Below are 230,686 nucleotides of genomic sequence, written 5' to 3' on the forward strand. Positions count from 1 at the left end.
ACACCAACTTCAATGGAAGAAAGACAGAATTGACAACTAAAAGGGCAGCCCCTACTCGTTTCAATATATGTAACCCTTTTGCCAAGTTCCCTCTTATCCTCTTCAAATCGAAAAGGAGAGGGGAGTTCACGAAGGTTAAGTTTGTTGTTTTGTGGATTAACATGCAATTTGCCATCTTCAAGATAAGCAATGCCGTTCACTTTGCGCCAATCCTTTTCACCATCTATTTGATGAAGTAGCTGTGTAAAAGTTTCTTCACCTTCACCTACAGCGATAAAATCAATCTCTGAAACATTCTCTAACCATTCAGGGACATCATAGGTCACTTCTGGTCCACCAAGTATAATTATTACTTCCGCATTTATTTTTTTGATCATACGAATGACTTTAATTGTTTCTTCAATATTCCATATATAACAACTGAAACCTATGACATCTGGTTGCTTATTAATTAAATCAGTAACAATATTCATAACTGGGTCTTTAATTGTATATTCAGCTAGTTCAACGTTGAAATCAGGCTCAGCAAATGCTTTTAAATACCGTATGGCAAGGTTAGTATGAATATATTTAGCGTTTAATGTTGACGCAATGACTTTCATTTTTTTCTCCTTTTATATGCATTAAGAAAAGCGGTCGAGGCATAAATACCTAACAGCTTCTTATCTTTGACTAACGTTTTCATTTGACAGTTTTCTAGGCAATACATTTTATTTTATCATAATTTTTATTAAAATCCTAAAGTCAAAAATTAATAAGTTTTAACATTGACTTCATATTGTCTTTAAATTGGTAAGTTATGATTAACCTATCAAAGGAGGAGTGATAAGATGTTAATCGCAGCGATTATACAGTGGCACCGCTTTTGGTTTGTTGGTATAAATTACTTTTTAGAAGGTGATATTCCTGAGTGGTTGTTTCACCGACTATTTTCGAAGTCCATGCATCATCAAGAAAAGCTCATCTTTTTCTTGAAGAAACAGAAGGTCACCTCACGCACAAGGAGAGCATCATTACATGGGTAGTATTGTTATAAATAATATAAAAAAATGGCTATAGACATATACTCATCAAAAGTATAATATCTATAGCCATTTTTTTATTCTTTACGATTGTTTTTTTCTTCTTCAATAATCCCATCATTTCCTTTATCAATTCCAGTAGCCTGATTGATCATCATGGAGAAAAGGTTTAAACCTTGATCCATTGGATCCATTTCATATTGTTTTTGGCCAATTTTTCGAGATTTTTCAATATCACTCATTAAAGGCACCTCCATGTTAATTAGGTTGCACTAGTTAATTTGGCACCATTCATAAATGAAAGAATTAATTATTTTTGGTTAAGGTAATGTTGTAAGCACATGGCACAAGTGATGGAATCTTTACTAATAAACTTTATCCGCCTTAAATCTGAACGATTAACTATTGTAAAGTGGTGATAAGTAAAACCACATTCCGTCTTTTTTTGATTTTTAACAATATGAACTACATTATCTTGTTTACTTACAATTGTTGGAAACATCATAAACGTTTTACTCCTTTTATACCTGGTACTAATATGTGATAATGTAATGATAATCTATTTTGTGTTTTTTGTGAAATGATAAAATAAGGTAATCGAAAGGAAATTTGATACATAATTAGAAATTTATGAAGTGGATAGTGCCGATTAAAATAGTAGTGTTTATTAAGAAGATTTTTAGTCGCAAATTTATTTAGATGACCAAATTAATCGCAGTGTTTTTATTAAATTTAAATAAACAGTCTGTTTATATAGGAATAAAAGACAATAACGGCAAGGATATTTATGAAGTGGATGTCATTATAGTTACTGACCAAGAACATTTTTAAGGTATTAAATTTTGATGAAACATTCTTTCAACTGCTGAATTTGCCTGAATTAAATGAACAAAGGAATATAAAGTAAGAACTTTGTAGATTATTGCAAACAAAGGGGTACATACATCTAAAGAATTCTTTTATCAAAATGAGCACCAAGATCAGGGTCTAGGTGCTCCGGGAGGATGAAAGTAAGGGGGAATTTTTAGCCAGCCTCTTTTGTGCATTGTGTTTTTAAGATTCATACTAAATATCATTTTTTCTGCATAAAATCTAGCCCACATAAGTCCAATATCGTTTCTAATTGATTGAGTCATGTTAGTTGAACACATCATGATATTTGAAGCGATTTTAATACTAATTAAATTTGCAATTTCATCATTTGTAGATTTAACACCTAATGGAATGTTATTCGGATCAGAGTTAGGCTTCGATTGAGCTGTATTTGAAAGAGGGATACCTTCATTTATCATAAAATTTTCTAAAGTTCTTTTTTGGTGTTCAGCTAATCTTTTCGATTCAGTTAATAAATCTAATAACTCTTTATCAGTAGTTGTATTTAAACAAGTTTCTAATGCAGGAATTTCTTCAGCAATTGAAGTGTAGTACAACCAACACCCCATGGCTTCTCCTATATGTGGATTTTGTTTAGGATCATCTTCTATCGATGTTGATTTTATGTAATTTATAACTGCTTGAAAAGCGTTAGGCAATGATCATCCCTCCGTAATCTTTAGTTATTTAATCTAAATTATCTCCAAAAGTTAAATAACTATGTGCGTAATGAGAATATAAGAAAATGTACCATGAAATAAATAAACTAAAGTTGCGCTCAATTGATTAGAGAGGACTTATTAGCAATATATAGTACTCGAACATAAAAACGTAGGAGGATCTTATTCGTTTTCATTAAGTCGGAGAACCCATAAAAACATGCTGATTCTAACAAAATGCTTGCAGATATGAAAAAAAATAGCAATGCTTCGTTAGGAAATGCTACCAATAGAAAAGTTTGCTAACATGGATTAAAGTTGATTAGGTGATGCCGTAAATTAACAAAAGGTAGCTGGGGTAAATCCAGAGGGCTTGTACCCCTCTGGATCGAAAATTAAATGGCAGTGAATCTATTTACCTTTCCGCCGCTATCCTGAACAATAGCAAGTCCTAATATTGCATTGATTAAATCTGGTATATTAATATCTTGGGCATCTAAAATATAAGCAACAGTACCTCCACCTAATGGGAAACTATTACACCCAATGATATAAAGTTGACCTTGCTCTACTTGATATTCTTTTAGTGCAGGTGCTCCAGAACCTGGAAATGTACAGCTTGATTCAGCAGTTTCACCACCTGAGGTAAGAACAATAACATCACCTAAACCTGGAACAGGAACAGTTATAGCCATAAATATCAAACTTCCTTTCAAATCTAATTGCCAGCTGACTTTGTATCTTATGTTAATCAAATGTGAAAGATTGGATTTAAAACCTAAAGAAGTAAAAATGATATTAATGACCACTGTATATTAAACAAATAATCGATTGATTGAGCTAAGCTAGGTTTACATATAAATAAGTAAGTAGGAAGGGACATTATTTGAATAAAAATATTAAAAAATTCATTCCGACCCTAACTATTATTTTTTACTGGAATGTAAGAAATGGAAATTAAAAATAAAAGGTCGATAACCCCCTTTAATACCAAGGGTTATCGACCTTTTATAATTAGCGTCCCAGATAGGAATCGAACCTACGACCTACAGCTTAGGAGGCTGTTGCTCTATCCTGCTGAGCTACTGGGACATATATTGTTTTTTTCTTTTGACAATATAAAATTATATACCTATATAAATAAACGGTCAATAATAAAGCCTTTGAAAATTTTTAATGATTTTTATGGTTTTAAAATAATGGGGAAAGAGCGCCCATAGATGTATAAATTATAAAAGGCAGTAGTTACATAGCACTGTAACTACTGCCTTACCTATTTAACCAATTCGGTATTTTCTACGATAATATCGAAAGATCGTTCTAATCTGTCTCTTTAGTTGTTTAAACCGTGCAGTGCTTAACTCAATCAGCGGCTGAGTCACTGCGGTGACCCATTTGCTTGATAATAGCAAAGTAAGCACTAAGGCGAGTCCTGCTAACAAGAGAAAACTTCTTGCATCATTGAAGAAATCCTGCACTTCACTTTCTCTAAATACTCGTACGAAAAACCCGTGAAGAAGATAAACGTATAATGTGTTTTTACCTAGCTTTGTAAATGAATAATGTCTATTAGGCACAAAGGCAAAGAAACATGCCATCATCATCAAACTGAGTAAATAGAAACCTAATCTAGTTAACATGGACGAAATAGATGCATCATCAACGACGGAATATGGCTTTGACCCAAGTAACCATTCATAGTTGATGTTTGGATTAAAGTAGAATAACACAAAGACAGCTACAAAAATACCAATCGCACCGATGCGAACCGATGGTCTAAATAAAACTTGGAAATGCTCTTTCTTCATTAAATAACCTAGTAAGAAGAATGGGAAAAACACAAAAGTTCTAGATAAGCTCAAATAGTTTGTAACCCAATCAGCATATCCTACAGCTAGCCCAATCGCAAAAGAGAGGATAATGGCTACACTAGGTTTGAATTTGGCAAATATCAATAACAATAGATGCCAGAAAAATAAAGAAATTAAGAACCATAGCGACCAATGTGGATTAAGCGGATCCACGTTAAAGGCTGCACCTTGATGTAAGAAATAATAAAAGACCGAATAGATTAGTTGGAAAATAAGGTATGGCAAAATCAATTTTTTAGCTATTTTTTGAATATATCCCTTTTGATAATACCCTTTTGCAAAAAAGCCTGAAACTAATATAAATGCAGGCATATGAAATGTATAAATCACTTTGTAAAGCGTATAAATTGTTTCACTATCTTCAATAAAAGAGCGAATCAAATGTCCGAATACCACAAAGAAAATAAGAATAAACTTTGCGTTATCAAAAAAGTAATCACGCTGTCTCATAAATCCTCCTTTATTAAAGACCCCCTAAAACATCACTTATTATATACCCATTATGTAAGAAAATAAATCAATTCAAACATGTGAACGAGTGGATAAAAATCCAAAACATGGACATGTAAAGGTAATATGGCATTGAAATGTATAGGTATATATAACTATTTTTAGTTAAAATACTACTTCAATATCCCCTTTTTATCGATTATAATGTTAGCAGAATCTAGTATAATAGAATCATTATTGTTAGAAGGGATACATTTTTTTAAAAGGAGGAATTATATTGAAATTACTGAAAAAATGGCGTTTAAAACAAAGTAGCATCCCCTTTTTAAATGCGATGTTAATACGGGTGTCCAAGTCAGATAAATGGAGAAAGTTAAAAATCGGTCAAAAGTATGGGGTAGCTTTGTGGCTTACTTTAGGCGTATTCACTATATCAACGATTTTGTCTTTTATTATGCTTGTCTACAGTACCTTTAAACTTAATGAAGCAGAGAAGGCAAGTGAAAGAGCGCTAGAAATCGCTGATATAGGCACAGATTTCTACTTAAAAGGCGGGACAATTGGGAATTATATTATTGATTCTAATCCAAAACATTTAAATACATATGAAGATTTAGAAACAGACATAAAGAATAAACAACAAGAAATACAAGCAATGATCCAATCGGAAACAGCACAGGAAATGTTTGTTAAAATCAATGAATATGATAAAGAAGTAAATCAATTATTTTATGATGAAATCGCACCAAATGTGAAGTTACAACATGTACGTGAATACCGCTTAGGGAAGTTGCAGGTGGATAATTACATCGAGCAAACAATGAATACATTAGATGAACTAACATCTATTATTAAGGAAGAGCAGGAATCTGCCATTAACCAAGCGAGTTGGATGATGATCGTTTCAATTGTTATCTTAGTACTGTCACTAGTACTATCAGCAATTTTCGGATTTTTTAGTCATAAAATCGTGAATAAACAATTAGCTTATCGTCTTACAAAGGTTGTGACAGCTTCAAAGGAAATAACAAAAGGAAACTTAAAAGCTAGTGATATTCATTCGAATAATCAGGATGAAATTACAGAAATCGCAGACGCTTTTAACCAAATGAAACACCAGTTGCGCCAAATGATTCAAGAAATGCTTACAGTTTCACAAAGTTTAAATGAGAGAAGTGTTCACCTTGGTGCCGTTTCATCTGAAGTCGCAGCTGCTAGTCAAGAAATATCGGCGACAATGGAGGAATTATCGGGAGGAGCAGAAGAGCAAGCAAGTGCAAGTGCGGATTTATCAAAAATTATGGAAGATTACTTATTTAAAGTGGAGAATGCAGAAACGAAAAGTGTTTCTATGCGTGAAGCAGCCTCAAATGTGAAGAATATGACATTAGCAGGAAATGAATTGATGGAAAATTCTAAAGAGCAAATGAATAGGATAGATGAAATAATTAATGATTCGATGCATCGAGTGAAAGGGTTAGATCAAGAAACGAAACAAGTAAATAAGTTAATATCTGTGATACATGAAATCGCTAACCAAACGAATTTATTGGCATTAAATGCGGCGATTGAAGCTGCGAGAGCAGGAGAGCATGGCAAGGGCTTTGCTGTTGTTGCGGAGGAAGTAAGAAAACTTGCTGAAAAAGTCTCCTATTCAATAAGTGATATCACTTCAATCGTCAATAAAATTCAGTCAGAGTCTGTTGGAGTCGTAGAATCGTTACAAGCCGGCTATGAGCAAGTAGAGATTGGTAGTAATAAAATTCATCAAACAGCCAATACCTTCCAAAGTATATCAACTGCCATCACTGATATCCATGGAGATATCGAACATATTTCATCAAGTATGGTAGAAATGCTAGATAATTCAGTTGGGATGAGCGAATCTATAGAAAATATTGCTGCGGTTTCTCAACAATCAGCAGCTGCAGTAGAAGAGACGAGTAATTCTGTTACACATACAAATGATTCAATGGAAAACATCCAGCTATATGTACAAAAGTTAGTTGAAATGGCTAATACATTAAGTAAACTTATAGAAAAATTTAAACTATAATGGGGAAAACAAGTATTCTGCTAGTTTAAGCGGGTACTTGTTTTTTTATTATGAATAAAAAGGATTATGGCGATTTTTGTAGAATAACCTCGTGGTAGAATAATTTGTTTTAGGGGGTAAGGTAGTTTGCCAACATCGAATAGTTCTTTTGAAAGACAAAAGTTGTTAGAAAAGCTCTCAAATGATGAAGGAATCTATTCAGAGCTCTTTATGGAAGCCATAGATGGAATCATCCTATGGGAGGATGGTGGTAATATTGTACATGCGAATGAATCAGCGTGTCGAATATTTGAAACTTCATATAATGAAATTACAAAATGTAAGATTGAAGATTTTGTTGTCGATAAAGATAAAAAGTACAAGGAAATCCTAAATGTATTATATAAAAGAGGGGCAATAAGAGATGAAATTCTATTCTTTATGCCTAACGGACAATCTAAGATTTTAGAATTTACAATGAAATTACAATCTTACACTGGTTTTCATATGGGTATTTTTCGTAATGTGAGTGAGCGAAACCAAATGGAACAAGAGTTAAGAAAGAGTGAATTGAAGTTTAGAAGAGTATTCGAGGGTACACTTGAAGGTATCATTTTATGGGATAACGAGGGAGTGGTACAAGACGTTAACCCTTCTGGAGAGAAAATTTTAGGGGCAAGTCGTGAAGAATTAATCGGAAAGTCGTTAAAACATATGATGGCTAGATTTTCTGGGAATTTAGATGAAATGAGAGAGATCATCACACAAATAACAATGAACGGTTCTTATGAAGGAAGGATACAACTACAAGGTAAGGGAAATGAAAATAAATTATTTGAGTATTTAGTCAACTATAATTTGTTTTCAGAGTTTACAATTTCTACATTTAAGGATATAACGGATAAAGTCGAAATGGAAGAAAGATTAAGAAAGTCTGATACACTGAATGTATTAGGACAACTTGCTGCAGGTATTGCTCATGAGGTGCGCAATCCAATGACTGCAGTAAAAGGATTTATACAATTGCTTGAGAACTCATTAAAAAAAGAATCTGATCATGATATGTATTTTAATATTATTTCAACGGAACTCGCAAGAATCGATTCTATTATTAATGAATTTCTTTTTTTAGCAAAACCACAGGCCGTGAGATATATGGAGAATGACATAATTAACATTATGCGCGAAACGGTTAAGTTATTAAATGCTCAGGCCCTACTGAATAATATCCAATTCCGTACTTATTATGAATATGGTTTACCAAAAATGATGTGCGAAGGAAACCAACTAAAAAAAGTTTTTATAAATATTATAAAGAATGCAATTGAAGTAATGCCGGATGGTGGATATATCACAATTACCATTAAACGTCTTGAGGATCAAACTGTAAGAATTTCAATTCAGGATGAAGGTGGAGGAATACCACAGGATAAGTTAGAAAAGCTAGGACAGCCATTTTATACTACAAAAGAAAGGGGAAATGGTCTTGGATTAATGGTTTCATATAAGATTGTTGATGAACATAATGGGGCAGTACAAGTGGAAAGTAGTGAGGGAGTAGGAACAACTTTTCATATTATTCTTCCTATGAATAATTAATTTTTTTAAAAATATAAGTAGGAAGAATGTAATTTATGTTTCAAAATTAGATATATATCTAATTAGATATATGTTAAAATGGATTTATTCATAACTGTTGTTAAGAAAAGGAGTGAAGGATTATGCAATTAAACCGCATTGTTGCTTTTCATAAAACCATGGGCGATCCAACGAGAATAAGAATTGTTTATTTGTTATCAAAAGGGCCATTACACGGACAAGCAATAGCAGGAAAGTTAGGATTAACACCACCAACGATTACACATCACCTTCATAAATTAAGGGATATTAATTTAGTTTATACAAGAAGAGAAAAAAATACGGTCTATTATTATTTAAACGAAAAGATTATTCTTCATCAAGCTGTTACATTAGAGAAAATCATTAGCCAAAAGGAGGAGTTAGAAGAAATGGAGCAAGACAACGCATATAGAAAGAAAGTACTAGACGCTTTTATTCAAACTGATGGAAAATTAAAATCTATTCCTGCTCAAAGAAAGAAAAAGCTTATCATTTTTGAACATATGGTAAAAGGGTTGAAAAAAGGTGTGAAATATGAAGAGAAAGAGATAAATGAATATATTAAAAATTTTCATGATGACTTTGCCACGATTAGAAGGGAATTTATTACGAATCAATATATGTATCGCGAGAATGGGATCTATGAAGTAAATCCACCAGAAATGTGGGCGAAAATAGAATAGTAGTAGTTGGCCTACTTTAGACGGCAAAATCCACTGTTGTGAGTGCTGGTTGGCCAAGTATAAAAGAAGCTGCGAACCTAATTTGGCTCTAAAAAATACGAGCAAATGCTGACAGATATATAACAGTATTTGCTCGTATTTGATTTTAGCTAGTCATGTATTTCTTGAAAATATTAATAAAATTCAGGTTTGCGATCATCGAAAACAGGGATGGTTTTCCTGACACGATCAACCTCCGAAAGATCAATCGTCGCTGTGACAATCTCCTCTTTTTCCGTACCACTTTCGAGAACTTCCCCCCAAGGATCAATGATCATCGAGTGTCCAGCGAATCTATTATTAGGATCCTGCCCTACACGGTTACAAGCAATCACATAACATTGGTTTTCAATCGCTCTTGCCCTTAATAATGTTTGCCAATGATCGACTCTTGGTTTTGGCCATTCTGCTACAACAAAAATAGCTTTGGTCCCGTTTAATGTATGTGCTCGAAACCATTCCGGGAAACGAATATCGTAACAAATCATACCGGCTACTTTCTCACCATTAATATTAAAGCTGCCTTTTTCTTCTCCCGCAGATAAAAATTTATGTTCATCCATTAATTTAAATAAGTGCATTTTATGATATTCTTGTAGCAATTCTCCGTTTTTATCAACTGAAATCATCGTATTAAAGTATTCCTTATCACGCTTAGTAGCAACTGATCCGCCTACGATATGGACTTGATATTTTTTTGCTAAGTTTTTTAAGAATTCAATTGTTTTTTCACCTTTAACATCAGCAGTGGACGACAAATTTTCTAGATCATATCCAGTTGTCCACATTTCTGGTAGGACAATAATATCTGGATATGGTTGAACTTCACAAGCTTCCTTTACTTTTATTTCTACATGCTTATAGTTTTCTTCAGGATGGCCAAATTGTATATCCATCTGTACACAAGCAATATGTAATTTCATCGTTAAAACTCCCTTAATTCAATCTTATTTATACTTTAAATATATACGATTTTTAAAAAGTTTACTACTGTTAATGATTTTAAGTACTTGTCGAAAAGTAATGCAAACTATTCTCAGAAAGTGTCGAATCATGTTGATATAAAAAAAGATTGTCTTATTTTGCGAATCTATTTACTTTTATAAAAATTCTTGTAATAATTTCTCAAGTAGACAAAAAATAATCGAAAGCAGGACAAATTTAGGAGGAGAAAAGTTGAAGTTAAATCAAAGGGAATTATTGGACAAGATTCAAATGAAAAGAGAAATTATGATGAAATGTGCGTGGAAAGTAGGTATTAATGACAAATTAACTATCCAGCATAGTCAGGAACTAGACATGCTTATATATGAATATCAGAAGGCAAAAATAAACTCCGAGCCCCGTAGGACCCGAGAATTTAAGTTGAATATTAAACAATACCATGTAAATATAAAAACCAAAGCTGTATGAAATTAAAAAAGGTCAATTAATAAGATCATGAAAAGTAAACCAATGATAAAAGAATAGGTAGATGTTCTTTCATGACCATCTCCATGGCTCTCTGGGATTAATTCCTTATAAATAATAAATAGCATGGCTCCTGCGGCAAATGAGAGCCCATAAGGGACAAGTGAAGCAACATAAGAGGTTAAATAAAATCCTAATAAGCCTGTGAAAATTTCAATTGTACCTGTTAAAGTGGCAACAATAAATGCTTTAAGTCTACTAATTTTTTGGTTGACCAAAAATAAAGCAACTAAGAATCCTTCAGGTGCATTTTGCAAACCAATGGCAAATGCAATTAAATTACCAGTGTCTCCTCCGTTTTCGGACGCATAACTAACACCAACAGAAAGTCCTTCTGGAATGTTATGAAGTGTAATAGCAGCAACAATTAACATCGCTTTTTCATCAAATTCAATCCCTTTTTTGTTATGAGCGATGTCAATATGTGGAATGTTTTTTTCTAGCAATGTTAAAGTTAAAACCCCTAGAAAAATTCCTACGACTAATGGTAAAAACCCTCCTGCATTTAATGCCTCTGGAATAAGACTCATTGTTGAAGCAGCCATCATAATACCTGCAGTAAATGCGAGTAATATATCACGCCATTTATGTGTCATCGATTGGCCAATAAACAAAATAATCAATGCACCAAGTCCTGTAGACATAGCTGAAAGGATTGTTCCATATAGCACTTCTGTCATTTTATAAATCACCTCTTTAGAATCATCCCTGATTTTTATCAATAAGATGCAGTAATCATTTAGCCTAGTATATGCATAATTAAGGAAAGAGGTCATATAAAAAATGTGACCTCTTCTTTAATGTCAATTATGAATAGTAACTAACATTCATTAATCATTCATTCCATTCAGCAATTTTTTGATCTGATGGTAATGATAGGGTGAGGAACCCGATTAAAGGAAGTAACCCAGTGAACATCATCGTCTGGTTTATACCAACCCAGTCACTTAAATAACCTAATGCAATCGATCCAATTGCACCCATTCCAAATGCAAATCCAACTGTTAAGCCAGACATCATACCGATTTTACCAGGTACTAATTCTTGTGCATAGACAACTGTTACAGAAAAGCTAAGCATCAGTATAAAGCCTGTAAGTGCCAAAAATACAAACGCAATACTAGCTGGCACAAATGGAATGAGTATGGAAAATGGACAAGATAGGGCCAATGATAAAAATATAACTGTCTTACGTCCAAATTTATCTGCTAAAGGTCCTCCGAAGAAGGTACCAATAGCACCAGCTAATAAAAATACAAATAGCATTGTTTGTGCGCCGCTGATAGAGAATTCATAATTCTCAATTGCGTAAAAGGCATAAAAGTTTGTCATCCCAGAAACATACCAAGATCGGGCAAAAATAAGAATGAGCACAATAGCTAATGCTATTTTTACTGATTTAGTAAGTGGTTTATGTGCAGCTACCTTTTTCTTTGCCTTTTTATTAGCTGCTTGCAATCTTAGATTTTTAGCATACCAAATGGCAATATAGGCGAGAAAACAAACAGCTAAAAAAGCGGCAATAGTAAACCATAAAGCTCCTTTTTGTCCAAAAGGAACGAGTACCAAGGCGGTAATTAATGGGGCTAGCGATTGACCGCTATTTCCACCAACTTGATAAATGGATTGGGCTAATCCTCTTCTTGGACCAGCGGCCATGTAAGCAACTCTTGAGCCCTCAGGATGAAAAATAGCAGATCCTAATCCTATAAATATGACGGAAATGATAATCCATTCATACTTAGGCGCAAAAGCCAATCCAATGATACCGAATAAAGTAATGGTTAACCCAATGGGTAAGGCAAAAGGCATTGGTTTTTTGTCTGTCATGTTGCCAATAACAGGTTGAAGAACAGACGAAACAATATTTAATGCAAATGCAATCATTCCTAATTGGGTGAAACTTAGTCCCATTGATCTTTCTAAAATAGGGAACATTGCGGGGATTATCGCCTGAATGGCGTCATTTAGCAAATGACAAAGCCCAATAATAAATAAAATACGATAGCTAGTATTTCCTTGTTTAGGAAGGGCTTTAAGAGAAATAGCTTGGCTCATTGGAAGGACTCCTTTTATGTAATAATAATTCAATATACGAAATAATTATTGGAGTTAAATGAACAAAAATCAAGTCTTTCTTTAAAAAAATTGAAATATTCTAAAAGACATCCTTTTCAGTTACCATTTGTACTTCTATCCTCAAACATTAGTTGTATGTGAAATACAACTATTTTTCATCCTTTTTTATTTCTTATTGCTTGAAAGACTACGTATGTTAGAACTTAGTCGAATCCTATGACATTTAGCTATCATATAAAAAACAAAAAGTAGGAAATGGAAAAAATATAGGTTAATTCCTTTTTTATTAGCCTTTCCAGCAGAAGGAAACATATCCATCTTATAAGGGAAGCAAATCTTTTATAAGGCTTCCCTTATGATTGATATGTTTATGAATCAAATGAATGAGAATCTAGCGGTAAAATGATCGTCACAACTGTACCGTTAGAAGCACTACTTTCGATTGTGATTTCTCCCTTATTTGCTTCGACAATCCTTTTGCATACAACAAGTCCAAGACCTGTACCATAATCTTTAGAAGTGTAAAAAGGTTCAAAGATTCTGTCCATCTCTTTCTTTGGTATACCTACTCCAGTATCCTTAATGGTGAGATAACAATGATGAGCGCTTGTTGTGAGAGATATAGACAAATATCCATTACTACTCATTGACTCAAGAGCATTTTTGGCGATATTTAAAAACACTTGCTTCATTTGATCTTTGTTGCAATATATTCCTACGGGTTCTTCTGGTAAAGAATCTTCATAGTGGATATTGGCTAAGTTGGCTTCAGATTTAATAAGTGGTTCTAGTTCACGTATAATGTCTTGTACATAAATATGTTCTTTCTTTTCAATTGTCGGTTTCCCAAGAATAAGAAACTCACTAACGATTTCATTGATACGACTGATTTCATTATTTATAATAGAGAAATAATACTGATCTTCTTCTTGTTTATGTTTCTCTGATAATAATTGGATTAAACCTTTCACACCAGTAAGTGGATTCCTGATTTCATGGGCTGTACTTGCAGCTAAATTTCCGACTAGCTCTAGTTTCTGTATTTCATTTTCTTTCTCAGCATTTTTGGCATGTTTTTTTAACATGAAATATTTTATAAAGAAAAAGAAAATATGAAGTAATATAAAAAGGGGAAAGAAGAAGATTGCTGTACGCTTAAGTAAATTACCGCTAGCGACATCTGAAACACTCACTTCAATATTCCAAGGTAGACGATCAATTGGTAAAGTATAAACTTGATCATTCTTACCTATACCACCATTCATATTCATTATTTGCTTACCACTAGAGTTCGTAATGGAGATGGAAGCATCAGGAGTAAGCATCCTCATAATATTTTGCATGTAATCTACTCTTAAATGTGCACCTACAATTCTTTCTAGTTGGAAATTAACATCGAGAATAGGGTTTGCAATCCCGATGACCTGTTGTTCAGGTGTTAATGTTTCCACTTCTTCGGATATAATTAAATCATTCGTGCGCATAATTTCTTGGATATACGGATCATTATTAAAGTCATGATCCTTTAATAATTCTGATGTTCCTGTTTCGAAGGTACCTGTTGCGTCAAGGAGAAACATACTGCCATATCTCATGTCAGTTAATTGTGTGCTTCTTACTACTTCACGAACAGTTTCCATATCATTTTGAGCGTCAATTGATAATGCTAAAATATCTAATGTGGTAACTGTTTCAGAGATGAATTGATCCCAGTTTTTTTGATGAATGGTTGCAATCCACTTTGCGTCATTTAATCTTTCTGTTTCATCACGGTCTGTTACATAATGATAAATAGTAAGCATTCCTAGAATAGACGGCATAATAACTATAATTACATATAGGAAATAATTATTCTTTCTTTTCATTTTCTTTTTCTTCTCCATAAAATCGGATCCATGAGTATTTTTAGTAAAAATATAGAAATTGACAGTATGCTGTTCGTTACTTATAATTAGTTTGAATTCAATAATCTCTATTTTAAATTATTTTAGGAGGATTGGAGACATGACAGAATCTAGCCAATCACTCAAACTATATATTGTGCTTTCAAGAGCGAATAGAGCGATTAATGAAATTGTTAATCGTAAAATTCAAACCTATGGATTAAATCCAACTGAATTTGCTGTACTAGAATTACTATATCATAAAGGTAATCAACCTTTACAGCAAATAGGTGGTAAAATTTTGCTTGCTAGTGGAAGTATTACGTATGTAGTTGACAAATTAGAAAGTAAAGGGTATTTGCGAAGAGTTGCATGCCCGAATGATCGAAGAGTGACTTATGCTGAAATATCGGAAGATGGTAAGGCGTTTATTGAAGACGTATTTCCAGGCCACGAAGAGTATATTCATGAATTAATGAGTGAATTAGATGCAGAAGAAAAAGAGACAGCTATAAAATTAATAAAAAAACTCGGGTTATCTATTAGTAATCGATAAAAACGGTTCATACAGAATCGTTTTTTTCTTTTATTATAGAGTTGTGAACTTTAGTGAAGTAATTCTATGTTAAAAGAAAATTGAAAATTTCTAATTAAATTTAATCATTGTTGGTCGCTACTTAAGTCCTGAGCATAATTTAATAATAAATATGCAGGATTTTATAATCTATTATAGAAAGAGTTAACTTGCTTAAAATTTTTTTCTTCATGAAAAACATACAAATTAGCGATTATTACTTGGAGGTGTAGGGAATGAAATTTCCTGAATATGAATACAAAAGGCCGCAAATGGACAAAGCAAAAGTTCAATTTGATGCTGCACTACTGGCATTTAAACAAGCAAAAACAGCTGAGGAACAAATAGAAGCGATGAAAAAGATTAATCGTATACGAAATAAATTGTATACGATGTTAAATTTGGTTATGATCAGGCATTCGATTGATACGAATGATGAATTTTATCAACAAGAACAAGATTATACAGATGAGATAGGCCCAGAGATAGAAGGACTTAGTACACAATTTTACGAAGCACTAGTGCAATCTAAGTTTCGCGAAGAGCTCGAAAACAAATGGGGCAAACAGTTATTTGCTTTAGCAGATAGTGAATTGAAAACTTTCAAGCCGGTAATTGTACCATTACTACAAAAGGAAAATAAACTGACAAGTGATTATAATAAGTTGATCGCTTCCGCAAAAATAAATTTTGATGGCAAAGAATTAACATTAGCGCAGCTAGATCCATACATAGAATCGAAAGACCGCCAACTAAGGAAAGAAGCGAGTGCGGCTAAGTTCCAATTTTTGGCGGATAACGAACATAAACTAGACCAAATCTATGATGACTTAGTTAAAATAAGAACAGAGATTGCTCATCAATTAGGGTATGAAAACTTTGTTGAACTAGGGTATTATCGAATGCTTAGAATTGGATATGATGCCAATATGGTTGCAAAGTTTAGAAAACAAGTGGAAGAGTTTATTGTCCCGATGGTCGCTAAATTAAAAGAAAGACAGCGCGTAAGAATTGACGTGGATTCATTAAAGTATTTTGATGAACCGTTTAATTTTCTTTCTGGCAATCCAATGCCTAAAGGCTCTTCCGATTGGATTATTAATAAAGGGCAAACGATGTATCAAGAACTTTCACCAGAGACAGGCGAATTTTTTGATTTCATGATTGATAATGAATTAATGGACTTACTCGCGAAGAAGGGGAAAGAAAGTGGAGGCTATTGTACATTTATTGAGGATTACCAAGCACCATTTATCTTCTCTAATTTTAATGGGACATCAGGGGATATTGATGTTTTAACACATGAAGCAGGTCACGCTTTTCAAGTTTACGCAAGCAAAGGTTTTGAGATTCCTGAATATATATGGCCAACACATGAAGCGGCAGAGATACATTCAATGAGTATGGAGTTTTTCACTTGGCCATGGATGGATACGTTTTTTAAAGAAGATGGAGACAAATATCGCTTTGCCCATTTAAGCAGTGCCCTAATTTTCTTGCCTTATGGCGTAGCTGTTGATGAATTTCAGCATTGGGTTTATGAAAACTATCAAGCTACTCCAGCGGAAAGAAAAGCAGCATGGAGAAAGATTGAGAAAAAGTATATGCCTTATAAAGATTATGAAGACAACGAGTATCTAGAAAGAGGCGGTTATTGGCAAAGACAGGGCCATATTTATAGCTCGCCATTTTATTATATAGATTACACGTTAGCGCAAATTTGTGCCTTTCAATTTTGGCAAAAATCACAAGAGAACCATGAAGAAGCTTGGAATGATTATCTTCATTTATGTAAACTTGGCGGTAGCCAATCATTTACAGGATTAGTATCTGAAGCAAATCTGATTTCTCCTTTTGAAGATGGTTGTGTAGAATCCGTTGTTGGATCAATTGAGAAGTGGCTGAATCAAGTCGATGATAAAAAACTTTAAAGAATGATGTGGAAAAAAGGAGAGGCAACAAACCTCTCCTTTTTTGATGAAATTATCCTTTTATCGAATGACAATCATATCTTCTTTTAAAACTGCGGTTAATTCGCTTTGTTCTTCCTCATCAATAATTTTGTCTGCAATCTTATCTTCTAATTGTTCCTGAATGACCCTTCTGAGAGGGCGGGCACCGAATGCAGGGTGATAACCTAATTGTGCCAATTTTGCTTTTACCTCATCTGTCACACTTAGGTGTATATTAGATTGTGCTAAGATTAAATTCAATTCTTCTAATAGTAAATCAGTGATAATAAGAAGATGCTCTTTGGTTAATGATTTAAATTCAACAATATTGTCAACTCTGTTTAGAAATTCAGGTTTAAAGAATTGTCCTAATGAGTCGAGTATACTTGCTTCATTCCAAGCGTTGTTATCCGTTGCAAAGCCGACTTGGACTTCTTTTGTTTGAACACCGGCGTTACTTGTCATAATAATAACGGTTTCGTTAAAGTGTACAGTCCTACCTTGACTATCTGTTAAGCGACCATCTTCAAGTATTTGTAGAAAAAGGTGCTGCACATCGGGATGTGCTTTTTCAATCTCATCTAATAGGATAATGCTATACGGATTTCTACGTACTTTCTCTGTTAATTGTCCTGCTTCTTCATGACCAACATATCCTGGAGGAGAACCAATAATTTTCGCTACACTATGTTTTTCCATATATTCACTCATATCAAGTCTTATCATAGATTCTTTTGTACCGAATAATTCTTCAGATAATGTTTTCGTTAATTCTGTTTTACCAACACCTGTTGGTCCGACAAATAAAAACGATCCGATAGGTCGATGTTTAGATTTAAGACCTGCACGACTTCTTCTAATAGCTTTTGCTACTTTTTCGACTGCTACTTCTTGGCCAATAACTTTACGGTTTAGATTTTCTTGTAAATGTTTCATCTTAGATTGTTCATCTGTCATTAATTTTCCGATTGGTATACCGGTTTTATCTTCAATGATTTTTTGGATATGTTCGACTTCTACTTTCGCTCTTTCTCTTGTGTTTGAACCAAGAGCCTTCTCCAATTCTGTTTCTTTATCTCTTAATTGAGCTGCTTCTTCATACCTTTCTTCTTTAAGCAACTGTTCTTTTTGCTTTGCTATTTCTTTTAAACGCAATTCAATATCCTCATCAGATGAAACACCTAATGTTAGGTTTAATTTTGAGCCAGCTTCATCCATAAGGTCAATTGCTTTATCTGGTAAGAAGCGGTCTTGAATATATCTTGACGATAGTTCTACACAAGCTGTGATGGCTTCCTCTGTATAAATAACATCATGGAAGCTTTCATAATTGTCTTTTAATCCTTCGAGGATATGTCTTGCTTCCTCTAAACTTGGTTCTTTGACGTGAACTGGTTGGAATCGTCTTTCTAATGCTGCATCTTTTTCTATTTTTCTATATTCAGAAAGAGTAGTTGCCCCAATTAATTGCATCTCACCACGTGCTAGTGCAGGTTTTAAAATATTGCTAGCATCCATTGATCCTTCAGCTGAACCCGCACCAACTAATAAATGGATTTCATCAATAAAAAGGATTATGTTTTTTCGTGTTTGTACTTCATTTATTAGTTGTTTCATTCTTTCTTCAAATTGACCTCTAATACCTGTATTCGAAACAAGGGAGGCCACATCTAACAAGTAAACTTCTTTATTGAGTAATTTCTTTGGTACATCACTATTAGCTATTTTTAGTGCAAACCCCTCAGCGATAGCTGTTTTCCCCACACCGGGTTCACCGATTAATACTGGATTGTTTTTACTTCGTCTATTTAGTATTTCAATTACTCGTGCTATTTCTTTATCTCGACCAATCACGGGATCAATGAGACCCGCTCTAGCCATTTGCGTTAAGTTTTTAGCGAATTGATCAATGAATCCACCACTACCACTTTGTTTTCTTTGAGATGGTTCATTCGGTTGTTGACTTTGATGATGAGCATTTTGCTCATTTGTCAATTGTTTAAAAAGATCATCGAATGGTATAAAACCTGAGAAACCATTCATCGTCGGACCAAAGGCAGGAAGAGATTGTTTTTCATTCTCGTAACAGCTTTGACAAAGACGAATGGTTGTCTCCTTACCATTAATCGCATATCTCATATTGACATTCGCTTCATTTTGTTTGCATGCTTGACATTTCATTAAAGTTTCCTCCTTTTGACTTTGACTAACTTTGACCTTATGAATACAGTATACTTTGACCTTATTTGACTTTCAAGTATTTTGATTATCTTTTTTATTAAAATTAGAAAAAAGGTATTCCGTAAGAAAAAGCTCGTCTTTGTTTGTCCTTCTTTACATATATTGTGGAGAAGGAGGAGATCGACTTGACGAAAATTAATTGGGGAGCTTCCTTTCAAATCGCAGCAGTTTATGTAGGGACTGTTGTTGGCGCAGGGTTTGCAACTGGGAGGGAAATCGTCGAATTCTTTTCGAGATTTGGTTTTATTGGTTTAATTGGGATTTTAATGAGTGGATATATATTTGTGTTTTTAGGATCAAAACTAATGATCATTGCTGCAAAAATAAATGCAAGATCTTTTCAAGAGTTAAATACACATTTGTTTGGAAAGCATTTTGGTTTAATTATCAATGGATTAATGCTCATCATGTTATTAGGTGTCTGTGCTGTTATGCTTTCAGGTGCAGGTGCTGTGTTTGAAGAACAACTAGGGTTATCTAAATCAATTGGTGTGGTATTTACAATTGCTTTATCAATTATAACAATGCTTGTAGGTATAAAAGGATTATTTGCCGTAAACGTTGTTGTCGTTCCTATGATGATCAGTTTTAGTTTCATCTTATTGTTTTTCTCTATTCAACAGCCTTTCTTTTTAGAAAATATTTTATATATTCCTTTTGCTGAGGATGGTTGGAAATCAGTTGTATCTCCATTTACGTATGCCGCATTTAATTTAATGTTAGCGCAAGCTGTGTTAGTTCCAGTTGCTTCGGATATTAAAGATATACATACGATTAAATGGGGAGGATATTTTGGTGGGATTGCACTAACAATGATTTTAGTTTCTAGTCATTTGTCATTGGTGAATATTCCTAATTTAGAAAGTTACGAAATCCCTATGGCAGCTATTATGAAGTCACTTGCGTCTTCAATATATTGGATATTCGTATTTGTTATTTATGGTGAAATATTTACTTCAGTAATTGGAAACGTTTTTGGAGTGGAAAGGCAAATTCGGCAATATTTTAATATTCCTACGGTTGTAACAGTGATTGGGATTTTTACCATCTGCTATTTTGGTTCATTCATTGAATATGGAGAACTGCTTTCCTATTTATATCCTTTATTTGGTTATATTAGTTTAACATTTATCATCTTATTATGGATGAAAAAAGAGACTGACAGCTAGGACAGTCTCTTTTTTTATTAATTTGTATGAATCGTTTTTGCCATTTCTATAAAAGCATCTTTATAGTTAGTATCTTCATTCTTATTAAATAAAGTCAGCTTTACTTGGGCTGAATCATTGTGGATAATAAATGCCGTTACTGTATCGGTTTCAGATGAAGCTTCCATCATAACAGCATCTTTGAAAAAGTCATCTTGAGGAAGAGAAGGATGCTCTACTTCTTCGTTAACAGATTGAAGTTGGATCATTGTATTCTCCTCAAGTTGTTTCATGTCTACTTCTTCAGGAAGTACCTCAATTCGCATAAACACCTCAGATTGATCATTTAAATGAAGGATATCTTTATTTGGTTCCTCTGCAGTTAAGGTGAAATCAGGTAAAACATGTAAAGAAAACGCTTGATTGTCACTTTCTTTAAGAAAAGCAGTTTCTTCTTTTGTTTCACCGTCTATTTCATATGATAAATTTTCCTCCATCACGCGAATTTCATTTTCACTTTTTTGGCTATCTTCTTTGTTTTCATTTTGATTTTGATCTTCATCTACTTCTTCATTTGGTGGATTACTATTATTATTTTCACCATTGCCATTGTCTGTTTCTGATGTTCCGCATGCTGCTAATAGAAAGATAGCTAAGGGAACAGTTAACAATTTTAAAAAGTTCTTCAAAACAAATTTCCTCCCTAAGTTACGTGATCAAAGCATTAGACGAGAAATGCTGCCTACTTGTTACAATTTTCCTCTAATAATTTTGGATGGAGCTAATAGCTAAGAAATAGTAAATATATGCTTACGACTATTTTACAAAATCTTTCTGGTTATACTAGAGGAAAGAATACAAAAAGGAGCAAGGAAAATATAATATGTGAAGTGATAAGTAAAACAATGCTTCTTTTCCAAAGGTAAATGGTTCCCCAATATAATCCTGCTATTAATGCTGCCAGTACCAGAGCCCATGAGCCTGAATAAAACTGTACAGAAGCAAAAAGAATAGAAGAGATGCCAACAGCAAGAAAACCATTGGTATAGTTCATTACCCTCTTTTGTACAAATCCACGCCAGAAAATTTCTTCACCTGGAGCGAAAAGAACTATTAATAACAAATACTGCCATATATTCTTAGCTCCATAATAACTATAGAGCTTTGCAACAGGTTCTGTGATCGAGAGGCCAATAAAACTTAATCCTGTATAACCTAACCAAAAAATGCCATATAGAAAAACCCCTGATAAAGTACCCCATAATAAGTTTTGGGTAAAGGTTTCTTGATGATCTAGTTCTATACTTATAATGGCAAAACTAATAAGAAATAACATGGTGGCACTAAAGATATACCAGAAGATTGATTTGTCCTCAAATGTGAAATACATTAGTACATGTGCAAGGACGATCCCGACAATTAAGCGAATGTCAGGTGAATTCTTACGCATTTCATATAACCCCTTTCATGCAAGCCAATCATTATTCTATCAAAAAAGCAGTAAAAAAAATATGATTATCTCATTTGAGGATTATATTTATGACGAATATATGTCAAAGAGAAAGAAAAGGTTGAGTATATAGGTAGAACTGGAGTAGAGAGATGGTATGGGTGATAACTATATATTCTGTCTGAAGGAACTAGATGTTAGCATCGCAACTTTCATTGATGTAGGAGTAGCAGAAACAAAAAAATCCAAACAAATCTGAATTCTTATGAAGGAATTCACTTTGTTCGGACTTTTCTTTTTAATGAAATGTCGATTATTTTATAGTTATTTCTCGGATTTATATTAATTTTCTTGGACAATTTTATAGTTTTTATGATTTACTACTGTCCTGTGTTCTAATTCTAAATCTCTGTAGTTTTCCATATAGCTCAAGTCAACGATGACGGAGTTCTCATTTACTTTTTCGACAATGCCTCTTAAGCCATCTCTAAATTCAATAATGTTTCCAACTTCAGCTTTTTTCACATAAATTGCCCCTTTTCTTTCCAATTTTTTTGTTAATAACCATTTTGCACTAAAACTGTTTATTCGTAAAGGAATTTACACTAATAATACGAAAAATACAACCCCTTTTGTGTGAAGCGTCTACATTTTCCACCTTTGCTGTCATCCATAGTTCTTACGTTGATTTATAGATATAACCTAAATCTATTTGATTCTCTTTAAAAGAGCGCATTTTTTTTATAAAATAGAAGGAAGCAGAGGTGAATAATATGGATGCATCATCAATAGATGAAATCATAAACAAATTAAAGAACAAAGAGATTGAAGAGTACTATGTGAAAAAAGAAGATTTTTTAACTTTTCGCTCCGTCATTGTAAAAAGGGAAGATTTTAAATACATTAGAGGAATTGCACAAAGAGGTGGGGATGTTATTTATCAATATTTAACTGAACCTAGAAGTTAAAAAAGGTTTGTTTTTTATACATGTGATATAGTAAAAGAATCCTAAAAAATATGTTATTCTAATGGATATCTATATTACATATAAGAGTGATGAAAAAGGAGATCGATGAAAATGATAGAGAAAAAATTTATTGTAACTTCACCAACAGGAATTCATGCTAGACCAGCCACACAATTGGTGCAAACAGCGAGCAGATTTACTTCAGATATTCAATTAGAGTATAAAGAGAGAAAAGTAAATCTAAAATCGATTATGGGTGTAATGGCATTAGCAGCTGGCAAAGGTGCGGAAATTACTATTATCGTTGATGGTAACGATGAAGAGGCAGCTATTGAACAACTTGCTACAATGCTTAAAGAAGAAGGTCTTGCGGAATAATGGCTTTCTTACAAGGGATACCTGCATCAGAAGGAATCGCTATTGCAAAAGCTTTTCGCTTTGAGCCAATTGATGTGAAGATCGAGTGTAAAAAGGTCGAAAACAGTACGATAGAAGTTAACCTTTTTTATGAAGCACTCGAAAAAACCGTTGATGAACTAAAGCAAATTAAAGAGCATGCGAGTACCGAGGCAGGAATTGAAAATGCTACAATTTTTGATGCACATCTTCTTGTTTTGAGGGATCCGGAATTAATTGAACCAGTGATAGATCGGATAATGAAGAAACAGTATAATGCAGAATTTGCTGTGAAAGAAATAACCGATCACTATATTCATTTATTATTACAAACTGAGAACGAGTATTTAAAAGAAAGAGCAGCAGACATTAAAGATGTTGCCAATCGATTGCAGGCACATCTTTTAGGGATACCTGTTTTTGACCCAGCCATGGTGACGGAAAATGTAATTATTGTATCCGAGGATTTAACACCATCAGACGCAGCACTTTTGAATCCTAGCAAAGTGAAAGGGGCAGTGACAAATGTGGGAGGTAAAACCTCTCACGCTGCCTTCATTGCCCAATCACTTAATATTCCCTCTGTTGTGGGTACAAAAACGGCCTTAGGTGATATCGAGAATGGTGATGTACTTGTCGTTGATGGGTATACTGGTATCGTTCATATTAACCCGACGCCTGAATTGATTGAAGAATATGAAAAGAAACAGGAACAGACTTTAAGAGATTTGTCCGAACTATCTTGGTTAGCAAAAGAAAGAACGATTTCACTCGATGAGCAATATTTCTCTATTGTTGGAAATATCGGTAGTATGGAGGAAGCAAAAGGGGTTATCGAGCATGGGGGAGAAGGAATCGGCTTATTTAGAACCGAGTTTCTTTTTATGGAAAAAAAGCAATTACCGACTGAGGAAGAACAATTTCACGTTTATAAATCGGTTCTAGAGTCTATGGATGGCAAACCGGTAGTTGTTCGAACTATTGATATCGGTGGCGATAAAGAACTGCCATATCTAAAATTATCAAAAGAAATGAACCCTTTTTTAGGCCTACGAGGAATACGCTTCTGTTTAGGTGAACAATCAATTCTACGGACACAGTTACGCGCATTAATAAGGGCAAGTGCGTTTGGAACATTAAAGATTATGTTTCCTATGGTTGCTGTAATTGAAGAGTTTAGACAAGGCAAGCTTATGTTCAAAGAAGAATGTGAGAAACTGATAGAAGAAGGGGTAGAGATTGGTCATATAGAACTTGGTATGATGGTCGAAATTCCAGCTACGGCACTAATGATTGAGGCATTTGCAAAAGAAGTTGACTTTATCAGTATTGGTACAAATGATCTCATTCAGTATACATTGGCTGCCGATCGATCTAATGAGCAGGTTTCGTATTTATATCAACCTTACCACCCTGCTATTTTACGACTCATCAAAAATGTCATTGATGCTGCCCATAAAGAAGGGAAATCCGTCAGTATTTGCGGTGATATGGCGGGCAATGAGGTCGCAATACCATTATTAGTGGGAATGGGCTTAGATGAGTTCTCTGTTCACTCAGCAGCCATTATTAAGACCAGAGCGCATATACGTAAGTTAAATAAGGCAGAGATTGAGAAAAAAATAGATATTCTCCTTAATTTGCCGAATGCTGTTGAAATTGAATCGGCACTAGAGAATTTTTTCTATAAAAAGTTATAAAAAATGGTTTAGGTTCTGACTGATGCGGGTAATTCTTAAATATGCACTTAAGAAAACCTTAAGTCAGCTAAATCATTCTCATTTTCCCCTTATTAGCTAGCCGATTGGCTAGCTTTTCTTTTGTTCTAAATATGGTGTATTAGGGTAATTATGTGAGGATATTTTTTATCTGTTCAATAAGAGTATATGGTAGATAAAAAAACCGAACAAAGGTATTGTTCGGTTCAATAATTTTGCTAAAAACTTATTAGTTACAACGATTTTATTGATTTATTTCTTTTGAATTGTGATTGTCCAAGCTGCATCTCCAAGTTGTTCATAGTTGGTTACTTGGTGACCAGCTTCTGCAGCCCAGCGTGGAAGACTTTCAGTTGCTTGTGTACAATCAAATTGAATAATTAGTTCATCTCCTGATTGGATCGATTCAATTGCAGACTTTGCTTCCACTAATGGAAATGGACAAACTTGACCCATTACTTCTAATGTTTTTTGCATGTTTGTTTCCCCCTATACAGCTTGTTGTGATGTCGTACTTTGAGAAGCACGTCTTTTCTGTGGTCTAACATAGACAAAGTAGGCAGCGGTCCAAGTACCTAAAATAATAAATAAGAGACCGATCCATCCTTGCCATGTCATCATTGAAGTCATTACTAGTCCATTGCCTATTGAACAGCCACCGGCAAGGCTAGCTCCAAACCCCATCAATAATCCACCAATAAAACTATTTATACCTGTTTTTTTATCAGGCATTCTAAAACGAAATTCTTTGCTGCCTTTGGCTGCGATAAATGATCCTATGAAGATTCCTAATACAAGAAACACTCCCCAGTTAATAAATGCAGCATCACCAATCACTAAATATTGTAGAATGTTAGCAGATGGTGTTGTAATGCCTAAACCAAACATTCTACCTGTAGCAGCGCTTAGTGGCCATGCAAGGAGAGCGATTAGCCCAACAAGAATTGCAGTGACAAATGGATGCCATCTTTTTTCAAACAATAAATGGCTAAGTCCAGTACGTTTAGGTTTTAAAGATGGTATCGCAATTTTTGGCTTTCTAAGCTCTCGATAAACAAGACCGCCAGTTATAAGTAATAAAGCGATAATGAAAATCCAGTTGCTTATACCAAATGTAGCAGCAATTGAGTTTTCCGGTAAAGTAATTGAACTTATTTCTGTATTTAAAGGTGCGAGTACGCCTGTTTTCATAACCGCAGCCATTACCATATAAGCGAACAGAGCAATCCAGCTACCTAGTAAACCTTCTCCCGCTCGATACCATGTACCAGTCGCACAACCACCTGCTAATACGATGCCGATACCAAATACAAAAGAACCAAAGATAACTCCTAACCAAGCGAAATTACCAGCAGTGAAATCGATGATTCCTAATTGAATAAGAGTAAACACGCCAATACTTTGCACGCAAATAGCAATGAGTAAGGCATAAAACATTCGATTATCTTTTGCGATGAACATATCACGGAAGCCCCCTGTTAAACAGAAGCGCCCACGTTGCATAACAAAGCCTAATAACGCACCGCAAATCAATCCAGTTATTAACATTTGTATCATATTTATCCCCTCTAATTCCGAGTAAACTTATAAGCCTTTACGAATTATGATGATAAAGGATAGACAGAAATATTGTCAAGGGTTTTTTAAATAAATGAAAATAGATGTATGAATAATTGTTGTTAAGTTTGACAATAACTGGATTAATCGTATCTGGAAGGGGAGTAGAAAATGTTGAGTCGTCGAATATTTATCGTATGCCTTCTCTTTTTTCTTAGTGGATGTACGAGTAATGATCAGCAATCAATTATTAATCATCACGCAGATGCTTTATTGACGAAAACAAATGAATTACAATTTAGATTTCAGTTAAATGATAAAGTGTTATTAGAAGAAGAAGCTTATGTCATTAAAGTCAATATTCATAATAAAGAACTAGCCTTAGCTTTAGGGGCAGATGAAATCTTTTATGGTAATGAAAACGGGCAAGCGGTAGAAGTGATTGAACCTGAAGGGAATAAAGATTTCTTCATCTATATGGAACCCATACCACTACAAAAAGATTTACATGTTTTTGACATTGAAAATATGATTGAGAATCAAGCAGTTTCTATCGAAATAATCAATAATGAGCATAGTGTGGCGAAGGGTTATTTAACTCATTTTTCTTCACAACTTTGATAAACCGTTATCTTTCAAATAGTAAATATAAATGATAGAATAATCAATATATTTATTTTGAAGGAGAGAGAGAATGAATAAAGAAGAGACGAAGATTGGTTTTATTGGTACAGGAGTGATGGGGAAGAGTATGGCTCTCCATTTGATTAAAGCAGGCTATACAGTCCTGGTCTATTCACGTACAAAAGAAAAAGCAGCTCAATTAATATCTCAAGGGGCTAGTTGGATTCATTCACCTAAAGAATTAGCCAAGCAAGCAAACATTGTTATTACTATGGTTGGCTATCCTGATGATGTGAAATCAATCTATCTAGGTGAAGAAGGATTAATTGAAAATGCAAATCCACATACTTATTTAATCGATATGACAACGTCAATGCCTACTCTTGCGAAAGAAATTGCTGAAAGGGCAAAACAAAAAGAGATTTATGCAATTGATGCGCCTGTTTCAGGTGGAGATATAGGTGCTAAAAGTGGAAAATTGTCTATTATGGTGGGTGGTGAAGCTACTGCCTATCAGGCAATTTTACCAATTCTAAAATATATGGGCGAAAACATTGTCTATCAAGGAGTTGCTGGAGCTGGACAACATACAAAAATGGCCAATCAAATAGCAATAGCCTCGAATATGATCGGTGTTTGTGAGGCGATTATTTATGCAGAAAAAGCAGGATTAAATAGTGAGAACGTATTAAAAAGTATCACTAGTGGGGCAGCTGGGAGCTGGTCACTTTCTAATCTTGTCCCACGAATGATTTCTGGTGATTTCTCTCCAGGTTTTTATATAAAACACTTTATTAAAGATATGACAATTGCCTTAGATGAAGCGGAAAAAATGGGAATGGAAACACCTGGCCTAAGGTTAGCGCGAGAAATGTATGAAAAATTAGCTGCTGAAGGAGAAGGGGATAGTGGAACACAGGCATTATATAAATATTGGGAAAGATAGTTTTTTATAAAAAGAAAAGCTTTGTCGGCAGGAAGTGGGCCGACAAAGCTTTTTTATTGTTTTTCAAGAAAAGAAGCTAATCGATTTAAACCCTCTTCCAATGTAGTCATTGAATAGGCAAAAGATAATCTAAAATAACCTTCCCCGTAAGAGGAGAAAGCACTGCCAGGCACGACAGCGACACCTGATTGCTTCACTAATTGTAAACAAAAATCGAATGAGGATATTTGTTTCGATGGAATTTTTACAAAAAAGTAAAACGCTCCGTTCGGTTTAACCACCTCAAGATTCATCGCTTTTAGGCGCTGAAAAACATAATCCCGTCTTTTCTTATATTCTTCCTTCATGGGGAGAGCATCATCTATCCCTTTTGTTAATGCTTGTAGCGCAGCCATTTGCGAGATAGATGAGGCGCAAGTCACATTATATTGATGAACTTTTAAGATATGCTTAGCTATTTTCTCTGGAGCAAATAATAACCCGATTCGCCATCCAGTCATGGCATGTGATTTTGATAAGCCGTTAATGACAATGGTTTGCTCTTTTAATATTGAGCCAATGGAGAAATGTTGCGAATCAAAGCTTAACTCACTATAAATTTCATCTGCAACAATAAAAATATCTTTTCCTCTTATTAGATGCGCAATCTCTTCGATTTCACCTTTAGATAAACTGACACCAGTTGGATTTGATGGGTAAGGTAAAATAATTGCTCTTGTGTTTTCATTGATAAGAGGAAGTATGACGCTTGCTGTCATTTTGAATTGATTTTTTGTTATATCTGCATAGACGGGTGTTGCCCCGCAGAGGCGAATAATAGGCTCATAGCCGGGATAAACCGGGCCAGGAAGAATAACCTCACAATTTTCATCTAATATTGTTCTTAAAGTAATATCTATTGCTTCACTAGCTCCTGAAGTAACAATCACTTCAGTTGATTCATCATAATCTAACTGATATTTTTCTTTAACAAAATTAGTTGCTGCTGCTCTTAATTTCAAATCGCCCGCATTATGTGTATACGATGTATAATCTTCATCAATCGCTAATTTAGCTGCTTCTTTTACATGTGTGGGTGTGGAAAAATCAGGTTGTCCGATAGTCAAAGAAATCATATCTTTTGTATCTGAGACCATATTAAAGAATTTTCTAATACCCGAAATTTCAATGGATTTAACTTTTGGATTAACTAAATGTTCCAATGGATTCACCTCAAATTAAAAATAATGAGAACGGTTCAAACATATTTATATGTAGTGTAGTTATACAAACCATTTGCGAAAAAAGATTTATTTTAATTGATTTTGTTGTCTTTCTACATTGATTCTTTTCCGAATACATGGTTTTATCTCTTTATTGTACAAAAGTTTTCCTATAGGATAAACCTTTTTCTTATGTAGCTTTATTTACAATTTCTTAACTGCTAATAAATAAGGTTTTAGAAAAAAGAGATAAAATAAATTCTAAAAAATGGTATGATGAAAGAAAAAATTACCTAATTTTAATTTGCAAATGTAGAGGGGAGAATGAGAGTGGAAATAGAAAGAGGATTAAAAAAGAAAAAAGGAAATCAATCGTGGAAGGCATATTTAACCTTACCCATTATTTCATGGGCATTATATGATTTTGCCAATACGATTTTTTCCTCCAATATTAATACCATTTTTTGGCCATTTTATATGCAGGAAATTATCGGGAATAATGAAGTACAAGAACAATTAGCGAATACTTTTATTGCTTACGCGAATTCAATAGCCAGTTTTTTATTGGTGATTTTTAGCCCATTGTTTGGTGTCCTCATTGACAGAACAGGGAGAAAGAAAAAATATATCGTTATCTTTACCTTGTTATCTGTAAGCTTTACCATTTTAATGGGCATATTTGCAGAGGTAAATTTGACAAGTACCATCATGGGTGTTCCTTTGTATTTAGCCCTCGTAATAGTCTCATTTATTATAGCGAAGTTTTTCTTTCATTCAAGTCTTGTTTTCTATGACACGATGATAGCTGATTTAGGGAAAAAAGAAGATGTTCCTCTTATATCTGGATTTGGTGTTGCTATAGGATATTTAGGTACATTACTAGGGTTAACTGTATATTTATATGTAGGAAACAGTGATTTCCATCATGCTTTTATTCCAACTGCCATTTTATTTTTATTATTTTCATTACCTTTATTCTTTTTTATAAAAGATAATCCGAAAAAAGTACAGGTCGAAAACAAAGCTTCTTTCTTGTCAGGATATAAGGAGATTTATAAAACTTTTAAAGAAATAAAATCACATCGGGTAATTTTTACATTTATGATTGCTTACTTTTTCTTAAATGATGCCTTAGCAACAACAATCGCAATGATGGCACCTTATGCGAGCACCATTGTTGGCTTTTCTGCAGGAGAATTTATCCTACTGTATTTAGTTTCAACTGTATCAAGTATTATTGGCTCTTTTATTTTCGGTTATATTACCAAATCAGTTGGTGCTTATCGGGCCATTAGATATGTGAGTCTGCTCCTATTAGTTGCTTTAATAATCGGTACTTTTGCCGTTAATGCCTGGATGTTCTGGATAGCTGGTAGTATGTTTGGAATCGCTCTAGGATCCATGTGGGTAACATCGAGAACTTATATTGTCGAACTTACACCAGAAGATAAGAGAGGCCAGTTTTTTGGATTATTCGCGTTTTCCGGCAAAGTCTCATCGATTATTGGCCCGTTTATTTTCGGAACGATTACGTATCTGCTTGCTTCTCACGGTAGTATAGCTAGTAGGTTTGGGATGGGCTCCTTAATCGTCTTAACGCTAGTGGGATTATTCTTCTTAAATAGGATTAAGCCTGAAGAGAACTAAAAATCTACTTCTTCTTATCTATACTTATTGTTTTTAGCCGATATAAGCTAAGGGTAAGAAAAAGATTGAGAGGAAGACGTTTATATGATTTCAGAGAGACAATCAGTTGTAGAAAGCGGCATGAATGAACTAGAAATAATTGAATTCAAAGTAAATAATCAACATTATGGAATGAATGTTTATAAGGTGAAAGAAATTGTTGCACCATTGGCGATTACGCCTATTCCACATGCCCATCCATTTATTTTAGGGATTACACAACTAAGAGGTGAAGTTTTGCCCGTTATTAGCTTAAGAAATGCATTGGTTTCCAATCAAGACTCGTATACACAAATTGTTAAAGATGACAGTAGTTTTCTCATTGTAGAGTTTAATAAGCAAAAGGTAATATTTCACGTAGATGAAGTAAGGCAGATTCATCGTCTGTCATGGGATCAAATTGAAAAACCTGATGATATTTATAATAATGATAATAGTTATACACTTGGCGTAGTAAAACAATCAGAAAATATGATTCTAATGCTTGATTTTGAAAAAATCCTGACTGATATCAATCCCAATATTGGTTTCTCCAAAGATGATTTACAAGCGGATATTGCTGGTGATAAAAAGAATGCGAGAATTGTTATTGCTGAAGATTCCCCAATGCTACGCAGTATATTAAAAGAAACATTAAATAAGGCTGGCTTTCAGCAGTTACTTTTCTTTGAAAATGGAGAAGAATGTTATAACCATTTAGCATCTGATAAAAATAAAGTCGATCTTGTTATTACTGATATTGAAATGCCATTAATGAATGGTCATTTTCTGACAAAATATATTAAGCAAGATAGTAAACGGCAATCCACACCTGTAGTTATTTTTTCATCGCTTATTACGGAAGATCTTCTACATCAGGGAAAGAAGGTTGGTGCAGATGCACAAGTAAGTAAGCCTGATATCCAAAACCTTGTAAACGTCATTTTAGAGTTATTGTAAATAAAGTGACAGGTGCACATTATTGCTTGGCATTTTCTCATTTACTTGTTTGTTTAAGCTTAGAATTTAATTAGATTCCATTTTTATCTCTAGTAGAATTGGATTTTCTCCAATATAAAAACCGAACCATTTGCTGTGACCTCACGTAAGTAGACAGGTTAAGATATCTGAATACTTACGGGAGAGCGCCAATTGGTTCGGGTTTTTTGGTGTATAGCTTTGTTTAGGTAGAATAAACTAGACTTCAATCACTTCATTTTTATTTAAAAAGGTAAGGTACTATTTTAGAAGTAGGATTCCCCTAGTTTTTTAAATACAGGTTTTTCATATTTATTTGATTTACGATTATTTGGATGATGTTGGCCTTCTTTTAAACCGGTATAAGTCATGAGTAGCTTTTTGGCTTGGCTTAAAGAAATAGAGGAGCGTGGATTTCTTACTGACGAGTCCAGGTTTCCTAAATGGGGCAACGCTGTAAAATCCATTTTTGAAGGTGGTAAGTGAAAGGTGTAGGCACCACACTTAATTAATACGTCTGATTGTTGTTGGCTATTTTTTGGGTTTCGTGAATAATGTAGACCAATCTTTTTTGCTTTACCCTCCTTCAGAAGTTTTTGTAGCGAATCATGTTTCACTTTATATAAAAACTTCGGATTTGGAGCCGTTTTGGCGTGACGGTTAACGGTGAAGATTGCTTGTGAGAGGTTTTCTACCGTTGGTTTTAACTGAGGGTGGTGCTCATTGCTTGCAGAGTTCAATTGAAGTACTCCTTTCATATTTTAGAAAAAATTAAATTATTAGTATACATTATACCCCTTTTTAAGGAAATACAAAAGGGTAAGTTCAAATACGCTATAATTTATTAAGTAATAACGACTGAAGTTCCATTGGGAACTAAACTAGCTAATTCAAGCACATCACTATTATGCATTCTAATACATCCTTTCGAAACAGCTTTACCTATTGAACTCGGGTCGTTTGTGCCGTGAATGCCGTATCCCTTCTTAGAGAGTGATAGCCATAATGCCCCAAAAGGACCTCCAGGGTTTGGTTCACGGTTAACGATAACGAATTGACCTACAGGTGTAGTTGTTAACATCTTACCAACTGCAATCGGATATGTTTTCACTAATTGTCTGTTTTTGTATAAGGAAAGCGTTCTTTTTTCTTTGGATACAACAATAGAATAGGGAATATCTGATGAATTAGGGAGTCCAGGAATTATTATTTGTTGCCCGATATAAATAACTGATGGATTAACAATAGCAGGGTTTGCTAATAGTAATTGGTGATAGGGTATACGGTAATTTGCAGCAATCAGCTGCATCGATTCTCCAGGTTGAACAATATGATACATTTCCGATCCATCCTTTCTAGAGAAGGGTACCATATATATATGATAGGAGAAGTTGTAACATACATTTTTTTAAATGAATAGGAATGTGGTGGATTATTTTTAAGGTGAGCTTTCATTTTAATGAATAACTCACCCAATATAATAAAAAAAACGATGTTATTGACTTTTCAAAGTAAAGATTGTTAGTTCGGGCCGACAGAGAAAACGAAAAGGTAGTCTTGTTGTCCCAATTCCTCTATTAACGTATAATTTAAGTGGTTTTTCATCCCCTACATCATAAAAACCTTCATAATAAACTTCTCCAAAGGGTGGCTTTACCAGTGCACCAATGAAGGGGATTTGAATTTGTCCACCGTGACTATGGCCGCTAAATTGAAAGTCTACATGATATTGACTTGCTTCATCAGCTAAGTCAGGGGCATGTGATAGAAATATATGATACCCGTCATTAGGTATGTCCGCAAAAGTAGTTTGGAAATTTGGTTTACCGAGCATCGCATCATCAATGCCTGAAATATATATGCTCTCATTATTAATGGTTACTTTTTTACTCTCGTTAAGTAAAACCTCAAATCCCGACTCTTCCATTATCTCTCTGTAAATATCAGAACCATATCCACCGTGATCATGATTGCCATAGATAGCAAATTTACCAATCGATGCATGAAGTTTTGATAATATGGGACTAATTTGATTGATGTAAGGATACTCATTAGGTTTGTCCATTAAATCTCCAGTGAAGAGAATTAAATCAGGCTGGAATGAGTTAATTTTATTCATTAATTTTTTGAGTTCATTTAAGTCATAATGAAAGCCTAAATGTGTATCACTGAATTGTACAACTTTTAAATTATGAAAAGAGTGGGGTAATTGAGGTTTGATGATGTTATGATGAATTACTTGTAAATATTTCGGCTCAATATCACGTGCATAAAAAAAGCCACCAGTACCGATAGCGGCTAGAGCTACGAAAGATCCCATACTTTTTTTTAAAAAACTTCTCCGAGTCATTTTATCTGCCATTACATTATACCAACCAATCTCTTTAATATACTCTCTCATACTATCAAATATATGAACGAAAAAACAGCAAAGACCAATATTTCCAATCATTGATAACAATTTGTAATAATTAACTAGAAAAAATTGTAAGGGTGTATAGGTTAATAGTTTTTACACACATATATATAATTTTAATTTTCGACCTATTGGCAATATGTAGGGGAGAATATGATATAATGGGATATCGTATTAAAAGTTCAGATAAATGGGAGTGCCACTTTATGGAACCATTAGAAATCTTACAAGACAGCAAACATATTATGCCGTATTTTTTTCCGATATTTAGTGCGGATGAGCATAGAATTATCGGTTATGAAGTGATTGGTAAGTTTATAACTGAAAATAATGAGATTGATTTGAAGTCATTTTTAGCTGACGATTCCATACCAGAAGAATATCGTAATAAAGTCGATGATATTTTGCTGGAAAAAGCGTTAGAGCATGCTATTCAAATGAAAGATGATGTAATGATATATATTAATCGAAATGTTGATTTGCTATTAAATCAAGATAGTGAGCATCTACTGAATATTTTAAAACAATATGAGGATCAAGGTATTGCGTTAGATCGAATTGTCATCAGTATGACGAAAAGAACACCTATCGATGATGATTTTGACTATTTGGATCATTTCATTAGTTATTATCGTACATATGGCATTAAAATTGCCATCGATAATTTAGGAGAAGCGAATAATAATTTAGAGCAGATTGGGAAGTTAGCACCAAATATTTTAAGAATTGATTTAAAAGCTTTACGTTCTTCATCAAATAATCATCATTATCAAGAAATTCTTTATTCTCTATCGATGTTAGCCAGAAAGATTGGTGCAACATTATTATTTGAAAATATTGATATGGATTTTCAGTTACAGTTTGCTTGGAGAAATGGTGGGAGATATTACCAAGGAGACTATTTACATAAAGCTGGAAGTGTATTTGTTGATCGAGATATCTTGAAGGAAAAATTAAAAGAAAAATGTCATCAATTTATCACCTATGAAAAGAAAAAATTGCACTCATTACACACGATAACTGAAAAGTTTAACGAAACGATGACAGAATACTTACAGAAAAACCATGTATATGAATCTTATGTGCCATTCCTGACAAAACTAGCAACGAAGTTAGATCATGTTGCCTTTAGGTTATATATTTGTAATGAAGATGGTTTTCAACAAACACCAAATATTTTTAAGAAAAATAAGAATTGGATACAACAAGATGAATACATGCATAAAAATTGGAGCTGGAGACCATATTTTTTAGAGCATATAATGAGAATGAAAAGTAATAAAAAAGGTTTATTGTCAGATTTGTATACAGATATTGAGACGGGAGAAACAATTAGAACTTTTTCTTTTCCGTTAACAGCAACAGAGTATTTATTCGCAGATCTTTCCTATGATTTTTTATATGAGAGAGACGGGCTATTATAGGTAAAGGCAATATCAACCAGCATAATTCATACTTTAGCGCACATCCTATCTTTACTAGAACGTATTATGTAAAGGAGTGAAATAGGGTGAGCGGCTGGTTAATTGCTTTAATAGTTATTTGTTTAGTTCTCATCGTTTGGTCATTGATATCCACTTCATCTATATTAAAGGAAAAAGCATCAACGAATAAGGAACTGGATGCAGACATCCCCGATGAGGTGAAGAAAAGACCTTATTTATTCAATCCTATCCTTGTCGTCTATGTTGTTTTTTTTGTTGCCTTAGCAGCCATTACAATCTTTTACGTTTTTCGATAATTTCCTCTAAAAAGGCTTCCTCTTTTGACCTGGAAGCCTTTTTTATTCATTGATTATTCTTCTATATCTAATAATTCTTTTAGCTTTTCTAAATTAAATCCGCTAATCACTTCGTTTTCGATAACGACCGTTGGGGTTGAGTAGGAATGATATGTTTGTGTTAGTTCTTTCATTGCTTTAGGGTCTTTTTTAATATCTTTTTGTTCAAAAGAAAATCCGTAGTCTTTTAAAAACATTTTAGTAATTTCACACGGTGGGCATTCTGGTTGTGTATAAATAGTAATTGATTTCACGTACAATCATTCCTCCTGAAAAGTCGAACTTTGAAAAAATCTGGACTTTTTTTATTCTTTTACTTGTGTAATCATACCATATTAATTATCCTGTTAATATTGGCATGTGAAAAAAACGGTTTAGTAACCGCTTTTTTAGAAGTAGGATAAAAACATGCCTAGAGAGAAACCTTAAGTTAAAGGGTTGTTTTGGAAAGGAGATAAACAATTGTCACAATTACAAGGCATATTGACTAGATTAAAGAATTTACAAGAGCAGGCAACTGGCTCAGAACCCACACAGAGATTTTTTGAGGTGAATGGTGAAAGAAAATGCCAAGTTACTTATCATCCGAAAAACGAAACATTCGAATTGGAAGTTTACAATGACAAAGAGAAGCCTAAACGTTATCAATTTGATAATGTTGATATGATAACAATTGAAGTGTTCGAGCTCATTCAGTAATCATACCCTTATAAGCGGAGAGACCAACTAAATGGTCTCTTTTTTTTATTTGATATAAAAATTACGGGTAAGGAAGGCAAAACTTATCACCACACCACCTGCTCTTGCTTACGTAGGGATACAAAAAAGCGAACATTCAAGATGATATTCAATCCTCCAAAATACAATGAGGGGCTAATAAATGAATGAAGCAACAGATAAATTATATTTAGAGAGTAAAACATGTTATCGAGTTAAATAAGGATTTGTCTTCTTCATTCCCATCGGCTAAATAATTTCATCGTTCTTCGGTCATTCTATAAAAGAGGTGATGTTGATATGGTACCAGAGGTTATTTGTCCAAACTGTGATAGAAGAGCGAAGATGGATAAAACACTTACTGCGCAATCAAACCAAAACTTGATTTTTCATTGTCCTTACTGTCAATATCGTAGTAGAAATATTCATACAAGTAAAGGATAGGTTTATGGGGTAAATATAAGGCAGATATGAGGAAACTATGATAAAATCATAATTGAATACAAATCATTAAAGTTTGAGGAGTTTTCAAATTATGATCAGTCTCCACAGTGAAGAGTTTTTAGAAATTGATATTAAAGACTTGCTCATTCCTTCAGAGCGAGTGGCACATGTTCAAATCGGCAATAATTTAGAGCACACCCTTTTAGTTTTGACGAAAAGTGGTTACACAGCTATTCCTGTCTTAGATCCTCACTATAAGCTCCATGGATTGATTAGCACTCCAATGATTATGGAATCTATTCTTGGGTTACAGAGAATTGAATTCGATCAATTGGAAGAAAAGCGTGTAGAAGAATTTATGAATCATGATATACCACGCCTAAATATTAATACTTCTCTTAGAAATGCCACAGGACTATTAGTCGATCATCCATTTATTTGTGTTGAAGATGATGAAGGGTACTTTGAAGGTATTCTTACCCGTAGATCCTTATTAGTTCAACTGCAAAAAGCATTGCATAGCAAAAAGAAGAAGGACTAAAGAGCTCCCAAAAGATATTGGGAGCTTCCGTCTGTCAAGATTATTCCCCCACTTGCCCGAATGTGAAGGTGAGTGGTGTGAGTTTTAGAGGTGGTGAACGTCAAAAGTGGCTTCTCTATCGGAATTCCATATGTTAAGTGTACTTGCACAAGAAATGAATATGCGTAAAGCAGCTGAACGTTTGTTTGTATCACAACCAGCTCTTTCTCAAAGGTTACAAAATATCGAGAAAGAATGGGGAAGTAGATTATTCGTACGATCTCAAAAGGGATTGTCCTTAACACCAGCAGGTGAAATGGTCATCAAGTTTGTAAATGAGGTCGTGATAGCTGAGGAAAAGGTAAAAGAATCGATTCAGTCTTTAAATACTGAAGTATACGGGACATTGAAAATTGCTGTAGCTTCCATTGTCGGGCAAAATTGGTTACCTCAAGTATTAAAGAAATTTGTTAATACCTATCCTCAAGCGAAAATATCCTTGATTACAGGCTGGAGTAGTGAAATTTTAAGGTCACTTTATGATGACGATGTACATATTGGGATTATTCGCGGTACACCAGATTGGAAAGGTGTTAAGATACCTTTATTTAAAGATAGTCTGTATCTTGTTGATACAGAGATTAAGGATACAAATCAAATATTAGAAACCGATCGGCCCTTTATTCAATTCAAAAGTGATTCAAATTATTATCAAGAGATACAAGACTGGTGGCTAAGGAAATTTAAGACACCACCGAAAAGGACGATTGTAGTCGATCAAATTGAGACCTGTAAACAAATGACCTTAAACGGGATAGGTTATGCGATATTACCTGCCATTACATTAACGGGGATGGAGAAAAATATATTTATTAGTCCCCTAGAGGATGAAAACGAACAACCTATTAGTCGTGATACATGGTTACTTGGATATGAATCAGCTTTTGAGCTGAAGCAAGTACAAGCATTTGTCGAATTAATTAAGCAACATATAGCTGAAGAACAAAAATGATAATATCACTTGTTTTCAATGCGTTAGTTTGTTAAATTAATTCTAGTTAGTTTATACATATATGAACATCAAAGGAGGAATTACAATGAAAATGATGGATGCAAATGAAATCATTTCTTTTATTCAAAATAGTACAAAATCTACACCTGTAAAAGTCTATATTAAAGGTGATTTAGAGAATATCGATTTTGGTAGCTCAAGTCAATCTTTTCTGAATGGTCAAAGCGGTGTTGTTTTTGGTGAATGGGCTGAAATTGAACAAGCAATTAAGAATAATGAAGCGAAAATTGAAGATTATGTAATCGAAAATGATCGCCGTAATTCTGCTATTCCATTATTAGATATGAAAAACATTAAAGCACGTATTGAACCAGGTGCAATCATTCGTGATCAAGTTGAAATTGGCGACAATGTGGTCATTATGATGGGTGCTTCTATTAATATCGGTGCTGCTATCGGAGAAGGAACAATGATCGATATGAATGTTGTTCTTGGTGGACGAGCAACTGTCGGTAAAAACTGCCACATTGGTGCAGGTTCCGTATTAGCAGGTGTGATTGAACCCCCTTCTGCAAAACCAGTTATTGTTGAGGATGACGTAGTAATTGGGGCAAATGCAGTTATTTTAGAAGGCGTAACAGTTGGTAAAGGTGCTGTTGTTGCAGCGGGTGCAATTGTCATTGATGATGTAGCACCTAATACAGTTGTAGCTGGTACACCAGCAAAGGTCATCAAACAAATTGATGAAAAAACAAAATCAAAAACAGAAATTAAGCAAGAACTTCGTCAACTTTAATCATAAGGTAAAATGAATATAGAAAAAGCGTGGAAGTTTATTTCCACGCTTTTGTATATGGAGGAGAATGGTAGTTGATTGATAATCTATTTGTGAGAATACGCCGAGACTTGCATAAAATACCGGAACTAGGATTTCAAGAAGTGAAAACACAGAAATATTTATTAGAATATATTGCCTCATTGGATCAAACGCGAATGGAAGTAAAAACGTGGAGAACTGGTATTATCTTAAGGATTAAGGGCTTGAATCCGTCCAAAACGATTGGTTACAGGGCAGATATAGATGGTCTGCCAATTGATGAAGAAACAGACTATCCTTTCCAATCTACGCATAAAGGAAATATGCATGCCTGTGGTCACGACTTTCATATGGCAATCGCACTTGGTGTAATAACTAATATCGTCAATCATCCAATTAATGATGATATGGTATTTATTTTTCAACCTGCTGAAGAAGGACCAGGTGGAGCCAAGCCGTTATTAGAATCAGCAGAATTTCAACAATGGAAACCTGACATGATTTTCGCTTTGCATATTGCACCAGAATACCCTGTTGGTACAATCGCTGTGAAAGAAGGACTGTTGTTTGCTAATACGTCAGAATTGTTTATCGATTTAAAAGGCAAAGGTGGCCATGCAGCGTATCCTCATCAAACAATAGATATGGTCGTAGCAGCATGCTCTTTAGTTAATCAACTTCAGACCATTGTTTCAAGAAACATTGACCCTCTTGATAGTGCTGTTGTAACAGTAGGAAAAATCACTGGTGGTACAGTACAAAATATTATTGCTGAAAATGCAAGAATAGAGGGAACGATCAGAACGCTCTCACCAACATCGATGAACAGAGTAAAACAAAGAATTGAGGCTCTTGTACAAGGAGTAGAAGTGGGCTATGAATGTCAAACAACAATCGATTATGGAAGTAATTATTATCAAGTATACAATGATGAAGTGTTAACCGCCGATCTCATGCAATTCACAGAAGGCCATAATGAAGCAAACCTATTTATTTGTAAAGAAGCGATGACTGGTGAGGACTTTGGTTATATGCTACGTGAAATTCCCGGTTTTATGTTTTGGCTAGGAGTTAATTCTCCTTTTGGTTTACACCATGCACGTCTTAAGCCGGATGAGGGAGCAATTAATTTAGCGATTAACTATATCGGTGATTACTTGAATTATAAAGGGAATAGGGCGTAATCATTTCACATCAATCGAGCGCACGCTCAATTATTTTCATCGCCTAGCTCTTTTTGATAATATAATAATATAGATAATAAATTGAATAATTTAGAATAAATCCTAATTTAAATTCATTTTAATTTACCTTGACTATTATCAATAAGAAATGTATAATTATTATCGATGAACAAGTTGCAAATGAGAATATACATATCAATTCTTGTTTAGTACATAATTACTGGAGGGAATTAATCATGGCAGAACGTATGGTAGGAAAACAAGCACCAAGATTTGAAATGGACGCTGTATTGGCTAATAAGGAATTTGGTAAAGTAAGTCTTGAAGAAAATATGAAGAATGATAAATGGACAGTTCTTTTCTTCTATCCAATGGATTTCACTTTTGTTTGCCCAACTGAAATTACTGCAATGTCAGATCGCTATGATGAATTCGAAGATCTTGATGCAGAAGTAATTGGTGTATCAACAGATACTATTCACACTCATTTAGCATGGATTAATACTGATCGTAAAGAAAATGGACTTGGTGATCTTAACTATCCATTAGCTGCGGATACAAACCATGTTGTATCACGTGACTATGGTGTCTTAATTGAAGAAGAAGGTGTAGCACTTCGTGGGCTATATATCATTAACCCTGAAGGAGAGTTAATGTATTCAGTAGTAAACCATAACAACATTGGCCGTGACGTTGATGAAACCCTACGTGTGCTTCAAGCACTTCAAACGGGTGGCCTTTGCCCAGCTAACTGGAAACCAGGTCAAAAAACTCTATAATTCATTTAGAGTCTTATAAACCCATTGTTGGGTTACATAAGAAAAGAGGCCTAACATTCGTTTGTTAGGTCTCTTTTCTTCAGAGTTATATATTCATGAAGGGAGATTGACTATATGAAATTACGTGCGCCAATGCCTGAATTAACGGGAGCAACAGAATGGTTAAATGGACAAGTGACAAAAGAGGAGCTTATTGGTGAAAAGCCAACACTTATTCATTTTTGGTCTATCAGTTGTCATCTATGTAAAGAAGCCATGCCTCAAGTGAATCAATTTAGAGATGAATATAATGGAAAGTTAAATGTGATTGCTGTTCATATGCCAAGGTCTGAAGATGATCTAGATTTAGAAGAAATCAAGAAAGTGGCTGCAGAACACGATATCACACAACCAATTTATGTTGATAGTGAACATAAATTGAATGATGCCTTTGAAAATCAATATGTCCCTGCTTATTATGTATTTGATAAAGAGGGTGTTCTTCGTCACTTCCAAGCGGGTGGTAGCGGAATGAAAATGTTAACAAAGCGCGTTAATCGTGTGTTGGATGAAATGGAGAAAGCTGAATAAAGGGTAGCTTAAAAGCTGAGATTCATAAATCTCAGCTTTTTTTATTGAAATCGAAAAGATAAAATGAATCACTACATTTATGGCTTTTCCATTCATAAATGTGGTAGAATAATGTTCGTTAATAGGTGATAATTCGGAGGTTTACTTATGAGAAAAAACTTTGTTGTCATTGGTCTAGGTAGATTTGGTGGTAGTATTTGTAAAGAGCTAACGGAACAAGGGATGGAAGTAATGGCCATTGATTCGAATGAGGCAAGAGTGAATGAGTTTTCAATTATTGCCTCTCACGCAGTAGTAGGTGATACAACAGATGATGCTGTTATTAAAAGTTTGGGTTTACGTAACTTTGATCACGTAATTGTAGCCATAGGAGACGATATTCAAGCAAGTATACTGACAACATTAATGTTAAAAGAAAATGGCGTTAAAAAAGTAACTGTTAAAGCTCAAAATGATTATCATGGCAAAGTATTAAGTAAAATAGGGGCAGACGTCATTGTGCACCCTGAAAGAGATATGGGGATTAGGATTGCTCATAAGTTAGCCTCCAATAGTATACTTGATTATTTAGAGTTATCTGATGAGCATAGCATCGTTGAAATTGAAGCAAATGAAAGAATTGGCGGCCATTCGATTATTGATTTGGATATAAGAGCGAAGTATGGTGTGAATATAGTAGCAATCAAACGCAGGTCAAGTATTATTGTCTCGCCACAAGCTACGGAAATTATACAATATAAAGATGTACTTATTGTTATTGGGGCAGATAATGATATTAATCGTTTAGAAAAAAAGATGTTAAGCTAAAAAAAAGCATTCGAGGTAAACTCGAATGCTTTTTATCATACTTCCATAATGATAGGTAGTATCATTGGACGGCGTTTTGTTTTTTCATATAAGAACGGAGCAAGTGTATCTGTAATTTCATTTTTAATCTCAGACCATTGTGTTGTTTTTCTTTCCATCACTTTATTTAAATGTTTAGCGATTAAGGATTGTGCATCATTGATAAGGTCTCCAGATTCTCTCATGTATACAAATCCTCTGGAAATTAAGTCTGGGCCAGCAGAAATCTTAAACTCTTTCATGTTAATACTAACAACAACCACAACTAGTCCTTCTTCTGATAGAATGCGGCGGTCACGTAGAACAATATTTCCTATATCGCCAATACCATTACCATCGATATACACATTACCTGATGGGATTTTCCCTGCAACTTGAGCAGTCTGATCACTGAGGGCTAGCACATCACCATTGTCCATGATGAAAATATCTTCTTCATTCACACCACAATCTATAGCTAGGCCAGCGTGCATTTTTTGCATGCGATATTCACCGTGTATCGGCATGAAGAACTTTGGTTTAATTAATCTTAACATAAGCTTTTGCTCTTCTTGTCCACCATGTCCTGATGTGTGAATATTATTTAATTTACCATAAATCACTTCGGCACCAGCGCGTGAGAGACGATCAATTGTTCTACTTACACTAATCGTATTACCAGGTATTGGTGAAGAAGAAAAGACAACAGTATCACCAGGGTGAATCTGTATTTGGCGATGTGTACCATTTGCGATTCTTGAAAGTGCTGCCATCGGTTCGCCTTGACTTCCCGTACAAAGGATAGTGACTTGGTTAGCAGGTAGACGATTAATTTGCTGTGCATCAATAAATGTATCTTTTGGTGCAGTAATATAACCAAGCTCTTGACCAATATTAATTGCAGCTTCCATACTTCTTCCGAACACTGCGACCTTTCTTCCGTTCCTTACAGCTGCTTCTGTTACTTGCTGAAGACGATGAATGTTCGAAGCAAAGGTAGCAAAGATAATTCTACCCTCTACTTTACGGAAAATATCTTGAATGCTATCTCCGACTTTTCTTTCAGACATCGTAAATTCAGGAATTTCACTATTTGTACTATCTGAAAGTAAGCAAAGGACACCTTCTTTACCAATCTCAGCGATTTTAGTTAAATTAGCAGGTTCGCCAACTGGCGTAAAATCAAATTTAAAGTCTCCAGTATGAACGACTTGACCTGGAGGAGTTTTTACAACAATCCCATAAGAATCAGGGATACTATGCGTTGTTCTAAAGAATGTCACAGAAGTTTTTCTAAATTTAATGATATCATCTTCCTGAATCTCATATAACTTCGTCTGTCTTAGTAAACCATGTTCTTCAAGCTTATTTTTTAATAAGCCTAGTGCTAGTTTTCCACCATAAATGGGGATATTTATCGTTTTTAATAAATACGGAATCCCGCCGATATGGTCTTCGTGTCCGTGCGTAATAAACAAACCTTTAATCTTGTCTTCATTCTTCTGTAAATAAGTGTAATCAGGAATAACATAGTCAATCCCTAATAATTCATCTTCCGGAAATTTAATTCCCGCATCAATTAGGATAATCTCATCTTGGAATTGTACTGCATACGTATTTTTTCCGATCTCTCCAAGACCACCAAGAGCGAATACAGCAGTCTGGTCATTTTTAACAAATTTCATAAATTATTCAATCTCCAATACTTTAAAATCTTGATGGTCTTGCTCATAAGCTAAGTAGTCACCTTCAACTGCTGTAACAAACTCAATATTGATTGGACGCGTTTTTAGTTTAGTTCGGACGTCCCTTTCATTTTTACCTTCTACATACACGGTTTTTGTGTGCTCACGTACAGGCACTTCTTTCGCGGACTCTTGATAGTAAACTTTAAATAACATAGGGTATCTCTCCTTATTCCGTAGTCTTTATCTATATTTTTAAAAAGTAACATGAGATATAGGATAAGATATCGTCACATGTAAGTATATTAAGGAAAAAAGACTGCTCATACATTGACTAATTATTTATTTTTAGTATGGTTACCTACCAAGGTAACAAAGACCTTTTTTAAGGAATCAATGTTTAGCATTACTTACTCGACTTTACATCGTATGTTTAAATAATTTATAGACTAAGCCAAATAGTTGTCTTATATACTTAACATCGTTGGATTTCTTAACACAATCTTATGTATTTACTTAGTTAAAGCGTTAATTGTATAATAAAATTAAATCAGTCTAGAGGCTTTCATCATCATGCCCATTCTTATTTATGTCTAAAACAGTGACTTTTTATTTTACGAATTGCTATTTCATTTCTGAAGTCATGTATGTAATTAAGTGTATTGATTATAAATTTACAATAATGAAGGAGCCCTTCGCAAGTTTGAAGGGCTCAAAATCCGTTTTCACTACTATTTGTCATACTTTAAACACTCTTCGATTCAATTCCCTTAATCCTATTGTATACGATATGTCTGTAAAGTAAAGCCTTCGGTTAGAGTTTTAGTAAAAAATGTTATTGACTGTAGTTGTTTGACATATTAAACAAGAAGGTTATAAGGTTTTAGTGGTGGAAATCGTAATAAACCGAAATCATTTATCATGTAGGTAGAAAAAGGAGTTATAAAATGAAAATTGTATTTTTTGATATAGACGGGACTTTGCTCAATAAAGAAAATGTTATACCTGATTCAACGAAAAAAGCGGTCAAGCAGTTACAGGAAAATGGCATTTATGTAGCGATTGCTACAGGAAGAGCTCCATTTATGTTTAAGCATATTAGAGAGCAATTAGATATTGAGTCTTTTGTTAGTTTTAACGGTCAATATGTTGTGTTTGAAGGAAACGTCATCTATAAAAACCCATTAAATAAGGTCCAGTTAAGACAATTAGAGAAACATACACATAAAAATGGTCATCCGATGGTTTATTTAAATGAAGAGACAATGAAGTCATCTGTTTCTCATCACCCATATATTCAAGAAAGTATGGATAGCCTAGATTTTCCACACCCTGAAGAAGATGCTATTTTCTATGAAAAGAAAGAGATTTATCAGGCACTTGTTTTCTGTAAACATGAGGATGAAAGCCTATATTTAGATGGTTATGACGAGTTTGGCTTTGTAAGATGGCATCGTGTATCTACTGACGTTGTCCCAACTGGAGGTACAAAAGCAGAAGGGATAAAAGAGATGATTAAGAGACTAAACATCAGTATGGAAGATGTATACGCTTTTGGTGATGGTTTAAATGATATTGAAATGCTTGAGGCCAGTGGTGTCGGTGTTGCTATGGGAAACGCTTTTCCAGAAGTTAAAAAAGTCGCAAATATGGTGACAGAACATGTAGATGAAGATGGGATATGGAAGGGTTTAAGAAGGCTGGAATTAATATAACGAAAGACCTGGGTAAAGATTAAAATGGAGGGGAGTAATCATACTCTCCTCCATAACTCAAGTACTTTACATTCTTTCTATCGCAATAGCATTTTCAATCGGTTTGAAAGGGTCTTCTTGATTTATATGGTCATAGAACATCACACCGTTTAAATGATCAATTTCATGTTGAAAACAAATAGCAGGTAAGCCTTTTAATCTTATTTTAACTTCCTCATTGTCAATGTTATACCCTTTAACTGTAACTCGTGCATACCTTGGAACAAACCCTTCAATCGCCTCATCCACTGAAAGACAGCCTTCACCAGCTGTTAAATATGCCTTCTCAACTGAATGGCTAATAATTTTGGGGTTGAAGAGTGCGTAACTGATTAAGTTGTTTTTTTCATCCGAACAATGAACGGCAATCATTCTTTTTGATACATTTATCTGTGGAGCTGCTAACCCTATTCCTGGCCTTAATCCATATTGCTCCGCAATGACAGGGTTTTGACTATTTTGTACATACATCATCAAATCGTTTAATAGTTTCTTGTCCTCTAAAGAAGCTGGTAAAATAACATCTTCGGCTACTTTCCTTAACACAGGATGACCATCCCGGACAATATCATTCATCGTTAACAAAATCTCAACACTCCTTGAAAAGGTAAATATCATGTTTTTGTATTTTTTAAGATTTATTGAAAAGTTTTAGTGAAATAAGGATGTCTTATGTTCCCTATCTTTTCAATTGAAAAGGTAATGAAATAAGTTTACCAAACAAAATTGAAAAAGTTAATCTAATCATTGACTTATTCTGTATGTAAAGGTGTAGATAGTATCTACACCCTCCTAATACTAGTTCCAAAGAGCTGCCCCTACGATAATCAATAAAATAAAGAGAACGATAATTAAAGCAAATCCGCTTCCACCACAACCGTTTCCACAACCAGCATTACCGTATCCATATCCATACATATGTTTATACCTCCAGCATTTTTCATTTTCATCCTTAGCGGACGATTAGTATAGGCTATGACCATGAGAAGCAAATTGTATGGGCCAGCGCCTAAAGCATAGTTCAAAATAACAAGAATATATATAGTACTAGTTAATAATTGTAAAATGTTTAAAGTATCGATATAGTAGAAGTGATAAACGACAAATATTTTTATAATTAGACAAGTTTATGCAAAGAGAGATACATAATGGTCTAGACAAATTTATGTGGAGGGATAGGATGTATAAGAAAGTAAAACTCATTGGACTAACAATGGTCGCAAGTATCATATTCCTAGGTGGTTGTAGTCAAAGTCCAAAAGAAGAGATGCTCAATACGTTAGAGGAAGTTGCGCAAGCTGAACAAGAATTCAAAAATCAACAGGAGCCTCTTGTAGAAATTGAGAAAAAAGAAAAAGAAATTTATGATCAAATCATTGCTTTAAGTATGAAAGAATTCGATCAAATTAAAGAACTATCAAATGAGGCGATTGAACTTGTTAATGAACGACAAGAATTAATGAAAAACGAAGAAGGTAGCATTAAAGCTTCGCAAAAAGAGTTCGAAAAAACGGAGAAGCAAATAAATAAAATAGAAGATGAAGATTTAAAAAAGTCAGCTGATGAATTATACGATGTTATGATGCAGCGTTATGATGTACACAGTGAATTATATAATCATTATATGAATTCAACTGAAATGGACATCGAATTGTATGAGCTATTTAAAAAAGAAGATGTTACATTAGAACAGCTTGAAACCCAAATTGAGAAAATTAATCAATCATATGAGAAGATTGTAGAAAATAATGAAACATTTAATGAGAAAACGAAAGAATATAATGATAAGAAGCTTGCGTTTTATAAAGATGCTGGTATAGAAATGGAAGAGAAAAAAGAATAGTATACGTTAAAAGAGTATATGTAACGAGCAAATTCAATAATATGGATTTGCTCGTTGTTTGTTTATATAATTATTTTCCTTAAAAAAGTGATCTTTTGATTAATAAAACTTTAAAAGTTACAATCTGTTTTTGTGAGGGAGATCAATATGTGCTCAAAGATTTTGGTAGAGTTTATTCAGACTAGTATACTGGAAAGTTTCGAAAAAGCGGATTATAAAATAATGAAAATAGTCTAATTATATCTCTTTTTATGAATATTACCTTTATTATAACAGATGGATAAAACCTCTCTTTTATATAGTACAGATTAAGACAGTTAAAGTTTTAAATTTTCATTTATTATTATTTGAAATGATTTAAAACCAAAAAAATAAAGGTTTTCACAATTGACGAATGAAAAACCTTATATTAAAATAAATGCAAACGAAGAAAAGTGTGTCATTCATTTTTGTGATACAACTAGTACAGTTTGAAGAAAAGAAGTTATAATAATAAAGACGTTTTTTTTGTTGGTATTTGTGGAAAACTATACTATGTGTTGTCATCAGACAAATATAAACGTGATATTCTCCATTTGATAATCAATTAAGCGTTTTTAAAATAAGAAAGGGTGACTTTTTATGGCTTCAAAAACGAAAAAGGCTAGTTTAGATGTAAAGAAGCAACTTGAAAAAGTAGAAGATCAATTTGAAACACTGCAAATTTTAGATGAAGAAGGTAAAGTTGTTAATGAATCAGCAATGCCAGATCTAAAAGATGAGCAATTACAAGAACTAATGAAACGGATGGTGTACACACGTATTCTTGACCAACGTTCCATTTCTTTAAATAGACAAGGTAGACTGGGCTTTTATGCACCAACTGCTGGACAAGAAGCATCTCAACTGGCTTCACAATTTGCTTTAGAGAAAGAAGATTTTATTTTACCTGGATATAGAGATGTCCCTCAAATCATTTGGCATGGCCTTCCGCTTGCTCAAGCATTCTTATGGTCTAGAGGTCATTTTGAAGGTGGAAACATCCCAGAGGACGTCCATGTGATTGCACCACAAATTATTATTGGTGCACAATACATTCAAACTGCAGGAGTAGCATTAGGAATTAAGAAACGTGGCGAAAAGAAAGTAGCGATTACTTATACTGGTGATGGTGGAGCTTCACAAGGTGATTTCTATGAAGGAATTAACTTTGCTGGTGCCTTCAAAGCACCTGCTATTTTCATTGTTCAAAACAATCGCTTTGCCATTTCAACACCTGTAGAGAAGCAATCTGCTGCTAAAACAATTGCACAAAAAGCGGTTGCTGCAGGAATTCCTGGTATTCAAGTTGATGGTATGGATGCTCTAGCTGTTTATGCTGCTGTTAGTGAAGCACGTGAGCGCGCTATTAATGGAGAAGGACCAACATTAATTGAGACATTAACTTATCGTTACGGTCCTCACACAATGGCTGGCGATGACCCGACGCGTTACAGAACAAGTGATCTTGATAATGAATGGGAAAAGAAAGATCCACTTGTTCGCTTCCGTAAATTCCTAGAAGGCAAGAAGTTATGGAATGAAGATATGGAAAACGAGGTCATTGAAAAAGCAAAAGAAGATATAAAAGTGGCTATTAAAGAAGCTGATAGCACACCAAAACAAAAAGTAACTGACTTAATTAATATTATGTATGAAGAAATGCCTTATCACCTTAAAGAACAATATGAAATTTATAAAGAGAAGGAGTCGAAGTAAGCCATGGCGCAAATGACAATGATCCAAGCAATCACTGATGCACTTCGTACAGAACTTAAGAATGACCCGAATGTATTAGTATTTGGAGAAGACGTAGGCGTAAACGGTGGAGTGTTCCGTGCTACTGAAGGTCTTCAAAAAGAATTCGGCGAAGAGCGTGTGTTTGATACACCATTAGCGGAATCTGGAATTGGCGGTCTTGCAGTCGGACTTGGTTTACAAGGCTATCGCCCAGTTCCTGAAATTCAATTCTTTGGATTTGTTTATGAAGTAATGGATAGTATTTCCGGACAGCTTGCTCGTATGCGCTATCGTTCTGGAGGAAGGTATAATGCCCCTGTTACTATTCGTTCACCATTTGGAGGCGGTGTACACACACCAGAAATGCATGCTGATAGTTTAGAAGGATTGATGGCTCAACAACCTGGTTTAAAGGTCGTTATTCCTTCTTCTCCATATGATGCAAAAGGTCTTTTAATTTCTGCGATTCGAGATAATGATCCTGTCATCTTCTTGGAGCATATGAAATTATATCGTTCATTCCGCCAAGAAGTACCTGAAGAAGAATATACAATTCCACTAGGTAAAGCTGAAGTGAAACGTGAAGGTAATGACATTTCAATTATTACTTATGGTGCAATGGTTCATGAAGCTTTAAAGGCGGCTGACGAATTAGAAAAAGAAGGACATTCAGCAGAAGTGATTGACCTTCGAACAGTTAGCCCAATTGATATTGAAACAATTATTTCTTCAGTTGAGAAAACAAACAGAGCAATTGTTGTGCAAGAAGCACAAAAACAAGCTGGTGTTGCAGCAAATGTTGTGGCTGAAATTAACGACCGTGCGATTCTTAGCTTAGAGGCACCTGTATTACGTGTAGCAGCACCTGATACTGTGTTTGCTTTTCCACAAGCGGAAACAGTATGGTTGCCGAACTATAAAGACATTATTCAAACTGCAAAAAAAGTAATTGAATTTTAAATAAAATAGGGAACGTGACCCCTAATTTTTTTAATAACTATGATACAATAGGATGGTGAATTTAATTGGCATTTCAATTTAGATTGCCTGATATCGGTGAAGGTATCCATGAAGGCGAAATCGTCAAATGGTTTGTAAAAGCTGGTGATGAAGTTCAAGAAGATGATGTTCTTTGTGAAGTTCAAAATGATAAAGCGGTAGTTGAAATACCTTCTCCTGTAAAAGGGAAAGTAGAAGAGATTCACGTAGAAGAAGGTAGCGTAGCCACTGTTGGACAAGTACTTATTAGCTTCGATGCACCTGGTTATGAAGACTTAAAGTTTAAAGGTGACCATGAAGAAGAAGAGTCTGAGGAAAAGAAAGAAACAGAATCTCAAGTTCAAGGAACTGCTGAAGAAGGAGAAAGTGTAGAAAAAGAGAAAACAGCTCCTAAAGATGAAGACAAAAAAGAAGGAAAAGTCATCTCTGAAACAAACACTGATTCTAATCAGCGTGTTATTGCTATGCCTTCAGTACGTAAATACGCAAGAGAAAAAGGTGTAGATATTCAACAAGTAAGCGGTAGCGGAAAAAATGGACGTGTGGTAAAAGAGGATATTAATCTATTCTTAGAAGGTGGAAATGAGCAACAAGCTGACACTGAGCCTCAACAACAAGACGCTTCGGTTGAAAGTAAGGAAGAGGAGAAATCCCAAACTCAGTCTATTCCTGAAGGAAGCTATCCTGAAACACGTGAAAAAATGAGTGGTATTCGAAAAGCGATTGCTAAAGCAATGGTTAAGACGAAGCAAACAGCTCCACATGTGACATTAATGGACGAAATCGATGTAACAAAATTAGTTGCTCATCGTAAGAAGTTCAAAGAAGTTGCCGCAGAAAAAGGAATTAAATTAACCTTCTTACCTTATGTAGTAAAAGCATTAACAAGTGCATTACGTGAATATCCAGTCCTTAACACTTCTCTAGATGAAGAAGCGGGAGAAATCGTTCACAAGCATTATTACAATATTGGTATCGCTGCTGATACTGATAGAGGGTTACTTGTACCAGTGGTTAAAGATGCTGACCGTAAATCCATATTCACTACGTCAAATGAGATAAATGAATTAGCTACAAAAGCAAGAGATGGAAAACTTTCAGGAAGCGAAATGAAAGGTGCTTCTTGTACGATAACAAATATCGGCTCTGCTGGTGGTCAATGGTTTACACCACTTATTAACCAACCAGAAGTAGCTATTTTAGGTATCGGTCGAATTGCTGAAAAAGCAATCGTCAAAGATGGAGAAATTATCGCAGCACCAGTTCTAGCATTATCATTGAGCTTTGATCACCGCATCATCGATGGCGCTACTGCTCAAAATGCACTAAATCACATCAAGCGTTTACTAAATGACCCAGAATTATTGCTAATGGAGGCGTAAGAAATGGTAGTAGGAGATTTCCCAATTGAAACAGATACTATAGTAATTGGTTCAGGTCCAGGAGGATATGTGGCAGCCATTCGTGCCGCACAAACAGGACAAAAAGTAACAATCGTAGAAAGAGGTGAAGTAGGGGGCGTATGCTTAAACGTTGGATGTATTCCATCTAAAGCATTGATCTCTGCTGGTCACCGTTATGAAACGGCTAAAGAATCAGAATCAATTGGTATTACAGCTGAAAACGTAAAAGTTGATTTCTCTAAAGTCCAAGAATTTAAAGCTGGCGTAGTTAAAAAGTTAGTAGGCGGTGTTCAAGGCTTACTTAAAGGGAACAAAATTGACATTGTTAAAGGTGAAGCGTATTTTGTCGATGCCAACACGTTACGTGTAATGGATGACAATTCCGCACAAACATACACTTTCAAAAATGCGATTATTGCAACTGGTTCAAGACCAATTGAACTACCAGCATTTAAATATTCTAAACGTGTATTAAATTCTACAGGGGCGCTAGCGCTTGAGGAAATTCCAGAAAAAATCGCTGTTATTGGCGGCGGTGTAATTGGTGTCGAGCTTGGTGGTGCATACGCAAGCTTTGGTTCTCAAGTAACTATTCTAGAAGGTGCAGATGATATTCTTCTAGGTTTTGAGAAACAAATGACAACACTTGTGAAAAAGAACTTAAAGAAAAAAGGTGCAGAAATTATTACTAAAGCATCTGCAAAGTCAGTTGAAGAAACTGAAAATGGTGTAAAAGTAACTTATGAAGTAAAAGGTAAAGAAGAGGTTTTAGAAGCTGATTACTTATTTGTTATGGTTGGTCGTCGTCCTAACACAGATGAACTTGGCCTTGAGCAAGTAGGTGTGAAAATGACTGATAAAGGCGTCATTGAAGTTGACAAACAATGTCGTACAAATGTAAATAGCATTTTTGCTATTGGTGATGTTGTGGCTGGACCTCAACTAGCACATAAAGCTTCGTATGAAGGTAAAATTGCTGCTGAGGCAATTGCTGGTGAACCGTCTGAAATTGACTATCTTGGCATTCCTGCTGTTGTATTCTCAGAACCTGAACTTGCAACTGTAGGCTATTCAGAAGCCCAAGCAAAAGAGGAAGGTCTTGAGTATACAGCTGCTAAGTTCCCATTTGCTGCAAATGGTCGTGCATTGGCTCTTGATAGCACAGATGGTTATGTGAAGTTAATTACGCGTAAAGAAGATGGATTAGTAATCGGTGCGCAAATCGCTGGTGCAAATGCATCTGATATGATTGCTGAGCTCGGCTTAGCAATTGAAGCGGGAATGACTGCAGAAGATCTTGCGATGACTATTCATGCTCATCCAACTTTAGGTGAGATTACAATGGAAGCAGCTGAGGTTGCTCTAGGTACACCTATTCATATTGTAAAATAATTATTTTACAAATAGCTGTTTATATGATGAACTGCACCACAAATGTTTGCTACATTTGCTGGTGCAGTTTTTTTGCATAAAAGTGGCTGTTTAAGATAAAATTCCCGGAATGAAAAAAATTCAGATTATTGATAAGAGTGACTTATGTTATTTTTCATAATGTAGGATAACCCAGATCTCACAACGACTAAAATTCTACATGAAATTAGCACTTTTTTCACTTAATTGGAAATAATACGGAAGTTTTTGGTATATGTTGTATGGTACAATGGAAATATCGTTCTGTTCGCATGCATACAATGATAGAAATAAAAGTGCAAATTTTCAGGACGGTGAGGGTATGAGGCTATATACGGTCGTTATTTTACAGTTAATCATATGGAGTGGTTATACATTTGTTGAATGGTTATCAAAATATGACAAATTAAGTATGAAGGTCATCATCCTGCTTATATTTGTTTATTTTGCTATGGTATTGGGTAATCATTTATTACATTCAAAAATGAGAACAGTATTAGCTACTTCTATTAGTATTAGCGTATATTTATTTTTCTATTTCATTATGTTCTACATAGATGATCTAATAAGATAACTTTTAACAAAAGAATTGCTTGAGAGGAATGAATGTGATGAAGAACAGTTTTTTCGTTTTATTACTTAGTCTTGTTTTAGTTGTTACAGCATGTGGTAATGAAGAAAAAGAAACAACGAATGAGCCAAAAGGCGATGAAGCGATAGAAGAAACAGAGCATGAGGAAGAAACGGCACAAGAAGAAGAAAAGGATGAAGAAGTAACTGAAGAGAAAGAAGATTTGGCAGAAGTTGATGTCCAACCATCATATATCGTTAATGAAAAAACATGGAAGGTTGAGCCGATAAAAGATGCTAATGATAAAGTTGTATTGTTAACGATTGATGATGCACCGGACAAGTATGCATTGGAAATGGCAAAAACATTAAGGGAAAAAAATGTGCCTGCTATTTTTTTTGTCAATGGTCATTTCCTGCAAAGTGAAGAAGGTAAAAAGACATTGAAAGAAATAGCTGATTTAGGTTTCCCGATTGGTAACCATACATATCACCATGAGAACTTAACAGAGATTTCAGAAGATAAGCAAAGAGAGGAAATCATTTCTTTAAATGATTTAGTCGAGGAGATCATTGGAAGTAGACCACAGTTTTTCAGAGCTCCGTTTGGGGCGAATACAGACACTAGCTTGAGAATTGCTAAAGAAGAGAAAATGATACCAATGAATTGGACTTTTGGGTATGATTGGGAAGTAGATTACCAGTCAAAAGATGCATTAGAAAAGATCATGGTAGAGAACCCTTATTTGAGTAATGGAGCTATTCTATTAACACATGATCGTTCATGGACCAATGAAGCATTGGAAGGAATTATTAATGGCATACAAGAGAAGGGCTATGAGTTTCTAGATCCAAACAAAATACAAAAAGAAAAAGAGGCAGCTTAAGGCTGATCCTCTTTTTCTTTTCTTGTTGCCCGCCCATTAATAAATCGTGAAGTAATGGAGTAGATCGAGAAGAATAATAGAAAGTAGCTTAAAATATTTAAAAGAAATGGAACCCATTGGATACTCGTCTCAGCGTCAAGGGGTGAGGTGAATTCTATTACTTTCGGGTAGGATGATGTATCGTCTGAAACGGTTACGCTCTGTTTGGCATATGGAAATGGCCCCCCAAACAAAAATGATTGTTCTAATGGTTCTGGTACATCTTCGAGATATTTACTAAAAATAAAAGGCGAGATGAATGTGAAAATAAGTGCAATGATTAAAGTAATTATGACTGGTTTTCGCATGAAGATTATAACCCCTCTAGCTGAAGTATTTTTTTCATTGTAGTTTTCTTTTGTAGTAGTACATGACTCGTCCATTGAATAGATGAAGCTCGGCTTGTAGTTTTTTAGCGAGAAATTTGCAATATTCATTTGCTTTTCCTTTATCGCCGAACGTCGCTACTTCAGGCAATGTAAAGCAAATATTTGTTTGAATCCTCGGTGTATCATCATTATCCATTATTTTTTCTTTTTGAATAGAAATAAGGATGGCACGATATCTTTCATTTTCAGAATAGAGAGTAATTTGTTCCCCTTGTTTCTCATTAGAATCAATGATCTCATATGGGAAAGCAGCTTGACTATAGGCCCAATCCACCTGATTTCCAGTTTTCGCAGTGATGTCTTTATAATATTGGAAATAACCTCTTAGTTCAGTTGTTGTAATTGTGTCAATCTTGGATGCAGGCACTAGCTTAATCGATGCATATGCATTCATTTAAAAAAGCCTCCATTCAAAAATCCTTAGGGTATACACTATATCTATTCTATCACCAGTGAAATATATGTGACAATGAAAATGTTGCATAGAGATCAAAGATAAATTATAATAATATTCAAATTATTTAAAGGAGGGTGGATATGAAGTTTTTAAATCAAATGTATGATGATTTAGAGGATGTACATGCCAGATTTGTTGGCTTTTCTTCTTCTATTACTCGCTACGATTTTGCCATTTTTGCGGTCCCTTTCTTTACAAAACCCCTTGTGGTTTGCTTGCAGACGAGTTGTTCTACTCTCCTCGATATAAAAGATCTTGATGATCGCCATTACCTCCAAAAAGCTTTTCAAATTGAAAGTAATGAACAAACAGCTGAACTTATTCAATTTTTTAAGCTTGAATTAAATAAGTAAGGTTGTAGATAAATCAAGGTTAATAAGGTACAAGAAATCAGTTAATGTGCTGATTTCTTTTTCTTTTGTGAGATTTAGTATGTCTTATTTTATCGTTATTAGTTAAAAAAAGGGCTTGATAAGTTAAATAGTATGTATTATTATAATATATATGATGAAAACGATTACAATGAATGATGAAAGGATGGATGAAGAATGGGTACCATCGTTTGTCAAATATGTGACGAAACTATTGAAGTTTTTGAAGATGAAAAGGTGACAGTTTTATACGGTCAATGTGGATGTAAAAACGAGCATAGCAAGATGCACATTGAAGAATAGATGATATATTAAACTATTAATCTTTATAATAAACAGAGTGCAAATGCCATAGATTAAATCTATGGCATTTTTTATTGGGTTCTTATCATAATAATTTTCCATAAAAAATGCGAATCAAATATGTCATTTGATTCGCGATAGAAATGTGAAACTAAGCCAATTATCATTTTATCTCGAGTTTTATTTTATCGCTTTATGTTCTTTAATTACTCGAATATATTTAAAATCATAATCTTCTGGTCCCTGGACTGGCAGTCCGGCTTCCATATTTGTTTTGATATAGTTAAGGTTTTCCTTTGTAATAATCTCCCCAGGAGTAAAGATAGGAATACCTGGTGGGTATACCATAATAAATTCAGCAATAATTCTACCTTCTGATTCATCAAAAGGAACAAGTTCACTATCAGCATAAAATGCATCTCTAGGAGATAGTGCTAATAATGGAATATTGGGTAATAACACTTGCGGGTTTACTTTCGCTGCTTTCCCGTGTCTTTCTTTAGATAGCTCTTTCAAGGCATGAATAAGCTTATCTGCATCAGTTCTATCATCACCAGCTGTGATGATACAGAGAATATTATATAGGTCAGATAATTCAACTTCGATATTGTAATGCTCTCTTAACCATACTTCTACATCAAACCCACTTATACCTAAATCTTTCACAGATATGATTAATTTTGTAGGGTCGTAATTAAAGGTTGCATTTGTACCAAGAATTTCTCTTCCTACACAATAAATATGTTCAATTTCGTTTAATTCTTTCCTCATATATTGAGCAAGCTCAATAGTTTCCTCGATAATTGCTCTTCCTTCAGTGGCTAAACGTTTTCTAGCAACATCTAATGAGGCAAGAAGTAAATAAGAGGTAGAGGTAGTTGTTAGCATGCTAAGTATGGACTGTACCCTTTTTGCTGACACTCTCGTACCCTTTAAGTTAAGAATGGAGCTTTGTGTCATAGAACCACCTAGCTTATGGACGCTCGTAGCAGCTAAATCTGCACCAGCTTGCATGGCAGACAATGGAAGCTCATCATGAAAATGAATATGAACACCATGTGCTTCATCTACTAATACAGGAATATCGTACGAATGGGCCAAATCAACAACTTCCTTTAAGTCACAGGCAATACCAAAATAAGTAGGGTTAATAACAAGTAACCCTTTGGCATCTGGATGTTGTTCTAACGCTTTCTCAACAGCATCAGTTGTAATACCGTGTGAGATACCTAACTCTTTATCAACGACAGGGTGGATAAAGATAGGGGTTGCGCCAGCAAAGATAATGGCAGACATGACAGATTTGTGCACATTTCTTGGTACGATAATTTTTTCTCCAGGACCACAAACAGCCATAACCATCGTCATAATAGCACCACTCGTACCTTGTACGGAAAAGAACGTATGGTCAGCACCAAAGGCTTCAGCTGCTAAGTCTTGTGCTTCTTTTATGATGCCTGATGGGCGATGCAGGTCATCTAGTGGACCTATATTTATCAAGTCAATAGAAAGTGCATTTTCTCCAATGAAATTTCTGAAATCAGGATCCATCCCTCTTCCTTTTTTATGTCCAGGAATATGAAATTGAATCGGTTCGCGTTTTGCGTGGGAGAGAAGTCCATTAAATAATGGTGTTTCTGTTTGAGACAATTAAATTCACACCTCTTTAAACAATCAATTTTGCAAACAAACAAGTGAATTATAGCATTTATCCTTCCTCCTGCATAGAAAGATAAACAAAAATTTTTATTGCGCTAACTTTGCACTCCATTCGTTAGGATAGATAGTTAACACTCCATCATCTTTATAGGATTCAATTATCCGTATGAAATGATTCATTTGAGTGGATTCTTCCCATACTAAGATATATGCATATCCACTAAATAATCTTGTCTATGTTTTTTTAGATTCTAAAATTTAGCATATGCTTGCTCTTCTTCGTTAACTCCCGTACAATCAGCATGTAATCTAAGTGAGAGGTGTTTATATGGAGTATCAATATCCAATGGAAAGCGATTGGTCAACAGAAGAAATTATAGATGCGATTGCTTTTTTTCAAGCAGTCGAAAAAGCTTACGAAAAAGGTATTCAACGTGAAGATTTCATGGCTGCTTATCGTCGTTTTAAAGAAATCGTACCGGGCAAAGCACAAGAGAGAAACCTTTGTAATGATTTTGAAGAAATAAGTGGGTATTCTTCTTATCGCACGGTTCAAATGGCAAAAAAAGCAGATGAGAGTAGTAAAATTAAAATGTAATAAGAAAAAGCAGTAAGAGACGGTTTGAACCAGTCTTCACTGCTTTTTTCTTTTTATAAAATGATTAAACTTTACAGAGGTTTATTACAATTTATAGAGGGGTATAACTTTTTTAAAAACACTCTCTGTGTAAGTAATAAATTCAGAAGCAGAAAGTTTAATTGCTTCTTCTTTTGTCATATTTATACCACAGAGTAACTCTGCTTTTTTGACATTCTGTAGTCGAACAAACATGTTTTCTAGCTCATCCTTTGTAAGGTCGCTATGTTTGATCACTTCTGGTTTCGTGTGATCTAATGACCAAACGAAGTCTTGTGGGATATCATCATAGATTTTATCTATTTTGGTTTGCAATTTTTCAGCAATCTCAACTTTATTCGGTGCTTCATAAATAATGGCAAACCAGACAAATACATGCGTTTCCCACAGACCAATCTGAAAGTGAGGAAGCATCTTATAGCCTCTTGTATTATTGGCGAAAGCGACCCAAGTATCATTTGGTGGATTTTTTGTCCTTCTCGCATGCTTAGCCACATGAGGAATCATTTCATCACCTGTTTCTGCAGAGAGAAAAGGGGAAAATGTTTCTCCAAGTGCTTCAAGTTTGGGTCTTACTGTTGCAATTAAGGCTTCCATTCTTTCTTCTAAACCATCAATTGTAAAAACATCGAAATCTTCTTTCTTAAATCCATTAAATGTCATATGTAAACACTCCTTAAACCGTTTTACTATGTCGCATATTGTAGCATAAAACCGGGAGAGAGAACCAATTTTGTACACCAAAATAATAATCAATTGGGTAAAATCATCTTCTTCATAGGTAAACGTACAATTTTGTTGCACTGTGAAAAGAAGCTTCATATGATAAAAGTAAAAATAATCAGAAAACTTTTCTTGTGAAATTACTAAAACGAAAAGGGGTGCACTGTCTAATGAAGCAGCTAATTAATTCAATCAAAATGGCTACATTTGAAAAAGAAAGAACGGCAGTATTGCGATTAGAGATGGATTATGAGTTAGCAACACTTTTTGAAGCTTTAGAACTGAAAGATGAAGAGGAAGTAAAATCTACAAAGAAAAAGCTTGAAAAAATCAGACAGGAACTTCTCAAGCTTAATGCATTTTAAGTTGTGATGAATAAAGATGTTAAAGCGAACTTAACAGCAAGCAGTTAAGTTCGCTTATTGCTTTTTAAAGCTGTTCACTTGAAGTATTGCTATTTTTTCGATAAGCTAATGGTATTTTATACCGCTTAATAAAGAGTGGAGGATGAAAATGACTAATTGGAATGAAATACATAGATTAGCCACCACATGGGTGAAGGAAGCTGGAGAGAGAATCAAAGCATCATTTAGTGAAGAATTAACCATTGCAACAAAATCTCATCGCAATGACCTTGTCACGGATATGGACAAAGGAACCGAGCAATTTCTTATTGGTAAAATACATGACCATTTTCCATCACATCACATCTTAAGCGAAGAAGGTTTTGGTGATGATTTTGCGGATGTAGGTGGGATTATTTGGGTGATTGATCCCATTGATGGCACCATGAATTTTATTCACCAACAAAGAAATTTTGCCATTTCCATTGGTGTATTTCATGAGGGAGTCGGTAAAGTCGGGATGATTTATGATGTGGTACATGATGAAATGTATCATACGATTAGTGGTGAAGGTGCATACATGAATGACACGAAGCTGAAGCCATTGACTAAGGGTGAAGTAAAAGATGCAATAATTGGCATCAATGCCACTTGGGTAACGAGTAACAAGCGTATTGACCCTAGTTACCTTGCTCCATTAGTAAAGGATGCGAGAGGAACAAGATCGTATGGTTCTGCTGCGCTTGAAATGGCCTATGTTGCTTCTGGTCGCCTAGATGCTTATATAAGTTTGCGACTTGCTCCATGGGATTACGGTGGCGGTATGATTTTAATCAATGAAGTAGGAGGAAAAACGACTAATTTAAAAGGGGAAGCCTTGATGATTACACCTCAAACTTCAGTATTTGTTGCAAGGCCGGGTGTACATGAAGAAATTCTTCAGCAGTATTTAAACAGTGGAAATTGGTAATAAAAAAATGGTGCCAAGCTTGTCCAATTCAGGATAGTCGGCACCATTTTTCTTACTTGAGGTTGTGATTTAGCCTTTATAATTCTCCGTTTTCTCGCATTTTTTTCTTCAGCGTAAAGCCGTATCCCATAACAGCAACGATACCTACGATACATAGAAGAAAACCAAGAATACTTCTTTCTCCGATAGCAATACCAATTCCGCCTATACATATAGCCGCAGCAATCGCACAAGCTAATAATGGCCATTTAATATTTTTCATTTTAATCCTAACCTCCAATTTTGTACATTGGATACCATAATCGTCCACAGAACTTATTTTACACAAAAAGAAGTTAGTTTTCTACAATATATGTGATATAATGTATCAGTTATAGTATGAAGGCAGTGATTTTTAGTCAAAAATGAAAAGAAAATAAACTGATTATATATCTTCACATAGTAAGAAGGTTTACACAATCAGCTAGGAGGAAACATAGTTGAAACATAGAGATGATATACGTAATATTGCGATTATCGCCCACGTTGACCATGGTAAAACAACTTTGGTTGACCAATTATTAAAGCAGTCTGGAACATTCCGTACAAATGAGCATGTAGAAGAACGTGCAATGGATTCCAACGATATCGAGAGAGAGCGTGGAATTACAATCCTTGCTAAGAATACAGCTATCAAATATCAAGATACGCGTATTAATATACTTGACACACCAGGGCACGCTGACTTTGGTGGGGAAGTAGAACGTATTATGAAAATGGTTGATGGGGTATTGCTTGTAGTCGATGCTTATGAAGGTTGTATGCCACAAACACGATTTGTATTGAAAAAAGCATTAGAGCAAAACTTAACACCAATCGTCGTTGTCAATAAAATCGATAGAGACTTTGCTCGTCCTGAAGAAGTCATTGATGAAGTTATTGATCTATTTATTGAATTAGATGCAACGGAAGAGCAATTAGAATTCCCTGTTGTTTACGCTTCTGCTATTAATGGAACAGCTAGTCTAGATCCACAAAAACAAGATGAAGATATGAAATGCTTATATGAAGAAATCGTCAATAATATCCCAACACCAATTGATAATAGTGAAGAACCTTTACAATTCCAAGTAGCACTATTAGATTACAATGATTATGTTGGACGAATTGGGATTGGTCGTGTATTCCGCGGAACGATGAAAGTAGGCGAACAAGTTGCGTTAATGAAGCTTGATGGGTCTGTTAAACAATTCCGTGTAACAAAAATGTTTGGTTTCTTTGGCTTGAAACGCCTTGAAATTCAAGAAGCAAAAGCAGGAGATTTAATTGCTGTCTCTGGAATGGAAGATATCAATGTCGGGGAGACAGTTTGCCCAGTAGATCACCAAGACGCTCTTCCTGTATTACGAATCGATGAACCAACATTACAAATGACCTTCCAAGTGAACAATAGTCCATTTGCTGGTAAAGAAGGAAAGTATATTACTGCAAGAAAGATCGAAGAACGTTTGCATGCGCAATTACAAACAGATGTCAGCTTAAGAGTTGAAGAAACGGATTCTCCTGATGCATGGACTGTATCTGGTCGAGGAGAGCTTCACTTATCTATTTTAATTGAAAATATGCGTCGTGAAGGCTTCGAACTTCAAGTATCTAAGCCAGTTGTTATTATAAAAGAAATTGATGGCGTTAAGTCTGAACCAATTGAACGCGTTCAAATTGATGTTCCTGAAGAGTATACTGGTGCCATTATGGAATCTATTGGTGCGCGTAAAGGTGAAATGCTAGATATGGTTAATAACGGGAACGGTCAAGTGAAATTAATTTTCCATGTCCCTGCTCGTGGATTAATTGGTTATACAACCGAATTCTTAACACAAACTCGTGGTTACGGAATCATTAACCATACTTTTGACAGCTATCAACCAATGATGCAAGGTCAAGTAGGTGGAAGAAGACAAGGGGTTCTAGTTTCCATGGAGAGTGGAAAAGCATCTACTTATGGTATCATGCAGGTAGAAGACCGTGGTACAATATTTGTAGAGCCAGGCACAGAGATTTACGAAGGTATGATTGTTGGTGAACATACACGTGAAAATGATCTAGCTGTTAATATTACAAAAGTCAAGCATGCAACGAATGTTCGTAGTGCAACGAAAGATCAAACGTCAACAATTAAAAAGCCTAGAATTATGACGCTTGAAGAAGCACTAGAATATTTAAATGATGATGAGCTTTGTGAAGTTACACCTGAATCGATTCGTCTTCGTAAAAAAATTCTAGATAAAAACGAACGAGAAAAAGCAGCTAAAAAGAAAAAATACGCTGAAGCTTAAGCAAACATAGTCACTCGAAAAAGAGGAGGTAATTCATATTGCCTCCTTCCTTAATACATACTAAGGAGGATTTGGAGCATGATTGAAGATCGCCTTTCCTTTTTTGCAGCACTATATAAAGTTCATGAGAATTCAGATCTTGGGATGTGGTTGTTGTATCTCACCATTGTTGCGCTCTGTATTATTGTCTTTAAATTAGGATTTGCTAAAAAGCTCCCTTTACTAAAATCAATAATTATATATGCGTTCTTATTTATGGGATGTACAATGCTAACTTTCTTAGGGGTATTTTTACCAATTGCAGAAGGACTTGTCGTTGCTGCTGTCATATTAATTATATATAAAATCCGTCTTCATCAAGAAAAGAAACAACAAAGAGCCAGCGCGGAATAATGAAGAGTGGGGGAGATTTTAATTGAACGTGCATGATACCATTTATAATTGGCTTACCATTAAAGTTGTGACTGATGCCAGACCAGAGGATGAAGCAGCAACCGAAACAGAAGAAATGTTTTTACAAATGTTGAAAAATGATCATGGAATTAACGAAATCCAATATGAAAAAGCTGATCTATTCTATCATGTCTCTTATAGTGATAATGAAGATAGTAAATCCACAAAATATCCGATTGAATTAATAGAAGTGATGTTAAAACAAATATTAGCAGAACCTGAAAAATACAAAAACTTCCCCACGATATAAAAAAACGTCACCCGATTGTGACGTTTTTTTATATTGTAGTAGTACAAAGGAAAATAGTGCGCCTTTAAAGATTTGACGATGGGGCGAAGATTCAATCGCCTCAGAACTGAGAAAGAATAGGAGTGATAGGCTAGAATCTTGATTAGACGTGAGGAAAAAGGGTACATTATTATTTGTTCAAAACGGCTCTACCGGATTGAAGAGTATTTCGTTCATGAACATATTTTGAAGATAATTTCTTAAACCACCTTGGACACTGATAGTGCATTTTGTACAATTTATATCTTATGTACAGCTCTCTACTTTATCGATAAAATAAAGGTACTAAACAGTGCGCCTGCAAAAGTTAGTGAATGAAAGCTTTATTTTATATCGAAAAGGTAATTGTCGAGTTTGTCCCTTTTGTTTGGAATTGATAGTATGCTTCAGAAATTTTTCCATTGATTGAGCTAGACAATTTCATGGAACTTGTTATGGTTTGGCGTTTAGTGGTGAGTGGGTTATTGAAGGGATTGGAGAAAGCTTAGGGGAGGAAATAGATGATTCGAAATGAAGGCGATATTTTACAGTTAATTAGAGATGATAAAGAAATGATGGCCATATTAAAAGCCGCTAAACAACTTCATTTACCTGATTGGTGGATTTGTGCTGGTTTTGTTCGATCAAAAGTATGGGATACCCTCCATCATTTTCAAGAAAAGACGCCATTGCCTGATGTTGATGTAATCTATTATGATGATCAGCAATTGAGTGAAACCATTGAAAAATACTATGAAGAAAAATTACATAAAATACTACCGCATATTCCTTGGTCAGTTAAGAATGAAGCTAGAATGCATTCTGTTAATGGCCTGCTGCCTTATCAATCCTCAGAGGACGCTATTGCGAAATTTCCGGAGACGGCCACCGCTATTGGCGTAAAGTTAGATAACGAAAATCAATTAGTCATAACGGCACCATGGGGCATAGAAGACCTTATTCATTTTCGTATTAAGCCAACTCCTTTTTTTGCAGCTTCGAGGAAGAGAATGCAATTATATCAAAGCAGGATTATTTCAAAAGGTTGGAAAAAAAGATGGCATTTTGTTAACTAATATGAAATCCCTCCGTTTCATCTCTAACGGAGGGATTTTAAATTACCATTCTTCTTCTTCTTGCTTACTTCTATACAATTTAAAGTTGCCTGTAGCTGCTCTTTCATTCGTCTTCGTAGTTATTCTGTCATTGCATTCAACACACATATATGTGTGAATAGGTCGGTTTCTTAACCGTTTTGCTTCATAAGATTCATTATCAATTGATTCAATTTTATCACAAATAACGCATTGTACTTTCATTTATATACATCCTTTTCTAATAAACAAGCATTTTCCTTATTATAAACTAGCTGTTTTTGAAATGAAAGGATGCTGTTGTGAATTACTTATGATAATTCGATTGTTCTTCTTGATGTTTATTTAATTTTTTTGATTCTGTTTCATTAAGCTGTTCTTTTGATTCTTCCGTTTCCTCTGATTTATTCGGTTCAATGATATCACCAGGTACTTCTGGCATCATTCGACCAGAAATATCAGCTAACTCATTTAAAATCCCTTTTATCGGATGGCCATTTTCCACATCCTCTTTTACTTCCTTAAGTCGGGCATATAAATCAGGATCGGCAATAATTACAGCGTTCGCACCGTAGGGGTCATGCTTTAAGCTTTCAGCAACTGCATATTTTATTGAGCCAACCTCAGACCGCTCAACATCTTCATCAATATCAATACCTACGATGCAATAGTCACCTAATACGACAGCAGTTGCATCGTTCACACGACGATTATCAGAAGCTAATGTGGCTAAGTGCTTAGAAGTCTCTTGTCCAGTCAATACTTCTTGTTCAGATATGGTACTATTTTTTACATTAACTGTATGAGGTGTACCTTTCTCATTTTGTGAAGATTGTGCGTTATTTTGTGCACCACACCCCGTTAAGTTGAGTACGATAAATAATGATAGTAGAACGTGAAAGTACTTCATTATACTACCTCCATCAAGATTAAACTTTAATAAAAGTAAATGTTTACAACTAGTGTGCGAAAGTTCTTCTATCTTTATGCGATAAATCATATATTTTAGCAAAGTTAGATTTGTCCATGTTGATATTTGAAAATGTTGAAACTAACAAGCAATGAACTATTTATGCACTAATGTATTTCTAATGGCGGGAGGCATCGGGTTGAGTAAAATATACGTGTTAGATACAAATGTCTTATTGCAGGATCCAAATTCCATTTATTCTTTTGAGGATAATGAAGTCGTTATTCCAGCTGTAGTGTTAGAAGAGGTAGATTCGAAAAAAAGGTATATGGATGAAATTGGGAGGAATGCAAGGCAAGTATCAAGAATGATTGACAGTATGAGGCAGTCCGGGAAATTGCATGAGCAAATCCTTCTTGAAAATGGAGGAAGCTTACGCATTGAACTAAACCATCGTTCTTTTCATCAGCTCCAAGAAATTTTTGTTGAAAAAACGAATGATAATCGGATTTTGGCTGTCGCTAAGAACCTCTCATTAGAAGAAGAGACAAAAGAAGGTGGTAGACCAGTTATTCTTGTGAGTAAAGATGCGCTTGTAAGAGTAAAGGCAGATGCTATTGGTTTACTAAGCGAAGATTTTTTAAGCGATCGTGTGATTGAAAATGAACATATATATACAGGTTTTCTTGAAGTATATCTCCATTTAGATATGGTGAATGAATTTTACAGTCAAGGAGAATTATCACTAAATAAAGTAGGGAACCATTCATTCTATCCTAATCAATTTGTCATTCTAAAAGATGCGCTTGGTTCATCAGCTTCTGCACTTGGCATTGTTGATCAAACGAAAGGGAAGTTGAAAAAACTTATTTTTGATTATGATCATATTTGGGGAATTAAACCAAGAAATGTACAACAAACGATGGCATTAGAACTGCTTTTACGCAGGGACTTGCCTCTTGTGACTTTAATTGGTAAAGCAGGAACTGGAAAGACGTTACTTGCGCTAGCTGCAGGCCTAATGCAGACTGAGGATTTAGGAGATTTCAAAAAGTTACTTGTCGCTAGACCAATTGTCCCGGTTGGTAAAGATTTAGGGTTCTTGCCAGGAGAAAAAGAAGAGAAATTACGGCCATGGATGCAACCGATTCATGATAATCTTGAATACTTATTTAATGTTAAGAAGCCGGGGGAATTAGATGCCATTTTGGCAGGAATGGGTTCAATTGAGGTTGAGGCTCTTTCTTATATAAGAGGGAGAAGTATACCTGACCAGTTTATTATTATTGACGAGGCACAAAATTTAACAAAGCATGAAGTAAAAACGATTTTAACAAGAGTTGGCGAGGGTAGTAAGATTGTCTTAATGGGGGATCCTGAACAAATTGACCATCCATATTTAGATGCCTATAATAATGGTCTTACTTACGTTGTCGAAAAGTTTAAAGATCAGAAGATTGCCGGCCATTCCAAATTGATTAAAGGGGAAAGGTCAGGGCTAGCTCAACTCGCTGCTGATATCTTATAAGGAAACTCTTAAATAACTCTATATAAAAAAGACTGAACGAGCATAGTTGCTCTCGATTCAGTCTTTTTTTTTATATAATATGGAAATCTTGTACATTTTTAATTGGCTGAAGGCGATTGCTTCCATCTTTATAATAAATATGCACTGGACCATCTTCTTTCAAAGGTTTACCCTTTAAAGAAAAGGCGAGAATAAGGCTTTCTGCCTCTGTCATAGGGATACTGACTGTTTCATTCTCACAATGTACTTCTATTGTCCTCGATCCACTATTTGGCTCAGCATTTGTAAGAAAAGGCAAGAAGGGAATCCCAAAAGTACCGGTTAAGACACGAACTTTTTCAAATTTCTTCTCCGTTTTAAGTGTTGGTGGGTAAACTGCACCTTCCATTATTTCACGATCCCAATGTTTAGAGGCTGCTTTCGTATATTCCTCCTTTTCATTCGGTAATTCTTCTTGATTCTCAAAATATGTATCAAGGTCAATTTTTCGATCATCAAAAATCCATACACTTGGATCGAGTGTAATTGTATATTTGACGTTGCCTGTAATATGGATGATATCCTTCATTTGTCATACCCCCTGCTTGTGTCACTAATATCTAATGTTCCTTATAAAGTATAACGCTTTTAACTGCAAATGTCATTTCAACTCGAATGGAATGTTACTAAATGTATTAAACTATAAGGAAATATTGAAGGAGAGTAGGGGTGTTATGGGTTGTCAGACTGATCAAGAATTGTTAGGAATAATTGAACGAGTAAAACCGCTTGTTGCTAAAGGTAAAGTAGCAGATTATATCCCGGCTTTGAAGGCTGCTGATCAGTCAAATGTTTCAGCAGCTGTCTTTCATATTACTCGAGGCAGTGATGTTTGTGTTTCAGCTGGAGATATTGAACAAAAGTTCACATTACAAAGTATTTCAAAAGTGCTTGTTCTAGCACTAGCATTAATTGATCAAGGATACACAAATGTGTTTCAAAAAGTAGGTATGGAACCAACTGGGGATCCTTATAATTCAATGATTAAGCTTGAGACGAGCTCACACTCTAAACCTCTGAACCCAATGATCAATGCAGGAGCATTGGCGGTTACAAGCATGGTAAATGGTAATTCTCCCGATGAGAAATGGCGCCGTATTCTCCACTTTGTCCAGTGCTTATTAGGTGGTAAAGCCATCGGTTACAATAAAGAGGTAGCAGATTCGGAATATAAGACAACGGACTTAAATCGTTCATTATGTTATTTTATGAAACAACATGGAGTGATTGATGGAGATGTAGATGAGTTAATTGATATTTATACGAAACAATGCGCGATTGAAATGAATTGTTTAGATTTGTCAAGAATTGCAGCTGTATTTGCCAATAATGGTCGTGATCCGCAAACAGGAAACATATTAATTGAGGAGGAAGTTGCAAGAATATGCAAAACATTCATGGTAACTTGTGGTATGTATAATGCTTCAGGTGAGTTTGCAATTAAAGTGGGAATTCCTGCGAAAAGTGGTGTATCGGGTGGTATAATGGCAGTTGTGCCAGGGAAGTTAGGTATAGGCATTTTCTCTCCTGCCCTAGATGAGAGAGGGAATAGTATTGCCGGTGCAGAAATTTTGAAGATTATGGCAGAGGAATATCATTTTAGTATTTTTTAATCAGCGGATATCCCCTGATTATCCTTGCTTTTTTTTTCACTTAAGTTTAAAATTTATAGATAGGATAATCGCTCGGAAACGGGGGGATTGAAAGTTGGCTTCTGAAATGGTTATTGATCATAAAGAAAGAGCTAATGCTCTATTACAAGCAGATGCTGAAAAAATATTAAAATTAATCAAAGTCCAAATGGATAATTTGACTATGCCTCAATGTCCATTATACGAAGAAGTACTTGATACGCAGATGTTTGGCTTATCTCGTGAAATTGATTTTGCTGTGAGACTTGGATTAATTGCTGATAAAGATGGAAAAGAAATTCTTGATAAACTTGAGAGAGAATTATCCATTCTACATGAAGCATCGGTAAAAAAATAAAACATATTAAAAACTCAAGCTAAAGATATTAGCTTGAGTTTTTTTATTTATTAGAACTTGGTTAAGGGGAGAGAAGAGAAGAGTAGAGAAAAAATAAGAAGAAATAATATGTTATGCTGCTTTAAAATTAATAGTCAATATTATGCTAATCTATACAATTGATTCTATGAATTAAGCATATATAGTAGACAAATAAATAATTATGATGTATAAATATATTAATTAGTATGTCACATTAAATGAAATAATACAGAACAATGATGTAATCATTTAACGAGTTACGTTTTAATTACATTCCTTTTTATCTTTATTTTGGCAGGAAAATCAATGCTATAGTAGAATAAATATACTACTTAAGAGAATAAAGGAAGAGGCATATGTTTAAAAAAATTCTGAAATCTTATGATTATTCATTGATCGTTGTATTAGGTCTACTATGTATTTTTGGACTGGTTATGGTCTATAGTTCAAGCATGGTGACTGCTGTCCAACATAATGGAGTTGCTAGTGACTACTTTTATGATAAACAAAGAACACATTTAATTCTCGGTACGATTGCGTTTATTGTTGCTGCTCTATTCCCATATAAAGCATATAAAAGTAACAAGTTTCTCATTCCAATCGTCTTCTTTTCATTTTTTGGATTGTTACTTGTATCGATTATCGGGAACGCGGTTAATAACGCACAAAGCTGGATTGATTTAGGTACCCGTTCTATTCAACCATCGGAGTTTGTAAAGGTTATTGTTATTGTTTATTTGTCTGCCGTTTATGCAAAGAAACAATCGTATATTAATGAATTTAATAAGGGCGTTGTACCACCGCTTGTTTATTTGATTCTCGTTTGTGGCCTGATTGCGATGGAACCAGATTATGGAACGGCAGGAATTATCTTTTTAATTGGTCTAGCGATTATTTTATCTTCTGGTATGAATATGAAAAACCTATTAAAGTTAGCTGGTATTGGTGCTATTTTTTTAGTTCCAATGATGCTTATTTTAAGAGATAAAATCTTTACAGATACTAGGCTAGCAAGATTCGATTTCCTCCATCCGTTTGAAGCTGAAGGGGGATATCAATTGTCCAACGCATTTATCGCCCTTGGTAATGGTGGATTAAGTGGTTTAGGATTAGGACAAAGTATTCAAAAAATGGGCTACTTACCAGAAGCTCATACAGATTTTATTATGGCTGTTATCGTTGAAGAACTGGGTGTTTTTGGTGTGATGTTTGTGCTTTTTGCTTTAGGTTTTATCGTACTGAAAGGCATATTTGTCGCACTCAAGTGTAAAGATGCATTTGGAAGTTTATTGGCTATAGGTGTTTCTAGTATGATTGGCATTCAAGCATTTATTAACCTTGGCGGTATATCAGGAGTCATTCCTTTAACTGGGGTACCTTTACCATTTATAAGCTATGGTGGATCATCTTTATTAGTACTTATGGTTTCAATGGGCATTTTAGTGAATGTATCAATGTTTGTAAACTATGAAAAGAAATATAAAGATAAAGAAGAACAAGATGTAACGACTGACAAACCAGTAAATACAACAGCAAGTATGGGTGGTCGTTTTACATATAATAGACGATAAAAATATACGGGGTGTTATTATGGGTCAAAAGATTAGTAAGGTATTAGTCGCCAATCGAGGAGAAATTGCCATTCGCGTTTTTCGTGCCTGTACGGAATTAAATATCCGTACAGTTGCGATCTATTCAAAGGAAGACTCAGGGTCGTATCATAGATACAAAGCAGATGAAGCATACCTTGTTGGTGAAGGTAAGAAGCCGATTGATGCTTACCTCGATATCGAGGGTATCCTTAAAATCGCAAAAGATAGCGGAGTTGATGCGATTCATCCTGGTTATGGCTTTTTATCAGAAAATATTCAGTTTGCTAGAAGATGCGAAGAAGAAGGTATTAAGTTTATTGGGCCTGAATCTAAACATTTGAATATGTTTGGAGATAAAGTAAAGGCGCGGTCACAAGCTCAAAGTGCGAATATTCCAGTTATTCCTGGTTCTGATGGTCCGGTGCAAGCTGTTGAGGAAGTAGAACAATTCGGAAGAGATTACGGCTACCCAATTATTATTAAAGCCTCACTTGGTGGTGGCGGTCGTGGAATGAGGATAGTTAACAGTGGCGAGGAAGTGAGAGAAGCATATAATCGCGCGAAATCTGAAGCAAAAGCGGCATTCGGAAATGATGAAGTGTATGTCGAGAAATTCGTACAAAATCCGAAACATATAGAAGTGCAAATTATTGGGGACCAACATGGCAATATTATTCACCTGTTTGAACGGGATTGTTCTGTACAAAGACGTCACCAAAAAGTTGTCGAAGTCGCACCATGTGTATCGTTAGATGAGGAATTAAGAGGACGTATTTGCGAGGCAGCCGTACAATTAATGAAGAACGTCGATTATATTAATGCAGGAACAGTTGAGTTCCTTGTTTCAGGAGAAGAGTTTTATTTCATTGAAGTAAATCCTCGTGTCCAAGTTGAACATACAATCACTGAAATGATAACTGGTATTGATATCGTTCAAACACAAATTTTAGTTGCTGAAGGATATGAATTACACAGTCAAAAAATTGGTATACCTGATCAAGCAGATATCAAAACAATGGGATATGCGATTCAATCTCGTGTAACGACAGAAGATCCTTTGAACAATTTTATGCCTGATACAGGAAGACTAATGGCTTATCGTAGTGGTGGAGGGTTTGGTGTTCGTCAAGATGCAGGTAATGCTTACCAAGGTGCAGTAATCACACCCCATTATGATTCTTTATTGGTGAAACTTTCAACTCATGCAATTACCTTTGAACAAGCTGCATCAAAAATGGTTAGAAATTTACAAGAATTTAGAATCAGAGGGATAAAAACCAATATTCCGTTTTTAGAGAATGTTGTTAAACATAAAAACTTTTTGACAGGTGAATATGATACATCATTTATTGATCGTACTCCGGAACTGTTTATTTTCCCAAAAAGAAAAGACCGGGGAACAAAAATGCTTTCATACATCGGTAATGTAACTGTTAATGGTTTCCCTGGAATCGAAAAGCAGAAGAAGCCAGCATTTGATCAACCAAGAATGCCTAAAATTATTTTACCTAATGAGTATCAGTCTGGTACAAAGCAAGTACTTGAAGAACGTGGTGCAGAAGGGCTTGTGTCATGGATTAAGGAACAAAAGAATGTTCTATTAACAGATACGACGTTTAGAGATGCTCATCAATCCTTACTAGCGACAAGAGTCCGAACGAAGGATTTACAAAATATTGCTGAACCGACGGCCAAACTACTTCCGCAAATGTTTTCTTCAGAGATGTGGGGCGGTGCGACTTTTGATGTGGCTTATCGCTTTTTGAAAGAAGATCCTTGGGAAAGATTATTAACATTACGTCAGAAGATGCCAAATATTCTCTTACAAATGTTGTTAAGAGCATCTAATGCCGTTGGTTATAAAAACTATGCGGACAATGTTATTCAAGAGTTTGTAGAAAAGTCAGCACATGCAGGTATCGATGTCTTCCGAATTTTCGATAGTTTAAACTGGGTAAAAGGTATGGAGGTAGCAATAGATGCTGTTAGACAGACAGGCAAAATCGCTGAGGCAGCCATTTGTTATACAGGTGATATTTCTGATAAAACAAGAAAGAAATATGATCTAGCGTATTATAAAGAGTTGGCAAAAGAACTCGAGAATCAAGGTGCCCATATTTTAGGGATTAAGGATATGGCTGGATTATTGAAGCCGCAATCAGCTTTTGAGCTCATCTCAGAATTGAAAGAAACTGTAGATATTCCTATTCATTTGCATACGCATGATACTAGTGGCAATGGAATTTTCACTTATGCAAAAGCAATCGAGGCGGGCGTTGATATTGTTGATGTTGCCTTAAGTACAATGGCTGGATTAACATCACAACCTAGTGCAAATACATTATATTATGCGTTAGAAGGGTCAGAAAGACAACCTGAGATGAGTGTGGATGCATTAGAACAGCTTTCTTATTATTGGGAAGATGTACGTAAATATTATCAAGAATTTGAAAGTGGTATGAAAGCACCTCATACGGAAATTTATCAACATGAAATGCCTGGAGGGCAATATAGTAACCTACAACAACAGGCAAAAGCAGTTGGTCTAGGAGAGAAATGGGATGATGTAAAAGGGATGTATTCCCGCGTCAATCAAATGTTTGGTGATATTGTCAAAGTTACACCATCATCAAAAGTTGTAGGAGATATGGCTCTATACATGGTACAAAATCAATTAGATGAAGAAGCGGTCATTCAAAAAGGTGCTTCACTAGACTTCCCTGATTCTGTTGTCGAGCTGTTTGAAGGTTATTTAGGGCAACCGTATCAAGGATTCCCTAAAGATCTACAAAAGGCGATATTGAAAAATAGAGAAGCCATCACTGTTAGACCTGGTGAGCTGCTAGAACATGTTGATTTTGATGAAATAAAAGCGATTTTATATAAAGATTTAGGTAGAGAAGTGACAAGCTTTGATGCAATTGCCTATGCACTTTACCCTAAGGTGTTCATGGACTACCACAAAACATATACGCAATTTGGTGATGTTTCTGTTCTTGATACACCTACATTCTTATACGGTATGAACTTAGGTGAAGAAATTGAAGTGGAAATTGAAAAAGGAAAAACGCTTATTGTTAAATTAGTGTCAATTGGTCAAGCGCGGGCAGATGGAACGAGAGTGATTTATTTCGAACTAAATGGACAACCTCGTGAAGTGGTGATAAAAGATGAAAGTATTAAATCTTCCGTTGCAACGAAAGTAAAGGCAGATCCTCACAATGAAACACATATTGCTGCGACAATGCCTGGAACAGTTATTAAGGCAGTAGTAAACAAAGGTGACGTCGTTAATCAAGGTGACCACTTGATGATTACTGAGGCGATGAAAATGGAAACAACTGTACAAGCTCCATTTACTGGTACGGTAAAAGAAATTTATGCAGCTGATGGTGAATCGATTGCTACTGGTGATCTTTTAATTGAATTAGCGCGATCATAATAAAAAACTTTTCCTCTTAAATAGAGGAAAAGTTTTTTTGCTTACTTTAATCAAAAGAAAATTTATGATAATGGAACGTTTTTGTCTTTTTTATTGTCCGTTTTCTTTGATTGAGTCAATTCATTTGCTTTGCTTCGTGTTGTGAGAAGGATAAAGTAGCTTAACACCCCAAACAAGCAAGAAATAAAAAATGCATGGGCGAGCGCAATGTATAAGTTTAATTGGGTAATTACAACTAGTGCACCAGCGATGACTTGCAAACTGACTAAAATAAACGAGATAATCCAGCCGATATAAATAACTGGCTGATGCTTATAATGTTTCAGTGCCAGTATCATGATATAGGTAATCCAAATAAATATGATACCAGCTGCTGCACGATGTCCCATCTGAATCCATTCATACATATTTAGGGGAAGACCGATGGCGTCATTCCTACAGAATGGCCAATCGATACAAACGAGACTAGCATTTACATGTCGTACGAGCGCACCTGTATAAACAACGATATAACTGTAGAGTGTAACCCCGATAATGTGGCGCTTCATTCGTTGATCGAGAACAAGTTTTTCTGCTTGGAACTTCTTATCCACTTCGAAAATTAACAAAGTAAGTAATAGAACAGCGGCAAATGATATTAATGAAATACCGAAATGGAGTGCCATCACAAAATCAGATTGTCCCCACATGACTGCAGCTGCACCGATGAGTGCTTGCAATACTAGAAAGATGACAGATGAAATGGCTAGAAATTTAGTTTCTCTTACATGACCAATCTTTTTCCATGACCAAATGGCTAAAATTAGAACCATAAATCCGACAGAACCTGAAACAAGTCTATGCGCGAGCTCAATAATTAATTCGGGTGAAATATTGCTTGGGATAAATTCACCGTGACATAATGGCCATGATGCCCCGCAGCCGTCTCCCGAATCTGTCTTTGTAACTAATGCCCCGCCTAATAGAATGAGTAGCATGCCTATTGTTGTTAGGACAGCGAACCATTTTAATGATCGTTGCAAATCTTTCACCTTCTTCTGAATGTATAGGTATGTATGAGCGCTATGGCTATAAGAATATAGGTTTACGCGGCGCGTGATTATACTTATAAATACCATTTAAATGCTGATATTAGTCATATTGTATAACCAAAAAATTGTGTTCATTATGTTTATTTACTTCATTTTATTCGGATAAGTTATGATTGAAGTAAATGTGAAAAAAATACGTCTATGTATACTCACTTTTTTGATACTACAGGATTCATCAAAATATTACAATACTTATAAAAATTCTTCCGTATTCATCCTTATTTCCCTTGAAAACATAAGTTTTGTCTGCTAGAAATATAGTTGTCATGTAAATATTTCTAAAAAGCATAAGTTGTGTTATTACCTTAATTTATCATTTAATGAAAAAATTATTAACTTAATTATCTCAGAAAAGTGATGAATATATAATGGAAAACAAACTTCTGACACAAATTAGTCATAATTAATTCTAGAAAATTTCACAAAATAACTAAAAAATGTGATTTAATATACAGTGAATGCATCACACTTGTTTTGTGTGGAATTGTAAATGATTTGGAATTAATTATTTTTACTGCTTTGGTGAATTTAATGACAAATATGGTAATGTAAACTAATTTGCTTTATAGTGGAGTTAGTGCTTAACTTTTAATCTGTCATTAAATGCTTTCCAGTATCACATACTAAAAGGGAAATAGGATGAAAACGTAAAATTAGCTTGAAATCTGTCTGAGATTTTTTTAATAATCTGGATATTATGTTTACTCATAAATACATAGCAAACACAATGAGATTACTTACATATTTAAAAAAGTGAACATAATAGTAAGGAAGACAAGCTTTTTAAGAAAGTTGTTTTCTAAGATAGGAATACCTTTTCCAAAGTTTGTAACAATATGATTAGAAGTATGTGTTGGGCTTTACTTAATTTTACTGGTGGGTAGCTCATTTTTCATTTGTTGGGAGATTCTCTCTTGTTGAGAGATTTATCCATATTAAGTTTTAGCACTCAAAGAAATTTTCACGAAAGAGGGGTATGAATAAGCTATGAAAAGGCTTGCAAAAGGGCGTCTGCTATTTATGTTAGCTGTAACGACGTTATTTCTAGCCGGCTGTGGTGAGCCATTTATATCGGCACTACAACCAGCGGGTGAAGTTGCGCAAACACAATATGACCTTATGCTATTGAGTACATTCATTATGGTTGGTGTCATTATTGTCGTGACAGTCATTTTCCTTATCGTACTGTTTAAGTTTCGTCGTAAAGACGATAAGATTCCTAAACAAGTTGAAGGAAGTCACAAATTAGAGATTATCTGGACTGTTATACCAATTTTATTACTTCTAGTTTTAGCTGTACCGACTGTTGCAGCTACGTTTGACTTAGCTGATGTTTCTCCTATGGAAGATAAGAATGAAGAGGGGAAAACGGATGTAACGGTGGTAAATGTTAAAGCGAATCTTTATTGGTGGGAGTTCGAATATCCGAATCAAGGTATTGTAACTAGCCAGGAGCTAGTAGTTCCTACTGACGAAAAAGTATATTTCAATCTACTATCAACAGATGTGAAACATTCATTCTGGATTCCAGCTGCTGGTGGTAAGCTTGATACCAATACTGAAAATACGAATAAGTTTTGGTTAGAATTTGATAGTAAAAAAGCTGATGAAGTAGGTAATATTTTTTATGGGAAATGTGCTGAGCTTTGCGGACCATCACATGCATTAATGGACTTTAAAGTAAAAGCTATTTCAAAAGATGATTTTGATGCTTGGGCTGAAGACTTGGCTTCTATGGAAGAAGCAGCTCAACCTGAAACTGCGTCTGCAGAACAAGGGCAAGAAATCTTTAATCAAAGCTGTATTGGGTGTCATGCAGTTACACCTACAGGAGCAAATGCTGTTGGTCCTAACTTGACAACTTTTGGTGACCGTACGCATATAGCTGGATACTTAGAGCATACAGAAGAGAATCTGAAAGCTTGGATAAAAGATCCAGAAGAATTTAAGCCTGGAAATAAAATGACAGGTCAGTATGGTGACCTTTCAGATGAAGAAATCGATGCATTAACAGATTACTTAATGGGCCTTAAAGTTGAGGATTGATAAGGCGATTTGCGTTTAAGAAGGAGGTAAAATTGTGAGTACCTATGCTCAGAAAAAAGGTGTTGGCGCCGTTTTATGGGATTACTTAACAACTGTTGACCATAAAAAAATCGCCATCCTTTATCTAATTGCTGGTGGATTTTTCTTCCTAGTCGGTGGACTAGAGGCAATGTTTATCCGTATCCAGCTAGCCGTACCAGGCAATGATTTTGTAAGTGCTGGAGTATACAATGAAATACTCACTATGCACGGTACAACAATGATTTTCTTGGCAGCGATGCCGTTGATATTCGCATTTATGAATGCGGTTATGCCACTACAAATTGGGGCACGTGATGTTGCATTCCCTTTCCTTAACTCTTTAGGGTTCTGGTTGTTTTTCTTTGGTGGTGTATTTCTAAACCTTTCATGGTTTTTAGGAGGAGCTCCTGATGCTGGTTGGACTTCTTATGCGTCCCTTTCACTTGCGTCAGAAGGTCACGGGATAGATTTTTACGTACTAGGATTACAAATCTCAGGTGCGGGTACATTAATAGGGGGAATTAACTTCCTTGTAACGATTATTAATATGCGTGCACCAGGAATGACTTATATGCGTATGCCATTATTTACATGGACAACGTTTGTAACGTCAGCATTAATACTATTTGCATTCCCTCCACTAACTGTGGCACTTTTCTTAATGCTTTTTGATCGTTTATTTGGAGGAAATTTCTTTAACCCAGATATGGGTGGTAACACAATTATTTGGGAGCATTTATTCTGGATCTTTGGACACCCAGAAGTTTATATCTTAGTATTACCAGCTTTTGGTATCTTTTCGGAAATCTTTGCGATTTTCTCAAGAAAAAGATTGTTTGGTTATTCATCAATGGTGTTCGCTACTGTGTTAATCGGGTTTTTAGGTTTCATGGTATGGGCTCACCATATGTTTACAACTGGATTAGGTCCGATCGCTAATGCCATTTTCTCTGTGGCGACAATGGCAATCGCTGTTCCGACGGGGATTAAAATATTTAACTGGCTCTTTACAATGTGGGGCGGTAGCATTAAATTTACAACCCCAATGTTGTATGCTATTGCGTTTATACCAACCTTTACAATGGGTGGAGTAACAGGTGTTATGCTTGCGTCAGCTGCACAGGATTATCAGTACCATGATAGTTACTTTGTTGTTGCTCACTTCCATTATGTTATCGTTGGTGGAGTTGTCTTCGCATTACTTGGCGGTTTACATCTATATTGGCCGAAGATGTTTGGCACAATGTTGAATGAAGCCCTTGGTAAAGTAACATTCTGGTTATTTTTAATTGGGTTCCATTTAACCTTCTTTATTCAACATTTCTTAGGTTTAATGGGGATGCCGCGTCGTATCTTTACGTTTAACGAAGGTCAAGGGTTTGAAACTGCGAACTTGGTAAGTACTGTTGGTGCCTTCTTTATGGCGGTAGCAACAATCGTATTATTAATTAATGTGGTTATGACCATTGCGAAGAATAAAAAAGTTGGTGGCGATCCATGGGGTGACGGACGTACACTTGAATGGGCAATACCATCACCACCACCGTTTTATAACTTTAAACAGCTTCCGCTTGTACGTGGGTTAGATGCTTACTGGATTGAGAAAATGGAAGGTAATAAAGAGATGACTCCTGCTGAGCCAATAGGTGACATCCATATGCCTAACAATTCATTTGTTCCATTTGTTATTTCAGTAGGATTGTTTATCGCGGCATTTGGTGCAATGTACCATAATGAACATTCATGGGGCATCCCAGTACTTATTATCGGCATGTTGGTTGTCTTTGGTTCTATGTTCTTTAGATCAGTGAAAGATGACCACGGATATCATATTCATAAAGAGGAATTAATGGATGATGATAAAGGGGGTAAGGCATAATGAAGGCAGATGAAAAATTCACATATGAAACATGGCCTGCAGCGCCTGAAAAGCAAACCCTCGACGGAAAGAATAAATTTTTAGGTTTCTGGCTATTTCTTGGTGGTGAAACTGTTTTATTTGCGACTTTATTTGCGACTTATTTAGCATTAAAGGATCGTGTACCAAACAGTGACCATTATTTAGCAAAAGACCTTTTTGAAATACCATTAGTGTTTGTTATGACAATGTTGTTATTAACAAGCTCATTAACAAGTGTTTATGCAATGTACCATATGAAGAATTTCAACTTCAAAAAAATGCAGTTATGGTTAGGCATTACCGTATTACTCGGTTTAGCTTTCCTTGGTTTAGAAGTTTATGAATTCAACCATTATGTACATGAATACCATCATACATTTACAAGTTCAGCATTTGGTACAGCTTTCTACACACTTGTAGGCTTCCATGGTGGTCACGTTGCATTTGGTCTTGCATGGATCATTACATTAATGGTACGTAATGCAAAACGTGGATTAGACCTTTATACAGCACCAAAGTTTTATGTTGCAAGTTTATACTGGCACTTTATTGATGTTGTATGGGTGTTTATCTTTACGGTTGTATATTTAATGGGAATGGTGGGATAACTGATGGCAAATGAAGAATTAAACTCAGGTAACCCAAAAGTTGACATTGAATATCGTCGCAGAAAAAGCGCAGAGGAAATGAGATATCAGGTTGTTTCATTTGCAATGATGATCTTTTTAACATTTGTGGCTTTCATTGCTGTTGGCTATGATATTTCCGGATGGTTTACCATTCCGTTTATCTTAGTACTAGCAATCGTTCAAGTAGGCTTCCAACTATATTATTTCATGCATATGAGCCATAAAGGACATGAAGCTCCTGCATTGTTCCTGTATTCAGGTGTCTTTGTAGCTTTCATTACTCTGCTGGCATTCATGACAATTATTTGGTGGTAAAATGAAAAACGGCTGATAAATTTCAGTCGTTTTTTTGTGGGTTAAAAATGGTTAAAATAGATTGCTAATTAATTCATGTAATAGATGAATAACAAAATTGAGCTACAATTCTTAAAAATTTATGACAGTTACAACAATCAAGGTAAGATGTTGACACCGATTCCATAAAGTGGGTTGCCACGGTCTTTAAGACAAGCGTATAATAGACATTGATATCAGAAACAATAATGATGGCCTGTAGTATTACATAAAATGAGGTGACGTAAGAATGCCACTTAGTATTTTTGGATTTAGAGCATTATGGAGTCCGTATTTTCTTCTAGCATTGGTCTTGTTGTTAATTTTGTATTTTTTAGTGACCGTTAAGTTTCGCCACCGTTTTGCAAATAGTGAACCATTACATAAGAAAGAAGCGCTATTCTTTTCCAGTGCAATCTTAGTCTTATATCTGATTAAGGGATCTCCGCTTGATCTAATGGGACATTTGATGTTTTATGCACATATGATTCAAATGGGTGTACTCTATTTAGTTGTGCCAATCTTGTTTATTTACGGAATTCCTAAATGGATGTGGCGTTCCTTTATTGCCTTACCAATCATAAAACCATTGTTTCGCTTTTTTACAAAACCATTAATTGCTTTAATCTTTTTTAATGGCTTATTTTCTTTTTACCATATCCCATTGATTTTTGATGTAATTAAAGTAGATATGACTTTGCATACAGTTTATACAATCATCTTATTTCTCTTTGCTATATGTATGTGGTGGCCACTTATCACGCCGTTACCTGAGCAGCAAAGAATAAGTGGGCTAAAAAAAGTCGGTTATATTTTTGCAGATGGTATTCTATTAACACCGGCTTGTGCACTGATCATATTTGCAGACGCACCGATGTATGCAACGTATTCTGATCCACATGCATGGGGACAAGCATTAGCTCTCTGTGTTCCCACAGGAACCCTCGCAGGATTAAATTTAAGTGGACCAGAAATGTTTAATAGTATGTCTCTACTGCATGATCAGCAGTTAGGCGGCGTTATTATGAAAATTATACAGGAAATTGTTTATGGCTATGTTTTGGCGCTTGTATTTTTTGAATGGTATCGCAAAGAACAGTCAGAGGAGAAAGAAGCTGAAAATCAGCTCATGAACCCAAGAACAGTGGAATAAATCTCGAGCCTACCTAGCTACTAAGGTAGGCTCCATTTTTGAACAATTAAAGAACTTTTACGAAAACCATTCAATCATGATTGAAAAAGAAGGAATACTTTTATAAAATGAGCATAGCTTCTTCATGTAATTATATGAAGAATAAAGTACATATAGGAAGTTTGATAAGAGAAAGGAAGTTACTATGGAGCATTCATTGCCTGTCTTACCAACAATCAGTACAACCTTTATCGTGTTAAGTGCCATTATGGTGGCAATTGGTTGGGTTCAAATTAGTAAGAGAAAAATTGACGCACATAAAAAATCGATGACATTAGCTGGCATTTTTGCCATCATATTCTTTATTATTTATGCTAGTCGAACAATCTTTATCGGAAATACATCATTTGGTGGCCCTGATGATATAAAAATTTATTATACCCTTTTTCTTGTCTTTCATATTACATTGGCCACATCAGGAGCGGTACTTGGAATCATTAACTTGTATACGGGATATAAGAATAAGTTAAAGCTTCATAGAAAGATCGGTCCCTTTACAAGTATTATTTGGTTTGCTACTGCCATTACGGGGGTAGCCGTTTATTTACTACTATATGTTTTTTATCATGGCGGAGAAACAACATCATTAATCAAAGCGATATTCGGATTCTAAAAAGTCCAAAGTCATGTAAGTCCGAGCTTATTCGAGTGCTAGTATCATTCGAATAGGTTCGGACTTTTTTTGCTTGCTTGTATTTCCATGTCAATACTTGACACAGTAATACATAAAACTGTAAATGAAGAAAGAATAAATGAGAATAAAGTAAGTAAGACCATCAAATAGTAAGAAACAAGAAGTTTTTAGGTTACTGTCTAAAGAGTACTTTTTGTAAACATAGCAGAACAAAATGAGATCAAACTGCATTAACTATAATATCCTTTACTTAATAAGGTTGAATTCAGAAATGAATGGATGATGCAATTGGAAAAGCGAGATGTGGAAAAACAAAAAGTACGCAAATTTATCATTTCATCCATTGTAGAATCCAATATACGCTATCTTCAAATGGATGGTGCAGAGGAAAAGGTAAGGTTAATTAGAAGAAGTAGTGAAGATATTATTACGCGATTAGATGATCAGGTGATAATTGAAGTAAGATTAAGTATTAGACCTTATAAAGAAGTATTAACAGATTTGATGATTTTACAAAAACAAATTATTGAAGATATTCGATTATTGACTGGACTTCGCGTTGGTAAGGTGGTTTTGAAAATAGAGCATTGCTCTATCGACTCGATAGAAAAAACGTGAAGATTTGTTCTTCACGTTTTTTTTGCTTACTTAAGTATTTGTTCTAAATCATTATTAATGTCTGTTAGGATCTTTTCAGATTGCTTAACAAGTGATTGTGGAAAGTGTTCGCCATCCCCATATTCTACTCCATGAGGATAATAATGTTTGCCTAATAAAGGAGTAAGTAATTGAATCGTCGCCTTTCTAGCGCCAACGTCCCCTTCGACTGCATGTCCAAATACACGAAGATAGTAGATTCCTTCTTTTAATTCAAATTTTCGATCGTATGTAACTCTTTCATAATCCCACTGTCCTGCACGTACTAACTGATAAGAATCCATTAGGTCATCTAGTCGCTTTAGTTCAACTTGCTTGTTTTCTAAACCCGTATTTTCAAGCTTCATAATAATCAATCCCTCCTGAAAAAAACAATTGGTAAACAGAACCAATATTGAATCATCTCAAATTTAATAATAGTTGAAAAATGGACAAGTTGCAATCTTTTTCAAATGGATCATTATATTCACCTAACACTAGTATTCCCAACATCCTTCATATATGTATAATGAAAAAATTAGTGAAAAGAATGATACATATAGAGGTTAATGATATAAAGTTCATTTCCATGTATAATAAGATGTATAAACCTTTAAATCGAGATTTTTAAACAATTTAAATTAGCTTCTTTATTGAAGCGTACCTTATAGTTGTTGTAAAGGTTTTCTTAATTCATAAACAACTTGCTATTATCCATTTCTATGTGATGATATACTATATTTAAACATATGTTATAAAAAATACTTTTTCGTGTATTGGAAAGATTGGGAGTTATGTGATTCTTAACGATACTCATGTTTATGACATGGATATAATAGAAGTGTCCGGGTTTAAAAGAAGTCATGGGAGGTGCAAGTTCTCTGAAGAGTGTATTACGCGTATTTGTACTGATATTGGCTCTTACCGTTATATGGTTATACTTAGATTTTAGTAGTGAAGATCAACTGCTGTTGAGTGATGAGGGTACAGAAGTTGCTCAAGATGAGACGATAGGTAATCAACAGGATGAAGAGTCAATGGTTGCTGAGATGCCTGAAGAAGGGTTGCTTACTTTAATGGGGTCAAAAGCTTCGGATATAAAGAAAGAGTTTGGTGAACCGGAACGGATTGATCCTACACTTCAAGGCTATGAATGGTGGATTTATCCGAATGGCAACCATGAATATATACAAGTCGGTATATGGGAAGGGAAAGTTATTTCCATATATGCCACAGGTGAAGAAGTGGATGTTACCCCTTTTAAAATAGGACAACCATCAGGAGAAATTTATTCTTCGTTATATGCAGAAACAAATATAGAAATTGAATTCGAAGGTAGTGTTTATCGCTTTGAGTTATCAGAAGCGGACATGAATATGAGACCAATTATTAGAATTGGCGATTATTATGCATTACTTTATTTAGATAAATTTACAGGTACGCTTTCTAGTGTACGTTTTCTAAATGATGAGTCTTTCGTGATGTTAAGGCCTTATGAATTAGTTTATAGGGGCGAGTTATTTGTCGTAAATGATATAGAAGAAGAGGAAGAAGCCGCTATCAATCGAGGAATGGAGCAGCAGATTATTGATATTACAAACGTAATGAGAGAAAGATATAATGTGAATGAGCTTAGCTTAGATGAGCAGACCCAAGAAGTAGCATATAACCACAGTGTGGATATGTATGAAAGTGAAGCCTTTTCGCATACGTCGGATGAATATGGTGAACTGTCAGATCGCCTAAAAGCGGGCGAGGTTGCTTATCTATCTGCTGGTGAAAATATCGCTGCTAATTATGTAGATGCACCTTCAGTAATGGAGGGATGGTTAAATAGTAGTGCGCATCGTGAAACTTTATTGAACGAACAATTTACTCACATTGGTGTAGGTGTTCATAAGAAGCACTTTACACAAAACTTTATTGAAAAATGGGAACAAGAATAAAGACGTGGCATACTCATTGTATGATGAGTGCACGTCTTTTTTTTGTTCACTTTCCGATAACAAAAAAGTTAGAGGAAGCAGTTGCAACCTTCTTACCGTCGTCTCTTTCAACGACTGCAGAGAGGACCATCATACGACTTCCTTTATGAGTGATTGTTGCATGACAAGTAAGGTTGTTGCCTTTAATTGTAGCTAAATAATGAATGTTTAATTGTGTAGTCACTGCCACCTTATCTAACGGAGCTGCTTCATTGCTTAGAGTACCCATTGCAGTATCAATGAGTGTAGCAATCATACCTCCGTGAACAATACCAAGCGGATTATAAAGTAGAGGTGTAATAGGGATGGAAATTGTAACAGCATCATCTTCTAACTGTTCTTCTACATTCATAAATGCTTCAATATATGAACGATTAGCCCCATTTTGCTCTCTTTCTAAACTATCCACAATACTATCGATTAACGCTAAATCTTTGTCATTAGTCTCGGCAATAATTTGTGAAAACTTTTGAAGTAAGAAATCTTTCTTTGTCATAATTTGTGAAACTCCTTGTTATATCATTAACTTTAAGCATAAACCGTTTTCATCCTCATTCCAATAAAATGAAGTTTTGTATATGTGCTTATCTTTATCGTAACAGAAACCTAACCAATAGAAATATAGAAATTTATCACTATTATGGAGGTGCACTCATACAATAAAGTAGGCATTTGTAACGAAAACGAGGTGAATAATAGTGGCACAGAAACAATTGCACCCAACTGTGGAACGGTTTAAGTCTTATGTGAAAAAGAATCCATCAGTACTAAAAGAAGTGAGGTCCGGCAAAAAGTCGATGCAGCAATTGTATGAAGAATGGTACCTATTGGAAGATGATGAGCAAGATGTGCGTGATCAGAAGAGTGATTCTTCCGAAACCACTACTGAAAACAAACAAGATTGGATCAATCAAGTGATGGGAACTGTAAAAAACATGGATGTTAATCAAGTACAAGGTTATATTACAAATATGAGCCAGGCTCTCGGAGCAATTCAAGGGGTGTTATCACAATTTCAAGGAGGAGCTACATCCTCTAAAAGCTCTACTAAATCAAATTCAATTGCTCAAAAGCCAAATCCATTTGCATTTAAAAAAGATTAAAAGAAGGTGAAAATCTTTGCGTAAAGATATAAGAGAGTATATTCAACAAAATGAAGAATTAAAAAAGTTCGTTAGAGAACAGCCACAGTGGTATCGAACGTTATCGCGAAACCCAACAGAAATACAGAAATTAGAAGTAGCGTCTTTACATTATCATAAAAAAACAATTCCTCATCATGTAGAAAAGTTTTCTAATGGGGTTCAGATGGCATCTATGATGATGAGCATGTTTCAAGCAATGAACAGTCAATCATAAATGGTCTTCTTCGCTTAGGAAGAAGGCTATTTTTTATGAGTAATTATTATGTAAAAGCAAATAATACATAATAAAAAGGGTTGATGAGCTTGCAGAAAATATATCAATACTTCTCGCTTTGTATTTTATTCATCTTATTAGTAGCTTGCACCAAAGATATTCCAGAGCCAGAAACAAATAGCATACTAGCTCCTGTTAAGGGGCTTGAAATTAGAGAATCTATTCCGGTAACAACGGCCATGGCAAAAGGGCCACAAGATTTCTTCGTCAAGCATTTAGTGGAAGGTAACGATGTATTTATTGAATGTATTGTTGATGGGATAACATTTAGAGAAGATCGACAAGGGGTGAAGGGAAAGTTTATTGTTTATGTTGATGGGGAGAAAACAGAAGAAATCAACCGCGCAGCTTTCAAAATAAAAGGGTTGTCACAAGGGAAACATCATATCAAACTAGAAGTAGTGAGTAGTGATCCCGCGCTTTACTTTTTGACAAAAGAATTTATCGTACAAGTGGAATAATTCTTCTCAGTACTTTAGATTTTAGGTATTCCATGATATGATGAAAAGTGGAGGTGAGCTTCCAGATGCTTGCTACTTTAGAAAGATTAGAGATATTGGACGTAGCCGATGAGATTGTCACGATGATTGTCAAGTCTGAGGAAGCTACTCAATACAAGCAATGCCTCAAGGAGATGCAATCAAATCCTGAAACTCAGGAAAAGATTCGTCAATTTGTTGAAATGAAAGATCTTTATGAGGATGTACAACGATTTGGTAAGTATCATCCTGATTATAAAAGAGTTACGATGTCTATACGTCAGTTAAAGAGAGAAATGGATATGGATCCGTATGTTGCAGCGTATAGGCAATCGGAAACAGAGTTACAGAGTTTGCTTGACGAAATTAGCGTCATTATAAGTCACTCTGTGTCTCAACATATTAAAGTCCCAACAGGTAACCCATTTTTTGATAATGCTTGTTCGGGTGGTTGTGGATCAGGCGGAGCATGTAGCTGTTCTGCTTAACAGTGCGGTCATGACCGCACTGTTTTTTTAAAAAGATAGAGAATGAAAAAATCAATCACATTGTAAAAATAATGAAATATATGCTAGACTAATAACAATCATTTGAACAAAAGGGGAAGTATTATGCTTGGAGAGAGGCAAGGTTTAATTGTTTGGCTTTATTCATTAAAGCAAGCGAAAATGTTACGTCGCTTTGGGAACGTTCATTTTGTATCGAAACGGTTAAAGTACGTAGTTGTTTATTGTAACATGGAGGATATCGACGCTTTAACTGAAAAGATTAGTTCATATTCGTTTGTTAAAAAAGTTGAACCTTCATACAAACCTTTTTTAAAAACTGAATTTGAAAACGCAAAACCAGATAAAGCAAAAGAGTATGATTATAAGATGGGCATTTAACAACTTAAACAAACCTAGGCACATATAGTAAATATAGTGCCTAGGTTTGTTTAAGTTAGTGCAGGTAAATAGTGATTTAACCTGAAAATAGCGATTAAATGTTGAAAATATAAGTCTTTCTCAGAGAAAAGTGTCGAAGGTTTCACATTGAATTGGATGAGTTCTTTATTTAACTCTTTCGCTGTATCCGCAAATAATTGAAAGCGTTTATTAGGTTTGATTGTATGATTTGGCACGCCTTCTCTGCATATATATATAGGTTGGAATTTACCTTCAGCAGGTGGGTTTAATATCACGATAAGTGAACTCATCGCCTTGTCATTTATGGTTGTATGTAAAACCATCATATGTTTAAGGCGGTCATCATTCCTTTTCGCTATCTCTATCAATTCATAAATGTCAGAAAACCCTTCTCCGAGTTCAATAAATCTTTGAATCATATTTGTTCTCCTTTTATGTTTAATCAACACTTCCCTACTTTATCATTTTTTTTTATTGATTAGAAGGATATTCGGTGTTTATATATAATTAGGTACAATTATCTCTTGAATGAGTAGTAAGGGAGCACAAGATGAAAAAGGTCATTTCTATTCTTTTTGTTATCATTATTCTCTGTATATTTTTTAACCAATGGGACCAATTCATAACAGATGAGCAAACTGTCAATGCACAAGAAAGTGCACAAACAAATGTTACCATTCATTCAGATGAAAAATCTGTGCAAGTCTTTCAAACGATTTCTAGTTTATCTGACAAATCCATTTACGAAATAATCGTACCGGAGAAAGCTTCAAATTGGACATGTACATATAATGATAAAGATGAGTGTAAGAGAGTTTGGCGAGCTGAAAATATAATTGAAACTAAAGGTAGTCAGTTACATATTACCTATAGTTTGCCTCTAAATAAAAAGACTAACACTTTGATTCGTGATTGGTTATTTCAATTAAAGGGTGTCACTATAGATCATGTGGAATTAAAAATCATTGAATCTCACCATCGAAATGGAAAGTGGCTGGCTGGTATTCCTTTATCTGGGTTCGTAAAAGAGGATCTAATAGATTATTACTTCTTTTCTGGTAAGACCAACAATCCGGCACTGCTTTGGTATAATGAAGAAATAAACACCGAGCGAAACGAAACGCAGTATTCGTACTATGGTAATCACTATCCTGAGATCAAAGAACTGATACAAAAACATGAAGAAAAGGTAAAAGAAGCAAATTTTTTAAGTATCATTACAACTAATCAGTTGAAAAGTGGTCTATTTGGAGGCATTCTCATTTTACCTAGTGGAGAATTATTAGAAAGAGAATTAGTAGACGCTCTCTATTTCCATTCTATTGAAAGTGAAGAAATAGAATGGTTATTGGATTTGTTAACCTCATTTATTATTGATGAAAATCCTCGGTTTGATTTAAGTATGTATGCTTTTAACGAACTAAAAGAAAAGCTAACTTCAAGTGAGTTGGAACAGCTTGTTGCCAATATTTCCGACTTGGATGAAAGTTTCGTGCCAGAAGATATGGATGAGATACTTTATCAAATAACGGGAAAACAAACGAACTTCTTTGCTGAATTATTAAGGAATAAACAACCGGTTTCTTTAGAATTATATACAATGAAAGATTATCATTGGAATAATAAAAAATTAACTGTGAAAGTAATTGAAATTGATGGAATAGAGTGGGTACCTCTACAAAAGACAATGTCATTCCTCGAGTTTGAAACAGAGCGTTTATCTGAAACGGAATGGGCAATCTTTAATGACAAAGATGTTTATCGTCTATATTCAGACCAGTCGATTTTTATAAGAAACGAAGAGGTTTTTGGCTTGTTAGAACATCCACTGAAAAAGATGAATGGAGAGTATTATTTAGAAAAAAAATGGCTCCAGTCTATTTTTCATATAAACTTCAGAGAAGAGGGTAATAAAGTTTATTTTGACATGTAAAAGGAAAGCATATGTGGAATGATAGAATCATTCCTATTTGAATGAGTTCACCGTCGATAAAAATAAAAAAATCCCTGTAGCAAAAACCTACAGGGTCCTTCCAACCATCTAATAGGCAGAAGGTAAAGGGAGAGGAGAAACCGGAGGAAGAACTTATGGGGAAACGTAAGTCTTCTCCGCGGTTGGCAACAACATCGTTTAGATGCTGTTAATTTCATTATCTCCATATAAGACATTGTTATACATTTTTATTCGACATCTCTTGAAATACTTAGGAGAATATGAGTTTGTTTCCTATAAAAAGTATGGTAGGATGATGAAGAAAAATTGAATTTAGAATAAGTGGTGAGTAGTAGTATGCGGGTAGTATCTGGTCAATATAAAGGAATGCAACTTAAAGCCGTTCCTGGCAAATCAACAAGACCAACAACTGATAAAGTAAAAGAAGCAATCTTTAATATGATAGGACCCTATTTTGATGGTGGCATTGCACTTGATTTGTTCGCTGGAAGTGGCGGCCTTGGGATTGAGTCATTAAGTAGAGGTGTAGAAAAAGCGATTTTCGTTGATCGTGATAGCAAAGCAATACATACAGTACATGAAAATTTACGAATTTGTAAAATCGAAGAAGACGTTGAAGTTTATAGAAATGACGCAGAAAGAGCTTTAAAAGCCATTATGAAAAGGGAGTTGCAATTTGATTATATCTTCCTTGATCCACCTTACAAAAAGCAGCAACTCGTTAAATTGTTAGAAATCATTAGTCAACAGAGGTTACTAAAGCAAAGTGGCATTATAATGTGTGAACATAGCTCGGATATACAATTACCCACATTATGCGGGGACTTAGAACAAGTAAAGTATGAAAGCTATGGTATCATTGCTGTTTCCATTTATCGTTATATTGTACCTAATGAATAAATTAGAAAGCAGGGGGAATAAAAATGAGCGGGATTGCCGTATGCCCAGGAAGTTTTGATCCAATTACTTTTGGCCATTTAGATATTATTAAAAGGGGAGCAAAAGTATTTGATGAAATACATGTCGTGCTACTTAATAATTCTTCTAAGAACCCACTCTTTTCTGTTGAAGAAAGAATTCATTTAATTGAAGAAGTGACGAAAGACATTCCTAATGTCAAGGTTGGGACTTTTCAAGGTTTATTAGTGGATTATGCAAAAAGTGTAAATGCAAAAGCAATCATTCGCGGTCTAAGGGCAGTATCTGACTTTGAATATGAGATGCAAATCACATCGATGAATCGCGTATTAAATGATGAGATTGAAACATTCTTTGTTATGACGAATAATCAATATTCCTTCTTGAGCTCAAGTATCGTAAAAGAAGTGGCAAAATATCAAGGAGATATTTCTGACCTCGTTCCAGCTGAGGTACAAGATGCGCTACATAAAAAATTCGCTAAGTAAAATAAAGAGGCAGATCAACTCAGGGAGTGTCTGCCTTTTTTTATACAATCTTTTAGTTTTAAGGTCGTGTACTAATGGGAAAGAAAATGCCTACGATAGTAGATGAAAATATATAAAATAAGAGAAAATAAAGTAATGAGAGGTCCAAGTGTTATCATGTAATCATATATGGTAAAGGCTTCGCCTTGAAAAACGGGTATGGCGTTAGATGGTTGCTCAAATGACACACGGTCGTAGAGTAAATGCCAAAAAAGGTAGGCGTAAAAAGCAGCAATAAATGAATGAATAATACGAGCGATGAAAAATGGCTTAAAACGAATATCGGATTGAGCGATAATGCTTGCGACTTGTGATTGAACACTAAATCCACAGAAGGCCAAGATAGCACTGGCGATCATTACTTTTTGTAGCAACGGAACATGATCGACTTGAGCAGTCATCTGATTTCCTTGAGTCAGTTCAAATATGCCAGAAAATAATGCTTTACTAAAATCAGGGGAGATTTGGAAAATAGATAATAATAAACCGAGCCCATGAGCGAAAAAGTCTGTAATGCCGATGTGGAATAATAATTTATTTATGACCGAAAATAAAATAATAAAGCCACCGATCATTAATAAAGTATGAATAGAAGATATTACAGCATCACCAACAAGTTTTCCTAATGGACGCTGTTCTTGTAATCTTGTTTCATGTAAGACATTAAATGCTTCCTTAAATGAAAATTTTCGCGCGGGGGGCGTCGCTATCTTAGTGTTCTTCTTTTCTTCCTTTCGTCCGTAAAACCGCATGATTAAACCTACAGTTAAATTACCAAGATAATGGGCTAAAGCAAGGATAATCCCTAATTTTGTATTATGAAAGAAACCAACAGACACTGCGCCAAAAATAAACAAGGGATTGGAACAGTTAGAGAAGGAAACAAGTCGCTCTGCTTCCAGACGTGATATTTGTTTCTCTTGTCTTAATCTTACAGTGAACTTTGCTCCAGCTGGATAACCAGATGCCATTCCCATGGCTAACACAAAGCCACCTACACCTGGAACTCTGAATAGTGGTCGCATGAGTGGTTCTAATAGTACACCAATAAATTTTACTACACCAAAACCGATTAAAACCTCGGCTATAATAAAAAACGGTAAAAGTGAAGGAAAAACAATCTCCCACCACATTTCGAGGCCCCTTCTCGATGCATCAACGGATTCTTGTGGATATAATATAAGTGAAACGGCGATTAATGATGCCGAAAGTGCAAGCATGAATGTTTTTAACTTTGAACGTGACACGAACGAGCCTCCCTTATGTAATACGGCTGGAACACAATGTAAGCATGTCCTTCTTCTATTGAATATACGACGACAGATGAAAAATTAGACCATTGATTTCAAAATGACATTTACTTACTATTGATGAATCTTCATTTTAAAAAGATTCGAACTTTACAAAAAAGTATGGAAATATCTGAAAATGAAATCATTCGTCTGTTAACTAAAGCAACTATTTATACATAAGATAATAAATAGTATTTGGTTGTTTGATATCAATACATTAAAGAAGAAAGACAATCATTTTATGAAAGGGATTGGAGGGAAAGATTTTGGTTCGACCAAAAATAGGTCTTGCTCTCGGATCTGGTGGTGCGCGTGGGTTTGCACATCTTGGTGTAATAAAAGCGCTTGTGGATGAAGATATACCAATTGACATGATTGCAGGGAGCAGTATGGGGGCAATGGTAGGCTGCTTTTACGCTACAGGAATAGATATTGAAACATTATATAAATTTTCCACTGTTTTTAAAAGAAAGTATTATTTAGATTTTACGGTCCCTAGAATGGGATTTGTCGCTGGTAATCGAGTGAAGGAATTCATCCGTGTATTCACACAAGACAAGAAAATAGAAGATTTAAAAATTCCTGTTTCTGTAGTCGCAACTGACATCCAGAAGGGAGAAAAGGTTATTTTTCAAGACGGGCCAATAGCAGAAGCTGTTAGAGCAAGTATATCTATTCCTGGTATTTTTGTACCTGAAAAGGTTGAAGGACGGCTACTAGTTGATGGAGGGGTTATTGACCGTGTGCCTGTTTCAGTTGTAAAAGATATGGGCGCAGATATTATTATTGCTGTTGATGTCTCAAGAGTAAATGTTCAGACAGAGATACACTCCATTTATGATGTTATTATGCAGAGCCTAGATATTTTACAAATGGAGAATGTGATTAACCGTGAAATAGCATCCAATGTGATGATTCGACCAAGTGTAGAGATGTATAGTTCAAAAGCTTTTACAAATATAAATGAAATAATTAAGATAGGAGAAGAGGAAGCGCTCAAATATATCGACACAATAAAAGAAATTATCAAAAATTGGAAGGAGCCAAATGAATGAAAAGAAAAATTTGGGCTCGCTCCTTCTTTGTCTTAGCATTACTCGTCCTTGTTACTTCTTTTATACAACTTCCTTATTATGTCTCAAAGCCAGGTATGGCGAAAGAATTAGAACCAATCATTGAAGTTGAGAATGGTGACAGCGCTACAGGTAGTTTCATGCTTACGACTATAAGAATGGGCAAAGCTAATATTTATACTTATTTATGGGCAAAATGGCAAAAATATCAACATATTTATCCTATCGAGGATATCCGAAGAGATGATGAAACAGATAGAGAATATCAGTTAAGGCAATTATACTTAATGGATAACTCCAAGCAGTCAGCCATAGAAGTGGCATATCAACATGCTGGATTAGATGTGAATTACAATTATCAAGGCGTGTATGTACTTAATATTATGGAAGGTATGCCAGCAGAAGGGAAACTTGAAGCATCAGATAGGGTAACAAAAGTAGATGGAAAATCTTTTCAATCTTCGGAGCAATTCATTGATATGGTTTCATCAAAATCGGAAGGTGATAGCATATCCCTTACGTTTGAAAGAAATGGGGAACAAAGAGAAACCGATATCGAACTAGAGAAAATTGCTGCGACTGGGAAGGCTGGTGTGGGCATTACTTTAGTGGATGATAAAGAGATATCAGTAGATCCAGAAGTGGCGATTGATACAAGTGAAATTGGAGGTCCATCAGCTGGCTTTATGTTTTCATTAGAAATTTATAATCAGTTAGTTGAGGGAGATTTAACAAAGGGTTATGAAATCGCTGGAACTGGCACAATCTCACCAGATGGCACAGTAGGGCGCATCGGTGGAATAGATCAAAAAATTGTGGCTGCAGATAATGCCGGCGCAGACATTTTCTTTGCACCGAATGAGAATAATAGTAATAAGTCAAACTACAAAGAAGCTGTTAAAACAGCTAAAGATATTGGTACTGATATGAAAATCATCCCAATTGACACTTTTGCTGATGCCGTGAAGTACTTAGAAGGGCTAGAAAATAAATCATAGATCCAAGGACCTGTCGTGTGGGGCATGTAATGTATAAACGGAGAGATTCTGCTCAATCATCAGAATTTCTCCGTTTTTTTTATGAGATTTATTTCTGCTTAGTTATAAGTAACACCAAATTATACAATCTATGTAAATTTATTCGAATTCTATTGCCTAGGTGTACAAGTAGTGTGAAGAATGAAGAGGAGAAGGACCTAGCTCGGTCAACTAGAAATAGCCAATCAAAGGATTATATGTACATCTGGAGTGGAAAACTTCAAGATAGATAAGCAAAACGGTCTTGCGCGTCCATCCAGATTAAAAAAATGAGAGATAGACGAGCAAAAGCAGTTTTATTCGACCATCTCTCAAACATTGTTTTTCGCAGTAAACATTCGGCACGTATCTATATCATTTGTCATAAATGATTGGTGGTTGGCTAAAGTCAAGTTTTAAAAGCTCCTGCTGTTGTGGAGAATTAGCTGCAAGCGCATATATTCTAGTTGCTTTAAGATCTAGTGCTAATGACTCTCGATTTTTGTCTGAGACCTTAGAAATGAGAGGAAGCTTAAACTCGCCTTTATATTTATTTAAGTAAACCCTTCCTTTTTTGGACATACCAAGGAGGCGAAGGTATGGTGCTTGTTTTAAATGTGACATAGATTGTTTACCTGCATTGATAAGTATATATAAACAAATTCTCTGGATGCGTGTCCAAGTATATCGTTTTGTTTTCACTGCTTCCATAAATGTTTGAAAAGAAGTTGAAGTCTTGCTCGCTTCGATTAAACGGAATTCGATTCCTTCTTCAACCTCATAAATTTCTCTAAGTTGAGCAGGTGACGAACTGAGCAAGCGGTATTGTAGCATAGGCCAATACAGTTCCCAATGATGCAGAACTCCAAACTTTTTATAATACGAATGCAAGGCTTCATATGAGGTTCTCGGCATATATTTAAAAGTTTCTTCTATATTTGCTTCTTGAGAAAATATCTTTTTTCTTATGCTAGTTGCACTTGCTATGGTTGATGAGTTAAAGTCTTCATCATGGTACTCGGCATTCTTTCTTGCGATGGTTGTTGGCTCCATTTTCGCATTTTGTTGCTTTATAGCTTTTATGTATTGGAAGCCAAGAATATTATTTGGTTTAGTTAGGTCCACTATTTCTTCATCGATGGTCAATTGTTGGAAAGCAAGAGATGCAGATTTAGGATAACTATAGCCTTCTTTACTATAATTTCTAATCAGTTGGTTATACTCCTTTTCATGTTGATGTAACTGACGATAAGTTGATAAAAAGGGCTGTATACTACCTTGCTCACTACCAAATGATAAATATTGACACAGAGTGGCATCGAGTATTGAAATGGCTCCATTTGCAAATATATCTGCTTGAGATGTCGCAAATGAAAAAGGAAGTTCAAAAACAAGGTCACAACCACCAGCCAATGCCATTTCAGCCCGTGCCCATTTTGACACGATTGCCGGCTCTCCTCTTTGCAGGAAATTACCACTCATCACACAAATCACCACGTCTGCACCTGTTTCTTTTTTTGCTTGCTCTACTTGATAGGCATGCCCATTATGAAAAGGATTATATTCAACGACAATACCAACAGCTTTCATCTGTTAACCACTCCTTCTTAAATCTTAATTATAAATGAAGAAATAAAATTTCACTAATGCTTACATAAATCGACGATAAAGGTTTGCAAATTGAACAAAATTGGTTACAATACTAAGAGAAAATGAGATAAATGAATCTCTTTTCAATAACCTTCTGACTGTAAAGAAAAAATATTGACAAATAATTATATGAAAGCTATAATTACCTTTGTTGCCTTGGGGTGATTTATATGAAATGGACTTTAAGTCAGTTACAGAAATATCGAAGCAAGGACTTCTCTTTTGATGAAATCGTCAATGTTGATGAAGTAATCAAAATGGATGCTGAAATCAGAGATGCATCACCAATGAGAATTACTGGTCGAGCAGATATTGATTCTGAGAAAGTGATTGTCCATTTTAAAATGGAAGGTCATTTGATTCTCCCTTGTTCTCGCACATTAGTTGACGTTAAATATCCAATTAGTGTGGAAACAATTGAAACATTCCTCTTGAAAGCTAGTGATTATGAAACTGAAGAGGAAGTTCATCAAGTGCAAGGTGATGTAATAGACATGATGCCTATTATACATGAACTGCTTGTGCTTGAGGTCCCTATGCAAGTATTCTGCGATGATAGCGGTGAAGAGGGCGCTCCTCAATCAGGAAAAGATTGGGAGGTCATTTCCGAGCAAGAGAAAACGGAAAAGATTGATCCACGTCTTGCTGGACTTGCTCAGCTACTTAATCAAAAGGATTCTTCTGATTCATAACTGGAAGAAAACAGTGAAAGCTGGTCTTAATAATTTTTTCTTCATAGTGTATGTTCAAAATATAGAGAGGTCTTTTCTACTCTATTTTATTAATAGAAGTTAATCCTCAAGTTTGAACGACTCTAAATCTCTATAAGGAGGTGGGAATAATGGCTGTACCTTTTAGAAGAACATCTAAAACTGCAAAAAGACAACGTCGTACCCATTTTAAATTACAGGTTCCTGGTATGGTAGAATGCCCAAATTGTGGTGAAATGAAACTTTCACACCGCGTTTGTAAAGCTTGTGGAACTTACAAAGGAAAAGAAGTTGTAAACAACTAATTTTTCATATGACAAAACGCTGGAGCAATAAAAGCTTCAGCGTTTTTTCTATTGTCAATTTAGCTGGCAAAAGTAGATAGGTTATGCAGTGGAGTATTCTTGAGCACCCGTAATCACCTATTACGCATCTACAACTTGAGAAAAGGTTCATACTAGAGCGAGAAAGAACTGCATTTCGAAGTGGAATCTTATTAGGCTGAATCAGTAGGAATAATGGATTTAAACCCGTCAAACATAAAAATGATAATGAAAAACCAAGGTATAAGCCCAATGGACCTAAATGCTTTGCAAAACGGATTCCTAATTTTTTTAGTTAAATTATACTTTTTAAAGGAGATTTGATGATAATGAGCAGTTATTCAATACATAAAGAAGAAAATTTGCTTGTATTCACGATTACTAGAGAACATAAGAGAAATGCCATTAATTATGAGGTAATGGATGGCCTACTTAAAGTAATTAAAATGACTAAACAAGAAGCAAATATAAAAGGGTTGGTCATCACTGGAGAAGGAGAGAGTGCTTTTTGCTCTGGTGGTGACTTATCCGCTTTTCAAAATTTGATCACTGCAGAAGATGCCTATAACATGCTATCTAAAATGTCAAAGATTTTATATAAGCTCACTACACTCAACAAGCCGACAATTGCCCTTATTAATGGAACTGCAGTAGGTGGTGGTTGTGAACTAGCTACAGCATGTGATTTCCGCATCGCTAAAAAAGGAACGAAAATGGGCTTTATTCAAGGTACTTTAGCCATTACTACAGGTTGGGGCGGAGGTAGCCTATTGTTAGAGAAGTTGGAGAACGAAGTCGCTTTAAAGTTACTGATGGAAGCTAGGCCACTCCCGGCAGAAGACTTGTATAATAAAGGTTTTATTCATGCTATTTATGATCAAGTGAGTATGGAAGTAGTGCAACAATTCTTTGCCAACATTAATAGAATTCATACAAATGTTTTATCTGCCTATAAAGAGATCCTTGTTCGTAAGTGGAAGGTCACACAATTAGAAAAAAGAATGGAAGAAGAAGTTCGCACTTGCTCGACACTTTGGAGTATGGAAAGTCATCATCAAGCGGTAAATAAATTTTTAACAAAAAATAAGTAAATAAAGAAAACGAGTGAATATCCCATGTTTAAGTCTATCTTTTCTAGTATAAGCATAAGATGAAATAAAAACACTACTAGGAGGGGTTAGGGATGTCTTCTACTCGTCAAGATGCGTGGTCACAAGATGAAGATGTTTTGCTAGCTGAAGTCGTTCTTCGCCAGATAAGAGGGGGAGGAACACAACTTCAAGCATTTGAAGAAGTGGGTAAAAAGCTATCAAGAACAGGTGCTGCGTGTGGGTTTCGTTGGAACTCTTATGTAAGAAAGCAATATAAGAAAGCGATAGATGTAGCAAAGAAACAACGGAAAGAATTAAAGAACCGTAAAAAAGACCCAGAACTAACATCATTGGTTGTTGAAGAGGTGGCAAAAGATAAACATGTTTCAACAAGCCACCCGCAATTAAGCTTTAATGAAATTGTAGAGAGCCTTAAATCTGTATTTGAACAAGCGGAAAACGCCAATTCTGCTGAAAAAAACTCATTATCTCAGTATGAGGGGAAAATTATTTCTTTAGAAAAACAAACATTTTATTTAGCTGCTGAAAATGAAAGGTTATTAAAAGAAATACAAACATTGGAGCAGGATTATAAGGCGCTTGTAGAAATAATGGAGAAGGCAAGAAAAATGGTTGTACTAAAAACGGACGATCGCGAAAAGAATGTTCGTGTTTAGTTTCTATCCTACAATTTATTGATACTATTTATACTTAAATTTCCTTATCCATTTTTATTTTAAATTATAAACATAAAAGAGCACTCCATCCTAATGGAGTGCCTATTTATGTTTATTCGTCTTCTTTTAAAGATTCCTTTACCATACCTTCGGGAAACCATAGAACAGGATTTTCCCCTAAATCCCTATCCATATCATATTGGGCTGAAGTGAAGCCCATCTTTTCCCAGAATTCCTTTGACTTAATTCTTGTGTTTGTCTTAATAGGTAGGTTAAAGCTCTTGGCGAAGTTAACAAGTGCTGTTCCATAACCTTTTGATTGATAATCCTTCAATACTTCAAGCTTCCAAAGTTCTAAATAATCATGAGAAGGTTGGAAGTAACGGTCGAATTTAGCTTCTACTTTATAAAGACTCATGCGGGCAACCAGTAGGTCCCCAAAGTAAATGCCATAAAAAGGCGATTGGCTTCCGTTTTCTATTATATTGCCTTCGAGATCCTCGAGCATTGATAATTCTTGAAGACCATATTCTTTAAACTTTTTAAAATCTTCTAAGGTTCTGTAATTTACTTTTAGTCTTTCAACTTTATAGCTCATGATTCATCCCCCTAAAACACCTATGTAATTTATTGAATGCGCTTACTCTATATCATTATATAACAATATTAAGAAAATTTCTTTAGTAAACTGTCATTCTTTTATCATTCAAGACATAAAAATGTATTGTTCAAAAATAAACGTAAGCGTTTTCAATAAAAAAGAAGGAAAAAGAGCGAACCTTGTAGAAATAGGGAATATTGCGATAAATTAATTTTATTTGCATTTGGTTAATGTAACAACGAACGAAGGGAGAATAAATGATTGCAGAAAATTTTAATTGCCAATAGAGGAGAAATTGCCTTAAGAATTATTAAAACTTGTAAAGCACTGGGGATCGAAACGGTAGCAATATACTCAGAGGCAGATGAAGGGATGCCTTTTGTTATTGAGGCAGATCAAGCATTTTTAATTGGACCACCACCGGTCAATCAATCTTATTTAAATGTTGAGAAAATCATTCAAATAGCTTTAGCAGAGAAAGTTGATGCCATTCATCCAGGCTATGGTTTCTTATCGGAAAATGCAGAATTTGCTAGAAGAATTCATGCAGCAGGTATTATCTTTATCGGTCCAAACCCTGACACAATTGAAAAAATGGGAGATAAGATTATATCTAGGCAAACGATGGAAAAAGCGGGTGTACCTATTGTGCCCGGTAGCAATAGTGGTGTTGTAACAGTTGAAGCTGCTCTGGCTTTAGCTGAAACATATGGTTACCCTATTATGCTTAAGGCAAGTGGGGGCGGTGGTGGAATCGGTATGGTGCGCTGTGAAACTGAGCAAGCGCTCAAAAATGCCTTCTCCTCGACAAAATCAAGAGCGAAAGCATATTTTGGCAGTGATGAAGTATTTGTAGAAAAGTGTATAGAGGGTAGTCGTCATATTGAGGTACAAATATTTGGTGATGATAAGGGACAAATTGTTAGCTTATTTGAAAGAGATTGTTCTATTCAAAGAAGGCATCAGAAAGTCATTGAGGAATCGCCTAGCCCTTCTCTTTCAATGAAAACGAGGGATAAGATGCTTGAGACTGCTATTAAAGCAGGAGAGGCAGTAGGTTATAAAAATGCTGGTACCGTTGAATTTATCGTCGATGCGGATGAGAATTTCTACTTCCTTGAAATGAATACACGTCTCCAAGTCGAGCATCCTGTCACAGAACAAATCACCGGGATTGACCTTGTAGAATGGCAAATTGATATTGCTAAAGGAAATGAACTTCCCCTTAAGCAAAGTGAAATCAAATCAGTTGGACATGCGATGGAGTTCCGCCTGTATGCGGAAGACCCCGTTACATTTATGCCTTCACCTGGTACGATTAGTAAACTAAAATGGGGAAACCTTGATGGTATCCGTATTGATTATGGCTATGTTGAAGGTTCTAAAGTAACTCCGTTTTACGATCCAATGATAGCGAAATGTATTATAAATGGCGAGAATCGAGAGGAAACATTACAAAAGGCAGCACAATTTTTTAATGATCTAGAAATTTCTGGTATTAAAACGAATGCTCCGTTGTTTGTAGAAATTTTAGCTGATCAAGATTTTAGTAAAGGTAAATATACAACTGATTTTTTGAAAAATAAATCTTTAATAAAAAAACAGTAATACCATCCAAGGAGGAAAAGAAAATGAAAGAAATCGTAGCAAATATGGCAGGTACAGTTCTTAATGTGTTAGTTGCAAATGGTGATGAAATTACTGCAGGGCAGGAAGTGCTTGTCTTAGAAAGTATGAAAATGGAAATTCCTGTTGAGAGCAATGAAGGCGGTAAAGTAGCTGAATTAAAAGTTAATATCGGTGATTTTGTAAATGAAGGCGATTCTTTATTAGTTTTAGAATAAGGAGAGATAAATCATGACAACGATACAAACATTAACAGACGATTTAAAAGAGAGACGAAAGAAAATTGAAGCAGGTGGTGCACCTAAATACCACGAAAAGCTTGAAGGCCAAAATAAATTATTTGCACGAAAGCGTTTGGAACTATTATTGGATGATGGTTTTTACGAAGAAGATGGTAAGTTTGCTAACTGTAGTGAAGAAGGATTGCCAGCTGATGGAGTCATCACGGGAGTAGGAAAGATTAATGGGCGCACAGTTTGTGTGATGGCGAATGATTCTACTATTAAAGCAGGTTCATGGGGAGCTAGAACAGTTGAAAAGATTATTCGAATTCAAGAAACAGCTGAAAAACTTAAAGCTCCATTGCTTTATTTAGTAGATTCAGCCGGTGCAAGAATAACTGATCAATTAGATATGTTTCCAAACCGTAGAGGTGCTGGGAGAATTTTTCATAATCAAGTAAAACTTTCAGGTGTTGTACCACAAGTTTGTTTACTATTTGGACCATCTGCAGCAGGCGGCGCGTATATTCCCGCATTTTGTGATATTGTCATTATGGTAGACGGGAATGCTTCTATGTATTTAGGATCACCAAGAATGGCGGAAAAAGTGATTGGGGAAAAGGTTTCCTTAGAAGAAATGGGCGGAGCAAGAATGCATTGTTCTGTTAGTGGTTGTGGCGATTACTTAGCATACAGTGAAGAAGAAGCGATTACGGTTGCACAAAACTATTTATCTTATTTTCCGGGGAATTTTCAAGAGTTACCTCCAACTAAAGAACCTGTAGCGCCTAAAGCTGGTAAGTCTTTAGAAGAGATCATTCCTGTGAATCAAAATGCCCCATTTGATATGTATGAATGTATTGAACAACTAGTTGATGAGAATAGTTTTTTTGAAATGAAGAAATTATTCGCTGCTGAACTTATTACTGGAATAGCGAGAATAGATGGAAAGCCAGTCGGGATTATAGCGAATCAGCCAAAGGTTAAGGGTGGCGTTCTTTTTGTTGACTCGGCTGATAAAGCAGCAAAGTTTATCTCACTATGTGATGCTTATCATATTCCGTTGTTATTTCTAGCGGATGTTCCAGGGTTTATGATTGGCACAAAAGTAGAAAGAGCAGGTATTATTAGACATGGTGCGAAGTTAATTGCTGCAATGAGTTCCGCGACAGTACCGAAGATTTCAGTTATTGTCAGGAAAGCTTACGGTGCGGGATTGTATGCGATGGCGGGACCTGCTTTTGAACCGGATTGCTGTATTGCCTTACCAACTGCTCAAATAGCCGTTATGGGACCTGAGGCTGCAGTTAATGCTGTTTATTCTAATAAGATTAATGAAATTGAAGATATGAAAGAGCGCATTGCGTATGTACAAGAAAAACAAAAAGAATATAAGGAAACAATTGATATTTATAAATTGGCATCGGAACTCATTATAGATGATATTATCGCTCCAGGCGAGCTTAGAAGTGCCCTTATTAACCGCTTTGAGTTATACGCAACAAAAGATATACCAATCGTTTCTAGAAAACACCCAGTAAATCCAGTTTAAAGACCCTACCCTGACCTTTCTTAGGAGAGTAATCAGGGTTTTTTCTTTTATAGATATTTATTGATTGAATTTCTGGAAATGTACAATCTACCAATTGATCTTATCGGTGCTAATGTTTAAGTTTTGCTTTCTCAGTTGATTGATAAACTCAGTTTTGTTTTTAGGTGAAATGGCAATTGTTTTGAACTTCCCATAATTAATTTCAAGTTTATCAATAGACAAAGCAGGATCTGTAAACGGGTTTTTCGTTTCCGTAACGCTGTGTATTTCAGCTAACTTGATTGTCCACCTAAAAGGGCCATATTGAATAGTAAGAACATCGCTTTTAATTGTATACCCTGTCTTAAACCAAATCCACAGCAGACATAATCCAATGAGCGATAAAGTAGAGATTTTTATCCATTGTTTATCTAGGAACGATGGGCTTATCCAAACACCGAAGTTTGGAAAGAAGATGGGTGGAATAATAAAAAACAATGCACATAACCAATAGATTATTGACAACCATAAATCTTTCTTTGATGGAAAATACATATCATCATTTCCTTTCGTTATTATGCATACGCTTTTCTTGTTTAATCGGTTTCGTAAATGTTGAAAAATTCACAAGTATGTTCGTATTACCTCATATCATTATTTATTTTAAAAGTGAAACGAATGTACTCTTTTAGATCTATATTGTTTATTTGCATGTAGAATTTTTAGTAATAATTATGTTATACCTAGTCAAACAAAAAAGAAAAATAGATGAAACTTTCATGAAAAAAAGAATCGTCTCACCTTTCAATAGCGAAATTTGCTAAAATGAGACTAAATACATTGTAAGTGAAGTGATAATGATGAAAATTGGGATTATTGGCGGAGGTTCTATCGGACTATTATATGCCTTCTATTTAAATAAACAACATGAGGTTACTCTTTATGTGCGTTCAGATGAGCAAAAGGACATTATCTCCTTAGAAGGTATCTTTTTAAATACGAAAGAAAATCGGAGGAATGAACGTATTCATGTTGAATATATACATAATTGGAAAGGGCAAGATGAGATTACCTTTGTTGCTGTAAAAGAATATCACCTTGACACACTCCTTGCCACTCTTAGCATACATACAAAAACGTTATTTATCTTCCTGCAAAATGGTATGGGTCATTTAGAAAAGCTCGAACGGTTAAAAAATCAACAAGTCTATATTGGTACAGTTGAACATGGTGCACTAAAGGTAAATAAAAATGAAGTGAATCATACGGGGTTAGGAGTAACAAAGCTTGCTCCTTTAACGGAAAATGCTGAACCCATCCAACTTTCAAATGTAATGGCTAATAGTGAAGATTTTCCATTCATGCTTTATCAGAACTATGAGGACATCATGCTGAAAAAATTAGTTGCAAATGCTGTGATTAACCCTTTAACAGCCATTTTAAAGATTCGAAATGGTTTACTAATTGAAGACCCATCTTATTTTAAAGTATTTAAAATCTTATTTACAGAAGTAACAGCTGCGCTTTCAATTAAAGATAGTCAAGAGATTGAAGCATATGTTGTATCAATTTGTAGGAAGACTGCTCATAATCAATCATCTATGTTTAAAGATATTGTTGAAGGCAGGAAAACAGAAGTTGATGCAATTGTTGGTTACTGTCTTACCCAAGCAAATAAAAATCAAGAAAGTGTACCATTATTAACATCTTGTTATTTTATGATCAAGGGGATGGAGAAAAAGGGGGAGAAAGATTGAGTGTATTTTTATCCTCGATGATTGCGACATTTATTACTATACCATTTCTAGGGTATTTACTCGTTTTTATCATTTGTAAACAAGTGACGAAAAAGCATAAGAAATCTGTACATCTAGCTCTTGATTTTAGCACATTGCTGCTCATTCTCTCTGTCCATTTTATGATTGCTTCAATTTGGAATCGCTCATACATTTGGTTGATTTTTCTTTTCCTTATTAGTACTGCTATACTTTATCTATTGTATTATTGGCGGGTTAAGCAAGAAATAGATTACGGTAAATTGTTCAAAGGATATTGGCGCATTAATTTTTTGTTTTTTCTCACTGCTTACTGTGTTTTAATAGCAATTGGTATTTTTAACAGAATTAGTCATTTGATGTTTTAAAAAAGACTCTTTAGTTGACTAAGGAAATATATTATCATTATGAATGATGAAATCAAAAGAAGTTAAAATCTAGCCCATCATAAGCAAAGTTTTTTTCTTTTCTTTTCTGACAATGCTATACTCATAAAGATACTTGGAAAATGTGTTTAGAAAGGAAGTTCATAGATGGAGATTTTGCATCTCACAATACCGGCCACTAATCGGTTTGCAACAGAGTATACTGCTCAAGATGAGAAAATTCAGCCATACTTCCACTACCGTTATAATCATATTAGTGATTTAAAGAGACGTATAGAAGAACTTGGTCAGAGAAATTTTTCACGAGATAAGCTAGTAAGTCATATAAGTGATTTCATGAATGGCTTTCCAACATCTGAGAAGGTACAAGAATCTCTTAAAAAGCTAAATGATGATAAAAGTGTAGTTGTTATTGGAGGGCAGCAGGCAGGTATAATGACTGGACCTCTTTATTCCATACATAAAGTCATTTCTATCATTGCCTTTGCTAAGGAAAAAGAGCGGGAATTAAATATTCCTGTTGTACCTGTTTTTTGGATTGCTGGTGAGGATCATGATTATCAAGAGGTAAACCATATTTATCGTTATGAAAACAACCAAATGAAAAAGCTGGTTTATCCAGAATCACCGAATGATAAAAAGATGGTATCAAATATCGCTATTGATTCAGATGTTTGTATCAAGTGGGTTGACGACATCATTGAGTCATTTGGTGAAACCGCATTTACAAAAGATATTATGTCATTCATTCATAAGGCTATAGAACAATCGAAAACATATGTAGACATATTTGCTCATTTAATTATGGGGATGTTTAAAGAACATGGTCTTTTATTGGTTGATTCAGGTAATGCGCAATTAAGACAATTGGAAAAGGGCATATTAGCTGAGCAAATCAAAGCTGCGACAAAAATGACAACAGCTGTGCTTGAAAATCAACAGAGATTACAAGCTGATGGTTATGCAAAAATGCTAGAAATTAGTGAAAATGCTGCTAATCTCTTCTATTATGATGAAGTTTTTAAAGAGAGAATCCTACTTGATTACAATCATCAAACCCAATGTTTTGTGAATACAGATGCTAAAATAAGCTTCACATTAGAAGAAATGTTAACGATGGCTGAAACAACACCCGAGAAACTGAGTAATAATGTTGTTACCAGACCTTTAACACAGGAATTACTTTTCCCCACATTAGCGTTTATTGCTGGACCAGGGGAAATCGCGTACTGGGCTGAACTGCAAAAAGTGTTTGAGCAGTTCTCTTTAAAAATGCCGCCACTTGTCCCACGCTTGAATTTCACGATTTTAGAGAGAGCAATTGAATCGGAAATGACAGAGCTTGGATTACAATTAGAAGACGTATTAATGAATGGTACTGAAGAACGAAAGAATCAATTTCTTCAATCAGTCCAAAGTAAAGAACGAGATGAAATCTTAAGCGAATTACAAGCGAAAATTGAAGAATCTTACAAACAGTTGTTAGCTTATACTTCAGAGAAAGAAAAGGGTATGTACCCACTCGTAGAAAAAAATCAAGCACTTGTACAAAAGCAAATTGCATTTATACAAACTAAATTTAAACAATCGACTGAGCAAAAATATACAAATATACTCTCGAAATTTGATCGTATCCAATCTTCCGTAAAACCAGACGGTATCCCACAAGAAAGGGTTTGGAATGGACTTTATTTTATCAATAAGTATGGTTTATCATTCTTCTCCCGGATTCTCGATCATGAACTACCTTTTGATGGTACGCATAAAGTGATGAAGGTATAAAGCAAAAGACTTAAATACTTCTCAATATTAGAGGAGGATTTAAGTCTTTTTTTGTGCACAAAGTAAAATAATAGGCACATAAAAGGTGGGAGAGGTTTAGGCTAGCCAAACGACAAGGGAAGATTTTGTAGTTGTCCGTAAGAATATGTCTTTGTCGATTTTTAAAATGTGTGACTAACGAATCTTCTTCTTTTGACAATTCTCTTTCAGCTTAATTCAAAATGAAATGGATAAGGTAAAAAAAGCAAATATTTTTGTAAAAAGATAGCGAAAGAAAAATATTTGAAAAATAAAAAAACAGCAGGAATTTATTGGACGTGAGCGAATCATTTAAAATAGTGGAGGAAAGTGGGGGAATGTGGTACATTTGTGTTAGAAAGTGGGTGAAGCGGGTATGTTTATGGGAGAATACCATCATAATGTTGATACAAAGGGCCGCTTAATCGTACCTGCTAAATTTCGTGAGAACTTAGGAGAGACATTTGTATTAACACGAGGTTTGGATCAATGTTTATTTGGTTATCCCTTAACAGAATGGAAAGAGCTTGAAGAGAAACTTAAAGCTTTACCCATGACAAAAAAGGACGCCCGCGCTTTTACCCGATTTTTCTTCTCGGGTGCAACAGAATGTGAAATTGACAAACAAGGACGAGTAAATATCGCTTCCCCACTAATGCAATATGCAAAATTAGATAAAGAATGTGTCGTATTAGGTGTTTCCAACCGAATTGAGATTTGGAGTAGAAGCCTTTGGGAAGAATATTTTGCAGAGTCAGAAGAATCTTTTGCTGAAATTGCAGAAAATATGATTGGCTTTGATATTTAAACAAGGCCTAACCCGAATGAATACATAAGGGGACTTTTACACACAATTACAGGTTGGGAAGGATGAGCAACAATGTTTAATCATACAACAGTACTTTTAAAAGAGACCGTAGATGGACTAAATGTGAAAGAAAATGGGATATACGTGGATTGTACTTTAGGTGGAGCTGGGCATAGTGAATATTTATTATCACAGCTCTCAAGTGAAGGAAGATTATTCTCTTTTGACCAAGATGAAACGGCAATTGAGAATGCGAAGGAGAAACTTGCTAAGTACAGTGGGCAAGTGACACTGGTAAAAAGTAATTTTAGTCATTTAAAGGAAGAATTGAATGCAAGAGGGATTTCTGAAGTGGATGGTATTTTGTATGACCTAGGTGTTTCATCTCCTCAATTGGATACACCGGAAAGAGGTTTTAGTTATCATCATGACGCTCCGCTCGATATGAGAATGGATAAGCAAGCGGAGGTTTCAGCCTATGATGTTGTCAACCATTGGTCATATAACGAACTTGTGAAAATCTTTTTTAAATATGGTGAAGAAAAATTTTCTAAACAAATTGCAAGAAAAATTGAGTTAGCAAGAGAAAAAGCGCCGATAAAAACAACAGGTGAATTAGTAGATTTGATCAAGGAAGGCATACCTGCCCCAGCTAGAAGAAAAGGGGGTCATCCAGCTAAGCGGATTTTCCAAGCGATACGCATTGCTGTTAATGATGAATTAGGGGTATTCGAGCAGTCATTAGAGCAAGCGATGGGCTTGCTAAAAAGTGGTGGGAGAGTGAGTGTTATTACATTCCACTCGTTAGAGGATCGTATTTGTAAAGCGGCTTTTAAAGAGGCCAGCTCAACACCAGATCTACCACCGGGACTGCCGGTTATTCCTGATGAATATCAACCTAAGATGAAATTAGTGAACAGAAAACCTATTATTCCATCTGAAGAGGAGTTATCCCATAATAATCGATCTCGTTCAGCTAAACTCAGGATTATAGAAAAAATATAAAATAAAAGATACACACTCAGGAGGGGAAATATGGAGAATGTAGCTCGTAAACTACAGCAAGAACAACATGTATCTAATCAGCCGGCTCAAGCGCCAAAAAAGAAAATAAAAGATCGTAAATCATTGCTCTCGCCTGGAGAAAAAATAATGGGTATCGTATTTGCGGGTGCAGTTTTCTTTGGCGCCACAACAATTATTTCAAATCAAGCAGGTTTATATGAAGTAAATGCGGAAATTCAAGACACGCAAAAAGCAATCACTGAACAACAGAGTGTGAATAGTGATTTAAAAATGCAAATCGAGGAATTAAGTCGTCCAGACCGTGTAAAACAAGCAGCTGAAAAATCTGGCTTTGAAATGAATGAATCTCCTAAGGTTGTTGGTGGTGAGTAATGTATAAGAAGCAAAGAAATATGAATGTTGGAGCAGCGATATTGTTTATGATATTCAGTCTGCTCTTTTTTGTCTTGCTTTTCCGGTTTATCTCTATTCAAGTGTCTGGTGAAGCGGGTGGTAAAGTCATTGCTGCACAAGCTGAACAGTTGTACCAAGGTTCAACAACCATTGAATCTAAACGTGGGACAATTTACGATCGTAATGGCAATGTCATTGCTGAGGATAGTACAGCTTACACTTTAGTTGCCGTCTTATCAGAAAAAATGACCAAGAATAAAGATAATCCGAAACATGTGGTTGAACCAGATGAGACGGCAAAGCAATTAGCTGAAGTCATTGATATGGAAGAGTCTGAAATCTACGAAAGATTAACAATCAATGAGAGGCGAGGCAAGGATGAACAGTTATTCCAAGTGGAATTCGGCCGTGCAGGTCAAAAATTAACAGTTAGTCAAAAGAAGAAAATAGAAGAGTTAGAGTTGCCAGGTATTGTTTTTCAACCGCAAACCATCCGTTTTTACCCTAATGGAACTTTTGCCTCGCATCTTATCGGGTATGTTGATTCCGTAGAAGGTGAAGATGGAAAACTCGAAGACAAAGGAATTATGGGCTTAGAGAAGAGCTTGAATGATTTAATGTTAGGAGAAGATGGCAAGTTTTCTTATGAAAAAGATATTTGGGGATACTTATTACCAAATGGTGAAGAAGTCGTAGAAAAAGCAGAAGACGGAAATGATGTATATTTAACAATCGATAATAAAATTCAAATCTTTTTAGAAGAAGCAATGAGCAAAGTAAGTGAAAAGTATGACCCAGAAAAGATGGTCGCCGTTGTCGCTGACCCGAAAACAGGCGAAATTCTTGCGATGAGCCAACGACCTACATTTAATCCAGAAACACGGGAAGGCATTGACCAAACATGGCGTAATCTCGCTATTGAGGATTCGTTTGAACCAGGTTCAACAATGAAAGCTTTTACGTTAGCAGCGGCAATTGAGGAAGGGGTATTTACACCTAATGCAACCTTCGAATCTGGTACGTATAAAGTTACGGAAAAATCTCCACCAGTAAGAGACCATAATAATGGACAAGGATGGGGTTCAATTACGTATTTAGAAGGCATTCAACGTTCTTCTAATGTAGCGATAGCGAAAATGGTAAAAGATCAACTAGGCTATGAAACATATCGAGAATACTTGACGAAATTTGGTTTTGAAGAACCAACCGGAATTGATTTACCTAATGAAGCTGGAGGGAAAATCGTTTACGAATGGCCATTTGAAAAAGTAACAACGGCTTATGGTCAAGGAACCGCTATTACACCCATTCAACAAATACAAGCGGCGACTGCTATTGCTAGTAATGGGTCTATGAAGCAGCCTCATGTAATAAGTGAAATAATTAATCCAAACAATGATAAAGTGGTAAAAGAAGCAAAAGAAGAGATTAAGGGTCAACCGATTTCTGAGAATACAGCCAAGGAAGTTAGAAAGGTATTGGAAACGGTTGTCTCTTCTGAGAATGGGACAGGCCATAACCATTATCAAATTGATGGCTACAAAGTAGCTGGTAAAACAGGAACAGCACAAATACCCAAAGAGGGTGGTGGCTATATTACAGGGCGAGAAAATTATGTGTTCTCCTTTTTAGGAATGGCACCTGCTGAAGACCCTGAATTACTAGTATATGTGGCTGTTCAGCAACCGGAGCTTGAAAATACAGAAACAGGCAGCGATCCTGTTTCAGAAATTTTTAAACCGGTTATGAAGAATAGCTTAAGTTATTTAAGTATTGAACCTACTGACTACGATAAACTTCAAGTGAGTAAAGGATTGAATTTTGAAGGAAAATCTGTTGAAGAAGCGAAGAAGTCATTGGAGAAAAATGGTATGCAGCCAATTATTATCGGTGAGGGTAAAAAGGTTGTAGAACAATCACCAGGCGCTACAGAAAGTGTGTTAGAAGGTGAAAAGGTTATTCTTAAAACGGATGGGAAGCTTACTGTTCCAGACTTAACTGGTTGGTCGATGAGAGATGTGATGAAGTTCGTTAAGCTATCTAATCTTAAGCTTAACAGTGTGGGCAACGGTTTTGCTGTCAAGCAAAATCTAGCTCCAGGAAGCGCTATAAAAGAGAATGAATACTTAATCGTAGATTTTCAACAAAGTGGAAAGAAAACCTCTACTAATGAGGGAGAAGAACTGAAAGATGATAAAAGTGCGAGCGAACAGTAGAAGTTAAAGACGAGCTTCTGTTCTAAAAATAATGTACAAGCATAAAATGGAACGAGCCAGATAAAAAAGGAGGGTTCGTTCCATTTATGCGTGTATCTAATGTAACCGTTCGAAAAAGATTAATTGCTGCATTATTTATTGGGTTATTTGTTTTTTTAATTATTGATGTTCGCTTGGGCTATGTCCAATTTTTTATAGGAAATGTTCTCACAGATGGAGCCAAAGAATTATGGAGTAGGAATATCCCCTTTGAGCCTGAAAGAGGGGAAATTGTTGATCGGAACGGAGTCGCTTTAGCAACCAATGTAAGTGCTCCAACGGTTTACGTCGTCCCGAGACAAATTACCGAGCCTGACGATGCTGCTGAAAAGTTAGCCGCTACGCTTAATTTATCTAAAGAAAAAGTATTTGAAGAAATTACAGAGAAACAATCGAGTGTAAGAATTACTGGTGGCAGAAAAATCACCCATGAAAAAGCAAAAGAAGTAAGGTCATTAAATATAGATGGTGTATATATCGGTGAGGATTCTAAAAGGCATTATCCGTTTGGTGATTATCTATCCCATGTGCTCGGTTTTGCTGGCGTTGATAATCAAGGGTTGATGGGTCTAGAATTATACTACGATAAAGAACTAAGTGGAGAAAAAGGATCGGTTAAGTTTTATGCAAATGCAAAAGGACAGAGAATGAATGATATGGCTGATGATTATCAAGCACCCGTTGACGGTGATACATTAAAGTTAACTGTTGATACAAAAGTACAAACAATTATTGAAAGAGAACTTGACAATGCAGAGGCTAAATATAATCCAGATGGATTAATAGCGATTGCGATGGATCCGAATACAGGAGAAATTCTCGGAATGTCTAGTAGACCGACATTTGATCCTGCAAATTTTCGTAATGTATCTGCAGATGTGTATAATCGTAATTTACCTATTTGGAGCTCCTACGAACCAGGATCAACTTTTAAAATTATTACATTGGCAGCCGCATTGGAAGAGGGGAAAGTTGATCTAGATCATGATCATTTTCACGATCCAGGTTATGTAGAAGTAGGCGGAGCAAAGCTTCGCTGTTGGAAAAAAGGTGGACATGGTTCACAAACCTATTTAGAAGTGGTACAAAATTCTTGTAACCCAGGTTTCGTTAATCTTGGTGAACGGTTAGGAAAAGACACTTTATTTAAATATATTCATGATTTTGGTTTTGGAGAAAAAACGGGGATTGACTTACAAGGGGAATCTACAGGAATACTATTTAACTTAGATAAAGTAGGACCAGTAGAGCAAGCGACAACGGCATTTGGTCAAGGGGTATCAGTCACACCCATTCAGCAAGTTGCCGCCATTTCTGCAGCTATAAACGGTGGAACATTGTATACACCATATATTGCTAAAGAAATCGTGGATTCTAAAACAGGCGATGTCCTAAAACAAGTCACACCTGAAGCGAAACGAAAGGTAATATCAAAAGAGACATCAACTGAGATTCGCAGAGCATTAGAAACCGTAGTTGCTCAAGGGTCAGGTAAGAATGCATTTGTTGAAGGGTATAGAGTAGGAGGTAAGACAGGAACAGCCCAGAAGGCTCAAGGTGGTAAATATCTAGAAAACAACCATATTGTTTCCTTTATTGGCTTTGCACCAGCTGACGACCCTGAGATTGTCGTTTATACAGCTGTTGATAATCCGAAAGGCACGGTCCAATTTGGTGGTGTTGTAGCTGCACCGATTGTTGGTAACATTATTGGTGATAGCTTACGAGCTATGGGAGTTGAACCTAGGAAAGATCAAGTAGAAAAAGAGTATGCTTGGCCAGATACACCGCTTTTAGAAGTACCTGATTTAGTAGGTATAACAAAATTGGAGTTAGGTGAGATGATGATTAACCTTCAAATTGAAGCTAGTGGACAAGGAGATACAGTTGTAAAACAATCGCCTCTTCCTGGTACAAAAATCAAAGAAGGTTCCACCATACGCCTCTATTTCAACGATGAACAGCATGATGACACTGAGGAAGGCGGCGATTAAAAGCCGCCTTTTTCTAAGTTTATGATTATAATCAATCAGCATATGTAACAAAGGAGCTAGAGGTTGAGTCCAATAATTAGTAGGGTTTAAATAGCGTATAATGGATGATAAGAAGGCTTTTGGCGGATCAAGTGCTATTATTTTTATAGAAAAAACCGTTTAAACGAGGCAATTATAAGAAACTCATAGAAAATTATCGCTGAATCATGTAAAATATTATACGCCTATCATCTTTAACGCATAGGTTAGACAAAATGATCGTAAAAATGTTTTATGAGAAGTTTGTATGAGAGGAATGGAGTTTTATGAAATTACATACGTTGCTACAAAAGTTGCAACCTTATCTTCAATATAATGATGTAGACAATATTGAAATTCAATCAATTGAAAATGATAACCGTAAAGTAGAAGAAGGTAGCTTATTTGTTTGTATAAAAGGCTACACAGTTGATGGTCATGACTTTGCTGCTTCAGCTGTCGAAAAAGGAGCAGTAGCCGTTATTTCTGAGAAAGAGCTCTCCTTAAAGGTACCCGTGATTGTTGTGAAGAGTACAAGAAGAGCACTATCTTTACTTTCAGATGCCTTTTACGGGCAGCCAAGTCAACAGTTACACTTAATAGGTGTGACAGGTACAAATGGGAAAACAACGACAACACATATCATTGATAAAATTTTATCAGATGCTGGTCAAAAAACGGGTCTGATGGGCACAATGTATACTAAAATTGGTCAGCAAAAATATGAAATTAAAAACACTACGCCTGAGAGTCTTACTTTACAGAGAACATTTAAACAAATGAAAGATACTGGCGTCACATCAGCAGTGATGGAAGTGTCATCTCATTCATTAGATGAAGGTAGAGTACATGGTTGTGATTTTGATGTAGCTGTATTTACAAATTTAACGCAAGACCACCTAGATTACCACCATACTATGGATGAATATCGTCGTGCTAAAGGCCTTCTGTTCGCACAACTGGGGAATGCCTATCATTATGATCGACCGAAATATGCTGTTTTGAACGTAGATGATCCAGCGTCATATGATTATGAAAAATCAACTTCCGCATATATACTAACGTATGGAATTGATCGAGATGCGGACTTTCGGGCAAGAAATATAGAAATGAATGCTTCTGGCACCACATTTGAATTAGACAGTCCAATCGGAACCTATTCTCTTCATATTCAGTTAATAGGAAAATTTAGTGTATATAATGTATTGGCAAGTATTGCTGCAGCTTTTGCTTCTAATATTTCTATGGAGCAAATTATCCAGTCTGTTGAAAGTGTAGCTGGCGTTGCAGGGAGATTCGAAACGGTAGATGCTCATCAAGATTTCACCGTTATTGTAGATTACTCTCATACGCCAGATAGTTTAGAGAATGCATTAAAAACAGTGCAACAATTAGCAAAGAAAAGAATCTTTACAGTTGTCGGTTGTGGAGGAGATAGAGATCGTACGAAAAGGCCTTTAATGGCTCAAATTACTTGTAAACATAGTACTGATGCTATATTTACATCTGATAATCCCCGTACCGAGGACCCTGAAAGTATTTTGAAAGATATGGAAGCTGGTGTGAAGAACGAATCTTATGTTTCAATTATTGATCGAAAAGAGGCTATACAATATGCAGTGAATCAGGCAGAACCTGGGGATTGTATACTAATAGCAGGTAAAGGTCATGAAACATATCAAATAATTGGTCATGAGCATTTTGATTTTGATGATCGATTAGTAGCGAAGGAAGCCATTGAAAAAAAGAAAACAAGTAGCAAGTGACTAAAAAAATAACATGATCATGAATGATTGAAAGGTTTAGAATATATGATAAAACGATTAAGAAAAAAACAAGTAAAACAATTCTCAATACCCGTTAAAGGTTGTGAACAATAATGATGGAGCAAGTGATATTATTTACAATAATCCTAGGTTTCTTAATTACCGTACTCATTTCTCCGTTGTTCATACCTTTTTTAAGGAGACTTAAATTCGGTCAAAGCATAAGAGAAGAAGGACCAAAATCCCACCAGAAGAAAACAGGAACGCCTACAATGGGTGGCTTAATGATTCTATTTTCAATTACATTAAGTACGCTCATTATGACTGCTAAATTCCAAGGACCGACAAGTACCACTTATTTGCTGCTTCTCGTTACTTTAGGTTTTGGTTTATTAGGATTCTTAGATGATTTTATTAAAGTAGTGATGAAAAGAAACTTAGGTTTAACTTCATTGCAAAAACTAATCGGACAGATTATTATTTCAATAATATTCTTCTTCGTATTAAAGCAAACCGGTTTTAGTACAGAAGTAGCGATTCCTTTAACCGATTTTTCCATTGATTTAGGATGGGGCTATGCCTTATTTATTATTTTTTGGCTCGTTGGGTTTTCAAATGCTGTGAACTTAACAGACGGGTTAGATGGATTGGTAAGTGGGACAGCAGCAATCGCATTTGGTGCATTTGCCGTCCTAGCTTGGAGTCAATCATTATTTGAAGTATCAGTGTTTTCAGTAGCAGTTGTTGGTGCACTTCTTGGATTTCTTGTATTCAATGCACATCCAGCCAAAGTTTTTATGGGTGATACAGGATCACTTGCATTGGGTGGAGCAATTGCAGCGATTGCCATCATGACAAAGTTTGAACTAATCTTACTAATCATAGGCTTCGTATTTGTTATTGAAACATTATCAGTGATTATTCAAGTAGCTTCTTTCAAGACAACAGGTAAACGTGTATTTAAAATGAGCCCATTACATCATCACTACGAGCTTGTAGGGTGGTCAGAGTGGCGCGTTGTTGTGACATTTTGGACAGTAGGTCTTCTTTGTGCCATTCTCGGAATCTATGTAGAGGTGTGGATGTAATGAAAACAGTGAATCATTATCATCATAAAAAAATACTCGTGTTAGGACTTGCTAAAAGTGGTGTCGGTGCGGCATCTCTACTACATAAGTTAGGTGCTTTTGTAACGGTAAATGACTATAAACCTCTAGATGAAAATCCGGAGGCCCAAAGCTTATTACAGCAAGGTATTACCGTAATTTGTGGAAGCCACCCAGTCGACTTGCTTGATGAAGGGTTTGAATATGTGGTAAAAAACCCTGGCATTCCATATAGCAACCCTATTGTCCAAGGGGCGATTGATAGAGGGTTACCGGTTATTACGGAAGTAGAACTGGCTTATCAAATATCCCAAGCTCCATTTGTTGCTATTACTGGTACAAATGGGAAAACAACAACGACAACGCTCATTAATGAAATTTTTCAGGCTGCTAATAAGTCTTCGCTTATTGCTGGTAACATCGGAAAGGTATCTTCTATCGTTGCGGAAAACGCGAAGAAGGAAGATACAATTATTATTGAGTTGTCTTCTTTTCAATTAATGGGAATTGAAGCATTTCGCCCGAAAATTGCTATTTTAACCAATCTTTATGAAGCACATATTGATTATCATGGCACAATGAAAGAATATATCAGTGCAAAAGCGAATATCACAAAAAACCAAACGGAGGAAGATTACTTCATTGTAAATGCTGATCAAGAAGCAGTGATGGAAGTAGCTGCCCATTCAAAAGCAACAATTATCCCGTTTTCTACCACTGGAGAATTGGAAAAAGGTGGATATATCAAAGGCGGCATCATTTACTTTAATGAGGAAGCAATTATATCTATTACCGATATTGTTCTCCCGGGGGCACATAACTTAGAAAACATTCTATCAAGTATCATTGCTGCGAAATTGTCCGGTATTAATAATGAAGCCATCTATCAAGTTTTAACGACTTTTCAAGGAGTAGCGCACCGTCTACAATTCGTTGGCGAAAAGAATAAAAGGCGTTTTTATAATGATTCAAAGGCAACAAATATTTTAGCGACAACGAAAGCTTTAGCTGCCTTTGATCAGCCGATTGTTCTTCTAGCTGGCGGTCTTGATCGTGGTAATGCCTTTGATGAGCTTATACCAGCACTTACAAATGTAAAAGCCGTCGTAACTTTCGGTGAGACGGCTGAAAAAATTGACGCTGCTGCTGCTCGTGCAGGGATAAAAAGCATCGTACATGCCAATAATGTGGAAGATGCTGTGCCACTGGCTTTTGACCTTTCAAAAGAAGGAGATATTATCTTACTTTCGCCCGCGTGTGCAAGTTGGGATCAATATAAAACTTTTGAAGTAAGAGGAGACATTTTTATAGAAGCGGTGCATAAGCTTAAGTAAAGGGCTTGTCTGCCGGTTCAAATGATCCTATTCCTTTAGCTAAGCTTGATTTTGTTCGGTAGAGGAAACTGCAAACAGCCCTAAAACTTGCATTTAGAGGTGTGTTGACTTTGCCAACTAAAAAAGCCACTCCAGATATGATATTAATTATTGTTACGCTCATGCTCTTAGCTGTTGGACTAACGATGGTTTATAGTGCCAGTGCCATTTGGGCAGATTACAAGTTTGATGACGCTTTTTTCTTCGCGAAAAGGCAGTTACTATTTGCAGTTGTGGGTTTAGTAGCCATGTTCTTTCTTATGAATGTCGATTATTGGACATGGAGAACATGGGCAAAAGTCATCATCATTGTTTGTTTTGTGTTGCTATTATTAGTATTAATACCTGGTATAGGAAATGTTAGAAATGGATCAAGAAGTTGGATAGGGGTTGGTGCATTCTCTATTCAACCTTCCGAGTTTATGAAACTAGCGATGATTGCTTTTCTCGCTAAGTTCCTTTCCGAAAAACAGAAACTCATTACCTCATTTAAGAAGGGGTTAGTACCTTCATTAGGTCTAGTATTTCTTGCTTTCGGCTTAATCATGTTACAGCCTGATTTAGGCACGGGAACTGTAATGGTAGGGACTTGTATTGTAATGATATTCGTGTCAGGTGCAAGAATTAAACATTTCGCATTTTTAGGTTTAATCGGTATAGGAGGCTTTGTTGCTTTAGTGCTCTCTGCTCCTTATCGAATCAAAAGAATTACTTCCTTCTTAGATCCTTGGCAGGACCCTTTAGGAAGTGGATTTCAAATTATACAATCTCTTTATGCAATTGGTCCAGGTGGATTATTCGGTTTAGGTTTAGGAGAAAGCAGACAGAAATTCTTCTATTTACCAGAACCACAAACAGATTTCATTTTTGCTATATTATCTGAGGAATTAGGTTTTATAGGGGGCACATTCGTGATTTTACTCTTCGCTCTTCTTTTATGGAGAGGAATTAGAGTAGCGCTTGGTGCACCAGATTTATATGGTAGTTTTTTGGCAGTAGGAATTATCGCCATGGTTGCCATACAAGTAATGATTAATATTGGAGTAGTCACAGGTTTAATGCCAGTAACTGGGATCACTTTACCATTCTTAAGTTATGGAGGTTCTTCATTGACCCTTATGTTAATGGCAATTGGTGTGCTACTTAATATTAGTCGGTATTCTCGTTATTAATGAAACCCATTTTAGGGTTTCTTTTTTTGCTGATAGGAAAATCGCAAATTAAAAAAGAATATATAGTTAAAGCTTCAATTATGTGGTATTACTTGGTTTAATTTGTTAGTGTAGAACATTCATTTATTTCAAAAGGGAAAGAGATTTTCCAAATTCATTACATTTGCATGACATTGTAGGTTATCATTTCTTCCTTTCAGTGCAAATATAGTAGAATAGGATAAAGTAAGACTAGTAAACAGTAAGGAAACTAACAGCTTTGTTTGAGGTGAAAGCATGAAAATTGCATTAAGTGGTGGTGGCACAGGTGGACATATTTACCCTGCGCTTGCCTTAATTCGAGAAATTCAAAAGCAAGATAAAAACGCAGAATTCTTATACATAGGTACTAAAAATGGGCTAGAGGCGTCGATTGTTCCTCGTGCTAATATACCTTTTCAGTCAATTGAAATTTCAGGATTTAAAAGAAGCTTATCTTTAGATAATGTGAAAACGATTTGGCGGTTCTTAAAAGGTGTTCAAGAAAGTAAAAAAATGTTGAAGGAATTTCAGCCAGATGTCGTAATTGGTACAGGTGGTTATGTATGTGGGCCAGTTGTATACGCTGGTGCCAAGTTGGGGGTTCCAACAATCATTCATGAACAAAATAGTGTACCTGGTTTAACTAATAAGTTCCTTAGTAAATATGTTGATAAAGTAGCTGTATGCTTTGATGAAGCTGTGGCAAGCTTTCCTAAAGGAAAGGTAGTTATGACGGGTAATCCCAGAGCAACAGAAGTGCTTGGACAAAATGCCATTAATGGTAAATTATCTGTGGGTCTAGATCCAGCTAAACCATCTGTTTTGATTTTCGGTGGTAGTAGGGGAGCAAGGCCGATTAATGATGCCGTGTTAAAAACATTTACACAGTTAGCATCTAGGCCGTATGAAGTATTATATATCACCGGTGAGGTCCATTATGAAAGTGTAAAGAAAGAGGCTGAATTGGCTGGAAATCCCGAAAATATCAAAATCAAGCCTTTTATTCATAATATGCCAGAAGTATTAGCGGGAACGGACCTTGCTGTAACAAGAGCAGGGGCAACAACCCTAGCTGAATTAACGTCATTAGGCATCCCAAGTATATTAATACCAAGCCCATATGTTACGAATAATCATCAAGAAAAGAACGCGAGAGCATTAAGCGACCATGGCGCAGCAGAATTACTCCTAGAAGGAGATTTGAGTGCGAATAAATTAATTGAATCGATTGACCGGATTTTATTAGATGAGGACAAAATTGTCGCAATGAAATCTGCTGCAAAGAAGATAGGCGTCCCAGATGCAGCCGATCGGTTATATAATGTCATGAAAAAATTAATGAAAGACAAGTAGTAATGTAGCCCATTCTTGATGGTATTAGCATAATATAGAATGACGATACAGAGAGGGCGGATGTTATGCAGAGCGTATTTAGTAAGTTGAAAAACGCTATAAATGGAACGGTGAAAGAAAAAGAACCGCTTGCTTATCATACTACGATGAAAATCGGTGGACCTGCCGATATTTTTATTGAACCTAGGACAATAGAAGATTTGCGTAAAGCGATGGATGTTATTGTCTCGCATAAAATGAAATGGACTGTCATAGGAAGAGGCTCTAATTTATTAGTAGCTGATGATGGCATTGAGGGAGTAGTTATTAAATTCGGTAAAGGCTTTGCCCACCTCGAACTAGAACAGGAACTCCTAAGGGTCGGTGCAGGATACCCCCTTGTAGCATTAGCTACAAAAGTGAGTAAACAAGGGTATGCAGGGCTAGAATTTGCAAGTGGAATTCCTGGTTCTGTTGGTGGAGCAGTCTTTATGAACGCAGGTGCACATCAATCGGATATCGCAACTATTCTTGAGAAAGCGTATATCCTTTTTCCGAATGGTGAAATGCACTGGTTAACAAACGAAGAAATGAAATTTTCGTATCGTACGTCTATTTTACAAAAAGAACGACCTGGCATTGTTGTTGAAGCGATTTTTCGCTTAGTGCAAGGAGAGAAAGAAGCGATTATTGATAGGATGTTACGTAATAAGGCTTATCGAAAAGAAACACAACCATGGGATTCCCCTTGTGCAGGGAGTATTTTTAGAAATCCACTACCACATCATGCTGGTCAGCTGATTGAAGCAGTTGGTTTAAAGGGGCATTCACTGGGAGGCGCCCAAATCTCGCCAATGCACGGGAATTTTATCGTGAATAGTAATCAGGCAACTGCTGAAGATGTTTTGGGTCTGATTCAACATGCGAAGGATACGGTATTAGCAGAGAAGGGCATAGCATTGCAAACAGAAGTTGAAATAATTGGGCGTAAGTAGCGAAAAAGACCAACTTCCATTCCAATTATTGTGATATAATCATTCAATAGAATGATGATAAGTGAATAAAGATTTAGGTATATTATCTCATTATGTTAATATATTAGTTTAATTAACCGAAAATAAGGATATATGCTGTGAGTAACGATGTACGAGGTGATGATGCTGGAACAAGGAAAAATAGTATCCATAGAAGATAGAATTCCTAAATTAAAACAGCAGAGAAAAAAGAAAGCAAACCGTAGACTCATTTTCCTACTTATTTTCTTTTTATTTCTGATTGCCTTAGTAGTTTATTTCCAGTCACCGTTGAGCAATATAAAAGCAATTAAAGTATCAGGTAACACTGTCTTCAGCAATGAAACGATTGTAGATCAAAGTGGATTAACTGAAGATATGAATATATGGAAAGTTGATGAAGCTGAGATTGAGCAAGTGCTTTTAAAACTACCAGAAATGAAAGAGGTAAAAGTAGCAACTGAGTTTCCAAATACAGTCGTTATTTCGGTGAAAGAACATAAACGAGTAGCTTATATTATGGAAGGTGAGGATTATATACCCGTTCTTGAAAACGGTAAAACTCTCTCAGTAAAAGGTGAAAGTGAGTTCCCAGCCAGTGCACCTATTTTATTTCAATTTTCTGAAGGAAATGTGTTAGAGAAGATGATTGCGTCTCTTGGTCAATTACCAGAAGAAGTTCGTAATTCAATTTCAGAAATACACGCGACACCTAAAGAAACAGATAAAGAGGCAATTACGCTATACATGAATGATGGGTATGAAGTAATCGCTACATTAGCTACCTTTGTCGATAAAATGTCTCATTACCCGGCAATTGTCGCTCAACTTGATCCCGAAGTAAAAGGAATTATTGATTTGGAAGTGGGCTCTTACTTTAAGCCTTATGGCGAAGGGGGAGCTAATGAGAATGAAAAAGAACAAGAAGAGGAAGTTGAAGAATAATCAGGTTATCTTTTCACTTGTTTTCATTGGATTAGGTTTTCTAATTGCTTATTCCTTTCAATTGGCGAAAGATACAAAGGGTGACAGTAGTATAACGAGTAACCAGTGGGAGAGGGATCAGCAATTAAGACGTGAATTGATTGATTTGGAAGAAAAAAATCTTAGCCTTCAACAAGAATTGTACAAGTCACAAGATGCTCTGCAAAAAATAGAAAAAGAATTCTCTCAAGATGAGCAAGTATATAGTAATCTTGCCGAGGATGCCGATAAATATCGAATGTATTTGGGCAAAGTCAAAGTGAGTGGCCCTGGTGTAAATGTCACTCTCTTGGACGGGGAATACAATCCTCAAGCCGATTCAGCGAATAATTACATCGTACATGAACATCATGTGTTTCAAGTTATTAATGAGTTATACATTGCCGGTGCTTCAGCTGTCGCCATTAATGGTCAGCGCTTAACGCATTCCTCTTATATTGTCTGTAACGGACCAGTCATTGAAGTGGACGGGAAGCAACACCCAGCCCCATTTGTTATATCTGCGATTGGAGATGCGGATGTTCTCACATCGGCACTAAATATTGCTGGCGGTGTTAAAGACTTACTTGTCAATGAAAATATTCAGTTTTCATTAGAGAGTAAATCAGAAATCATAATGGACCCGATAATTGGTAGTTAGTGCTTTTTCTATCATGATAGGTATAATAATTGATGGAAAAAGAAGATAGGTGAAACGATGAACAAAAAGCAATGGGGTTTTACGATAATTACAGTCTTAATTGGTGTCATGCTAGCCATTCAGTTTAAAACGGTCAAGAATACAGATGTAAGAGATACAAGAGATACATGGCAATTGCGGGAAGATCTGCAAAATGAGGAAGCATTACGGCTTGAGTTGCTAGAGGAAATCAGATCACAAGAAGAAAAAATAGCGCAATATGAAAATAATATAGCTGCTAATAAGGAAGAGATTCTGAGAACAACATTGGATGAGCTCAAAACAGAAGTAGGGTTGACAGAAAAATCAGGTCCAGGTTTGATTTTAACGATACAACCTATTGCTGAGGAATTGATTATCGGCTCACAAGTGGGCAAGGTCACACCCGATTTATTGAAGAGGTTATTAAATGAACTCAACCGTTATGGTGCGAAAGAAGTAGCAATCGGTGGTCATCGGGTAATCAACTCTACTGTGATAAGAGATATTAATAATATAACTAAAATAGATGGTTATTCTATTCAGGCCTTACCGTTAGAATTGAGGGTTATTGTAGAAAATGAGCAGGATGCGGAACAAATGTATAAAAGAATGCAAGTTTCTAAATCTATAGAAGACTTTTTTATAGAAAATTTAACACTCGATATACAACTAGCGGAAAATGAGATTACTGTACCAGCCTACAATGAACCAATTCAAATGACTGATATGAAGGAGGCGGGCAAGAAGAGCGAAGGAGGACATTCATAATGTGGCTACCCATCTTAGGTTTATTTATCGGGTTGTTTATCGGGTTTATGACAGATTTTCAAATTCCTGATGAATACGCCAATTACTTATCAATCGCTATTCTTGCTGCACTTGATACACTTTTTGGTGGTATTAGAGCCCATTTACAAGATGTGTATAGTGAAAAGATCTTTGTATCCGGATTTTTCTTTAATATTATGCTTGCAGCAGGTCTTGCTTTTCTAGGGGTTCATCTTGGTGTAGACTTATATTTAGCAGCTGTATTTGCCTTCGGTGTGAGGTTATTTCAAAACATCGCTGTTATTCGAAGGATTTTATTAGCCAGGTGGACAAGTAAGAATGAAAATTTAGAAAAAAATTGATTTTAAAAAAGGGAATAGTTTAGTTTTGACGAATAATTTTATTAATATCAAATTTGGTTTATCAGTTTAATATATAAAGGTTTTATAATGAAAACTGCAAGAGTAAGTAACTAAAAAAGTAGACTCGCAAAAAGGGAGGTGCCACAGAATGAACAGCAATGAAATATATGTCAGCCTTGACATCGGTACATCCAGTGTAAAAGTAATCATTGGTGAGATGGTCAATGATTCTTTAAACATTATTGGTGTTGGCAATGTAGCTTCCGAAGGATTAAGAAAGGGCTCCATTGTTGATATAGATGAAACCGTTCATTCTATTAGAAGAGCAATTGAACAAGCTGAAAGAATGATTGGCATGGAGATTAGAAGAGTGATAGTAGGTATCACTGGTAACCATGTTATGCTTCAGCCTTCTCACGGTGTAGTCGCCGTGTCAAGTGAAAATAAGGAAATCTCAGATGATGATGTAGCGCGTGTGATGGATGCTGCCCAAGTGGTATCAGTGCCACCTGAGAGAGAAATTATTGATGTTATTCCAAGGCAATTTATTGTAGATGGATTAGATGAAATCAATGATCCAAGAGGTATGATTGGTGTAAGGTTAGAAATGGAAGGTACCATCATAACCGGATCTAAAACTTTATTACATAATACGCTTAGATGCGTTGAACGCGCAGGCCTAGAAATTATGGATATTACCCTTCAGCCGTTAGCAGCAGGTGCTTTCGCCTTATCGAAAGATGAGAAAAACTTAGGTGTGGCACTTGTTGATATAGGTGGTGGTTCAACAACGATTGCTATTTTTGAAAATGGGGTACTAAAGGATACAAGTGTATTGCCTGTTGGAGGAGAACATATCACTAAAGACTTATCGATTGGTTTACGAACTTCAACTGAAGATGCTGAAAAAATTAAGATAAAACATGGGTATGCTTTTTATGATCATGCTTCAGAGGAAGAGGTATTTAGTGTACCAATTATCGGCAGTGATCAACATCAGCAATTTAATCAGCTAGAAATAGCAGATATTATTGAAGCAAGAATGGAAGAAACCTTTGATCTTATTCAACATGAGATAAGAAGGCTAGGGGCATCAGACCTTCCAGGTGGTTATGTCTTATGTGGAGGGGTTGCAAATACGCAAGGGGTATTAGAACTTGCTCAAGTGGTCTTCCAGAATAGAGTGAGAATAGCCGTACCTGATTATATTGGGGTTAGAGAACCACAATATTGTACAGCAGTTGGCTTAATACAGTTTGCATATAAAAATGCAAAGATACAAGGAAAGAACATGGAGGCAATTGTCGATCAGCCTGAAGCAAATGAAAAGAGAACACAAAAGCAAACACAGCCGAAGAAAAGCACAGAAAAAGAGCCGGAACAAAAAGTGACATCAAGAGTTAAAAAGTTCCTTGGATACTTTTTCGAGTAGCAAAAACAAAACATTGTATTGTAATAGATTAATAGCAAGGCAGATTGTAAATTTACAGTAGATGTGAGTTAGCTATTAAACAGTTAATCATCAAGATAAATGAGCGAATCGAAAAAAAGGTGTTCTTAGGAATATCGACGAATTAGGAGGATTTGTCATGTTGGAATTTGATACGAATTTAGATTCATTAGCAACGATAAAAGTAATTGGAGTTGGTGGCGGAGGAAATAACGCCGTTAACCGCATGATTGAGCATGGTGTACAAGGTGTTGAATTTATTGCAGTGAATACAGATGCTCAAGCGCTAAACCTATCCAAAGCCGAAGTGAAGATGCAAATTGGTGGTAAATTGACAAGAGGGCTCGGTGCAGGTGCCAATCCAGAAGTAGGAAAAAAGGCAGCTGAAGAAAGTAAAGAGCAAGTAGAAGAAGCATTAAAAGGTGCAGATATGGTATTTGTTACTGCTGGAATGGGCGGAGGAACAGGTACAGGTGCTGCTCCTGTTATAGCTCAAATCGCACGTGATTTAGGCGCTTTAACAGTGGGTGTTGTGACAAGACCTTTTACATTTGAAGGTCGTAAACGTTCTACTCAAGCAGCTGGTGGAATAGCTTCTATGAAAGATGCTGTGGATACATTGATTGTTATCCCTAATGATCGTTTATTAGAAATTGTAGATAAAAGTACACCGATGCTTGAAGCATTCCGTGAAGCAGATAATGTTCTTCGCCAAGGTGTTCAAGGTATTTCAGATTTGATTGCCACACCTGGTTTGATTAACTTGGACTTCGCTGATGTAAAAACAATTATGTCCAATAAAGGTTCTGCACTTATGGGAATCGGATTAGCTGCAGGAGAAAATCGAGCAGCAGAAGCTGCCAAGAAGGCCATCTCTTCTCCATTATTAGAAAAGTCTATTGATGGTGCGCAAGGGGTTCTAATGAATATTACAGGCGGATCAAACTTAAGCTTGTATGAAGTACAAGAAGCAGCAGATATTGTTGCATCAGCATCAGATCAAGATGTTAATATGATCTTTGGTTCTGTTATCAATGAGGATTTGAAGGATGAGATTGTTGTAACAGTTATCGCGACTGGCTTCAATGAAGAAGTTATTCAAACAAAGCCTTCAAAGCCTGCATTCGGCCAGAATAAAGGAAATGTTGGTGTCGGATCACAGGTGCAAAAGCGTGAAACGTATCGTGAACGTGAGCGGGAAGAAGCTGCCACACATGAGCAGCCATCAAGGAATACAGCAAAGGAACACCCAGAAGATACATTAGATATCCCAACATTTTTAAGAAACCGTAACCGCAGAAGATAATTCAATTTGTGTAAGAAAGCCAATGTCCTTAAGTTTAAGGACATTGGCTTTTTTTGTTTTAAAAGAAGAATGCCCCAGAAATATATGTACGATTAGTAAAATACTATTCTATATTAATGTTAATCAAAGATAAGAACTCTCTAAAAAGTTAGTAACATTAAAAACTTCCCCATTTTCGTCATTTTCCCCACGTGAGACAGACCGCAAAAAACTGACAAAAAAAGAAAAGAATAGTGAAAATTTCTGCTGTTTTACCAACAGAAAGTGACATCTTTATCTTGATGAATAGGCTATACTTTTTTTAGCACATCAATAAGACAGCCACCCATAAGAATATACATTGTTAGTTTTAGGGGGGAAGAAGGCAGATTGGCCATTTATTTAGATATTATTTGGGCATTAAATTTGTTGTTTGATAGTCTTCTCCTATATTTAACGTCTATTCTTCTGAAAATCGAAGTTAAATTATGGAGAATAGCCACAGGAGGTTTGGTAGGCTCAATAATAATCTTATTATCCATTACACCGATTCATGCATACTCCAGTCATCCAATAGGTAAGTGGTTATTTTCTATTTTCATGGTTTTTATTGTATTTGGTTTTAGAAGATTAACTTTTTTTATTAAAGCGTTAAGTACATTTTATGCAGTAACCTTTTTAATCGGTGGTAGTTTAATTGCTGTTCATTATTTTATTCAATTTGATTTAGATCTAACATCAACCGTGATGCTTGCATCCGTAAAGGGCTTTGGTGACCCTATTAGCTGGCTATTCGTATTATTAGGTTTCCCTATTGCCTGGCATTTTTCAAAGAAAAATTATGATTCTATTGAAATGACCAAGATCAATTATGAGTCGAATGTAAATGTGCAAATTCAACTAAAAGGCGAAACCTATGAGTTCCAAGGTCTAATAGATAGTGGTAATCAGCTTTACGATCCATTAACAAGAGTACCTGTGATGATTGTTTCGATTGACCAGCATAAAGAGTCTTTTCCAGAAGCGATTACAACAATGGCAAAAGATCCAGATGGTGCGATAGAAGGCAGGTGGGAAATCCCGAACGATTGGATGTCAGTTGTCCGAGTGATCCCTGCAAAGGTGGTCGGTAACGATAATCAAATGCGACTTGCCCTCAAACCAGAGAAGATTACTTTGGTTAAAGATAATGAAGTCATTGCAGTGGATAAAGGGTTAATTTCATTTACTATGCAAAAATTGTCCCCAGAGAATCGCTTTCAATGTATTGTACATCCAAAAATGTTAACAGGTGCAAAGAAGGTTAGTTAAAGTGCATGAGAAATAAACCATTATAGGGAGGAGAAAGAGTGCGTAAACTTAAATTTCGCTTATCATATTATTGGTATAAGCTTTTAATGAAATTAGGTTTAAAGACAGATGAAATATATTATATAGGTGGTAGCGAAGCTCTTCCCCCGCCACTTAGTAAAGAAGAAGAAGCAATATTGTTAAACAAGCTTCCTAAAGGAGATCAAGCAGCAAGGTCAATTTTAATTGAACGGAATTTGCGTTTAGTAGTGTATATTGCCCGCAAGTTTGAGAATACAGGCATTAATATTGAAGATCTCATTAGTATAGGAACAATTGGCTTAATAAAGGCAGTTAATACTTTTAATCCGGAGAAAAAAATCAAACTGGCTACATATGCCTCACGATGTATTGAAAATGAGATATTAATGTATTTACGTAGAAATAACAAAATTCGCTCGGAAGTTTCGTTTGATGAACCACTTAATATTGATTGGGATGGGAATGAATTATTATTATCAGATGTTCTTGGCACAGAGGAAGATATAATCACTAAGGATTTAGAAGCAAATGTCGATAAAAAGCTCTTAATCAAAGCACTTCATCAATTATCTGATAGAGAAAAACAGATCATGGAATTGCGTTTTGGACTTGGTGAGGATGAGGAAAAAACACAAAAAGATGTTGCTGATATGCTTGGGATTTCTCAATCCTATATTTCAAGATTAGAAAAAAGAATCATTAAACGTTTGAAAAAAGAATTCAATAAAATGGTGTAAAAAAATTTTTTTCGTCGTTGAAATATCTGTTAAATAAAGGATATTTCTTTTTTTTGCAATTTATGCGCATTTTTCTTGTGCATATTTTTCCTTCTCGCGGAGATACTGATTTTTGTACAGCAGCTCCTGTGAGGAGGGAATGGGATTGACTCGAAATAAAGTAGAAATTTGCGGAGTAGATACATCAAAGCTTCCAGTACTAAAGAACGAAGAAATGAGAGCACTCTTCAAGCAAATGCATAATGGAGATACATCAGCAAGGGAGAGCCTAGTAAATGGGAACCTCCGACTCGTTTTAAGTGTCATTCAACGGTTTAATAATAGGGGTGAATTTGTTGATGACTTATTTCAAGTTGGCTGTATCGGTCTTATGAAATCTATTGATAATTTTGATTTAAGCCAAAATGTAAAATTCTCCACTTATGCTGTTCCTATGATTATTGGAGAAATCCGTAGATATTTACGCGATAATAATCCAATAAGGGTATCTCGTTCCTTACGTGATATCGCCTATAAAGCCTTGCAGGTAAGAGAACGCCTAATGAGTAAAACTTCAAAAGAACCAACAGCTGAAGAGATTGCGAAAGAGTTGGATATTCCGCATGAAGAAATTGTTTTCGCCCTTGATGCAATACAAGATCCTGTATCACTTTTTGAGCCTATTTATAATGACGGCGGCGACCCAATCTTTGTAATGGATCAACTCAGTGATGAAAAGAATAAGGATATTCAATGGGTGGAAGAACTTGCACTAAAAGAAGGCATGAGACGCCTGAATGATCGAGAAAAAATGATATTACGCAAAAGGTTTTTTCAAGGAAAAACACAAATGGAAGTTGCTGAAGAAATTGGTATTTCTCAGGCTCAGGTCTCACGCTTAGAAAAAGCAGCTATTAAACAAATGAATAAAAATATTCAAAGCTAATATGCCAGGAGAGTTTGACACAAATGTGTTAAGCTCTTTTTTTATATAGATGTGAGTGCTAATCCAAAAAAGATCCTTCTGTTAGAGCTTGCATAGCATAGAGGAAATGTAAGAAATCTCATAGAAAATACACACAAATAGGTAAAACTGGATACAAATATTTGTTTTATATAAACGGACAAAAGCAGAAGAACTATTACGCAAAAAAGTAGGATACACCTACAATAAATGCTTGCTTGACAAATATTATAAGTAAACATCTTGAGATCCACTTAGTCTCAAATCACACCAAATATGAACTCGGTATTTTTAATCTTTCTCAACATATATTGTATTAAAAGGAGGCGCTTAAAATGATGAGGATCTCAAGCTTTCAAATGAAAGATGTTATTAATGTTGCAGATGGTAAGAAGTTAGGATTTATTAGTGATATTGATATCGATGTAGCAACTGGGAAAATAGACTGTATTTTCATTAGTCAACAAAACAAAATGCTTCCTTTTTTTAATAAGCTGGAGGATATTGTGATTGAATGGGGCGATATTTTAAAGATTGGGGAGGACGTGATCCTTGTCCGTTTTCCTCATCAATATCAATTAAATGAACCAAAAGAAGAATATAGCAATCGATAGTTATAGCTGTAAACCTTAATCGCAATATGGTAAACTAAAGAAAAAAATGGGGAAAGTGTATGGAGCCATTTCAATTAACGAATGAAAAATATTTGATTATAAAACATTGGTTTGAAAAATATGGACTTACCTGTGGGTTTACAACTAAAAATGATGGGTATAGTGACAAAGCTTACACATCGCAAAACTTTGGCTTTCATGTAGGTGACCAACAAGTGCATGTTATTCAAAATCGAATAGCATTAGCACAAGAATTACAATTTCCGTTAGAGAATTGGGTGGGAGCAGAACAAACTCATGGTGTTCATATTGAATATGTTCAAACTAAAGATAGAGGTAAGGGCGCAAAAGAGTATGATACATCATTTGCTGCTACAGACGCCTTGTTTACAGATGAAAAAGATTTATTATTAACCATGTGTTACGCAGACTGTATTCCCCTATATTTCTTTCATCCAAAGAGTCAGCATATGGCTGTTGCTCATGCAGGATGGAAAGGGACGGTCTTTGAAATCGCTAAAAATGCGATTGATGCCTTCCGTGAAAAAGGAATTCATCCACAAGAGGTCGAAGTTGTTATAGGCCCGGGTATATGTCGTTCTTGTTATATTGTAGATAATTATGTAATTAACAAAGTGAACGATTGCCTAGGAGAAATAGCTCCTAGTGTATATAATGAAATAGCTAAAGGTCAATATCAATTAGATTTAAAACGATGTAATCAGCTCATATTGCAGAAATATGGTGTTTTACGAGATAATATTCATACTACTGAATATTGTACAAGCTGTCATGAATCCTTGTTTTTTTCACACCGAAGAGATGACGGAAAAACGGGTAGATTGATGAGCTTTATTGGTTTGCGTGAGGAGGAATAGCATCTTGAATGTACAAACAAACCTAGAGAATATACAGGAAAATATACAAGCTGTTTGTGAGAAAGTTAATCGTTCTAGTGATGAAGTGAAAATTATCGCTGTGACAAAATATGTATCAACAGAAAGAGCGCAGGAGGCAATTGCAGCGGGGGTTAATAACCTTGGGGAAAATCGCGATGAAGGCCTATTAGAAAAACAAGCTGTCATTAAAAATGGGGCTGTTTGGCATTATATCGGAAGCTTACAATCTAGAAAAGTAAAAAATATCATCAATAAAGTGGATTATATCCATTCATTAGATCGCATATCTCTTGCAAAAGAGATTGAAAAGCGAGCGAATAAACCAATTAAATGCTTTGTACAAGTTAATGTGTCTGGAGAAGATTCGAAGCAAGGGTTATCCAAAGAAGAAATCATTCCTTTTGTTAAATCACTGTCAGATTTTAAACAAATAGAAGTAGTTGGTCTTATGACAATGGCACCATTTACAAGTGATGAGACAGTATTAAGAAATTGTTTTCGAAATTTGAAGTTGATTCAGAAAGAAGTATTATCCCTTCAATTATCTCATGCACCGTGTAAAGAATTATCAATGGGGATGTCCAATGATTATCAAATTGCTATTGAAGAAGGGGCAACAATGGTCCGTATAGGAACGGCTTTAGTTGGAAAAGAAAAGTAAGGAGGCTAGGTGCAGATGAGTATAAAATCAAAGTTTAAATCATATTTCTTTTTAGATGACGAAGAAGACAACTATGAGACAAGAGAAGATGATTACGCTAATAGTAGGGATCGTAAAGAAGAGCAAGAAACAACCTCTGTGCGGACTTCTCAAAGGCAGCACGCTGCAACAAAACAAAATGTCGTAAGTTTACAATCCGTTCAAGGACAAGGCGGTCAGCAAAAATCATCAAAAGTTGTCCTTGTGGAGCCACGGGTCTATGCTGAAGCTCAAGAAATTGCTGATCAATTGAAGAATAGAAAAGCAGTTGTGGTTAATCTCCAAAGAATTGATAAAAGCCAGGCAAAGCGCATTGTTGATTTTTTAAGTGGAACTGTGTATGCCATTGGTGGAGATATACAAAAAATTGGAATGGACATCTTTTTATGTACACCTGAAAACGTTGAAGTATCTGGGAATATTTCACAAATGATTCAGGAACATGAAGAAGAAAACTCGAGGTGGTAAATTAAATATGGCAACTTTATTTTCGATTATTATAACAGCCGTGGAGATTTATTCATGGGCATTGATTATATACATACTCATGTCATGGTTTCCGAATGCAAGAGAATCTAGTATTGGGCAAATGTTAACAAAAATTTGTGAACCATTTCTTGAACCATTTAGACGTGTCATTCCGCCAATTGGTGGGATGTTAGATATTTCGCCGATTGTAGCGATATTAGTATTAAATTTAGCTACATCCGGAATAAGACAAATATTTTTTTGGATGATGTAAAAAATACGAGCTAATGCTTAGCTCGTATTTTGTTTTTATCAATAACAAATCATCGGATTCTAAGACAGTTGTAAAACAAATAAAAAAATAAATGTTATACTATTATACAATTGTAAACATAGGGGTAAGCGAGAAATTAGGCATTTCTTGCCTAACCAGTTTTAAAGGAGTAAGCTAATGTCAAATATATATCAACATTTTCGTATGGAAGAGAGAGAGTTTATTGATCAAGTGTTAAGTTGGCGACAAACGGTTGAACAAACGTATGCGCCTAAGCTTACAGATTTTCTCGATCCAAGGGAACAAGATATTTTACACACCATCATTGGTTCTCAAAGTGATGTGCGCGTCCAATTTGACGGTGGACATAGAAACGCTGAAAGAAAACGCGCGCTTATTTTTCCTGATTATTTTATACCGGAAATGGACGATTTTCGCTTAGAGTTATACCAAGTAAATTATCCGCATAAATTCGTATTAATCGAGCATCCCCAAGTACTTGGAAGCCTGATGTCACTCGGATTGAAAAGAAGTAAATTTGGAGATATTTTGTTTGAAGGTCATACGATACAAGTAATTGTCTCTAAGGAAGTATCCTCTTATATTTCTATGCAATTAGAATCTGTTGGGAAAGCTTCTGTTCAACTTGAAGAAAAGCCATTTTCATCTGTTATCGATGCAAAAGAGCAGTGGCAAGAAAAAGTTTTTACAATGTCATCCTTAAGACTTGATACGCTTATTGCATCGATTTATAATTTTTCTAGACAAAAGGCGCAACAACTCATTTCTGCAAAAAAAGTAAAAGTAAATTGGGCAATGAAAGAAAATGTAGCATTCGATTGCCGTGAGAGTGATACAATTTCAGTAAGAGGCTATGGGCGCTGTAAGGTTATTGCGATAGAGGGAAAAACGAAGAAAGAAAAATGGAAAGTAGTTGTCGGTATACAAAAATAATCTTTTTTAGCTATAATGATTATAGTGTTTTACCGATATAAAATTGAAAGTGTATCGAATTTTATGCAGGAATCTGCAAGAAACTGTCGAATTACATGTTAACAAATGTACATAATTTGACCAACTGATCTAGGAGGTGGCCTTATGCCATTAACACCATTAGATATTCATAACAAAGAGTTCAGCAAAGGTTTTCGTGGATATGATGAAGATGAAGTAAATGAGTTTTTAGATCAAGTGATTAAAGACTATGAAATCATTATTCGTGAGAAGAAGGAATTAGAAGAGCGTTTAAACGACTTAAATGAAAGAGTCGGACATTTTAATACGATTGAAGAGACGTTAAATAAGTCGATTGTTGTTGCGCAAGAAGCTGGCGAAGAAGTGAAGCGAAACGCACAGAAAGAGGCAAAGTTAATTATTCGGGAAGCGGAGAAAAACGCCGATAGGATTGTGAATGAATCATTATCTAAAGCAAGGAAGATTGCGCTAGATATAGAAGATTTGAAAAAGCAATCGAAAGTATTTAGAAATCGTTTTAAAATGTTAATTGAAGCTCAATTAGATATGCTTCAGAATGATGACTGGGACCACTTAATGGAATATGAGCTAGATACAACAGAATTAAAGTCTACAAAAGAAGAAGAGTCTAGAGTATAAGATACTTTTATCTTTTAAGATGAACGACGACTTGACGAAGTTGTATCCTATCGCATATAATCTAGAAAAAACATGATAAAACGATGACAGGGATAGTAGCATTCTATCTTACTTAAAAGAGTGGATTTCCACTTCAGCGATTCAGGGAAGGTGAAAGCCTGATATTAAGGAGAAGAATTTGAACATCACCCTTGAGTTCCTTACTTGAGCTAAAAAGTTAGAGTAAGGCGTAGACGTTCACGTTACGAATTGATTTTTGAGCGGATAGGAAATTTCTCTATCTACAAGGGTGGTACCGCGGGAATATATAACCTCTCGTCCCTTTTTTGGGATGAGGGGTTTTTTGTGTTTTTTCCGAGTACCTTATGTATGAACGCTACTTTGGTCATAATGTTATGTAGTATGTTGAGGAGGAAATGAGCTATGGATTACAAAGATACTTTATTAATGCCTAAAACAGATTTCCCAATGAGAGGAAATCTGCCAAAAAGAGAACCTGAAATGCAAACAGAATGGAATGAACAAGATATTTATGCAAAAGTGCTTGAGCGCACGAAAAATCAACCGTTGTTTGTCCTGCATGACGGTCCTCCTTATGCGAATGGCGATCTTCATATCGGACATGCGTTAAATAAAATTTTAAAAGACTTCATTAACCGCTATAAGTCAATGAGTGGTTACCATGCACCATATGTACCTGGTTGGGATACGCATGGATTACCCATTGAACAAGCGTTAACGAATAAAGGTGTAAAACGTAAAGAAATGACGGTAGCAGAATTCCGTAAGCTTTGTGAAGAATATGCGTACGGTCAAATCGAAAATCAACGTGAACAATTCATGCGATTAGGTGTTCGTGGAGATTGGGAAAATCCCTATATTACATTAAAACCTGCCTATGAGGCCCAACAAATCAAAGTTTTTGGTGAGATGGCGAAGAAAGGTTATATCTATAAAGGGAAGAAACCTGTATACTGGTCACCATCATCTGAGTCTGCATTAGCTGAAGCTGAGATTGAATATAAAGATAAGCAATCCGCTTCCATTTATGTAGGATTTAAAGTGAAAGATGGCAAAGATGTTTTAACTGATGACGTACGTATTGTTATTTGGACAACTACTCCTTGGACAATGCCAGCTAACTTAGGTATTTCTGTCCACCCGAAACTAAAATATGTTGTCGTTGAAGTGGATAACGAAAAATATTTAGTAGCTGAAGACCTGCTAGCGGCTGTATCAGAAGAGATTGGCTGGGAAAATCCTAAGGTCGTTCAAACCATTCAAGGTAGTGACTTAGAATATGTGACTGCTGAACATCCATTATATGGCCGTGATTCACTTGTTATGCTAGGTGACCATGTAACTACAGACGCTGGTACTGGTTGTGTTCATACGGCTCCAGGACATGGTGAAGACGACTTTTACATCGGCTCTAAATATGGTTTAGATGTATTATGTCCAGTAGATGATAAAGGGGTAATGACAGAAGAAGCGCCTGGCTTTGAAGGTCTTTTCTATGATAAGGCGAATAAACCAATCACTGAAAAATTAGAAGAAGTTGGCGCGTTATTGAAGCTTTCTTTTATCAAGCATTCTTATCCACATGATTGGCGCACAAAAAAACCAGTTATTTTCCGTGCAACGGCTCAATGGTTTGCGTCAATTAAAGATTTTAGACAGGAATTATTGCAAGCAATTAATGATACAACATTTACACCAGCATGGGGCGAAACAAGGCTTTATAATATGGTTCGTGATCGTGGCGATTGGTGTATTTCTAGACAGCGCGCATGGGGTGTGCCAATTCCTGTCTTCTATGCAGAAAATGGAGAAGAGATTATTACAGACGAAACCATTAATCATGTATCCAACCTATTTAGAGAGCACGGTTCTAATGTGTGGTTTGAAAAAGAGGCAAAGGAATTATTGCCTGAAGGATTTACTCATCCAGGTAGCCCAAATGGAGTATTTACAAAAGAAACTGATATTATGGATGTGTGGTTTGATTCCGGTTCTTCGCATCAAGCTGTATTGCTAGAACGTGAAGATTTACAAAGACCAGCAGACCTTTATCTAGAAGGATCTGATCAATATAGAGGTTGGTTTAACTCATCATTATCAACAGGTGTCGCTGTAACTGGTAAAGCACCATATAAAGGCATCTTAAGTCACGGCTTTGTTTTAGATGGTGAAGGTAGAAAAATGAGTAAATCAATTGGTAATGTCATTGTACCTTCAAAAGTGATGAACCAATTAGGTGCAGATATTTTAAGACTTTGGGTTGCATCAGTTGATTACCAAGCAGATGTAAGAGTATCTGATCCAATCTTAAAACAAGTAGCAGAAGTTTACCGTAAAATTAGAAACACTTTCCGCTTCTTATTAGGAAACTTAGCTGATTTTGATCCAGCAGTACATCGAGTTTCTTATGATGATTTACGTGAAGTCGATCAGTTTATGTTAGTGAAGTTAAATAAACTAATCGAAACATCGCTTCAATCATATGAGAACTATGAATTTGCAGGTATTTACCATGCTGTGAATAATTTCTGCACATTAGACTTAAGTTCGTTCTATTTAGACTTTGCGAAAGATGTATTGTACATTGAAGCGCAAGATCAACATGATCGTCGTGCGATTCAAACAGTGCTTTATGATAGCTTAGTTGCCCTTACTAAGCTTGTATCACCGATTCTTTCTCATACAGCTGATGAAGTTTGGCGTCACATTCCAAATGTGGAGGAGATGAGTGTTCAATTGACTGATATGCCGTCAGTAGAAACTTTTGCCAATGCGGAAGAATTAACGGCAAAATGGACAGCATTCATGAAATTAAGAAATCATGTCCTAAAAGCTCTAGAAGAAGCACGAAATGAAAAAGTAATCGGTAAATCATTGACAGCAAAAGTAACGTTGTATGTCGATAACGAAACCAATTCATTACTTGATTCTATTTCAGAAAGCCTACCACAACTCTTTATCGTTTCTGCATTTGAAGTGGCAGGCAGCTTAGAACAAGCACCAAATGAAGCACATAAATTTGACAATGTAGCAATCCTAGTTTCCAAAGCTGAAGGCGAAACATGTGAACGTTGTTGGACTGTCACACCAGAAGTAGGGGAAGTAGATGAATTTTCAACACTTTGCCCACGTTGTGCTACTGTCGTAAAAGAAAACTATAGCCATTTGAGCTAAGTGGCAGTAGGTTAAAAAGTACTACCATATTTTTGGCCCGGACTAACCGTTCGGGTCTTTTTCTAATTATATAAAAAGGATTAATGAAGATAGAAAATGAAGTAAAGCTAAAAATGATTTTTACCATAAAGCAAGTACGTTAGTGCATGGTTTTTATAATGTCTCGGCTTTTCACACTTTCCATTTTAATCCTTCATGATAATGAGTAAAAACTAATAAAATTTTCCTCAACCTGCAAAACTTGTTCAGCTTGTAAAATCTTTAGAGGCGTTCAAAATTAGCCAGTTGCTCATAATAACTTTATGAACAATCTTGTAGGATGAAGGGGGATTTTTTTGAACAATCAACCACATGTTATTCCACTAATTGAAGAGCTTCGTAATACGAGACAAGAGTTACTTGAGAGGTTAATGCAAAGTAATCTTCACCCCTTTATAAATGAAATGATATTAGATGAACTATATGATGTTGAAAAGGCAATTGAGAAGTATGAAAATGGCCAATTCGGCACATGTGAAATTTCTGGTGAGTTTTTGCCAGAGGATTTATTAACATTAATCCCTACGCTGAAAACAATGGACGATTGTCAGTCTCTTAAAAGGTTCTATCGTAAAGCCCTATATGATTAAAACGATCGCTTAAAGAGCAAAGCTACCGTTTTTTATGGGTTTATGCTAAAATGCAAAGGTATACAAATGAATATTGGAGGTTGCCTTTGTGTTTTTCTACATAATCGCTTTATTGATTATTGCTTTTGATCAATGGACTAAATGGTTAATTGTCAAGAATTTTACGCTTGGTGAAAGTATTACTGTCATTGAAGATTTTCTGTATATTACTTCCCATCGGAACACAGGTGCAGCCTGGGGAATATTAGAAGGTCAAATGTGGTTCTTTTATTTGATTACTGTTATTGTCATCATCGGAATCATTTATTATATGCAAACACATGCGAAGGGAAAATGGCTTCTTCAGCTCTCATTAGCACTTATATTAGGTGGTGCAATTGGAAACTTTATTGATCGTCTTTGGCGAAAAGAAGTGGTTGATTTTATTCATACTTTCCCGTTCGGATATAACTTCCCGATATTTAATGTTGCGGACTCCTCTCTATGTGTAGGTGTCGTGTTGTTATTAATACAGATGATACGAGAGGAAAGAGAAGTGAAAAAGGAGAAAGCAAATGAGCAAAGTGGAACATAATGTCACCGATAATCAAGCGGGTGATCGAATTGATAAGGTGCTGGCTAATCTGAATGCAGAATGGTCAAGAACACAAGTGCAAGAATGGATAAAAGCAGGACATGTGCTTGTCAATGGTAATAAAGTGAAAACAAATTATAAAGTAGTAAATGAAGACCATCTTGATATTATTATTCCTGATCCAGAGCCATTAGATGTAGTTGCTGAGGATATGGATTTGGATATTTACTATGAAGATAGTGATGTTTTAGTTGTCAATAAACCGAGGGGAATGGTTGTACACCCTGCGGTTGGACATGGAACAGGTACATTGGTAAACGGATTATTGGCACATTGTAAAGACTTATCAGGTATAAATGGGGTTATGAGACCAGGTATTGTCCATCGCATTGATAAGGACACTTCCGGCCTTCTGATGGTTGCTAAAAATGATCTTGCCCATGAGAAGTTAGTAGAGCAACTAGTTAATAAGACGGTGACGAGAAAATACAAAGCGATTGTTCACGGCGTTGTCAATCATGATCATGGCACAATTGATGCGCCAATTGGCAGAGATACGAAAGATCGTCAAAGTATGACGGTTGTGGATGGTGGCAAACATGCTGTAACGCATTTTAATGTTATCGATCGTTTTAAAGATTTTACTTTGATAGAATGTCAGCTCGAAACGGGAAGAACGCATCAAATCCGTGTTCACATGAAATATATTGGCTTTCCATTAGCTGGCGATCCGAAATATGGACCGCGAAAAACGCTTGAATTCGGAGGACAAGTGCTTCATGCAGGTGTGTTAGGATTTAATCATCCAAGAACAGATGAGTACCTTGAATTTACGGCACCATTGCCAGCTGATTTTAAACAGCTAATTGCTATGTTGAAAAAATAATTGTTGACACATAAGTTGAAGTGTTATAAGATGAATTCAGTTAAATAAGTCCTTTAAGAACAGTCCCGTGAGGCTGGGAAGGAAACGGTATGAACATACGGTTGTTGTATGTTCAAATAAAGTACAATCGTTTACCCTCTCATCCTTAGGTGAGAGGGTTTTTTAGTATAAAATGAGGTGAAAAAGATGTCACAAAAAGCCATTGTACTGGACGAACAAGCGATAAGAAGAGCACTGACAAGAATAGCTCATGAAATGATTGAAAAGAATAAGGGCATAGAGGATTGTGTGCTTATTGGAATTAAGACAAGAGGAATTTATATTGCTAATCGCTTAGCAAAACGAATAGAAGAAATTGAAGGTGCCAAGGTTTCGGTTGGTGAAATTGACATTACGCTATATAGAGATGACTTATCAAAGAAGACAGCTAATCAAGAACCACTTGTTAAGGGTTCAAATATCCCGATTGATATTAACGATAAGAAAGTGATTGTCATTGATGACGTCCTTTATACTGGAAGAACGGTAAGAGCAGCATTAGATGCTTTAATTGATATAGGTAGACCTTCAGCTATTCAATTGGGTGTGCTTGTCGATCGTGGTCATAGAGAATTACCGATTAGAGCCGATTATGTGGGGAAAAATATTCCAACTTCAAGTTCAGAAAAAATAGTTGTCGAACTAAATGAAATTGATCAAACAGATCAAGTTAGTATTTTTGAAAAATAAATGAGCCCTTTTTAAATGCAGTCCAGAGAGGCTGACAAAGGGGGAAGTAATAGACTGCTCCTGTCTATGCTTACCAACCCTCTTTGTCCGCAGGCAAAGAGGGTTTTATATTAAAGGGGAGAAATACCACCATGAATAAACCAGTATTAGACATACATGATAAACCAACGCCAGTACATTGGCTCACTCTCAGTTTACAGCATTTATTCGCCATGTTTGGTGCAACCATCTTAGTACCATACTTAGTAGGATTAAGTCCGGCCATTGCACTAATCTCAAGTGGTATCGGCACACTTGCTTTCCTAATGATTACAAAATGGAAAGTACCTGCTTATCTAGGTTCGTCGTTCGCATTTATTATCCCTATACAGACGGCACAGCTCGAAGGTGGACCTGGTGCTGCTATGATAGGGAGCTTTATGGCAGGTCTCGTTTATGGGATTGTCGCTCTTATTATTAAGCAAGCAGGTTATCGTTGGATTTTAAAATTATTACCACCAATTGTTACAGGACCTGTTATTATCGTTATTGGACTTGCGTTATCAGGAACAGCGATAGACATGGCCATGAACAACCCCGTAACAGGAGAATATAGCATGCTTCACTTCTCGGCAGCTTTAATTACACTTGCTGCTACAGTAGTTATCTCAGTATATGGAAAAGGTATGTTTGGAATGATTCCGATTCTTGCTGGTATAATTATCGGTTATGTATATTCACTCATGATTGGTATTGTTGACTTCTCGGTTGTTGCAAAAGCTGCATGGTTTGAAATGCCTGAATTTATCTTTCCTGTAATGGATTATGATGTCAGAATTACTCTTGATCTTGCTCTATTGATGATTCCAGTAGCTGTTGTCACTCTTTCTGAACATATCGGTCATCAACTTGTACTCGGAAAAGTCGTTGGCAAAGACTATATTAAAGACCCAGGCTTACATCGCTCAATCTTAGGTGATGGGATGGGAACCATGTTATCAGCTCTCATTGGTGGGCCACCGAAAACAACGTATGGAGAAAATATCGGTGTACTTGCGATCACCAAAATTTACAGTGTTTATGTAATTGCAGGCGCAGCAGTGATTGCCATCGTCTTCGGTTTTGTCGGAAAAGTAACAGCTTTAATAAGTTCAATACCGACACCTGTTATGGGCGGTGTTTCAATCCTTCTATTCGGTATCATAGCTTCTTCAGGGTTAAGGATGCTTGTAGATAATAAAGTGGACTTTGGTAATAACCGTAACTTAGCTATCGCCTCTGTTATCCTAGTATTAGGAATTGGCGGCGCGCATTTACAACTTTGGGTATTCAACTTAGAGGGAATGGCGATTGCTGCAATTGCTGGGGTTATACTCAACTTAGTCTTACCGGGTAAACCGGATGTAGATGAAAATATGTTTGAAAACTAATTACGCCTTTTAAAAGGAATCCAGAGAGGTTCATAAGGGTGTTGAAGAGCTCAGTTCAAAGTGGGAAGAAAAATCCCACCTTTGTACACTCATGTTTATTCGACACCTTGACTTGTTTTTGTCAAGGTGTTTTTTAATAGCAAAGCAAAGAAGTCAAGGTTGATCAAGCTTTACGTTTCAATAAAAAAAGGAGGCTGTCTTTTATGGAACATTGTCTCACTACAACTGATCTAACAATAGACGAAATTCAAGGGATTTTAGCCGATGCAGAGCATTTTATTAACGGTAAAATGTGGAAACCTAAAAACAAAGTTTTTATCGCTAATCTCTTTTTTGAAAATAGTACAAGAACAAAGTGTAGCTTTGAAGTAGCTGAAAGAAGATTGGGCTTAGATATTATTCCATTTGAAGTGAGTACTTCTAGTGTGTCAAAGGGTGAAACGCTCTATGACACAGTAAAGACGCTTGAAGCAATTGGTGTTCAACTAGCTGTCATCAGGCATAATGAGAATTGTTATTTTGATCAACTGATTGGGAAAACCAATAGTGCGATTATTAATGCAGGCGATGGATGTGGCCATCATCCAACACAGTCTTTGCTTGACTTACTAACGATCAAACAAGAATTCGGTAGCTTTAAAGGGTTAAAGGTAGCCATCGTTGGTGACTTACGTCATAGCCGTGTTGCCAGGTCAAATGCAGAGAGCTTAAATCGGTTAGGTGCGAACGTAATTTTCTCAGGACCAGAAATATGGTTCGATCAAGACATGGCACAACATGGACAATATGTGTCTATCCATAAAGCGGTCAAAGAAGCTGATGTTATCATGCTGCTTAGGGTACAGCATGAACGTCATGAAGGTGGTAGATGGGACGCTGAAAAATACCATAAAGCATTTGGGTTAACACTTGAACGGGAGAAAATGATGAAAAAGGGCAGCATTATTATGCACCCTGCACCAGTTAACCGCGGCGTAGAGATTGCAGACAGTCTAGTTGAGTGTGGACGATCAAGAATTTTCAAACAAATGCAAAATGGTGTATTTATTAGAATGGCGGTATTAAAAAGAATAATTGAACAATTTGAAAGGGGAGAGCGTAATGGGAATCATCATCAAAAATGGTCAATTGCTTACTAATGAAGGGGAGTTACTTCAACAGGATGTGTTAATTAATGATGGGAAGATTGAAGAAATCGGTGAATCCATCGTAGTAAATGATCATGAGGTCATTGATGCAACAGGTCAACTTGTAACAGCAGGATTTGTCGACCTTCATGTCCATTTGCGCGAACCGGGTGGTGAACATAAAGAAACAATTGCAACTGGTACACAGGCAGCGGCACGAGGCGGATTCACTACAATTGCTGCAATGCCTAATACAAGACCTGTACCAGATAGTAAGGAACAAATGGAGACACTACATAAAAGAATCACTGAAACAGGCGTAGTAGAAGTATTACCATATGCATCTATCACTATAAGAGAAGCTGGAGTCGAACTAACAGATTTTGCAGCACTTAAAGAAGCAGGGGCATTCGCTTTTACTGATGACGGGGTTGGCGTACAGTCAGCTGATATGATGTATTCAGCCATGAAGAAAGCAGCTGAAGTAGATATGGCAATTGTCGCTCATTGCGAGGAAAATACACTAATTCATAAAGGAGCTGTTCATGAAGGGAAGTTTTCAAAAGCACAAGGTATAAATGGTATCCCTTCAGTATGTGAATCTGTGCATATTGCAAGAGACGTGCTATTAGCAGAGGCAGCAAATTGCCATTATCATGTTTGTCATATTAGCACAAAAGAATCGGTTCGGGTGGTAAGAGATGCCAAAAGGGCAGGTATTAAAGTAACGGCAGAAGTGACACCACACCACTTATTATTATCAGAAGAAGATATCCCTGGTCTTGATACAAACTATAAGATGAATCCTCCACTTAGAGGCAAAGACGATCAAGAAGCGCTGTTAGAGGGTCTACTAGATGGGACAATCGATTTTATCGCAACTGACCATGCCCCGCATGCAGCAGAAGAGAAGGCTGAAGGGATGACATTATCACCATTCGGTATTGTAGGATTGGAGACAGCTTTTCCACTTCTTTATACGAACTTTGTTAAGAAAGGTATTTTCACACTAAAGCAACTCATCGATTTCTTAACAAGAAAACCAGCTGAATCTTTCTCTTTAAATAGAGGACTATTACAAAAAGGAAGCAGGGCGGATATTGTATTGCTTGATTTAGAAAAGGAAGAAGCAATTGATCCTGATACCTTCTTATCAAAAGGTAAAAATACACCGTTTGCTGGTTGGAAGTGTAAAGGTTGGCCAACTACGACAATTGTTGCTGGAAAGGTAGTCTTTAAAAAGGGGAGTGTAACAGCGTGAAAAGACAATTAATTTTAGAAGATGGCACAGTATTTATTGGTGAAGGCTTTGGTAGTGGTAAACAAACGATGGGTGAAGTCGTATTTAATACAGGCATGACAGGATACCAAGAAGTGTTATCTGACCCTTCATATTGTGGCCAAATCGTTACTTTAACTTACCCGTTAATAGGTAATTATGGTATTAACCGTGATGACTTTGAATCCATTCATCCAGCTATCAGTGGCTTCATTGTGAAAGAAGCAGCGGAATATCCTTCAAATTTTCGTCATCAACAATCGCTTGCTGAGTACTTTTCTATGAAAGACATTCCAGGCATCGCTGGGATTGATACGAGAAAATTAACAAGAATCATCCGTAAAGCAGGAACTTTAAAAGGGACGATTTGTAGCATGGAAGAAAATGTTGCCGAGATATTAGAAAAAATGAAAGCAACCAAACTGCGAGTCGATCAAGTAAAACAAGTATCAACAAAAACGCCTTACCCATCACCAGGGCGTGGCAGAAGAGTAGTATTAGTTGATTTTGGTATGAAACACGGGATTTTAAGAGAATTGAATAAAAGAGATTGTGACGTCATTGTTGTTCCATACAACACGACTGCACAAGAAATCTTAAATTTAAGTCCTGATGGCATCATGTTATCAAATGGCCCTGGGGATCCAAAAGATGTGCCACAAGCAATTGAGATGGTTAGAGAGATTCTTGGGAAAGTTCCACTGTTCGGCATTTGTCTTGGACATCAAATCTTTGCGCTCGCTTGCGGGGCCAATACGGAAAAGATGAAATTTGGTCATCGTGGATCGAACCATCCTGTAAAGGAATTGGCTACAGGTAAGATTGCGATCACTTCACAAAACCACGGCTACTCTGTAGATGAAGCATCGATTACACAGACAGAACTTGAAATAACACATATTGCTTTAAATGATGGCACGGTTGAAGGGTTAAAGCATAAAGTGCACCCTGCTTTCACTGTACAGTATCATCCAGAAGCTTCACCCGGACCTGAAGATGCCAACGGACTTTTTGAACAGTTTTTAACACTAATTGAAATGAACAGACAGGAAGGTGTTTATCAATGACAAAGCGTACAGACATAAAAAGCATACTTGTAATTGGATCAGGACCGATTGTCATTGGGCAAGCAGCAGAATTTGACTACGCGGGTACACAAGCTTGTATCGCTCTAAAAGAAGAAGGATATCGAGTCATTCTCGTTAATTCGAATCCAGCAACGATCATGACAGATACAGAGATTGCTGATGCAGTCTATATCGAACCTTTAACACTTGAGTTTGTGAGTAAAATTATTAGGAAAGAACGTCCAGATGCGCTCGTGCCAACATTAGGTGGTCAGACTGGTTTAAACTTGGCGGTTGAATTGGCCAAATCAGGCGTATTAGAAGAATGTAATGTCGAGATATTAGGTACGAAACTTTCGGCTATTGAACAAGCAGAAGATCGCGACTTATTCCGTACATTAATGAATGAGCTCGGTGAACCAGTACCAGATAGTGAAATTATTCACACGCTAGAAGAGGCCAAACAATTTGTTGAAATTGTTGGTTACCCAGTCATCGTCAGACCTGCTTTCACACTAGGTGGAACAGGTGGAGGTATTTGCCACGACGAAGAAGAACTAAATGAAATTGTTATAAGCGGTTTGAAAAACAGCCCGGTGACGCAATGTTTGTTAGAGAAAAGTATTGCTGGTTTTAAAGAAATAGAATACGAGGTTATGAGAGATTCAAATGATAATGCCATCGTTGTTTGTAACATGGAGAACATTGATCCTGTAGGCGTCCATACTGGTGACAGCATTGTCGTCGCGCCGAGCCAAACGTTAAGTGATCGTGAATATCAAATGTTAAGAAACGCTTCGCTCAAAATTATTAGAGCACTCGGCATTGAAGGGGGCTGTAACGTACAATTAGCCCTTGACCCTTACAGTTTCCATTACTACATTATTGAAGTAAACCCGAGGGTTAGCCGTTCTTCTGCCTTAGCCTCTAAAGCAACTGGCTACCCGATCGCGAAGTTGGCAGCGAAAATCGCTGTCGGATTAACTTTGGATGAAATGATGAACCCGGTAACAGGGAAAACTTATGCCAGCTTTGAACCAGCATTGGACTATGTCGTTACCAAAATTCCTCGCTGGCCCTTTGATAAATTTGAATCGGCTAACCGTTCATTAGGGACACAAATGAAAGCAACTGGGGAAGTCATGGCGATTGGTCGAAACTTTGAAGAATCGATTTTAAAAGCTGTCCGATCACTAGAAGCAAATGTTCATCATCTCGCATTACAAAATGGAGACGAAATAGATGATGCCCTTTTACAAAAGCGGATTCGTAAAGCAGGCGACGAACGATTATTCTATATCGGAGAAGCATTAAGGCGCGGTGTCACCATTGAAACCATTCATGAATGGAGCCAAATTGATTTGTTTTTCTTATACAAATTCAATAAAATTGTTAAGCTGGAAGATCAATTAGCGGCGAATATTGGTGATCTAGAAATCTTGCAGGCAGCAAAAAAACTAGGGTTTGCTGATACAACAATTGCACAAATATGGTCAATGGAAGAAAGAGAAGTCTATGAAAAGAGAAAAAATGCGGGCATTACACCAGTTTATAAAATGGTCGATACTTGTGCAGCTGAATTTGAGTCGGAAACACCTTATTATTACGGAGCATATGAAGATGAGAACGAATCTGTTGTAACAGATAGAAAAAGCGTGCTCGTATTAGGGTCTGGTCCGATTAGAATTGGTCAAGGGGTAGAATTCGATTATTCCACTGTCCACGCCGTTTGGGCAATTAAAGAGGCAGGATATGAAGCGATCATCATTAACAACAATCCAGAAACCGTGTCAACTGACTTCAGTATTTCGGATAAGCTCTACTTCGAACCTTTAACAATAGAAGACGTCATGCATATCATCGACCTTGAACGTCCTGAAGGGGTTGTCGTTCAGTTCGGTGGCCAAACGGCGATCAATTTAGCGGCAGGACTTGTTGAACGAGGAGTGAAAATCTTAGGAACCTCACTTGAAAATCTTGATCGTGCAGAAGACCGCGACAAGTTTGAACATGCATTGCACAAATTAGACATTCCGATGCCAGAAGGAAAAACAGCATTATCGGTTGAAGAAGCAGTGGAGATCGCGACTGATATCGGCTATCCAGTTCTAGTCAGACCATCTTATGTACTAGGTGGTCGCGCGATGGAAATCGTCTACAAAGAAGAAGAACTCCTGCTGTACATGAAGAATGCTGTAAAAGTAAATCCTGAACATCCGGTATTAATCGATCGTTACTTAACTGGTAAAGAAATCGAAGTGGATGCGATTAGTGATGGAGAAACGGTAGTGATTCCTGGGATTATGGAACATATCGAACGAGCTGGCGTACACTCAGGTGATTCAATTGCTGTCTATCCTCCGCAAAATATTAGCCAAAGCATTCAGGCGAAGCTGGTTGATTATACCGAGAGATTGGCAAAAGGGCTTGGCATTATCGGATTGTTAAATATCCAATATGTCATCTCAAAAGGTGAAGTCTATGTGCTAGAAGTGAACCCTCGCTCAAGTAGAACGGTACCTTTCTTAAGTAAAATTACAAATGTACCAATGGCAAAAATTGCAACAAAGGTTATTTTAGGAGAAACATTACAAAGTCAAGGGTATGAAAATGGTTTAGTGCCGGAGAAAGCCGGCGTATACGTTAAAGTACCGGTATTTTCTTTCGCGAAACTGAGGAGAGTTGACATTACGCTTGGACCAGAAATGAAATCAACTGGTGAAGTGATGGGCAAAGATCAAACGCTTGAGAAAGCATTATATAAAGGATTAGTTGCTTCAGGTATGAAAATTTATCCATATGGCACGGTTTTAATGACTGTAGCAGATAAAGATAAGGAAGAAGCTTTGAGTCTAGCAAAACGCTTTGCCTCTATCGGTTATAGATTGATGGCAACCAGTGGAACGGCAGAATATCTTCAAAGTGCGGGTATACCGGTTGATATTACGAATAAAATTGGCACAGATGAACCAAATTTACTTGATGTCATCCGAAACGGTCAAGCGCAAATTGTTATAAACACCTTAACAAAAGGGAAGCAGCCAGCAAGAGATGGTTTTAGAATTCGTAGAGAATCGGTTGAAAATGGGGTCCCATGTTTAACATCCTTAGATACAGCAGATGCCATTCTCCAAGTAATTGAATCGATGACTTTCTCTGCTGATGCAATGAATAATTTAGAAGAAAAAGCAGTACAGGAGGCGGTTTTCTTATGATCAAACAAGAATTATGTCAAGTGATTGATCAAACAGAAATCGCAACAAATATTTATGAGCTCACCGTAAAAGGTGAGCTTGTTCATGAAATGAAAGAGCCAGGACAATTTGTTCATTTGAAAGTGAATAGTGGTCTTTCACCGCTTCTAAGAAGGCCCATCTCGATTGCAAATATCAATCAAGACGAACAGACTTTCACGATGATCTATCGTGCAGAAGGAAAAGGTACACGCTTGTTAGCAACGTTACAACAAGGCGACCTTCTTGATGTATTAGGTCCGCTTGGTCACGGATTTCCTGTAGAGGAGACGGACGCTTCTGATACGGCATTGCTTGTCGGTGGCGGTATTGGAGTCCCCCCGCTATATGAACTTTCGCAAAGACTAACTGCCAATGGTGTAAAAGTTATTCATGTCCTCGGGCATCAAACAAAGAATGCTGTTTTTTATGAAGAAGAGTTTAAACAATTAGGTCCTACTTTTATCGCGACTGCTGATGGTAGTTACGCTTATTCAGGATTTGTCACAGATATTATTAAGAATGAAAATATAACGTTCGATGTTTTGTATACTTGTGGGCCAACGCCCATGCTCCGAGCACTTGAACAAGAATATAGACATAAAAAAGTATTTTTATCATTAGAAGAGAGAATGGGTTGTGGAATCGGTGCTTGCTTTGCCTGTGTATGCCATACAGCAGAAGATCCCACAGGCGTGTCTTATAAAAAGGTTTGTAGCGATGGGCCAGTCTTTAAGGCAGGGGAGGTTGTCATATGAGCGCTTTGAATATTAGTTTACCAGGGCTTGAGTTGAAAAACCCAATAATGCCGGCATCTGGTTGCTTCGGTTTCGGTAGAGAATATAGTGACTTGTTTGATTTAAGTCAGCTCGGTGCGATTATGATTAAGGCAACAACGAAAGATGCAAGATTCGGTAATCCCACACCAAGGGTAGCGGAAACATCTGCCGGAATGCTGAATGCGATCGGCCTGCAAAACCCAGGATTGACGAAAGTCGTAGAGGAAGAATTACCGTGGCTTTCGCAGTTTGATGTACCAATCATAGCTAATGTCGCCGGTTCAATGGAAGAAGATTATATCGAGGTGGCAAAAGAAATTTCGCAAGCGCCGAATGTCCATGCACTTGAATTAAATATTTCATGTCCCAATGTGAAAACAGGTGGTATTGCTTTTGGAACCGTGCCAGAAATTGCGCAATCATTAACGAAGAAGGTAAAGGAAGTATCAGCTGTTCCTGTATACGTGAAACTCTCGCCGAATGTCACAAATATCGTTGAAATGGCAAAGGCTGTTGAACAAGGTGGTGCTGACGGATTAACGATGATCAATACTCTTGTTGGTATGAGAATTGATATAAGGACCGGTAAACCAGTAATCGCCAATAAAACGGGTGGTCTTTCTGGGCCGGCCATTAAACCAGTTGCTATTCGCATGATTCATGAGGTAAGCCAACAAGTAGCGATTCCAATCATCGGCATGGGGGGCGTGGAATCAGCTGAAGATGTGATTGAATATTTTTATGCCGGGGCGAGCGCCGTCGCAGTGGGAACGATGAACTTTGTTGATCCATTTATCTGCCCAAAAATCATAGCAGAGTTGCCAGAACTTATTCATTCTTTAGGATTTGATCATATTTCTGAATGTACCGGAAGGAGCTGGAAAACAGTTGAAAAACTCACTCATCATCGCGCTTGATTTTGCTAACCGTCAACAAGTGGAAGATTTTCTCAAACCTTTCACAAATGAGCAATTATTCTTAAAGGTTGGAATGGAGTTATATTATCAAGAAGGTCCACAAATTGTGGAACGATTAAAAGCTGAAGGCCACCAAGTTTTCCTTGATTTGAAACTGCATGATATTCCGAATACAGTCAAAAGTGCCATGAAAGGACTTGCTCGTCTCGGTTGTGATCTCGTGAATGTCCATGCAGCTGGTGGTATAGAGATGATGCGGGCAGCTGTTGAAGGACTTGAGGAAGGGAAAGTGCAAGGAAAGGAACGGGCAAAGCTTATTGCTGTTACGCAATTAACGAGCACATCTAGGCAGCAAATGAATAGTGAACAGTTAATCCCTGTTTCTTTAAATGAATCTGTGTTGCATTATAGCCAAATAACAAAGCAAGCAGGCTTAGATGGTGTGGTTTGTTCGCCTTTTGAAGCCAAACAAATTGCCAAGAAGGTGGGCGCTGATTTTTTGACCGTGACACCAGGAATAAGAATGGAGACTGACGACAAGCAAGATCAAAAAAGAGTGGCAACACCTGATTTTGCCAGAGCTGAAGGTGTTTCAGCAATCGTCGTAGGGCGATCCATTACTAGAGCATCTAATTCCCTTGCTGCCTATTATCAAATCAAGAATCTTTGGGAGGGTATTTCCGTATGAAAAAACAAATAGCAGAAAGTTTATTAACTATTAAAGCAGTCGCACTAAATCCTAAAGATCCTTTTACGTGGTCATCTGGTCTTAAATCACCAATCTACTGTGATAATCGTTTAACATTAGCTTATCCTAAAGTAAGAAATGAAATTGCGCAAGGGCTCCAAGCACTTATTGAGGAACATTATGCAGACGTTGAGGTGATTGCTGGGACAGCGACTGCAGGCATTCCACATGCTGCATGGGTAAGTGATCGGATGAATTTACCGATGTGCTATGTTCGGTCAAAGGCGAAAGCTCACGGTAAAGGCAAACAAATTGAAGGGAAAGCGGAGAAAGGGCAAAAAGTTGTCGTCGTCGAAGATTTAATTTCGACAGGTGGCAGTGTGATCAACGCTGTCGAAGCACTAAGAGAGGCAGGGTGTGAAGTTCTAGGGGTTGTCGCTATTTTTACTTATCAATTAGCAAAAGGCGAAGAGTTACTTCAGGCAGCAAATGTTTCCGTTCACACACTTTCCGATTTTGAATCATTAAAAGAAGTTGCAAAGAATCAAGGGACAATCGAGGCATCCGATTTTGCAGTATTAACTGAATGGAGAAAAGACCCGCAAGCATGGGGGAAAGCATTTGCATAAATAAGTGGCGGCGAAAAGTTAGCAATAGCAAACTTTTCGCTTAGCCTATCTAACAGTATACAGTTTTATCAGTAAAGAGGAATTAATGTAATAATCCCGATTGAAAAGCAATCGCCACAACTTGTGTGCGATTTTTTGCTTTTAGTTTAGTCATTAATTGACTGACATAATCTCTCACCGTATGCTCGCTTAAATAGAGCATGGAGGCTATGGTTTTATTATCATGACCATCAGCTAGTAGGATGAGAATAGAATGCTCCCTTTGGGTAAGATGAATGGAGGATTGGATCCTATCATTTCCACTTTTTCGAGAAAAGAATAAACCCAATAATATACCTACTTCATTGATATAATCTAACTCTTCTTTACTATATTCAAACGCCTCTCCCTTTTGGTCAAAAGTTAACCAGCCATATAATTGTTCTTCACATAAAATGGGAAGAAAGATAATCGAAGATAAGCCGAATAATTCAATATGTTCTTGTCTAATTAATTGCTTAGGGTCTTTTAAGAAAATTGGTTTCTTTGTAGAGAAGACTGAGAAATTCTCTCCTAATTGACCTTTCATACTCTGTACTTTGATAACTTCTGTTCCGACTGCACCATAAAATTCATTGGACCACGGAATATAACCATAAAAAACACAGCGTTTAAACCCAAACCAATCTTCACATTTTTTTAGGATATCGGGGAGTTCCGTCTTCGATGAACGAATTAATAATTGACTTAATTTAGTTAAGGGTTCTCTATGAGGTATTTGCTTCTCTTTTTTTGCTATTTGCTGATATGTTTTCAGTAAATCTGATTGTAAGTTAAATAAAAACATGATAAACCCATCGTTCTTATGAATTTTTTCTTTCTTTAATAAGGTTGTTACCGCTTTTTGTAGAATCAATGAAAACAAATATAATCGTTCAGTGGATAGAATGGATATTTGCGCATAAAGCCAATCTATTAACTGATTATGAATGTCTTCCTCCATTTCTCCCATTTGTATATGGTGAAACCATTCTGTAAAGGAACGGAGTAGCAGTGTAACCGCCTCAAAATGCTCTTCGTCAGAAATCCCCTCGACATTGAGGTAGATCCGGATATTTTCTTCTAAGTTTTGCCTATATGTTTTCATAAAGAATATAAATTCCTGCAATGTAACTTCTTCAAAACGATCATGAGATTGAGCCATGAAATTCCCCCTATATATGACTGTAAAATAGCTACTCATAAACAGTATCTTATAGGATAGCGCTAAAAAGTTAAAGTTTGTATCATTGTAGATGTGGGGTGAACAATGAATGAATTGTTGATAAGTAAGGATATTCATGTAAATATGACAGCAGAGAAGGGATAAGATTATGAGATTAAATGAAAAAGTGGCTGTTATTACTGGTGGTGGCACGGGGATTGGGAAAGAAACGGCACTTCTTTTTGCACAAGAAGGAGCAAAAGTTATTCTGACAGATATTCATGAAACGTCTGGTCAAGGTACCGTCGAAGAAATCAAGGCAAATGGTGGGGAAGCAATATTTGTTCGCCATGATGTAAGTAATGAAAATGATTGGCGTAAGGTCGCTGATGAGGCGATAAAAGCTTATAACCAAGTAGATATTCTCTTCAATAATGCAGGGATTTATATCATTAAACCACTAGCTGAAATTGAGCTAGTGGAATGGAATAAATTAATGGCTATTAATGTAGGGGGTGTGTTTTTAGGAATGAAGCATATTATGCCATTAATGGCGGAGCGGCAGAAAGGTTCTGTGATTAACGCTTCTTCTATTGCTGGCTTAGTTGGCTCTCCAGGCCATGTTTTATATGGTGCAAGTAAAGGTGCTGTACGTGTCATGACTAAGGACGCTGCCATTGAATATGCTCCAATGGGTGTTAGAGTAAATTCTATCCATCCAGGGTATATTGATACTGGCATGGCTGATTATGCTTCAGAACAGACTGGTCAGTCAAAAGATGCACTAGGAAAGAACCTATTTCCACTCGGTTATTTAGGTAAAGTAAAAGATGTAGCTAATACAGTGCTCTTTTTAGCTTCAGACGATTCAGCATACACTACAGGGGCAGAGTTTGTCATTGATGGTGGAGCGACAGCAAGATAATGAAAAGAAAGAGGAGATTAAAATGAAATTACAAGATAAAGTAGCAATCGTAACAGGTGGAGCAAGTGGTATTGGTGAAGCAGTTGTCAAAGAATATGTAAAAGAAGGTGCAAAGGTTGTCATAGCTGATTTCTCTGACAAGGGACAAGCTCTTTCTGATACTTTGAATAAAGAAGGATATGAGACTTTATTTGTTAAAACAGATGTATCAAAAGAAGAAGATGTGAAAAATGTCGTTGCACAGACAGTTAATCAGTTTGGAAAGTTGGATATCATGTATGCCAATGCGGGGATTGCTAGTGACGGGCCAGCAGCTGAATTAGATTATGATAAATGGAAAAAAACGATTGATATTAATCTTTCTGGTGTGTTTCTATCAGATAAATACGCAATCGAACAATTCCAAAAACAAGGAAGCGGCGGTGTAATAGTGAATGCAGGATCTATTCATAGCTTTGTCTCACTGCCTAATATACCAGCATACTCATCTGCAAAAGGTGGCGTGAAACTGTTAACACAAAACTTATGTACGGCATATGCGAAAGAAAATATCCGTGTAAATGCGGTTTGTCCGGGATACATTGATACGCCTTTATTATCGGAATTAGAATCAGATGTGAAGAATCACCTGGCCTCCCTTCACCCACAAGGTAGACTTGGAAAACCAGAAGAAATTGCTAAAGCTGTTTTATTCTTATCAAGTGATGATGCGAGCTTTGTAAATGGTACAACCTTATTAGTAGATGGTGGTTATACAGCACAGTAACTTTTAACTAATAAAAAACCCAATTGGATGGAGCGCCTGGTAGAGTAAGGCGTTCATCTCAATTGGGTTTTGTTATTTCTTTTTACTAAGTGAAATGACTTTTTCTTCATCAGGGGTGACAAAGATTGTTTGTTGTTGATCATAAATGACAAACCCGGGCTTAGCACCACTCGGCTTTTTCACATTACGTACCTTTGTGTAATCGACGGGTACACTACTTGAGTTACGCGCTTTACTAAAATAAGCAGCTAAACAAGCAGCTTCTTGTATAACTTCATTACTTGGCGCTTTATCTCTAATGACCACATGTGACCCAGGGATATCTTTTGTATGGAGCCAGATGTCGTCTTTTGCAGCTAACTTATTCGTCAAGTAATCATTTTGTTTATTGTTCTTACCAACAATGATTTCTGTCCCATCGCTAGCGACAAAATAATCCAGGATAGGTTTGGCATTGACCGGCTTTTTCTGTTTTTTTTGTCTTTCACGTAAGTAACCGCCTTCAATAAGTTCCTCCCGTATTTCTTCAATATCTTTCGGTGAAGCGGCTTGTATTTGTTGTAAAAGATGATCGAAGTAGTTAACTTCTTCATAGGCTTGATCTATTTGTTCTTGTACAACTTGTTTAGCGTGTTTAGCTTTTTGATATTTCTTAAAGTATATCTGTGCATTTTGCGAAGGTGTTTTTTGTGTATCTAGAGGGATAAGCACATTGCTGTTATTTTCATCATAATAATTGTTCACTTCAATCTCATCCATCCCTCTTTGAATGGCGTACATATGAGCTGTAATTAATTCACCGTACAATTGAAATTGCTCGGCGTTTTTTGCTTCTTGCATGGTTAGTTTTAATTTCTCTATCTTTTTTGTGTTTTTTTCTTTTTCATTGCTAATAAATTTTTCCAAGTCATTGCCTTGTTGTTTGACGCGATCTCTTTCTGCTTTGCCGAAATAATAGCGGTCAAGCATTAGACTTAAGCTCTCAAAATGACGCTGCTCTCCCTGAATATGATCTAACTGGAGGAAATAAAAAGTCTCTTTATGTTCATTTATTGTAATGGTCGGTTGAACTTCTTTGTTTTTTATTTTATCCATTGTCTTAATAAAGGCAGCAGGTATTGTTGTACGGTTGGCTAATCCAGATTGGAATACAACTTCTTTTGCAAGTAGGGGAGAAAACCCGCTGTAATGTTGCACAAGTTGTTTATCTAACTTCCCACTATTAAAGTCCATTCTTCGTAATACATCCGTCTCATCAGCTTCTAATGGGTTGGCTTTATTTTGAGCCGGAGGAGCCACATAAAGTTGACCCGGAAGCAGGGCACGATGACTATTTACCGCATAAGATACATGCTTGATACAATCTAAGATCATGTTTCGTTCTTGATCGACCAATGTAATATTACTGTGACGTCCCATGATTTCGACGATGAGCCTCTTATATGAGATATCGCCAATTTCATTACGACCTTTAACGTTAAATACTATGATACGATCTAGGTCCATTTGTTGAATATCTTCTAATATATATCCCTCTAAATGTTTTCTTAAAAGCATGCAGAACATCGGTGGAATACTGGGGTTATCATATGCTTCATTTGTTAATTGTACGCGTGCATAGCTTGGATGCGCAGACAATAGTAATTTATGATTTTTTCCGTTAGCTCTAATTACTAAGATGATTTCATTTTTATATGGTTGGTGAACTTTATTAATTCGACCACCTTTAAGAGTAGCTTGTAGCTCCTCTACCATCGCTTTTGTAAATAATCCATCAAATGACATCTCTAACATCCTTTTCTACGCTCTTAGTTATCCGAAAGGCGTCTCTTTACTTTATGGAAGCTATTTTCCCATAAACAAATGGTTTTTAAAAGCTTTCTGTTTATGTAAAATACATTCTTTCTCATAATAGCATAGCATTTTTTAGGACGAGACTGAATAAGCTTTCATGAGAGCCTTAAAAATAGGACAGCTCTCCATCGAGATAGTAGGGGAAGCAGGACGGTTCGCATGTAGTAGATGCGAATTCTCTTAAAATGAAAAGGAGGAAGTGTGATGTCCGAATGAAATACCATGAGATGGAAGCGAGAGAGGTTGAAGACACGTTAAACACAAATAGGCATGAAGGCATGTCTGAAGAAGATGCGCAAAAAAGATTGGAGCAATTTGGATATAACGAATTAGCAGAAGGAGAAAAGCAATCCGCTTTACTCTTATTTTTTAGTCAATTCAAAGACTTTATGACTTTAATTCTATTAGTAGCCACATTGATATCTGGGCTACTGGGTGAATATATTGATGCAATCGCCATTATTGCGATTGTGCTTATCAACGGAGTATTAGGTTTTTTTCAGGAACGAAAAGCAGAGAAGTCATTAAGTGCGCTAAAAGAATTATCCACACCTCATGCAACAGTATTACGTGATGGAGAATGGAAGAAAATCCCCTCAAAAGAAGTCGTTGTTGGTGACTTATTGAAGTTCTCCTCCGGTGATAGAATTGGGGCGGATATCCGCTTAATCGAGTGCAATAACTTAGAAATAGAAGAATCGGCCTTAACAGGTGAATCATTACCGGTGCAAAAAACAGTCGCAGCAATTAAGCAAGATAACCCCGGAATCGGCGATATGGAAAATATGGGATTTATGGGTACGATCGTAACGAAGGGTAGCGGAGTGGGGGTTGTCATTGGCACAGGAATGAAAACAGCGATGGGACAAATCGCTGATATGATTCAAAGTGCGGAAACGATGACAACACCGCTGCAAAGAAGGTTGGAACAATTAGGGAAAATTCTCATTGTTGTCGCACTATTCTTAACGGTTCTTGTCGTAGGTATCGGTGTGCTACAAGGACAAGAATTATATACGATGTTCTTAACAGGGGTATCGTTAGCTGTAGCAGCTATACCAGAGGGATTACCGGCGATAGTCACTGTGGCCTTATCGCTAGGAGTCCAACGCATGATTAAACAAAAGGCGATTGTCAGAAAGCTCCCAGCAGTAGAAACATTAGGCTGTGCTTCTGTCATATGCTCCGATAAAACGGGAACCCTGACTCAGAACAAAATGACTGTCACCCATTTATGGAGTGGTGGGAACACATGGCAAGTAGATGGCATTGGCTATACACCAAAAGGAGATTTTTATCGCAGTGAAAAACGTATAGATCCGAAAAATGAAAAAACATTACAACAATTATTGATGTTTGGTATGCTTTGTAATCATGCTGAAATTCATAAGAAAAATAAAGAATTTGTCATTGACGGTGATCCAACAGAAGGTGCATTGTTAGTCGCTGGGATGAAAGCAGGATATAGTCGCCCCTCTTTATTAAATCAATATGAAATTCTCGAGGAATTTCCTTTTGATTCAACTAGAAAAATGATGAGTATTGTGTTAAGGGATGCCAGTGGCAGAAGATTTGTTGTCTGTAAAGGAGCACCGGATGTGTTGGCGCAGAACTGTGAGAGTATCCTGTGGGAAAATCGTAAGCAAGCAATGACCCAAGAGATGCATAGATCAGTTAATGAGGCAATTCACGGTTTAGCCTCCCAAGCACTAAGAACAATTGCAATAGGATATAAGGAATTGACTAATGAGGGCAGAATAACATCAGAAAAAGATGCAGAAAATCGATTGACGTTTATAGGTTTACAAGGAATGATTGATCCACCAAGGACAGAGGTACGAGCTGCGGTTAAAGAATGTAAAGAAGCAGGAATTAAGACAGTGATGATTACAGGCGACCATATTACAACTGCTCAAGCAATTGCTAAACAATTAGGTATTCTTAATAAGTCAACAAAAGTAATGGAAGGAAAAACATTAGCTACATTGAGTACAGAAGAGTTAGAAGATGTAGTGGATGATGTATCTGTGTTTGCGCGCGTATCACCGGAACATAAACTAAAGATTGTTAAAGCTCTGCAAAATCGCGGTCATATTGTAGCTATGACAGGGGACGGAATCAATGATGCGCCAGCTATCAAAGCTGCCGATATTGGCATTGCGATGGGCATTACTGGTACGGATGTAGCAAAAGAAGCATCTTCTCTTATTTTACTTGATGACAACTTTGCAACCATTAAATCAGCAATAAAAGAAGGGCGAAATATTTACGATAATATTAGAAAGTTTGTAAGGTATTTACTTGCATCTAATGTTGGCGAAATACTGGTTATGCTATTTGCAATGATTTTAGCGCTACCTCTGCCGCTAGTACCTATACAAATACTTTGGGTGAATTTAGTAACAGATGGCCTGCCGGCGATGGCGTTAGGTTTAGACCGACCAGAAGGTAATGTCATGAAGCGAGAGCCGCGAAATCCTAAAGAAGGCATTTTTTCAAGAGGGCTTGGCTGGAAGGTTATTTCAAGAGGTTTTTTAATTGGTGGAGTAACCTTACTTGCGTTTATGCTCACATATAAAGGCGATCCTAGTGAGCTCGCATATGCGCAAACCGTCGCTTTTGCGACATTAGTCCTTGCTCAATTAATTCATGTGTTTGATTGTCGAAGTGAAAAATCAGTTTTTGCTCGAAATCCATTCGGTAATATGTATCTTGTCTGGGCGGTTATTTCTTCGGTTTTACTTATGCTGATTGTTTTATATTGGCCGCCATTGCAACAAATTTTCCACACAGTACCAATCGCTGGTCGTGATTGGTTAATGATTGTTGGCTTATCAGCTGTCCCAACATTTTTGCTTGGCTTCACATATTTGGCAAGAAAATCGAAGTGAAATATGGTATAATCCTTTAGGTAGTAGAGTGAAACTCTATTACCTTTTGGTTTTTTAAAGAAAACTACATAATATATGAGTGTAAGAAAAGGTATGGTTAGTGCCAAATTTGTATAAGAAAGTTGTAGGTACTTCCCGCAAACGGCGAAAGGAAGTGTGGTTAAACGATGGTAGCGAGTATGACAGGGTATGGACAGGGTAAAAGGCAAACTGACACCTTCTCTATCACGATTGAAGTAAAAACGGTTAATCATCGTTTTACAGAATATTTCCTGCGCATTCCAAAGCAATTTCTCAAGCTGGAAGATAAAATAAAAAAAACGCTTAATCAATATATTAAGCGTGGTAGAATAGAAGTCTATGCAACCATAGAACAAACGGGATCGAAACAAAAGAAGATACGTGTGGATTGGGATTTGTTAGACGAATTTTATCGTTCAATGACAGAAGTGAAAGAAAAATATAAGTTAAGTAGTGAGCCTGGGCTAAAAGATTTACTTAATGAAGATGTGTTTGCTATTGTGGAAGTGGATGAAGAAGACGAATGGCTAGATGAGCTGATTCTTGAAGCGACAAATGAAGCTGGTAAAGAGCTGCAAATGATGCGGTTAGCTGAAGGTAAGGAGCTAGAGAAGGATCTTTTTAAACAGCTCGGTTTACTAACTGAATGTCTTAACCGCTTATATGACCTAGCCCCTAACGTGGTAAAGCAATACGAAGACCGTTTGCGAAAGCGAATGGAAGAATATGCTGATGGTCATATTGATGAATCAAGAATTATTACAGAGGTGGCAATTTTTGCAGATAAGGCCGATATCAATGAAGAATTGACACGACTCGCATCACATCGTAATCAATTTCAATTGACCCTTTCCTTGGAAGATGCAATTGGCAGGAAGCTTGATTTCATGATTCAAGAGATGAATCGCGAAGTCAATACAATCGGTTCAAAAGCGAATGATTCTACCATTGCTGGAGAAGTAGTTGAGATGAAAGGTCTATTAGAAAAGATGAAAGAACAAGTACAAAATATTGAATAAAGCGGTTTAGAAACGCGTGATAAAGGTCAAAATAGTTAACTGATGACGGGGGGACGCATATGTCAATAAAATTAATTAATATTGGCTTCGGAAACATTGTTTCTGCCAATAGAATCATATCAATAGTGAGTCCGGAATCGGCACCAATTAAGAGAATTATTCAGGATGCAAGAGACCGTGGTGTACTGATAGATGCAACATATGGCCGTAGAACGAGAGCAGTCATTGTCATGGATAGTGATCATGTCATTTTATCTGCTGTTCAGCCGGAAACAGTAGCTGCACGACTGAACGACCGCGATGATGTTATCGATGAAGGGTAGGATTTTCTAATGAAGGAAAAAGGTTTATTAATAGTACTCTCAGGTCCATCTGGTGTAGGGAAAGGTACAGTGAGAAAAGAGATTTTCTCACAGCCTGATACGGCATTTGAATACTCTATTTCTATGACAACAAGAAAGCCGAGACAAGGTGAAGTTGATGGAGTAGATTATTTCTTTAAATCTCGTGAAGAATTTGAAACATTAATAGAACAAGATAAATTATTGGAGTATGCTGAGTTTGTTGGCAACTATTATGGAACCCCTGTTGATTATGTGAAACAAACGTTAAACGAGGGCAAGGATGTATTTTTAGAAATAGAAGTACAAGGTGCAAAGCAAGTGCGTGAGAAGTTTCCTGATGGCTTGTTTATCTTCCTTGTTCCACCTAGTTTATCTGAATTAAAAAATCGTATTGTTACACGAGGCACAGAAACAGAAGATATAATTAATAATCGTTTAAGTGCAGCTAAAGAAGAAATTGAAATGATGAAATTATATGATTATGTTGTAGAAAATGATCAAGTGGAAAACGCTTGTGACAGAATTAATGCGATTGTAGTAGCAGAACATTGCCGTCGCACGCGCGTTGAACCTAGATATTTGAAAATGTTGGAGGCTGAATAATATGTTAAATCCATCAATTGATTCATTGATGACAAAAATTGATTCAAAATACTCTCTTGTGTCTGTGGCTGCTAAAAGAGCACGGAAATTACAAAATAATGAAGAGCAATATCGTTTAGAAAAATATGTATCACATAAAAATGTGGGTAAAGCATTAGAAGAGATTAATGCAAACGAACTATTTTATCGCTTAGGTGATACAACGCATGAAGGGGAAAAAAGGTAAAATACACATATATGAAAAAATAACAACCTGTATGGAGGTTGTTATTTTTGTTCATAGCCGTAATTTTTGTTAAAAACAAGAAGAGATAGATGAAAAAGTGAGCGAAATTATTCATAATAAAAGAAAAATAACCTTTTGAATATTGGGGGTTTGTATAGATGTTGAATGGTAAAAAAATCCTGTTGTGTGTAACCGGCGGTATTGCTGTTTATAAAGCTGTAGCTTTAACAAGTAAGTTAACGCAAGCTGGAGCTTGTGTGAAAGTAATGATGAGCGAGTCAGCTAGACAATTTGTGTCACCATTAACTTTTCAAGTGATGTCACGTAATGATGTATATTTTGATACCTTCGATGAAAAGGACGCTAGTAAGATTGCTCATATTGATTTAGCAGACTGGGCAGATTTGATATTGATTGCACCAGCAACTGCGAATATTATTGGTAAGCTTGCAAATGGCCTAGCAGATGATATGATTTCTACAACATTGTTAGCACACACATCGCCTGTATGGATTGCACCGGCGATGAATGTCAATATGTACAATCATCCTGCAGTGATAAAAAATATTGATACACTTCATCAGTTTGGTTATCAATTTATTGAACCGAGTGAAGGCTATCTCGCATGTGGTTATGTTGGAAAAGGTAGATTAGAAGAACCGGAAAAGATTGTTGAGCATATGAATCATTTTTTCAATCAAAAGGAACCGTTGTTAAAAGGGAAAAAGTTATTGATCTCAGCAGGGCCGACAAGAGAAAAAATTGATCCTGTTCGTTATTTAACCAATCATTCGAGTGGTAAAATGGGCTATGCGATTGCAGAAGTCGCAGCGAAACTTGGTGCAGATGTGACATTAGTATCAGGTCCTGTCCATATTTCTTCACCTCATGGTGTAAAAGTGATCAATGTTGAAAGTGCGGAAGAAATGTATGAAGAAATGATTACTCGTTTTGCTGATGCTCATATTGTAATAAAAACGGCTGCTGTAGCAGATTATCGGCCTAAATATACTTATGATCAGAAAGTGAAAAAGAATGATGGTGATCAACAGTTGGAATTAGAAAGAACTAAAGATATTTTAATGGCACTTGGTAAAAGAAAAAACAATCAAGTGTTGGTGGGTTTTGCGGCAGAAACAAATAATGTGGATGTATATGCGAGAGGAAAGCTGAAAAAGAAAAATGCTGATATGATTGTAGCCAATGATGTAACAAGTGCGGGTGCCGGATTTGGAACAGATACGAATGTTGTTACTCTCTATAAACGAGATGGGACTAAAACAGATCTCCCGTTGATGTCAAAACATGACGTAGCAGAAAGCATTTTAAAAGAAGCGCTTTATTTATATGAGGATGAGGGGAAATGATTGCTGAGGTCATTGTTGATGTACCGGCTAAGCAAACAGATCGACCTTTTGATTATGTTATTCCGCAATCACTTGAGACGGTCATTCAAATTGGGATGCGAGTCGTTGTCCCATTTGGGCCAAGGAGAATTCAAGGTTTTGTCATTGGGATCAAACCTCAGTCCACGCTTAATAAATTAAAAAAAATCATTGAGCCGTTAGATTTAACACCTGTATTATCTGAATCGCTCATTTCATTAGGAAATTGGCTATCAGAAGAAACTTTAAGTTATCGGATCTCTGCTTATCAAGCGATGTTACCAGCAGCACTTAAAGCAAAATATCAAAAAAAATTACAAGTTTCAACTGAAAACAAACAGTTGTTGCCGCAAACCTTACAAGGCTTATTTACTAACCAAGATAGCATCCTGTGGGAAGAAGCGAAAGAAACAGGCTATTTATCATTGTTACAGCAAGAAGTAACGAAAGGTCATATTCTAATTATTTATGAAGTGAAAGATAAAATAAAAAAGAAAAAACGCCTCGCCATTAGAAGCGCTCTTTCAACAGAGGAATTAAAGACTTATCAATCGTCTCTTACCCCACGGGCACAAAAACAACATGACGTGATTAATTACTTTATCGAAAATAAAGATTGGATATTCTTAACTGACTTAACGGCAACACTACAAATATCGAATGCCGTTGTAAAAGAACTAGTGAAAAAAGAAGTATTAGAGGAGAGCGAACGTGAAATTTATCGTGATCCTTATGAAAATCGTTATTTTGCACGAACAGAACCATTACTGTTAACATATGAGCAACAAGAAGCCATCGATCCAATCCATGATCGCATCGCAAAATCCCTTCATGAAGTGTTTTTATTGTATGGCGTAACAGGGAGTGGGAAAACAGAAGTTTACTTACAGTCGATACAGAAAGTACTAGAGAGAGGTCAAGAAGCGATTTGTTTAGTGCCAGAGATTTCACTTACCCCACAAATGGTTCATCGTTTCAAAGGAAGATTTGGGAATCAAGTAGCTGTGATGCATAGTGGATTATCTGCTGGTGAGAAGTATGATGAATGGCGAAAAGTTCAGCGGGGAGAAGTGAAAGTCGTTGTTGGAGCGCGATCAGCTGTATTTGCTCCGTTTGAAAACCTCGGTCTCATCATTATAGATGAGGAACATGAGACAAGTTATAAACAAGAGGAAAACCCAAAATACCATGCAAAAGATGTAGCAATAAAACGAGGGAAGCAAGGGAGTTTCCCCGTTATTTTAGGTAGCGCTACACCTTCACTCGAATCATTTGCTCGTGCTAAAAAAGGTGTATACACTTTGTTAAGTTTGCCGAAGAGGATGAATAATCAAGATTTACCACATGTGGATATTGTAGATATGCGTGAAGAGCTAAGAAGTGGAAATCGCTCAATGTTTTCTTCATCCTTATTAGAAAAGCTTCAATTACGTCTAGAAAAAAAAGAGCAGACTGTCCTTTTCTTAAATAAACGTGGATATTCTTCTTTTGTCATGTGTCGTGATTGTGGCTATGTTGTTAATTGTCCGAACTGTGATATTTCACTAACTTATCATCGCCACCAGCAGCAAATGAAATGTCATTATTGTGGATATGAGGATCATGTCCCCTCTGTTTGTCCAGAATGCCAGAGTGATCATATTCGTTATTTTGGCACAGGGACACAAAAGGTAGAAGAAGAACTCCATAAAGTATTGCCTGAAGCGAGAGTTATTCGTATGGATGTGGATACAACGAGTAAAAAAGGCTCTCATGAGCGACTGCTAAATGAGTTCCAAAAAGGCCATGCAGATATTCTACTTGGGACCCAAATGATTGCCAAAGGACTCGATTTTCCAAATATAACGCTTGTCGGTGTATTATCAGCTGATACAATGCTTCATTTGCCAGATTTTCGGTCATCAGAAAAAACGTTTCAGTTATTGACGCAAGTGAGTGGAAGAGCAGGGCGTCATCAATTACCAGGAGAAGTGGTCATTCAAACATACAGTCCTGAACATTATAGTATTGAGTTAGCAGCTGAACAAAATTACGACCAGTTTTATGAGCGCGAAATGATGATCAGAAAAGGTTTAAAGTACCCACCTTTTTATTTTATTACACTTATTACGGTCAGTCACGAGCAATTGATGAAAGCGTTAGATGTCACAGAAAAAATTACCACATTTCTGACTAGTCGCTTAACTAAAAGCGCCCTCTGTCTTGGTCCGGTCGCATCACCTATTCCACGAATCAACAATAGATATCGCTACCAATGTTTGATAAAATACAAACGGGAGCCAGAGTTAAATCAATCATTAAAAAAGATATTAGATCAATATCAGCAAGAAGTGACTTCGACTTCTTTGAAAATATCTGTGGATGTTAATCCATTTATTCTGATGTAAAGAAAAATAACTAAAAAAGGTTATAGATAGAGAAAATCGTCGAGAATGGTAATAATTTTAGTCTAGCTATGGCTGCCTGTTGAATGAGAAGATGTTATGGAGGATTTATATTTTGAGTGTTAAACAAATAGTGATGTACCCTAATACAATTTTAGAAGAAAAATGTACACCGGTAACGGTTTTTGATAAAAAATTAGTAAGGCTATTAAATGATATGTATGATACAATGATTGAATTTGATGGTGTAGGACTAGCTGCTCCTCAAATAGGTCTCAATAAGAGAATAGCGATTGTAGATATTGAAGATGAACATGGCACGATTGAGATGATAAATCCCGAAGTAATCGAAACATCAGGTGAACAAACAGGTCCAGAAGGCTGTTTGAGCTTTCCCGGTATTTATGGTGATGTCACACGACCGTCATTTGTGAAAATAAAAGCATTCAATCGAAAGGGTAAGCCATATGAGTTCGCAGCAGAAGGTTTTCTTGCTAGAGCCATTTTACATGAGATTGATCATTTGGATGGAATCCTATTCACCACTAAAGTTAGCAGATATATAGAGGCAGAAGAGTTAGAGAGGTTGGATGAAGAATGACGAAAATTGTATTTATGGGAACACCGGATTTTTCAGTTCCGGTATTACGAAGTGTTATTCAAGCAGGTTATGAAGTCATTGCAGTTGTTACACAACCTGACCGGCCAGTGGGAAGGAAAAAGGTGTTAACTCCACCACCAGTAAAGGTGGAAGCACAAAAACATGGTATTCCAGTGCTACAGCCTGAGAAAGTTAAAAATAAAGAGGACTTGCAAGCTGTTTTAAATCTAGAGCCTGAACTTATTATCACGGCTGCATTCGGGCAAATTCTCCCTAAGCAATTGTTAGATGCACCTAAATATGGTTGCATTAACGTACATGCTTCATTATTGCCAGAATTAAGAGGTGGAGCACCGATTCATTACAGCATCATCCAAGGGAAAGAAAAGACTGGTATTACGATTATGTATATGGCTGAAAAATTGGATGCAGGCGATATTTTAACACAGGTAGAAGTCGAAATCGCTAAGGATGATACTGTTGGTAGCTTACATGATAAATTAAGTGAAGCTGGTAGCAAACTATTGCTAGAAACATTACCACCATTATTAAAAGGTGATTTGCTTCCGAAACAACAAGATGAAAATTTAGCAACATTTGCATACAATATTAAGCGTGAAGAAGAAAAAATTCAGTGGAGTAAACCAGCATTAGAAATTTATAACCATATTAGAGGGATGAATCCTTGGCCAGTTGCTTATACGACTTTGTCTGATGCAGTTATGAAAGTGTGGGCTTCTGTGATCATTGAATCAAAATCAAATCAAGTGCCTGGAACGATTGTCGGATTAGAAGAGGATGGCATCAATGTCTCCACCGGCGATGGTCAGATATTGAAGCTAACGGAGATTCAGCCATCAGGTAAAAAACGCATGAAAGCGAAAGATTACCTGCGCGGCGCAGGTGCCCATCTTCAAGTTGGCATGAAGTTAGGGGACAATCGATGAAAAAACAAAGAAAGAAAAATGTAAGAGAAGTTGCGATGGATTTGTTAGATGCAATTGAAAAGAACCAATCGTATAGTAATCTCCTGTTAAACCATGCTATTAATCAAAATCATTTAGAACAAAAAGATATTGGTTTGCTGACAGAACTGGTTTATGGGACGTTACAACGTAAAATGACATTAGATTATTATTTACAGCCCTATATAAAAAAACCAAATAAAGTGGAGTCTTGGGTAAAGCAATTATTAAGGATCACGGTTTATCAAATGGTTCACTTAAATAAAATTCCTGATCATGCGGCATTAAATGAAGCCGTAGAAATAGCAAAAAATAAAGGCCATAAAGGCATTGCTTCTTTTGTGAATGGGATATTACGAAATGTACAAAGAACTGGGATTAGACAAGTGGAAGAGATCAAAGATCCTATTCAAAGAATTTCAATAGCAACAAGTCACCCAGAATGGCTCGTTGCTAGATGGGTGGATCAATTTGGGATAGAAACAACGGAGGAAATGTGTAAGCTTAATTTACAAGCTCCGACTCAAACAGCGCGTGTAAATATTACGAAGGCTACGACAGAAGAAGTGATTACATTATTAGAAGAGGAAGGATATGCCGTGAAACGGAGTGAATGGGTTTCAGAAGCCATTCATGCTCTTCGAGGAAATCTTGCCAAGTCTTCAGCATTCAAAAATGGACTTATCACAATACAAGATGAAAGTTCAATGTTAGCTTGCTTGGCCCTAAATCCTCAAAAGAATGAAAAGATCCTTGATGCTTGTGCAGCTCCAGGTGGGAAAACGTCTCATATAGCTGAAGCGATGTCGGGGAGTGGAGAGGTTATAGCGATAGATCTCCATGAGCATAAAGTTAAGCTTATTGCACAAACAGCAGACAGATTAGGATTAGAGAATATTGATACTCTTGCTCTCGATAGTAGACAAGTTCAAGATCATTTCCCGCAAGAGTCGTTTGATCGTATTTTGCTAGACGCGCCGTGCTCAGGTTTAGGTGTGATGCGTAGAAAACCTGATATGAAATACACAAAAAAAGAAGATGATTTATCACGCCTGCAGTCCATTCAATTGGATTTATTAAATGCCATCACCCCATTATTAAAAAAAGGTGGTATGCTAGTGTATAGTACATGCACTGTTGATGAATCTGAAAACCATCAAGTCATTTCACGTTTTTTAAGTGACCATAAAGAATTTGTTGGAGACTCAACACTTAAGGCAAGGCTACCACAAGCGTTACAAACGTTTGTGAATGATTTTGAAATACAAGTATTACCGCAATATATTGGTTCAGACGGGTTTTATATCGCTTGTCTGAGAAAGAAGGTGTAATCACATGGAAAGAAGTGCAACAAAGAAAAATACAGAAACGAATCATCAACCATCCATTTATTCATTACAATTAGACGAACTAAAGGACTGGTTAAAAGAAAATAATGAAAAAGCATTCCGCGCAAGTCAAATTTTTGATTGGTTATATACAAAAAGAGTAACAAACTTCGATGATATGACAAATTTATCAAAAAGTTTGCGAGAAAAGCTCGATGCTTCATTTACTTTAACAACATTAAAAACGATTATTCAGCAACAATCTACTGATGGCACGATTAAATTTTTATTTGAGTTACACGATGGCTATTCAATTGAGACGGTTTTAATGCGTCATGAATACGGTAATTCTGTTTGTGTTACAACACAGGTAGGGTGTCGTATTGGTTGTACATTTTGTGCCTCGACTTTAGGGGGATTAAAACGTCATCTAGAAGCAGGAGAAATCGTTGCTCAAGTCGTAAAAGTACAACAAGCATTAGATGAAACAGATGAAAGAGTAAGCTCTGTTGTCATTATGGGTATTGGGGAACCGTTTGATAATTATGATCAAATGATGTCTTTCTTGAAAATTATTAATCATGATGATGGCTTGAATATTGGTGCTAGACATATCACTGTATCTACAAGCGGTATCATCCCGAAAATCTATAAATTTGCTGATGAAAATATGCAAATCAATTTTGCTGTCAGCTTGCATGCCCCTAATAATGATATAAGAGGAAGATTAATGCCAATCAACCGCGCTTATAAATTGCCTGATTTAATGGAAGCTATTCATTATTATGTGAACAAGACAGGTAGACGTGTAAGTTTTGAATATGGTTTATTTGGAGGAGTCAATGATCAAGTAGAGCATGCAGAAGAGCTTGCTGATCTCGTAAAAGGATTGAAGTGTCATATTAACTTAATCCCAGTCAATTACGTACCTGAGAGAGACTATGTAAGAACTCCTAGAGAGCAGATTTTTCAATTTGAAAAGGCTTTGAAAAATCGTGGGGTTAATGTGACCATCCGTAGAGAACAAGGTCATGATATTGATGCAGCATGTGGACAACTTCGTGCAAAGGAGAGAAAAGAAGAAACGAGGTGACAGTATGAAGGCTGTTTTTATGACTGATGTAGGGAAACTTCGTCAGCGAAATGAAGATAATGGTGGCATTTTTACAAACGCCAGTGGTGATCGCTTAGCTATTGTAGCTGATGGTATGGGCGGTCACCGAGCTGGTGATGTAGCTAGTGAAATGGCCAAGGAAAAGCTAAAATCTATGTGGCTGCTTGCACCAAAGATTGAAACCGCGGACCAAGCAGAAAAGTGGTTGCATGACCATATTAATGAAACCAATAAGGCTATATATGCTCACAGTAAAGAAGTAACTGAATGTGAAGGTATGGGTACGACCGTTGTTGCTGCTATTTGTACTAGTCGATTTGCTACGATTGTAAACGTAGGTGATAGCCGGTGTTATATTAGAAATGAAGCGGGTTTTCAGCAGCTAACTGACGACCATTCCCTTGTTAATGAACTGCTTCGGTCAGGGCAAATTACAAAAGAGGATGCTGAAAATCATCCGATGAAAAATTTAGTGTTACGTGTGCTCGGTACGGAAGAAGATGTAAACCAAGATATTAAAACAATTATTTTTGAGGAAGATGATAGACTATTGCTATGCTCTGATGGTTTGTCAAACAAAGTTTCAGAACAAGAGATGGAATCGATTATAAATGGAAATGACTCATTAGAGGAGAAAGCTACTGAGTTGATTAAAAGAGCAAATGAAAATGGAGGGGAAGATAATATTACCCTCGTAATCATCGAGTATGCAGATGATTGTGAGAGAGGGTGATAAACGTTGATGATTGGTAAGCGTATAAACGGCCGTTATAAAATTTTGGAAATGGTCGGTGGAGGCGGCATGGCCAACGTTTATTTAGCTCATGATATGATTCTAGATCGAAACGTGGCATTAAAGATGTTGCGTCTAGACTTCGCTGAAGATGATGAGTTTATTAAACGATTTCACCGTGAAGCTCAATCAGCTACAAGCCTAACTCACCAAAATATTGTGACGATTTATGATGTTGGAGAAGAAGATACCCTATATTACATCGTCATGGAATATGTTGACGGTCAAACATTAAAACAATACATACAAAAAAACGGGCCTGTCCCTTTGGAAACAGCGATTGATATTATGAAACAGCTGACATCAGCTATTTCTCACGCCCATCAAAACCAGATTATTCATCGTGATATTAAACCACATAATATCTTAATTGATCATGAAGGCAAGATAAAAATTACTGATTTTGGAATTGCAATGGCTCTAAGTGCAACTAGCATTACCCAGACGAATTCCGTATTAGGGTCGGTTCATTATTTATCACCAGAACAAGCAAGAGGCGGTATGGCAAACCGTAAATCAGATATATATTCATTAGGGATTGTCATGTTTGAGCTGTTAACTGGAAGATTACCGTTTTCAGGAGAATCAGCTGTTTCTATTGCATTGAAACACTTGCAATCAGAAACGCCTTCCTTAAGAAGATGGAACCCAGATATACCACAAAGTGTTGAAAATATCGTATTGAATGCAACAGCAAAGGACCATTTCAATCGCTATAATAGTGCCGATGAAATGGAAGAAGACCTCTCTACATCTTTGAACGAAGAGAGGATGAACGAAAGAAAGTTTACTGTACCTGATGACGATGATGCTACAAAAGCAATTCCGATCATTACTGCAGATAAAATGTACCATCCTACTGACGAAACGATTATTCATAAAATTGAAGAAAAAAATGAAGATAGTCCTGTACCTATTGTAAAAAAGGAAAGTCCAAAAAAAGAAAAAGAAGATACGAAAAAGAAGAAAAAACGAAAAAAAGGTCCAATGATCCTTATATCTACTTTTGTTCTATTAGTTGTGCTATTTGTTCTTTCCGTCACTGTTTTACCTGAGATGCTTTCACCTGATGATGTTACTGTACCAGATGTATCAAATATGAGCGTTGATGACGCGAAAACATTGTTACAAGAAGAAGGATTTACGATTGGTGAAGAAATCGAACAAAACAATGATGAAGTGAAAGCAGGGGAAGTTATAAGAACCGAACCGAGAGCAGGGAGGACACAGAAAGAAGGAACAACAGTAAATATTTATGAAAGTATCGGTAAAGAACGCTATTCAATGGAGGATTTTACTGGTCGCCCATATAGTGATATAGAAGAGTTACTAAAAGAAGAGGGTTTCCAATCTATCCAATCAGAAGAAGAATTTAGTGAGGAAGCAAAGGGAACAATTCTAGAACAGAATATTGATCCCGGAGAAGAAGTGATTCCCCAAGAAGAAGAGCTCATCTTTGTCGTCAGCAAAGGGGAGGAACCGATAGAATTAAAAGATTTAACCGGTTATAATGATAAGGCCCTAGCAGAATACGAAGCATCTAGTAGATTAACAATTGAAGTAGCTGGAGAAGAGCATCATGCTGAGATTGCTCAAGGTGAGGTCATTCGGCAGGAACCTGGAGCTGGAGCATCTTTAAATGACGGGGACACAGTAAAAGTTTATCTATCAAGTGGGCCGGAACAAGTTCCTGTAGAAGTGAAAAGAGAAGTGAATGTACCGTATAAGCCAAATCCTGATAATGTCGGACAACCTCAAGAAGTACAAATCTTTATAGAAGATATGGACAACAATATTGATGAGCCATTTAATACGATTCATATTACTGAAGATCGAGTTATTTCCTTTTCACTGCAAATACAACCAGGAGAAACCGCTTCTTACCAAATTATGAGGGATGGACAAATGATTATTCAAGAAAATGTTCCGTATGAACAGTGATGTAGGAGGACTACTATGCCAGAAGGCAAAATCATAAAAGCTTTAAGTGGCTTTTATTATGTTTTGAACAAGGATAAAGAAATCATCCAATGTCGTGGACGTGGTGTCTTTCGTAAAAATAAAATAACTCCATTAGTCGGAGATGAAGTACACTATCAAGCAGAAAATGATAAAGAAGGGTATATTTTAGAAGTGAAAAAGCGTAAAAATGAACTTATTCGCCCACCTATAGCGAATGTAGATCAAGCTTTTCTCATTTTCTCAAGTGTTGAACCTACCTTTAGTACAGCGTTATTAGATCGTTTTCTTGTCCTGGTAGAATCGAATCATATTACGCCTATTATTTGTATCACTAAGATGGATTTGGCAAGTAAAGAGGAACAAGAAACACTAGCTGTATATGCTGATAACTATCGAAAAGCAGGCTATAAAGTTGTTTTGACTTCGTCCGAAACGGCGGAAGGGATTGAGGATCTTTATCCTTTCATTACGGGAGAAATATCCGTATTTGCTGGTCAATCAGGTGTTGGTAAATCTTCACTTTTAAATGTATTACGTCCTGATTTGCAATTAAAAACAGACGATATATCCTCTCATTTAGGGAGAGGAAAACATACAACAAGACATGTGGAGCTCATTGAGATTAATGGTGGACTTGTTGCTGATACACCGGGTTTTAGCTCTTTAGAGTTTACTGAAATTGAGCAAGAGGACTTACAAAATTATTTCCCTGACATCCAAGAACTAAGCAGCTCATGTAAATTCAGAGGTTGCATGCATTTGAAGGAACCTAAATGTGCAGTTAAACAAGCTATAGAATCCGGAGATTTGCCACGTTATCGCTATGAGCATTATATTACTTTTATAGACGAAATAAGAGACAGAAAGCCGAGGTATTAACGCATGGTAAAAATTGCACCATCGATTTTATCTGCAGATTTTTCTAAATTAGGAGAAGAAATTCTTGATGTCGAACGTGGGGGAGCGGATTATATTCATGTAGATGTGATGGATGGTCACTTTGTTCCTAACATTACGATTGGTCCGTTAATTGTTGAAGCCATTAGACCGATAACGAACCTACCATTAGATGTTCATCTTATGATAGAAAACCCTGATCAATATATTCCAAGCTTCGCCTCAGCAGGAGCAGATATTATTACTGTTCATGCTGAGGCGTGTAAACACCTTCATCGTACAATACATCTCATTAAGTCCTTGGGTGTTAAAGCAGGAGTTGTGATTAACCCAGCGACACCTGTCGAAGCGATTAAGCATGTGATAACTGATGTTGATATGGTGTTATTGATGACTGTGAACCCTGGCTTTGGTGGACAATCATTCATTGAAAATGTTTTACCTAAAATTGCTGAAGTAAAAGAATGGAGTAAAACATCTAACCCCTCTCTCGAAATCGAAGTGGATGGTGGGGTAAATGAGGAGACTGCAAAAAAATGCATTGCTGCAGGAGCGAATGTTTTAGTAGCAGGCTCTGCCGTTTATAATAAACAAGACCGTAAAGAAGCAATCGCTAGACTGCGGAATTGACCTGAAAAAGCTGATTTTAAGATTATACTTAGAGTCAGCTTTTCTTATGTTTCTTGCATTTTACGATAGTTAACAATTAAAAGAATAAATAGTTCATAACCTAAAAGGATAGGAAAAGTGGAGGGCGTAGAGATGAAAATCAATATATTAGCAGGGGGACCACAACAGTATCTACCCAATCTCAATGACTATTGTTTTGATGAAGTATTATGGATAGGTGTTGACCGTGGCGCCTATACATTAATTAAAAAGGGAATCGCAATTGATTATGCATTTGGAGATTTTGATTCAGTTGATGAAAGTCAGTACAGTATGATTAAGCAGCATGTTCCTCATCTACAAAGGGTAAAACCGGAAAAGGATGAAACGGATATGGAACTAGCACTTTTATGGGCGATCGAACAAAAGCCAGAAGAAATTACGGTATTTGGAGCCACAGGTGGGAGATTAGATCATTTTTTTGCTAATACTCAACTGTTAATTCAACCACTTCTAAATGACATTCTAGTACCTATTCGTTTAGTTGATAAACAAAATCAAATTATGGTTAAAAAGAGCGGCCATTATCAAATTGCTAAGGAATCATCTTATCCATATATATCTTTTATTCCGGTAACAGAAAACGTGAGGAACTTGACATTAACGGGATTCAAGTACCCATTAACTAATCACTTCGTACCTTTAGGGTCAACTCTTTGTATAAGTAATGAACTTATTGATGATAATGGTACTTTTTCTTTTAATAAAGGCATATTAATGGTGATAAGAAGTAAGGATGAAAAATAACTAATATTGATTCCTTTGTTCTAATATGAATAAAAAGAAGTAGTGCGTACGTTTATTACTTAAGGTGTGAGACTTTGAGGAGGGACTTAAATGAGATTTTATACAATCAAGCTGCCTAAATTTTTGGGAGGCATTGTGAGGGCGATGCTAGGGACATTTAAAAAGGAGTAAAGAGTACAATCTCTTTTTCTAACGTCTTTAGTGCGAATATTGTATAAAAAAAGAGGGTACCAATACTGGTACCCTCTCATTCATTATACGCGTTCAACTTTACCTGATTTCAAAGCTCTTGCAGAAACCCATACACGTTTAGGTTTACCGTCTACAAGAATGCGTACTTTTTGTAGGTTAGCACCCCAAGTACGTTTGTTAGCATTCATCGCATGAGAACGAGCATTACCTGTTTTTGTTTTCTTTCCAGTAATTACACATTGGCGTGGCATCTATATTCCCTCCTTACTAAAACATGACATCATTATTTTCATGTTTCGATCACAATTGTCAGTTACATCTAACTTAATATGAAAGTAGCTCGCACTAATTTCATACTAAAAAGATACTTTAATAATTTATCATACAAACACCTACAATGCAATAGTTTGCCTCTATTCTATCAAGAAAAAAACCTTGACATATATGCTGTGAAAATACGTTATAATATGAAAGAGGTAAGTATGGCTTTTAAAATGCTTACATGTATAGTAAAATATTCTTTATGAAAAGTGTAGTACATGCGTCTATTCGTTCCATGGCTTCATCAAACAATGATTGTCATTCATTAGATATTCACAATGAAAACGAAGACTAGCTAAGAAGAAGCAGTAATTTACCAGAAGGGGGAACAACAAAATGTCCATCGAACTAAAGAATAACTACGGGCAAATTGATATCTCAAATGACGTAATTGCGACAATTGCAGGAGGAGCAGCAGTCGACTGCTATGGTATTGTTGGCATGGCCTCTAAACATCAAATAAAAGACGGCTTATCTGAAATCCTGCGTAAAGAAAACTTTACTAAAGGTGTCATCGTGCGTCAGGAAGAAGATGAAGTACATATCGACATGTATATTATTGTTAGCTACGGAACGAAAATTTCTGAAGTTGCTCATAATGTGCAATCCAAAGTTAAATACACTTTAGATCAAACAGTCGGTCTAAGTACTGAGTCTGTTAATATTTTTGTTCAAGGTGTTCGTGTAACGAACCCGTAATGAGGAGGAAAATTTCGTGTCAATTAAAGTTTTAGAAGGAAAACAATTTGCGAAAATGATTGTCCAAGGAGCTAATCATTTATCTACAAATGCGAATTATGTAGATGCATTGAATGTTTTCCCTGTTCCAGATGGTGATACTGGGACAAATATGAACTTGTCAATGACTTCTGGTGCAAAGGAAGTTAAAAATATAACAACCAATCATATTGGTAAAGTTGGGGTTGCTCTTTCAAAGGGTCTATTAATGGGCGCTCGTGGTAACTCTGGTGTAATTCTCTCTCAGCTTTTTCGTGGGTTCGCAAAGCATATTGAGCAGAAAGAAAGTGTAAATGGACTTGAATTTGCATCTGCATTTGAAGCGGGTGTAGAAACTGCTTATAAAGCGGTGATGAAACCTGTTGAAGGAACAATATTAACTGTTGCGAAAGATGCTGGAAACAAAGCAGTACAAGTAGCACAAACAGAAGATGATATTGTTCAAATTATGCAAGCAATCGTTAATGAAGCTAAAGCTTCTCTTGAGCGTACACCAGAGCTACTACCAGTGTTAAAAGAAGTAGGGGTAGTTGATAGTGGTGGACAAGGTCTACTTTTTGTATATGAAGGCTTTCTAGCAGAATTAAAAGGAGAAGCATTACCTGACTCCAGTGCATCTCTTCCGAAAATGGAGGAGCTTGTAAGTGCGGAACATCATAAAAGTGTACAGAGCCATATGAATACAGAAGATATTGTATTCGGATACTGTACAGAATTTATGATTAGATTTGAATCTGAGAAGTTAGCTACGAATCCATTCTCTGAAGACAAATTCCGTCAAGACTTAAGTCAATATGGTGATTCCCTACTTGTGATTGCTGATGAAAACCTTGTGAAGGTTCATATTCATTCTGAACAACCAGGGGATTGCTTATCCTATGGACAAAAGTACGGAAATCTTATTAATATGAAGATCGAGAATATGCGTTTGCAGCACACAAACATTCTTGACGAAGATGAAAAGGCTTCCGCATCACAAAATGATGCTAAAGTTCCCCAAGAAAAACGTGAATACGGAGTGATCACTGTTTCAATGGGAAGCGGAATTGCTGAGGTTTTCCGTAGTATTGGGGCGCATGTAGTAATTGAAGGCGGCCAAACAATGAATCCAAGCACAGAGGATATTGTCAAGGCGATAGAAGAAGTGAATGCAGAAAAAGTAATTATCTTACCAAATAATAAAAATATTATTATGGCTGCTGAACAGGCGTGTGAAGTATCAGAAACCGATGCCATTGTTGTTCCTTCCAAAACGGTTCCTCAAGGAATGAGTGCGCTACTTGCCTTTAATCCATCCGCGGAACTATCAGAGAATAAGGATTATATGTCTGAAGCGTTATCGCATGTGAAAACAGGTCAGATCACTTTCGCAGTCCGTGATACGAGTATCGATGGTCTTGAGATTGAAAAAGGCGACTTTATGGGGATTGAAGAAGGCAAAATAATCGTTAAAGATAAGGATAAGCTTCAATCTGCTAAAAGTTTAATTGACCAGATGATAGATGAAGATTCGGAAATTGTCACAATTATTCAAGGTGAAGATGCCTCAAAAGAAGATGTAGAAGTAATTCTTAACTATATAGAAGAGAAGTATGATGATGTCGAAGTAGAAGTGCACGACGGCAAACAACCATTATATGCATTTATCTTCTCGGTAGAATAAATAGAAGAGAATGACCATGGGTAGCTTCTTTTACACTGCTCCCGTGGTCTTTTTTCATCAAATGACTCACTGCCTTCTCCTACTTACTGCAATTGGAATTTGATATCGATGGTTAGGAGGGTAATTAGAGGTTAGTTATTTAATCATTTGGTTTATGAAACTATGCCTCTGTCTTCGCCTTAGTGCTCGCCAAAAGGGCGAGTTTTCTTTATTTCTCGTAAAGAAAGGCTGTTTTGAAAAGGAGGGTCAAGTATGTTAAGTGACAAAGTAGATCATATAAAGGGGTTGGGTCAATCTGCTGCAGATAATCTGAAAGATATGGGGATCACCACTGTAGGCGACTTGATTGAATACTTGCCTTTTCGTTATGAAGATTATCGTCTAAAAGATTTAAGTGAAATCAAACATGAAGAAAGAATTACAGTTGAGGGGAAAGTCCATTCACAGCCCACACTTAGTTTTTATGGACGTAAACGTTCGCGCTTAACATTTAGAGTTTTAGTCGATCGCTACCTCATACAAGTAATTGCTTTTAATCAACCATATTTAAAAAAACAAATAGAATTAAATGATACAGTTACTATTACGGGAAAGTGGGACCAACATCGCCAAACGATTACACTAGGTAAACTCAGCAAAGGTGAGGTTACGCAAACGAATGCATTTGAACCTGTTTATGCTGTTAAAGGCAAAGTCACAGTGAAGTCTTTACGTCGCTATATTAAGCACGCACTTGATCAATACGGACACGATATAGTAGAAACACTACCTTCAGAATATATTGGGGCATATCGGTTGATGGCGCGTGAAAAAGCGATTCGTACATTACATTATCCTGATACTCCGGAAATGCTAAAGCAAGCAAGAAGAAGGTTAGTATATGAAGAGTTCTTTTATTTCCAATTAAAAATCCAAGCATTACGAAAAATAGAAAGAGAAAGTAGTGCAGGTGTGAACATTGATTATGATCTGAAACGCTTAAAGTCATTTATAGATACACTTCCATTTGAACTGACGGGTGCACAAAAAAGAGTTGTCAATGAAATTCTCTTTGATATGAAATCTAACTATCGTATGAATCGACTGCTTCAAGGTGATGTTGGATCAGGTAAAACAGCAGTTGCTGCTATTATGTTATTCGCTGCTAATAGTGCGGGTTATCAAGGTGCATTAATGGTACCAACAGAGATTTTAGCTGAACAACATGCAGAATCACTGGCTATGATGTTTGCGAATTATCCAATAAGGATTGAAAGATTAACAAGTTCAGTGAAGGGGAAAAAGAGAAGAGAACTACTTGCAGAATTAGAGGCTGGTAACATTGATATTGTTATTGGTACACATGCGCTTATTCAAACGGAAGTTGTTTTTAAAAAATTAGGACTTGTTATTACAGATGAACAACATCGCTTTGGTGTTGAGCAGCGTCGTGTATTAAGACAAAAGGGTGAAAACCCTAACGTGTTATTCATGACTGCGACGCCGATACCGAGAACTTTGGCCATAACCGCATTTGGCGAAATGGATGTATCCATCATTGATGAAATGCCAGCAGGTAGGAAAGTAATAGAAACGTATTGGGCAAAACTAGATATGTTAGAAAGGGTATTAGGCTTTATGGAGAAAGAATTGCGTGGAGGACAGCAAGCTTATGTGATTTGCCCACTCATTGAAGAATCAGAGAAACTTGATGTCCAAAATGCAATTGATGTCCACACTATTCTTATGCAATATTTTCAGGATAGGTATAAAGTTGGTTTAATGCACGGGCGTCTACACCCTGATGAGAAAGAAGATGTGATGAAGAAGTTTAGTGACAATCAGACGCAAGTACTAGTATCTACAACTGTGGTTGAGGTAGGTGTCAATGTACCGAATGCCACAATGATGCTCATCTACGATGCTGATCGTTTTGGGCTAGCTACGCTTCATCAATTAAGAGGAAGAGTTGGTAGAGGAGATAAACAGTCCTATTGTATATTACTAGCTGATCCTAAGTCAGAAGTTGGTAAAGAAAGAATGCGGATTATGACAGAAACGAATGATGGGTTTGTTTTAAGTGAGAAGGATTTAGAGCTACGTGGTCCAGGTGATTTTTTTGGTCGCAAGCAAAGTGGGCTTCCTGAATTCAAGGTAGCTGACATGGTGCATGATTACCGTGCGCTTGAAGTGGCAAGAAATGATGCTACTCAATTAATTCAGACAGATAGCTTTTGGTATGAAAAAAAATATCAAATATTGAGGGATTACTTAAGGGATAATGGTGTGCTTGAAGGTGAGAAGTTAGATTAATAAAAAGGGAATGAAAGGAGATATGCGGACTAGAAGCAGCTATCTATTTGAATAAATAGTTTGAGGTAAACATTGCCTAGATGCTCGCTAGTAAGCTTAAGACTTTAAAAGGTCAATAGTAGCAATAATTACTTCTTGCAATATAATAGCTATAATTATATACTACTATTAGTACCTAGTCTTAATTTTCTTGGACGGTGTATAAAAAATGAAAAGAAATAAAAAGCAACGACAATCATTGTTAGTAGAAACGATAAAAGAGAACCCATTCATTACGGATGAAGATTTAGCCGATAAGTTTTCTGTCAGTGTGCAGACGATTAGGCTTGATCGGTTAGAGCTCTCAATACCTGAATTGAGAGAAAGAATAAAAACAGTCGCTGAAAAAAATTTTGAGGACGAGGTTGTCGCGCTGCCTATTGAGGAAGTAATAGGGGAAATCATTGATATTGAGTTAGATAATGTAGCCATTTCTATATTCGATGTCAAAGAGGAGCACGTTTTTAAACGAAATCAAATTGCGCGTGGACATCACTTATTTGCTCAAGCAAACTCTTTAGCGGTCGCGGTTATTAATGATGACCTTGCCTTAACAGCGAAAGCAAATATTCACTTTACTCGCTCGGTAAAGCAAGGGGAACGAGTAGTATGTAAAGCGAAAGTGATAAGTATCGATAACGATCGGACAAAGATAGAGGTTATAAGTACCGTACATAATGAATGTGTTTTTAAAGGTGAGTTTGATATGTATCGCTCGCATCAATAAAAATATTAAATGAGACTAAAGGATGAATAGATGTGAAAATTGCCATAGATGCAATGGGTGGTGACAATGCACCAGAGGAAATTGTTCATGGTGCTATGAAGGCTGCGTTAGACTTCAATGATATTGAAATTACTTTAGTAGGTAATGAAGATGAGATTAGAAAATATTTGACATCAAATGATGACAGAATTCAAGTGCTTCATACGAACGAAATGATTTTGGGCACTGATGAACCTGTTCGCGCTGTAAGAAGAAAAAAACAAGCATCAATGGTGTTAGCTGCACAACTTGTTGCAGATGGTAAGGCTGATGCTTGTATATCTGCAGGTAATACTGGAGCCTTAATGGCTGCTGGATTATTTGTAGTTGGTAGAATTGAAGGGATTGAAAGACCAGCGCTAGCCCCTACTTTGCCAACCATAGGAGGAGAAGGTTTCTTACTTTTAGATGTAGGAGCAAATGTCGATGCTAAACCTGAGCATTTAACGCAGTATGCCTTGATGGGGGCGATTTATGCAGAGAAGGTAAGAGGAGTTAAGAACCCTAGAGTTGGTTTGTTGAATATTGGTACAGAGGAGAAAAAAGGAAGCGAACTAACAAAGGATACTTTTACTAAATTGCAACAAGCTGATATCAATTTTATTGGAAATGTTGAAGCGCGTGATTTACTAAATGGCGTAGCAGATGTGGTAGTGACCGATGGTTTTACTGGCAATATGGTATTAAAGACCATTGAAGGGACAGCGATGAGTCTGTTTAAAATGTTGAAAACGGCAATGACAAGTAATCTGAAATCAAAACTAGCTGCAGCAGTATTAAAGCCTGATCTGAAAGAGTTGAAAGGAAAAATGGACTACTCTGAATATGGTGGAGCAGCATTATTTGGACTAAAGGCACCAGTTATTAAAGCACATGGATCGTCTGATCGCAATGCTTTGTACAGTGCTGTAAAGCAGACAAGAATTATGGTAGAGCATGAAGTAGCTGAAAAAGTGAAAGCGTCGCTTGAAATTCAATCATAATGGGAGGCGGATAATATGGGGAAAATTGCATTTGTTTTTCCAGGACAAGGTTCACAAACTGTTGGAATGGGGAAATCACTAGCTGATGAGAATGAGAACGTTTTAAAATTATTTAAACAAGCTGATGAACGTTTAGGATACTCTCTTTCACAACTTATTTTCGAAGGCCCACAAGAACAGTTGACGCAAACGATGAATGCTCAACCGGCATTGTTAACAACAAGTATCGCGGTTTTGGAAGCATTCAAACAATCTGGCATCACAGCAGATTATGTTGCTGGCCATAGTTTAGGAGAATATTCAGCACTTGTTGCAGCAGAAGCCATTTCTTTTACTGACGGTGTTTATGCTGTTCATAAACGTGGTGAATTTATGGAAGATGCTGTTCCTAATGGAGAAGGGACAATGGCTGCAGTTCTTGGTATGGAAAGAGAAGCACTGCAAGCTATTACCGATAAGATTACTGAATCAGGTCATTCTGTACAATTAGCCAATTTGAATTCACCTGGACAAATTGTCATTTCCGGTACAAAACAAGGTGTAGAACTAGCTGGCGTAGAAGCAAAAATGGCAGGTGCGAAAAGAGTATTACCATTAGAAGTAAGCGGTCCCTTCCATTCGCAACTAATGAGACCAGCAGCTGATCGTCTATTAAGCGTATTAGATGAAATCAAATTACAGGATGCAAGTGTGCCAGTGATTGCGAATGTTTCAGCAACGCCAATCACTGCGTCTGGAGAAATCAAAGAAAAGCTATTGCAACAATTATATTCACCTGTTCTTTGGGAGGATACTGTAAGGAAGTTACTTGCTTTAGGTGTAGATACTTTTATTGAAATTGGACCTGGAAAGGTTTTATCAGGCCTTATCAAAAAGGTAGACCGTAATGTTCAACTTTTTGCTATCTCTGATAGTAAGTCCATTGAGTCAACTATCGAAGCCATAAAGGAGGCTGCAAAATGAAGTTATCAAATAAAATTGCAATTGTAACCGGTGCTTCTAGAGGGATTGGTAGGGAAATAGCTTTAGAGCTTGCCAGAGATGGGGCAAAAGTAGCTGTCAATTATGCAGGTAGTGAGGCGAGAGCCAATGAAGTAGTTGATGAAATTAAATCATTAGGGTCAGAAGCATTTGCAATTCAATGTGATGTTTCTAATAGTGAATCAGTTACAAATATGATTAAAACGGTCATCGAACATTTTGGCCGTATTGATATTCTAGTGAATAATGCAGGCATTACAAAGGATAACCTATTGATGAGAATGAAGGAAGATGAATGGGACGCTGTCATCAATACCAATCTTAAGGGAGTATTTCTGTGCACGAAGGCTGTAACTAGACAAATGATGAAGCAGCGGAGCGGACGCATTATTAATATTTCCTCTATTGTTGGAACAACAGGAAATCCAGGCCAAGCAAATTACGTAGCTGCTAAATCTGGTGTCATCGGCTTAACTAAAACAACAGCCAAAGAATTAGCATCGAGAGGCATTACGGTTAATGCGATTGCACCTGGGTTTATTACGACAGAAATGACCGATGAATTAAATGCAGAAATTAAAGAGCAAATGCTTGCTAATATTCCACTGGCAACATTCGGAGAGCCAAAAGATATTGCAAAAGTAGTTAACTTCCTTGCTTCTGAAGATAGTAAGTATATGACTGGTCAAACTTTGCATGTTGATGGTGGTATGTATATGTAAACAGTAAGTCCTTTTTTAAAGGGTTTACATATAAATGAAAGATTTAAGATTACGTGATTGTTGCATTTACTAAAAACATCTTTCGTATTTATTAACTTTCATCTATAATATCTTGAGGGGAGGTGAACAAGCATGGCAGAAGTATTAGAACGTGTAACAAAAATCGTTGTTGATCGTCTTGGTGTTGATGAAGCAGAAGTAAAAGAAGAAGCGTCTTTCAAAGATGATCTTGGTGCTGATTCCCTAGATGTAGTTGAACTAGTAATGGAATTAGAAGATGAGTTTGATATGGAAATCTCTGACGATGATGCTGAAAAAATTGTAACAGTGGGTGACGCTGTAAATTACATAAAAGCAAAAAACTAATCGTTAGATAAGTATGAGTGAGGGATATCCCTCACTCAATCTTTCTATATAAATAGCAGTTAATGAGCCAGATGTCACTTTTGTGCTTATTGTCCGCCGTGACTTGAGTTAATCAGGTAGTGACGGACAGTAAGTACATCCAGATTTATCCTCATTAGCGCTTTAAACTTGGTTAAGAATTCTTTCTGCCAAGTTTCTTTGTGTTTTTATGTAAAATTGCTTAAACTAAGAGAGAATGATGTATATAAAAAGATAAGATTTGTCATCAGTAATAAACCACGTCTAATAATGTAGACAAATATGTGTGGTTATCACCATTTAGGATAAATTTATTTAAGGTACAAGGTGGCTGTTAAAATGCGTAATTACAAAGAAAAAGAGAAAAGAAAACGTGCGGATGAAAAGAAGTTTAAAGAATTACAACAGGTATTATCTATTGAATTTAAAAACGAAAAATTATTAAGACAAGCTTTTACTCATTCTTCATATGTGAATGAGCATCGAAGAAAGCCTCATGAAGATAATGAAAGACTCGAATTTTTAGGAGATGCGGTATTGGAATTAACAGTTTCCAAATTTCTCTATATTAAATATCCGATGATGAGTGAAGGTGAATTAACAAAATTAAGAGCAGCGGTCGTGTGTGAACCTTCCTTGGTTGAATTTGCTAATGAAAGAGATTTTGGCCAATATGTTTTACTAGGCAAAGGAGAGGAAATGACTGGGGGGAGAATGCGTCCGGCACTATTAGCTGATGTCTTTGAAGCCTTTATTGGAGCACTATATTTAGACCAAGGGATTGATGTTGTTGTTTGCTTCTTAGAAAAATATGTTTTTCCTAAGATAGACTCTGGCGCATTTTCTCATGTAATGGATTTTAAAAGCCAATTACAAGAATTAGTGCAGAGAGATTCAGCGGGAATGATTGAATATAAGATTCTGCAGGAAAAGGGACCGGCTCATAATCGTGAATTTGAGTCAACTGTTTATCTAAACGGTGAAGAGCTTGGAACTGGTACAGGTCGTTCAAAAAAACAAGCGGAACAACATGCAGCGCAAATGGCATTAGAAGTACTTAAAAACCATGTGAACTAAATCTTTATAAAGGTGAAAAGGAGATTTAGTAAGGGAGGAGCAGAATTTTGTTTTTAAAGCAACTCGATATCGTCGGTTTTAAATCTTTTGCTGAACGAGTAACAGTTGATTTCGTTACTGGTGTAACTGCAGTTGTTGGCCCTAATGGAAGTGGTAAAAGTAATATTACGGATGCCATCCGTTGGGTATTAGGTGAACAATCAGCTAAATCGTTACGTGGCGTGAAAATGGGTGATGTTATTTTTGCAGGTAGTGATACACGCAAACCATTAAACTATGCAGAAGTTACTTTAACGCTAGATAATCATGATCAATTTTTACCACTTGACTACAGTGAAGTTAGTGTAACAAGAAGGGTTTTTCGTTCGGGAGATAGTGAATATTTAATTAATAAACAACCTTGTAGATTAAAGGATATTGTTGAGTTATTTATGGATTCGGGGCTAGGGAGAGAAGCATTTTCGATCATAAGCCAAGGAAGAGTAGAGGAAATTCTTAATAGTAAGCCGGAAGAAAGAAGAACGATTTTTGAAGAGGCTGCAGGTGTTTTAAAATATAAAACACGTAAAAAGAAGGCGGAAGTCAAACTAAGTGAAACAAAAGATAATCTAAACAGGGTAAACGATATTCTTCACGAATTAGAAACCCAAGTTGAACCATTGAAGATGCAAGCTTCTATTGCTAAAGATTATTTACAGCAGAAAGAGGAGCTTGAACAGTTTGAAGTCGGTTTAACAGTTTATGAAATAGAGGATTTGCATAAAAAATGGGAACAGCACTCGAATGATTTTGATCAACAGCAACAGCAAGAAATAGCCCTTTCAGCAGAGGTACAAACGAAAGAAGCGAAAATTGCTGAAGTACGAGACCGCACAGTCGCATTGGATGAATCAGTTAATGAATTACAAGAAGTACTCCTCCATGCGAGTGAAGCATTAGAAAAACTTGAAGGTCGTAAAGAAGTGCTTAAGGAAAGAAAGAAAAATGCTTCGCAAAACAAAGAACAGTTACAAAAAAACAAAGAAGTATTAACCATACGTGTAGAGGAACTTAAAAAGTTAAGACAAGAACAAGATCAAAAAACGCTTGCTTTAAAGTCTGAGGCCTCTACTTATGAAAAACAACTTTCCGAGAAGTTAGAACAGTTGAAGTTATATAGCGTTGATATTGATGAACAAATTGAGAACTTAAAAAGTGAGTATATTGATCTTTTAAATACTGAAGCAGCAGCAAAGAATGAACAGCAGATGTTGCAAAAACAACTTACGCAACAAGCAACGCGTGAAGAAAAGTTGATTGGTGATAATAGTCGATATATTGAGGAAAGAGAAGTATTGCTCGAACGTAAAGCGGCGTTATTGCATGATCATGAGGCAGTTAAGGCACAGTTAGACAACCATATACACCAATATAGGCAAAAGCAAAAAGAATATGAAATGTTGCAACAAACCTATGAAAAGGATGAAAAGAAATACTATCAAGCCATTCAATTTCTACAACAAGCACAGTCTAGAAAAGAAATGTTGGAAGAGTTGAAAGAAGATTATTCCGGGTTTTTCCAAGGTGTGAAAGAAGTACTGAAAGAAAGAAACAATCGCCTTACTGGTATTGAAGGAGCAGTGGCGGAGTTAATTGAAGTTCCTAAAGAATATCAAACTGCAATGGAAGTTGCGTTAGGCGCGGCAATGCAGCATATCGTTGTGCAGACAGAAGCTGATGGGCGAAAAGCCATTCAATATTTAAAGAGCCAATCCTATGGTAGAGCGACTTTCTTGCCACTTGATGTGTTAAAAAAGAAAACATTGAATGAAGCGCAATTAAAAATTGTGAAAGAACACGAAGCGTACATAGGGACAGCTGCTTCTTTACTGCAATATGATGCTAAATATGCTCCTGCTATTGAAAGCTTACTAGGCAACGTAATAATTGCCAGTGATTTAAAAGGAGCTAATGCGCTAGCCAAGCTATTAGGGTATCGCGTACGAATAGTCACACTCGATGGTGATATCGTTAATCCTGGTGGCTCAATGACAGGCGGAGCGGTTAAACAGAATAAATCATCGATATTAAGTAGAAAAAATGAGCTGGATGATTTGAATGATAAAATCACTCATATGGATCAGCAAACAAAAGAACTTGAGGCACGTGTGAAGAAAATGAAGCAACAGTTCAAAGATGCTGAGCATATATTAGAAACGCTTAAGCAAAAGGGAGAACAATTACGCGAAGAAGAGCAAAGCCGTCTTGGTCTCCTTAAAGATATGGAGTATGAAGAGAAAAGAGTAAATGATCGCCTTTCTTTGTATGACCTGGATAAGGCACAATTTGTTGAAGAGAAAAGCCGCTTCGTCAATCGAGAAAACGAATTAACAGAAATACTGCGAAATTATGCTGAAGAAATTATCTCATTAGATAACCAAATTAAAGAATTAACGCAATTAAAGAATGTACAACAAACGTCAAAAGAAAGCTTACAAGAAGAGATAAACGAATTAAAGGTGCAATTTGCTTCTAAAAGTGAGCAACTAAAATCTGCACAAGATCGTTTGCGTTCAATCGTCTCAGAAAAAGCAGACACAGAAGAGAAATTACAACTCGTTATAGATGACTTGCATTTATTATCATCAGAAATGACCAATAATTCCTCAGGAGAACAACATCTCGAAGAAGAAGCAATGAGAAAGCGTGAAGATAAGAATCAAACGATTGAATTAATCGCTAAACGCAGAGAAGAAAGATTTTCATTGCAAACAGTACTTGAAGATATCGAAGTGGAGTTAAAAGAGTTAAAACGTCTTCATAAAGGAAGAGTAGAAGGATTAAAAGATCTTGAAGTGAAAATTAATCGATTAGACGTAGAGTTAGAGACCCGTTTAACACATTTGCGTGAAGAATATATGCTCTCTTATGAAGCAGCGAAAGAGGCATTCCCACTAAGTATTGATGTGGAAGATGCACGCAAAAAGGTAAAGTTAATCAAATTAGCAATAGATGAACTTGGCACGGTTAATTTAGGTGCCATTGATGAATATGAACGTGTTTCAGAACGTTACGAGTTTTTATTAGAACAGCAGAACGATTTACTAGCTGCAAAAGACACGCTTTTCCAAGTCATAGATGAGATGGATGTGGAAATGAAAAGGAGATTTCAAGAAACATTTGAAGGAATTCGTTTCCACTTTGAATCTGTTTTTCAATCATTATTTGGTGGGGGACGTGCAGATCTTAAGTTTACAAATCCTGAGGACTTATTAAATACTGGTATTGATATCGTCGCGCAACCACCAGGTAAAAAGCTGCAAAATTTAGGGCTTTTATCTGGTGGAGAAAGAGCTTTAACTGCGATTGCGTTATTATTTTCTATATTAAAAGTCCGGCCTGTCCCATTTTGTATATTAGATGAAGTAGAGGCAGCCTTAGATGAAGCTAATGTGCACCGCTATGCGAAGTACTTAAGAAACTATAGCCATGAAACACAGTTCATTGTGATTACTCACAGAAAAGGAACAATGGAGGAAGCGGATGTATTGTATGGTGTTACGATGCAAGAATCCGGCGTTTCAAAAATGGTATCTGTAAGGCTTGAAGAAACAAAAGAGATGGCGATGAGCTAACATAATGATAAGTCCCATTAGTAATTAGTTAGTGGGGCTTATCCTCATACATATTAATAGTAATTATTAGCAGATTGGAGTTATGAAAATGAGTTTTTTTAAGAGGTTGAAAGAAAAAATCACTTCACAAACGGATACTGTTACAGAGAAATTTAAAGACGGGTTATCAAAGACAAGAGATAATTTCTCTGGCAAAGTTAATGATTTAGTTGCAAGATATCGTAAAGTGGATGAAGATTTCTTCGAAGAATTAGAAGAAATTCTTATCCAAGCAGATGTTGGTTTTGATACTGTCATGACATTAGTAGAAGAATTAAAGATGGAAGTGAAAAGAAAAAATATTCAAGATCCGAAAGAGGTCCATGCAGTTATTTCTGAAAAATTAATTGATATTTATGAAAGAGCAGGCGAATCTTCTGCAGATTTAAATATTCAAGACGATGGTCTAACAGTTATGTTGTTTGTCGGCGTCAATGGTGTGGGGAAAACAACGACAATAGGAAAACTTGCTCATAAGCTAAAAGGGGAAGGAAAAAAGGTCATGTTAGCCGCAGGAGATACGTTCCGTGCTGGGGCGATTGAACAGCTTGAAGTATGGGGCGAAAGAGTCGGGGTTGAAGTAATTAAACAAGGGGCAGGATCTGACCCTGCTGCAGTGATGTTTGATGCTGTACAGGCAGCAAAGTCAAGAAAAGCAGATGTACTTATTTGTGATACAGCTGGTCGCCTGCAAAACAAAGTGAATTTAATGAAAGAACTTGAAAAAGTAAAACGTGTCATTGAACGAGAAGTACCAGGTGCACCTCATGAAGTTCTGTTAGCTTTAGATGCGACAACTGGGCAAAACGCAATGGTTCAAGCGAAAACGTTTAAAGAAGCGACAAATGTAACAGGTATTGTTTTAACGAAATTAGACGGAACAGCTAAAGGCGGCATCGTCTTGGCCATTCGAAATGAGTTGGAAATCCCAGTGAAATTAGTTGGTTTAGGTGAGAAAATGGATGATTTACAAACATTCAATGCAGAACAATATGTGTATGGATTATTTGCCGAAATGGTTGAAGCAGAAGAATAAGAATAAGAACAAAGCTCATTGCTGAAGAATGCAATGAGCTTTACTTAATGAAATCGGTTATTTTAAAATGACGGAAGCTTGGCTCACTAATATAGCTTATATATAAGTTGACACACTATAAAAGTCAGTCTATGCTTGACAATTCAGTGTGTGATAGGTAAACTTTACATTGTAAAGGCTTTTCACTTAACAAGGGGGTTTAGAGATGCTTGAAAAAACAACGAGAATGAATTATTTGTATGATTTCTATCAATCGTTGTTAACACCAAAACAAAGCAGCTATATGTCCCTTTATTATCTTGATGACTACTCCTTAGGTGAAATTGCAGAAGAGTATCACGTGAGCCGTCAGGCAGTTTATGATAACATAAAGCGTACAGAAGCGATGCTTGAGGAATACGAAGAGAAGTTATTATTGTTTCATAAATTTCAAGAGCGCGCTAAAATTATTGCAAAATTAAAGAGTAATTTTCAACCAGAAAGCTTAAAAGAACAATATGAAGCCTTGCTGGAAGAGCTTGAGAAATTAGATTAGGAGGCGGCGTGCATGGCATTTGAAGGTTTAGCCGACCGACTGCAGAATACAATTCAAAAAATCCGTGGAAAAGGAAAAGTAAGTGAAGCGGATGTAAAGGAAATGATGCGTGAAGTTCGCTTAGCATTACTTGAAGCCGATGTTAACTTTAAAGTAGTTAAACAATTCGTTAAAAAGGTAAGCGAACGTGCTGTCGGACAAGATGTAATGAAAAGTCTGACTCCAGGACAACAAGTCATCAAAATTGTTAAAGAAGAATTAACAGAGCTTATGGGCGGCGAACAAAGTAAAATCGCTGTTAGCAATCGTCCACCAACTGTTATTATGATGGTTGGGTTACAAGGGGCAGGTAAGACGACAACGACAGGAAAGCTTGCAAACTTATTAAGGAAGAAATATAACCGTAATCCAATGTTAGTGGCAGCTGATATTTATCGACCAGCGGCTATTAAGCAATTGGAGACATTGGGTAAGCAAATTAATATGCCTGTGTTTTCCTTAGGAGATCAAGTTAGTCCTGTTGAAATTGCCAAACAAGCCATTGCTAAAGCGAAGGAAGACCATCATGATTATGTGCTAATCGATACAGCTGGTCGTTTACATGTGGATGAAACCCTGATGACTGAGCTTAAAGATGTAAAGGACTTGACAAATCCAGACGAAATCTTCCTTGTAGTTGATGCAATGACGGGACAAGATGCTGTTAATGTAGCGTCTAGTTTTAACGAACAGCTCGGGCTCACTGGTGTGGTATTAACTAAATTAGATGGTGATACCCGTGGTGGAGCAGCACTATCTATTCGCTCAGTCACGGAAACACCGATTAAATTTATTGGACTTGGTGAGAAGTTAGATGCAATTGAAGCTTTTCATCCAGAGAGAATGGCCCAAAGAATTTTAGGTATGGGTGACGTGCTTTCACTTATTGAAAAGGCGCAAGCTAATGTAGATGAGGAAAAAGCGAAAGAGCTAGAAAAGAAAATGCGTACAGCTTCGTTCACGCTTGATGATTTTCTAGAGCAACTTGGTCAAGTGAAGACGATGGGGCCACTTGATGAATTATTAAAGATGATGCCTGGTGCAAACAAGGTAAAAGGGCTGAATAACTTAAAAATTGATGATAAACAAATTGCCCATGTTGAAGCCATTATTCAATCAATGACACAAGAAGAAAAAAGTCAGCCTGAGATCATTAATGCAGGTAGAAGAAAACGAATTGCAAAAGGTAGTGGGCGAACGGTCCCTGAGGTCAATCGCTTACTGAAGCAGTTTGAAGAAATGAAAAAAATGATGAAACAGATGTCAGGAATGCAACAAAAAGGGAAGAAAAAGGGCGGTTTAAAGCTTCCTTTTAACCCTTTTTAATAAAAAAATACTATGTAAAGAAAAAAACCTTTACAAACCAGGGTAGTATCTGATAATATACTATCTTGTGTGAAACTATTCGGAGGTGCTTTAAAAATGGCAGTAAAAATTCGTTTAAAACGTATGGGAGCTAAAAAATCTCCTTTCTATCGTATTGTAGTAGCTGATTCTCGTTCACCACGTGATGGACGTTTCATTGAAACAGTAGGAACTTATAATCCAGTTGCTCAACCAGCAAGTGTTGATATCAATGAAGAACTAGCGCTTAAATGGTTACAAGATGGTGCTAAACCGTCTGATACGGTTCGTAACTTATTCTCAAATGCTGGTATTATGGAAAAATTCCATAATGCAAAGCATGCAAAATAAGTGATTAACTTATGATCAAGGACCTTATCGAGACAATTGTGAAGCCCCTGGTTGATTTTCCTGAAGATATTCAAGTGAGTATTCGTGAAGAAAACCGAGCGGTGACCTATTTGCTTTCTGTCAACAAGAATGACATGGGGAAGGTAATTGGTAAGCAAGGGCGCATTGCAAAAGCGATAAGAACTGTTGTTTATGCAGCAGGTACTTCTCAAGAAAAAAAGATTTTCTTAGAAATTAAATAATCGATTCTATCGATATAGCTGAATAAACAAACATGAGAAAGGAGGGGATACCCTCCTTTTTTCACCATTAAACAAAATTTCACATTCTATTATTGAATGGAGGCTGGTTGATCTTGCAAATTATTCAAACGGTTACTGTGAAACAAGTTTTAACTGAAACGAGTAAACAGGAATTATTAAATAACTATGAATGGAAAAAACAGCAACTACAAAAAGAATGTGATCAATTTAAGTTTGAAATGAGAAAGTGGGAGAAGAACCAAAAGGCCCAAAATGGCCATCTTCGCTCCTTTTTTGATAAAGAAATAGAATCAAGAAATGAAAAAATGAAATTACTTGATTTTCAAATAGAGCAATTACATATGCTTCCACTTGGAAGTGAATTAAAAGAAAAAGAAGTTCAATCGTTAATAACCATCGAAAAGGGAGATAATTGGGAAGAGATCGAAAAAGGAAAAACGATTATCATTAAAGATGGATTGGTTGACGATATCCGCTAGAGGTGAGTATGAAATGGAAACATGGTTTAATGTTGGTAAAATTGTAAATACCCATGGTGTTCGTGGTGAAGTTCGCGTCATTTCTCGAACAGATTTTACAGAAGAACGCTATTCACCAGGAAATAAATTGACCTTATTTATGCCTGATAATAAACAAGGGAGAGAATTAACAGTTTCATCCCACCGCAAACATAAGTCTTTTGATTTACTTACTTTTGAAGAGGTTGTCGGTATGCAAGAAGCTGAAAAGCTTAAAGGTGGCATTTTAAAGGTAAATGAATCGCAATTGAGTGCATTAGAAGAAGATGAGTTTTATTATCACGAAATCATTGGGTGTAAAGTCTACACGATGGATGGTGAAGAGCTTGGTGAAATTAAAGAAATTCTTTCACCAGGTGCGAATGATGTTTGGGTGATTAAAGGTAAGCAGAAAAAAGAAATCCTCATTCCTTATATTGCTGATGTCGTTAAGGAAGTAAATATCGCTGATCAGAAGATTATGATCGATTTGTTAGAAGGCCTATTATAATGAAAATAGATGTACTATCTCTATTTCCAGAAATGTTTGCAGGTGTATTCGGTCATTCTATCTTAAAAAAAGCAAGTGAAGCAGGAGCTGCATCTTATAATGTAGTGAACTTTAGGGAATATGCGGATAATAAGCATCAAACAGTCGATGACTATCCCTATGGTGGCGGAGCGGGTATGGTGTTAAAACCACAGCCGATTTTTGATGCTGTCAGTGATATAAAGAGTAAAAGTGATGCAAATCCTCGTGTTATTCTTCTATGTCCTCAAGGAGAAAGGTTTACACAGAAAAAGGCTGAAGAGCTTGCCGAAAGTGAGCATCTAATTTTTATATGTGGACATTATGAAGGTTATGATGAACGGATTCGTGAACATATTGTAACTGATGAAATTTCCATTGGTGATTATGTGTTAACAGGTGGAGAATTAGGAGCTATGGTTGTCATTGACAGTGTGGTGAGATTATTGCCTAATGTTTTAGGAAATCAAGAGTCACATATGAAAGATTCTTTTAGTACTGGGATGCTTGAACACCCTCATTATACGAGACCAGCTGATTTTCGAGGATTGAAAGTCCCGGACGTATTAACCTCAGGAAATCACCTTCATATTGAACAATGGCGACAGAGGGAATCGTTAAAGAGAACGTATCAACGACGTCCTGATTTACTTGAACAAATAGATTTGACTGATGAAGAAAGAAATTGGTTAGAAGAAATTAAAAAAGAACAGATTTAACATTGATGTTCTGCGGATGATATGGTATTATAATCTTTGTGACTTGGGCTTGTTAAAAGTCTTTTGTCTGATAACGATGTTCCGCTGTAACACAAATGGTTTGCATGAGCGTCTTGGGAGGAGTTGAAAACGATGCATAAATTAATTCAAGAAATCACTCAAGAACAACTTCGTTCGGATCTACCTGAATTCCGTCCTGGTGATACTGTACGTGTACACGTTAGTATCGTAGAGGGAACTCGTGAGCGTATCCAAGTATACGAAGGAGTTGTGATTAAGCGTCGTGGTGGTGGAATTAGCGAAACTTTCACAGTTCGTAAGATTTCTTACGGTGTAGGCGTAGAGCGTACATTCCCTGTACACACACCTAAAATTGCGAAGCTTGAAGTAATTCGTCGCGGTAAAGTCCGTCGTGCGAAACTTTACTACCTACGTAACCTACGTGGTAAAAAAGCTCGTATTAAAGAAATTCGATAATCGGTTTAACAAAAGGGATGTAAGTTCAACTTATGTTACCTTAGTTAAAATGAAGAAAGGAGAGCTTGTATTTTTACAAGCTCTTTTTCTATACATATTTCTCATTTCTGATATGATAATAACATACTTATAGGCTGTTTTTTCAGCATTGGTAGTGTTAAGAAGCAGTTTGATTCTACTAAATCAAACAATAGTTCATTGTATAGTTGCATCGTCTACTTCTTTTATGTATAAAATAAGAGTATGTCAATAATTGAGAGAATAAAACGCAGCTGTATAAGTGGCTATGCTTTTAAAAGAGAAAGAATGGTGGGGAAACGATGGCTAAGAAGAAAAGTGAATTATGGGAATGGACAAAGGCATTAGTTGTCGCCGTCTTGCTAGCAGCAATTATTAGATATTTTCTTTTTGCACCGATAGTGGTAGACGGATTATCGATGATGCCAACACTGCATGATCAAGACCGAATGATTGTCAATAAATTCAGTTATAAAATTGGAGAGCCTGATCGGTTCGATATCATTGTTTTTCATGCACCAGAAAATAAAGATTATATTAAAAGGGTCATTGGTTTACCTGGAGACAAAATTGAATATAAGGATGATACATTATACGTAAATGGGGAACCTTATGAGGAGCCATATCTTGACGAGTATAAGCAACAAGTAGCTGACGGTCCATTAACAGAGCCATTTACGCTAGAAGAGAAAATCGGCCAAGAAACAGTGCCTGAGGGCCATTTGTTTGTAATGGGTGATAATCGCCGCTTTAGTAAAGATAGCCGTCATATTGGCCCAGTTCCTATGGAAGATGTATTAGGAACTGCTGGAATTATTTATTGGCCGATTGAGGATATTAGATTAATTAAGTAGATTTGAATGAATGATAACATCTAAAACACAATATGGCGCTTAAGGTGATTGCATGATTTCTCTTAACTTAAAGGATGAGTTTATCCTTTTCCTTAAACAAGCGCCATGATTGTGTTTTTTTAGTACGTAATAGGTAATTTAAATGTTTAATAAAGCGTAAATTTGAAATGTGAATTTAAAGGTGATGATACGTAATGACAATACAATGGTTTCCAGGACATATGGCGAAAGCTAGACGAGAAGTAACAGAGAAGTTAAAATTAGTCGATATTATTTTTGAATTGGTTGATGCAAGGATTCCTCTATCTTCACGCAATCCAATGATTGAACAGATTATTCAACAAAAGCCTAGATTAGTATTGCTTAATAAAGCAGATATGGCCGATCCTATCCTAACGAAACAGTGGATTGAATATTTTAAAAGCAAAGGATTAACCGCAATTAGTATTAATTCACAAGATGGTCAGGGTATGAAGGATATTACTCTAGCAGCCAAACAATTACTTCAAGAGAAATTCGACAAGCAAAAAGCAAAGGGAATAAGGCCGCGAGCCATTCGAGCGATGATAGTTGGCATACCTAATGCAGGTAAGTCAACCTTAATTAACCGCCTGGCGAAGAAGAATATCGCTAAAACAGGTAATAAGCCTGGTGTCACGAAGGCACAAAGTTGGATTAAAGTTGGCAAAGAGATGGAGCTACTTGATACGCCAGGGATTTTATGGCCGAAATTCGAAGATCAAGAAATTGGTTTAAAGCTTGCATTAACTGGTGCGATTAAAGATACGATCTTAAATCTACAAGATATTGCTGTTTATGCTCTGAGATTTATGACAGAACACTACCCAGAGAAGTTAGTTGAGAGGTATCAATTAAATGAGCTTCCTGAAGAAATCGTAGAACTATTTGATGAAATTGGCCAAAAAAGAGGCTGCTTAGTGAGCGGTGGTACAGTTGATTATGATAAGGTGACAGAGTTAATCATTAGAGAGTTCCGCTCAGAAAAATTTGGTCGCTTAACATTAGAAAGTCCGAAAGATATAATAGAAGAAGAGTAATGTGTTCATTGAATGGAAAGAAGAATGGAGTAAGTACATTATCCGAGTATAAAGGTCTTAATCATAGGCCTTTATTTTTTCGTCCATAAATGCAAATGTTTAAGAATTTGACCAATCTGTCGATGAAATAGGAGAGTGCAGATATGAAATCGATTAAAGAAATAGAGCAATTATTAAAGAATAGTGATAGAGAAGATGACTACATAAAAACATTAAGATTAGATGAAAGAAAAGGTGTGCAAAAAGCATTAGGACGCTGGGAAAAGCAAATAGAAAAACGAGAAGCCTTACTAGAGAAGTACGAGCTCATGCAAAAATACGAAAAGCTATTTAATAAGGAAGGTTATCGGTTGATCGCCGGTATAGATGAGGTGGGACGAGGACCGTTAGCTGGACCGGTTGTAGCAGCCGCCGTTATTTTACCTGAGAACATTCAGCTTCTAGGTATTGATGATTCAAAAAAACTCTCTGAAGAGAGACGTTTGTATTATTATGAAAGAATTATGGAGGAAGCAACTGCTGTTTCAACATGTATGATCGATCATCATGAAATTGATACAATGAATATTTTAGAGGCATCGAAAAAAGCGATGATACATGCGGTAAATAGTTTACATACTCAACCTGATTTTTTGCTTATTGATGCCGTTAAATTACCCACACCCTACCCGAGTGAATCAATTATAAAGGGCGATAGCAAAAGTATTAGTATTGCTGCTGCATCTGTTGTAGCAAAAGTAGAACGTGACAGGTTGATGAAAGCTTATGATAAACAATTTCCTGACTATGGATTTGCAAAGAATATGGGCTACGGTACAAAGGAACATTTGCGTGCAATTGAAGAAAAAGGAATATCGCCCATTCATCGTCGTAGCTTTGCTCCAGTTAAAGACTATCTAATTGACAATAGAAGGTGATAAGGTTGGTGGAAGTGAATGAATTAACGCTGGTTTCAAAAGACCCAATAAAAAACCAGCCACTCATGTTACGGCCAGGGCAATTGTTAAAGGGCAAAGTTTTGAAGGTGAACGAGGAAAACATGGCTGAAATTCAAATAGGGGCTCAGAAGATTTATGCGAAAACCGCAATCAATCTAATTAACAATAGTGATATTTGGTTTGTGGTGCAAAAGAATGGTGAAGGAATTAACTTACAAATTATCGATGAAAATCAACTTTTAAAAGGCATATCTCCCCAAGCGATTTTACAAACGATGGGAATAAATGCTACACAAGAAAAGGTTGAGCTAGTTAAATGGTTTCAAAGTCGAGAGATTCCACTTACTCAATCACTTGTAAAATCATTTACTCATTGGATGACAGGAGATACAAAACAAGATATCGCTGTGTTTAAAACACTTTTAGATAGACGATTACCATTAACTAAAGAAGTTTTCAACGCCGTACATAGCATGAAAAATGAGCCAACAATCACGTTCGCAATAAACAATCTTCAACATAAGCTTACGCCCTATCTCAATAACGAAACAGCTCAAACACTTGATAACCTTTTAAATAAATTTAACCATCTTTTCAATGATAAAATGTTAACAAGTTTAATGGATGGCTGGCTGAAAAATAGCGTTCAAGCAAAAGAAAGTTTCTCCTTGTTACAAAAGTTAGGTGTATTTTCGTCGAAAAGCAGTGAAGAACAAATCATTCAGCAGCTGTTATATACCAGTTCAGATGAAAAAAATAAAGCAATATTATCTCTTTTACAAAATATACAAAGCGGGGGATTACAAAAACAAACGGCCCCTTTTTTGCTCACATTAACAAAATTGAATCATGCTTTTTCATTTACATGGGAGAGTGGGACTAACTTACAGGCTAGCATAAAAAATGGAGAAATTACATTGCCTTTAAATGCTAACCAGATAACAAGTTTAATAAAGGATGGTCTGGCGAAATTATATGACCATCCATCAATCCCCACCAAGCAAACCTCATTACCACTTGTAGATGTTTATTCTCGTATGCAAGAACAACTTCAAGTGCTAGAAAACATAAATAAAAACGCTTATTCAAAAACGCAACAACTTTTGTATAATATTGCGGAAGAAAACAGGCAGCAATTACATAACCCAGTGATGATAAAGGGTGAACTAAAGCAAATATTAGCTATATTCGGTTTAACTTATGAACAGCAACTTAATGAAAGACAGCCAATTAACATTCAGGCGATTAAACCACTCATTTTACAGTTGATCAAAGAAATCCAGCAACCTGCTCTGAGTGAAGCTGCTAAGGAGTTATTAAATAAAATCACTGGGATGCAGCTACTTTCACATGATACAAATGGACTCTCCCACTTTGCCCTACAGTTGCCATTTCCACTAAGCCCATTCAGTAAACTCCTTTCAATGCAGTGGTCAAGTAAAAGGAAAAAGAATGGGGAAATTGATCCAAGTTTCTGTCGGGTGCTATTTCATTTAAATATGGAAACATTGGGTGAAACCTATATAAAGTTGCAGATTCAAAACAGAGTAATCACGATGAATATTTCAACTGAAAACAAAAAACTGCTCCCAGATACCCAGCCATATGAGGAGCTGATTAAACGTAAATTAAACGAAACGAATTATCAATTAACACAAATTAATTTTTCCGAAATAACAAGTAAAGTAGAAGAGGATAAGACGGATAAGACGGATACATTTCAAATTACAGGTGTTGATATGCGAATATGAATGGACAAAACGCTAAACAAGCAGTTGCCTTAACTTACTCAGAAAAGATGGATGCACCGGTCGTTTCTGCAAAGGGAAAAGGGCTTATTGCAGAAAATATAATAACTGTTGCACAACAGCATGAATTACCGATTCAAGAAGACCCTTCTTTAGTGGAGTTACTAGGAAAATTAAATATGAATGAAAAGATACCTGAAGAGCTGTATCAAGTAGTCGCGGAAGTTTTCGCGTTTATTTATCAAGTAGATAGAAAAGCGAAAGACAAAGAAGTGCGAAATAATGGTGTCCGTTCACTGAATCAACAGTAATACTTTTTGACCCATTCAAGTGGAGTATGGTAATTATTCATCTTTTTGAAAAGGCAAAGTAGTTGAAACAATAATATTTTTTTGAAATAGAAAAAATGCGATGAGATAAAGGCTTAAAGCACTTTTTTTGAATAAGTATTGAATCAGCTGATTGAATATTTCAGCTAATACAGTAGACAACTTTTGTCACATTATATAAAATGTAAACGCAGTCTAATTTTTTGAAGAGTTAGTTAGGAGGATGGGAAATGAATATACATGAGTATCAAGGAAAAGAAGTCCTCAGACAATACGGGGTTGCAGTACCAAATGGTAAAGTAGCATTCACTGTTGAAGAAGCAGTAGAAGCCGCAAAAGAATTAGGTACTGACGTTTGTGTTGTAAAGGCGCAAATCCATGCAGGTGGACGTGGAAAAGCTGGCGGAGTAAAAGTAGCTAAAAACTTGGAAGAAGTGCGTACATATGCTGAAGAAATTCTAGGTAAAACGCTTGTTACTCACCAAACAGGACCAGAAGGAAAAGAAGTAAAACGTTTGCTTATTGAAGAAGGTTGCGACATTCAAAAAGAATATTATGTTGGACTAGTTTTAGACCGTGCAACTTCTCGCGTAACGCTAATGGCTTCTGAAGAAGGCGGAACAGAAATTGAAGAAGTAGCAGAAGCTACTCCAGAGAAAATCTTCAAAGAAGAAATTGATCCAGTTGTTGGATTAACAGCGTTCCAAGCACGTCGTATTGCTTTTAATATTAATATCCCTACAAAGCTTGTAAACCAAGCTGTTAAATTTATGATGGGTCTTTATCAAGCATATGTAGAAAAAGATTGTTCAATTGCTGAAATTAACCCATTAGTTGTAACAGGGGACGGTAAAGTAATGGCCCTTGATGCAAAATTAAACTTCGATAGCAACGCATTATATCGTCGTAAAGACATTTTAGAAATGCGTGATTTAGAAGAAGAAGATACAAAAGAAATTGAAGCTTCTAAATATGACTTAAGCTATATCGCACTTGATGGTAACATTGGTTGTATGGTTAACGGTGCGGGCCTTGCTATGTCTACAATGGACATTATCAAGCATTATGGCGGCGATCCGGCAAACTTCCTTGATGTTGGGGGCGGTGCGACTGCTGAGAAAGTAACTGAAGCATTCAAAATTATCCTTTCTGATGAAAATGTTAAAGGTATTTTCGTTAATATCTTTGGCGGAATTATGAAATGTGATGTTATTGCTACAGGTGTTGTTGAAGCGGCTAAACAAGTTGGATTAGAAGTTCCTCTAGTTGTACGTTTAGAAGGTACAAATGTGGACTTAGGTAAGAAAATTCTTGCTGAATCTGATGTTGAAATCGTTGCAGCAGACTCTATGGCTGACGGAGCGCAAAAAATCGTATCACTTGTAGGATAAGACCTATAGGTAGATGGCGAAAAAAGTGATAATGGGCATAGTGCCTTAGTTATTATTTTTGAGATACGGAAATCAGGAAGGAGAAAAAAACATGAGCGTATTTATTAATAAAGATACAAAAGTGATTGTACAAGGAATTACTGGTTCAACTGCGCTATTCCATACAAAACAAATGCTTGAATATGGTACTAAAATTGTCGGCGGTGTGACTCCTGGTAAAGGTGGCATGGAAGTCGAAGGTGTACCTGTTTTTAATACTGTGAAAGAAGCTGTTGAAGCAACTGGTGCGACTGCATCTGTTATTTATGTCCCAGCACCTTTTGCTGCAGATTCAATCATGGAAGCAACTGATGCTGAATTAGATCTTGCTATCTGTATCACAGAACACATTCCAGTACTTGATATGGTGAAAGTGAAACGTTACATGGAAGGTAAGAAAACGCGTCTAGTTGGACCTAACTGTCCTGGTGTTATTACAGCAGATGAATGTAAAATTGGTATTATGCCAGGATACATTCACAAAAAAGGTCATGTGGGTGTAGTTTCACGTTCTGGTACATTAACTTATGAAGCAGTGCACCAATTATCAGAAGCTGGAATTGGACAAACAACTGCTGTAGGTATTGGTGGAGATCCTGTTAATGGTACAAACTTCATCGATGTACTAAAAGAGTTTAATAATGACCCTGAAACTTATGCAGTTATCATGATTGGTGAAATCGGTGGTACTGCAGAAGAAGAAGCTGCTGAGTGGGTAAAAGCGAACATGACTAAGCCAGTTGTTGGCTTTATTGGTGGTCGTACAGCGCCTCCAGGAAAACGTATGGGCCATGCTGGTGCGATTATTTCTGGTGGTAAAGGAACAGCTGATGAAAAAATCCGTGTAATGAATGAGTGCGGAATACAAGTAGCTGATACACCTTCAGTAATGGGTGAAACACTTATTAAAGTGTTAAAAGAAACTGATCTTTATGATAAATGTAAAACGCATTAATTAATAGATAAAGTCCCCTTTTTAAAGAAGGGGACTTTATTAAATAAAATAATATACTTAAAATTCAGAAAAAAGGAGTGCGTTCTTATGAATGATTTGATGACAACTAAACTACTTACTCTCCATCATTGTCGATCTGTATCGTGGAAAACGCTATATCAAATTGTAAAAGCAGATCCCACCCTTTCCTCCATCTCTTTTCAGCGACCAAACCCTCTCCCTTATTTTCACTTCCTAAATGCAGATACGAGAAAGAAAATTAATGATGAAATTCTTACCTTAAACATGGAAGAGCTACTTTCACAGTACGTATACAACGACATAAAAATCATTTCTATTATGGATGAAAATTATCCTAAGCTTTTGAGAGAAACGTATCAGCCACCTTGGTTTCTCTATGCAAAAGGAGACTTGTCGTTACTCAATATGAAACCAATTCTTTCTGTTGTCGGAAGTCGAAATATGACTGAATACGGAGCGAGAGTCATCGAAGAAATTTTTCCCACACTCATAAAAAGAGGATTTATTATCGCAAGTGGTTTAGCAAAAGGAGTAGATGCCCATGCTCATAAGGTAGCTATGCACTTGAGTGGGCATACGATTGGTGTATTGGGAAGTGGATTTTTTAATATGTATCCAACTGGTAACCGCCATTTATTTCAGCAAATGTCTCATAATCATCTAGTGTTATCAGAGTACCCACCGCATACAAAAGCGGAAAGATGGCATTTTCCAATGAGAAATCGCATAATTAGTGGTATTAGCCGTGCGACTTTAGTCATTGAGGCAAAAAGGAAAAGTGGTTCTCTTATTACTGCTAACTTTGCTGTTCAAGAAGGTAGAGATGTGTTTGCGGTACCAGGAGGCATTCTTTCACCTTTTTTCTCAGGAACGAATGAACTGATTCAAAATGGTGCGAAATTAATACTTTCAGCGGAAGATATTATAGAAGAGCTGGTATATTAGGGGCAAAAATCATAAATTTTACAGGAATTTTTATGAAAAAGGTTGAAATTATTGAAAAACTGTTATACATTTTGCTTCAGAAGTTTGTTTGTATGACAGCAAATGGAGAGGCGATAGTAGCGGTTTAGATTTGACAAAGCTAAATAAATTGATTAATAATAGTGGATATTTCGAAGAACAAATACGATTGAGCATTTAAATAGGTAGAAAATGGTCAATAAATAAGAATAAACATTTATTTAAATGAAAGAAACAGCGGGTTTAGCAAATTTATTCCCTCTTGAGGAGGACAACTGGATGTCAGATTTTCTAGTAATCGTAGAATCCCCAGCTAAAGCAAAAACAATAGAAAGATACTTGGGGAAAAAATATAAAGTGAAAGCATCCATGGGGCATGTAAGGGATTTACCTAAGAGCCAGACGGGTGTAGATGTTGAAAATAATTATGAACCAAAATATATAACGATTCGCGGTAAGGGACCCGTATTAAAAGAGTTAAAAACAGCTGCAAAAAAAGCGAAGAAAATTTATCTCGCAGCTGACCCCGATCGCGAAGGGGAAGCAATTGCATGGCATTTGGCGCATAGCTTAGATATGGATCTTGATTCAAAATGTCGTGTTGTATTTAATGAAATCACAAAAGATGCCATTAAAGAATCTTTTAAACATCCAAGAGCGATTAATATGGATTTAGTTGATGCCCAGCAAGCAAGAAGAATGCTAGATAGGTTAGTGGGCTATAATATTAGTCCACTACTATGGAAAAAGGTTAAAAAAGGGCTTAGCGCCGGTCGTGTACAATCAATTGCCGTTCGTTTAATCCTTGATAGAGAAAAGGAAATTAACAAATTCGAACCAGAAGAATATTGGAGCATAGATGGAGAGTTTGTCAAAGGTAAATCTACTTTTGATGCAAGCTTTTTTGCCCTAAATGGTAAGAAGTTTGAGTTGAAATCTGAAGAAGATGTGCAAGTTGTTTTAAAAGAGTTAAAGAATAATGAGTTTGAAGTAACAGATGTAACGAAAAAGGAGAGAAAGAGAAACCCTGCAGTTCCTTTTACTACATCTTCTCTTCAACAGGAAGCAGCAAGAAAATTAAATTTCCGAGCAAAGAAAACAATGATGCTTGCTCAGCAGCTTTACGAAGGTATTGATTTGGGAAAAGAAGGTACAATCGGATTAATTACTTATATGAGAACGGATTCTACGAGAGTATCTGAAGTTGCTCAAAGTGAAGCAGTGGATTATATTACAAACCAATATGGCAAAGAGTATTTGCCAGCATCAAAAAGAAAAGAAAAGAAAAACGCTAATGCTCAAGATGCACATGAAGCCATCCGACCTACCAGTATATTAAGGGAACCGAATTCGCTGAAAGAGCATCTTTCAAGAGATCAGCTTCGTTTATATCGTTTAATCTGGGAACGTTTTACTGCTAGTCAAATGGCTCCTGCCATAATGGATACAATGAGTGTTGATTTAATCAACGGTCAAGTGACCTTTAGAGCAAATGGTTCAAAGATTAAGTTCCCTGGGTTTATGAAAGTTTATGTCGAAGGAACAGATGATCAGACGGAAGAAAAATCTAATATGCTTCCTAATTTAAAAGAGGGAGATAAAGTCGTTAAGAAGGATATCGAACCGAAACAACACTTTACTCAACCACCTCCAAGATATACTGAAGCAAGGTTAGTCAAAACGCTTGAAGAACTAGGTATAGGTAGACCATCAACTTTTGCACCGACGTTAGATACAATTCAGAAGCGCGGCTATGTCACATTAGATAATAAACGTTTTGTGCCAACTGAATTAGGAGAAGTTGTTTCCGTACTATTAATGGAGTTTTTCCCTGAGATATTAGACGTGGAATTTACTGCAAAAATGGAACAAGATCTGGATTATATTGAAGAGGGAAAAGAAAATTGGGTTAAAATCATTGATGAATTTTATCAAGGTTTTGAAAAACGATTAGAAGTAGCAGAGAAAGAAATGCAGGAAATAGAAATTAAAGACGAACCTGCGGGAGAAGATTGTGAACAATGTGGAAGCCCGATGGTATACAAAATGGGACGCTATGGCAAGTTTATGGCTTGCAGTAACTTTCCAGAGTGTCGCAATACAAAGGCAATAGTGAAGGAAATCGGTGTGAAATGCCCTACTTGTAAAGAAGGTAATATCATTGAGAGAAAAAGCAAAAAGCGCCGTATCTTTTATGGTTGTGACCGCTACCCTGAGTGTGAGTTTATTTCATGGGATAAGCCGATAGCAAGAAGCTGTCCGAAATGTGAATCACTACTTGTTGAGAAAAAACTGAAAAAGGGTGTACAAGTACAGTGTGTTGACTGCGACTATAAAGAAGAGAAACAAGGATAAATTGAAGTGAGCAATGGTTTGCTCATTCCTAATAAAAAAGTATATGTGCACATAGAAACGAACAATTATTAATTATTTATATTAATTGTTCGTTTTTTTTATATTAAAAGCATATTTTTGTGTGTTCAAAAAAACGAATTGGTTTTAAAGAAGATAGGGTTTTTTTCGAAGTCATATAAAGATCTTGTTTAATTGAATTTGAGAGATGTGAATATGAAAGTAAAGATAAATCGTCGTTCCTATTTTAAAAACAACTAACTATTTAATATCTTATAACTGTTCTATATCAGTAATAATGAATGATGGAATCAAAATACAATTTGAAGTTTTTGTGAAGTATTAGAATGAAATGTTATCAAATGAGATGATAAAAATGCGATGATTGTGGTAAAGATGGTTAAGAGACTGAAAGCAATAACATCATGTATTCTATGAAAAAACGGTAAAATCACACAGTGGATGGACAAATGATTTTTTGAGATAGACAACGGTTAAAAAAATACTTTATGCTTTCAAATTTTTTTGTAATATTGTACAATGCAATTTGGGATTAAAAGATTACACTCGTTTATGATTTAGTTAAAACGAACAATTAAATGAATGATATAAATTATTTTACAATAAGTAAGGAGAATTAATTAATGACTGAACAGGTAGTAAACGTAGTTGGGGCTGGGTTAGCTGGAAGTGAAGCCGCTTGGCAAATTGCTAAACGAGGCATTCAAGTACGCTTATATGAAATGAGACCAGTTAGACAAACAGCAGCTCATCATACAGATAAATTTGCTGAATTAGTTTGTAGTAATTCTTTAAGAGCCAACAATTTAACGAATGCTGTAGGTGTATTAAAAGAAGAAATGAGACAATTAAATTCTGTGATTATTTCTTCAGCAGATGAAAGTGCAGTTCCTGCAGGTGGTGCTTTAGCTGTTGACCGCCATGACTTCGCTGCGAGGGTAACTGAAGCAGTGAAGAATCACCCGAATGTGACAGTGATAAATGAGGAAGTAACGGATATTCCTGAAGGGATTACTGTTATTGCGACAGGCCCATTAACAAGTGAATTACTTTCTGAAAAACTACGTGAACTGTCTGGGGAAGATTATCTTTATTTTTATGATGCAGCGGCACCAATTATCGAAAAAGATTCCATTAATATGGATAAAGTCTATTTGAAATCTCGTTATGATAAAGGGGAAGCAGCTTATTTAAATTGTCCGATGAACGAGGAAGAGTTCAATGTATTTTACGAAGCGTTAATTAATGCTGAAACTGTGCCGTTAAAAGAATTTGAGAAGGAAATCTTTTTTGAAGGTTGTATGCCTATCGAAGTGATGGCATCTCGTGGAAAGAAAACAATGCTCTTTGGACCGATGAAACCTGTTGGTTTAGAGGATCCTAAAACAGGGAAGAGGCCATATGCTGTTGTTCAATTACGTCAAGATGATGCAGCAGGTACACTTTATAATATTGTTGGATTCCAAACGCATTTAAAATGGGGGCCACAAAAAGAGGTACTTCGTTTAATACCAGGTTTAGAAAATGCTGAAATTGTAAGATACGGTGTCATGCATAGAAATACTTTTATTAATTCTCCTAAAGTGCTTAAATCAACTTATCAATTCAAGAATAGAGAATCTTTATTCTTTGCTGGGCAAATGACTGGCGTAGAAGGATATGTTGAATCAGCTGCTAGTGGGTTAATTGCAGGGATTAATGCTGCCCGACTTGTGAAAGGGCAAGAAACAGTAGAGTTTCCGATTGAGACTGCTATTGGGAGTATGGCAAGATATATTGCTAATGCCAATCCGAAGAATTTCCAGCCTATGAATGCCAATTTTGGTTTATTCCCAGAGTTAGAAAAAAGAATTAAAGGTAAGCAGGAGAGAAATGAACAACATGCTAATCGAGCATTAGAGACAATTCAGAACTTTGTGAAAAATATGTAAATTTTCTTGCGTGGGTTGCTTAAATATGATAGTATGATGAAGCCCTTGTGAGGTGAGTACAAAAAATGAGCGAAAATGTGAACATTTCTTTAAAGTTATTTATCGAATATTTACAAATCGAAAAGAATTATTCACAATATACAATTGAGCATTATCAGACGGATATAAAAGGATTTTTTATGTTCATGGCTGAACAAGGTTTGAAAATGTTAAATGATGTCGAATATATGGATGTTCGATTATTTCTAACAAAGCTTTATCAAGAAGGTTTAGCTCGAAAGACTATTGCTCGTAAAATTTCCTGCTTAAGAAGCTTTTTTAAGTTATTAGTACGAGAAGGTATGGTTAACGATAATCCTTTCCAATTAACATCCATCCCAAAAGGTGATAAAAGACTACCGCAGTTTTTTTATGAAGAAGAGATGGAACAACTCTTTAATAGTGTAGAGGTAGATACAGCACTTGGCCAAAGAAATATGGCGATTTTAGAAGTGATGTATGCAACAGGCATAAGGGTAGCTGAATGTGCTTCTATACAGCTGAGTGATATTGATTTGGATATTTCCGTTATTCTTATTCATGGAAAAGGGAAAAAAGATCGATACATACCATTCGGAAGTTTTGCTCACGATGCTCTTTTAAAATATTGTCATGATGGACGTCTAAAACTCCAAAAAGAGAAGAGCAACCATTTATTTTTAAACCACCGTGGTGGCGCATTAACTGACCGCGGTATAAGAGGTATATTAAATAAATTGATTGAAAAGTCGTCTCTAGAAGGTGGCATCCATCCCCATAAGATTAGGCATTCATTTGCTACACATTTAATGTCAAATGGGGCTGATATGAGAACAGTTCAAGAGCTTTTAGGTCATGCTTTTCTTTCATCAACGCAAATTTACACACATGTTACACCTGATTACTTGAAAAAGACATATAATCAGTATCATCCTAGAGCATAGATTTTAAAGAAGTTTAACTATATGATGGATAAACGAATAGTCATACTCATATATAGTCTATAGTGGATTATTAACATACTCCAAAAGGAGGAATAAACATGTCACAATTTCATGCAACAACAATTTTTGCAGTACAACACAATGGCGAATATGCAATGGCTGGAGATGGACAGGTTACATTTGGTGAATCGGTTGTCATGAAACATACTGCAAGAAAGGTAAGAAAGCTTGCAAATGGCAAAGTGATCGCCGGATTTGCAGGGTCTGTTGCCGACGCATTTACTTTATTCGAGAAGTTCGAAGGAAAGCTTGAAGAATATAACGGTAACTTGCAGAGAGCGGCTGTAGAGCTTGCTAAAGAGTGGAGAAGCGATAAGGTTCTTCGGAAACTAGAAGCGCTTTTAATTGTTATGAATAAAGACGGTTTATTACTCGTATCAGGAACAGGTGAAGTCATTGAACCTGACGATGGTGTACTAGCAATCGGTTCAGGTGGTAATTATGCATTAGCAGCAGGTCGATCTTTAAAGAGATTTGCAGGTGAACATTTAACAGCTCGGGAAATTGCAAAAGCTTCGCTTGAAATGGCTGCAGAAATTTGTGTATATACTAACCACAATATTATTGTGGAAGAACTGTAAAACAAAGGAGTGCTAAAATGGTTAAAATGACAAGTTTAACACCCCGTCAAATTGTCGAAAGACTTGACCAGTTCATAATCGGTCAAAAAAATGCCAAGAAAGCTGTAGCAGTTGCATTAAGAAATAGATATCGTAGAAGCCTACTGCATGAAGAGCTTCGTGATGAAGTAAGTCCTAAGAATATTTTAATGATTGGACCAACAGGAGTTGGTAAAACTGAGATTGCTAGAAGGATTGCGAAATTAGTTGGTGCTCCATTTGTTAAGGTAGAGGCAACGAAATTCACTGAAGTGGGTTATGTAGGTAGAGATGTAGAATCTATGGTTAGAGATTTAGTTGAGACATCTGTACGACTTGTGAAAGAAGAAAAGGTAGCAAGTGTGCAAGAAATAGCAGAGAAAAATGCTAATCGCCGCATTGTCGAATTGCTCGTACCTAGTAATAAAAAGTCCGCCAATTATAAGAACCCATTAGAAATGTTTTTTGGTGGTGGGAATGATCAACAAGAGAGCGATCATGAGCAACAAGATGATCAGTCAATTCAGCAAAAGCGTAAAGTAGTGAAAACAAAGCTTGAAAATTTAGAGCTAGAAGATGAAATAATCACTGTTGAAATAGAAGAACAGCAACCGTCTATGTTTGATATGCTCCAAGGTTCGGGTATGGAACAAATGGGGATGAATATGCAAGATGCACTTGGTGGATTAATGCCAAAGAAAAAGAAGAAGCGAAAACTTACAGTAAGCGAAGCTAGAAAAGTTTTAACGAACGAAGAAGCACAAAAGCTTATTGATATGGATGAAGTAGGTTCTGAAGCCATCTATAGAGCAGAGCAATCTGGTATGATCTTTATCGATGAAATTGATAAAATCGCAAGTAAAAACTCAGGTGGCTCCTCAGCAGATGTTTCTCGCGAGGGTGTGCAAAGAGATATTCTTCCTGTCGTTGAAGGATCAACTGTTGTAACGAAATATGGTACAGTAAAAACCGATCACGTCTTATTCGTTGCAGCTGGGGCATTCCATACCGCTAAACCGTCTGATTTAATACCTGAATTGCAAGGACGTTTCCCAATTAGAGTCGAATTGACAAAATTAACTGTGGATGATTTTGTGAAAATATTAGTTGAGCCTGATAATGCCTTGATCAAACAATATCAAGCTTTATTAGAAACAGAAGGTATACAAATTGAATTTTCTGACGATGCTATACGTAGGATTGCAGAATTTGCTTATGATGTAAATCAAAATACCGATAATATTGGAGCAAGACGATTGCAAACGATTATGGAAAAAATGCTTGAAGACCTTTCGTTTGAAGCGCCTGAGGTAACATTAGAGAAGATTGTGATTACGCCACAATATGTAGAAGAGAAGCTCGGGGAAATTTCTAAGAATAAAGATTTAAGTCAATTTATATTATAATCCTTATTTGATGAAATTTCATTGTACTCCTAATCAAGCAAATCTTAGCAAAAAAAAAAGTAACGAAACATTCAAGGGATTGAAATAATGTTCCAAAGTTATAGGAGGAAAAATCAATGAATTTATTAAAAAAATCAAGAACAATTAATGCAATGCTACAAAAGGCTGCAGGTAAGCCAGTTAACTTCAAAGAAATGGCAGAAACTTTAAGTGTTGTTATCGAAGCAAATATCTACGTAGTAAGCCGTAGAGGTAAACTATTAGGATATGCTGCGAATCAACAAATCGAAAATGAGCGAATGAAGAAAATGCTTGAAGATCGTCAGTTCCCAGAAGAGTACACTAAAAACTTATTTAACATTCAAGAGACATCATCTAATTTAGATGTGAATAGTGAATATACTGCATTCCCTATCGAAAATAAGGAGTTATTTGGCGCTGGCTTAACGACAATTGTTCCTATTATCGGTGGAGGAGAACGTTTAGGTACCCTCATTCTTGCAAGAGTGGAAGATGCCTTTGAAGATGATGATTTAGTTTTAGCTGAATATGGTGCTACAGTAGTAGGTATGGAAATTCTTCGTGAAAAAGCAGAAGAAATTGAAGAAGAAGCTAGAAGTAAAGCAGTTGTACAAATGGCGATTAGCTCTTTATCATACAGTGAGTTAGAAGCAATTGAGCATATCTTTGAAGAGTTAGACGGAAAAGAAGGTCTATTAGTTGCTTCAAAGATTGCCGATAGAGTAGGAATCACACGTTCTGTTATCGTTAATGCACTAAGAAAATTAGAAAGTGCTGGCGTAATTGAATCAAGATCATTAGGGATGAAAGGTACTTATATTAAAGTATTGAACGATAAATTCCTTTTCGAATTAGAAAAATTAAAATCTAACTAAGAAGTAAAATAAAAAAAGTTTAAAAATAACACGGAGACGCAGTGATGCGTTACCGTGTTATTTTTATGGTGTCAAATTTTTCTGTGTTACAACTTTATTACGAACGAAATAATAAAGTAATAACGAATAAAGTAGAACTTTAAACCTATTTTTAATAAACATAATCATTATAGTTCTTTATACCTATTAAATAATATATTCGAACACTTGATTCAACTGATAATGAATAGCGTTTTAAAAAAAACGGAAAAATGAAGCGTATTTTTACCTAGGAAGAAAAATGTCGAAAATAGGACAAAAGAATTACCAAAAAACCCTTCTAGGTCATAGACTTATTATTTCATATTCTTTACAATGATGATAGATGAATTTATTAGTAAGTGCTAATTGGGGAGAATTTTGGAAAAAACGAGGTGAAGTTTGTGAAAGTCTTCTCACAATCCATGTCGATTATTGAAAACGCAATTCAACAAACATCGACAAAACAAAAGGTGATCTCGCAAAATATCGCGAATGTTGACACCCCAGGATATAAAGCGAAGGATGTAAGCTTCAAATCTGCTTTTGATTCCGCATTATCTAACATGAATACATATAAAACGGATGAAAGGCATTTTGATTTGACGCCATCTAATTTAAATACCACAGTCTTAACGAAGAAAAATGTAACATATAACGAAAGTGGTAACAGCGTAGATATGGATCAAGAAATGTCAGAGCTTGCAGCAAACCAAATTCAATATAACGCATTGGTTGATCGCATGAGTAGTAAGTTTAATGGACTTGAAAACGTAATTAAGGGAGGTAGATAATTGATGACTATCTTTCATAGTTTGGATACAACAGCTTCCGCACTGACAGCGCAAAGGTTAAGGATGGATGTCATCTCTTCAAATATGGCGAATGCTGATTCTACTCGCAGCGTGACTGGGGAAGACCCTTATAGGAGAAAATCCGTCGTGCTTCAAGCGAAAGATAACGGCTTTTCATCATTTTTACAAACCGCAATAAATGAAAAAAGTCAAACAGGTAATGGTGTAAAGGTAACGAGAATTGTTGAAGATGAAACACCTTTTGAACTCGTCTATAATCCATCTCATGCTGATGCTAACGCAGAAGGGTATGTAGAAATGCCAAATGTGGATCCATTAAGAGAAATGGTAGATTTGATGAGTGCAACACGTTCATATGAAGCAAACGTCACTGTATTTAATGCGAATAAGAATATGCTCTTGAAGGCATTGGAAATAGGTAAATAAGAAGGAGACTAAGAGATGAATATTAATAGCTTCTCTCCCGTCGTACATACAAATAGTCCGAATAATGCTCAAAATGTAAAAGAGATTACACCGAGTGATGCACATAATAGCTTTGCTTCGGCTTTGAAAAATGCAATTGGTAGTGTAAATGAAAGGCAAATAGCATCGGATGAAATGACGACAAAGCTTGCTACGGGGCAGGATGTTGATCTCCACGACGTAATGATCACCGCTCAAAAAGCGAGTGTATCCATGTCTTTAACACTAGAAGTGCGTAACAAGGCAGTCGAAGCATATCAAGAGATGATGAGAATGCAAGTGTAAATCATGCATTCTCGTCTAATGAATAACCAAGGACCATCGGGGGATTTTTAGATGAAAGATTCTTTGCAAGCATATGGTACAAAGGTGAGAACGTTCTGGGATGCGAAAACAAAGGGGCAAAAGGCTTTAATAATCGGTGCTCCGTTATTATTAATCATTGGTATTAGTATCATTGTTTTTCTTTCGACCAGAACCACCTTAGTCCCACTATATAGTAACCTGACACCCTCAGAAACAGGCAGTATAAAGGAAAATTTAGATGCTAAGGGGATTAAGTCAGAAATCGTTGAAGGTGGTACAGCTATTAAAGTACCAGAAGAACAAGTAGATAGCCTCATGGTAGAGCTAGCTGCAGAAGGAATCCCAGATAGCGGTAATATTGATTACTCATTTTTTAGTCAAAATGCTGGAATCGGGATGACGGAAAATGAATTTGACGTGATGAAACTAGATGCGATGCAGTCTGAATTAGCAGAGTTAATGAAAGGTATTGATGGTATTAACAACGCTAAAGTCATGATAAACATGCCTGAATCTGGTGTGTTTTTAAATGAAACAGAGGAACAAGCATCGGCGTCTATCGTTTTAAACACGGATCCAGGTTATAAATTTGAAAATCAACAAATCCAAGCACTCTATCATTTAGTGTCTAAAAGTGTACCTAATTTACCTACTGATAATATCGTCATAACTAATCAAAACTTTGAGTACTTTGATTTGAAAAACAGTGAAGAATTTTCGACAGGCAATCAATTTGCTGTACAACATGAAATAAAAAAAGAAATCGAAAAGGATATCCAACGTCAAGTGCAAACGATGCTAGCTACATTAATGGGTCAAGAAAAAGTAGTGGTGTCTGTTACAGCAGATGTCGATTTCACACAAGAGAATAGAGAAGAAAATCTTGTCGAACCAGTAGATGAAGAGAATATGGAAGGAATAGCCATTAGTGCACAAAAGCTAACAGAAACCTTTACAGGGAATGGAGATACAGAAGGAGGTATCCCGCAAAGTGAAGATGGTGCGGATGCACTCGGCTCTTCTTATGTTGAAGGTTCAAATAGCAACGGCGATTATGAAAAAATAGAAGAAACAATTAATAATGAAGTAAACAGAATAAGAAAAGAAATTGTTGAAAGCCCATATAAAGTAAGGGATTTGGGCATTCAAGTAATGGTGGAACCACCTGATGCTAATAATCCAAATTCATTGCCACAAGATCGGATTAATGATATAACGCAAATCTTATCAACCATTATCCGTACATCCATCGATAAAGACACATTGGATGAAACGTTAACCGATGAAGAGCTACAAAATAAAATAGCTGTCTCCGTTCAAGAGTTCAATGGAAAAGTTGAGTTTCCAAATGAAGAAACAGGAACGATTCCTTGGTGGATATATTTGGTTGTAGGGTTACTATTATTGGTAATTATATTATTACTATGGTTATTCTTACGTAATAAAAAAGAGAAAGAAGAAGATATTGTAGAGTATGAAGTGGAAGAGCAATTAAATGATTCTATTCCTGATGTACATCAGGAAAAGGAAACAGAGGCAAGCATCCGAATCAAGCAATTAGAGAAGCTAGCTAAAGAGAAACCGGAAGACTTTGCCAAGCTCCTAAGAACATGGATTACGGAAGATTAGGAGGCCAGTCAAGCGTGAAAAGGGAGAAGAAAAATCTTTCAGGACGGCAAAAAGCAGCCATTTTATTAATATCTTTAGGTCCAGATATTGCTTCTAATGTGTATAAGCATTTAAGTGAAGAAGAAATTGAAAAGTTGACTTTAGAAATATCCGGTGTAAGAAAAGTAGACACTGAGGCAAAAGAAGAAGTGCTAGATGAATTTCATCAAATCGCTCTTGCTCAAGATTACATTGCGCAAGGGGGTATCGGATACGCGAAGACTGTGCTCGAAAAGGCATTAGGAAACGAGCAAGCAACAGCGATAATAAATCGTTTAACTTCCTCGCTTCAAGTGAGACCATTCGATTTTGCCAGAAAAGCTGACCCAACACAAATATTGAATTTTATTCAGAATGAACATCCGCAAACCATTGCGTTAATTCTTTCCTATTTAGAACCACAGCAGGCTGGTCAAATACTGTCGGAATTACCTCAAAATACGCAAGCGGATATTGCTAGAAGAATCGCAGTAATGGATGGCACTTCTCCTGAAATTATTAATGAGGTCGAACAAATTTTAGAAAGAAAGCTGTCCGCTACTGTTACACAAGATTATACGCAAACTGGTGGAGTCGAGTCTGTAGTAGAAGTGCTCAATGGCGTGGATCGTTCAACTGAACGTACGATTCTTGATGCATTAGAAATTCAAGATCCAGATTTAGCTGAAGAAATAAAGAAAAGAATGTTTGTGTTTGAGGATATTGTTACGCTTGATAATAAAGCCATTCAACGAGTGATAAGAGATTGTGCAAGTGAAGATCTCATGCTTTCTTTGAAAGTGTCTAGTGAAGAAGTAAAAGAGATTATTTATAAAAATATGTCACAGCGTACTGTAGATACATTTAAAGAGGAAATGGAATTTTTAGGACCAGTTCGACTTCGAGAAGTCGAAGAAGCACAATCAAGAATTGTCGCAATTGTACGCAGACTGGAAGAAGCTGGGGAAATCATCGTCGCTAGAGGCGGAGGGGATGATATTATTGTCTAGGTTATTTAAACATTCTACTCACGATTACTTAAGCGAAGAGGAGCAAATAACAATCTCTATTCGGCCGATGTTTAAACAATCAGAGGATCATCCATCACAGCAGATGTCTGCCTATTATGACCAGGTGATTAATGAAGCAGAGAAGAGAGCGGAAGAAATTATCCAATCGGCAAATCAGCATGCTGATCGCATATATCAAACAGTTCAAGAAGAAAAGGAAAAGGCAAAAGAAGAACAAGAATTGGTACGTAAAGAGGCATATGAGGAAGGTTACCTCACCGGGATGAGTAAAGGTAAAGAAGATGGATTTAACTCATATACCTCTAGATTAGCAGAAGTAAAAGAGATAATTAATGCAGCAAAAACTGATTATGAAGAAACTATTCAGTCAGCGGACCGAACGATATTAACGATTAGTATGAATGTAGCAGAAAAAATCATTGCCACGGAATTAACTCATCATTCGGAGCACTATCAATCTTATGTAAAAAACGCATTAAGAGAAGCAAAGCATTACAAAAACATTAAACTTATTGTTCATCCTGATAAATATCTAGAGTTATTAAGCTATAAGGATGAACTTAAGGCAATGTTACCTGTTGAAGCTGGCCTGTATATCCTTCCCGATGAAGAACTTTCTGTAGTAGATTGTGTAATTGATTCAGATAATGGTCGAATTGATGCCACATGTAAAAGTCAAATAGACGAGATCAAAGAAAGACTATCAGAATGGTTGGAGACCCATCATGAACTTGGATAAGTTATTAGAGGAAATTCATGATACAGATAGTTTCAAAAAATACGGGAGGGTCAAGAGAGTTGTTGGCCTAATGATTGAATCTCAAGGGCCGGTTAGTTCCATTGGTGATGTTTGCTATATTCATGTGCAAGGTAAGAAGAGTAGGAAGATACGTGCAGAAGTGGTCGGATTTAAAGATGAGAATATTATTCTTATGCCATATACAACAGTTACTGATATATCACCTGGTAGTTTAGTAGAAACAACAGGAAAACCGTTAGAAATTAAAGTTGGGACTTCTCTTGTAGGGAATGTCCTTGATTCCTTGGGACAACCATTAGACGGGTCTCTACTTCCAAAAGGATTAAGAGAGGTGCCAACAGAACAAGAGCCACCAAATCCTCTCTTGCGACCACCCATTAGCGAACCAATTGAAGTAGGCGTTCGGTTGATTGATAGTTTACTAACAGTTGGTAACGGCCAAAGAGTGGGCATTTTTGCAGGTAGTGGTGTTGGTAAAAGCACTCTACTCGGCATGATTGCCAGAAATACAAAAGCAGACATTAATGTCATCGCTTTAATTGGTGAAAGAGGAAGAGAAGTCCGTGAGTTTATCGAGAGAGATCTTGGTCCTGAAGGATTAAAACGTTCAATTGTCATTGTAGCTACCTCGGATCAACCGCCATTAATGAGAATAAAAGGTGCCTATACAGCGACAGCCATTGCAGAGTATTTTCGTAGCAAAGGCATGAAGGTTATGATGCTAATGGATTCTGTTACTCGGGTAGCAATGGCACAACGGGAGATAGGTTTAGCAATTGGCGAACCTCCGACAACAAAAGGCTATACGCCATCAGTTTTTTCTGTTTTACCTAAGCTGTTAGAGAGAACTGGCACCTCCATAGAGGGCTCTATCACTGCCTTTTATACAGTGCTTGTTGATGGTGATGATATGAATGAACCAATTGCTGATACTGTGAGAGGTATATTGGATGGTCATTATGTGTTAGATAGAGAACTCGCTAATAAAGGACAATATCCTGCTGTAGATGTACTCAAAAGTATCAGTCGTGTAATGAATCAAATTAGTAGTAAGAGGCATATAAAAGCAGCTGAGAGCTTAAGAGAATCACTTAGTACTTATAGGCAATCAGAGGATTTAATTAATATCGGTGCATATAAGAAAGGGTCATCACAAGAAATAGATCGAGCGATTGCTTTATATCCACAAATTTTAAATTTTCTTAAACAACAAACGGATGAAAAAGTGACGATTGATGATGGAATTGAACAACTATTTGCGCTAGTTGGAGAAGGAGCACAGTAACAAATGTCTTTTAAATATAAGTTTGAGAAAATTATGCATGTAAAAGAACGTGAAAAAGATGAAGCTTTGGATATTTATAATCAAGCGACGAGACGTTTTGAAGAAGCTGCGACCAAACTATATGAATTGCTAAAGAAAAAAGAAGATCTAGATAGATTGCAATCTGAAAGACTAGTTAGTGGTTTACAAGTAGTGGAAATGCGTTATCAGCAACAGTTTATTTCGAATTTAGAAAAGACAATTAGTCATTATCAAAAAAGAGTAATGAATGCTCGTACACAAATGTATTATTATCAAGAAAAGCTTGCAGAAAAAATGACAGAGTACAAGAAATATGAAGTCATTAAAGATAAGAAGAAGATGCAATACGTATCAGAAATGAAGAGATTAGAAAATATTGAAATGGATGATATTTCAATCCAGCAATTTATCCATAAAGAACTTTAGGTGATAAGATGGAAAGTCACAAAGAGAAAAGGTCTAGACCGGTCATTAAGATATTTATGATCATTGCCACCACTTTAATTGGACTTATCGCAATTGGATTATTAATCCTAACTGTAAGTGGATATAACATCTTTGAAGTGGCGAAAAAGTATGGTCAAAATGTTCCTGTTCTATCTACCCTTTTTGAAGAAGATCAAACAGAAATGATGCAAACAATGGAAAATAGACTGATCGAACTAGAGGCAGAGGTCAATGACCGTGAGGCAAGAATTGAGCAACTGCAAAATCAAGTAGAAAGTAAAGACAATGAATTAAATAAAGCAAGCCAAGAAAAAACACGATTAGAAAATAGAGTAGACGAATTAGTTTTAATGAAAGAAGAGAATAAGCGGGCTTTTAGTGACATTATTAAAACTTATGAAGAAATGGCTGCTAAAAAAGCTGCGCCTATTTTATCTAATATGAATGAAGAAGAAGCGGTGCGAATCCTGGCAGAGGTAAAACCTGAAGTACTTGCTGATATACTGGCAAAAATGGAACCAACAAAAGCTGCTTCATTTACAAGCCTGGTAACAGCGTCTGTAGAAAATACTTCTACCACAGATGACGATGAGAAAGCCGCTGAATAAAGAGGGAGATGTTTCATGGAACTCATGTCACTGTTACCTATAAATAATAACCATCAATCTACTAAAGAAGTATCAGCTAATGAGAAGGTGGGGAAAGGCGATTTCGCTCAATTTTTAGGGAGTGTTCTGTCAACTGTGGAAACGGTCAGTTCGAATAGCGACGTCACGAAAGATGCAGTTACAAAGCAAGATGATTTGCTTTCTCTTCTCGGAGTATTAGAGTGGGAAGATTTGCCGGAAGAATGGCAATCGTTTATGTATATCGACTTACGAGATGAACCGCTAGTTGTAGAAAAGGCTAGTCAGTTATTAAACATTGAAGAAGAAGAGATGGAATTGATTTTTACTCATATCCAGTCATTGTTGAAAAATCAAGATGATATTTCTATAGATCTTCAAACGGCAGAAGCTAGAGAGAATTTTCTTTCAAAGTTAGTTTCAGTAGTGGAAGGTGGGCGTGCGCAAACACAAACACAAACACAAACAACTGACCTTATCACTCAGAACAAAGCCGTCTTCCAAACAATAAAGCTTGTGCAAATGATGAATCAACAAACGGAACCATCACCATTTAATCAACAACAATTAGCTGGACTCGTAAAAGACATCGTGAAAATACTAGAAAACGAAGCAGTTGTACCGATACCTCAATCCATTTCTTTAAAAGCCCGAGAGACACAACTTCGAACACAACAGTTGGTCAATCATTCACCACTAAGCATGACGTTAATAAATAGTGAGCAGAAGCAAATGGAAACAGAAGTGGAAATACTTTCAACAATTAGTAAAGGAATAGAGGATCAAAATCCGGATATAAAGACTGTGCAAGTTCCTACAAATCCGGTTGCAATCTCTAAGAACGATACTTTGCAATTACATATTCTACAAAATGGTAAACCAATTCCGGCAGAACAATTAGTAAAACAGTTTGAGAATACCTTATCCCGTGCCAAATTTACGACTGTTAATGGGATACAAAAACTGAGCATACAACTCACACCAGAACATTTAGGCACATTGAAGATAGAAATTGTCCAAAAAGATCAAGTGATGATTGCTAGAATTATTGCAAGTACACAGGCAGCCAAAGATGCATTTGAATCTAGCGCACAAACTCTCAGACAAGCATTTCATTCACAAAATATCAATGTCGATAAGATCGAAATTTATCAAACCTCCTTAGAACAAAAGCATGCAGAGGAATCGTTCAGTCAAAGAGAGAAGAATCAACCAAATCAAGATGGTGATGGTCATAACCGAAGAGAAGAACAAGAGGATAAAGCAACCTCTTTCTTCGATGAATTAGAAGCAGAATTATTAAATCTAAAGGTTTAGGTGGTAAGTTATATGACAAACAGTATTGATTCTTCTTTATTGCTATCACAATCACAAGCAGCCAATACCAATAATAGCAATACATTAGGCAAAGATGACTTCTTAAAATTATTAATGGTTCAACTTCAAAATCAAGACCCAACAAGCCCGATGGATGATAAAGAATTTATATCACAAATGGCTCAGTTTTCTTCTTTAGAACAAATGACTAATTTGACAACAAGTATGGAAGAAATGATCAACATTCAAGAGCAGAACCAATTACTATCTTATTCTCAATTTGTAGGTAAAGAGATTACTTGGCATAAATTAAATACTAATGAGGCTAATGTGGAAGTTGAGCAAGGAACTGGAAAAGTTGCTTCCATACAGTTCAAAGATTCTACTGTCACATTTATTCTTGAAGATGGAACCGAGTTATCACCAAGTAATATTTCTGAACTAAATCAGCCAACGATTGATGAGAATACATTAGTTCAATCTAGTTTATTAATCGGAAAAGAAATTACTTATCAGGATGATCAAGGGGAAAATCAAATAGCTAAAGTGGAGTCAGTGTCCTTTAAAGATGGACAAACATATTTTCATATTTCAGGTTCTGAAAAATTAATTACCCCACAGCAAATTATGAAAATTGAATAAAAGCGAAATGATATATTTGATGATTTAAAGGAGGAAATGCAATGCTACGCTCAATGTATTCAGGGATCAGTGGAATGAAGAATTTTCAAACAAAATTAGATGTAATTGGTAATAATATCGCCAATGTTAATACAGCTGGTTTTAAGAAGAGTAGAGTCACATTTAAAGATGCAATGAATCAAATGGTGGCTGGTCCATCCTCACCGACAGAATTACGTGGTGGGCGAAATGCAACACAAGTTGGCCTAGGGTCTACTTTGGCTACGATCGATGTTATTCACTCTGGATCGAGTATGCAAACGACCGGTAGAGCATTGGATTTGGGCATTGAAGGAGATGGTTACTTTATCGTTCAGCAAGGTGGGGCCCAGTATTATACGCGTGCAGGTAATTTTTATTTGGATGATGATGGCAGTCTAGTGAATAGTGAGGGGTTAAAAGTACAGGCATATAATAGCAACGGTGTATTAGGTGATGTGGTTGTAAATGTGAATGCCACCCTTCCTGCAGTGACAACAGAATCAATCACAGTTCAAGGAAATCTAGCAAAAGATGCGAATATTGGAACGGTATTTAATCAACAAATAAAAACAATTGATAGCAATGGTAATGCCCATGCGTCAACTGTTTACTTTAAAAAGATGGGCGACAATAGCTGGGGTGTCTTTTTTAATGAAGAGCCAAAACCATCTTCTGTTGGTACGATCACAAATCCAGATGAAGACGCTGGAAATATTAGTGTGAAAAATCCAGAAGGTTACAAGGGGACACAAACAGGAGATTGGGAAGTTGAGTTAAAAGATGATGTATATACGATTTCAACACCTGATGGTGATGTAACTGTAAATGCGTCTCAAGTTAAGAATGGCGTCTTATCCGCCCATGGCTTACAAATTGATGTATCAAATGTGAAAGAAGATGGTACTTGGACGTTTAATGTTACGGCACCAACCCAACCTGAGGATAATCTTACATTAAGCTTTGATGCCAATGGACAAATCGTAGGTGCTGATGCGTTAAAAGAAGGTATTAGAATACCAGTTCCTTCAGGTGTAACAGATAATATGGCAACGGATGAAGATGAAAGTCAATTATTAGTTAATCTTGATTTTTCTGCACTTACACAAGTAGAAGGAGCATCGAATGCCAATGTATTTCCTGATGGTTATACGGAAGGGAAACTGGAAAGCTTCAATATTGGTGCATCTGGTGAAATTAATGGTGTCTATTCAAATGGTCTTATCGATATTCTTGGAACGATCGCTTTAGCCAAATTTAGCAATAGCTCAGGGTTAACAAAAGCTGGTAATAACCTTTATCAAGCTTCTGCCAACTCAGGTGTGGCTAATATTGGTATGGCAGGTGACGGAAGAGGGAGCTTAGCAGCAGGATCACTTGAAATGTCTAATGTTGATTTATCAGAAGAATTTACTGAAATGATTACTGCCCAAAGAGGCTTCCAAGCAAATACAAGAATTATTACGACGTCTGATGAGATTCTTCAAGAACTAGTTAACTTGAAACGTTAAAAAGGGAGGTTTAGGCAAGCTTTGGTTTGCCTATTACAATAAATTGATAAAATTATCGAGATTAAATGGTCAATCGTTTAGGTTAAATGCGTTTTATATCGAAACAGTCGAATCATTTCCTGATACAACAATCACACTTACCAATGGTAAAAAGTATGTTGTGAAGGAAAATGAATTAGAAGTAGTGGAAAGTATTCAGCAGTTCTACCAGGCTGTTGGTATGATTAAAGCTCATTCTATGTGGGAGGAGAACGGTGAAGATGAATAAAAAATGGCTCATCGTTGGAATTCTGTCATTGTTACTAGTAATTAGTGGTTCGTTATTTTACTTTACGGATGTATTTGCGAAGGATGCAAACGAGTCTTCTATTGATGATATTCTTGAACGCACTGTCTCTATTGACCAGATTACGACAAATCTAGCAAGTGACGATTATATACGGATATCTTTTACTATCCAAGTGGAGAGTAAAAAGGCGAAAGAAGAGTTAGAGAAAAGAGATTTCCAAGTGAAGAACTTAATGATCCAAGAGTTATCAGAAATGCAAGCAGATGATTTAAGAGGTAAAGATGGTCAACTATTATTACAGAAAAATTTAACAAAAAAAATAAATGACCTGATGGAATCGGGCAAAATTGAAAAAATCTATATAACTGAATCAATCCTCCAATAACATAATTGCTGACAGATTACTCATCTTTTAAAAATAAGAGTTTAATTCAAAGATATGGAGGTGACTTTTTTGCCAGGAGAAGTTTTATCGCAAAGTGAAATAGATGCGCTTCTATCAGCCCTTTCAACTGGAGAGATGGACGCTGATCAACTGAAAAAGGAACAGAGTGAGCGCAAAATTAAAATATATGATTTTAAACGTGCTCTTAGGTTCTCTAAAGATCAAATTAGAAGCATAACAAGGATTCATGAAAATTTTGCTCGGTTATTAACAACGTACTTTTCAGCACAATTAAGAACTTATGCGCAAATTTCGGTGACATCTACTGATCAAATTCCGTATGAAGAGTTTATTAGTTCAGTTCCTAAAATGACAATCCTTAATGTTTTCGATGTTCCACCACTTGATGGAAAAATATTGATCGAAGTAAATCCCAATATCGCATACGCATTAATGGATCGCATGATGGGTGGCAAAGGATCTAGCTTAAATAAAGTAGAAAACCTAACAGAGATAGAAACAAAGATTATGTCTAATACGTTTTCGAAAGCTTTTCTTCTCTTGAAAGAGGCTTGGAGCAATGTAATAGACATCGAGCCAAGTTATGCAGATTTTGAAGTCAATCCCCAATTCTTGCAGATGGTTTCACCTAATGAAACAGTTGTCGTAATATCTCTCACTGCCACAATAGGCGAGGCAAGTGGAATGATCAACATTTGTATCCCGCATGTGGCATTAGAAGCCATTATGCCAAAGTTATCAGTAAGATATTGGATTGAATCAGATGTAAAGAACAGAGAGCCTGAAGAGATAGAACGATTAACAAAAAATATTGAGATGGCCAGTATTCCCGTTGTATGTGAATTAGGATCGACGGATATTAGTATTGAAGATTTCTTAGATTTAACAATTGGTGATGTGATTGAATTGGATCAAGGCATTCACGAACCGATGCAGATTAAAGTTGGCGAAATTCAAAAATTCACAGGACAACCTGGGAAAGTCCATAAAAAAATGGCTGTACAAATTTTGGATTTTGTGAAAGGAGAAGAAGAAAATGAGTAATGATATGCTTTCACAAGATGAAATTGATGCATTGTTAAAAGGAACGGGAGACGAGAACGAAACATTTTTTCGTTCTGCTCCAGAAGAGCAAGACAAAGGGCAAGAACTAACGCTTATTGAACAAGATGCTCTTGGAGAAATAGGTAATATTTCATTTGGTAGTTCGACGACAGCTTTGTCTACATTATTAAATCAGAAGGTAGAAATAACGACTCCTTCTGTTTCTGTTATCGAATATGATAAATTAATTGAAGAATTCCCCCATCCTTATGTTGCCATTAAGGTGAATTATACAGAAGGGTTCAAGGGAACGAATATTCTTGTTATTAATCAACATGATGCATCGATCATTGCCGATTTGATGCTTGGTGGCGATGGAAGTCAACCATCACCAGACATGGGAGATATTCATTTAAGTGCGGTGCAAGAAGCAATGAATCAAATGATGGGCTCAGCTGCTACTTCAATGTCCACTATTTTTGCGAAAAGGGTGGATATATCTCCTCCGACAATTGATATACTGAATTTATCGACAGGTGAAGGGACAGAAACGATCCCTAGGGAAGATCCTCTAGTGAAAATCTCTTTTCGCATCATCATTGGTCAATTAATTGATTCTCATATTATGCAAGTATTACCTTATCACTTTGCCAAAAGCTTAGTGAAAGAGTTATTACAAACAACAGCTGAAGAACAAAGTGACAAGGAAATGGAACAACAAAAAGTAAGTGATGTACAACCGCAAGAGATTGCACAGATGGAAGAGACAAGCTCATCTTTATCAATGAGTGATATGCCTCATAGCTCTACTGAAAATGTTGATACATATAGTCAGCCTAATTATTATCAACCACCAACTGAGCCAATGCAAAAACAAGCGGTACAGGCGCAGATTCAGCCGGCCAACTTTTTAGAGTTTGGTTCGCAACAACCAGCTGAAAAGCAAACGAATAATTTGGATATGCTCTTAGATATACCATTGCAGCTAACAGTCGAATTAGGACGTACCAAAAGATCTGTAAGAGAAATTTTAGATATGACGCAAGGGTCAATTATTGAATTAGATAAATTGGCAGGCGAACCAGTAGATATTTTAATAAATAGTAGATTAATAGCAAAAGGTGAAGTGGTTGTAATAGATGAAAACTTCGGTGTAAGGGTCACTTCAATAATCAGTCAACAAGATCGTCTTAAAAAGTTAAGGTAACCAAGGAGGAATAGAAAATGTCTCAAAAAATATTAATTGTCGATGATGCAGCTTTTATGAGAATGATGATTAAAGATATATTGGTGAAAAATGGTTTTGAGGTTGTAGGAGAGGCAGCAGATGGTTTACAAGCAGTTGAAAAGTACAAAGAAACAATGCCTGATTTAGTTACAATGGATATTACCATGCCAGAAATGGACGGAATCACAGCATTAAAGGAAATCAAAAAAATTAATAGTCAAGCTAAGATTATTATGTGTTCTGCTATGGGACAGCAGGCGATGGTGATCGATGCCATTCAAGCAGGTGCTAAAGATTTTATTGTTAAACCATTTCAAGCAGATAGGGTTATCGAGGCGATTTCAAAAACATTGAATCAATAAGCCGTAAGAAGTGAGATGTAATGAACATGTATAAACAAGTAATAGGAAGAATATGTATACTAGCCATTTCCTGCTTATTTTTGACGCAGTTACTTCATGTGACTGCGTCAGCTGAATCTAGAAGTGTTGAGGAAATGGTGAAGGATGAGGAAAAATCCACAGAGAAAAATGAGGTTGAACCAAATATACACTCAGAAGAAATAACAGCAGACACTACGGAAGTCGGGTTAAATGCTTGGGATTTTATTCAGATGATTTTTGCTACAGTGTTTGTGGTTGGCTTGTTATATGGCTTGTTAAAGTTTGTTAATAAAAAGAGCCGCTCTTATAAATCAACCAATGTCGTTAATCACCTTGGTGGGACTGCCTTAGGTCAAAATCGCTCGGTGCAAGTCGTCAAAATAGGTGAAAAAGTGTATATACTAGGCGTTGGTGAAAATGTACAACTCATCAGTGAGGTCGCTGATAAAGAAGAGCGGGATACTTTATTAAAAAATTATGAAGAACAAGGCGACCAGTCATTGCAAGCAAAACAGTTTCTTACTCAACCTTTCAAGATAATGAAGAAGTCGGAAAGTGAACAAGTTAAGAACCAATCTTTTCAAGATATTCTTAGTAAACAACTGGCAGATATGAAAAAAAAACGTTCCGACCAACTTGAAAATTTGAAGAAGGGTAAACACGAACATGAATGAAGTAATGGAGATATTTAATAACAGTTCACCCGATAATATTTCAACATCTATTAAACTGTTACTAATGTTAACAGTACTTTCTTTAGCGCCAAGTATTTTAATATTAATGACATGCTTTACGCGTATCGTGATTGTTCTCTCTTTCGTAAGGACGGCATTAGCTACTCAATCTATGCCTCCCAATCAAGTGATAATTGGACTTGCCTTATTTTTAACTTTTTTTGTGATGGCGCCTACTTTTCATGAGGTTAACGAACAAGCATTATCACCCCTATTCAATGAAGAAATTGATCTAGAGGAAGCATATGATAGAGCTTCCCTTCCCTTTAAAGAGTTTATGAGTGCTCATACGAGAGAAAAGGATCTACAGCTATTTCTAGATTATTCAGGAGCTGAAAAGCCTACTTCTATCGAGGAGATTCCATTAACAGCACTAGTGCCAGCATTTGCTATTAGTGAAATTAAAACAGCCTTCCAGATTGGTTTTATGATTTTTATTCCTTTTCTAGTCATTGATATGGTCGTAGCCAGTGTATTAATGTCGATGGGAATGATGATGCTTCCACCTGTAATGATCTCATTACCTTTTAAGATTTTATTGTTCGTGTTAGTTGACGGTTGGTATTTAGTAGTGAAATCACTACTACAAAGTTTTTAAGTAAGGGAATGTTAGAGAAATGACTTCGGAAACCGTAATTTCAATCGCCGAGCAGGGGATAATGGCAGTACTAATTGTATGCGGACCATTATTATTACTAGCTTTAGTGGTCGGCTTAATTGTGAGTATCTTTCAAGCAACAACACAAATTCAAGAACAGACGCTAGCATTTGTGCCAAAGATTGTCGCTGTGTTAGTTGGTATAGTCGTCTTTGGACCATGGATGTTAAATTATATGGTTAGCTATACGAGTGATATTCTTTCTAATTTAACAAGGTATATAGGTTAAAGTTATTATGCAAGAATTATTCAACTATTTTCCAAGTTTCCTATTAGTATTTGTAAGAATTACCTCATTTTTTGTGATGATGCCGATTTTTTCATATAGGAATGTTCCTAATACAATGAAAATAGGGCTTTGCTTTTTTATTGCATGGATTATGGTATTTACACTCGATTTACCATTACTTGAAATAGACAATATGTATATTTTTCTCATTCTTAAAGAAGCATTGGTTGGTTTGTTTATCGGCTTTCTTGCTTATTTATTATTATCGGCGATTCAAACTGCAGGTGGTTTTATCGACTTTCAAATGGGTTTTGCTCTAGCGAATGTCATTGATCCACAAACTGGTGCACAAAGTCCGCTAACGGGTCAATTTTTATACATTATCTCACTCCTATTTCTATTATCGGTCAATGGTCATCATTTATTATTAGACGGAATCTTCTATAGTTATCAATATGTCCCACTTGATCAACCGTGGATTGCGTTTGGAAATGCTAATATGGCTGAATATATGGTGAAAGCTTTTAGTAGAATGTTTGTTATTGCCTTTCAAATGGCTATTCCCGTTGTCAGCTGTTTATTTCTTGTTGATGTGGCATTAGGGATTCTCGCTCGAACGTTCCCTCAGCTAAATGTTTTTGTAGTCGGGTTACCGTTGAAAATTGGTGTAAGCTTCATCATCTTATTTATTATGATGGGTGTGATGATGTTAGTTGTTTCAAAACTGTTTGAAGAAATGTTGTATTTCTTACGAGGCTTGATGAACTTGATGGGAGGGGCATAAAAAAATGTTTCTCACACTCGATTTACAGCTTTTTGCTGGAGAAAAGACAGAGAAAGCAACACCGAAAAAGAAACAAGATAATCGTAAGAAGGGGCAAGTTGCAAAAAGCCAAGATGTAAATACTGCTATTATGTTACTAGCTGTTTTTACGTTCTTTTTCTTTGCCGCAGATTTTCTGCAAACTTCCATCATCACAATGCTTGAGCATTCTTTTAATGAATATTTATTACTTGATGTAACGGAAGCATCTGTTTTTAAGATTTTATTGGACATCTTAAAAGAACTAATTATGATTGTAGGTCCAATTATGGTAGTGGCCCTTATCGCAGGAATCATTGCTAATTATATACAAGTTGGCGTGTTATTTACGACAAAACCAGTTGAACCGAAGCTTGAGAAGTTAGACCCGATTAAAGGCTTTAAGAGAATTTTTTCTCTCCGTGCTATCGTTGAAATGTTAAAATCGATTCTTAAAATTAGTATCATTGGCGTCGTTGTTTTTTCGATTTTGTGGTTAAGAATTGACGAGATTCTCATTCTCTCACAAAAAACAATTGGGGCTGCAATGAAAACAGTCATTGATTTAACCATCCAAATGGGGATATTTGCTTCCTTAGCGTTATTGGTTCTAGCAATATTAGATTATTTATACCAAAAATATGATTATGAAAAGAATTTACGAATGTCAAAGCAAGATATAAAAGATGAACATAAAAGTTCGGAGGGAGACCCTTTAATTAAATCTAAAATTAAGCAAAGGCAGAGGGAGATGGCGACAAGAAGAATGATGCAAGAAGTGCCAAAAGCAGATGTCATCATTACCAACCCCACTCACTATGCTATCTGTTTGAAATATGATGAGTCGAAAGCAGACGCACCAATTCTTACAGCTAAAGGGGTAGACCATGTCGCACAGAAAATAAAATTAATCGCTAATGAACATAAAGTAATCATGGTAGAGAATAGACCGCTTGCTAGAGGTCTTTATGATCAAGTTGATATTGGCGAGAGTATACCTGAAGAGTTTTTTAAAGCGGTTGCTGAAGTTTTAGCTTATGTATATAAAGTGAAAAACCAATTGGAGAAATGATAACTATTAAAAATAACCATCTATCAAAAGATGGAGAGATAGATTGTTTTATATATCGTTAGGAGAGAATCAGATGGCTGTAAAAGATTTATCGGTGTTGTTGAGCGTTATTCTAATTGTTGCTATGCTCATCATTCCTTTTCCCCATTGGCTATTAAGTATTTTAATTATCATTAATATGGCGCTCGCACTTATGGTTTTACTCATGGCCATGAGTATGAAGGAAGCACTGGAATTTTCTATATTTCCATCGCTTGTTCTTTTAATGACTTTATTTCGCATCGGGTTGAATGTCTCTACGATGCGTGCCATCCTTTCCGAAGGTGATGCGGGAAAAGTTGTTGAAACGTTTGGTTCCTTTGTTACTGGAGGTAACGTAATCGTCGGTTTAGTTGTGTTCATCATTCTCGTAATCGTTCAGTTTATTGTTATTACAAAAGGGACTGAGCGTGTATCTGAGGTTGCAGCAAGATTTACTTTGGATGCAATGCCTGGAAAGCAAATGAGTATTGATGCAGATTTAAATGCTGGGATGATCTCTGAACAAGATGCTAGAAATCGTCGTGAAAAAATCGGGCGGGAAGCAGATTTCTATGGAGCGATGGATGGTGCGAGTAAATTTGTAAAAGGCGATGCCATTGCGTCTATTATTATTACATTAATTAATCTAATCGTTGGAATAATCATTGGTGTCACGCAATTAGGTTTACCAATAGGAGAAGCTGCCACTCATTTTTCTATGTTAACAATTGGTGATGGGTTAGTGAGCCAAATACCAGCTCTTCTAATGTCTACTGCTACTGGTTTAGTTGTCACTAGATCAGCTTCAGAGGGGAATATTGGATCGGATATAACTGGGCAATTATTTTCATATCCTAAAATGCTCTATATTGCCGGCGCGACTATTCTTTTCTTAGGTGTGTTTACACCGATTGGCTTGTTATTAACACTTCCTATCGCAGGTTTGTTAATAGCAGGCGGGTATTTTATTTCTAAAACACCAGCACCTGACAAAGAGCAATTACAAGAAATTGAAGAAGAAGTGCAAACAGATGAAATGAAAAGCCCTGAGAGTGTGATTAATCTATTAAATGTGGATCCGATAGAATTTGAATTTGGCTACGGGCTTATCCCATTAGCAGATGGGAATCAAGGTGGCGATTTACTTGATCGAATCGTTATGATTAGAAGGCAATTAGCCATAGAGTTAGGAATTATCATCCCTGTCGTTCGCATTAGAGATAATATTCAATTACAACCTAATGAGTATCGACTCAAAATAAAAGGGAATGTTATGGCCAAAGGGGAGCTTTTGTTAGATCATTATCTAGCCATGAGTCCAGGTGTCGAGGAAGATTCTATTGAAGGAATTGATACAATCGAACCCTCATTTGGTTTACCAGCTAAATGGATTAATGAAGACACGAAAGAGCAAGCTGAAATTTACGGTTATACCGTTGTTGATCCCCCCTCAGTTGTGTCCACTCATTTAACTGAAGTGATCAAAAATAATGCTCATGAGTTAATAGGTCGTCAAGAAACGAAGCAATTAATCGATCATTTACAATCAAGTTATCCTATTTTGGTGGAAGAAGTCACACCGACGCCTTTAACAACGGGAGATATTCAAAAAGTGCTGGCGAAATTACTTAGAGAAAACATCTCTATTAAGAATCTACCAGTGATATTTGAAAGTTTAGCAGATACTGTTAGATCGACAACTGATACAGATTTATTAACGGAGTATGTTCGTCAAGCACTTGCTAGACAAATCACCGATCAATTTCATGATGAAGGTGAATCGTTAAAAGTGATTACTTTATCTGGAAAAGTAGAAAAGATTATTGCTGATGGGATTCAACAAACAGAACAGGGGCGTTTTTTATCGGTAGATCCGACACAAACACAAACGATTTTAGAGTCTCTGGCAAACCAAATCGAACAAAGCTCTATGTTGAATCATACACCAGTGGTCTTATGTTCACCTGCTGTTCGTTTATATGTAAGACAATTGACGGAAAGGTATTTTCCTCAAGTGCCTATTCTCTCTTACAATGAGATAGAAGCTAATGCAGAAGTACAAAGCGTTGGAGTGGTGAATCTATAATGAAAGTGAAAAAATTTACTGTTAATACAATGGC

Annotated in this window: 236 protein-coding genes, 1 tRNA gene and 1 other annotated feature (2 of these 238 running past the window's edge); of the genes, 192 read left to right on the top strand and 45 right to left on the bottom strand. The window is 36.2% G+C overall.

Going from position 1 to position 230,686, the window contains the following annotated elements:
* On the bottom strand, positions 1–602 hold the start of the coding sequence (locus tag U9M49_RS01510) for a B12-binding domain-containing radical SAM protein (protein WP_322909192.1). 1,129 nt of this gene lie to the left of the window's left edge; only the first 602 of its 1,731 coding nucleotides appear in the window; the start codon lies at positions 600–602; its stop codon lies beyond the left edge, outside the window.
* A 228-nt stretch (positions 603–830) separates the two neighbouring features.
* Between U9M49_RS01510 and U9M49_RS01515 the strand changes: the two genes are divergently transcribed.
* The gene (locus U9M49_RS01515; protein WP_224937811.1) at positions 831–1,025 is read left to right on the top strand and encodes a hypothetical protein; all 195 of its coding nucleotides are present in this window, start codon (positions 831–833) and stop codon (positions 1,023–1,025) included.
* A gap of 74 nt (positions 1,026–1,099) precedes the next feature.
* Here U9M49_RS01515 and U9M49_RS01520 read toward each other — a convergent pair whose 3' ends face one another.
* The 6 genes from U9M49_RS01520 to U9M49_RS01545 all read right to left on the bottom strand — a co-directional run bounded on the left by U9M49_RS01520 (position 1,100) and on the right by U9M49_RS01545 (position 4,875).
* Positions 1,100–1,264: a hypothetical protein gene (locus tag U9M49_RS01520; RefSeq protein ID WP_180316979.1), complete on the bottom strand. Its 165-nt coding sequence runs from the start codon at positions 1,262–1,264 to the stop codon at positions 1,100–1,102.
* 68 nt (positions 1,265–1,332) lie between these two features.
* A complete protein-coding gene (locus U9M49_RS01525) occupies positions 1,333–1,527 on the bottom strand; it encodes a hypothetical protein (protein ID WP_095369728.1) in 195 nt (64 codons plus the stop codon).
* Positions 1,528–2,002: 475 nt separating this feature from the next.
* Positions 2,003–2,554 carry a DUF3231 family protein gene (locus U9M49_RS01530; RefSeq protein WP_307314720.1) on the bottom strand — a complete coding sequence of 184 codons (552 nt, stop codon included), beginning with the start codon at positions 2,552–2,554 and terminating at the stop codon, positions 2,003–2,005.
* A 395-nt stretch (positions 2,555–2,949) separates the two neighbouring features.
* Positions 2,950–3,249, bottom strand: a complete 300-nt coding sequence (locus U9M49_RS01535) for a hypothetical protein (protein WP_095369726.1) — start codon at positions 3,247–3,249, stop codon at positions 2,950–2,952.
* 323 nt (positions 3,250–3,572) lie between these two features.
* Positions 3,573–3,646, bottom strand: a tRNA-Arg gene (locus tag U9M49_RS01540).
* Positions 3,647–3,831: 185 nt separating this feature from the next.
* Positions 3,832–4,875 (bottom strand): acyltransferase family protein, encoded by a 1,044-nt coding sequence (locus tag U9M49_RS01545; RefSeq protein ID WP_095369725.1) that lies wholly within the window; start codon positions 4,873–4,875, stop codon positions 3,832–3,834.
* 277 nt (positions 4,876–5,152) lie between these two features.
* On the opposite strand from U9M49_RS01545, the gene U9M49_RS01550 reads away from it, so the two are divergent.
* The 3 genes from U9M49_RS01550 (at position 5,153) to U9M49_RS01560 (ending at position 9,213) form a co-directional block, all read left to right on the top strand.
* On the top strand, positions 5,153–6,931 hold the full coding sequence (locus tag U9M49_RS01550; protein WP_095369724.1) for a methyl-accepting chemotaxis protein: 1,779 nt from the start codon (positions 5,153–5,155) through the stop codon (positions 6,929–6,931).
* 126 nt (positions 6,932–7,057) lie between these two features.
* Entirely contained in the window at positions 7,058–8,509 is a 1,452-nt protein-coding gene (locus U9M49_RS01555) for an ATP-binding protein (RefSeq protein WP_095369723.1), read from the top strand.
* Positions 8,510–8,631: 122 nt separating this feature from the next.
* Positions 8,632–9,213 (top strand): metalloregulator ArsR/SmtB family transcription factor, encoded by a 582-nt coding sequence (locus U9M49_RS01560; RefSeq protein WP_224937820.1) that lies wholly within the window; start codon positions 8,632–8,634, stop codon positions 9,211–9,213.
* A 173-nt stretch (positions 9,214–9,386) separates the two neighbouring features.
* Here U9M49_RS01560 and U9M49_RS01565 read toward each other — a convergent pair whose 3' ends face one another.
* The gene (locus tag U9M49_RS01565) at positions 9,387–10,175 is read right to left on the bottom strand and encodes a carbon-nitrogen family hydrolase (protein ID WP_322909193.1); all 789 of its coding nucleotides are present in this window, start codon (positions 10,173–10,175) and stop codon (positions 9,387–9,389) included.
* Between the two features lie 277 nt (positions 10,176–10,452).
* Between U9M49_RS01565 and U9M49_RS22655 the strand changes: the two genes are divergently transcribed.
* On the top strand, positions 10,453–10,665 hold the full coding sequence (locus U9M49_RS22655) for an aspartyl-phosphate phosphatase Spo0E family protein (protein ID WP_380043309.1): 213 nt from the start codon (positions 10,453–10,455) through the stop codon (positions 10,663–10,665).
* A gap of 2 nt (positions 10,666–10,667) precedes the next feature.
* Here the strand turns inward: U9M49_RS22655 and U9M49_RS01570 are convergent, their stop codons facing one another.
* The 3 genes from U9M49_RS01570 to U9M49_RS01580 all read right to left on the bottom strand — a co-directional run bounded on the left by U9M49_RS01570 (position 10,668) and on the right by U9M49_RS01580 (position 14,666).
* Positions 10,668–11,402, bottom strand: coding sequence for a ZIP family metal transporter (locus U9M49_RS01570; protein WP_095369719.1), 735 nt, complete (start codon positions 11,400–11,402; stop codon positions 10,668–10,670).
* A 154-nt stretch (positions 11,403–11,556) separates the two neighbouring features.
* Entirely contained in the window at positions 11,557–12,780 is a 1,224-nt protein-coding gene (locus U9M49_RS01575) for an MFS transporter (protein WP_095369718.1), read from the bottom strand.
* Between the two features lie 389 nt (positions 12,781–13,169).
* Positions 13,170–14,666: an ATP-binding protein gene (locus U9M49_RS01580; protein ID WP_095369717.1), complete on the bottom strand. Its 1,497-nt coding sequence runs from the start codon at positions 14,664–14,666 to the stop codon at positions 13,170–13,172.
* A 139-nt stretch (positions 14,667–14,805) separates the two neighbouring features.
* On the opposite strand from U9M49_RS01580, the gene U9M49_RS01585 reads away from it, so the two are divergent.
* Together U9M49_RS01585 and U9M49_RS01590 are read left to right on the top strand one after the other, a co-directional pair.
* The gene (locus U9M49_RS01585) at positions 14,806–15,240 is read left to right on the top strand and encodes a MarR family winged helix-turn-helix transcriptional regulator (protein ID WP_095369716.1); all 435 of its coding nucleotides are present in this window, start codon (positions 14,806–14,808) and stop codon (positions 15,238–15,240) included.
* Between the two features lie 254 nt (positions 15,241–15,494).
* Positions 15,495–17,189 carry a M3 family oligoendopeptidase gene (locus U9M49_RS01590; RefSeq protein WP_095369715.1) on the top strand — a complete coding sequence of 565 codons (1,695 nt, stop codon included), beginning with the start codon at positions 15,495–15,497 and terminating at the stop codon, positions 17,187–17,189.
* A gap of 60 nt (positions 17,190–17,249) precedes the next feature.
* On the opposite strand, the gene U9M49_RS01595 is transcribed toward U9M49_RS01590, so the two are convergent.
* Positions 17,250–19,391 (bottom strand): ATP-dependent Clp protease ATP-binding subunit, encoded by a 2,142-nt coding sequence (locus tag U9M49_RS01595; RefSeq protein WP_095369714.1) that lies wholly within the window; start codon positions 19,389–19,391, stop codon positions 17,250–17,252.
* 185 nt (positions 19,392–19,576) lie between these two features.
* Here U9M49_RS01595 and U9M49_RS01600 point away from each other — a divergent pair, with 185 nt between their 5' ends.
* On the top strand, positions 19,577–20,620 hold the full coding sequence (locus U9M49_RS01600; RefSeq protein ID WP_233435265.1) for a hypothetical protein: 1,044 nt from the start codon (positions 19,577–19,579) through the stop codon (positions 20,618–20,620).
* Between the two features lie 17 nt (positions 20,621–20,637).
* On the opposite strand, the gene U9M49_RS01605 is transcribed toward U9M49_RS01600, so the two are convergent.
* The 3 genes from U9M49_RS01605 to U9M49_RS01615 form a co-directional block, all read right to left on the bottom strand.
* Positions 20,638–21,288 (bottom strand): hypothetical protein, encoded by a 651-nt coding sequence (locus tag U9M49_RS01605; protein WP_322909194.1) that lies wholly within the window; start codon positions 21,286–21,288, stop codon positions 20,638–20,640.
* A 149-nt stretch (positions 21,289–21,437) separates the two neighbouring features.
* The gene (locus tag U9M49_RS01610; RefSeq protein ID WP_307314702.1) at positions 21,438–22,049 is read right to left on the bottom strand and encodes a CPBP family intramembrane glutamic endopeptidase; all 612 of its coding nucleotides are present in this window, start codon (positions 22,047–22,049) and stop codon (positions 21,438–21,440) included.
* A 342-nt stretch (positions 22,050–22,391) separates the two neighbouring features.
* On the bottom strand, positions 22,392–22,574 hold the full coding sequence (locus U9M49_RS01615; protein WP_095369711.1) for a YkvS family protein: 183 nt from the start codon (positions 22,572–22,574) through the stop codon (positions 22,392–22,394).
* A 248-nt stretch (positions 22,575–22,822) separates the two neighbouring features.
* On the opposite strand from U9M49_RS01615, the gene U9M49_RS01620 reads away from it, so the two are divergent.
* The 3 genes from U9M49_RS01620 (at position 22,823) to ptsP (ending at position 25,113) form a co-directional block, all read left to right on the top strand.
* A complete protein-coding gene (locus U9M49_RS01620; RefSeq protein WP_307314814.1) occupies positions 22,823–23,017 on the top strand; it encodes a hypothetical protein in 195 nt (64 codons plus the stop codon).
* A gap of 111 nt (positions 23,018–23,128) precedes the next feature.
* Positions 23,129–23,395 carry a phosphocarrier protein HPr gene (locus U9M49_RS01625; RefSeq protein WP_095369710.1) on the top strand — a complete coding sequence of 89 codons (267 nt, stop codon included), beginning with the start codon at positions 23,129–23,131 and terminating at the stop codon, positions 23,393–23,395.
* On the top strand, positions 23,395–25,113 hold the full coding sequence (ptsP, locus tag U9M49_RS01630) for a phosphoenolpyruvate--protein phosphotransferase (protein ID WP_370873303.1): 1,719 nt from the start codon (positions 23,395–23,397) through the stop codon (positions 25,111–25,113). Before U9M49_RS01625 ends, ptsP begins: the two co-directional genes overlap by 1 nt.
* A gap of 270 nt (positions 25,114–25,383) precedes the next feature.
* On the opposite strand, the gene U9M49_RS01635 is transcribed toward ptsP, so the two are convergent.
* Positions 25,384–25,608: a sulfurtransferase TusA family protein gene (locus tag U9M49_RS01635; protein WP_095369708.1), complete on the bottom strand. Its 225-nt coding sequence runs from the start codon at positions 25,606–25,608 to the stop codon at positions 25,384–25,386.
* Between the two features lie 12 nt (positions 25,609–25,620).
* The gene (locus tag U9M49_RS01640; RefSeq protein WP_224937836.1) at positions 25,621–26,688 is read right to left on the bottom strand and encodes a YeeE/YedE family protein; all 1,068 of its coding nucleotides are present in this window, start codon (positions 26,686–26,688) and stop codon (positions 25,621–25,623) included.
* Between the two features lie 171 nt (positions 26,689–26,859).
* Between U9M49_RS01640 and U9M49_RS01645 the strand changes: the two genes are divergently transcribed.
* Entirely contained in the window at positions 26,860–27,309 is a 450-nt protein-coding gene (locus tag U9M49_RS01645; protein WP_095369706.1) for a hypothetical protein, read from the top strand.
* Positions 27,310–27,382: 73 nt separating this feature from the next.
* Entirely contained in the window at positions 27,383–28,258 is an 876-nt protein-coding gene (locus tag U9M49_RS01650; protein ID WP_322909195.1) for an NAD(P)-dependent oxidoreductase, read from the top strand.
* Positions 28,259–28,311: 53 nt separating this feature from the next.
* On the opposite strand, the gene U9M49_RS01655 is transcribed toward U9M49_RS01650, so the two are convergent.
* The gene (locus U9M49_RS01655; protein WP_322909196.1) at positions 28,312–29,460 is read right to left on the bottom strand and encodes an aminotransferase A; all 1,149 of its coding nucleotides are present in this window, start codon (positions 29,458–29,460) and stop codon (positions 28,312–28,314) included.
* A 330-nt stretch (positions 29,461–29,790) separates the two neighbouring features.
* Here U9M49_RS01655 and U9M49_RS01660 point away from each other — a divergent pair, with 330 nt between their 5' ends.
* Entirely contained in the window at positions 29,791–31,107 is a 1,317-nt protein-coding gene (locus U9M49_RS01660) for an MFS transporter (RefSeq protein WP_095369703.1), read from the top strand.
* 84 nt (positions 31,108–31,191) lie between these two features.
* On the top strand, positions 31,192–32,085 hold the full coding sequence (locus U9M49_RS01665; protein ID WP_095369702.1) for a chemotaxis protein CheV: 894 nt from the start codon (positions 31,192–31,194) through the stop codon (positions 32,083–32,085).
* 284 nt (positions 32,086–32,369) lie between these two features.
* Here U9M49_RS01665 and U9M49_RS01670 read toward each other — a convergent pair whose 3' ends face one another.
* The 3 genes from U9M49_RS01670 to U9M49_RS01680 form a co-directional block, all read right to left on the bottom strand.
* Positions 32,370–32,861, bottom strand: a complete 492-nt coding sequence (locus U9M49_RS01670) for a YkyB family protein (protein ID WP_180316977.1) — start codon at positions 32,859–32,861, stop codon at positions 32,370–32,372.
* 86 nt (positions 32,862–32,947) lie between these two features.
* Positions 32,948–33,442: a L,D-transpeptidase family protein gene (locus U9M49_RS01675; RefSeq protein WP_307314687.1), complete on the bottom strand. Its 495-nt coding sequence runs from the start codon at positions 33,440–33,442 to the stop codon at positions 32,948–32,950.
* Positions 33,443–33,598: 156 nt separating this feature from the next.
* Entirely contained in the window at positions 33,599–34,465 is an 867-nt protein-coding gene (locus U9M49_RS01680; RefSeq protein WP_322909670.1) for a metallophosphoesterase, read from the bottom strand.
* A gap of 260 nt (positions 34,466–34,725) precedes the next feature.
* Here U9M49_RS01680 and U9M49_RS01685 point away from each other — a divergent pair, with 260 nt between their 5' ends.
* Positions 34,726–35,943 carry an EAL domain-containing protein gene (locus U9M49_RS01685; protein ID WP_322909197.1) on the top strand — a complete coding sequence of 406 codons (1,218 nt, stop codon included), beginning with the start codon at positions 34,726–34,728 and terminating at the stop codon, positions 35,941–35,943.
* A gap of 86 nt (positions 35,944–36,029) precedes the next feature.
* Complete coding sequence (locus U9M49_RS01690; protein ID WP_095369698.1) at positions 36,030–36,260, top strand: hypothetical protein; 231 nt, start codon at positions 36,030–36,032, stop codon at positions 36,258–36,260.
* Between the two features lie 53 nt (positions 36,261–36,313).
* Here the strand turns inward: U9M49_RS01690 and U9M49_RS01695 are convergent, their stop codons facing one another.
* Positions 36,314–36,553 (bottom strand): glutaredoxin family protein, encoded by a 240-nt coding sequence (locus U9M49_RS01695; RefSeq protein WP_095369697.1) that lies wholly within the window; start codon positions 36,551–36,553, stop codon positions 36,314–36,316.
* A 208-nt stretch (positions 36,554–36,761) separates the two neighbouring features.
* On the opposite strand from U9M49_RS01695, the gene U9M49_RS01700 reads away from it, so the two are divergent.
* The 8 genes from U9M49_RS01700 (at position 36,762) to U9M49_RS01735 (ending at position 43,149) form a co-directional block, all read left to right on the top strand.
* Entirely contained in the window at positions 36,762–36,998 is a 237-nt protein-coding gene (locus U9M49_RS01700; RefSeq protein ID WP_095369696.1) for a YkuJ family protein, read from the top strand.
* A gap of 553 nt (positions 36,999–37,551) precedes the next feature.
* Positions 37,552–38,001, top strand: coding sequence for a cyclic-di-AMP-binding protein CbpB (gene cbpB, locus U9M49_RS01705; RefSeq protein ID WP_307314679.1), 450 nt, complete (start codon positions 37,552–37,554; stop codon positions 37,999–38,001).
* A 106-nt stretch (positions 38,002–38,107) separates the two neighbouring features.
* On the top strand, positions 38,108–38,992 hold the full coding sequence (locus U9M49_RS01710; RefSeq protein ID WP_095369693.1) for a LysR family transcriptional regulator: 885 nt from the start codon (positions 38,108–38,110) through the stop codon (positions 38,990–38,992).
* Positions 38,993–39,077: 85 nt separating this feature from the next.
* A complete protein-coding gene (gene dapD, locus U9M49_RS01715; protein WP_095369692.1) occupies positions 39,078–39,788 on the top strand; it encodes a 2,3,4,5-tetrahydropyridine-2,6-dicarboxylate N-acetyltransferase in 711 nt (236 codons plus the stop codon).
* A 74-nt stretch (positions 39,789–39,862) separates the two neighbouring features.
* Positions 39,863–40,993: an N-acetyldiaminopimelate deacetylase gene (locus tag U9M49_RS01720; protein ID WP_307314675.1), complete on the top strand. Its 1,131-nt coding sequence runs from the start codon at positions 39,863–39,865 to the stop codon at positions 40,991–40,993.
* A 236-nt stretch (positions 40,994–41,229) separates the two neighbouring features.
* Positions 41,230–41,772, top strand: a complete 543-nt coding sequence (locus U9M49_RS01725; RefSeq protein ID WP_095369690.1) for a peroxiredoxin — start codon at positions 41,230–41,232, stop codon at positions 41,770–41,772.
* A gap of 114 nt (positions 41,773–41,886) precedes the next feature.
* On the top strand, positions 41,887–42,342 hold the full coding sequence (locus U9M49_RS01730) for a TlpA disulfide reductase family protein (protein ID WP_095369689.1): 456 nt from the start codon (positions 41,887–41,889) through the stop codon (positions 42,340–42,342).
* A gap of 147 nt (positions 42,343–42,489) precedes the next feature.
* A complete protein-coding gene (locus U9M49_RS01735; protein ID WP_095369688.1) occupies positions 42,490–43,149 on the top strand; it encodes a potassium channel family protein in 660 nt (219 codons plus the stop codon).
* Positions 43,150–43,184: 35 nt separating this feature from the next.
* Here U9M49_RS01735 and rnjA read toward each other — a convergent pair whose 3' ends face one another.
* Together rnjA and U9M49_RS01745 are read right to left on the bottom strand one after the other, a co-directional pair.
* Positions 43,185–44,852 carry a ribonuclease J1 gene (gene rnjA / locus U9M49_RS01740; protein ID WP_307314671.1) on the bottom strand — a complete coding sequence of 556 codons (1,668 nt, stop codon included), beginning with the start codon at positions 44,850–44,852 and terminating at the stop codon, positions 43,185–43,187.
* A gap of 3 nt (positions 44,853–44,855) precedes the next feature.
* On the bottom strand, positions 44,856–45,068 hold the full coding sequence (locus tag U9M49_RS01745; protein ID WP_095369686.1) for a DNA-dependent RNA polymerase subunit epsilon: 213 nt from the start codon (positions 45,066–45,068) through the stop codon (positions 44,856–44,858).
* A gap of 731 nt (positions 45,069–45,799) precedes the next feature.
* On the opposite strand from U9M49_RS01745, the gene U9M49_RS01750 reads away from it, so the two are divergent.
* Complete coding sequence (locus tag U9M49_RS01750; protein WP_307314667.1) at positions 45,800–46,567, top strand: Cof-type HAD-IIB family hydrolase; 768 nt, start codon at positions 45,800–45,802, stop codon at positions 46,565–46,567.
* 66 nt (positions 46,568–46,633) lie between these two features.
* On the opposite strand, the gene def (U9M49_RS01755) is transcribed toward U9M49_RS01750, so the two are convergent.
* Together def (U9M49_RS01755) and U9M49_RS01760 are read right to left on the bottom strand one after the other, a co-directional pair.
* Positions 46,634–47,191 carry a peptide deformylase gene (gene def / locus U9M49_RS01755; RefSeq protein WP_095369684.1) on the bottom strand — a complete coding sequence of 186 codons (558 nt, stop codon included), beginning with the start codon at positions 47,189–47,191 and terminating at the stop codon, positions 46,634–46,636.
* A 213-nt stretch (positions 47,192–47,404) separates the two neighbouring features.
* Positions 47,405–47,524, bottom strand: a complete 120-nt coding sequence (locus U9M49_RS01760; protein ID WP_095369683.1) for a YjcZ family sporulation protein — start codon at positions 47,522–47,524, stop codon at positions 47,405–47,407.
* A 262-nt stretch (positions 47,525–47,786) separates the two neighbouring features.
* Between U9M49_RS01760 and U9M49_RS01765 the strand changes: the two genes are divergently transcribed.
* The 7 genes from U9M49_RS01765 (at position 47,787) to U9M49_RS01795 (ending at position 55,476) form a co-directional block, all read left to right on the top strand.
* A complete protein-coding gene (locus U9M49_RS01765) occupies positions 47,787–48,449 on the top strand; it encodes a YkyA family protein (RefSeq protein ID WP_095369682.1) in 663 nt (220 codons plus the stop codon).
* Between the two features lie 621 nt (positions 48,450–49,070).
* The gene (gene pdhA, locus U9M49_RS01770; RefSeq protein WP_095369681.1) at positions 49,071–50,186 is read left to right on the top strand and encodes a pyruvate dehydrogenase (acetyl-transferring) E1 component subunit alpha; all 1,116 of its coding nucleotides are present in this window, start codon (positions 49,071–49,073) and stop codon (positions 50,184–50,186) included.
* Positions 50,187–50,189: 3 nt separating this feature from the next.
* A complete protein-coding gene (locus U9M49_RS01775) occupies positions 50,190–51,167 on the top strand; it encodes an alpha-ketoacid dehydrogenase subunit beta (protein WP_095369680.1) in 978 nt (325 codons plus the stop codon).
* A 65-nt stretch (positions 51,168–51,232) separates the two neighbouring features.
* The gene (locus U9M49_RS01780; RefSeq protein ID WP_095369679.1) at positions 51,233–52,588 is read left to right on the top strand and encodes a dihydrolipoamide acetyltransferase family protein; all 1,356 of its coding nucleotides are present in this window, start codon (positions 51,233–51,235) and stop codon (positions 52,586–52,588) included.
* 3 nt (positions 52,589–52,591) lie between these two features.
* Positions 52,592–54,001, top strand: a complete 1,410-nt coding sequence (lpdA, locus tag U9M49_RS01785; protein ID WP_095369678.1) for a dihydrolipoyl dehydrogenase — start codon at positions 52,592–52,594, stop codon at positions 53,999–54,001.
* 340 nt (positions 54,002–54,341) lie between these two features.
* Positions 54,342–54,593: a hypothetical protein gene (locus U9M49_RS01790; protein ID WP_322909198.1), complete on the top strand. Its 252-nt coding sequence runs from the start codon at positions 54,342–54,344 to the stop codon at positions 54,591–54,593.
* Positions 54,594–54,630: 37 nt separating this feature from the next.
* Positions 54,631–55,476 (top strand): polysaccharide deacetylase family protein, encoded by an 846-nt coding sequence (locus U9M49_RS01795; RefSeq protein ID WP_095369677.1) that lies wholly within the window; start codon positions 54,631–54,633, stop codon positions 55,474–55,476.
* Here U9M49_RS01795 and U9M49_RS01800 read toward each other — a convergent pair.
* Positions 55,473–55,823 (bottom strand): hypothetical protein, encoded by a 351-nt coding sequence (locus U9M49_RS01800; protein ID WP_095369676.1) that lies wholly within the window; start codon positions 55,821–55,823, stop codon positions 55,473–55,475. The two genes, U9M49_RS01795 and U9M49_RS01800, sit on opposite strands and share 4 nt — an antisense overlap.
* A gap of 34 nt (positions 55,824–55,857) precedes the next feature.
* Complete coding sequence (locus U9M49_RS01805) at positions 55,858–56,298, bottom strand: DUF1885 family protein (protein WP_307314650.1); 441 nt, start codon at positions 56,296–56,298, stop codon at positions 55,858–55,860.
* Positions 56,299–56,441: 143 nt separating this feature from the next.
* Here U9M49_RS01805 and U9M49_RS01810 point away from each other — a divergent pair, with 143 nt between their 5' ends.
* Positions 56,442–56,714 (top strand): SAV0927 family protein, encoded by a 273-nt coding sequence (locus tag U9M49_RS01810; protein WP_095369675.1) that lies wholly within the window; start codon positions 56,442–56,444, stop codon positions 56,712–56,714.
* 195 nt (positions 56,715–56,909) lie between these two features.
* A complete protein-coding gene (locus tag U9M49_RS01815; RefSeq protein ID WP_095369674.1) occupies positions 56,910–57,035 on the top strand; it encodes a GapA-binding peptide SR1P in 126 nt (41 codons plus the stop codon).
* 180 nt (positions 57,036–57,215) lie between these two features.
* Here the strand turns inward: U9M49_RS01815 and U9M49_RS01820 are convergent, their stop codons facing one another.
* A complete protein-coding gene (locus tag U9M49_RS01820) occupies positions 57,216–58,685 on the bottom strand; it encodes an aminotransferase class I/II-fold pyridoxal phosphate-dependent enzyme (RefSeq protein ID WP_095369673.1) in 1,470 nt (489 codons plus the stop codon).
* A 337-nt stretch (positions 58,686–59,022) separates the two neighbouring features.
* Between U9M49_RS01820 and U9M49_RS01825 the strand changes: the two genes are divergently transcribed.
* Positions 59,023–59,292, top strand: a complete 270-nt coding sequence (locus tag U9M49_RS01825; RefSeq protein ID WP_095369672.1) for a UPF0223 family protein — start codon at positions 59,023–59,025, stop codon at positions 59,290–59,292.
* Between the two features lie 84 nt (positions 59,293–59,376).
* Here the strand turns inward: U9M49_RS01825 and U9M49_RS01830 are convergent, their stop codons facing one another.
* Positions 59,377–59,994 carry a YktB family protein gene (locus U9M49_RS01830; RefSeq protein ID WP_307314644.1) on the bottom strand — a complete coding sequence of 206 codons (618 nt, stop codon included), beginning with the start codon at positions 59,992–59,994 and terminating at the stop codon, positions 59,377–59,379.
* A 230-nt stretch (positions 59,995–60,224) separates the two neighbouring features.
* On the opposite strand from U9M49_RS01830, the gene U9M49_RS01835 reads away from it, so the two are divergent.
* Positions 60,225–60,419, top strand: coding sequence for a hypothetical protein (locus U9M49_RS01835; protein WP_095369670.1), 195 nt, complete (start codon positions 60,225–60,227; stop codon positions 60,417–60,419).
* Between the two features lie 148 nt (positions 60,420–60,567).
* Positions 60,568–61,368: an inositol monophosphatase family protein gene (locus U9M49_RS01840; RefSeq protein ID WP_322909199.1), complete on the top strand. Its 801-nt coding sequence runs from the start codon at positions 60,568–60,570 to the stop codon at positions 61,366–61,368.
* Positions 61,369–61,444: 76 nt separating this feature from the next.
* Here U9M49_RS01840 and U9M49_RS01845 read toward each other — a convergent pair whose 3' ends face one another.
* On the bottom strand, positions 61,445–61,630 hold the full coding sequence (locus U9M49_RS01845; RefSeq protein WP_095369668.1) for a YlaF family protein: 186 nt from the start codon (positions 61,628–61,630) through the stop codon (positions 61,445–61,447).
* A gap of 217 nt (positions 61,631–61,847) precedes the next feature.
* On the opposite strand from U9M49_RS01845, the gene typA reads away from it, so the two are divergent.
* The 4 genes from typA (at position 61,848) to U9M49_RS01865 (ending at position 65,480) form a co-directional block, all read left to right on the top strand.
* On the top strand, positions 61,848–63,683 hold the full coding sequence (typA, locus tag U9M49_RS01850) for a translational GTPase TypA (RefSeq protein WP_095369667.1): 1,836 nt from the start codon (positions 61,848–61,850) through the stop codon (positions 63,681–63,683).
* A 78-nt stretch (positions 63,684–63,761) separates the two neighbouring features.
* A complete protein-coding gene (locus U9M49_RS01855; protein WP_095369666.1) occupies positions 63,762–64,076 on the top strand; it encodes a YlaH-like family protein in 315 nt (104 codons plus the stop codon).
* Positions 64,077–64,104: 28 nt separating this feature from the next.
* On the top strand, positions 64,105–64,386 hold the full coding sequence (locus U9M49_RS01860) for a hypothetical protein (RefSeq protein ID WP_322909671.1): 282 nt from the start codon (positions 64,105–64,107) through the stop codon (positions 64,384–64,386).
* Positions 64,387–64,925: 539 nt separating this feature from the next.
* Positions 64,926–65,480, top strand: a complete 555-nt coding sequence (locus U9M49_RS01865) for a nucleotidyltransferase family protein (RefSeq protein WP_095369664.1) — start codon at positions 64,926–64,928, stop codon at positions 65,478–65,480.
* Positions 65,481–65,522: 42 nt separating this feature from the next.
* On the opposite strand, the gene U9M49_RS01870 is transcribed toward U9M49_RS01865, so the two are convergent.
* Together U9M49_RS01870 and U9M49_RS01875 are read right to left on the bottom strand one after the other, a co-directional pair.
* A complete protein-coding gene (locus tag U9M49_RS01870; protein ID WP_095369663.1) occupies positions 65,523–65,723 on the bottom strand; it encodes a YlaI family protein in 201 nt (66 codons plus the stop codon).
* Positions 65,724–65,805: 82 nt separating this feature from the next.
* Entirely contained in the window at positions 65,806–66,408 is a 603-nt protein-coding gene (locus U9M49_RS01875) for a YhcN/YlaJ family sporulation lipoprotein (RefSeq protein WP_095369662.1), read from the bottom strand.
* Positions 66,409–66,589: 181 nt separating this feature from the next.
* Here U9M49_RS01875 and U9M49_RS01880 point away from each other — a divergent pair, with 181 nt between their 5' ends.
* The gene (locus tag U9M49_RS01880) at positions 66,590–67,936 is read left to right on the top strand and encodes a PhoH family protein (RefSeq protein WP_380043141.1); all 1,347 of its coding nucleotides are present in this window, start codon (positions 66,590–66,592) and stop codon (positions 67,934–67,936) included.
* A 70-nt stretch (positions 67,937–68,006) separates the two neighbouring features.
* On the opposite strand, the gene U9M49_RS01885 is transcribed toward U9M49_RS01880, so the two are convergent.
* Positions 68,007–68,504 carry a hypothetical protein gene (locus U9M49_RS01885; protein WP_095369660.1) on the bottom strand — a complete coding sequence of 166 codons (498 nt, stop codon included), beginning with the start codon at positions 68,502–68,504 and terminating at the stop codon, positions 68,007–68,009.
* Positions 68,505–68,649: 145 nt separating this feature from the next.
* Between U9M49_RS01885 and glsA the strand changes: the two genes are divergently transcribed.
* The 4 genes from glsA (at position 68,650) to pyc (ending at position 75,019) form a co-directional block, all read left to right on the top strand.
* On the top strand, positions 68,650–69,588 hold the full coding sequence (glsA, locus tag U9M49_RS01890) for a glutaminase A (RefSeq protein ID WP_095369659.1): 939 nt from the start codon (positions 68,650–68,652) through the stop codon (positions 69,586–69,588).
* Between the two features lie 94 nt (positions 69,589–69,682).
* A complete protein-coding gene (locus U9M49_RS01895) occupies positions 69,683–69,964 on the top strand; it encodes a YlaN family protein (protein WP_095369658.1) in 282 nt (93 codons plus the stop codon).
* Between the two features lie 377 nt (positions 69,965–70,341).
* The gene (locus U9M49_RS01900; RefSeq protein WP_095369657.1) at positions 70,342–71,556 is read left to right on the top strand and encodes an FtsW/RodA/SpoVE family cell cycle protein; all 1,215 of its coding nucleotides are present in this window, start codon (positions 70,342–70,344) and stop codon (positions 71,554–71,556) included.
* A gap of 19 nt (positions 71,557–71,575) precedes the next feature.
* Positions 71,576–75,019 carry a pyruvate carboxylase gene (gene pyc / locus U9M49_RS01905; protein WP_307314628.1) on the top strand — a complete coding sequence of 1,148 codons (3,444 nt, stop codon included), beginning with the start codon at positions 71,576–71,578 and terminating at the stop codon, positions 75,017–75,019.
* A 62-nt stretch (positions 75,020–75,081) separates the two neighbouring features.
* On the opposite strand, the gene U9M49_RS01910 is transcribed toward pyc, so the two are convergent.
* On the bottom strand, positions 75,082–76,041 hold the full coding sequence (locus tag U9M49_RS01910) for a heme A synthase (RefSeq protein WP_322909200.1): 960 nt from the start codon (positions 76,039–76,041) through the stop codon (positions 75,082–75,084).
* A gap of 1,056 nt (positions 76,042–77,097) precedes the next feature.
* On the opposite strand from U9M49_RS01910, the gene coxB reads away from it, so the two are divergent.
* The 7 genes from coxB to U9M49_RS01945 all read left to right on the top strand — a co-directional run bounded on the left by coxB (position 77,098) and on the right by U9M49_RS01945 (position 83,483).
* A complete protein-coding gene (gene coxB / locus U9M49_RS01915) occupies positions 77,098–78,156 on the top strand; it encodes a cytochrome c oxidase subunit II (protein WP_095369654.1) in 1,059 nt (352 codons plus the stop codon).
* 34 nt (positions 78,157–78,190) lie between these two features.
* Positions 78,191–80,056: a cytochrome c oxidase subunit I gene (gene ctaD, locus U9M49_RS01920; RefSeq protein ID WP_322909201.1), complete on the top strand. Its 1,866-nt coding sequence runs from the start codon at positions 78,191–78,193 to the stop codon at positions 80,054–80,056.
* A complete protein-coding gene (locus U9M49_RS01925; RefSeq protein WP_095369652.1) occupies positions 80,056–80,685 on the top strand; it encodes a cytochrome (ubi)quinol oxidase subunit III in 630 nt (209 codons plus the stop codon). The genes ctaD and U9M49_RS01925 overlap by 1 nt, the downstream gene beginning before the upstream one ends.
* 3 nt (positions 80,686–80,688) lie before the next feature.
* Positions 80,689–81,021, top strand: coding sequence for a cytochrome c oxidase subunit IVB (gene ctaF / locus U9M49_RS01930; protein ID WP_095369651.1), 333 nt, complete (start codon positions 80,689–80,691; stop codon positions 81,019–81,021).
* Between the two features lie 268 nt (positions 81,022–81,289).
* The gene (gene ctaG, locus U9M49_RS01935; protein ID WP_095369650.1) at positions 81,290–82,192 is read left to right on the top strand and encodes a cytochrome c oxidase assembly factor CtaG; all 903 of its coding nucleotides are present in this window, start codon (positions 81,290–81,292) and stop codon (positions 82,190–82,192) included.
* A gap of 184 nt (positions 82,193–82,376) precedes the next feature.
* Positions 82,377–82,844 carry a DUF420 domain-containing protein gene (locus tag U9M49_RS01940; protein WP_095369649.1) on the top strand — a complete coding sequence of 156 codons (468 nt, stop codon included), beginning with the start codon at positions 82,377–82,379 and terminating at the stop codon, positions 82,842–82,844.
* A gap of 309 nt (positions 82,845–83,153) precedes the next feature.
* Complete coding sequence (locus tag U9M49_RS01945) at positions 83,154–83,483, top strand: hypothetical protein (RefSeq protein ID WP_095369648.1); 330 nt, start codon at positions 83,154–83,156, stop codon at positions 83,481–83,483.
* A gap of 26 nt (positions 83,484–83,509) precedes the next feature.
* Here the strand turns inward: U9M49_RS01945 and U9M49_RS01950 are convergent, their stop codons facing one another.
* Positions 83,510–83,869, bottom strand: coding sequence for a YugN family protein (locus tag U9M49_RS01950; RefSeq protein WP_095369647.1), 360 nt, complete (start codon positions 83,867–83,869; stop codon positions 83,510–83,512).
* A gap of 495 nt (positions 83,870–84,364) precedes the next feature.
* Between U9M49_RS01950 and U9M49_RS01955 the strand changes: the two genes are divergently transcribed.
* A complete protein-coding gene (locus U9M49_RS01955) occupies positions 84,365–85,447 on the top strand; it encodes a CAP domain-containing protein (protein WP_095369646.1) in 1,083 nt (360 codons plus the stop codon).
* A 46-nt stretch (positions 85,448–85,493) separates the two neighbouring features.
* Here the strand turns inward: U9M49_RS01955 and U9M49_RS01960 are convergent, their stop codons facing one another.
* Positions 85,494–85,982, bottom strand: a complete 489-nt coding sequence (locus U9M49_RS01960; RefSeq protein WP_322909202.1) for a PaaI family thioesterase — start codon at positions 85,980–85,982, stop codon at positions 85,494–85,496.
* A 202-nt stretch (positions 85,983–86,184) separates the two neighbouring features.
* Here U9M49_RS01960 and U9M49_RS01965 point away from each other — a divergent pair, with 202 nt between their 5' ends.
* The 5 genes from U9M49_RS01965 (at position 86,185) to U9M49_RS01985 (ending at position 88,271) form a co-directional block, all read left to right on the top strand.
* The gene (locus tag U9M49_RS01965; RefSeq protein ID WP_095369644.1) at positions 86,185–86,589 is read left to right on the top strand and encodes a YlbD family protein; all 405 of its coding nucleotides are present in this window, start codon (positions 86,185–86,187) and stop codon (positions 86,587–86,589) included.
* 16 nt (positions 86,590–86,605) lie between these two features.
* Positions 86,606–86,845 (top strand): YlbE-like family protein, encoded by a 240-nt coding sequence (locus U9M49_RS01970; RefSeq protein WP_191812444.1) that lies wholly within the window; start codon positions 86,606–86,608, stop codon positions 86,843–86,845.
* Positions 86,846–86,934: 89 nt separating this feature from the next.
* Positions 86,935–87,366: a hypothetical protein gene (locus U9M49_RS01975; protein ID WP_095369643.1), complete on the top strand. Its 432-nt coding sequence runs from the start codon at positions 86,935–86,937 to the stop codon at positions 87,364–87,366.
* A 65-nt stretch (positions 87,367–87,431) separates the two neighbouring features.
* Complete coding sequence (locus tag U9M49_RS01980) at positions 87,432–87,872, top strand: YlbF family regulator (protein ID WP_095369642.1); 441 nt, start codon at positions 87,432–87,434, stop codon at positions 87,870–87,872.
* A gap of 123 nt (positions 87,873–87,995) precedes the next feature.
* A complete protein-coding gene (locus U9M49_RS01985; protein ID WP_095369641.1) occupies positions 87,996–88,271 on the top strand; it encodes a YlbG family protein in 276 nt (91 codons plus the stop codon).
* A 50-nt stretch (positions 88,272–88,321) separates the two neighbouring features.
* Here U9M49_RS01985 and U9M49_RS01990 read toward each other — a convergent pair whose 3' ends face one another.
* Positions 88,322–88,711, bottom strand: a complete 390-nt coding sequence (locus U9M49_RS01990; RefSeq protein ID WP_095369640.1) for a methylthioribose kinase — start codon at positions 88,709–88,711, stop codon at positions 88,322–88,324.
* A gap of 131 nt (positions 88,712–88,842) precedes the next feature.
* On the opposite strand from U9M49_RS01990, the gene U9M49_RS01995 reads away from it, so the two are divergent.
* From U9M49_RS01995 to coaD, 3 genes are all read left to right on the top strand, one after another.
* Positions 88,843–90,225 carry a hypothetical protein gene (locus tag U9M49_RS01995; RefSeq protein ID WP_322909203.1) on the top strand — a complete coding sequence of 461 codons (1,383 nt, stop codon included), beginning with the start codon at positions 88,843–88,845 and terminating at the stop codon, positions 90,223–90,225.
* A 357-nt stretch (positions 90,226–90,582) separates the two neighbouring features.
* Complete coding sequence (rsmD, locus tag U9M49_RS02000; protein WP_095369638.1) at positions 90,583–91,146, top strand: 16S rRNA (guanine(966)-N(2))-methyltransferase RsmD; 564 nt, start codon at positions 90,583–90,585, stop codon at positions 91,144–91,146.
* Positions 91,147–91,169: 23 nt separating this feature from the next.
* Positions 91,170–91,652, top strand: coding sequence for a pantetheine-phosphate adenylyltransferase (gene coaD / locus U9M49_RS02005; RefSeq protein ID WP_322909204.1), 483 nt, complete (start codon positions 91,170–91,172; stop codon positions 91,650–91,652).
* Between the two features lie 71 nt (positions 91,653–91,723).
* Here the strand turns inward: coaD and ylbJ are convergent, their stop codons facing one another.
* Positions 91,724–92,938 carry a sporulation integral membrane protein YlbJ gene (gene ylbJ / locus U9M49_RS02010; RefSeq protein WP_322909205.1) on the bottom strand — a complete coding sequence of 405 codons (1,215 nt, stop codon included), beginning with the start codon at positions 92,936–92,938 and terminating at the stop codon, positions 91,724–91,726.
* Between the two features lie 311 nt (positions 92,939–93,249).
* Between ylbJ and U9M49_RS02015 the strand changes: the two genes are divergently transcribed.
* Together U9M49_RS02015 and U9M49_RS02020 are read left to right on the top strand one after the other, a co-directional pair.
* Complete coding sequence (locus tag U9M49_RS02015) at positions 93,250–94,038, top strand: patatin-like phospholipase family protein (RefSeq protein WP_322909206.1); 789 nt, start codon at positions 93,250–93,252, stop codon at positions 94,036–94,038.
* A complete protein-coding gene (locus tag U9M49_RS02020; RefSeq protein ID WP_322909207.1) occupies positions 94,035–95,054 on the top strand; it encodes a SepM family pheromone-processing serine protease in 1,020 nt (339 codons plus the stop codon). The genes U9M49_RS02015 and U9M49_RS02020 overlap by 4 nt, the downstream gene beginning before the upstream one ends.
* A 393-nt stretch (positions 95,055–95,447) precedes the next feature.
* Here U9M49_RS02020 and U9M49_RS02025 read toward each other — a convergent pair whose 3' ends face one another.
* Positions 95,448–96,662 (bottom strand): nucleotidyltransferase, encoded by a 1,215-nt coding sequence (locus U9M49_RS02025; protein WP_307314596.1) that lies wholly within the window; start codon positions 96,660–96,662, stop codon positions 95,448–95,450.
* 230 nt (positions 96,663–96,892) lie between these two features.
* On the opposite strand from U9M49_RS02025, the gene U9M49_RS02030 reads away from it, so the two are divergent.
* From U9M49_RS02030 to U9M49_RS02045, 4 genes are all read left to right on the top strand, one after another.
* On the top strand, positions 96,893–97,414 hold the full coding sequence (locus U9M49_RS02030; protein WP_095369632.1) for a YceD family protein: 522 nt from the start codon (positions 96,893–96,895) through the stop codon (positions 97,412–97,414).
* 149 nt (positions 97,415–97,563) lie between these two features.
* A complete protein-coding gene (gene rpmF, locus U9M49_RS02035; RefSeq protein ID WP_095369631.1) occupies positions 97,564–97,737 on the top strand; it encodes a 50S ribosomal protein L32 in 174 nt (57 codons plus the stop codon).
* Between the two features lie 347 nt (positions 97,738–98,084).
* Positions 98,085–98,846 carry an enoyl-CoA hydratase/isomerase family protein gene (locus tag U9M49_RS02040; RefSeq protein ID WP_307314590.1) on the top strand — a complete coding sequence of 254 codons (762 nt, stop codon included), beginning with the start codon at positions 98,085–98,087 and terminating at the stop codon, positions 98,844–98,846.
* A 92-nt stretch (positions 98,847–98,938) separates the two neighbouring features.
* A complete protein-coding gene (locus U9M49_RS02045; RefSeq protein WP_095369629.1) occupies positions 98,939–99,523 on the top strand; it encodes an RsfA family transcriptional regulator in 585 nt (194 codons plus the stop codon).
* Between the two features lie 112 nt (positions 99,524–99,635).
* On the opposite strand, the gene U9M49_RS02050 is transcribed toward U9M49_RS02045, so the two are convergent.
* On the bottom strand, positions 99,636–100,121 hold the full coding sequence (locus U9M49_RS02050; protein WP_095369628.1) for an N-acetyltransferase: 486 nt from the start codon (positions 100,119–100,121) through the stop codon (positions 99,636–99,638).
* 264 nt (positions 100,122–100,385) lie between these two features.
* On the opposite strand from U9M49_RS02050, the gene U9M49_RS02055 reads away from it, so the two are divergent.
* Genes U9M49_RS02055 through U9M49_RS02065 form a run of 3 tightly spaced genes read left to right on the top strand, consistent with a single transcriptional unit; the run spans position 100,386 to position 103,523 of the window.
* Positions 100,386–101,732, top strand: a complete 1,347-nt coding sequence (locus U9M49_RS02055) for an acetyl-CoA carboxylase biotin carboxylase subunit (RefSeq protein WP_095369627.1) — start codon at positions 100,386–100,388, stop codon at positions 101,730–101,732.
* Between the two features lie 23 nt (positions 101,733–101,755).
* Positions 101,756–101,968, top strand: a complete 213-nt coding sequence (locus tag U9M49_RS02060; protein ID WP_095369626.1) for a biotin/lipoyl-binding carrier protein — start codon at positions 101,756–101,758, stop codon at positions 101,966–101,968.
* 13 nt (positions 101,969–101,981) lie between these two features.
* Positions 101,982–103,523 (top strand): acyl-CoA carboxylase subunit beta, encoded by a 1,542-nt coding sequence (locus tag U9M49_RS02065; protein WP_307314581.1) that lies wholly within the window; start codon positions 101,982–101,984, stop codon positions 103,521–103,523.
* Between the two features lie 87 nt (positions 103,524–103,610).
* On the opposite strand, the gene U9M49_RS02070 is transcribed toward U9M49_RS02065, so the two are convergent.
* Entirely contained in the window at positions 103,611–104,057 is a 447-nt protein-coding gene (locus U9M49_RS02070) for a PH domain-containing protein (protein WP_095369625.1), read from the bottom strand.
* A 302-nt stretch (positions 104,058–104,359) separates the two neighbouring features.
* Between U9M49_RS02070 and U9M49_RS02075 the strand changes: the two genes are divergently transcribed.
* The 44 genes from U9M49_RS02075 (at position 104,360) to pyrE (ending at position 151,972) form a co-directional block, all read left to right on the top strand.
* A complete protein-coding gene (locus U9M49_RS02075) occupies positions 104,360–105,259 on the top strand; it encodes a 2-dehydropantoate 2-reductase (RefSeq protein ID WP_322909208.1) in 900 nt (299 codons plus the stop codon).
* The gene (locus tag U9M49_RS02080) at positions 105,256–105,645 is read left to right on the top strand and encodes a DUF3397 domain-containing protein (protein WP_095369623.1); all 390 of its coding nucleotides are present in this window, start codon (positions 105,256–105,258) and stop codon (positions 105,643–105,645) included. The genes U9M49_RS02075 and U9M49_RS02080 overlap by 4 nt, the downstream gene beginning before the upstream one ends.
* A gap of 165 nt (positions 105,646–105,810) precedes the next feature.
* The gene (bshC, locus tag U9M49_RS02085) at positions 105,811–107,445 is read left to right on the top strand and encodes a bacillithiol biosynthesis cysteine-adding enzyme BshC (RefSeq protein WP_095369622.1); all 1,635 of its coding nucleotides are present in this window, start codon (positions 105,811–105,813) and stop codon (positions 107,443–107,445) included.
* 394 nt (positions 107,446–107,839) lie between these two features.
* Positions 107,840–108,271: a division/cell wall cluster transcriptional repressor MraZ gene (gene mraZ, locus U9M49_RS02090; protein WP_095373480.1), complete on the top strand. Its 432-nt coding sequence runs from the start codon at positions 107,840–107,842 to the stop codon at positions 108,269–108,271.
* Between the two features lie 72 nt (positions 108,272–108,343).
* On the top strand, positions 108,344–109,276 hold the full coding sequence (rsmH, locus tag U9M49_RS02095; protein ID WP_095369621.1) for a 16S rRNA (cytosine(1402)-N(4))-methyltransferase RsmH: 933 nt from the start codon (positions 108,344–108,346) through the stop codon (positions 109,274–109,276).
* A 30-nt stretch (positions 109,277–109,306) separates the two neighbouring features.
* A complete protein-coding gene (gene ftsL / locus U9M49_RS02100; RefSeq protein ID WP_095369620.1) occupies positions 109,307–109,669 on the top strand; it encodes a cell division protein FtsL in 363 nt (120 codons plus the stop codon).
* Positions 109,669–111,906 (top strand): penicillin-binding protein, encoded by a 2,238-nt coding sequence (locus U9M49_RS02105; protein ID WP_095369619.1) that lies wholly within the window; start codon positions 109,669–109,671, stop codon positions 111,904–111,906. Before ftsL ends, U9M49_RS02105 begins: the two co-directional genes overlap by 1 nt.
* 86 nt (positions 111,907–111,992) lie before the next feature.
* The gene (locus U9M49_RS02110; protein WP_095369618.1) at positions 111,993–113,939 is read left to right on the top strand and encodes a stage V sporulation protein D; all 1,947 of its coding nucleotides are present in this window, start codon (positions 111,993–111,995) and stop codon (positions 113,937–113,939) included.
* Positions 113,940–114,244: 305 nt separating this feature from the next.
* Positions 114,245–115,723 (top strand): UDP-N-acetylmuramoyl-L-alanyl-D-glutamate--2,6-diaminopimelate ligase, encoded by a 1,479-nt coding sequence (locus U9M49_RS02115; RefSeq protein ID WP_307314562.1) that lies wholly within the window; start codon positions 114,245–114,247, stop codon positions 115,721–115,723.
* A gap of 113 nt (positions 115,724–115,836) precedes the next feature.
* Positions 115,837–116,811 carry a phospho-N-acetylmuramoyl-pentapeptide-transferase gene (mraY, locus tag U9M49_RS02120; protein ID WP_095369616.1) on the top strand — a complete coding sequence of 325 codons (975 nt, stop codon included), beginning with the start codon at positions 115,837–115,839 and terminating at the stop codon, positions 116,809–116,811.
* On the top strand, positions 116,811–118,163 hold the full coding sequence (gene murD / locus U9M49_RS02125) for a UDP-N-acetylmuramoyl-L-alanine--D-glutamate ligase (protein ID WP_322909209.1): 1,353 nt from the start codon (positions 116,811–116,813) through the stop codon (positions 118,161–118,163). Before mraY ends, murD begins: the two co-directional genes overlap by 1 nt.
* 110 nt (positions 118,164–118,273) lie before the next feature.
* Positions 118,274–119,374 carry a stage V sporulation protein E gene (gene spoVE / locus U9M49_RS02130; protein WP_095369615.1) on the top strand — a complete coding sequence of 367 codons (1,101 nt, stop codon included), beginning with the start codon at positions 118,274–118,276 and terminating at the stop codon, positions 119,372–119,374.
* Between the two features lie 276 nt (positions 119,375–119,650).
* Positions 119,651–120,748 (top strand): undecaprenyldiphospho-muramoylpentapeptide beta-N-acetylglucosaminyltransferase, encoded by a 1,098-nt coding sequence (gene murG, locus U9M49_RS02135; RefSeq protein WP_095369614.1) that lies wholly within the window; start codon positions 119,651–119,653, stop codon positions 120,746–120,748.
* Between the two features lie 65 nt (positions 120,749–120,813).
* Positions 120,814–121,722, top strand: a complete 909-nt coding sequence (gene murB / locus U9M49_RS02140) for a UDP-N-acetylmuramate dehydrogenase (RefSeq protein ID WP_095369613.1) — start codon at positions 120,814–120,816, stop codon at positions 121,720–121,722.
* Positions 121,723–121,884: 162 nt separating this feature from the next.
* Positions 121,885–122,685, top strand: coding sequence for a cell division protein FtsQ/DivIB (locus U9M49_RS02145; RefSeq protein ID WP_307314556.1), 801 nt, complete (start codon positions 121,885–121,887; stop codon positions 122,683–122,685).
* The gene (locus U9M49_RS02150; RefSeq protein ID WP_095373479.1) at positions 122,651–123,364 is read left to right on the top strand and encodes a DUF881 domain-containing protein; all 714 of its coding nucleotides are present in this window, start codon (positions 122,651–122,653) and stop codon (positions 123,362–123,364) included. The genes U9M49_RS02145 and U9M49_RS02150 overlap by 35 nt, the downstream gene beginning before the upstream one ends.
* Positions 123,365–123,421: 57 nt before the next feature.
* Positions 123,422–124,153, top strand: coding sequence for a DUF881 domain-containing protein (locus tag U9M49_RS02155; protein ID WP_307314552.1), 732 nt, complete (start codon positions 123,422–123,424; stop codon positions 124,151–124,153).
* Positions 124,153–124,515 (top strand): small basic family protein, encoded by a 363-nt coding sequence (locus tag U9M49_RS02160; protein WP_095369611.1) that lies wholly within the window; start codon positions 124,153–124,155, stop codon positions 124,513–124,515. The genes U9M49_RS02155 and U9M49_RS02160 overlap by 1 nt, the downstream gene beginning before the upstream one ends.
* A 148-nt stretch (positions 124,516–124,663) precedes the next feature.
* Complete coding sequence (ftsA, locus tag U9M49_RS02165) at positions 124,664–125,947, top strand: cell division protein FtsA (RefSeq protein ID WP_095369610.1); 1,284 nt, start codon at positions 124,664–124,666, stop codon at positions 125,945–125,947.
* Positions 125,948–126,104: 157 nt separating this feature from the next.
* Positions 126,105–127,271, top strand: coding sequence for a cell division protein FtsZ (ftsZ, locus tag U9M49_RS02170; protein ID WP_095369609.1), 1,167 nt, complete (start codon positions 126,105–126,107; stop codon positions 127,269–127,271).
* A 369-nt stretch (positions 127,272–127,640) separates the two neighbouring features.
* Positions 127,641–128,561 (top strand): sigma-E processing peptidase SpoIIGA, encoded by a 921-nt coding sequence (gene spoIIGA, locus U9M49_RS02175; RefSeq protein WP_095369608.1) that lies wholly within the window; start codon positions 127,641–127,643, stop codon positions 128,559–128,561.
* Positions 128,562–128,599: 38 nt separating this feature from the next.
* Positions 128,600–129,319, top strand: a complete 720-nt coding sequence (gene sigE / locus U9M49_RS02180; RefSeq protein ID WP_095369607.1) for an RNA polymerase sporulation sigma factor SigE — start codon at positions 128,600–128,602, stop codon at positions 129,317–129,319.
* 145 nt (positions 129,320–129,464) lie between these two features.
* Entirely contained in the window at positions 129,465–130,244 is a 780-nt protein-coding gene (gene sigG / locus U9M49_RS02185; RefSeq protein ID WP_095369606.1) for an RNA polymerase sporulation sigma factor SigG, read from the top strand.
* A 353-nt stretch (positions 130,245–130,597) separates the two neighbouring features.
* Entirely contained in the window at positions 130,598–130,876 is a 279-nt protein-coding gene (locus U9M49_RS02190; protein ID WP_095369605.1) for a YlmC/YmxH family sporulation protein, read from the top strand.
* 59 nt (positions 130,877–130,935) lie between these two features.
* Positions 130,936–131,754 (top strand): peptidoglycan editing factor PgeF, encoded by an 819-nt coding sequence (gene pgeF / locus U9M49_RS02195; protein WP_095369604.1) that lies wholly within the window; start codon positions 130,936–130,938, stop codon positions 131,752–131,754.
* Positions 131,755–131,758: 4 nt separating this feature from the next.
* Positions 131,759–132,436 (top strand): YggS family pyridoxal phosphate-dependent enzyme, encoded by a 678-nt coding sequence (locus tag U9M49_RS02200; RefSeq protein ID WP_095369603.1) that lies wholly within the window; start codon positions 131,759–131,761, stop codon positions 132,434–132,436.
* A 15-nt stretch (positions 132,437–132,451) separates the two neighbouring features.
* On the top strand, positions 132,452–132,943 hold the full coding sequence (locus U9M49_RS02205; RefSeq protein ID WP_095369602.1) for a cell division protein SepF: 492 nt from the start codon (positions 132,452–132,454) through the stop codon (positions 132,941–132,943).
* 7 nt (positions 132,944–132,950) lie between these two features.
* Entirely contained in the window at positions 132,951–133,217 is a 267-nt protein-coding gene (locus tag U9M49_RS02210) for a YggT family protein (RefSeq protein ID WP_095369601.1), read from the top strand.
* 177 nt (positions 133,218–133,394) lie between these two features.
* The gene (locus U9M49_RS02215) at positions 133,395–134,171 is read left to right on the top strand and encodes an RNA-binding protein (RefSeq protein WP_095369600.1); all 777 of its coding nucleotides are present in this window, start codon (positions 133,395–133,397) and stop codon (positions 134,169–134,171) included.
* 144 nt (positions 134,172–134,315) lie between these two features.
* Entirely contained in the window at positions 134,316–134,831 is a 516-nt protein-coding gene (locus U9M49_RS02220) for a DivIVA domain-containing protein (RefSeq protein WP_095369599.1), read from the top strand.
* Positions 134,832–134,905: 74 nt separating this feature from the next.
* Positions 134,906–135,157 (top strand) — a binding site (T-box leader).
* 97 nt (positions 135,158–135,254) lie between these two features.
* Positions 135,255–138,026: an isoleucine--tRNA ligase gene (gene ileS / locus U9M49_RS02225; RefSeq protein WP_095369598.1), complete on the top strand. Its 2,772-nt coding sequence runs from the start codon at positions 135,255–135,257 to the stop codon at positions 138,024–138,026.
* A 335-nt stretch (positions 138,027–138,361) separates the two neighbouring features.
* Positions 138,362–138,655: a hypothetical protein gene (locus U9M49_RS02230; RefSeq protein WP_224938549.1), complete on the top strand. Its 294-nt coding sequence runs from the start codon at positions 138,362–138,364 to the stop codon at positions 138,653–138,655.
* Positions 138,656–138,743: 88 nt separating this feature from the next.
* A complete protein-coding gene (lspA, locus tag U9M49_RS02235; protein WP_095369597.1) occupies positions 138,744–139,229 on the top strand; it encodes a signal peptidase II in 486 nt (161 codons plus the stop codon).
* Complete coding sequence (locus U9M49_RS02240; protein WP_095369596.1) at positions 139,210–140,115, top strand: RluA family pseudouridine synthase; 906 nt, start codon at positions 139,210–139,212, stop codon at positions 140,113–140,115. The genes lspA and U9M49_RS02240 overlap by 20 nt, the downstream gene beginning before the upstream one ends.
* 186 nt (positions 140,116–140,301) lie before the next feature.
* Positions 140,302–140,844 (top strand): bifunctional pyr operon transcriptional regulator/uracil phosphoribosyltransferase PyrR, encoded by a 543-nt coding sequence (gene pyrR / locus U9M49_RS02245; RefSeq protein ID WP_095369595.1) that lies wholly within the window; start codon positions 140,302–140,304, stop codon positions 140,842–140,844.
* A 131-nt stretch (positions 140,845–140,975) separates the two neighbouring features.
* Positions 140,976–142,253 (top strand): uracil-xanthine permease family protein, encoded by a 1,278-nt coding sequence (locus U9M49_RS02250; protein ID WP_095369594.1) that lies wholly within the window; start codon positions 140,976–140,978, stop codon positions 142,251–142,253.
* Between the two features lie 203 nt (positions 142,254–142,456).
* Positions 142,457–143,392 carry an aspartate carbamoyltransferase catalytic subunit gene (locus U9M49_RS02255; protein ID WP_095369593.1) on the top strand — a complete coding sequence of 312 codons (936 nt, stop codon included), beginning with the start codon at positions 142,457–142,459 and terminating at the stop codon, positions 143,390–143,392.
* Positions 143,355–144,641, top strand: a complete 1,287-nt coding sequence (locus U9M49_RS02260) for a dihydroorotase (protein WP_095369592.1) — start codon at positions 143,355–143,357, stop codon at positions 144,639–144,641. The genes U9M49_RS02255 and U9M49_RS02260 overlap by 38 nt, the downstream gene beginning before the upstream one ends.
* Complete coding sequence (locus U9M49_RS02265) at positions 144,638–145,726, top strand: carbamoyl phosphate synthase small subunit (protein WP_322909211.1); 1,089 nt, start codon at positions 144,638–144,640, stop codon at positions 145,724–145,726. Before U9M49_RS02260 ends, U9M49_RS02265 begins: the two co-directional genes overlap by 4 nt.
* Complete coding sequence (carB, locus tag U9M49_RS02270; RefSeq protein ID WP_095369590.1) at positions 145,723–148,941, top strand: carbamoyl-phosphate synthase large subunit; 3,219 nt, start codon at positions 145,723–145,725, stop codon at positions 148,939–148,941. Before U9M49_RS02265 ends, carB begins: the two co-directional genes overlap by 4 nt.
* Positions 148,938–149,717, top strand: coding sequence for a dihydroorotate dehydrogenase electron transfer subunit (locus U9M49_RS02275; RefSeq protein WP_095369589.1), 780 nt, complete (start codon positions 148,938–148,940; stop codon positions 149,715–149,717). The genes carB and U9M49_RS02275 overlap by 4 nt, the downstream gene beginning before the upstream one ends.
* Positions 149,714–150,655, top strand: coding sequence for a dihydroorotate dehydrogenase (locus tag U9M49_RS02280; protein WP_095369588.1), 942 nt, complete (start codon positions 149,714–149,716; stop codon positions 150,653–150,655). Before U9M49_RS02275 ends, U9M49_RS02280 begins: the two co-directional genes overlap by 4 nt.
* Positions 150,627–151,343: an orotidine-5'-phosphate decarboxylase gene (gene pyrF / locus U9M49_RS02285; RefSeq protein WP_095369587.1), complete on the top strand. Its 717-nt coding sequence runs from the start codon at positions 150,627–150,629 to the stop codon at positions 151,341–151,343. The genes U9M49_RS02280 and pyrF overlap by 29 nt, the downstream gene beginning before the upstream one ends.
* The gene (gene pyrE, locus U9M49_RS02290; protein WP_322909212.1) at positions 151,340–151,972 is read left to right on the top strand and encodes an orotate phosphoribosyltransferase; all 633 of its coding nucleotides are present in this window, start codon (positions 151,340–151,342) and stop codon (positions 151,970–151,972) included. The genes pyrF and pyrE overlap by 4 nt, the downstream gene beginning before the upstream one ends.
* A gap of 82 nt (positions 151,973–152,054) precedes the next feature.
* On the opposite strand, the gene U9M49_RS02295 is transcribed toward pyrE, so the two are convergent.
* Positions 152,055–153,155, bottom strand: a complete 1,101-nt coding sequence (locus tag U9M49_RS02295) for a LuxR C-terminal-related transcriptional regulator (protein ID WP_322909213.1) — start codon at positions 153,153–153,155, stop codon at positions 152,055–152,057.
* 169 nt (positions 153,156–153,324) lie between these two features.
* Between U9M49_RS02295 and U9M49_RS02300 the strand changes: the two genes are divergently transcribed.
* Both U9M49_RS02300 and U9M49_RS02305 read left to right on the top strand, forming a co-directional pair.
* Complete coding sequence (locus U9M49_RS02300) at positions 153,325–154,080, top strand: glucose 1-dehydrogenase (protein ID WP_322909214.1); 756 nt, start codon at positions 153,325–153,327, stop codon at positions 154,078–154,080.
* A gap of 22 nt (positions 154,081–154,102) precedes the next feature.
* Complete coding sequence (locus U9M49_RS02305) at positions 154,103–154,846, top strand: glucose 1-dehydrogenase (protein WP_322909215.1); 744 nt, start codon at positions 154,103–154,105, stop codon at positions 154,844–154,846.
* 72 nt (positions 154,847–154,918) lie between these two features.
* Here the strand turns inward: U9M49_RS02305 and U9M49_RS02310 are convergent, their stop codons facing one another.
* Entirely contained in the window at positions 154,919–156,631 is a 1,713-nt protein-coding gene (locus tag U9M49_RS02310) for an Rqc2 family fibronectin-binding protein (protein ID WP_307314503.1), read from the bottom strand.
* A 281-nt stretch (positions 156,632–156,912) separates the two neighbouring features.
* Here U9M49_RS02310 and U9M49_RS02315 point away from each other — a divergent pair, with 281 nt between their 5' ends.
* The 17 genes from U9M49_RS02315 (at position 156,913) to spoVM (ending at position 174,820) form a co-directional block, all read left to right on the top strand.
* Positions 156,913–159,591 (top strand): cation-translocating P-type ATPase, encoded by a 2,679-nt coding sequence (locus U9M49_RS02315; protein WP_307314500.1) that lies wholly within the window; start codon positions 156,913–156,915, stop codon positions 159,589–159,591.
* A gap of 167 nt (positions 159,592–159,758) precedes the next feature.
* Positions 159,759–160,631: a YicC/YloC family endoribonuclease gene (locus U9M49_RS02320; protein ID WP_224938566.1), complete on the top strand. Its 873-nt coding sequence runs from the start codon at positions 159,759–159,761 to the stop codon at positions 160,629–160,631.
* Between the two features lie 59 nt (positions 160,632–160,690).
* Positions 160,691–160,954 carry an extracellular matrix/biofilm regulator RemA gene (gene remA, locus U9M49_RS02325; RefSeq protein WP_095369581.1) on the top strand — a complete coding sequence of 88 codons (264 nt, stop codon included), beginning with the start codon at positions 160,691–160,693 and terminating at the stop codon, positions 160,952–160,954.
* Between the two features lie 9 nt (positions 160,955–160,963).
* On the top strand, positions 160,964–161,578 hold the full coding sequence (gene gmk, locus U9M49_RS02330) for a guanylate kinase (RefSeq protein WP_095369580.1): 615 nt from the start codon (positions 160,964–160,966) through the stop codon (positions 161,576–161,578).
* A gap of 1 nt (position 161,579) precedes the next feature.
* Positions 161,580–161,804, top strand: coding sequence for a DNA-directed RNA polymerase subunit omega (gene rpoZ, locus U9M49_RS02335; RefSeq protein ID WP_095369579.1), 225 nt, complete (start codon positions 161,580–161,582; stop codon positions 161,802–161,804).
* Positions 161,805–161,962: 158 nt separating this feature from the next.
* Positions 161,963–163,171, top strand: coding sequence for a bifunctional phosphopantothenoylcysteine decarboxylase/phosphopantothenate--cysteine ligase CoaBC (gene coaBC / locus U9M49_RS02340; RefSeq protein ID WP_322909216.1), 1,209 nt, complete (start codon positions 161,963–161,965; stop codon positions 163,169–163,171).
* Positions 163,168–165,576 carry a primosomal protein N' gene (priA, locus tag U9M49_RS02345; RefSeq protein WP_322909217.1) on the top strand — a complete coding sequence of 803 codons (2,409 nt, stop codon included), beginning with the start codon at positions 163,168–163,170 and terminating at the stop codon, positions 165,574–165,576. Before coaBC ends, priA begins: the two co-directional genes overlap by 4 nt.
* 112 nt (positions 165,577–165,688) lie before the next feature.
* A complete protein-coding gene (gene def / locus U9M49_RS02350) occupies positions 165,689–166,174 on the top strand; it encodes a peptide deformylase (protein ID WP_322909218.1) in 486 nt (161 codons plus the stop codon).
* The gene (fmt, locus tag U9M49_RS02355) at positions 166,171–167,121 is read left to right on the top strand and encodes a methionyl-tRNA formyltransferase (protein WP_322909219.1); all 951 of its coding nucleotides are present in this window, start codon (positions 166,171–166,173) and stop codon (positions 167,119–167,121) included. The genes def (U9M49_RS02350) and fmt overlap by 4 nt, the downstream gene beginning before the upstream one ends.
* Positions 167,118–168,470 (top strand): 16S rRNA (cytosine(967)-C(5))-methyltransferase RsmB, encoded by a 1,353-nt coding sequence (gene rsmB, locus U9M49_RS02360; protein ID WP_322909220.1) that lies wholly within the window; start codon positions 167,118–167,120, stop codon positions 168,468–168,470. The genes fmt and rsmB overlap by 4 nt, the downstream gene beginning before the upstream one ends.
* Before the next feature lie 4 nt (positions 168,471–168,474).
* Positions 168,475–169,560, top strand: coding sequence for a 23S rRNA (adenine(2503)-C(2))-methyltransferase RlmN (rlmN, locus tag U9M49_RS02365; protein WP_095369573.1), 1,086 nt, complete (start codon positions 168,475–168,477; stop codon positions 169,558–169,560).
* 4 nt (positions 169,561–169,564) lie between these two features.
* Entirely contained in the window at positions 169,565–170,314 is a 750-nt protein-coding gene (locus U9M49_RS02370) for a Stp1/IreP family PP2C-type Ser/Thr phosphatase (protein ID WP_095369572.1), read from the top strand.
* A 9-nt stretch (positions 170,315–170,323) separates the two neighbouring features.
* Positions 170,324–172,315 carry a Stk1 family PASTA domain-containing Ser/Thr kinase gene (gene pknB, locus U9M49_RS02375; protein ID WP_322909221.1) on the top strand — a complete coding sequence of 664 codons (1,992 nt, stop codon included), beginning with the start codon at positions 170,324–170,326 and terminating at the stop codon, positions 172,313–172,315.
* Between the two features lie 15 nt (positions 172,316–172,330).
* Complete coding sequence (rsgA, locus tag U9M49_RS02380; RefSeq protein WP_095369570.1) at positions 172,331–173,215, top strand: ribosome small subunit-dependent GTPase A; 885 nt, start codon at positions 172,331–172,333, stop codon at positions 173,213–173,215.
* A gap of 3 nt (positions 173,216–173,218) precedes the next feature.
* On the top strand, positions 173,219–173,863 hold the full coding sequence (rpe, locus tag U9M49_RS02385) for a ribulose-phosphate 3-epimerase (protein ID WP_224938574.1): 645 nt from the start codon (positions 173,219–173,221) through the stop codon (positions 173,861–173,863).
* A gap of 132 nt (positions 173,864–173,995) precedes the next feature.
* On the top strand, positions 173,996–174,649 hold the full coding sequence (locus U9M49_RS02390) for a thiamine diphosphokinase (protein WP_322909222.1): 654 nt from the start codon (positions 173,996–173,998) through the stop codon (positions 174,647–174,649).
* A gap of 90 nt (positions 174,650–174,739) precedes the next feature.
* Positions 174,740–174,820 (top strand): stage V sporulation protein SpoVM, encoded by an 81-nt coding sequence (spoVM, locus tag U9M49_RS02395; protein WP_095369568.1) that lies wholly within the window; start codon positions 174,740–174,742, stop codon positions 174,818–174,820.
* Between the two features lie 83 nt (positions 174,821–174,903).
* Here the strand turns inward: spoVM and rpmB are convergent, their stop codons facing one another.
* Entirely contained in the window at positions 174,904–175,092 is a 189-nt protein-coding gene (rpmB, locus tag U9M49_RS02400; protein ID WP_095369567.1) for a 50S ribosomal protein L28, read from the bottom strand.
* 406 nt (positions 175,093–175,498) lie between these two features.
* Between rpmB and U9M49_RS02405 the strand changes: the two genes are divergently transcribed.
* The 57 genes from U9M49_RS02405 to flhF all read left to right on the top strand — a co-directional run.
* Positions 175,499–175,861, top strand: a complete 363-nt coding sequence (locus tag U9M49_RS02405; RefSeq protein ID WP_095369566.1) for an Asp23/Gls24 family envelope stress response protein — start codon at positions 175,499–175,501, stop codon at positions 175,859–175,861.
* A gap of 16 nt (positions 175,862–175,877) precedes the next feature.
* Positions 175,878–177,563 carry a DAK2 domain-containing protein gene (locus tag U9M49_RS02410; protein ID WP_322909223.1) on the top strand — a complete coding sequence of 562 codons (1,686 nt, stop codon included), beginning with the start codon at positions 175,878–175,880 and terminating at the stop codon, positions 177,561–177,563.
* A 252-nt stretch (positions 177,564–177,815) separates the two neighbouring features.
* Complete coding sequence (recG, locus tag U9M49_RS02415) at positions 177,816–179,855, top strand: ATP-dependent DNA helicase RecG (RefSeq protein ID WP_322909224.1); 2,040 nt, start codon at positions 177,816–177,818, stop codon at positions 179,853–179,855.
* Between the two features lie 208 nt (positions 179,856–180,063).
* Positions 180,064–180,621 carry a transcription factor FapR gene (gene fapR / locus U9M49_RS02420; protein ID WP_095369563.1) on the top strand — a complete coding sequence of 186 codons (558 nt, stop codon included), beginning with the start codon at positions 180,064–180,066 and terminating at the stop codon, positions 180,619–180,621.
* Between the two features lie 32 nt (positions 180,622–180,653).
* The gene (gene plsX / locus U9M49_RS02425; protein ID WP_095369562.1) at positions 180,654–181,643 is read left to right on the top strand and encodes a phosphate acyltransferase PlsX; all 990 of its coding nucleotides are present in this window, start codon (positions 180,654–180,656) and stop codon (positions 181,641–181,643) included.
* A 15-nt stretch (positions 181,644–181,658) separates the two neighbouring features.
* The gene (gene fabD, locus U9M49_RS02430) at positions 181,659–182,606 is read left to right on the top strand and encodes an ACP S-malonyltransferase (protein WP_095369561.1); all 948 of its coding nucleotides are present in this window, start codon (positions 181,659–181,661) and stop codon (positions 182,604–182,606) included.
* Positions 182,603–183,346 carry a 3-oxoacyl-[acyl-carrier-protein] reductase gene (gene fabG, locus U9M49_RS02435; RefSeq protein WP_322909225.1) on the top strand — a complete coding sequence of 248 codons (744 nt, stop codon included), beginning with the start codon at positions 182,603–182,605 and terminating at the stop codon, positions 183,344–183,346. The genes fabD and fabG overlap by 4 nt, the downstream gene beginning before the upstream one ends.
* A 132-nt stretch (positions 183,347–183,478) precedes the next feature.
* The gene (locus U9M49_RS02440) at positions 183,479–183,712 is read left to right on the top strand and encodes an acyl carrier protein (protein ID WP_095369559.1); all 234 of its coding nucleotides are present in this window, start codon (positions 183,479–183,481) and stop codon (positions 183,710–183,712) included.
* 357 nt (positions 183,713–184,069) lie between these two features.
* On the top strand, positions 184,070–184,807 hold the full coding sequence (gene rnc, locus U9M49_RS02445) for a ribonuclease III (RefSeq protein ID WP_095369558.1): 738 nt from the start codon (positions 184,070–184,072) through the stop codon (positions 184,805–184,807).
* A gap of 47 nt (positions 184,808–184,854) precedes the next feature.
* Positions 184,855–188,421 (top strand): chromosome segregation protein SMC, encoded by a 3,567-nt coding sequence (smc, locus tag U9M49_RS02450; protein WP_322909226.1) that lies wholly within the window; start codon positions 184,855–184,857, stop codon positions 188,419–188,421.
* 88 nt (positions 188,422–188,509) lie between these two features.
* Entirely contained in the window at positions 188,510–189,496 is a 987-nt protein-coding gene (ftsY, locus tag U9M49_RS02455) for a signal recognition particle-docking protein FtsY (RefSeq protein ID WP_095369556.1), read from the top strand.
* 205 nt (positions 189,497–189,701) lie between these two features.
* Complete coding sequence (locus U9M49_RS02460) at positions 189,702–190,031, top strand: putative DNA-binding protein (RefSeq protein ID WP_095369555.1); 330 nt, start codon at positions 189,702–189,704, stop codon at positions 190,029–190,031.
* Between the two features lie 12 nt (positions 190,032–190,043).
* Positions 190,044–191,396, top strand: coding sequence for a signal recognition particle protein (ffh, locus tag U9M49_RS02465; protein ID WP_095369554.1), 1,353 nt, complete (start codon positions 190,044–190,046; stop codon positions 191,394–191,396).
* A 96-nt stretch (positions 191,397–191,492) separates the two neighbouring features.
* Complete coding sequence (gene rpsP, locus U9M49_RS02470; protein WP_095369553.1) at positions 191,493–191,765, top strand: 30S ribosomal protein S16; 273 nt, start codon at positions 191,493–191,495, stop codon at positions 191,763–191,765.
* Positions 191,766–191,779: 14 nt separating this feature from the next.
* Positions 191,780–192,007 carry a KH domain-containing protein gene (locus U9M49_RS02475; protein WP_095373476.1) on the top strand — a complete coding sequence of 76 codons (228 nt, stop codon included), beginning with the start codon at positions 191,780–191,782 and terminating at the stop codon, positions 192,005–192,007.
* A gap of 113 nt (positions 192,008–192,120) precedes the next feature.
* Positions 192,121–192,507, top strand: coding sequence for a YlqD family protein (locus U9M49_RS02480; protein ID WP_095369552.1), 387 nt, complete (start codon positions 192,121–192,123; stop codon positions 192,505–192,507).
* Positions 192,508–192,520: 13 nt separating this feature from the next.
* Positions 192,521–193,036, top strand: a complete 516-nt coding sequence (rimM, locus tag U9M49_RS02485) for a ribosome maturation factor RimM (RefSeq protein ID WP_095369551.1) — start codon at positions 192,521–192,523, stop codon at positions 193,034–193,036.
* Positions 193,036–193,773, top strand: coding sequence for a tRNA (guanosine(37)-N1)-methyltransferase TrmD (trmD, locus tag U9M49_RS02490; protein ID WP_095369550.1), 738 nt, complete (start codon positions 193,036–193,038; stop codon positions 193,771–193,773). Before rimM ends, trmD begins: the two co-directional genes overlap by 1 nt.
* Before the next feature lie 132 nt (positions 193,774–193,905).
* Complete coding sequence (rplS, locus tag U9M49_RS02495; RefSeq protein ID WP_095369549.1) at positions 193,906–194,250, top strand: 50S ribosomal protein L19; 345 nt, start codon at positions 193,906–193,908, stop codon at positions 194,248–194,250.
* Positions 194,251–194,570: 320 nt separating this feature from the next.
* Entirely contained in the window at positions 194,571–195,122 is a 552-nt protein-coding gene (gene lepB / locus U9M49_RS02500; RefSeq protein ID WP_095369548.1) for a signal peptidase I, read from the top strand.
* Positions 195,123–195,316: 194 nt separating this feature from the next.
* Complete coding sequence (gene ylqF / locus U9M49_RS02505; protein ID WP_251161464.1) at positions 195,317–196,180, top strand: ribosome biogenesis GTPase YlqF; 864 nt, start codon at positions 195,317–195,319, stop codon at positions 196,178–196,180.
* Between the two features lie 143 nt (positions 196,181–196,323).
* The gene (locus U9M49_RS02510) at positions 196,324–197,097 is read left to right on the top strand and encodes a ribonuclease HII (RefSeq protein ID WP_307314456.1); all 774 of its coding nucleotides are present in this window, start codon (positions 196,324–196,326) and stop codon (positions 197,095–197,097) included.
* Between the two features lie 8 nt (positions 197,098–197,105).
* Entirely contained in the window at positions 197,106–198,869 is a 1,764-nt protein-coding gene (locus tag U9M49_RS02515; protein ID WP_307314453.1) for a hypothetical protein, read from the top strand.
* A complete protein-coding gene (locus tag U9M49_RS02520; RefSeq protein ID WP_095369544.1) occupies positions 198,866–199,177 on the top strand; it encodes an EscU/YscU/HrcU family type III secretion system export apparatus switch protein in 312 nt (103 codons plus the stop codon). The genes U9M49_RS02515 and U9M49_RS02520 overlap by 4 nt, the downstream gene beginning before the upstream one ends.
* Positions 199,178–199,425: 248 nt before the next feature.
* Positions 199,426–200,586, top strand: coding sequence for an ADP-forming succinate--CoA ligase subunit beta (gene sucC / locus U9M49_RS02525; protein WP_095369543.1), 1,161 nt, complete (start codon positions 199,426–199,428; stop codon positions 200,584–200,586).
* Positions 200,587–200,677: 91 nt separating this feature from the next.
* Entirely contained in the window at positions 200,678–201,580 is a 903-nt protein-coding gene (gene sucD / locus U9M49_RS02530; RefSeq protein ID WP_095369542.1) for a succinate--CoA ligase subunit alpha, read from the top strand.
* Between the two features lie 87 nt (positions 201,581–201,667).
* The gene (gene dprA / locus U9M49_RS02535; protein ID WP_095369541.1) at positions 201,668–202,546 is read left to right on the top strand and encodes a DNA-processing protein DprA; all 879 of its coding nucleotides are present in this window, start codon (positions 201,668–201,670) and stop codon (positions 202,544–202,546) included.
* Between the two features lie 297 nt (positions 202,547–202,843).
* Positions 202,844–204,919 carry a type I DNA topoisomerase gene (gene topA, locus U9M49_RS02540; protein ID WP_322909227.1) on the top strand — a complete coding sequence of 692 codons (2,076 nt, stop codon included), beginning with the start codon at positions 202,844–202,846 and terminating at the stop codon, positions 204,917–204,919.
* A gap of 641 nt (positions 204,920–205,560) precedes the next feature.
* Positions 205,561–206,868, top strand: coding sequence for an FADH(2)-oxidizing methylenetetrahydrofolate--tRNA-(uracil(54)-C(5))-methyltransferase TrmFO (gene trmFO / locus U9M49_RS02545; RefSeq protein WP_095369540.1), 1,308 nt, complete (start codon positions 205,561–205,563; stop codon positions 206,866–206,868).
* Positions 206,869–206,933: 65 nt separating this feature from the next.
* Positions 206,934–207,830, top strand: coding sequence for a tyrosine recombinase XerC (gene xerC, locus U9M49_RS02550; RefSeq protein WP_322909228.1), 897 nt, complete (start codon positions 206,934–206,936; stop codon positions 207,828–207,830).
* A 98-nt stretch (positions 207,831–207,928) separates the two neighbouring features.
* Entirely contained in the window at positions 207,929–208,471 is a 543-nt protein-coding gene (gene hslV, locus U9M49_RS02555; RefSeq protein WP_095369538.1) for an ATP-dependent protease subunit HslV, read from the top strand.
* A gap of 26 nt (positions 208,472–208,497) precedes the next feature.
* Complete coding sequence (hslU, locus tag U9M49_RS02560; protein ID WP_373370913.1) at positions 208,498–209,895, top strand: HslU--HslV peptidase ATPase subunit; 1,398 nt, start codon at positions 208,498–208,500, stop codon at positions 209,893–209,895.
* Positions 209,896–210,011: 116 nt separating this feature from the next.
* Complete coding sequence (gene codY, locus U9M49_RS02565) at positions 210,012–210,791, top strand: GTP-sensing pleiotropic transcriptional regulator CodY (RefSeq protein ID WP_095369536.1); 780 nt, start codon at positions 210,012–210,014, stop codon at positions 210,789–210,791.
* A 422-nt stretch (positions 210,792–211,213) separates the two neighbouring features.
* A complete protein-coding gene (flgB, locus tag U9M49_RS02570) occupies positions 211,214–211,603 on the top strand; it encodes a flagellar basal body rod protein FlgB (protein WP_095369535.1) in 390 nt (129 codons plus the stop codon).
* 3 nt (positions 211,604–211,606) lie between these two features.
* Positions 211,607–212,050, top strand: a complete 444-nt coding sequence (gene flgC, locus U9M49_RS02575) for a flagellar basal body rod protein FlgC (protein ID WP_095373475.1) — start codon at positions 211,607–211,609, stop codon at positions 212,048–212,050.
* Between the two features lie 15 nt (positions 212,051–212,065).
* Positions 212,066–212,374, top strand: coding sequence for a flagellar hook-basal body complex protein FliE (gene fliE, locus U9M49_RS02580; protein WP_095369534.1), 309 nt, complete (start codon positions 212,066–212,068; stop codon positions 212,372–212,374).
* 51 nt (positions 212,375–212,425) lie between these two features.
* The gene (fliF, locus tag U9M49_RS02585) at positions 212,426–214,024 is read left to right on the top strand and encodes a flagellar basal-body MS-ring/collar protein FliF (protein WP_307314433.1); all 1,599 of its coding nucleotides are present in this window, start codon (positions 212,426–212,428) and stop codon (positions 214,022–214,024) included.
* A complete protein-coding gene (gene fliG, locus U9M49_RS02590) occupies positions 214,006–215,052 on the top strand; it encodes a flagellar motor switch protein FliG (RefSeq protein ID WP_095369532.1) in 1,047 nt (348 codons plus the stop codon). Before fliF ends, fliG begins: the two co-directional genes overlap by 19 nt.
* Positions 215,045–215,812: a flagellar assembly protein FliH gene (fliH, locus tag U9M49_RS02595; protein WP_322909229.1), complete on the top strand. Its 768-nt coding sequence runs from the start codon at positions 215,045–215,047 to the stop codon at positions 215,810–215,812. Before fliG ends, fliH begins: the two co-directional genes overlap by 8 nt.
* Positions 215,799–217,118, top strand: coding sequence for a flagellar protein export ATPase FliI (gene fliI / locus U9M49_RS02600; protein ID WP_095369530.1), 1,320 nt, complete (start codon positions 215,799–215,801; stop codon positions 217,116–217,118). Before fliH ends, fliI begins: the two co-directional genes overlap by 14 nt.
* A 3-nt stretch (positions 217,119–217,121) precedes the next feature.
* On the top strand, positions 217,122–217,565 hold the full coding sequence (gene fliJ / locus U9M49_RS02605) for a flagellar export protein FliJ (RefSeq protein ID WP_095369529.1): 444 nt from the start codon (positions 217,122–217,124) through the stop codon (positions 217,563–217,565).
* A gap of 8 nt (positions 217,566–217,573) precedes the next feature.
* Complete coding sequence (locus U9M49_RS02610; protein WP_095369528.1) at positions 217,574–218,194, top strand: MotE family protein; 621 nt, start codon at positions 217,574–217,576, stop codon at positions 218,192–218,194.
* Positions 218,195–218,209: 15 nt separating this feature from the next.
* Positions 218,210–219,529, top strand: coding sequence for a flagellar hook-length control protein FliK (locus tag U9M49_RS02615; RefSeq protein ID WP_322909230.1), 1,320 nt, complete (start codon positions 218,210–218,212; stop codon positions 219,527–219,529).
* Between the two features lie 12 nt (positions 219,530–219,541).
* Positions 219,542–220,171 carry a flagellar hook assembly protein FlgD gene (flgD, locus tag U9M49_RS02620; RefSeq protein ID WP_095369526.1) on the top strand — a complete coding sequence of 210 codons (630 nt, stop codon included), beginning with the start codon at positions 219,542–219,544 and terminating at the stop codon, positions 220,169–220,171.
* A gap of 41 nt (positions 220,172–220,212) precedes the next feature.
* Entirely contained in the window at positions 220,213–221,700 is a 1,488-nt protein-coding gene (locus U9M49_RS02625) for a flagellar hook protein FlgE (protein WP_416337081.1), read from the top strand.
* Positions 221,701–221,743: 43 nt separating this feature from the next.
* A complete protein-coding gene (locus tag U9M49_RS02630) occupies positions 221,744–221,968 on the top strand; it encodes a flagellar FlbD family protein (RefSeq protein WP_095369524.1) in 225 nt (74 codons plus the stop codon).
* A complete protein-coding gene (fliL, locus tag U9M49_RS02635; protein ID WP_095369523.1) occupies positions 221,961–222,374 on the top strand; it encodes a flagellar basal body-associated protein FliL in 414 nt (137 codons plus the stop codon). Before U9M49_RS02630 ends, fliL begins: the two co-directional genes overlap by 8 nt.
* Positions 222,375–222,443: 69 nt before the next feature.
* Positions 222,444–223,439: a flagellar motor switch protein FliM gene (gene fliM, locus U9M49_RS02640; protein WP_322909231.1), complete on the top strand. Its 996-nt coding sequence runs from the start codon at positions 222,444–222,446 to the stop codon at positions 223,437–223,439.
* On the top strand, positions 223,432–224,646 hold the full coding sequence (gene fliY / locus U9M49_RS02645) for a flagellar motor switch phosphatase FliY (RefSeq protein ID WP_322909232.1): 1,215 nt from the start codon (positions 223,432–223,434) through the stop codon (positions 224,644–224,646). The genes fliM and fliY overlap by 8 nt, the downstream gene beginning before the upstream one ends.
* A gap of 17 nt (positions 224,647–224,663) precedes the next feature.
* Complete coding sequence (locus tag U9M49_RS02650; RefSeq protein WP_095369520.1) at positions 224,664–225,029, top strand: response regulator; 366 nt, start codon at positions 224,664–224,666, stop codon at positions 225,027–225,029.
* 20 nt (positions 225,030–225,049) lie between these two features.
* Positions 225,050–225,724, top strand: coding sequence for a flagellar biosynthetic protein FliO (locus tag U9M49_RS02655; RefSeq protein ID WP_322909233.1), 675 nt, complete (start codon positions 225,050–225,052; stop codon positions 225,722–225,724).
* Positions 225,717–226,382, top strand: a complete 666-nt coding sequence (fliP, locus tag U9M49_RS02660) for a flagellar type III secretion system pore protein FliP (protein WP_095369518.1) — start codon at positions 225,717–225,719, stop codon at positions 226,380–226,382. The genes U9M49_RS02655 and fliP overlap by 8 nt, the downstream gene beginning before the upstream one ends.
* Before the next feature lie 19 nt (positions 226,383–226,401).
* A complete protein-coding gene (gene fliQ, locus U9M49_RS02665) occupies positions 226,402–226,671 on the top strand; it encodes a flagellar biosynthesis protein FliQ (protein ID WP_095369517.1) in 270 nt (89 codons plus the stop codon).
* A gap of 7 nt (positions 226,672–226,678) precedes the next feature.
* Entirely contained in the window at positions 226,679–227,455 is a 777-nt protein-coding gene (gene fliR / locus U9M49_RS02670; RefSeq protein WP_322909234.1) for a flagellar biosynthetic protein FliR, read from the top strand.
* A gap of 4 nt (positions 227,456–227,459) precedes the next feature.
* Positions 227,460–228,545: a flagellar biosynthesis protein FlhB gene (gene flhB / locus U9M49_RS02675; protein ID WP_095369515.1), complete on the top strand. Its 1,086-nt coding sequence runs from the start codon at positions 227,460–227,462 to the stop codon at positions 228,543–228,545.
* 73 nt (positions 228,546–228,618) lie between these two features.
* The gene (gene flhA / locus U9M49_RS02680) at positions 228,619–230,652 is read left to right on the top strand and encodes a flagellar biosynthesis protein FlhA (RefSeq protein ID WP_095369514.1); all 2,034 of its coding nucleotides are present in this window, start codon (positions 228,619–228,621) and stop codon (positions 230,650–230,652) included.
* Positions 230,652–230,686: the start of a flagellar biosynthesis protein FlhF gene (gene flhF, locus U9M49_RS02685; protein ID WP_307314403.1), read on the top strand. The gene runs 1,096 nt beyond the window's last position; the window shows 35 of its 1,131 coding nt (coding positions 1–35); it begins with the start codon at positions 230,652–230,654; its stop codon lies beyond the right edge, outside the window. The genes flhA and flhF overlap by 1 nt, the downstream gene beginning before the upstream one ends.

Source organism: Cytobacillus sp. OWB-43, from assembly GCF_034651445.1.
Lineage (GTDB): Bacteria > Bacillota > Bacilli > Bacillales > Cytobacillaceae > Cytobacillus > Cytobacillus kochii.

Excerpts from the sequence above, each read along its gene's own strand:
- U9M49_RS01515 (WP_224937811.1), top strand. The coding sequence starts at position 831 with ATGTTAATCGCAGCGATTATACAGTGGCACCGCTTTTGGTTTGTTGGT.
- U9M49_RS01520 (WP_180316979.1), bottom strand. The coding sequence starts at position 1,264 with ATGAGTGATATTGAAAAATCTCGAAAAATTGGCCAAAAACAATATGAA.
- U9M49_RS01525 (WP_095369728.1), bottom strand. The coding sequence starts at position 1,527 with ATGATGTTTCCAACAATTGTAAGTAAACAAGATAATGTAGTTCATATT.
- U9M49_RS01535 (WP_095369726.1), bottom strand. The coding sequence starts at position 3,249 with ATGGCTATAACTGTTCCTGTTCCAGGTTTAGGTGATGTTATTGTTCTT.
- U9M49_RS01545 (WP_095369725.1), bottom strand. The coding sequence starts at position 4,875 with ATGAGACAGCGTGATTACTTTTTTGATAACGCAAAGTTTATTCTTATT.
- U9M49_RS01560 (WP_224937820.1), top strand. The coding sequence starts at position 8,632 with ATGCAATTAAACCGCATTGTTGCTTTTCATAAAACCATGGGCGATCCA.
- U9M49_RS01565 (WP_322909193.1), bottom strand. The coding sequence starts at position 10,175 with ATGAAATTACATATTGCTTGTGTACAGATGGATATACAATTTGGCCAT.
- U9M49_RS01570 (WP_095369719.1), bottom strand. The coding sequence starts at position 11,402 with ATGACAGAAGTGCTATATGGAACAATCCTTTCAGCTATGTCTACAGGA.
- U9M49_RS01575 (WP_095369718.1), bottom strand. The coding sequence starts at position 12,780 with ATGAGCCAAGCTATTTCTCTTAAAGCCCTTCCTAAACAAGGAAATACT.
- U9M49_RS01580 (WP_095369717.1), bottom strand. The coding sequence starts at position 14,666 with ATGAAAAGAAAGAATAATTATTTCCTATATGTAATTATAGTTATTATG.
- U9M49_RS01585 (WP_095369716.1), top strand. The coding sequence starts at position 14,806 with ATGACAGAATCTAGCCAATCACTCAAACTATATATTGTGCTTTCAAGA.
- U9M49_RS01590 (WP_095369715.1), top strand. The coding sequence starts at position 15,495 with ATGAAATTTCCTGAATATGAATACAAAAGGCCGCAAATGGACAAAGCA.
- U9M49_RS01595 (WP_095369714.1), bottom strand. The coding sequence starts at position 19,391 with ATGAAATGTCAAGCATGCAAACAAAATGAAGCGAATGTCAATATGAGA.
- U9M49_RS01610 (WP_307314702.1), bottom strand. The coding sequence starts at position 22,049 with ATGCGTAAGAATTCACCTGACATTCGCTTAATTGTCGGGATCGTCCTT.
- U9M49_RS01620 (WP_307314814.1), top strand. The coding sequence starts at position 22,823 with ATGGATGCATCATCAATAGATGAAATCATAAACAAATTAAAGAACAAA.
- U9M49_RS01625 (WP_095369710.1), top strand. The coding sequence starts at position 23,129 with ATGATAGAGAAAAAATTTATTGTAACTTCACCAACAGGAATTCATGCT.
- ptsP (WP_370873303.1), top strand. The coding sequence starts at position 23,395 with ATGGCTTTCTTACAAGGGATACCTGCATCAGAAGGAATCGCTATTGCA.
- U9M49_RS01635 (WP_095369708.1), bottom strand. The coding sequence starts at position 25,608 with ATGCAAAAAACATTAGAAGTAATGGGTCAAGTTTGTCCATTTCCATTA.
- U9M49_RS01640 (WP_224937836.1), bottom strand. The coding sequence starts at position 26,688 with ATGATACAAATGTTAATAACTGGATTGATTTGCGGTGCGTTATTAGGC.
- U9M49_RS01645 (WP_095369706.1), top strand. The coding sequence starts at position 26,860 with ATGTTGAGTCGTCGAATATTTATCGTATGCCTTCTCTTTTTTCTTAGT.
- U9M49_RS01650 (WP_322909195.1), top strand. The coding sequence starts at position 27,383 with ATGAATAAAGAAGAGACGAAGATTGGTTTTATTGGTACAGGAGTGATG.
- U9M49_RS01665 (WP_095369702.1), top strand. The coding sequence starts at position 31,192 with ATGATTTCAGAGAGACAATCAGTTGTAGAAAGCGGCATGAATGAACTA.
- U9M49_RS01670 (WP_180316977.1), bottom strand. The coding sequence starts at position 32,861 with ATGAAAGGAGTACTTCAATTGAACTCTGCAAGCAATGAGCACCACCCT.
- U9M49_RS01675 (WP_307314687.1), bottom strand. The coding sequence starts at position 33,442 with ATGTATCATATTGTTCAACCTGGAGAATCGATGCAGCTGATTGCTGCA.
- U9M49_RS01680 (WP_322909670.1), bottom strand. The coding sequence starts at position 34,465 with ATGGCAGATAAAATGACTCGGAGAAGTTTTTTAAAAAAAAGTATGGGA.
- U9M49_RS01685 (WP_322909197.1), top strand. The coding sequence starts at position 34,726 with ATGGAACCATTAGAAATCTTACAAGACAGCAAACATATTATGCCGTAT.
- cbpB (WP_307314679.1), top strand. The coding sequence starts at position 37,552 with ATGATCAGTCTCCACAGTGAAGAGTTTTTAGAAATTGATATTAAAGAC.
- dapD (WP_095369692.1), top strand. The coding sequence starts at position 39,078 with ATGAAAATGATGGATGCAAATGAAATCATTTCTTTTATTCAAAATAGT.
- U9M49_RS01725 (WP_095369690.1), top strand. The coding sequence starts at position 41,230 with ATGGCAGAACGTATGGTAGGAAAACAAGCACCAAGATTTGAAATGGAC.
- U9M49_RS01730 (WP_095369689.1), top strand. The coding sequence starts at position 41,887 with ATGAAATTACGTGCGCCAATGCCTGAATTAACGGGAGCAACAGAATGG.
- U9M49_RS01735 (WP_095369688.1), top strand. The coding sequence starts at position 42,490 with ATGAGAAAAAACTTTGTTGTCATTGGTCTAGGTAGATTTGGTGGTAGT.
- rnjA (WP_307314671.1), bottom strand. The coding sequence starts at position 44,852 with ATGAAATTTGTTAAAAATGACCAGACTGCTGTATTCGCTCTTGGTGGT.
- U9M49_RS01745 (WP_095369686.1), bottom strand. The coding sequence starts at position 45,068 with ATGTTATTTAAAGTTTACTATCAAGAGTCCGCGAAAGAAGTGCCTGTA.
- U9M49_RS01750 (WP_307314667.1), top strand. The coding sequence starts at position 45,800 with ATGAAAATTGTATTTTTTGATATAGACGGGACTTTGCTCAATAAAGAA.
- U9M49_RS01760 (WP_095369683.1), bottom strand. The coding sequence starts at position 47,524 with ATGTATGGATATGGATACGGTAATGCTGGTTGTGGAAACGGTTGTGGT.
- U9M49_RS01765 (WP_095369682.1), top strand. The coding sequence starts at position 47,787 with ATGTATAAGAAAGTAAAACTCATTGGACTAACAATGGTCGCAAGTATC.
- pdhA (WP_095369681.1), top strand. The coding sequence starts at position 49,071 with ATGGCTTCAAAAACGAAAAAGGCTAGTTTAGATGTAAAGAAGCAACTT.
- U9M49_RS01775 (WP_095369680.1), top strand. The coding sequence starts at position 50,190 with ATGGCGCAAATGACAATGATCCAAGCAATCACTGATGCACTTCGTACA.
- lpdA (WP_095369678.1), top strand. The coding sequence starts at position 52,592 with ATGGTAGTAGGAGATTTCCCAATTGAAACAGATACTATAGTAATTGGT.
- U9M49_RS01790 (WP_322909198.1), top strand. The coding sequence starts at position 54,342 with ATGAGGCTATATACGGTCGTTATTTTACAGTTAATCATATGGAGTGGT.
- U9M49_RS01795 (WP_095369677.1), top strand. The coding sequence starts at position 54,631 with ATGAAGAACAGTTTTTTCGTTTTATTACTTAGTCTTGTTTTAGTTGTT.
- U9M49_RS01800 (WP_095369676.1), bottom strand. The coding sequence starts at position 55,823 with ATGCGAAAACCAGTCATAATTACTTTAATCATTGCACTTATTTTCACA.
- U9M49_RS01805 (WP_307314650.1), bottom strand. The coding sequence starts at position 56,298 with ATGAATGCATATGCATCGATTAAGCTAGTGCCTGCATCCAAGATTGAC.
- U9M49_RS01810 (WP_095369675.1), top strand. The coding sequence starts at position 56,442 with ATGAAGTTTTTAAATCAAATGTATGATGATTTAGAGGATGTACATGCC.
- U9M49_RS01815 (WP_095369674.1), top strand. The coding sequence starts at position 56,910 with ATGGGTACCATCGTTTGTCAAATATGTGACGAAACTATTGAAGTTTTT.
- U9M49_RS01825 (WP_095369672.1), top strand. The coding sequence starts at position 59,023 with ATGGAGTATCAATATCCAATGGAAAGCGATTGGTCAACAGAAGAAATT.
- U9M49_RS01830 (WP_307314644.1), bottom strand. The coding sequence starts at position 59,994 with ATGACATTTAATGGATTTAAGAAAGAAGATTTCGATGTTTTTACAATT.
- U9M49_RS01835 (WP_095369670.1), top strand. The coding sequence starts at position 60,225 with ATGAAGCAGCTAATTAATTCAATCAAAATGGCTACATTTGAAAAAGAA.
- U9M49_RS01840 (WP_322909199.1), top strand. The coding sequence starts at position 60,568 with ATGACTAATTGGAATGAAATACATAGATTAGCCACCACATGGGTGAAG.
- U9M49_RS01845 (WP_095369668.1), bottom strand. The coding sequence starts at position 61,630 with ATGAAAAATATTAAATGGCCATTATTAGCTTGTGCGATTGCTGCGGCT.
- U9M49_RS01855 (WP_095369666.1), top strand. The coding sequence starts at position 63,762 with ATGATTGAAGATCGCCTTTCCTTTTTTGCAGCACTATATAAAGTTCAT.
- U9M49_RS01865 (WP_095369664.1), top strand. The coding sequence starts at position 64,926 with ATGATTCGAAATGAAGGCGATATTTTACAGTTAATTAGAGATGATAAA.
- U9M49_RS01870 (WP_095369663.1), bottom strand. The coding sequence starts at position 65,723 with ATGAAAGTACAATGCGTTATTTGTGATAAAATTGAATCAATTGATAAT.
- U9M49_RS01875 (WP_095369662.1), bottom strand. The coding sequence starts at position 66,408 with ATGAAGTACTTTCACGTTCTACTATCATTATTTATCGTACTCAACTTA.
- U9M49_RS01880 (WP_380043141.1), top strand. The coding sequence starts at position 66,590 with ATGGCGGGAGGCATCGGGTTGAGTAAAATATACGTGTTAGATACAAAT.
- U9M49_RS01885 (WP_095369660.1), bottom strand. The coding sequence starts at position 68,504 with ATGAAGGATATCATCCATATTACAGGCAACGTCAAATATACAATTACA.
- glsA (WP_095369659.1), top strand. The coding sequence starts at position 68,650 with ATGGGTTGTCAGACTGATCAAGAATTGTTAGGAATAATTGAACGAGTA.
- U9M49_RS01900 (WP_095369657.1), top strand. The coding sequence starts at position 70,342 with ATGTTTAAAAAAATTCTGAAATCTTATGATTATTCATTGATCGTTGTA.
- pyc (WP_307314628.1), top strand. The coding sequence starts at position 71,576 with ATGGGTCAAAAGATTAGTAAGGTATTAGTCGCCAATCGAGGAGAAATT.
- coxB (WP_095369654.1), top strand. The coding sequence starts at position 77,098 with ATGAAAAGGCTTGCAAAAGGGCGTCTGCTATTTATGTTAGCTGTAACG.
- U9M49_RS01925 (WP_095369652.1), top strand. The coding sequence starts at position 80,056 with ATGAAGGCAGATGAAAAATTCACATATGAAACATGGCCTGCAGCGCCT.
- ctaF (WP_095369651.1), top strand. The coding sequence starts at position 80,689 with ATGGCAAATGAAGAATTAAACTCAGGTAACCCAAAAGTTGACATTGAA.
- ctaG (WP_095369650.1), top strand. The coding sequence starts at position 81,290 with ATGCCACTTAGTATTTTTGGATTTAGAGCATTATGGAGTCCGTATTTT.
- U9M49_RS01940 (WP_095369649.1), top strand. The coding sequence starts at position 82,377 with ATGGAGCATTCATTGCCTGTCTTACCAACAATCAGTACAACCTTTATC.
- U9M49_RS01950 (WP_095369647.1), bottom strand. The coding sequence starts at position 83,869 with ATGAAGCTTGAAAATACGGGTTTAGAAAACAAGCAAGTTGAACTAAAG.
- U9M49_RS01955 (WP_095369646.1), top strand. The coding sequence starts at position 84,365 with ATGGGAGGTGCAAGTTCTCTGAAGAGTGTATTACGCGTATTTGTACTG.
- U9M49_RS01960 (WP_322909202.1), bottom strand. The coding sequence starts at position 85,982 with ATGACAAAGAAAGATTTCTTACTTCAAAAGTTTTCACAAATTATTGCC.
- U9M49_RS01980 (WP_095369642.1), top strand. The coding sequence starts at position 87,432 with ATGCTTGCTACTTTAGAAAGATTAGAGATATTGGACGTAGCCGATGAG.
- U9M49_RS01985 (WP_095369641.1), top strand. The coding sequence starts at position 87,996 with ATGCTTGGAGAGAGGCAAGGTTTAATTGTTTGGCTTTATTCATTAAAG.
- U9M49_RS01990 (WP_095369640.1), bottom strand. The coding sequence starts at position 88,711 with ATGATTCAAAGATTTATTGAACTCGGAGAAGGGTTTTCTGACATTTAT.
- U9M49_RS01995 (WP_322909203.1), top strand. The coding sequence starts at position 88,843 with ATGAAAAAGGTCATTTCTATTCTTTTTGTTATCATTATTCTCTGTATA.
- rsmD (WP_095369638.1), top strand. The coding sequence starts at position 90,583 with ATGCGGGTAGTATCTGGTCAATATAAAGGAATGCAACTTAAAGCCGTT.
- coaD (WP_322909204.1), top strand. The coding sequence starts at position 91,170 with ATGAGCGGGATTGCCGTATGCCCAGGAAGTTTTGATCCAATTACTTTT.
- U9M49_RS02020 (WP_322909207.1), top strand. The coding sequence starts at position 94,035 with ATGAAAAGAAAAATTTGGGCTCGCTCCTTCTTTGTCTTAGCATTACTC.
- U9M49_RS02025 (WP_307314596.1), bottom strand. The coding sequence starts at position 96,662 with ATGAAAGCTGTTGGTATTGTCGTTGAATATAATCCTTTTCATAATGGG.
- U9M49_RS02030 (WP_095369632.1), top strand. The coding sequence starts at position 96,893 with ATGAAATGGACTTTAAGTCAGTTACAGAAATATCGAAGCAAGGACTTC.
- rpmF (WP_095369631.1), top strand. The coding sequence starts at position 97,564 with ATGGCTGTACCTTTTAGAAGAACATCTAAAACTGCAAAAAGACAACGT.
- U9M49_RS02040 (WP_307314590.1), top strand. The coding sequence starts at position 98,085 with ATGAGCAGTTATTCAATACATAAAGAAGAAAATTTGCTTGTATTCACG.
- U9M49_RS02045 (WP_095369629.1), top strand. The coding sequence starts at position 98,939 with ATGTCTTCTACTCGTCAAGATGCGTGGTCACAAGATGAAGATGTTTTG.
- U9M49_RS02050 (WP_095369628.1), bottom strand. The coding sequence starts at position 100,121 with ATGAGCTATAAAGTTGAAAGACTAAAAGTAAATTACAGAACCTTAGAA.
- U9M49_RS02060 (WP_095369626.1), top strand. The coding sequence starts at position 101,756 with ATGAAAGAAATCGTAGCAAATATGGCAGGTACAGTTCTTAATGTGTTA.
- U9M49_RS02065 (WP_307314581.1), top strand. The coding sequence starts at position 101,982 with ATGACAACGATACAAACATTAACAGACGATTTAAAAGAGAGACGAAAG.
- U9M49_RS02070 (WP_095369625.1), bottom strand. The coding sequence starts at position 104,057 with ATGTATTTTCCATCAAAGAAAGATTTATGGTTGTCAATAATCTATTGG.
- U9M49_RS02075 (WP_322909208.1), top strand. The coding sequence starts at position 104,360 with ATGATGAAAATTGGGATTATTGGCGGAGGTTCTATCGGACTATTATAT.
- bshC (WP_095369622.1), top strand. The coding sequence starts at position 105,811 with ATGGAGATTTTGCATCTCACAATACCGGCCACTAATCGGTTTGCAACA.
- mraZ (WP_095373480.1), top strand. The coding sequence starts at position 107,840 with ATGTTTATGGGAGAATACCATCATAATGTTGATACAAAGGGCCGCTTA.
- rsmH (WP_095369621.1), top strand. The coding sequence starts at position 108,344 with ATGTTTAATCATACAACAGTACTTTTAAAAGAGACCGTAGATGGACTA.
- ftsL (WP_095369620.1), top strand. The coding sequence starts at position 109,307 with ATGGAGAATGTAGCTCGTAAACTACAGCAAGAACAACATGTATCTAAT.
- U9M49_RS02105 (WP_095369619.1), top strand. The coding sequence starts at position 109,669 with ATGTATAAGAAGCAAAGAAATATGAATGTTGGAGCAGCGATATTGTTT.
- U9M49_RS02110 (WP_095369618.1), top strand. The coding sequence starts at position 111,993 with ATGCGTGTATCTAATGTAACCGTTCGAAAAAGATTAATTGCTGCATTA.
- U9M49_RS02115 (WP_307314562.1), top strand. The coding sequence starts at position 114,245 with ATGAAATTACATACGTTGCTACAAAAGTTGCAACCTTATCTTCAATAT.
- mraY (WP_095369616.1), top strand. The coding sequence starts at position 115,837 with ATGATGGAGCAAGTGATATTATTTACAATAATCCTAGGTTTCTTAATT.
- murD (WP_322909209.1), top strand. The coding sequence starts at position 116,811 with ATGAAAACAGTGAATCATTATCATCATAAAAAAATACTCGTGTTAGGA.
- murG (WP_095369614.1), top strand. The coding sequence starts at position 119,651 with ATGAAAATTGCATTAAGTGGTGGTGGCACAGGTGGACATATTTACCCT.
- murB (WP_095369613.1), top strand. The coding sequence starts at position 120,814 with ATGCAGAGCGTATTTAGTAAGTTGAAAAACGCTATAAATGGAACGGTG.
- U9M49_RS02145 (WP_307314556.1), top strand. The coding sequence starts at position 121,885 with ATGCTGGAACAAGGAAAAATAGTATCCATAGAAGATAGAATTCCTAAA.
- U9M49_RS02150 (WP_095373479.1), top strand. The coding sequence starts at position 122,651 with ATGAAAAAGAACAAGAAGAGGAAGTTGAAGAATAATCAGGTTATCTTT.
- U9M49_RS02155 (WP_307314552.1), top strand. The coding sequence starts at position 123,422 with ATGAACAAAAAGCAATGGGGTTTTACGATAATTACAGTCTTAATTGGT.
- U9M49_RS02160 (WP_095369611.1), top strand. The coding sequence starts at position 124,153 with ATGTGGCTACCCATCTTAGGTTTATTTATCGGGTTGTTTATCGGGTTT.
- ftsA (WP_095369610.1), top strand. The coding sequence starts at position 124,664 with ATGAACAGCAATGAAATATATGTCAGCCTTGACATCGGTACATCCAGT.
- ftsZ (WP_095369609.1), top strand. The coding sequence starts at position 126,105 with ATGTTGGAATTTGATACGAATTTAGATTCATTAGCAACGATAAAAGTA.
- U9M49_RS02190 (WP_095369605.1), top strand. The coding sequence starts at position 130,598 with ATGATGAGGATCTCAAGCTTTCAAATGAAAGATGTTATTAATGTTGCA.
- pgeF (WP_095369604.1), top strand. The coding sequence starts at position 130,936 with ATGGAGCCATTTCAATTAACGAATGAAAAATATTTGATTATAAAACAT.
- U9M49_RS02205 (WP_095369602.1), top strand. The coding sequence starts at position 132,452 with ATGAGTATAAAATCAAAGTTTAAATCATATTTCTTTTTAGATGACGAA.
- U9M49_RS02210 (WP_095369601.1), top strand. The coding sequence starts at position 132,951 with ATGGCAACTTTATTTTCGATTATTATAACAGCCGTGGAGATTTATTCA.
- U9M49_RS02215 (WP_095369600.1), top strand. The coding sequence starts at position 133,395 with ATGTCAAATATATATCAACATTTTCGTATGGAAGAGAGAGAGTTTATT.
- U9M49_RS02220 (WP_095369599.1), top strand. The coding sequence starts at position 134,316 with ATGCCATTAACACCATTAGATATTCATAACAAAGAGTTCAGCAAAGGT.
- ileS (WP_095369598.1), top strand. The coding sequence starts at position 135,255 with ATGGATTACAAAGATACTTTATTAATGCCTAAAACAGATTTCCCAATG.
- U9M49_RS02240 (WP_095369596.1), top strand. The coding sequence starts at position 139,210 with ATGAGCAAAGTGGAACATAATGTCACCGATAATCAAGCGGGTGATCGA.
- pyrR (WP_095369595.1), top strand. The coding sequence starts at position 140,302 with ATGTCACAAAAAGCCATTGTACTGGACGAACAAGCGATAAGAAGAGCA.
- U9M49_RS02250 (WP_095369594.1), top strand. The coding sequence starts at position 140,976 with ATGAATAAACCAGTATTAGACATACATGATAAACCAACGCCAGTACAT.
- U9M49_RS02255 (WP_095369593.1), top strand. The coding sequence starts at position 142,457 with ATGGAACATTGTCTCACTACAACTGATCTAACAATAGACGAAATTCAA.
- U9M49_RS02260 (WP_095369592.1), top strand. The coding sequence starts at position 143,355 with ATGGGAATCATCATCAAAAATGGTCAATTGCTTACTAATGAAGGGGAG.
- carB (WP_095369590.1), top strand. The coding sequence starts at position 145,723 with ATGACAAAGCGTACAGACATAAAAAGCATACTTGTAATTGGATCAGGA.
- U9M49_RS02275 (WP_095369589.1), top strand. The coding sequence starts at position 148,938 with ATGATCAAACAAGAATTATGTCAAGTGATTGATCAAACAGAAATCGCA.
- U9M49_RS02280 (WP_095369588.1), top strand. The coding sequence starts at position 149,714 with ATGAGCGCTTTGAATATTAGTTTACCAGGGCTTGAGTTGAAAAACCCA.
- pyrE (WP_322909212.1), top strand. The coding sequence starts at position 151,340 with ATGAAAAAACAAATAGCAGAAAGTTTATTAACTATTAAAGCAGTCGCA.
- U9M49_RS02295 (WP_322909213.1), bottom strand. The coding sequence starts at position 153,155 with ATGGCTCAATCTCATGATCGTTTTGAAGAAGTTACATTGCAGGAATTT.
- U9M49_RS02300 (WP_322909214.1), top strand. The coding sequence starts at position 153,325 with ATGAGATTAAATGAAAAAGTGGCTGTTATTACTGGTGGTGGCACGGGG.
- U9M49_RS02305 (WP_322909215.1), top strand. The coding sequence starts at position 154,103 with ATGAAATTACAAGATAAAGTAGCAATCGTAACAGGTGGAGCAAGTGGT.
- U9M49_RS02310 (WP_307314503.1), bottom strand. The coding sequence starts at position 156,631 with ATGTCATTTGATGGATTATTTACAAAAGCGATGGTAGAGGAGCTACAA.
- U9M49_RS02315 (WP_307314500.1), top strand. The coding sequence starts at position 156,913 with ATGAAATACCATGAGATGGAAGCGAGAGAGGTTGAAGACACGTTAAAC.
- U9M49_RS02320 (WP_224938566.1), top strand. The coding sequence starts at position 159,759 with ATGGTAGCGAGTATGACAGGGTATGGACAGGGTAAAAGGCAAACTGAC.
- remA (WP_095369581.1), top strand. The coding sequence starts at position 160,691 with ATGTCAATAAAATTAATTAATATTGGCTTCGGAAACATTGTTTCTGCC.
- gmk (WP_095369580.1), top strand. The coding sequence starts at position 160,964 with ATGAAGGAAAAAGGTTTATTAATAGTACTCTCAGGTCCATCTGGTGTA.
- rpoZ (WP_095369579.1), top strand. The coding sequence starts at position 161,580 with ATGTTAAATCCATCAATTGATTCATTGATGACAAAAATTGATTCAAAA.
- coaBC (WP_322909216.1), top strand. The coding sequence starts at position 161,963 with ATGTTGAATGGTAAAAAAATCCTGTTGTGTGTAACCGGCGGTATTGCT.
- priA (WP_322909217.1), top strand. The coding sequence starts at position 163,168 with ATGATTGCTGAGGTCATTGTTGATGTACCGGCTAAGCAAACAGATCGA.
- fmt (WP_322909219.1), top strand. The coding sequence starts at position 166,171 with ATGACGAAAATTGTATTTATGGGAACACCGGATTTTTCAGTTCCGGTA.
- rsmB (WP_322909220.1), top strand. The coding sequence starts at position 167,118 with ATGAAAAAACAAAGAAAGAAAAATGTAAGAGAAGTTGCGATGGATTTG.
- rlmN (WP_095369573.1), top strand. The coding sequence starts at position 168,475 with ATGGAAAGAAGTGCAACAAAGAAAAATACAGAAACGAATCATCAACCA.
- U9M49_RS02370 (WP_095369572.1), top strand. The coding sequence starts at position 169,565 with ATGAAGGCTGTTTTTATGACTGATGTAGGGAAACTTCGTCAGCGAAAT.
- pknB (WP_322909221.1), top strand. The coding sequence starts at position 170,324 with ATGATTGGTAAGCGTATAAACGGCCGTTATAAAATTTTGGAAATGGTC.
- rsgA (WP_095369570.1), top strand. The coding sequence starts at position 172,331 with ATGCCAGAAGGCAAAATCATAAAAGCTTTAAGTGGCTTTTATTATGTT.
- rpe (WP_224938574.1), top strand. The coding sequence starts at position 173,219 with ATGGTAAAAATTGCACCATCGATTTTATCTGCAGATTTTTCTAAATTA.
- U9M49_RS02390 (WP_322909222.1), top strand. The coding sequence starts at position 173,996 with ATGAAAATCAATATATTAGCAGGGGGACCACAACAGTATCTACCCAAT.
- spoVM (WP_095369568.1), top strand. The coding sequence starts at position 174,740 with ATGAGATTTTATACAATCAAGCTGCCTAAATTTTTGGGAGGCATTGTG.
- rpmB (WP_095369567.1), bottom strand. The coding sequence starts at position 175,092 with ATGCCACGCCAATGTGTAATTACTGGAAAGAAAACAAAAACAGGTAAT.
- U9M49_RS02405 (WP_095369566.1), top strand. The coding sequence starts at position 175,499 with ATGTCCATCGAACTAAAGAATAACTACGGGCAAATTGATATCTCAAAT.
- recG (WP_322909224.1), top strand. The coding sequence starts at position 177,816 with ATGTTAAGTGACAAAGTAGATCATATAAAGGGGTTGGGTCAATCTGCT.
- fapR (WP_095369563.1), top strand. The coding sequence starts at position 180,064 with ATGAAAAGAAATAAAAAGCAACGACAATCATTGTTAGTAGAAACGATA.
- fabD (WP_095369561.1), top strand. The coding sequence starts at position 181,659 with ATGGGGAAAATTGCATTTGTTTTTCCAGGACAAGGTTCACAAACTGTT.
- fabG (WP_322909225.1), top strand. The coding sequence starts at position 182,603 with ATGAAGTTATCAAATAAAATTGCAATTGTAACCGGTGCTTCTAGAGGG.
- U9M49_RS02440 (WP_095369559.1), top strand. The coding sequence starts at position 183,479 with ATGGCAGAAGTATTAGAACGTGTAACAAAAATCGTTGTTGATCGTCTT.
- rnc (WP_095369558.1), top strand. The coding sequence starts at position 184,070 with ATGCGTAATTACAAAGAAAAAGAGAAAAGAAAACGTGCGGATGAAAAG.
- ftsY (WP_095369556.1), top strand. The coding sequence starts at position 188,510 with ATGAGTTTTTTTAAGAGGTTGAAAGAAAAAATCACTTCACAAACGGAT.
- U9M49_RS02460 (WP_095369555.1), top strand. The coding sequence starts at position 189,702 with ATGCTTGAAAAAACAACGAGAATGAATTATTTGTATGATTTCTATCAA.
- ffh (WP_095369554.1), top strand. The coding sequence starts at position 190,044 with ATGGCATTTGAAGGTTTAGCCGACCGACTGCAGAATACAATTCAAAAA.
- rpsP (WP_095369553.1), top strand. The coding sequence starts at position 191,493 with ATGGCAGTAAAAATTCGTTTAAAACGTATGGGAGCTAAAAAATCTCCT.
- rimM (WP_095369551.1), top strand. The coding sequence starts at position 192,521 with ATGGAAACATGGTTTAATGTTGGTAAAATTGTAAATACCCATGGTGTT.
- trmD (WP_095369550.1), top strand. The coding sequence starts at position 193,036 with ATGAAAATAGATGTACTATCTCTATTTCCAGAAATGTTTGCAGGTGTA.
- rplS (WP_095369549.1), top strand. The coding sequence starts at position 193,906 with ATGCATAAATTAATTCAAGAAATCACTCAAGAACAACTTCGTTCGGAT.
- lepB (WP_095369548.1), top strand. The coding sequence starts at position 194,571 with ATGGCTAAGAAGAAAAGTGAATTATGGGAATGGACAAAGGCATTAGTT.
- ylqF (WP_251161464.1), top strand. The coding sequence starts at position 195,317 with ATGACAATACAATGGTTTCCAGGACATATGGCGAAAGCTAGACGAGAA.
- U9M49_RS02510 (WP_307314456.1), top strand. The coding sequence starts at position 196,324 with ATGAAATCGATTAAAGAAATAGAGCAATTATTAAAGAATAGTGATAGA.
- U9M49_RS02520 (WP_095369544.1), top strand. The coding sequence starts at position 198,866 with ATGAATGGACAAAACGCTAAACAAGCAGTTGCCTTAACTTACTCAGAA.
- sucC (WP_095369543.1), top strand. The coding sequence starts at position 199,426 with ATGAATATACATGAGTATCAAGGAAAAGAAGTCCTCAGACAATACGGG.
- sucD (WP_095369542.1), top strand. The coding sequence starts at position 200,678 with ATGAGCGTATTTATTAATAAAGATACAAAAGTGATTGTACAAGGAATT.
- dprA (WP_095369541.1), top strand. The coding sequence starts at position 201,668 with ATGAATGATTTGATGACAACTAAACTACTTACTCTCCATCATTGTCGA.
- topA (WP_322909227.1), top strand. The coding sequence starts at position 202,844 with ATGTCAGATTTTCTAGTAATCGTAGAATCCCCAGCTAAAGCAAAAACA.
- trmFO (WP_095369540.1), top strand. The coding sequence starts at position 205,561 with ATGACTGAACAGGTAGTAAACGTAGTTGGGGCTGGGTTAGCTGGAAGT.
- xerC (WP_322909228.1), top strand. The coding sequence starts at position 206,934 with ATGAGCGAAAATGTGAACATTTCTTTAAAGTTATTTATCGAATATTTA.
- hslV (WP_095369538.1), top strand. The coding sequence starts at position 207,929 with ATGTCACAATTTCATGCAACAACAATTTTTGCAGTACAACACAATGGC.
- hslU (WP_373370913.1), top strand. The coding sequence starts at position 208,498 with ATGACAAGTTTAACACCCCGTCAAATTGTCGAAAGACTTGACCAGTTC.
- codY (WP_095369536.1), top strand. The coding sequence starts at position 210,012 with ATGAATTTATTAAAAAAATCAAGAACAATTAATGCAATGCTACAAAAG.
- flgC (WP_095373475.1), top strand. The coding sequence starts at position 211,607 with ATGACTATCTTTCATAGTTTGGATACAACAGCTTCCGCACTGACAGCG.
- fliE (WP_095369534.1), top strand. The coding sequence starts at position 212,066 with ATGAATATTAATAGCTTCTCTCCCGTCGTACATACAAATAGTCCGAAT.
- fliF (WP_307314433.1), top strand. The coding sequence starts at position 212,426 with ATGAAAGATTCTTTGCAAGCATATGGTACAAAGGTGAGAACGTTCTGG.
- fliG (WP_095369532.1), top strand. The coding sequence starts at position 214,006 with ATGGATTACGGAAGATTAGGAGGCCAGTCAAGCGTGAAAAGGGAGAAG.
- fliI (WP_095369530.1), top strand. The coding sequence starts at position 215,799 with ATGAACTTGGATAAGTTATTAGAGGAAATTCATGATACAGATAGTTTC.
- fliJ (WP_095369529.1), top strand. The coding sequence starts at position 217,122 with ATGTCTTTTAAATATAAGTTTGAGAAAATTATGCATGTAAAAGAACGT.
- U9M49_RS02610 (WP_095369528.1), top strand. The coding sequence starts at position 217,574 with ATGGAAAGTCACAAAGAGAAAAGGTCTAGACCGGTCATTAAGATATTT.
- U9M49_RS02615 (WP_322909230.1), top strand. The coding sequence starts at position 218,210 with ATGGAACTCATGTCACTGTTACCTATAAATAATAACCATCAATCTACT.
- flgD (WP_095369526.1), top strand. The coding sequence starts at position 219,542 with ATGACAAACAGTATTGATTCTTCTTTATTGCTATCACAATCACAAGCA.
- U9M49_RS02625 (WP_416337081.1), top strand. The coding sequence starts at position 220,213 with ATGCTACGCTCAATGTATTCAGGGATCAGTGGAATGAAGAATTTTCAA.
- fliL (WP_095369523.1), top strand. The coding sequence starts at position 221,961 with ATGAATAAAAAATGGCTCATCGTTGGAATTCTGTCATTGTTACTAGTA.
- fliY (WP_322909232.1), top strand. The coding sequence starts at position 223,432 with ATGAGTAATGATATGCTTTCACAAGATGAAATTGATGCATTGTTAAAA.
- U9M49_RS02650 (WP_095369520.1), top strand. The coding sequence starts at position 224,664 with ATGTCTCAAAAAATATTAATTGTCGATGATGCAGCTTTTATGAGAATG.
- U9M49_RS02655 (WP_322909233.1), top strand. The coding sequence starts at position 225,050 with ATGAACATGTATAAACAAGTAATAGGAAGAATATGTATACTAGCCATT.
- fliP (WP_095369518.1), top strand. The coding sequence starts at position 225,717 with ATGAATGAAGTAATGGAGATATTTAATAACAGTTCACCCGATAATATT.
- fliQ (WP_095369517.1), top strand. The coding sequence starts at position 226,402 with ATGACTTCGGAAACCGTAATTTCAATCGCCGAGCAGGGGATAATGGCA.
- fliR (WP_322909234.1), top strand. The coding sequence starts at position 226,679 with ATGCAAGAATTATTCAACTATTTTCCAAGTTTCCTATTAGTATTTGTA.
- flhB (WP_095369515.1), top strand. The coding sequence starts at position 227,460 with ATGTTTCTCACACTCGATTTACAGCTTTTTGCTGGAGAAAAGACAGAG.
- flhA (WP_095369514.1), top strand. The coding sequence starts at position 228,619 with ATGGCTGTAAAAGATTTATCGGTGTTGTTGAGCGTTATTCTAATTGTT.